Raw genomic sequence first — 224336 nt, 5'->3', positions numbered from 1 at the left:
TCTCGTCCGCCTTCGGCCGGTACGTGCCAAAGCTCCAGAGATTGCCTTCCGGATCCCGGCAGGCGAAGTCGCGGCTGCCATAATCCGTGTCGTGCAGCGCCATCTCGATCCTGGCGCCTGATGCCTTGACCCTGGCGTGCAGCCCGTCCGGATCGTCGACGGCGACGTAGAGCGCATCCGTGCGGCGACCGCCGATGTCGCCGACAAGTTTGCCGTATTCGTCATCGTGGCATTGGCCGAGCATCAGCAGCGAGGGGCCGTAGGCAAGTTCGGCATGGTGTACCGTGTCGCCGTTGCGGTAGACGACGCGCTCGGTGAAGCCGACCACTTCCTTCAGCCAGCCGATCATGGCCTCGGTATCCCGGCAGCGCATCGTCGGATAGATGCGCGGCGCTTCGGTCTCATTTTGATGGGTCACAGCAAACCTCCTTGCTGAGAGCTGCCCCGCCAATATGGGCGAGCGCGGCCGCGTCGGCTTGAAGATTTTTTACCAGATCAAACTAGGCGTCCAGCGGGCGTATCAGGCGGCTGTCGGTCAGCGCCAGCCGGCGGGCCCAGGCCGTTGGCGGCTCGCCGGCAAGAGTTGAAAATTCGCGGGCGAGATGCGCCTGGTCGGCATAACCGCTCTCGGCCGCAACCCCGGCCCAGCCGCGCGCTTCTCCTGTTTGTGCAAGCCGACAGGCGCGATGGAAACGCATGATCCGGGCAACCGGCTTCGGCGCGAGACCGAGTTCGGATCGAAAACGGTTCACCAGGTGCTTGCGGCTCCAGCCTATCTCTTTCGCGAGCGCGGTGATCCGCGCTCCACCCGCCGTGCGCGCCAATCTTCGATAGGCGAATTCGATCTCGGGCGACGGCAGGTGGTTGGCGCGATCAGCAACAAAATCCTCGACCAGATCGAAACGGTTTTGCCAACCGGAAGTCGCACCAAGCCGCTCGCGCAGTTGCCGGCCTTCGCGGCCCAGCACGTCGCCGATCTCGACCATGCGCGCGGCGAGATCGACGACGGCGTTGCCAAAGAAGCGGTAGGCACCCAGCGGCGTGAAATCCACCTGCACGCATTCGGCGCCGCCGTCGGACTCGATCAGGACCGGGCCGGCGTAAAGCCCGGCGGCGAAGCTCGGCTGGCGGTCGGCGGCATCGGGCTGGCGCCCGAGCGCGATCAGGAACGGCGTTCCGAAGCTGATGATCAGGGGTGCCACCAGCGATGCGGTTTCGCGCTGGGAAAACCGGCCATGCGCTGTTTCACGGTAACCGGTCATGCCCGAAATAAGCCCCGCCGTGCGCTGTGACGGCGCACGACGGGCCAACTCGAACGCGGACGGAGCCGTCAGGTCGGACATCCCGGACCTCTGCAAGAGGATACGGCGTTAAGCCGCGATATCGCTCGACTGGATGCGCTTGACGCCGGCTTTGGTCATGTCGGCCCAGGCCTTGGCGAGCGAACCCTGCAAGTCGATGCCGCGGCAAGCGTCCTCGATGACATAGGTTTCAAAGCCCGCTTTGCGCGCGTCGAGCGCGCTCCATGCCACGCAGTAGTCGGTGGCGAGGCCGGCGAGGAACACCCGCTTCACCTTGCGTGCCTTCAGGTAGGCGGCGAGCCCCGTCGTGGTCTTGCCGTCGGCCTCGGTGAAGGCCGAATAGCTGTCCACGTTCTTGTTGAAACCCTTGCGGATGACGAGCCCGGCATGCGGGATCGCCAGGTCCTTCGACAGCGACGCGCCTTCGGTCCCCTGCACACAGTGATCGGGCCACAGCACCTGCTTGCCGTAGGGCAGGCTGACCGTCTCGAACGGCTTCTTGCCGGAATGCGATGTCGCGAACGAGACATGGTCCGCGGTGTGCCAGTCCTGTGTTATCACGACATTGGCAAAGCCCTTGGCGATGCGGTTGATGATTGGAACGACCTGCTCGCCGTCCTTGACCGCGAGGCTGCCGCCGGGAAGGAAACAGTTTTGCACGTCGATGACGAGCAGCGCGGAAGCGTCATCGGGCTTGATCGGCGCGGCCCAGAGCGCGCCTGGGACGAGGGCAGCGACGGACGTCGCGCCGAGACCTGTCAGAACCAGCCTGCGAGTAAACATGATGCTTCTCCCCGGTTGTTGAAACCCGACGCGGAAAAGCTAGTTCCATTTGTGTACGAACGAAAGCCCGAAAATTCGGCGCGCCCTGCAAATTTCCGGATCAGCCACGCGGATGAATTCCGTCGCGCACCGCGCGGAAGCGTGGAAAGGCCTTGGTCCAGTCGTCGCGCGGCGAAGAGCCGATGATGCGCATCGAGGTCTGGGCGCCGAACCGCAGCCATTGCACGATGGTGACCGGCGTATTGTTCTTGCCGCTGGTGGCGTCGATCCGGGTCTCGTAGCCGGGCTGGCCATCGATGCGGACCGGCTCCGACATCGTGATCCTGCCGTCGCGCACGCCGGGGATGGTGGTCGCGATCTGCTGGGCGAAGCGGCCGCGATCGTCCGGCGAAGCCGCCGTCGAGCCGATCAGGCCGATGATCATGAAGGGCGCGGCTTCGAAGCCGGTCTTTTCGTCCCCGTCGGAGAGAATGAGGGCTGCGCCCGGCGCCAGCGTGCGGATGTTCTTGAAGCTGGAGAGCTCGCTGATCTTGAACGGCATCAGCCCGAGCTGCTCCTCGACTGGGACCTCGTTGCGGATCACGGCGGAAGCGAACATCTGGCGGATGGCGTCGTCGGTATAGATCCTGGAAGCGTTTTCGGGCACCTGCACGGCGACATAGCCGGAGAAGGTGGGGCCGGGCAGGATCATCGAATAGCGGCGCACATTGGTGGCGCCGTCCTTGGCGTTTTCGACGGTGTAGTAGGCGAGCCCGGCCGCGGTCTCGATGCTCTCCGGCTTGATGCCGCCGGTGCCGCCCGGGTTGGCCTTGAAGGCATTGGAGACCTCGCCATAGGCCTCGGCGGGGAGGTCAGCGATCAGGACCTTGACCCCCTGATCCTCGGTCTCGAAGCCGATGAATGTTCTGGCCTTGTTGAGGCCGACCAGGGGCGTCATGCCCACCCTGGCGCCCGGCGGGAAGACCGGGTCGGCGGCGAACGCAGAAGAAAACACGGTAGAATTGGCGGAAACAATCAGGGCAACCGCAGCGAAGTATCGAAGTAGCTTCATGGAGGATCTACCGGGTTTGCATGGGGCCGTTCAGTGGTCCGACGATGCAGCTAGGAATCTCTGGTGGAATCTTGGAGCCTTGGGGCACGACAGGGGTCGTTCCAGTCGGCCCGCTTTTAGCGGTTTTGATGTCCCTGCAACAGGGCAGGGTAGGGGTCCGTTCCACCGTTACGGTCCGATATGTCGGCCATTTTGCGGGATTCTGCCCGGTATCCGGGCTCTTTTTGAGGCGCTTCCAGCGGCCAAATACCGCGTCCCTTCCCACGGCGGCCGGGCCTTCGATGGGGAGGGAGCCGCAGTGCTGCGCAGCGCTCCGGCGGCGAGAGGGCAGCGGCCTGCGATCCGCGGCCTTGCCGATTTCTTAACGCCGCTCCAGGCACTGATGCGCCGCCGCCCCGGCCTGACACAATCTTTCAAACGTCAGCCTTTTCAGGCCCTAAGCTTGCGCTCGGTCCTTGCAGGCCCGACCCCCCCTCCTATATGAGGCTCACCGTCGCAATATCGCGAGTATTTGATCGTTGGGGGTTCGGTTAGGTGCGCCGTCCAGGGCCCAGCCAACCTGCCGCAACAAGAAGGATATGAGGACCATGGGAAAGGTCATTGGGATCGATCTCGGCACCACGAATTCGTGCGTCGCCGTAATGGATGGCAAGACTGCGAAAGTCATCGAGAACGCGGAAGGCATGCGCACGACGCCTTCGATCGTTGCCGTCACCGATGACGGCGAGCGCCTCGTCGGCCAGCCCGCCAAGCGTCAGGCGGTGACCAATCCCGAGCGTACGTTCTTTGCGGTGAAGCGCCTGATCGGCCGCCGCTACGACGACCCGATGGTCGAGAAGGACAAGAAGCTCGTCCCCTACAAGATCGTCAAGGCATCGAACGGCGACGCCTGGGTCGAAGCCGACGGCAAGACCTATTCGCCCTCGCAGGTCTCCGCCTTCATCCTGCAGAAGATGAAGGAGACCGCGGAAGCCCATCTCGGCCAGAAGGTCGAGCAGGCCGTCATCACCGTTCCCGCCTACTTCAACGACGCGCAGCGTCAGGCCACCAAGGACGCCGGCAAGATCGCCGGCCTCGAAGTGCTGCGCATCATCAACGAGCCGACGGCGGCAGCGCTCGCCTACGGTCTCGACAAATCGAAATCCGGTACCATCGCGGTGTACGACCTCGGCGGCGGCACCTTCGACGTCTCCATTCTTGAAATCGGCGACGGCGTGTTCGAGGTGAAGTCGACCAACGGCGACACCTTCCTCGGCGGTGAAGATTTCGACATGCGGCTCGTCAGCTATCTGGCCGATGAGTTCCAGAAGGAGCAGGGCATCAACCTGCGCAACGACAAGCTTGCCTTGCAGCGCCTGAAAGAGGCCGCCGAAAAGGCCAAGATCGAGTTGTCCTCGACCACGCAGACCGAAATCAACCTGCCCTTCATCACGGCCGACCAGACCGGGCCGAAGCATCTGACGATGAAGCTGACCCGCGCCAAGTTCGAGGCCCTGGTCGACGATCTCATCCAGAAGACCATTGAGCCCTGCCGCAAGGCGCTGAAGGACGCAGGCCTCACCGCCGCCGAAATCGGCGAAGTGGTGCTGGTCGGCGGCATGACCCGCATGCCGAAGGTTCAGGAAGTCGTGAAGCAGCTGTTCGGCAAGGAGCCGCATAAGGGCGTCAATCCGGACGAAGTCGTCGCCATCGGTGCGGCGATCCAGGCCGGCGTGCTGCAGGGCGACGTCAAGGACGTGCTGCTGCTCGACGTGACCCCGCTTTCGCTCGGCATCGAGACGCTGGGCGGCGTGTTCACCCGCATCATCGACCGCAACACCACGATCCCGACCAAAAAGAGCCAGGTGTTCTCGACCGCCGAGGATAACCAGAACGCCGTCACCATCCGCGTCTTCCAGGGCGAGCGCGAAATGGCTGCCGACAACAAGGTACTCGGCCAGTTCGACCTGATGGGCATTCCGCCATCGCCGCGCGGCATGCCGCAGATCGAGGTCACCTTCGACATCGACGCCAACGGCATCGTCAATGTCTCCGCCAAGGACAAGGCGACCGGCAAGGAGCAGCAGATCCGGATCCAGGCCTCCGGCGGCCTCTCGGAAGCCGACATCCAGAAGATGGTCAAGGACGCCGAAGCCAATGCGGCCGAGGACAAGAAGCGCCGCGAGGCGGTCGACGCCAAGAACCATGCCGACGCGCTGGTGCATTCCACCGAGAAGGCGCTGGCCGAGCACGGTTCGAAGGTCGAGGAAAGCGAGCGCCGCGCCATCGAGGACGCCGTCAGCGATTTGAAGGAAGCGCTGAAGGGCGACGATGCCGAGGCCATCAAGGCCAAGACCAACACGCTAGCGCAGGCCTCGATGAAGCTCGGCGAGGCCATGTACAAGCAGCAGGCCGAGGCGGACGCCAAGAAGGATGCTGCCAAGGATGACGTGGTCGACGCGGAGTTCACCGAGGTCGACGACGACAAGAACAACAAGAAGTCGGCGTAAGCGGGCTTTCGATCATGACCCTCATCCAAAAGAGCGCGCGGCTTGCGTTCGATGGGTGGGGGTCATTTTTCTTTAAGCCGAAGGCTGCATCTTTCTATTGAGCGTGCCTGCGGCATGAAGATGAATTTCGGGCGGGTTTGACTGATGTCCACCAAGCGCTGCTATTACGAAACCCTGGAAGTCGAACGGAACGCGGACGAGTCCAAGCTCAAGGCGGCGTTCCGCAAGCTCGCGATGAAATGGCATCCGGACAAGAATCCGGGCGATGCCACCAGCGAAGTCCGCTTCAAGGAAATCAACGAAGCCTACGAGGTCCTGAAAGACGGCGAGAAGCGCGCCGCCTATGACCGCTACGGCCATGCCGCGTTCGAGCAGGGCATGGGCGGCGGCGGTCCCGGCTTCGGCGCCGGCTTCGCCTCGTCATTCTCCGATATTTTCGAAGACCTGTTCGGCATGGCCGGGCAGCGGCGCAGCGGTGGACGCGAGCGTGGCGCCGACCTGCGCTACAACATGGAAATCACGCTGGAGGAAGCCTTTCAGGGCAAGACTGCGCAGATCGAGATTCCGGTCTCGGTCACCTGCGAACCCTGTTCGGGCACCGGCGCCAAGGCCGGCACCAAGCCGAAGACCTGCTCGCACTGCGGCGGCGCTGGCCGCGTGCGGCAAGCCCAGGGCTTCTTCACGCTGGAGCGGACCTGCCCCGGCTGTCAGGGCCGCGGCCAGATGATCGAGGACGCCTGCCCGAACTGCTCGGGCTCGGGACGGGTGACGCGCGACCGGACGCTGTCGGTCAACATCCCGCAGGGCGTCGAGGACGGCACCCGCATCCGCCTGGCCGGCGAAGGCGAGGCCGGCGTCCGCGGCGGGCCGCCCGGCGATCTCTATATTTTCCTGTCGCTGGCCACCCACGAATTCTTCCAGCGCGATGGCGCCGATCTGCATTGCCGGGTTCCGATTTCGATGGTCGCCGCCGCGCTCGGCGGCGAATTCGAGGTCCCGACCATCGACAAGGGCAAGACCAAGGTGAAAGTACCGGCCGGGACGCAGTCCGGCCGCCGTTTCCGCATTGCATCAAAAGGCATGCCGGTGCTCCGCTCGCGCCAGACCGGCGACATGTATGTCCAGGTTATGGTCGAAACGCCGCAAAATCTGACCAAGAAACAGCAGGAACTGCTGGCCGAGTTCGAAAAATTGTCGTCCGGCGCCACCCAGCCGGAAGCGGCGGGCTTCTTCACCAAGGTCAAGGACTTCTTCGGCAACCGCGCGGGCTCCTGACCCGCGCGAACGCGAGCTGCGCGAAGCGCAGTTCTCGCCCTCGCAGTCATGATTCATTCAGCTTGCACAGCGTCTTATCGCCAGATCGTCGGCGCTTTGGCGGACCTAGCGCGTTACCGTTTGGCTTGACCACAAACCCGTCGACCTATACGTGTTTATGACTGTTTTCTGACATCCCCCGCTTTGTTAGCGGTCCCGCCTGGTAGCGACATGCCTTTGCAATCGTCCGTGCGTGCGTTGAAGAAACCTCTCCGTCTGGACGATGAGGTTCGCTTCCTTCGTTCATGGATCGAAAAGCCGCTGCACATGGGTGCGGTGATGCCGTCGAGCAAGTTGCTCGCCCGGACCATGGCGCAATATGTCGACGTCGATTCCAAAGGACCGGTGATCGAGCTCGGACCGGGGACCGGGGCAATCACCAATGCGCTGATCGAACATGGCGTCGACCAGAAGCGGCTGGTGCTGGTCGAGTACAATCCCGGATTCTGTGCGCTGCTGCGCGACCGCTATCCGCAGGCCAAGGTGGTGCAGGGCGATGCCTATGCGCTGCGCGACTCGCTCGGCGAGGTACTGGATGCGCCGGCCTCGGCCGTGGTCTCCGGCCTGCCGCTGGTGACCAAACCGATGCTGACGCGTCTGAAACTGATCCGCGACGCCTTCCTGGCGCTCGCGCCCGGCGCCCCCTTCGTGCAGTTCACCTATTCGGTCGCGCCGCCGATCCCGAAATCGCTGCCGGGTGTGTCCACAGAAGCCTCCGAGCGGATCTGGATGAATCTTCCGCCCGCGCGGGTCTGGGTGTATCGCAAGGGCTGAGCTCCCCTGCGCTGTCGCGCGGGTTCGTCCTGAACGCGATTTCTGACATATGTCCGCAGTGAAAATCCTCGTGATCCCGGGATCGCTCCGCACCGGCTCGCTCAATGCGAAGCTGGCGGCCGTTGCCGCGCATGCACTGGCGCAGCAAGGCGCCGAAATCACCCGGATCTCGCTCGGCGATTTTCCGCTGCCGATCTATGACGGCGACCTGCAGGCGAAGTCCGGCGTGCCGAAGCACGCGGTCAATCTGAAGCGCATGATGGCGGGCCATCATGGCGTGCTGATCGTGACGCCGGAGTACAATTCCTCGGTGCCGGCGCTGGTGAAAAACACCATCGACTGGGTGAGCCGGGTGCAGGACGCGCACGAGACCCGCGGGCAGGTATTTCGCGAGCGGGTGTTTGCGATCGCCTCCGCCTCCGGCGGGCGGCTCGGCGGCGCCCGCGCGCTGGCCGCGCTGCGGCTGATCCTGTCGGCCTGCCATGCCCAGGTGATCCCGAACCAGTTCGCATTGTCGTTTGCCGACGATGCCTATGACGAGATGGACCGGCTGAAGAATGCTGCCGACAGCGAGGCGCTGAAAGCGCTGGTGCGGCAGTTGATCGACGTTTCCCAACGCATGATGTGAGGTGACATGCAGCCAGCCGTAATCGCTCCGAAGGACCGCCTGATCGTCGCGCTCGATCTGCCCGGGGTGGCCGAGGCGGAAGCGCTGATTGCGCGGCTCGGTGACAGCGTGAGCTTCTACAAGATTGGCTATCAACTGGCCTATGCCGGCGGATTGCCACTGGCGCAGCAATTGGCCAAGTCCGGCAAGAAGGTTTTTATCGATCTCAAGCTGCACGACATCGGCAACACGGTGGCGCGCGGCGTCGAGAGCGTCGCAAAGCTTGGCGCGACCTTCCTCACCGTGCACGCCTATCCGCAGACCATGAAGGCCGCGGTCGAGGCGCGCGCCGGATCGGGCCTGAAGATTCTCGCCGTCACCGTGCTGACGTCGTATGACGACGGCGATCTGCATGCCGCGGGCTACCGCCTCAACGTCTCCGACCTGGTGGAAGCGCGCGCGCAGCAGGCGCAGGTGCTCGGCGTCGACGGCCTCGTCAGCTCGCCGGAAGAGGCGGCGGCGCTGCGCAAGATCGTCGGTCACCAGATGAATCTGGTGACACCAGGCATTCGCCCGGCGGGTGCGGCGACCGGCGACCAGAAGCGCATCATGACGCCGGCGCGCGCCATCGCCGCCGGCGCGGACTATCTGGTGGTCGGACGGCCGGTTACGGAAGCCGCCGATCCCAAGGCGGCGGCGGACGCCATTCAGGCGGAAATCAAACAGGCGTTGGCAAGGTAGCGAAACAAGAAACGGAGAGTGAGATGGCCAAGGGATACTGGATCGCGCGTGTCGACGTGCACAATGACGAAGGCTACAAGGCCTATGCCGCGGCCAACCCGGCCATCTTCAAGAAATTCGGCGGGCGCTTCGTCGTGCGTGCCGGCAAATTCACGGCCATCGAAGGCCAAAGCCGCTCACGCAATGTGGTGATCGAATTTCCCGACTATGAGACAGCGCTGGCCTGCTACCACTCGCCGGAATACCAGGAAAACATCAAGGTGCGGCTGCCGCATTCGGTCGCCGATCTCATCATCATCGAAGGCTATGATGGCCCGCAGCCCTGAGGGGCCGGACGCGTGGCGGGCCCTGATTGGTTGCCGGAACAGCCTGCCCCGGCTATACCCCGTTCAGAGGTAAAGCCATGGCCGATATGCGATTGATCGTTGCGGGGGCCGGCGGCCGGATGGGCCGCGCGCTGGTGCGCGTCATTTCGGATACGCCGGGCGCGGTGCTGGCCGGCGCGCTGGAAGCGCCGGGCTCGGAACTGCTGGGCAAGGATGCCGGCGTGCTCGCGGGATTGCCGGAGAATGGCGTCAAACTTTCGGCCGACCTGTGGACGCTGTCGGCCGATGCCGACGGCATTCTGGATTTCACCGTGCCCGCCGCCACCATCGCCAACGTCGCGATCGCCGCCCAACGCGGCCTCGTGCACATTGTCGGAACCACCGGGCTGTCGGTGTCCGACATGGCCGTGATCAAGAGCGTCACGTCGCGCGCGGTGGTGGTGCAATCTGGCAATATGAGCCTCGGCATCAATCTGCTCGCCGCGCTGGTCAAGCGCGTCGCGCAGTCGCTGGACGAAAGCTTCGACATCGAAATCCTCGAAATGCATCACAGGGCCAAGATCGACGCGCCATCGGGCACCGCCTTCCTGCTCGGTGAAGCCGCCGCCGCCGGCCGCGGCGTCGATCTGCATACCCATTCGGACCGTGGCCGCGACGGGAATACCGGCGCGCGCCGGCCGGGCGATATCGGCTTTGCGAGCTTGCGCGGCGGCACCGTCACCGGTGATCACAGCGTGATCTTCGCCGGCGCCATGGAGCGCATCGAACTGACCCACCGCGCCGAGGACCGGACCATGTTCGCGCAAGGCGCCGTGAAAGCCGCGCTATGGGCGCACGGCAGGAAGCCCGGCTTCTACACCATGGCCGACGTGCTCGGCCTGACCGATTTCTAATCCCATCCGAAACGAAAAACGGAAATCCTTTCAATGAGCGACCGTCTTCTCGTGCTCGTGCGGCACGGCCAGAGCGAATGGAATCTGAAAAACCTGTTCACCGGCTGGAAGGACCCTGATCTCACCGAACAGGGCATCGCCGAAGCCAAGGAGGCCGGCCGCAAATTAAAGGCACAAGGGCTGACGTTCGACGTTGCCTTCACCTCGGTGCTGACCCGCGCCCAGCATACGCTCGACCTGATGCTCGCCGAGATCGGGCAGACCGGACTGCCGACGATGAAGAACCTCGCGCTCAACGAGCGCGACTACGGCGACCTCTCCGGTCTCAACAAGGATGACGCCCGCAAGAAATGGGGCGAGGACCAGGTGCTGGTCTGGCGCCGCTCCTACGACGTGCCGCCGCCCGGCGGCGAAAGCCTGAAGGATACGCTGGCGCGTGCGCTGCCTTATTACGTGCAGGAGATTCTGCCCTGCGTACTGCGCGGACAGCGCACGCTGGTCGCCGCCCACGGCAATTCGCTGCGTGCGCTGATCATGGTGCTGGAGAAGCTGACGCCCGAGCAGATTTTGAAACGCGAACTCGCAACCGGCGTGCCGGTGATCTACCGGCTGAATGCGGATTCGACCGTGGCGACGAAGCTTGATCTGGCGGCGTGAGCGCGATCTGGAATCGTAGGGCGGATTAGCGAAGCGTAATCCGCCGTCTTATCGAACCGTTCGGTGGGTTACGCTTCGCTAACCCACCCTACGACGTCAATGCAGCCCAACCTGTCCGGCTTCCCAGCCGAGCATCGCCTGTTTCCGTGTGATGCCCCAGTGATAGCCGGTCAGCGCGCCGCCCTTGCCGAGCGCGCGATGGCAGGGCACCACGAACGACACCGGGTTACGGCCGACCGCGGCGCCGACGGCGCGTGACGCCTTCGGGTTTTTGATCTTGCTGGCGATGTCGGAATAGCAGACCGCGCGGCCCATCGGGATTTTCAAGAGCGTCTCCCACACCCGCACCTCGAAATCGGTGCCGATCAGGACCACGCGGAGCGGCTGGTCCGGCCGCCATAGTCTCGTGTCGAAGATGCGTTGCGCGAGGCCAATGGTGCCGTCGTGGTCCTCGACATAGGTGGCGTTCGGCCAGCGCCGCTTCATGTCGGCAAACGCCGTCGGCTCCTCGCCGGGATCGGCGAAGGCAAGCCCCGCCAGCCCGCGCTCGCTCGCGATCACGATCGCGGTGCCGAAGGGGCAAGCGTGGAAACCGTAGCGCAGCGTCATGCCGGCGCCGCCGTTCTTCCATTCGCCCGGCGACATCGCTTCATGGGTGACGAACAGGTCATGCAGCCGGCCCGGGCCCGATAGGCCAGAGTCGAGTGCGGCATCGAGCACACTGGCGGAATCGCGCAACAGGCCCTTGGCGTGATCCAGCGTCAGCGCCTGCATGAAGGCCTTCGGCGTGAGCCCGGCCCAGCGGCGGAACAGATGGTGCAGTTCGTCCGGCGTCACCGCAGCGGCATCCGCCATCGCCTCGATGGTCGGCTGCGCACGCCAGCGCTCGGAGATGAAGGCGATGGCGCGCCGAACTGAATCGTAATCGCGCAGCGCGGCGTTCTGGTGGCCCGGCCTGGCCAGACGCTGGTCATGTATGGCTGATATCATCATGGGGTCTGATTTAGGGCTCATGCGCGCTTCAAACCACCCGATTTCCGACAAGCCAACGTAGCGTTTTCGAGCGAAGTGGGAACCGGGTCGCGTGAAGAAAACGCGTCAAAAAAGAAAGCCTTAAGTGATGGGATTGTAGCTGACGCCGCGCTTGGCGGTCTGTAGTGCGGCCAATAAGGCTTTGGCAAAGCTAGCTTTTTCGTCCGGTCCAAGAAAGTGGCCGATCGAGACCCGGCGGCCGCGAGAGACCAGGTAAAGCCGCTCGATGCCAAATTCAGGGTCGCCGGTCTGTTCGAGCCGCACCCAGAGCGGATTGAACGACCATTCGAGCAGATGGCCGCGATGGTTGACGCGCCGCACGCGCAATTCCGACGGCGTCACCACGATATCCTCGGTGGCGTCAGCGCTGCGAAAATTGATCCGGAACGCCCAGTAGATCACCAGCGCGTCGAAGCCGAAAAATCCCAAAACCGGCCAGGCGCCCATCAGCCAGAATGCGACGCCGGCGACAAAGCTGACCGCGCCGATGAACGTCATCAGCACCAGAAAGCCGGTTCGATTGAGCGAGCGATGCGGCGTCACCCGCGCCGAAAACAGCGTCGGCTGGTCGAGCGCCGGATCAAAGTCGTTGCCTGCGGTCATCGCGTATCAGTATATCCCGATCATGGCCAAAATCACCCGCTCTGTCAGCGCCAAAAAATCCCGCGTTCCGTTCGTGCCGAAGAAAGTGGCAAAGAAGGCCGCCAAGGCGTTGCCCAGCCTTGCGAAGAAATCAGCCAAGCCAAAATCTCTAAAGCCAAAACCCTGGACACCGGCCGAGGTCCACGAGGCGTTCAGCCGGTTTCGCAAAGCCAGTCCGGAGCCGAAGGGCGAGCTCGAGCATCTCAACCCCTATACGCTGCTGGTCGCCGTGGTGCTGTCGGCGCAGGCAACGGATGCCGGTGTCAACAAGGCGACGCGCGCGCTGTTTGCGGTGGCCGATACGCCTTCGAAGATGATCGCGCTCGGCGAGGAGAAAGTGCGCGAGTACATCAAGACGATCGGGCTCTATCGCAACAAGGCCAGGAACGTCATCGCGCTGTCGGAAAAACTGATCGCCGAATTCGGCGGCGAGGTGCCGCGCACCCGCGCCGAGATCGAGACGCTGCCCGGCGCCGGGCGCAAGACCGCCAATGTCGTGCTCAACATGGCCTTTGGCGAGCACACCATGGCGGTGGATACCCACGTATTCCGCGTCGGCAACCGCACGGGGCTGGCGCCCGGCAACACGCCGCTCGAGGTCGAACTTGGGCTGGAGAAAGTGATCCCGTCCGAGTTCATGCTGCACGCCCATCATTGGCTGATCCTGCACGGACGCTACACCTGCCTCGCCCGCAAGCCGCGTTGCGAGGTGTGCTTGATCAACGATCTCTGCCGATGGCCGGAAAAGACGGTGTGAGCGACCGATCTGCCGCGACACGATTGCGACATCAAAGGGCTGCATTCAAATTATAGTGAATGCCGAAAGCCGTTCGATGACGGCAGTCGACGAAATATTCGCATGATCGCGCGGTCTCATATGTTGGAGTACCGAAGGCGGGGACAGCGACATGAACCACACGGCCGCGCTGGTTTCGCTGGCGACCTCGATTCCGCCATATCAATTCCATCAGAAGCAAATCCTCCAGGCTGCGCACGACCTCCTCGCTGATCGTTACCCGCAGTTCGAGACGCTTTCGAGCCTGTTTGCCAATACCGGCATCCGCCATCGTTATGGGGTCAAACCGATCGAATGGTATCTCGAGCGGCGTGGCTGGCCGGAGCGGACACGGGCTTTCCTGGAAGGCGCGGAATTCCTGTTTGTCGATGTCGCGCGTAAAGCCATCGCGCGTGCCGATCTCTCGGCCAGCGACATCGATACCGTCGTCACGGTATGTTCGACCGGCATCGCGACGCCGACGCTGGAGGCGCGCGTCGCCGGCAAACTCGGCTTGCGTAGCGACGTGTCGCGCGTGCCCGTTTTCGGTTTGGGGTGTGGGGGCGGCGTGTCGGGGCTGTCGATCGCGGCGCGCCTTGCGCAGGCGCGGCCCGGTACAAACGTGCTTCTGGCCGCACTCGAACTCTGTACGCTTGCGGTGCGCCACGATGAGTTGACCAAGGCCAATATCGTCGCCGCCAGCCTGTTCGGCGACGGTGCGGCGGCCACTATTCTGCGCGCCGGTGACGGAGGCGCGACCCGGATCGAGGCCACGGGCGAAAAACTGTGGCCCGATACGCTCGATATCATGGGTTGGAGCGTCGATGCCGAGGGATTTGGCGTCATCTTTCAGCGGACGATTCCCGATTTCGTTGCCGAGCATCTCGGTCCTGCGGTCACCGAAATTCTCTCCCGGATGAAGCTTTCGGCCGGAGATGTCGATCGCTTCATCTGTCATCCAGGCGGAACGAAAGTGATTGCCGCGCTCGAGCGCGCGCTGGCGCTGGATCAAGGGACACTCGATCACGAGCGCGAGGTCATTGCCGACTATGGCAACATGTCGGCGCCGACCGTATTGTTCGTGCTCGAACGTGCCATTGTGCACGGCCTGCCGGCGCGGTCGCTGCTGACCGCGCTCGGCCCCGGCTTCACCGCAAGCTGCGTCGCGCTGCGGCACGCTGCGTGAGCCTGGCGTCAACCATTCTCCTGCTGGTCACGCTGCAGCGACTGGGTGAGCTCGTTCTCTCCCGCTACAACACAAGTCGGCTCCTGGCGCGCGGTGCGATCGAGGTTGGCGCCGGTCACTATCCGCTGGTCGTGTCGGTTCATGCGGCGTGGCTGATCGCCCTGTGGATCTGGGGCCGCGATCAGGACCTCATTCTCCCGGCACTTGCGGGCTTCATCGTGCTGCAAGGCTTGCGGCTGTGGATCCTTGTCACACTGGGGCCGCGATGGACAACGCGCATCATCGTGTTGCCAGGTGAGCCGCTGGTGGCGTCGGGGCCCTACAGATATCTTGCGCATCCCAACTATGCGGTCGTCGCCGGAGAGATCGCGCTTCTTCCGCTCGCATTGCATCTGCCCCTGCTGGCGCTGATTTTTACCGCGCTCAACGCTGCGGTGCTCGCAATCCGGATTCGTACCGAAACGCACGCGCTCTCCGCGACCAGCGGACGGCTTGCGCGCCCGATCCAATGAGCAACCGGCAGGAGCCCCCGTCTGGCGCCCCGGTCGTCACACCTTCTATCGGAACCTGGGCCGGCTTCCTCCTGATGTGCCTTGGCATGTTCATGGCGATCCTCGACATCCAGGTGGTGGCCACGTCATTGCCGGCCATCCAGCAGGCGCTTGCGATTTCCCCCGATGCGATGAGCTGGGTCCAGACCGCCTATCTGATCGCGGAGGTCGTCGCGATTCCCCTGACCGGCCTGTTCACGCGCGTCCTGACCTTGCGATGGCTGGTCGCCGCAGCGGTGGCGCTCTTTACCCTTGCATCGATTGGCTGCGCCTACAGCGGCGGCTTTGCCGTGCTGCTTGTATTCCGCGTGGTGCAGGGATTTGCCGGCGGCGTGCTGATCCCTGCGGTCTTCACCGCGGTATTCCTGCTGTTTCCGCACAGGCTTCACGCCGTCGCCACCACGATCGGTGGGGTCGTCGCGGTGCTGGCGCCGACGGTTGGTCCGGTGGTTGGCGGCTGGATCACAGAGACCTGGTCGTGGCCGTGGCTGTTCCTGATCAACGTTATCCCCGGGCTGATCGTGACCTCGGTGACCCCGTTCCTGCTACCGCGCCAGGACACGGATTTCGTTGAGCTTGCGAAACTGGACAGCGGTTCTCTCGTGCTGCTGGCCGCGGCCCTGGCGGGCCTCGAGATCGGGTTGAAGGAAGCGCCGCACTATGGCTGGTTGTCACCCACTTGCATGGTCTTGCTGGCGGGAAGCGCGGTCGGCCTCGGTTTCTTTGTCCAACGCAGCCTGGGCGCCGAGCATCCGACGGTGCGGCTTGGTACACTGCAGCGGCGTTCGTTTGCGGTCGGCTGCGCCTTGAGCTTTTGCCTTGGCGTTGGTCTGTTCGGCTCGGTCTATCTGATGCCGGTCTTTCTCGCCTTCGTGCGTCGTCATGATGCCTTCGAGATCGGCACCGTCATGCTGGTGACCGGGATCGCGCAGCTCATCGCCGCCCCCATCGCCGCGATCCTGGAAAGCCGGATCGGCGCGCGCGCGCTTACCGGCGCCGGTTTCGCCCTGTTCGCGCTGGGGCTCGGCTTGAGCGCCATTCAGCCGCGCACGGCCGATTTCGACGAGATGTTCTGGCCGCAAATCGTCCGCGGTGTCGCAATCATGTTTTGCCTGTTGCCGCCGACGCGCATCGCCCTGGGCGCGCTGCCCGAATTTGAAGTCGCCGACGCCAGCGGGTTGTTCAACCTGATGCGGAATCTCGGCGGCGCCATCGGCATCGCGCTGATCGACACGATCCTGTATGGCCGCAGCGCAATATATGCCGAGGACTTTCGCGTTCGCCTGCTGGCGGGAGATATCAGCGCGGCGAAGGCGATCGGCCTCGATCCGGCGCTGCTCGCCAACCGGCCGCCGGGTCCGCCCGACGCGGCTGCCGTGGCGTTCGTGCGGCCGATGGTCGAGAAGGCGTCGCTAGCGCTCTGCGTCAACGAAGCCTGGGCGATGCTCGCCTGCGTGGCGATTGCGGGCGTGCTGCTGGTGCCGTTTGCCCGCGATCGGCGGGATCCCAAAGCCAGTTAGACGGTGGGAACGCCGGTCCGCCGTGCCGGCTCGATCAGTTCGGGCCGCGGTCCGGACAGGCGTTTGTGCATGTGAACCATGAAGGCCATGCCGAACAACGGCGTCGCCAGGTTGACGATCGGGATCGACACGAAGGCTGCGATGAACAGGCCCGCGGTGAACACGGTGGCCGCATTGTCCTTGCGCATCGCCTTGGCTTCGGCCGGCGAGCGGAACCGCATCGCCGCGAGTTCAAAGTATTCGCGGCCGAGCAGCCAGGCGGTGGCGATGAAGAAGATCAAAAAGCCCGCGCCCGCGAACAGCACAAAGGGCAGCGCGATCAGATAGACCAGGATCGTCAGCAGCGCGGTCTTGATTCCTTCCGGAATCGCGACGCCGAGCGGCAGCGCGTCGCCGGGGCGCTCCGCCGGATAATGTTCGCGCTCGACATGCTCGGCGACGTCATCGACGAACACGCTCGCGACCAGCGAGGTGACCGCCGGCATCAGGAAAATGCCCCCGAGGACGACACCGAGCCCGGCCGCGATCGAGATGATCCAGGACAGGATGTTGAGCGTCGTGTGAAAGCCCGGCCCCAGCATCGCCTCGGCCCAGACTTCGCCGTAATCCGCAAACCAGCTCAATGCGCGCTGCAAGCCGATGGCCAGCACCGTGATCAGCACCAGCGCCAGCCCGATCGAGCGCCACAGGATGGTGCGCATCGGCGGCGACAGGATCTGCGAAATCGCCTTGACGGCGGCGTCCAACATGGCGGTTCTGCCTCTTGTGAAAAAGCCCTCGCGAGAGGTAGATACCCCCAAGGGTTTCGGCAAGGGTTTCGACAAGAGCCTGCCGGCCCCCGGGGAAACAAGATCGCCGTCAAAAACAAGAGGTTGCCATGACCCGCGTCCAGGAACTCTATCCCGACAGCAAAATCATTCTGCGCGAGGTGGGGCTGCGCGACGGCCTGCAGCTGGTGAAGACATTTCCGTCGACCGAAGCCAAGCAGCGCTGGATCCGCGACGAGTATGCCGCGGGCGTGCGGCACTTCGAGGTCGGCTCGTTCCTGCCGGCAAAGACCTTTCCGCAATTCGCCGACGTGCGCGACATCATCGGGACCGTGGCCTCGCTGCCCGGCGCCTACGGCATCGCGCTGACGCTGAACGAGCGTGGGGCCAACGAGGCGCTGGCCTCCGGCGTCGCCGAGGTGGCGACGGTGGTCTCGGCCACCGAGGAGCACAGCCAGGCCAATGCCAACCGCTCGCGCGAGTCAGCGATTGCCAATGTCAGGCGGCTCTGCGAGCTGCGCGACGCCAGCGCGCACAAGCCGGTGGTGAACTCCGCGATCTCGATGGCGCTGGGATGCTCGATCGTGGGGGCAGTCGATCCGAAGGAAGTGCTGCGGCTGACGGAAAAGCTGTTCGAGGCCGGCGTCGACATGGTCGCGATTGCCGACACCGTCGGCTATGCCGGACCGAAGCAGGTCGGGGAATTGACCGCGGCCGCGGTGAAGATCGCAGGCTCGAAGCCGATCTGCATTCACCTGCACGACACAAGGGGCATGGGGATTGCGAATGCGTCCGCGGCGCTCGACGCCGGCGCGCGCGTGCTCGACGGATCGCTCGGCGGCCTCGGCGGCTGCCCATTCGCGCCCGGTGCGACCGGCAATGTCGTGTTCGAGGATCTGGTGTTCCTGTGCGAGAGCAAGGGATTCAAGACGGGTATCGATATCGAGAAACTGATCGCGGTGCGCGCGATATTGAAATCGGAGATGCCGGGCGAGGCGCTGTATGGCGGACTGGCGCGCGCCGGACTGCCGCGCGGCACGGCAGCCAAGGCGGCTTGATCCGGAATCGTCAGCGTTTACTTTTTGCCCATACCCATGCTGCCCATGCCAGGCATGCGTCCCTGTTCCTTCTGTTCGGGGGACCTCTGATCAGGCATCATCGCCATCGCTGCCATTCCCATATGCGGGGCGAGGAGGTCGTTGGCCGTCTTCTTCTGATCGTCCGACAAGACCTCGTTTAGTTTAACGAAGGCGGATTTCATCGCTTTGGTGCCGTCGAGCCGCGCGGCCAGCCACTGCTCTTGCTGCTCCAGCCGGGCTGACAAGGCGGAAGCCGGTTGTCCATCGCCGGGCTTTGGCATCATCGTTGCACGAACTTCCGTGAGCTTCCTGGCATTCGTGCGCAACGCATCGGCAAATGCGTTCCATGCGTCAGCCTGCGCGTCGGTGATCTTCAGTTCGGCGCGCAGAAAAGCAATGCGGCCTTCGATGCGATCGATGGTCGCCATCCCGTCCGTGCCGCGACCCATCATGCCCATCATTTGCATAATCCCGATCGAGTGCATAGCGGACATGTTGCCCATCATCTCCTTCATGTCTTTCATCATGCCCATCATCGGCATGTTGCCCATACCGCCGCCCATCATGCCCATGCCGCCCTGCGGTGCGGCGCCGGCCGATGGGCTCGGTGCGGGAGCCGGGCTTGCCGGGGCCGCCGCCGATTTTTCGCTGTCCGCGGGGTGGGAATGATCGTGTCCGGCCGGGGCTTGCGCCCACGCCGGAACCGCAAGTGCCGCGACCGTGAGGGCGGCCGCCATCGTCAAACGCGTCATGGCAAAATCTCCCGTTGCTGAGGGTTCAGCATTTTATCGACAGGATGGCCCCGCCGCCGGCCACGGCCTTGATGCACGTCAAGTTGTTACAGCCGCGTCATCCGCAGCCGCAACGCGTTGCCGACGACGCTTACTGACGACAGCGCCATCGCCGCGGCCGCGATGATCGGCGACAACAACAGGCCGAACGCAGGGTAGAGAATGCCCGCGGCAATCGGGATGCCGGCGGCGTTGTAGATGAAAGCAAAGAACAGGTTCTGCCGGATGTTGCTCATGGTCGCCTGGGAAAGCCGTCGAGCGCGGACGATGCCGCCAAGGTCGCCCTTCAACAGGGTGATCCCGGCGCTCTCCATTGCGACATCGGTACCGGTTCCCATGGCGATGCCGACTTCGGCGGCGGCGAGCGCCGGCGCGTCGTTGACGCCGTCGCCGGCCATCGCGACGATCCGTCCGCTCTTCTGCAGTTTTGCCACGACAGCGCTCTTCTGATCGGGCAGCACTTCTGCCTCAACGTCGGTGATTCCGAGGCTGCGAGCGACGGCGTTCGCGGTGGTCTGGTTGTCGCCGGTCAGCATGATGACCCTGATACCCTCCGCCGCCAGCGCCTTCAGCGCATCCGGCGTCGATGCTTTCACGGGGTCGGCGATGGCGAACAATCCCGCCAGTCTGCCGTCGACAGCCACATTGATCACGGTGGCGCCATCGCCGCGCAGACGTTCGCCCTGTTCGTTCAATGACTGTGCATCGATGCCGAGCGACTGCAGGAAATTCGTATTGCCGAGAACGACGGTCCTGCCATCGACCTTGCCGGTGGCGCCCTTGCCGGTCGGCGAGTCGAATTCGTCTACCTTGCCGAGATCGAGATTGCGCTCTTTGGCCGCCCGCACGATGGCATCGGCCAGCGGGTGTTCGCTCGCCCGCTCGACGGTCGCTGCCAGCCGCAGAATATCGGTCTCGTTAAATCCGTTTGCCGGAACGATGGCGACCACCTTCGGCTTGCCCTCGGTCAGCGTTCCCGTCTTGTCGACCACCAGCGTGTCGACCTTCTCCATGCGCTCGAGCGCTTCGGCGTTCTTGATCAGAACGCCGGCCTGCGCGCCACGCCCGACGCCGACCATGATCGACATCGGCGTGGCAAGGCCGAGCGCACAGGGGCAGGCAATGATGAGCACGCTGACAGCAGCCACCAGGCCGAACGCCATGCGCGGCTCCGGCCCGAACCAGGCCCAGGCGCCGAACGCGATCAGCGCCACGACGATGACGATCGGCACGAACCAGCCGGAAACCTGATCGGCCAGCCGCTGGATCGGTGCCCGCGAGCGCTGCGCATCCGCCACCATCTTCACGATCTGGGACAGCAGCGTGTCGCGCCCGACCTTGTCGGCACGCATCACGAACCCGCCGGACTGGTTGAGCGTGCCAGCGATGACCTTGCTGCCTGGCTCCTTGGTGACGGGCATGGATTCGCCGGTCACCAGCGATTCATCGAGCGACGAGCGGCCCTCGAGAATGATGCCGTCGACCGGTACCTTCTCGCCCGGCCGAACCCGCAATTTGTCGCCGACCGCCAGCGCGTCGATTTCCACCTCATGGTCGGTGCCATCGTCGCCGATCCGGCGAGCCGTTTTCGGCGCAAGTTGCAGCAGCGCCTTGATGGCGCCTGATGTCGCCTCGCGGGCGCGCAGCTCAAGCACCTGGCCGAGCAGTACCAGCACGGTGATGACGGCCGCCGCTTCGAAATAGACCGCAACCGCGCCACCATGGCCGCGGAAGGTGGCCGGAAAGATGCCGGGCGCGACGGTTCCGATGACGCTGTAGACATGGGCCACGCCGGTGCCCATCGCGATCAGCGTGAACATGTTGAGATTGCGCGTGACGAGCGACTGCCAGCCGCGCACGAAAAACGGCCAGCCGGCCCAGAGCACGACAGGGGTGGCGAACACGAGCTGGATCCAGTTCGACAAGGTCGGATCGACCCAGCCATGGCCGCCGACCAGATGTCCGCCCATCTCCAGAACGACCGGCGGCAGGGAAAGCACGAGCCCGATCCAGAAGCGGCGCGTCATGTCGGCGAGTTCCGGATTGGGCGGCGCATCGAGGCTCGCGATCTCCGGCTCCAGCGCCATGCCGCAGATCGGGCAGCTTCCGGGGCCGACCTGGCGGATCTCGGGATGCATCGGGCAGGTGTAGATCGTTCCTTCCGGCACCGCGGCCTTCGGTCGGCTATCCTTTTCCAGATAAGCGACGGGATCGGCGGCGAATTTGGTGCGGCAGCCGGCTGAGCAGAAATGATAGGCTTCGCCGCGGTAGTCGAAGCGATGCTTGCTGGTCGTGGCATCCACCGTCATGCCGCAGACGGGGTCGCGCACGCTCGCCGCATTGTGGGCGTGATGATCGTGATGGGAATGGTCCGTGTGGCCGTGACCGCCGCAGCAGGCGCTGTTGGCCGTTTCCCTGGCCGGCGCTTTCGCATTCGCCCCTGACGAACAGCCGCATCCGGACTTTTCCGCGCCGCCTTGATCGGCGTTCTTGTTGGCCTCGTTCATGACATTCTCCGGCTCTTGTAACCCATACCCTGTAGGGGTATATAGGCGGCATGAGAAAAGACATCAAGGCATCCTGTCAAAAACGCCTGAGCCGGATCGAAGGCCAGGTCCGCGGCCTGTCCAAGATGGTCGACGAGGACCGCTACTGCATCGACATCGTCACCCAGATTTCGGCGGTGCGGGCGGCGCTGCGGCGCGTCGAAGAAGAGGTTTTGAGGGATCACGTGTCGCATTGCGTCGAACACGCGATCACCAGCGGCAACAAGGCCGATCAGCGGGAAAAGATTGCCGAACTGATGGCCGTGATCGGTCGCTCCGACAGGTAGCATCGGCGGCATCTCATGTTGACAGGTCAGCGGCGTTCAGTGGATCGGCCTGTCTGCGATCTGTGACCGGAATGATGGTGATGTCCGAAAAGATGCATCAACGGACATGCAAGCAGCAGCAGATAGGGCAGCGCCGCAAGGGCATGACCCGTATGTGTCGCCAGCAGGTAGACGCCAAGCGCGGCCACCACAAGCGTTACAGCCAACCCCGACCTGGAGCCGAGAAAACCATTGAGCGCATTCATGGGCTTTTCCAAACATCGGTTCGCGCTTCCCTGAATACCGTGCGACGCTCAAGCTGATTTGAGCCAGATCAAGCGACCGGCCATATACAGCAAGATCGGCGTGGTAATCTTCCGCAGATCGAAATGAGCAGGGGGCTTGGTTGCTCGCGCCTGTGCAGAGCCAACCTCGGTGAGCGCCATGTTGCCCTCCTCCAAACGAAAGCACAAGAATTTGCAACTTGGAAAGCTATGTCGCGCGGGAGCCGGGCATTTTGATCCAGGTCAGCCGGCAACAAAGCCGTAGAGGGCCAAAGGCGCCCTTGCGCCGTGCCCACCATTCATCCGAATTGTTGGCCTGGATTGGTGAGCACGCTTCGCTTTGCCCACCCTACGATCCCGTATCTACGCCACCATCTCCGGCGCCTTGTCGCGCGGCTTCATGCGACGTTCCGGCGGGCGGACCGGGACGTATTCGACGGCGAGGTAATGTTCCGACACGGTGACGCGTTCGATGATCGTCGCTTCGACGGTCGCTTCTTCAATAGTCACTTCTTCAGCCGGAAGCGACGCTTCCTGGTCAATCTCTTCAGGAGCAAGCGGCGGCGATTTGACCTCTGGAAACACACCGAATTCGCCCGCTACCTCCTGGAGCGGCTTCTGCTTGTCGGCCCAGTGCAGGGCTGTGTAGTCGAAGCCGTGCACGATGGTGGGTTTGACGATTTCGAAATAGGGCGAGATGTCGAAATCGCGCGGCATGTAGAGCGAGGAATCGCGGATGTGCAGGATCTCGCGCCGGGCCTTCCGCGAGGCGGCGCGGGTGATCTTGGGCAGGATCGGGTAGCGCACCGCGTCGAACGCCTGCGCGATCAGCGCCGAGCAGATGATTTTCGTGGGATCGCCGGAGCCGAACGCGATCATGCGCCGGCGCCAGCGCTGCGGTACCGGCAGCGGGATCAAATAGCGCATCAGGTCGACGATGTTCTTGGTGTCGTAGCCGAAGCCGATGCGGTTGATGGCGTAGCGGCACACCGTGGTGCGGTCCTCGTAGGACAGGCCGATCGGGCGGCAGACGCGGGTGTGATAGGGAAAATATTTCGACAGCGGCGCCGAGGTCACGCCTTCGCCGATATTGGCCTCGATCAGCACATGCGGCTCGCCGTCGGGCTCGGTCGCGCCGTCGACCGGGCCGACATAGAGCGCACCGTGCGACCAGGTGGATTGCGTCAGGTATTTGATGATGCCGGAGATGCGGTTGTTGCCTTCGACCAGCAGCACATCGCCGGGCTCGATGACACCGCGCAGGTGCTCGGGGTCGCTGGGGGTGAACGGCTCATAGCCCGGGACTTCCTTCTGCAGGTAGCCCGCAATCAACTGGCCGATGGTGTCGAGCATTACGCCCATGAAACTCCCCCACGGCGGCTTTTCTTCCGCTTTTTTTGTTTCCTTATCATGGTCGCAAGCCGTTTCAATTTAGTTCATGCGCCAAACGGATCAATCATGATTGATTTACCATGAGTGTTGCTGCGTCACGTGAGATGCGGCACAGTTCGCTAGCTGTTCTCGCTTCTTTCAGGTCCCGGAAACCATGACATGACAATGACCCGCCGCCACTTCCTGTCGGCGTCCGCCGCATTGGCGGTGATCCCGGGTTTTTCCGGGGGACGTGCGGGAGCAGCGCCCTTGCCGCGGGAAGCCGACATCGTCGTGATCGGCGCGGGCGCGGCCGGCATTGCTGCGGCGCGGCGGATCATGGCGGCGAACCGCAAGGTGATCGTGGTGGAGGCGGCGAGCCAGATCGGCGGCCGCTGCCAGACCGACAGCTCGACCTTCGAGGTGCCGTTCGATCGTGGCGCGCGCTGGATGCACAATCCCGAGACCAATCCGATGATCAAGCTGGCGCGCGCCGCCGGTCTCGAGATCACGACCGCGCCCTCGGGCCAGAAGATCCGCATCGGCCGCCGCAACGCCCGCGCCGGCGAGACCGAGGAATTTCTTGCCGCCCTCGTGCGCGCCAACCGTGCCATCGACGAAGCCGCGCGGCGGTTCGACGTCTCGTGTGCCTCCGTGCTGCCAAAGGACCTCGGCGACTGGGCCGCCACGGCGGAGTTCGTGTTGGGGGCCAGTTTCTCGGGCAAGGATCTGAAAGATGTCTCCGTCGGTGACAAGTCCCGCGCGCAGGATCGCAATACTGCGATCGGCTGCCGGCAGGGATTGGGCACGCTGATCGCAAGGCTCGGCGAGCAGGTGCCGCTGTCGCTGTCGACACCGGCCAATCGCATCGTCTGGAGCAACCGCGATGTCAGCGTCGAAACGCCGGCGGGTCGGATCGCCGCGCGCGCCGCCGTGATCACGGTGTCGAGCAATGTGCTGGCCGCAGGCAATATCAAATTCGCGCCCGACATCCCGAAGCGCATGCTCGATGCAGCTTCGAAACTGAGCCTCGGCAGCTACGACCGGATCGCACTGCAGATAGCGGGCAATCCGCTGGGTCTCGCCCGTGACGACGTCGTCATCGAGCAGAGCAATTCGACCAAGACGGCGCTGATATTCGCCAATATCGGCGGCTCGTCGCTCTGCACGATCGATGTTGGCGGCTCGTTCGGCCGCGATCTCTCCGCGCAGGGCGAGAAGGCCATGGTGGCGTTTGCGGTGGAATGGCTGGCGAAACTGTACGGCAGCGAGGCGGCGGCCGCGGTGAAGAAATCCAGCGCGACACGCTGGAACGCCGCGCCGTTCGCACTCGGCGCAATGTCGGCGGCCGGTCCCGGCGGACAATCGTCGCGAAAGGTTCTGAGCGAACCGATCGGCTGCATCTATCTCGCCGGCGAGGCGACCCATGAAACGCTGTGGGGAACGATCGACGGCGCCTGGGAAAGCGGCGAGCGGGCCGCGGAAGCGGCGTTGCGGCGGATCGGTGCGTTGAAGAATCCGGAGCCGGAGGCGCGGCCGGTGAAGCCGCGGCGGCGAGGGTCCCCGAGCAACTGATGGCACGCCCGAAAGCACTGATCTCCTGGTCGAGCGGCAAGGACTCGGCGTTCGCGCTGCATGAAGTGCTTCGCGCGGGTGAATTCGATGTGGTCGGCGCGCTGACCACGGTGACCGAGACGTTCGGCCGGGTATCGATCCACGGCGTGCGACAGGAAATATTGCAGGCGCAGTGCGAGGCCGCCGGCCTGCCGCAGCGGATCGTGCCTATACCCTATCCCTGTCCGAACGAGATTTACGAGGCGCGGATGGGCGAGGCGGTCGCGCAGGCCGCTGCCTGCGGCATCACGCACATGATCTTCGGCGATCTTTTTCTCGCGGATATCCGCGCCTATCGCGAACAGAAACTGGCAGGGACCGGCATCACGCCGGTGTTTCCACTGTGGGAGCTGCCGACGGCAGAATTGGCGCGAGCGATGATCGCAAGCGGGCTGGAAGCGCATATTGCGACTGTCGATCTGAAGAAGCTGCCGGCGGAATTCGCCGGCCGCGCTTTCGACGCGGCGCTGTTGGCCGATTTGCCCGAAGGCGTCGACGCTTGCGGCGAGAACGGTGAGTTTCACACCTGCGTGGTGGCGGGGCCGATGTTCGCGCGGCGGCTTGTGGTGAAAACCGGCGAGCGCGTCGAACGCGACGGCTACGCCTATTGCGATCTGGTGCTTGGCTAGCGCCGGAATCGTTGGCTTTGCCCAGCCTACGGATCTCGCGTGTCAGCGCAGCACGCCATCCAGCGCCGGCAGGCCGAAGATGACAGCGGCTGCGATCAGCGCGTAGCAGATCGAACGGAATACGGCTTCGCTGGCTTTGCCGAACAGCGAGGCGCCGAACCAGACGCCGATGCCGTAGACCGGGCCGACGACAACTGCGAACCGGATCGCGTCCATCGTGATCAGTCCGGCGGCGGCGTAGCTGACGGCGGAAAAGAAGTCCGACGCGCCGAAGAACAACAGGATATTGGCGCGGGCGATCACGGACGGCAACGGGCGGCCGAGCCAGTAGCCGACGATCGGCGGGCCGCCGGTCTGGGCAAGCCCGCTGCAAAAGCCGGATAGCCCGCCGACGCCGATCGAGACCGCCGCGTGGTCCTTGCCGCGGTAACGCCAGCCCGACAGCAAGAGAAGCAGCAATGCGAAGACGAAGGCGGAAATGATCCAGCGCGTCGTCACCGGTTCGAGCCGGCTCAGGAAGTAGGTGCCGATGGGGACGCCGATCAGCGCGCCTGTGACCATGACCGCGGTTGCCTTGCGGTCGGCCTTTTGCCATGCGCCCGGCAGCAGCGGCGCGGCGGCGATGAAATCGATGATCAGCAGCAACGCCGCGACCAGCCGCGGGTCAGCGATCGAGCTTGCCAGCGGCATGAAGATCAGTGCCGAACCGAACCCGGAAAAACCCCGCGCCGTCCCCGAGACGAAGGCGACCGCGCAGATCGCGATCGCCGCGTTGATGCCGACGTCAGCCGGAATGAGCGCCGCAGGGTTCATGCGGCATCACGCTCGCAGCGTGCCGCCGGTCTTCTTCGTCACCTCGGCCACGATCTTTGCCGCTACCGCGTCGATCTCCTGGTCGGTCAGGGTCTTCTCGCGCGGCTGGATCGTCACGGCAATTGCGATCGACTTCCTGGCTGGATCGATGCCCTTGCCTTCGTAGACGTCGAACACGGTCACATCCGTGATCAGCTTCTTGTCCGCGCCTTGCGCCGATCGCACGATGTCGCCGGCCTTCACGCCGCGATCGACGATGAAGGCAAAGTCGCGCGACACCGGCTGGAACGCGGAGAGGTCGAGCACGGGCTTGGCCCGGGTCGATTTCTTCTTGGCGTCGGGAATGCGGTCGAGGACGACTTCGAACGCGATCAAGGGGCCGTCGGCGCCGAGCGCTTCCAGCGCGCGCGGGTGCAACTCACCGAAATAGCCCAGCACGTTCTGCGGGCCGATCTGGATGGTGCCGGAGCGCCCGGGATGCAGCCAGCTCGCGCCGCCCGGCACGATCTGCAGCGCCTGCATCGGCGCGCCGGCGGCCGCGAGCACGGTGAACGCGTCCGCCTTGGCATCGAGCGCATCGGTCATGGCAGAGCCCGACCAGTGCCGGCCCATCCCTTTCGCGGAGGCAAAGCCGCGGCGCACGCCTGAGGCCGCGACGAACTGGCTCTCAGGTCCATCGCCCTTGAAGATCTGGCCGACTTCGAACAGCGCGACGTCCTGATAACCGCGATTGGCGTTGGCCTGCGCCGCGGCGACGAGGCCCGGCAGCAGGCTTGGCCGCATGTCCGAGAGGTCGGAGGCAATCGGGTTGGCGAGCGCGAGTTCGGCCTGTCCGCCGCCGAACAATTCGGCATGCGGCTTTGAGATGAACGACCACGTCACCGCTTCCACCATGCCGCGCGCAGCCAGCGCGCGCTTGGCGCGGCGGGTGCGGAGCTGGATCGTGGTCAGGACCGGCTTGCGGGCTTCGTCGCCGCGCTCGAACGGCGTCATCGGCACCTTGTCGACGCCGACGATGCGCACGATCTCCTCGACGAGGTCGGCCTTGCCATGCACATCGGTGCGCCAGGACGGTACCGCCACCTTCACGACAGGGCCGCTGCCGGCCACCATGAAGCCGAGATGAGTCAAGATGCGTCGCGCTTCCGCCAGCGGCACGTCGATCCCGGCGAGGCGCTTGACCTCGGCCAGCGGAAAATCGATCACGCGATCTTCGCCGAAGGCGTCGCCGACGACGAAATTCTCTGATGGCGTGCCGCCGCACATCTCCATGACGAGTTTGGTCGCGAGCTCAAGCCCCGGCACCATGAAGGCCGGATCGACGCCGCGCTCGAAGCGATAGCGTGCGTCGGAATTGATGCCGAGCTTGCGGCCGGTCTGCGCGATGTTGATCTCGTTCCACAGCGCCGATTCGACCAGCACATCAGTGGTATTCTCGTCGCAGCCGGACGTCTCGCCGCCCATAATGCCGGCAAGCGATTCGACGCCGTGCTCGTCCGCGATCACGCAGATCGAGGGATCAAGCGCGTAGGTGCGGCCGTCGAGCGCCAGCAGGCTTTCGCCGTCTTTGGCGCGGCGCACAGTGAGATTGCCGTTCACCTTCCTGGCGTCGAACACATGGAGCGGCCGGGCGCGGTCGTAGGTCATGAAGTTGGTGATGTCGACCAGCGCGTTGATCGGCCGCAGCCCGATCGAGGTCAGCCGCTTCTGCAGCCATTCCGGGGAGGGGCCGTTCCTGACGCCGCGCACCAGCCGCAGCGCGAAGCCCGGACACAGCGTGGCGTCTTCCACCGTCACCTTCACCGGGCAGGGGAATTCGCCCTTGATCGGCTTGATGGCGGGATCCCTGAACTTGCCCATGTCGGCGGCGGAGAGATCGCGCGCGATGCCGTGCACGCCGGTGCAGTCCTGGCGGTTCGGCGTCAAATTGATTTCGAGCACGGGATCGCCGAGGCCTGCCCATTCGGCATAGCCCTTGCCGATCGGCGCATCGGCCGGCAGCTCCATGATGCCGTCATGGTCTTCGGAGATCTCGAGCTCGGCCGCCGAGCACAGCATGCCGCGGCTCTCGACGCCTCTGATGGTGCCGATGCCGAGCGTGATGTTCTTGCCGGGAATGAAGGTGCCGGGGGCTGAGAACACGCTGACGAGGCCAGCGCGCGCATTCGGCGCCCCGCACACCACCTGCACCGGTGCGCCGCCGTCGCCGGTATCGACCATGCACACCCGCAGGCGGTCCGCATTCGGATGCTGCTCAGCCGAGATCACCCGCGCGATCGAAAACGGCGCCAAGGCCTTCGCCTTGTCCTCGATGTTCTCGACCTCGAGCCCGATCATGGTGAGCCTGTCGGCAAGCTTTTCCAGCGGCTCGTCGGTGTCGAGATGTTCCTTCAGCCAGGAGAGGGTAAACTTCACGAGCTCAGCCCTCCCGCCAGCGTCGGGACATCGAGCGGCTTGAAGCCGTAATGATTGAGCCAGCGCACGTCGCTGTCGAACAACTGGCGCAAATCAGCGATGCCGTATTTCAGCATCGCGATGCGGTCGATGCCCATGCCCCAGGCGAAGCCCTGATAGACATCAGGATCGATGCCGCAGGCGCGCAGCACGTTCGGATGCACCATGCCGCAGCCGAGAATCTCCAGCCAATCCTCGCCTTCGCCGAAACGAATCTCGCCCTTGTCGCGCCGGCACTGGATGTCGACCTCGAGCGAGGGCTCGGTGAACGGGAAGAACGACGGCCGGAACCGCATGTTGATGTGGTCGACCTCGAAGAACGCCTTGCAGAACTCGTGCAAAATCCATTTGAGATGGCCGAGATGCGAGCCCTTGTCGATGACGAGGCCCTCGACCTGGTGGAACTGCGGCGTATGGGTTGCGTCCGAATCGATGCGATAGGTACGGCCCGGGCAGACGACGCGGATCGGCGGTTTCTGCGACAACATCGTGCGCACCTGCACCGGCGACGTATGCGTGCGCAACAGCATGCGCGAACCATCTTCCTTCGGATTGAAGAAAAACGTGTCGTGCATCTCCCGCGCCGGATGGCCCTCGGGGAAATTCAGTTTTGTGAAGTTATAATCGTCGGTCTCGATATCGGGACCTTCGGCGATCGAGAATCCCATATCGGCGAAGATCGTGTTGACCTCCTCGAAGACCTGGCTCAGGGGATGGATGCGGCCGGCTTCCGCGGGCGCCTCGCGCAGCGGCAGCGTGACGTCGATGGTCTCGGAAGCAAGCCGGGCATCGAGCGCCGCCGATTTCAGGATGTCGCGGCGCGCGGAAAGCGCCTGGGTCACCTTGTCTTTGGCGAGATTGATCGCGGCGCCCTGCGTCTTCCGCTCGTCCGGTGACATCTTGCCGAGCGTGGCGAGCAATGCGGAGATCGAGCCCTTCTTGCCGAGGGCTGCCACGCGCACGGCTTCAAGGGCTGCTTCGTCGCCGGCAGCGGCGATATCGCCAAGGATTTGGGATTCGAGTTGAGCGAGGTCGGTCATGGCGATCCTTTTGACTAGGATGCTAAAGCCGATGCTCCTAGCCCGTCATGCCCGGGCTTGTCCCGGGCATCCACGTCTTACAGCGTTCGCGAGAATGAAGGCGTGGATGGCCGGGACATCTAGTGCGAAGACGCGCTTCGCGCTCTTGCCCGGCCATGACGCCCTCGAGAACTTCGCAGAAGGGTCGAGGGGCGACGGCTTACGCCGCCAGTGCGGCCTTGGCCTTCTCGGCGATCGCCTGGAACGCCGCCGGCTCGGTGATGGCGAGATCCGACAGCACCTTGCGGTCTACTGTGATGCCCGACTTGGCGAGGCCGTTGATAAAGACGCTGTAGGTCATGCCGAACGGACGTACCGCGGCATTGATGCGCTGGATCCAGAGCGCGCGGAACGTGCGCTTCTTGCGCTTGCGGTCGCGGAAGGCATATTGCCCGGCCTTCTCAACGGCGGCTTTCGCCGCGCGGATGGTGTTCTTGCGGCGGCCGCGGAAACCCTTGGCGGCCTTGTAGACTTTCTTGTGTCTGGCGTGAGAGGTCACACCGCGTTTGACGCGAGACATGACTGCTATCCTTGAATTTCAAATCGGTGATGGAACGCCGCGCGTGCGCGGCCGGCTGGAGCGTGAATGCGAGCGCGATCAGGCGTTCGGCAAGAAGTACTTCTTGACGTTGTCGCCGTCGGTCTTGAACAGCACGCGGGTGCCGCGGAGCTGACGAATCTGCTTCTTCGTCCGCTTGATCATGCCGTGGCGCTTGCCGCGCTGGGCGTGCATCACTTTGCCGGTGGCAGTCACCTTGAAGCGCTTTTTAGCGCCTGACTTGGTCTTCAGCTTGGGCATTTGGCTCTCCTGTCGGCCACAGAAAAACGCGCCCGAGGGGCGCTTTTGCGGCTTAAAATGCTCGTTAGAGCGTTGAAAGTGCTCAGGTTTTTCCCAAAACCGAGATAACCCGCACGGACATCGACACGGCAGCCCTTGATCAGCCGGGCGATGAAGGTCGGGCTTATGGCAGAGGAAGCGCCAATTGGCAATGATGAACCGCGCAAGGCCGTGCTGCTACCTACCCGGTGATGTCATTAACGCTTCGGTTCGGAGCAGGAACAATGGCCCATTTTCAGCGATCGATTGCCGGTTTTGGCACTTCTGCCCGCCTTCGCGCCGCGCGCTGGCTTCCCGTTTTCGCCGCTCTGGCCGTCATGGCGGCCCCGGTCACCGCCGAAGCCGCGCCGAGGGGAGCCAGGGCAATCCGAGCCTATGACGGCATCTGGAACGTGGTTTTCGCCACCACGCGGGGCAATTGCAGTTCAGGCTACAGCGTTCCCTTCACTGTCATCGGCAGCCGGGTTTCATCGGCCGGCGGCGGCAGGGTTTCGGGATCGGTCAGTCGCGCCGGTGTGGTTGCGGTCAGGGTTTCGGTCGGCGCATCCCGCGCCAGCGGCGGCGGCCGGCTTGCGGGCAGCTACGGCGCGGGCTCGTGGCGCGGCATCATCACCGGCGATTACTGTAGCGGTACCTGGCAGGCTACGCGGGGTTAAGCGCGTAGCAGGAGCCCGTAGCCCGGATGTAGCGCAGCGAAATCCGGGGCCGGCGTATCCGTGCATCGACCTATCCCGGATTACGCTTCGCTCCATTCGGGCTACGTGAAACGAAAGCGGCCCGCCGGATGTTCGACGGGCCGCTGTTAATCTCTGTATTTCAAATCAGCGCGGCGCCAGTACCATCACGACCTGGCGGCCTTCGAAACGCGCGTCCTGCTCGACCTTGGCGAATTCGGCGACATCGGCCTTGACCTTGTCGAGAAGCTTGGTGCCGATCTCCTGGTGCGCCATTTCGCGCCCACGGTAGCGCAAGGTGATCTTGACCTTGTCGCCTTCCTCGAAGAACCGCTGCATCGCGCGCATCTTCACGTCGTAGTCGTGATCGTCGATCATCGGCCGCAGCTTGATCTCCTTGATCTCGACGATCTTCTGCTTCTTGCGGGCCTCGGCGGCTTTCTTCTGTGCCGAATACTTGAACTTCCCGTAGTCCATAATCTTGCAAACGGGAGGATTGTTGTTCGGCGAAATCTCGACAAGATCCATGCCCGCCTCGAGGGCCATCTTGATGGCGACCACGGTCTCGACCGTCCCGTGGTTGAGGCCGGTCTGATCGATCAACTGGATCTGTGCGTTGCGGATTTCATCATTGGTGCGCGGCCCGTCTTTGGTTGCAGCGGGCGGGGCTCTGTTGGGACGGCGAATGGGTAACTCTCCAAAGTTGTGAAAGGAAGGGCCGTAGTTTGAAGCAATACGCTGATAACAGCAAGCGAACTCGCCGTCTGCGCCCGAAAACCGTCAAATGCGAGGCATTTCGGTCACGTCCGCCAAATATAGCGTGGCGGCCTGATCTGCAAGCGCTGGCCACCGCGCTTGACCGATGAAGCGCGCTCGCGGACAAAGCAGCGGGCGGGAGTGACCGATCCATGACCAATTCAGCAACAATCGACCAGGAACCGACCTTTATCGAGGTGGGGGAGGGCAGTGGCCGCCGCAGGATTGCCGTGCGGGCCCGTGCCGGCAGCGGGCCCGGGCTGTTCTGGCTCGGCGGCTTCAATTCCGACATGCGGGGCACCAAGGCGCTGGCGCTGGATGCCTGGGCCGCGGAACATGGCCGCGCCTGCATCAGGTTCGATTATTCCGGCCATGGCGAATCGGGCGGCGCTTTCATCGACGGCACCATCGGGCGCTGGCTGGAAGAGGCCGTCGCCGTGTTCGAGCAGTTCTGCCGGGGGCCGCAGGTCGTGATCGGCTCGTCGATGGGCGGCTGGATGGCGCTATTGCTGGCGCGCGCCATCGCCAACCGCGATGCGAAGGAGGCGACCCTCGCCGGGCTGGTGCTGATCGCGCCGGCGCCCGATTTCACCGAGCAATTGATGTGGAACGCCTTCTCCGACGAGGTTCGCGAGGAGATCAGGACCAAGGGCGTCTGGATGCGGCCGTCGGAATATGGCGACGGCGCGCCCTATCCGATCACGCGCGCGCTGATCGAGGAGGGCCGCAACCATCTCCTGCTCGGCAGCGCCATCGAGGTCGGATGCCCGGTGCGCATCCTGCAGGGCGCGCAGGATCCCGACGTGCCCTGGCAGCACGCCTTCGCGCTGGCGCACCGGCTGCCGGCCGAGGACGTGGTGCTGACCATGATCCAGGACGGCGACCACCGCCTGTCGCGCCCGCAAGACATCGCAAGGATCGTGGCCGCGGTGGCGGAGATGGGGTGAGGTCGCCCCACTTCTCTCGTTGTCATCATCCGCGAAAGCGGATGATCCAGTACGCCGCGGCCCATCGATTTATCTCACGCGCTCTGGAATACTGGATGCCCCGCCCCAGTGCGCAATTGCGCACAAGGCGGGGCATGACGACTGTGGGGAAGAACGCCATGAACACGTCAACCATGCTCCGGGCCTTCTGCGACGCCGTCGAGCAGCGCAACGGCAAGGCGTTCGCGGAACTGTTCACCGAAGACGGCGTCTATCACGACGTGTTCTACGGCGCGTTCGAAGGCCGCGCGAAAATCGCCGGCATGATCGAAGACTGGTTCTATCGCACGGCGACCGATTTCCGCTGGGACATGCACGATCCCGTTAGCGACGGCGAGACGCTCTATGCGCGCTACACCTTCAGCTACCGTTCGACGCTGCCGGAGGCGGAAGGGGCGCGCGCGATGTTCGAGGGCGTCGCCATCATGCGGCTGCGCGACGGCAAGATCGTGGAATATCACGAGGTCGCCAACACCGCGCCGGCCTTCGTCGACATCAAGTTTGCGCCGGAGCGGATCGCCAGGATTGTTGCGAAACAGGGCGCGGCGCTGAAGGCGCGGCCGGAGATGAAGCGGCATCTGGCGGAGTGACGGCCTCTCCACGTCATTGCGAGGAGCCAACGGGTCGCGCGAATGCGCGCCCGACGACAGGTTCCGCGACGAAGCAATCCAGACTTCCGCAGTGGCGGGATGGATTGCTTCGCTTCGCTCGCAATGACGGCGAGAGCTACGGCGGCGGCACGTTGGTCATCGGCTTACGCTGCGCCAGCGCCGCCACCGTGGACGTCCCGATCGGGCCCTCTTCGTCATAGAGCCAGCATTCGCCGATCGCGATGCCGTCGGTGGCGTGATGGTTGACCACGTCGAAGCCGACCCACGGCGTCACCGGAAGCCGGTGCAGATAGAGCGTGACGTCGCTGTTGATGTAGCCGAGCCCCTGATCGCCGGCATTGGCGAAGGGGCTGGCGAAATCCGCACCTGTGGCGACATGGACGAAGGGCGACATCGGCACGCCCTCGACCAGTTCGCGCACCTCGCTCATCCACAGCCGCCGCGGCCCGAGCGAGCCCATGTGGCCGATGATCGGCCGCGTGGTCCATTTGCCGTTCATCCCGAGCCGGGGATCGGTCGGCCTTGGGATGTCCGCGGGCTTCGGCGCGTCCCAATTCGGCGGCGACCAGACGTTGCCCGGCGCGTTTTCCGTCTTGCGCAATAACTGGCAGGAAGCGCGCGCCATGCTGGTGGCGCCACTGAAGAACTCGGCTTCCACTACCTTGATGCGCAGGCCGCTACGGACGAGCTTTGTCGTGACCTCGATCGGCGTCGTGATGTTGGGCAGGCGGAACATGTCGACGGTAAGGCGCGCCGGCACGAAAGCCTCGGAGCCGTGGCGCTGCTCGATCACATGGGCGAGCAGGCCGACAACGACACGGCCGTGCAGGGAATTGGCGTCCCACGGCCCGTTGGAGACGGGCGTCGGCATGAAGGTGTCGTTGACGCGGTCGTGGGTGAAGAAAGGCTGATTTTTTGTCATGGCTGATGACCATGGCGGATTTCGTCGCGTGAAATCAAGGGCGGGAGATCTGCCGATTCCTCATGGTGAGGAGGCGCAAAGCGCCGTCTCGAACCATGCAGGCCCGACTGTGGCCTCGATCCTTCGAGACGCGCTGCGCGCTCCTCAGGATGAGGGGCTGGCAGTGGTGGCACCGCCAAGGAGCCACTCTTCGCGCACGCTTTCATCCGCTTCGGCGTTCATCGCCACCGCAGCCAGTGCTTCAAATCTCTCCCGCTCGATCAATTGCGACAGCGCCCATATGGCCGCGCCGCGAACCAGCGGGCTTGCATCATCAAGCAAACATTCGGCCTCAAGCGCCAGCGACGCATCACCGGCGTTGCCGATCGCAATCAGCACGTTGCGGACAAAACGGTCGCGGCCGATGCGCTTGACCGGGGATTTCGAAAACAGCGCGCGAAACGCGTCGTCGTCGAGCCGCGCCAACTCGACAAGCGAAGGCGCCCGCAATTCCGCCCGCGCCGCCAGTTTCGCTTCGCGGCCTTCCTGCGCGAACTTGTTCCACGGGCATACCGCGAGACAGTCGTCGCAGCCATAAATGCGGTTGCCGATGCTCTTGCGGAACTCGCGCGGGATCGGGCCCTTGTTTTCGATCGTCAGGTACGAAATGCAGCGCCGCGCATCCAGCTTGTAGGGCGCCGGGAACGCCGCGGTCGGGCAGATCTCCTGGCACGCGTTGCAGGAGCCGCAATGGTCGCTGTCGGCGTCGTCGCGCGGCAGTTCGGATGCGGAAAAGATCGCGCCGAGAAACAGCCAGGAGCCGAAGTCGCGCGAGACGAGGTTGGTGTGTTTGCCCTGCCAGCCCAATCCGGCGGCCTGCGCCAGCGGCTTTTCCATTACGGCTGCGGTATCGATGAATACTTTCACCTCATCGCCAGATGCCGCCACCAGCCACCGCGCCAGCGTTTTTAGCCGCTTCTTGATGACGTCGTGATAGTCGTCGCCCTGGGCGTAGGCGGAGATTGCGCCGCGCGTACGTTGTTCAAGAAGCGCGAGCGGATTCTCATCGGGCCCATAGTTGACGCCGAGCATGATGATCGAGCGGACGCCGGGCCACAGTACGCGCGGGTTCATCCGCCGTTCGGGTTGCGCCGCGAGCCAGTCCATGTCGCCATGCGCGCCGGCATCGAGGAATTCGCGGAAATATTTGCCGGCATTGCCGATCGCGTCGGGATCGGTCACGCCGATGCAGTCGAAGCCGAGCGTCTCCGCTTCGCGCTTGAGCGCGGCCTTCAGATCGGCGGCGGAGAGTTTAACGCCCTTGTTCAGAAGTCGAGGTCCACATAGGTCCGCGAGGCCGGCACCCCCGCCAGCCATTCGCTCAGCAACGGGCGGAACGACGGGCGGGATTTCACCCGCGCGTACCACGCCTTTGCCGCGTCGTCCTCGCTCCATGGCACGTCGCCCAGATAGTCGATCGCCGAAAGATGCGCCGCGGCGGCGAGATCCGCGTAGGTCAGCCGGTCGCCGGCGAGGAAATTCCGCGTCTGCGCCAGCCAGCCAATATAGGCCAGATGATAGCGCACATTGACCTTGGCCGCGCGGATCACGTCGGTCGCCGGCGCCCCGCCGCCATTCTCCTCGCTCATGAATCGCTTGTAGATGCGCTCGGTCACCAGCGGGTTCGACGCCTCCTCGAAGAATTTTTCGTTGAACCAGGCCATCAGCCGGCGCACCTCGACGCGTTCAGCCATCGAGGCCGGCAACAGCCGCCGCTCGCCCGCCTCCAGGCCGTGCGTCTCGTCGAGATATTCGGCGATGATCCCGGCGCCCGGAATCGGCGGAAAGCCGTCAGCCATCAACACCGGCGTGGTGCCCGCCGGATTGAGCACGAGAAACCCTTCGCGCCGCTCCCAGGCCCGCTCTTCCACCAGGCGCAGGTCGAGGCCGTGTTCGCCCAGCACCAGGCGAATGAAGCGCGAATGCGGACAGAACGGGTGGTGATAGAGCGTGTACATGAAATCCCTGGGGTAAAATCGCGGCGACTAAAGGAACCCTCCAACCGCGTCAAGCGAATCGGGACACTAGCCAAGCAAACGCGCGAGACAATGGTGTTCTGACGTTTTTTTGCGATTGCGGCATGGGGAGGAATAGGCGAGAAGAACGCGCTTTTCCCAGCCAAACGGACCACATCATGATGTCGGATGCAGTGAAGGCGGTGATTCTCGGCATCATCGAGGGTATCACGGAATTTCTCCCGGTTTCCTCCACGGGCCATATGCTGCTGGCGCAACGCTTCTTCGGCCTGGGCGAGGGCGCCTTCTGGCAGAGCTTTGTGATCCTGATTCAGCTCGGCGCGATTCTTGCGATCGTCATGCTGTATTTCTTCAGGCTGTGGCGCGTCGCGCTCGGCATGTTCACCAACCCCGACGACCGGCGATTCGTCATCGGCGTGCTGGTGGCGTTCCTGCCGGCCGTCGTGGTCGGCCTGCTGGTCGGCAAATACATCAAGGAATTGCTGTTCAATCCGTGGGTGGTGTGTTTCACGCTGATCGTCGGCGGCGCGATCCTGCTGTGGGTCGATCAGCTCGATCTCAAGCCGCATGAGGACGACGCCACGCGTTATCCGCTGTTGATGTATCTGTGGATCGGCATCGCGCAATGCGTCGCGATGATTCCCGGCGTATCGCGCTCCGGCGCCAGCATCGTGGCGGCGATGCTGCTCGGCGCCGACAAGCGCTCGGCGGCGGAGTTCTCGTTCTTTCTCGCGATCCCGACCATGATCGGCGCGTTCGCCTATGATTTCTACAAGAACCGCGGCGAGATGACGATCGACCACGTCGGCATCATCGCGATCGGATTCGTGGTTTCGTTCATCACGGCGATGATCGTGGTGAAGACATTTTTGAACTACGTCACCCGCCACGGATTCACGTTCTTTGCGTGGTGGCGCGTCATCATCGGCACGCTGGGCCTGATCGCGCTGGCGCTGGGGAAGTAATCCTCAGAGCTCGTAGAGTGGGCAAAGGCGCCCACCATCTAACTCTCGGCGGCGTGAAAGGTGGGCACGCTTCGCTTTGCCCACCCTACGAAAGCTACGAACCTTTACGTGCTCTTGCGCTGAAACTGCCCGGCGGCGCGGAAGCGCCAGAGATATTGCGGGGCGATCGCTTCCATTGATTCCGGCGCAATGCCGAGGCCTTCCAGCGTGAGGCCGGCTGCCTTCGCCGCGTCGGACACCACGTTGTCTGACTGCAACATCATCACCTGATCGGGCGTCAGCTTCAGCGGTCCCGGTGCGAATTGCAGGAACATCGCCTGCAGCTTCGCCAACCCGAACGGCAGCGAAACCAGCATGCGCTTGCGCTCGGTGATCTTGAGAATGATTTCCATGATCTCGCGCATGGTCAGTACTTCCGGCCCGCCGATTTCGTAAGTCGCGCCCGGCTTCGTCTTGCCGTCGACGGCATCGGCGACCGCGGTCGCGGCGTCGCCGACATAGGCCGGCTGCAGCCGGGTTACCCCGCCGCCGATCAGCGGCAGGAACGGCGACATCCGGGCCAGCGCCGCAAAGCGATTGGTGAATTGATCGTCGGGGCCGAACAGCAGCGATGGCCGCAGGATCGTGGCCGACGGCACAGCCGCCAGCACCGTCTTTTCACCTGCCGCCTTGGTACGGCCGTAAGCCGAGGGCGAATTCTCGTCGGCGCCGATCGCAGATACGTGTACCATGCGCGCGCCGGTGGCGCCGGCCGCCCTGGCGATCGTTTCGGCGCCCTTGGCCTGCACCGCGTCGAAGGTCTGTGCGCCACCCTCGGTCAGGATGCCGACCAGGTTGATGGCGACATGGGAATCGCGCATGGCGGCCTCGACCGAGGCCGGGTAGCGCAGATTGGCCTGCACGGCGTGGATCTGGCCGACCCTGCCGAGCGGCTGCAGGTGCCCGGCCAGTTCCGGCCTCCGCACCGCCACCCGAATGCGGTAACCGCGCTTGGCCAGGGCCCGGACCACGTTTCGCCCCAGAAAGCCCGACCCGCCAAAGACTGTAACGAGCGTTTCCTGGTTAGATGTCATCGAAGTCAATTCCTGCCGGTCAAATTCGAGAGATATCGGTGGTATTTAGCGGATTCGCGATACGCCAACGCGCGGTCGCTGTACAGCGTATTTGGATGGCGATGAAGCGATTTGACAAGCGCGTGACCGATCCTTACTAACCCGCCCGGGCCCAGGTGGCGGAATTGGTAGACGCGCTGGCTTCAGGTGCCAGTGGCTTAACGGCCGTGAAGGTTCGAGTCCTTTCCTGGGCACCAAGTGCCCTTGCCCAAACCAATGAGATGCTGGTTGGCGCGAAGCGGCGAACGGCTGCCGCACGGCGCGGAAATTTCCGCCCTGTCGTCGCGCTACGCCGCCGGATCCTGATCGGAGCCGTGCGTGTGTCCGTCCGGGCCGCGGTTGAACACGCCATAATGGCTGGACTTCATCCCGCCGCCGTCGGCGGCAATGGCCGTCAGGCCCATTTTCAATAGCTCACGCACCGCCGCCGCCCGGGTCGGCATCCGGTGCTTGAAGCGGAAATCGTCGATCGCCGTCAGCTCTTCCGGCGAGAGCATGACCTGTAGTCGCTCACCGCGCATGTCGGACATCGAAACACCCAAGTTGAGATCATTGAGTAGTTTACTCAACACTTGTCCTTGACGGCGGTTCCGTCAAACGAGATTCATGCGTCAAATTAGCTAAATACTAGAACAAAAACAATAAGTTAATGGTTGATTTGCGGTCTGCTCGGGCGCATAATGTTAGCGTGGAGCACACCCATGACCGAGAACATCAAGCTGCCGCGCAAGCTGTCCGAAGAGCAGAAGCCACCGCCTCCGCGACGGCCGAGCCATGCGGACGTCATCGAGAATCTCGACCGCTGGGCCAATAGCCCGGAGCTTCAGCCGCCGACATCGTCCGAAGAGAAAACGGCCTGAACGTCTCGAAGCCGGCCGCAAACGGTGGCCATCACGGCAACGCTCCACGGCGCGCAAAGCCGCCGAACGTTGGATAAGCGAATAAAATCGCCACGAAGCCGCCATTTCCCGTCCTATAAGCCATGCCCACCCGCTCGCCTCCAGCGGCTCCGGGCGCTAGTGTTTCCGTCGAATCGACCCGAGACACGAGGCTTTCCTACATGACCATCCGCCTGCATCGCGGCGATCTGCCCGATTTGTCCCGCTACAAGGATTCGGTGGCGATCGATACCGAGACCATGGGGCTCAATCCGCATCGCGACCGGCTCTGCGTGGTGCAGATGTCGAACGGCGACGGCAGCGCCGATGTTATCCAGATCCCGAAGGGCCACACCGACGCGCCGAACCTGAAGGCGCTGCTGGCCAATCCTGCCATCACGAAGATCTTTCACTTCGCACGCTTCGATCTGGCCGCGCTCTACAACACGTTCGGCGTGATGCCGCAGCCGGTCTATTGCACCAAGATCGCCTCGCGGTTGACCCGCACCTATACCGACCGGCATGGCCTGAAGGATCTGGTGCGCGAAGTCCTCAACATCGACCTGTCGAAGCAGCAGCAGTCGAGCGACTGGGGCTCGGCAAGCCTCAGTGAAGCGCAGCTCGCCTATGCCGCGTCCGACGTGCTGCATCTGCATGGCTTGCGCGAGCGGCTCGACGCCATGCTCGCGCGCGAAGGCCGCACGGCGCTGGCGCAGGCCTGTTTCGACTTCCTGCCGACCCGGGCAAAGCTCGATCTCGGCGGCTGGGAAGCCGAGGACATCTTCGCGCATTCGTGACCGGGACCATTTGAAGCGGTCCGGCTGCCCGCTTCCGCCCCGTTTCGGTCACACTCATCGCGAGTGTCCGGGCTGCATAATCCCGCGATTGCGGGTAGAATGACGCTTTCCTGGCGTCTTGGCGCCCCTTGGAGCCGCGGTGAACTCGGTACAGAACCCAGCCTATGCCACCGGAATGGAGGCCCGCTTCGCCGCGGCCGCCCGCCACAGCCGGATGGTGCGGCTGCTGCGGGTCGCGGTCCCGGCGGCCGTGCTGCTGGCGATGGCCGGTATCATCGCAATCTCGGTCTTCAACCCGTTCCGCATCACGGGGCTGGCGAAGCTGCCCGTCGACATGAGCAATCTCGTGGTGTCAGGCACAAGGATCACCATGGAAACGCCGCACCTCGCGGGTTTCTCGACCGACCAGCGTCCATACGAATTGTGGGCCAAGGCCGCGATCCAGGATCTCGCCGACCCCGATCACGTCGAGCTCAGGACGCTGCGGGCCAAGGTCATGATGGAGGACAAGAGCACGGTGACGATGGATGCGCGCACGGGATTTTTCGACAGCAAGCAGCAGATGCTGGACCTGCGCAAGGACATCTTCCTGCAATCCTCCACCGGCTATGAGGCCAGGCTGTCGCAGGCCTATGTCGACATCAACAAGGGAACGGTCACGTCGGACGAGCATGTCGACGTCAAACTACTCAATGGAACACTGAGCGCCGACCGGCTCAGGATCATCAACAGCGGCGAGGTGGTGCGCTTCGAGGGCAACGTCGTGATGAACCTGATCATGGAAAGCCCTGCGGCGCCTGAGCCGGAGCCTGAACCAGCGCCGCCACCGAGGACGCGGTCCGTCACCGGCAAGTCATCAAACACGAAATGAAATTCATGATGCAGTTCCTCTCGCGCAGTTTTGCCGCCGCAGCGCTTGCGCTCGCGTTGATCGCCTCCGGTGACGCCTTGGCGCAAGGCGCCATGTCGGGCGTACCGAACGCGATGCAGGGCTTTTCGCAGAACCGCGATCAGCCGATTCAGATCGAGGCGGCGTCGCTCGAAATGCGCGACAAGAAGAAGGAGGCGACCTTCTCCGGAAACGTAAAGGTCGTGCAGGGCGACACCACCATGACCTCGAAGTCGCTGGTGGTGTTCTACGATTCCGGCCCGGCGCCGGCTACGCCTGCGCCCGCCGCGCCGAAGGGACCGAAATCCGGGCCGATGCAAGCCGCCTCTCCGGGGCCCGGCGGCAGCTCGTCGATCCGCCGGCTGGAAGCCAAGGGCTCCGTCGTGGTCACGCAAAAGGACCAGGTCGTGACCGGCGAGACTGCGATCTTCGACACGCGGGCCAACCTCATCACCATGGTCGGTGGGGTCGTGCTGACCCAGTGCAAGAACGTGCTCCGCGGCGACCGCCTCAAGGTCGACATGACCACCGGCGTGTCACGGGTCGAATCCGACAGCGGCAAGGTGCAGGGCATGTTCCTGCAGGGAGAGAGTTGCGGGTCCGGATCGGGCGCGTCGAAGCCGGCTCCGGCTCCGGTACAGATACCGTCGTTGATCCCCGGTAAAAAATAATTGTAGATCAATGCCTTGAAGATTATTTGGGGCTCGTACGGTTGAAGCTGGTAGCGCGACCCTGTATCTACAGGGCAGGGCGCACGGCGGGGTGTTTCGCTGGGCAGGGGACATCCATTCATTCATGGTTCGCTAGCGAAGCGATTCGCCGGCGGGCGCGTCGCGGTATCACCGTGAAAGGCGTAAGCGAAGCGGGATGGTGGACTTACTCGGCATGTTCCGTCGACGCCCCGCGAAACGCGGCGGCCCCGGGTTTGCGCGTTCGCGCGACGACATCACCGCGCTCGGCGATTCCTTCGGCGACATGCTGACGAGCCCGGTGCGCGATGCGCCGCCGAGGGCGCGCTCCGCTTCGCTGCCCGGGCTGGAATTGCCACAGCCGCAGCCCGACGCAGAGCCTCGGCGTGAACCGCGTCCCCGTGCGCAACCCCGTCCCAAGGCCAATGGCGGCGAAGCGCCGCGTCTGATCAAGCGGCCGGGCTTCCTCGCCGTGCACAGTGTGGAAAAGAGTTTCGGCACCCGCCAAGTGGTGCGCGGCGTCAGCATCTATGTCCGCCGCGGCGAGGCGGTCGGCCTGCTCGGCCCGAACGGCGCCGGCAAGACCACGGTGTTCTACATGATCACCGGCCTGATCAAGGCGGATCGCGGCGCTATCGAACTCGACGGCCACGACGTGACCCAGCTGCCGATGTATCAGCGCGCGCGGCTCGGCATCGGCTACCTGCCGCAGGAAGCCTCGATCTTTCGCGGCCTAACTGTGGAGCAGAACATTCGCGCCGTGCTCGAGGTCGTCGAGCCCAGCCGGAAGAAGCGCGAGGCCGAACTCAATTCGCTGCTCGACGAATTCAACATCACGCGCTTGCGCAAATCGCCGTCGATCGCGCTGTCCGGCGGCGAGCGCCGCCGCGTCGAAATCGCGCGCGCGCTGGCGACGCGCCCGAACTACATGCTGCTCGACGAACCCTTTGCCGGCATCGATCCGATCGCGGTCGGCGACATTCAGGATCTGGTCCGCCACCTCACCAACCGCGGCATCGGCGTTCTGATCACCGATCACAATGTGCGCGAAACGCTCGGCCTGACCGATCGCGCCTATATCGTTTATGCCGGGCAGATCTTGACCGAGGGCAGTCCGGAAGAAATCGTCAACGATCCGGATGTACGCCGCCTTTACCTTGGCGAGGAATTCCGCCTTTAGCTTTATTTTCGTGTTCGTCAAGGCGTGTACAAGGGCTTCGGACTAATATAAGCAAGAATCGGACCAACTTTCAGTGGATCGGTTCTTGGCCTCATGGCGCTAACGCAGAGACTAGAGTTCCGCCAGTCGCAGTCGCTGGTGATGACGCCGCAATTGATGCAGGCGATCAAGCTGCTGCAATTGTCGAATCTCGACTTGTCGGCCTTCGTCGAGGAGGAGCTGGAGCGCAACCCGCTGCTGGAGCGGGCCAGCGACGGTCCCGAAGCCCCGGTGGCGGGCGAGCCGGCCGCCCAGGGCGCCGAATTCCCCGATTCCGGCAGTTATGGCGAGGAAGGCGGCGGCGATGCCTCCGATATGGCGTCAGGTTCCGCCGGCGAGGCCTTCGAGTCCGGGCAGGAGGACTGGCTGAACCGCGACCTCGGCAGCCGCACCGAGATCGAGCAGACGCTGGACACCCCGCTCGACAACGTCTTTTCCGAGGAGCCCGCTGAAGCCGCCGCCCGCGTGGCGCAGGATGCGGCGCCGACTGCCTACACCGAATGGGGCGGCGGCGCCTCCAACGACGACGATTACAATCTGGAAGCCTTCGTCGCCGCCGAGGTGACGCTCGGCGGCCATCTTGCCGAGCAACTCGCGGTGGCGTTCAGCGGGCCGGCGCAGCGGATGATCGGACAATATCTGATCGATCTCGTCGACGATGCCGGCTATCTGCCGCCGGATCTTGGGCAGGCCGCCGAACGGCTGGGCGCCCCGCAGGGGGATGTCGATGCGGTGCTGTCAGTGCTGCAGAAATTCGATCCGCCCGGCGTCTGTGCCCGGAATTTGAGCGAGTGCCTCGCAATCCAGCTCCGCGAACTCAATCGCTACGACCCCGCCATGCAGGCGCTGGTGGAAAATCTCGATCTCCTGGCCAAACGCGACATCGCATCGTTGCGCAAATTGTGCGGCGTCGACGACGAAGATATCACCGACATGATCGGTGAAATCCGCCGTCTCGATCCCAAGCCCGGCCTGAAGTTCGGCTCGGCGCGCACGCAAACGATGGTGCCGGACGTCTATGTGCGGCCCGGCCCGGACGGCGGATGGCATGTCGAACTCAACAGCGACACGTTGCCGCGCGTGCTGGTCAATCAGGTCTACTACACCGAGCTGTCGAAGACGATCCGCAAGGACGGCGACAAATCCTATTTCAGCGACTGTCTGCAGAACGCCACCTGGCTGGTGCGCGCGCTCGACCAGCGCGCCCGCACCATCTTGAAAGTGGCGACCGAAATCGTGCGCCAGCAGGACGGCTTCTTCACCCATGGCGTCGCGCATTTGCGGCCGCTGAATCTCAAGGCGGTGGCGGATGCGATCCAGATGCACGAATCGACGGTGTCGCGGGTGACCGCCAATAAATATATGGCGACCAATCGCGGCAGCTTCGAGCTGAAATATTTCTTCACCGCCTCGATCGCGTCGGCCGACGGTGGCGAGGCGCATTCGGCGGAGGCGGTCCGTCACCACATCAAGCAGTTGATCGATGCGGAAGCCGCAAGCGCGATCCTCTCCGACGATACCATCGTGGAACGATTGCGCGAATCGGGCATTGATATTGCCCGCCGCACGGTCGCGAAATACCGCGAAGCGATGCGCATTCCTTCCTCGGTGCAGCGCCGCCGCGATAAACAGAGTATGCTTGGCAACGCACTTTCCGCTCCCGCCACCTCCTCCGACCGGTCCCGCGATACGGCTCCGGCCTGATTGCGTTCGCGTCAAATCGCGATAGTCTCAGGTTCCCCCACAGAGCCGATCCGGGAAAAACCAGAGTAGTCGAGGCATCAAGCGAGGCATCAAATGACCCTTCGAATCTCCGGGAAAAGCATCAGCGTCGGTGAAGCGCTTCGTTCGCGCGTCAGCGAGCGCACCGATGAGGTCCTGAGGAAGTATTTCGACGGCAACTATTCCGGTCACATTACCCTGAGCAAGGACGGCTTCGGCTTCCGCACCGACTGCGCGCTGCACCTGGATTCCGGAATCACGCTCGAGGCGGATTCCAACGCCACCGATGCCTATGCCAGCGCCGACCAGGCGCTCCTGATGATCGAGAAGCGGCTGCGCCGCTACAAGAGCCGGCTGAAGGATCGCTCGGCCCGCAAGACCTACGCCGCCAACGCAGCGCTGGCCGATATCGACGCGCCGAGCTACGTGATCGAGGCGCCGGCGGGAGGCGACGAGGAGGTCATCACCTATAGCCCGGTCATCATTGCCGAGGCGACCACGTCGCTGAAGCGCCTTTCGGTCAGCGAGGCGGTCATGGAACTGGACCTGACCGGGGCCGCCTGCATCGTCTTCCAGCACGGATCCAGCGGACGGGTTAACATTATTTACCGCCGGACGGACGGCAATGTCGGCTGGGTCGATCCCCCCTCGGTTACCCCCTGAGATATATGTCCAATAGCATTGACGCCCCCATTAGCCCTCCCTATGGTCCGCCGCCCTTAAGTATAGGGAGCAGGAACTGGTCCTTCGGGAGTTGGCACCGTGCATGCGTTGGAGTAGAAGCCCCCAAATCGGGACCCGGGTCTAAGCTCGCCTCCCGTCTCATCTTCTTGACGCCCCGGTTCTAGAACCTATCTCGCAACCTGACGGTTCACTTCACCTCGGAACGCCCCATGACGATTACCGATCTGGTCGCACCCGAGGCGATTCTCCCCGCTTTGAAGGTCATCAGCAAGAAGCAGGCGCTGCAGGAGCTGGCGGCGCGCGCCGCCGCCCTGACCGGCCAGAACGAGCGCTCGGTGTTCGAGGTGCTGCTGCAGCGCGAGAAACTGGGCACCACCGCCGTCGGCTACGGCGTCGCCATTCCGCATGGCAAGCTGCCGAAACTGGAAAAGCTGTTCGGGTTCTTTGCACGCCTCGAACGCCCGATCGATTTCGAGGCGATGGACGGCCAGCCGGTCGACCTGATCTTCCTGCTGCTGGCGCCGGAGGGCGCAGGCGCTGATCATCTGAAGGCGCTGGCGCGAATCGCGCGCCTGCTGCGTGACCAGGACGTCGCCAAGAAGCTGCGCGCCTCGCGCGATGCCCAGGCGATCTATTCGGTGCTCGCCCTGCCGCCGGCGAGCGCGGCCTAGTTCCTTAAGGGAACAGCGGTTTCTCCACTTGGTAGCACACCGGGTAAACGCAATTTTAAGCTAAATGGCGGTTATTTCGTTCGCTGGGATTTTTTCTCACCCGGAGAACATTGCCATGACGCTGCGGCTGACGATTTCGCGCGCGATATTGATTTTTGGATTGGTTACTGCATTGGGTCTCGGTGCCGTGATTGCCACCAGCGTTTATGGGCTGTCACAGCTCAAGGTCGGCGGTCCGCTCTACAACCAGATCAAGCTCGGCAACGACCTCATCGCCGACATTCTGCCGCCGCCGGAATATGTCATCGAAGCCTATCTCGAGGCCACCCTGGTGCTGCACGACCCGGCGCAGCTTGCGGCGCATCGGGACAGGATTGCGCAGCTCAAGAAGGAATATGACGAGCGGCGGGATTTCTGGGTCAAGTCCGACCTCGACCCGGCGCTCAAGACCAGGCTGGTGGAGAAATCCGATAGCGAGGTGCGCCGCTTCTGGACCGCGATCCAGGACGGTCTGTTGCCGGCGCTCGCCAAGGGCGACAGCGCTGCGGCGGCGAAATCCTACGCTGAAATCACCGCACGTTATACGGCGCACCGCGCCATCATCGACGACATCGTCAAGCAGACCAACGACCAGAACGCGGCGACGGAAGTCGCGGCGACCGAACGCGTCAGCACATTCACGCTGGTATTGTGGGGCGTTTCGGCCGCGGTGTTTCTCGTCATCGGCGCGGGCATTTTCGGCGTCGCATTCGGCGTCATTCGTCCCATCGCGGAAATGACAGCTGTCATGAAGGGTCTTGCCGGCGGCGATCTCAATGTCTCGGTTCCGGCGCTCAGCCGCGGCGATGAAGTGGGCGCCATGGCGCGCGCGGTCCAGGTCTTCAAGGACAACGCGCAGCGCGTTCAGTCGATGGAGACGGAGCAGACCAGCCTGAAGCTGAAGGCGGAAGGCGACCGCAAGGCCGCGATGCAGCAGATGGCCGACGGCTTCGATTCCGCGATCGGAAAAATCATCCAGACCGTATCGACCGCTTCGTCCGAACTCGAATCATCGGCCGGACAACTGACCAAGACCGCCGAAGTGACCCAGATGCTGTCGGCAACCGTCGCCTCCGCATCGGAGCAATCCTCGGCCAACGCGCAATCCGCGGCGGCGGCCGCGGAAGAGATGGCCTCATCGGTGTCGGAGATCAGCCGCCAGGTGCAGGATTCGCATAAGATATCGCGCGAGGCGGTCAGCCAGGTCGAGCAGACCAATGCGCGGATTGCCGATCTCGCCCAGTCCGCCGGCCGGATCGGCGAAGTGGTCAAGATGATCAGCGCGGTCGCGGAGCAGACCAACCTCCTGGCGCTGAACGCCACGATCGAGGCGGCGCGCGCCGGCGAGGCGGGACGGGGATTTGCCGTCGTCGCATCCGAGGTCAAGGCGCTTGCCGCGCAGACTGCGAAAGCGACCGAGGAAATCAGCGAGCAGATCGGCCAGATGCAGTCGGCGACCAATCAGTCGGTATCTGCAATTCAGGAAATCGGCGGCACGATCGGCCGCATCGCGGAAATCTCGCAGGCGATCGCGGCAGCCGTGGAAGAGCAGGGCGCCGCGACGCAGGAAATCTCGCGCAACGTGCAGCAGGCTGCGCAGGGAGCCACGCAGGTCGCGGGCAGCATTACCGACGTCAACCGCGGGGCGACCGATACCGGCGCGGCATCGACGCATGTGCACGAGCTGGCCCGGTCACTGCTGGGACAGAGCAATCATCTCAAGGGTGAGGTGGAGAAATTCCTCTCGACCGTGCGCGCGGCGTGAGGTCAGCGAAATTGTTATGAAGGACGATACGCGGGCGACGCCCGCGTATCCGAAAACCGCTTCTCGCACTCGTCCGGCATCAGATGAGCGACGAGGGCGAAGTTGCGTCAGTGACAGCAGCAAGCGCTGCGTCAGTGACAGCAGAAGATCTGCGTCAGTGCACGCTTACGGCCTGAAGCTCGTTGCTCCATGCGTTGGCGACTGCAGCTTCGCGGCTGTCGGTCAGCATGATCGGGGTGCCATCGGCGGCATGCAGCGCGAACAGTTTCAGTCCCGGCGCGATTTTCGGCGCCTGCGGAAACAGCCCCGGCACGTCCTCGGAACGGACTTGTTTCACGTAGGCGATGTGGCCTTCACCAAGATGGGCCAGCGCCTCGACGGAAACCTTTTCGGGCTCGAAGGTAACACTCACATCACTCATGGTCTCGACTCCTCTGCAAGACTAAGCGGTCGAGTCCGCTCCTTGTTCCATTATTCGTGCTCATTGATAGCAATTGTCTTAACGACCCTTTCAGGCTCCGGCCTGGCAAGGTCGATCGACAACAGCCCGTTTTTCAGATCCGCGCCCAGCACCTGCATCCCCTCCGCCAGCACGAAGGTGCGCTGGAAGTGGCGCGCGGCAATGCCGCGATGGATGTATTGCCGGGTCTTGTCGTCCTGTTGGCGGCCCCGGATCACGAGCTGATTTTCCTCAATGGTCACATCGAGTTGGTCGCGGGTAAAACCCGCTACCGCGAGCGTGATGCGTAACCGCTCGGGCTGGCCGTTGGCACGGTCACACCGCTCGATGTTGTAGGGAGGATAACCGTCGGCGCCTTTGACGACGCGATCGAGCGCACGCTCGATTTCGTCGAACCCAAGCAGGAACGGACTGGATAACGAAGGAACACGAGACATTACAAAGTCCTCTCGAAGCGACTTTGAGGGGCCCTTACGGCGCCCCATTCAACCGGCCGGCCGACTTGCCGTCCGGTCACCAGGGAATATGGGGGTGATTTGGGGAGGGTTCAAGCGCCTCTGAAAGCTGCGTAAATCGGCCGCGGCGGCATTTTCAGCCGTCATTCCGGGGCAGCCGCGCAGCGGCTGAACCCGGAATCCAGAGGTTGTTCTGCGCGAGATTCCGGGTTCGGCGCTTCGCGCCGCCCCGGAATGACATCCTCAACCCACCCGCTTGCGGCCATCGGCGGTAAACAGATGCAGCTTGTCGCTGGCGGCAACCGCCCTGATTCGCTCGCCGATGGCGGGGCCGATGGCGCCGGGAATCCGCACGATCACCTCGCCCGGCGGCAGTTCGCCGGGGGTGGCGGCGACGCCCTGCACTTCGTGCTGACGAGTGCCGTAGACGAAGGTTTCGGCCCCGACCCGCTCGATCGCTTCCACGGTGAGGCCGAGCGCCACGCCGCCGGAAACTGTTTCGTTCGTGATGACGAAATCCTCGGGCCGGATGCCGAGGATGCCGGCTTCGTTGACGCGAGCGTCTCCGGCCAATTGCGATCTGACTTCATCGGAGCGCAGCGGCATCAGATTCATCGGCGGCGCGCCGATGAAGGAGGCGACGAAGGTGGTCGCCGGCTTCTGGTAGATATCGAGCGGATTGCCGATCTGCTCGACCTGGCCGCCGTTCATGACCACGAGAATATCGGCCAGCGTCATCGCCTCGAGCTGGTCGTGGGTGACGTAGATCGAGGTCGTGGAAAGGCGGCGCTGCAATTTGCGGATTTCGACCCGCATCGCGATGCGCAGCTTGGCATCGAGGTTCGACAAGGGTTCGTCGAACAGAAACACCTTTGGCTGCCGCACGATGGCGCGTCCCATCGCCACGCGCTGGCGCTGGCCGCCGGACAATTGCCGCGGCTTGCGGTCGAGCATCGCGCCGAGCTCGAGAATGCGCGCGGCTTCCTCGACCCTCGTCTTGATCTCGCCCTCCGCCATACGGCGATTGCGCAAGCCATAGGCCATGTTGTTGTAGACGCTCATATGCGGATAGAGCGCGTAGTTCTGGAACACCATCGCGATATCACGATCGGCCGGCTCGATCTGGTTGACGACGCGGCCGCCGATATCGATCTCGCCGCCGGTGATGGTCTCCAGGCCTGCGACCATACGCAGCAGCGTGGACTTGCCGCAGCCGGACGGGCCGACCAGCACGCAGAACTGGCCGTCACCGACGTCGAAATCGATGCCCTTGATGGCCTCGAAGCCTCCGGCATAGGTTTTTCTGACGTTACGGAGGGTGACGTTAGCCATGGGTTGCACCGGCGAATGGCGAATGGCGAATGGCGAATGGGGAAGCGCTGCACGGGAAGGCTCGTCCGGAGCCTTCCATTCGCCATTCGCTACTCGCCATTCGCATTCTCATCCTCACTTTTCCGTCTGGACCAGGCCGCGCACGAACAGCCGCTGCATGAATATGACGACCGCGACCGGCGGCAGCATGGCAAGGACCGCGGTCGCCATCGCGAGCTGCCATTCGGCAAGCTCGTCCGTGGCCACCAGCATCTTCTTGATGCCAATCACGATGGTCTGCATCGAATCCTGCGTGGTGATCAAAAGCGGCCAGAGATACTGATTCCAGCCATAGAGGAACTGGATCACGAACAACGCGGCCATGGTCGTCACCGACAGCGGCAGCAGCGTATCCCAGAAGAAGCGGAAGGGGCCGGCGCCGTCGATGCGCGAGGCTTCCAGGAGTTCATCCGGCACGGTCATGAAGAACTGGCGGAACAAGAGCGTGCCGGTGGCGGATGCGATCAGCGGCAGGATCAGGCCGGCATAGGTGTCAAGCATCTTGAGGTCGGCGACCACCTTGTAGGTCGGATAGATGCGCACCTCAACCGGCAACATCAGCGTGATGAAGATGATCCAGAACGCGGTCTTGCGGAAGGGAAAGCGGAAATAGACGACGGCGTATGCCGAGAGAATCGAGATGAAAATCTTGCCGATGGCAATGCCGATCGCGGAGACAAAGGAGTTGATCAGCATATTGGCGACCGGCTCGCGGCTGGTGCGCGAACCGCCGACGAAGATCGCGCGGTAGTAATTCTCCAGCGTGTGCGTGCCGGGCGTCGCCGGCATGTGGCCGCCGACCACGGTCGCGGCGTCATGGGTCGAGGCGACCAGCGCCAGCCAGACCGGAAAGGCGACGATGAATACGCCCAGGGTCAGGATGGCGTAGGCGATGAAATCGCTGAGCGGGCGGTGCTCGACCATCAGTACTGCACCTTGCGTTCGACATAGCGGAACTGGATCGCGGTCAGCGCGATCACGATCACCATCAGCACCACCGATTGCGCCGCCGAGCCCCCAAGGTCGCCGCCGAGCCGGCCGTCGGCATAGACCTTGTAGACCATGGTGGTGGTGGCCCCGGCGGGGCCGCCGCCGGTCACGGCGTCGATGATGCCGAACGTGTCGAAGAAGACGTAGACGATATTGACCACCAGCAGGAAGAAGGTGGTGGGCGACAGCAGCGGGAAGACGATGGTCCAGAACCGACGCATCGGGCGGGCGCCGTCGATGGCGCCGGCCTCGATCACGCTTTTCGGGATCGACTGCAGACCGGCGAGGAAAAACAGGAAATTGTAGGAGATCTGCTTCCACACCGCGGCCATCACCACGAGGAGCAGGGCATGGTTGGCATTGAGCAGCGGATTCCAGTCGATGCCCATGCCACGCAGCGGCCGCGCCAGCATGCCGAGCGAGGGCTGGAACATGAAGAACCAGAGCACGCCGGCGACCGCGGGCGCTACCGCATAGGGCCAGATCATCAGTGTCTTGTAGGCCGGCGCGGCCTTGAGGCTCTTGTCGGCCTGCGTTGCGAACAACAGCGCGATGGAGAGCGAAAGCGCGGCAACCAGCGTCGAGAAGATCGCGGTCGTCAGCATCGACTTGTAATATTCAGGCTGGGCGAACAGCGCCTGGTAATTTTCCAGACCGACGAACTCGGAGACGAGACCGAACGCATCCTCACGCAGAAAGGATTGCCAGACCGCCTGGCTCGCGGGCCAATAGAAGAAAACGACGGTGATGACGAGCTGCGGCAGAAGCAGCAGGTACGGCAGCAGGCGGTTATTGAAGACGGTGGACTTTTCCATTCAGGTGCCGCGGTCTGCCGGGTGATGCAAGCGCTCCCTCCCGGCTTGCGGGAGGGAGCGCCGGTAGTAGCTCAGTCTATTTTGCCGTCTTCTCAAAGGTGCGCAACATGGCATTGCCACGCGCCACCGCCGCGTCGAGGGCTTCCTGGGGCGTCTTCTTGCCGTCCAGCGCCGCCTCGATCTCCTCGGCCCAGAGGTCGCGCATCTGCACCATGTTGCCGAAGCGCAAGCCGCGCGAGTTCTCGGTCGGCTCTTTGTTGGTGAGCTCCTTCAGCGGAGTCTGCAGGGTGGGGTTCTTCTCGTAGAAGCCGTCCTTGATCGACTTCTCGTAGGCCGCCTTGGTGATCGGCAGATAGCCCGATTCCTGGTGCAGCTTGGCCTGCCGGTTGGTGTCGGACAGGAAGGTAAAGAACTTTGCGACGCCCTTGTACTCTTCCGGCTTCTTGCCGCCCATCACCCACAGCGAGGCGCCGCCGATGATCGAGTTCTGCGGTGCGCCGGCTACGTCTGGATAGTACGGCATCGGCACCGAGGTGAAGTCGAACTTGGCGGTGCCCTTCGCGGTCCCGTAGTAACCCGACGAGGTCAGGAAAATCGCGCATTCGCCGGAGCCGAAGCGGGCCTCGTTCTTGCTGTCGCGTCCGCCATAGCTGTAGGTCTTGTCCTTTTGCAGGTCGACGAGGTTCTGCAGATGCTTGACGTGCAGCGGCGAGTTGAATTTCAGCACGGTATCGAATCCGTCGAGGCCGTTGGCCTTGGTGCCGATCGGCACGTTGTGCCAGGCCGAGAACTGCTCGATATGCGCCCAGGAGACCCAGGCGTTGGAGAAGCCGCAAGTGTCGTGGCCGGCCGCCTTCAGCTTCTTGGCGGCGGCGAACACGTCCGGCCAGGTCTTGGGAGTTTCGGTGATGCCGGCCTTCTTCAATTCATCCTTGTTGATCCACATCACCATGGAGGACGAGTTGAACGGGAAGGACAGCATCTCGCCCTTCGAGGTCGAATAGTAGCCGGTGATGGTCGGCAGGTAGGCCTTGGGGTCGAAGGGCTCGCCGGCATCCTTCATGAGCTGGTAGACCGGCTTGATGGCGCCGGTGGCGCTCATCATGGTGGCGGTGCCGACCTCGAACACCTGCATGATATGCGGCGCGTTGCCGGCGCGGAACGCGGCAATGCCGGCGTTCATGGTGTCGGCATAGGTGCCCTTGTAGGACGGCACGACCTTGTAGTCAGACTGGCTGGCGTTGAATTCCTCGGCAAGCCTGTTGACGACGTCGTTGTTGCCGCCGGTCATGGCGTGCCACCACTGGATCTCGGTCGCTGCGTGGGCAGGTGTTGTCAGCGCCAGCGCAACAGTCACTGCCGCTGCTGCGCCGAATTGTCGTAGTGCCATGGAATTCCTCCGGGTTGGGGTCGTCACCTTCGTTTCGCGCGATAACAGCGCCGGATGACGTGCAAATGACCGTATAAGCGAAAGGATGGTATTGGGGAAGCGGGCGTGGAGGGAAGCGGGAAAATAGGCGAAGGCTGATGGACGCAATCTGCCGCGTCGCCCCTGCGAACGCAGGGGCCCATAACCACAGCCGTCTGTGATTGCAGAAGGGCGACTACCACAGCGCCCAAAACCGAAGCCGCGGCGTATGGGCCCCTGCGTTCGCAGGGGCGACGACAGCTAGCGTTTGCGTTCCGAGCCGCAGACCGCGCCTTTGGCGACCAATCCCTCGATCTCGCTCTTCGAGTAACCGAACTCGCCCAGCACCTCGACCGTGTGCTGGCTGAATTTCGGCGGGGTCCGGCGCAGGCTCGGCTTGGTCCGCTCCAGCCGGATCGGGGAGGCGACGCCCTTGTACCAATCCTTGGTAATGATATCGCCGCGATGCAGCGTATGCGGATTGGCCAGCGCCTGGTCGATCTTCTGCACCGGGCCTGCGGGTAGTCCGGCCGCCAGCAGGCGATTGCACAGTGGTTCGGCCTCATGCTGGCTGAACACGGCGGCGAGCTCGGCGCGCAGCGCGTCGCGGTTGGCGATGCGGTCCTCGTTGCGGGCAAAGCGCGGATCGGTGCCGAGTTCGGGCTTGCCGATTTCCTTGGCGAGCTTGCGGAAGGTGCCGTCATTGCCGACGCCGATGAAGATGTTGTCGGTCCTGGTCGGAAAGATCGCATACGGCACCAAATTGGGATGCTCGTTGCCGGTCAGGCCCGGCGGCTTGCCATGCATGAAATAATTCGCGGTGTGCGGATGCATGATCGCCAGGCCGGTTTCGTACAGCGTGGTTTCGAGAAACTGACCGAGACCCGAGCGCTGCCGCTCCGACAGCGCCATCAGGATACCGATCGCGGCATAAAGCCCCGTGGTGATGTCGACCAGGGGAACGCCGATCCGCATCGGGCCGCTCTCCGGCGAACCGGTCGCCGCGATCATGCCGGTCATGGCCTGGATGATGGCGTCATAGCCGGGATTGCCGCCGCGCGGGCCGTCGGCGCCGAAGCCGGAAATCCGGCAGTGCACCAGTTTTGGGAATTTCGCGCGCAGCACGTCATTGCCGATGCCCCATTTGTCGAGCGTGCCCGGCTTGAAATTCTCGATCAGGACGTCGGCGGTCTTCAGCATCTTGAGCAGCACCGCGCGCCCGCCCTCGGAGGCGAGGTCGAGCCCGATCGAGCGCTTGTTGCGGTTGATGCCGACAAAATAGGCCGCATCCTCCTCATGGAACGGGGGGCCCCAGTCGCGCACTTCGTCGCCGGCCGGCGGTTCGACCTTGATGACGTCGGCGCCGTGGTCGGCGAGGATCTGCGTGCAATAGGGGCCGCCGAGCACGCGCGTGAGATCGATCACGCGCAGGCCGGTCATTGCGCCGGGAGCGGCTACAGAACTCATGGATAACAACCTTCGCTCAAGGAGAAAATCGAAATCCTGAGCTAGCGGTCTTCAGGCGCGGCGGCAATGGCGTCTCGCGCACAGGCACATGACGCCGCCGCCGTAGCAAGCCTGCGGAAAATTCCGCAGGGCGCGCGAACGGCCCGCCGGCATCAGCGGCGGGCCGTTCGAATCTCGTCGTCAGACGACGGTCAGGCGAACATCGATGTTGCCGCGGGTGGCGTTGGAATACGGGCACACCTGATGCGCTTTGGCGACCAGGGCTTCCGCATCCGTCTTGGGAACGCCGGGCAATGAGACGGCGAGTTCGACATCGAGGCCAAAGCCGCCGGCCGAACGCGGGCCGATGCCGACGGTGGAGGTCACGGAGGCGTCCGCGGGCACCTTCGGGCCGCCTTGGGAAGCGACGAACTTCATCGCGCCGATGAAGCAGGCGGCATAGCCGGCCGCGAACAATTGCTCGGGATTGTTGCCGGCGGCACCGCCGCCGCCGAGTTCCTTCGGGGTCGCGAGCTTGACGTCGAGTGCGCCGTCGAGGGTGGCGGCGGTGCCATCACGGCCGCCGGTGGCCTTGGCGCTGGTCTTGTAGAGCACGTTCACGGACATCTGGTTCTCCATGGGTTTGCCGTTTCGATGGCAAATGCATTGCACACAATTGAATTGTGCACAATATAAATTATTGCAAGGTCCACGATCTAATCGTATACAATTGAAATCAAGCGCTTACGGTTCCGGACCGGGCCAGGAGCGCGGTCCGTTGACGAGGTTGTGATGGCCAGGAAACACGCGGCCGACCTGCCGCTGAGACTCGATAATCAGCTCTGCTTTGCGGTGTATTCCACCGCGCACGCGTTCAACCGCGTCTACAAGCCGCTGCTCGACAAGCTCGGTCTGACCTATCCGCAATATCTGGTCATGCTGGTGCTGTGGGAGCGCGACGGCGTGCCGGTGAAGGACATCGGCGAGCGGCTGCTGCTGGACTCCGGCACGCTGACGCCGCTGCTGAAGCGGCTGGAGGCGGCCGAACTGGTCAGGCGGACGCGCAGCACCGAGGACGAGCGCCAGGTGCTGATCGCGCTGACGCCAAAGGGCGAGGCACTGCGCGAGAAAGCGAGAGCGGTGCCGCAATCGATTCTCGCGGCGTCAGCTTGCTCGGTCGGTGAACTCGTGGCGATGAAGAACGAGATCGTCGCGCTACGCGATCGGTTGAATGCGGTGTTGGGGGAGTAGCCCGGCTTCGCCCGTTGGGCTACGCCGCGGCAGCCTTCGCTAGCTTCGCTACGATGGAGCGCGGCTGGCTTGCCGAGCCGTAGCGCGCGAAGCAAGCCTAGGCTGGGGTAGTTGCCAGCTAGAGGCGTTTTTTGGCGAAGGCGCGGCCGGAGGCTGACTTCAGATACTTTTCGAAGGCGACCGCCTGCGCCGCGTTGCTGAACGCAACGTAGGTCTTAATTCGCCATGGCCCGTGCTTCGACGTGTGCGGAACTTCTCCGGCATTGTGCTTGGCCAGTCGCGCGCGCAGGTCGTCGGTAATGCCAACGTAGAAATGCAGGGAATCGAGGCTTTCGAGGATATAGACGTACTTCATGGCAGATCGTCTCCGCCGTCCAGCCCATAGCCTATAGCCCTGCCGAGCCGCAGCCTGTGAATATTGAGTACTTATGGATGGAGCTTCGCCCTTCGGGCTACGCCGCGGCAGCCTTCGCTAGCTTCGCTACGATGGAGCGCGGCTGGCTTGCCGAGCCGTAGCTTGCGAAGCAAGCGAAGGCTGGTGGAGCCAGGCGGGATCGAACCGCCGACCTCTTGCATGCCATGCAAGCGCTCTCCCAGCTGAGCTATGGCCCCTTCGCAGTCAGGGCACGGTCTCTCCGACCATGCTCCCGCAAGCCTTGGGCGACTTGCGGGGGAGACCCAGAACACAGTTCTGGGCCGATCTCAAGTCTCTTCATCGCCTCCGACGTCGCCGATGATGTCGGTGACGTCCTCATCGCCCTCTTCCTCGTCGGGAATGAAGGTGGAATCGTCGTCGTCATCGCCCTCGATGGTTTCGTCGATCTCGATGTCGTCTTCCGATTCGGGAACCACGGCCTTGACCTTGCCGGTATTCTCCTCGGCGTCGGCCTCCTCGAGCGAGACCAACTCTTCGGCCTCGGCGGCCTCCGGCAAATCGGCAGCGGCGGTGGCCGAAGCGGCAGCCGCGGCGCGTGCGGCATCACCACGGGCGGCCCGGGGCGGCGCAACCGGCGCAATCGGCACGACCTCGCCAGTGTAGGGCGAGATCACCGGGTTCTTGTTCAGATCATAGAATTTCTTACCCGTCGTCGGGCAAATGCGTTTGGTTCCGAGATCGGATTTGGCCACGTGTGGATCCTGGGAAATTCTGAAAAACGGTGCTTCACTTGGCTAGTTGAGGAGCCGCTGTCAATAGCGGTTGTCGCATTTGACGGCAGCGTGACGCGGTAGGGCCCATGTGGTACTGCCGCCGCCGCAGAGGACCACGATCTTGACCCATTCAACCACCCAAACCCCGCTGGAATCCCGCGCCAGCGGCCCTTTGAGCGGCAAAGTCCGCGTTCCCGGTGACAAGTCGATTTCGCACCGCGCCCTCATCCTGGGAGCGCTTTCGGTCGGCGAAACCAGGATTTCCGGGCTGCTGGAGGGCGAAGACGTCCTCAATACCGCCAAATCGATGCAGGCGCTGGGCGCCAGGGTCGAGCGGACGGGGCCGTTCGCCTGGAAGGTTGCGGGTGTGGGCGTGGCGGGCTTCGCCCAGCCGGCCTCCCCGCTCGATTTCGGCAATTCCGGCACCGGCTGCCGGCTGGTGATGGGGGCGGTGGCGGGGTGCCCGATATCAGCCGTGTTCGACGGCGACGCCTCGCTGCGGTCCCGCCCGATGCGCCGGATCCTCGATCCCCTGGAATTGATGGGCGCCAGAGCCGGTGAGAGCAAGGAAGGCGGCCGCCTGCCGCTGACACTGCACGGCGCCCGCGATCCCGTGCCGATCCTCTACCGGACCCCCGTGGCCTCGGCCCAGATCAAGTCGGCGGTGCTGCTGGCGGGGCTCGCTGCGCCCGGCGTCACCACGGTCATCGAGCAGGAAGCCAGCCGCGACCACACCGAGCTGATGCTGAAACATTTTGGTGCCGAGATTGTCTCGACCCCAGAAGGCAGCCACGGCCGCAAGATCGCGCTGACGGGCCAGCCCGAACTGCATGGCGCCGCCGTCGTCGTACCTGCCGATCCGTCCTCGGCGGCATTCCCGATCGTGGCGGCGCTGGTCGTCGAAGGCTCCGACGTGACTTTTTCCGACGTCATGACCAATCCGCTGCGCACCGGGCTTTTCACGACGCTGCGCGAAATGGGCGCTTCGATCGAGGAAAGCGAAGTCCGCGGCGATGCCGGCGAGCCGATGGCGACCTTGCGCGTGCGCGCATCAAAACTGCGCGGCGTCGAGGTGCCGCCTGAGCGCGCGCCCTCGATGATCGACGAATATCTGGTGCTGGCGGTCGCAGCCTCCTTCGCCGAAGGCACCACCATCATGCGCGGCCTGCAGGAACTGCGCGTCAAGGAATCCGATCGGCTGGAGGCGACCGCCGCCATGCTGCGCGTCAACGGCGTCAGGGTCGAGGTTGCGGGCGACGACTTGATCGTCGAGGGCCGTGGCCATGTGCCCGGCGGCGGCCTGGTCGCCACCCACATGGACCACCGCATCGCCATGTCGGCGCTGGTGATGGGGCTTGCCGCCGACAAGCCGGTCAAGGTCGACGACACCGCCTTCATCGCCACCAGCTTTCCGGATTTCATTCCAATGATGCGCTCATTGGGCGCGGAGTTTTCGTAGATAGCCGGTGCCCGCGGTTCAGGATGGCGCAAGCCCAAGGCTCGTCACCGCCTCGAGCCAGACCGGCGCTTCGTCCTTGTACAGTTTCTGCGTCTCCTCGAACGTCATCGCGGTATCATCGACGCCGAACGATTTCATGAGCTGCTGCACCTTTTCGGTCTTGCCGCCGGCGACCAGGAGATTTGACAGCTTCTGAATGACGGCCACCGGCGTGCCCATCGGCACCGCGCAGCACTGGAAGCCGGTCAACTGGAAGATGCGCGATGTTGCGCCTTGCTCCTTGAAAGAGGGGACATCCGGCAATGTCGACATGCGCTTGCGCGAGACGGCGACCGCATGGCCGCGGCCGCTCTGCAGGACGGACAACGCCGCGGAGTAGCTGCCGTGGGCGCCGTCGATAAATCCGCCGGCAAGATCGGTCCACATCGGCGCCTCGCCGCGATAATGGACCGCCTCCATCTTGAGACCATACTGCTTGTTCATTTCGGCGACCGCCATGTGTGCGTATGAGCCTGCGCCATAGGTGCCGATGTTGACCTTCTCGGCTTTCTTCGCGTAGGCGACGAATTCGGCGAGTGTCTTGGCGCCTGTCTTCTCGCCGGCCACGAACGGCAGGCTGCCTGCCGGCATGATCGAGACGAGGACGAAATCCTTTTCGGCGTCGTAAGGGATGTCCTTGATCAGAACGCGGTTCATGATCATGGTCGTCGAGATCGTGAACATCAGCGTGTAGCCGTCGGGCGCGGCGCGCTTGGCTTCGGCCGCTGCGACCGATCCCGAGGCGCCGGCCTTGTTTTCCACCGTCACGTTCTGGCCGGTCTCGGACCGGATATATTCGCCATAGGTACGCGCGAACAAATCGGTCTGTCCCCCGGCCGGATAGCCAGCGATGATCTTGATTGGCTTGGTTGGCCAGTCGGTCTGCGCATGGGCCGAAGACCCGATCAGCGGGATTGCCGAGGCGGCCGCGGCGCTGCCGATAAAACGACGTCGTGAAATGGCGCTCATCGTATCCCTCCAGCCGGTGCTATTTCTGCAGATCCTTGGATGGAATTCCCGGGCAGGGTTCAGAATAGAGGCGGTCGGTGGCCGGGGCGAGGAACATTTGGACGCATCTGCGTCGCCACGGCCTTGACCACATGGCCGCTCTGTCGCACATGGCTCCCATGATCATCGCCATCGACGGACCGGCGGCATCCGGCAAGGGCACGCTCGGCAAGCGGCTCGCTCACCATTACGGCTATCGCCACCTCGACACCGGCGTGATCTATCGCGCGGTGGCGAAAGCGCTGCTGGATGAGGGATTTGACCTCACCGACGAAGCGCGGGCGGTGGCGGTTGCCAGGGAGCTCGATCCGGAAAAATTCGGACATCCCGAGTTGAAGTCGCAACGCATCGGCGATGCGGCCTCGGTGGTGTCGGCAATTCCCAGCGTGCGCGAGGCGCTGGTCAATTTTCAGCGCCAGTTTGCGGCCGATCCGCCGGGCGCCGTGCTCGACGGGCGGGACATCGGAACCGTGATCTGCCCGAATGCCGATGTGAAGATCTTTGTCGTGGCCGACCCGCAGGTGCGGGCCCGCCGCCGGACGCTGGAAGCGCTGGCGCGTGGCGAAGCGGCCGACGAGGCGCTGGTGCTGGCCGATATTCTCAAGCGCGACGAACGGGACCGGAATCGCGCCGCAGCTCCCCTGAAGGCGGCCGCCGACGCCCATATTCTGGATAATTCCAATCTCGACATCGAAGGCGGCGTTCGCGCTGCTATTGCGATCGTCGAGGCGGTCCGCGCCAAGCGGTGAAGTTTTCGGTATTGGGGCCGCGGTGTGCTGCAGGAGGCGCAGGGCATCCGCGGCTTTAAGCCCTCTCAATTGGGCCTAGATTTTATCAGTTCTTCGAGCGCTCGCGGTCGAAGGGCAATTGCTGTTCGGCGATCATGACGGGCTTGGATTTGGCAGCGGCAACCGCCTTGTCGGTCGCAAAAGCGGCCGGCTTGCCGGCAACGGCCACGGTAAAGACGGCGATGGCGGTCAGAGTGATCAGGCTCTTCATGCGGGTACCCCTGTTCTTGAACGGCGCCATCGTGTCGGGCGGCGTTTAAGGCCGGGTTCCATCTCGCCGGGGGCTGCGGGCCTTTCGCGTCGGGCGGTCAACAAAGCGTTGATAGCGCGGGCCCATGGTTAGCGTCTGTCAGCCTTAAAGGCCCGTAAATCGGGCATTTCCGGCTTGCCGAAAATGGCCCTTGGGGCTATATCCACGCCCATCCGGGCCGCCATCGATGAGATCAGGGCTGTCCGAGCGGGCCGGCTGGAGGTTTGAACCCCCGCCGTCATTGGAGGAAAGTCCGCTCCAGGTTCTTGAAGTCGATACGCTCGTTTCAGGCTCCGGATAAAATCAAACGTATCGAACGTGCAGGCATACTGCCGGCCCGCTTTTGCGAACTCCCGCAAACGCGGTCGTCAGGATTTGCGGACCCTGACACTTCACGCGCGATGCGCCCTTTAACCCGAATGGCCGGCAATACCCGCATCTGGAGAACAAATGGCTTCGACTGCTGCTTCTTATAATCCTACCCGTGACGATTTCGCTGCGATGCTGGACGAGTCCTTCGCCGGCGGCAATCTGCAGGAAAGCTCCGTCATCAAGGGCAAGGTAGTTGCAATTGAAAAGGACATGGCCGTCATCGACGTCGGCCTGAAGACCGAGGGCCGCGTCGCGCTGCGCGAATTCGCCGGCCCCGGCCGCGAAAGCGATCTCAAGGTTGGCGACGAAGTCGAGGTGTTCCTCGACCGGATCGAAAATGCGCTCGGCGAAGCCGTGCTGTCGCGCGACAAGGCGCGTCGCGAGGAAAGCTGGGGCAAGCTCGAGAAGGCCTTCAACAACAATGAGAAGGTTCACGGCGTCATCTTCAACCAGGTCAAGGGCGGCTTCACCGTCGACCTCGACGGCGCTGTTGCCTTCCTGCCGCGCTCGCAGGTCGATATCCGCCCGATCCGCGACGTCGCGCCGCTGATGAACAACTCGCAGCCGTTCCAGATCCTCAAGATGGACCGCCGCCGCGGCAACATCGTGGTGTCGCGCCGCACGGTTCTCGAAGAGACCCGCGCCGAGCAGCGCCAGGAGCTGGTGCAGAACCTCGAAGAGGGTCAGGTCATCGACGGCGTGGTCAAGAACATCACCGATTACGGTGCGTTCGTTGATCTCGGCGGCATCGACGGCCTGCTCCACGTCACCGATATCGCCTGGCGCCGGGTCAATCACCCGACCGAGGTGCTCACCATCGGCCAGACCGTGAAGGTCAAGATCATCAAGATCAACCACGAGACCCACCGCATTTCGCTCGGCATGAAGCAGTTGCTGGACGATCCGTGGCAGGGCATCGAGGCGAAGTACCCGCTGAACGCGCGCTTCACCGGCCGCGTCACCAACATCACCGACTACGGCGCGTTCGTCGAACTGGAGCCGGGCATCGAAGGCCTGATCCACGTCTCGGAAATGTCGTGGACCAAGAAGAACATGCACCCCGGCAAGATCGTTTCGACCTCGCAGGAAGTCGAAGTGCAGGTCCTGGAAGTCGATTCGGTCAAGCGCCGCATCTCGCTCGGCCTCAAGCAGACCATGCGCAATCCCTGGGAAGTCTTCGTCGAGAAGTTCCCGGTCGGTTCGACCGTCGAAGGCGAGGTCAAGAACAAGACCGAGTTCGGTCTGTTCCTCGGTCTCGACGGCGACGTCGACGGCATGGTGCATCTGTCCGACCTCGACTGGAAGCTTCCGGGCGAGCAGGTCATCGACAACTTCAAGAAGGGCGACATGGTCAAGGCCGTGGTGCTCGACGTCGATGTCGAAAAGGAGCGCATCTCGCTCGGCGTCAAGCAGCTCGAAGGCGATCCCTTCGCCGAGCCGGGCGACGTCAAGAAGGGCGCGGTTGTGACCTGCGAAGTGCTCGAAGTGAAGGAAGCCGGCATCGAGGTGAAGATCTCGGGCACCGACTTCACCACCTTCATCAAGCGCTCCGAGCTCGCCCGTGACCGCAACGATCAGCGCGCCGAACGGTTCGCCGTCGGCGAGAAGGTCGATGCCCGCGTAATCCAGTTCGACAAGAAGGCCCGCAAGGTGCAGGTCTCGATCAAGGCGCTGGAAGTCGCTGAAGAGAAGGAAGCCATCGCGCAGTACGGCTCCTCGGATTCGGGAGCGACGCTCGGCGATATTCTCGGCACCGCGCTCAAGAACCGCGACAAGTAAGCTTTCAGTCTATCTGTCTGCGACATCAGGCCCCGGTTTCGACCGGGGCCTTTTTTTGACTGTAAGACTTTCTCCATCATGCCCCGCTTGTTGCGGGCATCCACGTCTCGCTTTTCGCGCCAAAGACGTGGATGCCCGGGTCAAGCCCGGCCATGACGACCGTAAGGCGTGCTCCCGGGGCCTTGCTTTCTTCATATTGCATCGCAATTGATGTAATCAGATAACGCTTCGCTAGCGCTGCGAGTGCAAAACGCGCCGATTATTTCAGGAGAATTTCGATGTCGCTCGATTCGGACGTGATCGTCGATCGCCGCAGGATCCGCCGCAAGCTGACCTTCTGGCGCGTCGCGGCTGGCCTGATTGCCATCGCGGCGATCGTCACCGTGGGCGCGATCGCGACGACGAGCGGGCCGTCTGCGCTGGTGGCATCGGGCTCGATCGCGCGCGTCAACATCGAAGGGCTGATCCGCAGCGACCAGCAACGGGTCGAGGCGCTGGAGCGGCTGGAGAAATCGAGCCACGCCGCTGTCATCATCCACATCAATTCGCCGGGCGGCACCACGGCCGGCTCCGAGCAGCTCTACGACTCCCTGGTGCGCCTGAAGGCCAAGAAGCCGCTGGTGGTGGTGGTCGAGGGGCTGGCCGCGTCGGGCGGTTACATCACGGCGATCGCCGCCGATCATATCGTCGCGCGCCAGAGCTCGCTGGTCGGTTCGATCGGCGTGCTGTTTCAATTTCCGAATTTCACCGAGCTGTTGAAGACCGTGGGCGTCAAGGTCGAGGAAGTGAAATCCTCGCCGTTGAAGGCTGCGCCCAACGGTTTCGAGCCGACCAGCCCGGAGGCGCGCGCCGCGCTCGACGCGCTGGTGAAGGATTCCTATGCCTGGTTCCGCGGCCTGGTGAAGGAGCGGCGCGGCATGGATGATGCGCTGCTGGAAAAGGTCGCGGACGGACGGGTCTTCACCGGCCGCCAGGCGGTGGAACTGAAGCTGGTCGATCAGCTCGGCGACGAAAAGGCCGCCGTCGCATGGCTGGTTGCCGAAAAGAAGATCAAAAGCGATCTGCCGGTGCGCGACTACAAGCTGACTCCGCGATTCGGCGACCTGACGTTCCTGCGAACGGCGGCTTCGATCACGTTCGATGCGCTCGGTTTGAGTTCCATTGCGCGCCAGATCGAGCAGGGCGGTGTCGCTCAGGCGGTCGATCAGCTCTCGCTCGACGGCATGCTGGCGTTGTGGCGCCCCGCGGCGCCAAACTGAGCCGCACCGGCTGCTCTTCGCCACATTCTCCCGCACTGCGGGTGTCGTCACATACCCCCTTCGGACCGCTTGTCACGCCATTTCGCGTTGCTCAAAAGTGATTTAGCGTCTTGACAGTGCAAGGCATTTTCACGGAAATGGATATCCGCACGATCCCGGATCCCAACTTCGATGATCAAATCCGAACTTGTTCAGCGCATCGCCGAGCACAACCCGCACCTCTATCAGCGGGATGTGGAGAACATTGTGAACGCAATCCTTGATGAGATCGTGGCAGCCTTGGCGCGCGGCGACCGTGTCGAGCTGCGCGGCTTCGGCGCTTTCTCGGTCAAGCATCGCCCGGCGCGCGCGGGGCGCAATCCGCGCACCGGCGCGCATGTGCCGGTCGACCAGAAGAGCGTGCCGTTCTTCAAGACCGGCAAGGAAATGCGCGAGCGGCTGAACCGCGAGAACGGCTCGCCCGAGGCCGGCGCCTAATCATAGCGTTTTCAAGCGAAGTGGACCCGGTTCGCGTAAAGAAAACGCGCAAATAAATGACTCTTCGGGTTTAACGAGATGTAGCCGTGTTGCAGGGTTTCGTGCCTGCCGTTCTCCATCACTACGAGAGATGGTCATGCGAAAGTTTTTCACGGCGCTGGTCGTCATTCCCTTAGGACTCATCTTCATCGTCTTTGCGGTCGCCAACCGCCATTTCGTGACGGTGTCGTTCGATCCCTTCAATTCGACCGATCCGGTGATCGCGGTGTCGATGCCGCTGTTTGCCGTGATCATTGCGGTGGCCATTCTGGGGGTAGCGGCAGGCGGCATGGCGACCTGGTTCCGCCAGCGCCACTGGCGCCGCGCGGCGCGCCAGCATGAGGCGGATGCCCGCCGGGCGAGGGCGGAGACGGCCGATTTGCGGGCTGCGGCGGCGGTTTCCCGGGCCGATCAGCAGCGCCTTCCGGCGCCGTCCCGGTACGGGATCTATGGGGCCACAGGGCGAGACAAGCAGGGCGCGACGTTGTAGAACCCGCCCCGTCAGCTTGTTCCAATTTGCCTGTTTCAATTAGCCCTGGCGGCGCTGGATCCGCCCCTGAGAGACCATGCCCCTGCTCGTCAAAATTTGCGGCCTGTCCACGCGCGAGACGCTCGACACAGCGCTCGAGGCGGGCGCCGACATGGTGGGCTTCGTGTTCTTCTCCCCGTCGCCGCGCCATCTCAGCCTCGAGACCGCGCGGGAACTCGGCAGGCAGGCCAAGGGCCGCGCCGCCAAGGTGGCGCTGACCGTCGATGCCGACGACGCGACGCTTGAAAACATCGTCGAGACGCTGCGGCCGGATCTCCTGCAATTGCACGGCAAGGAAACCATTGCGCGCGTACGCGACATCAAGGCGAAGTTCGCACTTCCGGTCATGAAGGTAATTGCGGTGGAGACGTCGGCCGATCTCGCCGTGCTGCCGGGCTATGCCAGCGTCGCCGACCGCATCCTGTTCGACGCCCGCGCGCCCAAGGGCGCCACCCGCCCCGGCGGGTTAGGGGCCGTGTTCGACTGGCACGTTTTGGAAAAGCTCGATCTCCAGCTGCCCTTCATGGTCTCGGGCGGGCTTTCCGCCGACAACGTCGCGGAGGCGGTCCGCGTCACCCGCGCCGGCGGCGTCGATGTGTCTTCCGGCGTGGAAAGCGCGCCCGGTGTCAAGGATCCCGAGATGATCCGCCATTTCATTCGCGCCGCGCGCGCCACTGAAGAATTGATGGTCCGATGAATCCAAACCTGCCCAATTCGTTCCGCACCGGCCCCGACGAGCGCGGGCATTTCGGTATTTTCGGCGGCCGCTTCGTCGCCGAGACGCTGATGCCGCTGATCCTCGACCTGGAAAAGGCCTATGCCGACGCCAAGGCCGATCCGGCGTTCCAGGCGGAGATGAACGGCTACCTCAAGAACTATGTCGGCCGGCCGTCGCCGCTTTATTTCGCCGAGCGACTGACCGAGCATCTCGGCGGTGCAAAAATCTATTTCAAGCGCGAGGAGCTGAATCACACCGGCTCGCACAAGGTCAACAATGTGCTCGGCCAGATCATGGTCGCGCGCCGCATGGGCAAGAAGCGCATCATCGCCGAGACCGGCGCCGGCCAGCACGGCGTTGCCACCGCGACGCTATGCGCGCGGTTCGGGCTCGAATGTGTGGTCTATATGGGCGCGGTCGACGTCGAACGTCAGCAGCCCAACGTGATCCGCATGGAAATGCTGGGCGCCAAGGTGGTTCCGGTTCAGTCCGGCGCGCGCACCCTGAAGGACGCGATGAACGACGCGCTGCGCGACTGGGTTACCAACGTGCACAGCACGTTCTACTGCATCGGCACGGTGGCGGGCCCGCATCCCTATCCGATGATGGTGCGCGACTTCCAGTCCATTATCGGCATCGAGACCCGCGAGCAGATGCAGGAGGCCGAAGGCCGGCTGCCGGATTCGCTGGTCGCCTGCATCGGCGGCGGCTCCAATGCGATGGGGCTGTTCCATCCCTTCCTCGATGATCCCTCCGTCGAGATTTTCGGTGTCGAGGCCGCCGGCCACGGGCTGACACAGCTCCACGCCGCCTCGATCGCCGGCGGCCGTCCCGGCGTGCTGCATGGCAACCGCACCTATTTGCTGATGGACGAGGATGGCCAGATCCAGGACGCGCATTCGATTTCGGCAGGGCTGGATTATCCCGGCATCGGCCCGGAGCATTCCTGGCTGCACGAAACCGGCCGGGTCAATTATCTCTCGGCGACCGACGAGGAAGCGCTCGCGGCATTTCAGTTGCTGACGCGGCTTGAAGGCATTCCTCCGGCGCTGGAGCCGGCGCACGCGATCGCCAAGGTGATGGAGCTCGCGCCGAAACGTCCGCGCGATCACCTGATGGTCGTCAATCTTTCCGGCCGCGGCGACAAGGACATTCCGCAGATCACGGAAATTCTGAAGGGCAGGAAGAAGTGACCACCCGTATCGACGCAAGATTTGCCGACCTCGCCAAGCAGGGCCGCTCGGCGTTTGTCACCTTTTTGATGGCCGGCGATCCCGATCCCAAAACGTCGCTCGACATCATCAAGGCACTGCCGAAGGCCGGCGCCGATATCATCGAGATCGGCATGCCCTTTACCGATCCGATGGCCGACGGGCCGTCGATCCAGGCGGCGGGCCTGCGCGCGCTGAAGGCCGGCATGACCCTGAAGAAGACGCTGGAGATGGTCCGCGGCTTCCGCAAGGATGACAATGCCACGCCGCTGGTGCTGATGGGCTACTACAATCCGATCTACATCTATGGCGTCGACAAGTTCCTTGCCGATGCCAAGAGCGCGGGCGTCGACGGCCTGATCATCGTCGACCTGCCGCCGGAAGAGGACACCGAGCTTTGCATCCCGGCGATGAAGGCGGGGCTCAATTTCATCCGCCTGGCGACGCCGACCACCGACGACAAGCGCCTGCCGGCGGTGCTCGCGAACACGTCGGGCTTTGTCTACTACGTCTCCATTACCGGCATCACCGGCAGCGCCAGCGCCGATTCCAATGCGGTCGGCGAAGCCGTCGCCCGCATCAAGCGGCACACCAAATTGCCGGTTTGCGTCGGCTTCGGCATCCGCACGCCGGATGCGGCGCGGGCGATCGCCGAGAATGCCAATGGCGCCGTGGTCGGCACCGCGCTGGTCGATGCGCTCCGCGCCAGCCTCGATAGCGAGGGCCGCGCGACCCCGAAAACCGTCGGCGCCGTTGCCGATCTGGTAACCGCGCTGGCGCAGGGCGTGCGGGGAGCGAAACAGGCTGCGGAATAGGCCACAATTGCGGCGGCTTGCCGGGCTAGGTCCGGATCGCCATATGAATCAGTTGATGCGTTAACCGCATTTCGGAGCGAACCATGAATTGGCTCACCAATGTCGTCCGGCCAAAAATCCGCAACATCCTGCGCCGCGAGACGCCGGAGAATTTGTGGATCAAGTGCCCGGATTCCGGGCAGCTCGTGTTCTACAAGGACGTCGAGGCCAACCAGTTCGTCATTCCCGGCTCGAACTACCACATGCGCATGGGCGCGGTGGCGCGGCTGAAGTCGATCTTCGACAACGAGACCTGGTACGACATCGCGCTGCCGGAAGTGACGGCCGATCCGCTCAAGTTTCGCGACGAGCGCAAATATGTCGACCGCATCAAGGACGCGCGCGCCAAGACCGGGCTGAACGACGCCATCAAGGTCGGCTACGGCAAGTTAGAGGGTGCCGGCGTCGTTGTCGCGGTGCAGGATTTCGATTTCATGGGCGGTTCGCTCGGCATGGCTGCGGGCGAGGCGATCGTGCGCGGGCTTGAACTTGCGGTGGAGAAGAAGTCGCCGTTTATCATGTTCGCGGCCTCGGGCGGCGCGCGCATGCAGGAAGGCATCCTGTCGCTGATGCAGATGCCGCGCACCACCGTCGGCGTGCAGATGCTGCGGGAAGCGAAGCTGCCCTACATCGTGGTGCTGACCAATCCGACCACCGGCGGCGTCACCGCGTCTTACGCCATGCTGGGCGATGTGCAGATTGCCGAGCCCGGCGCGCTGATCGGCTTCGCCGGCGCGCGCGTGATCGAGCAGACCATCCGCGAGAAACTGCCGGAAGGATTCCAGCGCGCCGAATATCTGCTCGATCACGGCATGATCGACATGGTCGTGCATCGCCACGAGATGCGCCCGACGCTGGCGCGGCTGTGCCGGCTCTTGACCAAATCCCCGGCGCTCGACGTCGCTTCAAAGCCTGCGCCGCAGGTCACGGACCCGGCCCAGATCGTCTCGGCGCCGGAAGCCGCGCCGGCTGCGCCCCACGCGTGAACCTGCCTGCCGCCAAATCCCAACCGCTCGGTGAATTGATCGCGCGGCTGTCTGCCTTGCACCCGAAGCGCATCGATCTCAGCCTCGATCGCATGCACCGCCTGATAGAGCGGCTCGATCATCCGGAAGCCCTGTTGCCGCCGGTGATCCATATCGCGGGCACCAATGGCAAGGGTTCGACCATCGCTTATCTGCGCGCGATCCTCGAAGCCGCAGGGCTGCGCGTCCACGTCTACACTTCGCCCTATCTGGTGCGGATCAACGAATGCTATCGCCTCGGCGAGAAGGGCGGCGGCCGGCTGGTTGATGATGCCGAGTTGCGCCGGGTGCTGGAGCATTGCGAGCAGGTCAATGCCGGCGAGCCGATCACGATTTTCGAGATGGAGACCGCGGCGGCGTTTTGCCTGTTCGCGGAGCATGAGGCCGATGTCGTGCTGCTGGAAACCGGTCTTGGCGGCCGGCTCGACGCCACCAACGTCGTCGACAGGCCGATCGCAACGGTCCTCACGCCGGTCAGCATGGATCACACGGAATTCCTCGGCAGCACGCTGACTGCGATCGCGGGTGAGAAGGCCGCCATCATCAAGCGCGGCGCGCCGTTGATTTGCGCCGAGCAGGCACCGGAGGCCATGTCGGTGATCGAGGCGGCGGCGAAGCGCATGCGCGCGCCGATGCATGCGGCGGGACAGCAATGGCATGCCGGTGTCGAGTGCGGGCGGCTGGTCTATCAGGACGAGCGCGGCCTGATGGATCTTGCGGCACCAAAACTGTTCGGGCGGCATCAATTCGATAACGCCGGTCTCGCCATCGCGACGTTGCGCGCGATCGAGGCGTTCAAAATCGGAATGCCGGCGTTCGAGGCCGGCATCGTTGGTGCCGAATGGCCGGCGCGGATGCAGCGGCTGGTCGCGGGCGCGCTGGTCGATCAGGGGCCGAAGGGGTGCGAGATCTGGCTCGATGGCGGACACAATGCGGAAGGCGGCCGCGTCACGGCAGCGGCGCTCGGCGATCTCGAAGAGCGGGTGTCGCGCCCGCTGGTGGTGATCGCGGGCATGATGGCGAACAAGGATGCGGGCGCGTTCCTCGCCAATTTCGCCGGGTTGACGCGCCACATCATGGCGGTGGCGATTCCCGGCCGCGACAATGCGATGCCGCCGGACCGGCTGGCGGATGCGGCGCGCGCGCTCGGCATGCGCGTGGAAAATGCTGCAAGCGTCGAAGCCGCGCTACATGCGCTGTCGCGGCTGGCTTACGAAGTGCCGCCGCGCATCCTGATCACCGGCTCGCTCTATCTCGCCGGCCATGTGCTCGATATCAACGGCACGCCGCCGGGATAGTGCGGAAGAAAATTAGTCCGAAGAAAATTAAATGGCCGCTGAAATTGCTTCCAGCGGCCGCCCGGGAAGAAATATCGATTGCTTATGAATTCTCCAGCCCCGGTCTTCGTAAAGATTAGCCAAGACGCCTGCGAACTGCGAGTCGGAACCCGGGTTCCACCCTATAACCAAAGGAGGATGTTGCGGGCCGGCTTCACCCAAATGAGGTAGATCGTCATAGCATCGATCTTGCAGGTTGTATGACGTCACCTGTCGAAAGCTGGAATTGAGAATTAACATGCGTTTTGCCGCCATTGCCGATGTGCACGGAAACTATCTCGCGCTGGAAGCCGTGCTGGCCGACATCCGCGCACAGGGAATCAACGACATCGTCAATCTCGGCGACATGGCGAGCGGCCCGCTCGACGCGCGGCGAACCATCGACGCGCTGATGGCGCTCGATGCTGTTCATGTGCTCGGCAATCATGATCGCTGGCTAATCGATCGGCCGCCGGAGAAGATGGGATCATGGGACCGGCCCGCGCATGCGCAACTCGACGCCGGGCATCTCGATTGGTTGCGCACGGTGCCATCAACGCAGATATTTCGCGACCAAGTGTTTCTCTGCCACGCCACACCTGCCGACGACAATGTCTACTGGTTGGAGACAGTGACGCCCGATGGCTCGGTCAGGATGTCTCCGTTAGAGGCGATCGAGAAAGAAGCGGAGGGAATTTCGCAGTCGCTGATTCTGTGCGCCCATACCCACATCGCGCGCGCGGTGCGACTCGGCGACGGACGCCTGGTGGTCAATCCCGGTAGCGTCGGCGTTCCCGGCTTTTCCTACAACGTTCCGTTCCCACACCTGATAGAGGCGGGCACGCCCGATGCGCGTTACGCGATTCTCGATCTGACATCGGGAAGCTGGCGTGTGACCTTCCGCCATGTGCCCTACGACAACAATGCGATGGCGGCACTGGCGCGCCGCAATGGTGATCTTGAGTTCGCATCCGCGCTCGCGACAGGGTGGATTCGCTGAATTCGTGGCCCGGATGGAGCGCAGCGCGATCGGGGACGGTGGCGCCGCGAACAGAGAGTCCCGGGTTACGCCTGGCTCCACCCGGGCTACATCTCTTACGGGCTACAACTATTACTCAGCGACGCAGATCGGCGACATCGGACACGCCGACGTGCTCCCGATAGACCATCTCCCAGCCTTTCCAGCCGGTGAAGAGCAGGATCAGCACCACGACGAACGACAGCGCCAGGCCCGTCGGAATAATGGCCGAGGTACCGCCCGTGTAGCGCGAATACCAGTTGTAAAGCTCGATCACGACCGCAATGACATTGCCGCCGGCATGCAGCCAGGCATCATTGAGATTGCGGATGCGATCGTCTCCCATCAGATCGATCACGCCCACGACTGCCGCGAGCGCGGCCATGATCAGGCCGATGCCCAACAGCCAGAGCGAGGCGCTGGCCCAGAAATCATTCGAGGTTCTCCAGAACGCGATGTCCGAAACAAAGGCCAGGACGAAACAGGCGACCGGAAATGGAATGAGCATCGGATGGATCGGGTGTCCGGCAATTTGAGCCGTTGATCTCGGGTTTGTCATCTGTGCCTCCTAAAGTGGCATGGAGATCAACCGTCTGTTGTTGAGGCGGTTCCTGCCAATCGCGGGATGCAACGGCTGTTTGCGCCGCAATAACCGCGGCAGCGCCGCTGTCGGATGCGATGCCCTCGCTTCGCCCGGGCTGCCACCGCCTCACTTCAGCAGCCGCATCGGGTCGGCGGCCTTCTGCTGAAGCTGATCGAACGTGCATTGCCGCGGCGCCTTGTCGGGCCGCCAGCGCAGGATGGAGGTACCGTGGCGGAAGCGTTCGCCGCTGAAATGGTCGTAGCAAACCTCGATCACGAGTTTCAGCTTCAGCGGGCACCACTTTGCCGAACGCTCGGTCGACCATCGGCTCGGCCCGCCCGGCGCGTTGCCGGTGAAACCGGGTGGCGCAATCAGCGGTTCGAGCCTTTCGGTCAGTGCCGGCTTGTCCGCCTGTTTGATCGCTGACGTGAAGCCGACGTGATGCAGGAGTCCCTCGTCGTCATAGAGGCCGAGCAGCAGCGAGCCCACGACCTTGCGGTTCGCTACCCTGTTGGTGGCGTAGCGGAAGCCGCCGACCACGCAATCGGCGCTGCGGAATTTCTTGATCTTCTGCATGCCGTCGCGGTTGCCGGCCTGATAGGGCAGGTCGATGCGCTTGGCGATCACGCCGTCCGAACCGCCGCCCGATTGCTTCAGCCATTTTTGCGCGGTCGCATAGCTCGTCGTGGCCGGCGACAGGCGGAACGTCGGGTGCGATTTGAACTGGGCTTTCGCAAACGTTTCCAGCGCGGGCCGGCGCTGACGCAGCGGCGACGCGGCGAGCTTCTTGTCGGTTGTGGTTGCCAGCAGGTCGAAAGCGAGAAACAGCGCCGGCGTTTCCTGCGACAGCTTCTTGATCCGGCTCGCGGCGGGATGAATCCGCTGCAGCAGATCATCGAACGAAAACGCTTTGCCCTGTGGCACGACGATTTCGCCGTCGAGCAGGAATACGTTCGCTTTCAACGCCAGCGCCGCGCGGACCAGTTCGGGAAAATAGCGGGCGAGATCCTCGCCCGACTTGGAACGGAGGTCGACGTTATCGCCGTGGCGGGACAGCAGGCAGCGAAATCCATCCCATTTGGGTTCGTATTGCCATTCCGCGCCGCGCGGGATGGCATCGACCGAGCGGGCCTCCATGGCCGCGAGCAGAGCGGGGCGCCGACGCGCCTTTCCTGATGGCGGGCTCTGGGACTCTTCAACGCGAGACATACCGTCTCAACGCAAACGGCCGGCTATTCGCCGGCCGTTGTCGAAAAATTCTCAAAGTGCCGATCAGACCGCCGCCGTGATCCACTGCTGCAGCTTCGCCTTCGGCGCGGCGCCGACCTGGCGGGAGGCCATCTCGCCGCCCTTGAAGATCATCAGGGTCGGGATCGACATCACGCCGTATTTCGAGGCCGTCTTCGGGCTCTCGTCGACATTCAGCTTCACGATCTTGACCTTGTCGCCCATGGCGCCGGAAATCTCGTCGAGCGCGGGCGCGATCATGCGGCAGGGGCCGCACCATTCGGCCCAGAAATCCACGACCACCGGCCCGGTCGCCTTGAGCACTTCGGCTTCGAAATCGGCGTCAGAAACCTTGCCAACGGCCATGGGAATACCTCGTTCAGTTAGGAATTAAGGGGCGCGGGATGAGAATCGCGCCCGGGATGATAGGATCAAACCTATGAATGCGATCCTGCCGGGTCAAGCACGGGTCACGCCGAGATGATGGATGCCAGCTCGGCCTCCAGCGCGGAGGCCGAAATCTCCATTAATTCAGCGGTTTCGGTCCAAAGCAGCGCCACGCGAACCAGCTGCTGGGGATAAAGCCTGGCCAGCACCGCCCGGTACAGCGCGAGCTGGCGGACATAGCCCCTCGGCGCCTCGTCAGGTCGGCCGGGCGGGGCATGGTTGGTCTTGAAATCGACGATCAGGACCTCGCTGTCGGTGACGACCAAACGGTCGATCTGTCCGGATACCAGCGCCGGCCGGCCGGCCGGCCGCTCCAGCCGGCCGACGATCGAGACTTCGGCGCGGCTGCCAGGGGCGAACACTGGCGCGAAACGCCCATCCGCAATCAAGGCCAGCGTGCTTTCGGCCAGCGCCTGCCGTTCCCCCCCGGTCCAGCCATCGGCGTTGCGGGCCAGATAGGCCAGCGCGGCCTCGCGGCGGCGCTCGGCCGCGAGATCGGGCAGCGATTGCAGCAGCCGGTGCACCAGCGTGCCGCGCTGCAGGGCGCGGGCGCGCTGCGTCATCGATTCGGCCGTCCGTAGCGGATGACGCTCGCTGTCGGCGGGGTCCGAGGGCCGCAACAGACTGTCGGGAGAAGCCTCCGGCTGCGCTGGGGTCAGCAGCCAGTTGGGCAGCACCATCGGCGCCGGCGGGGGCGGCGCAGCGGTGGGAGCGGCCGACGGCGCGGTCTCCTCGGGGCGCGAATAGCGTTTCACCCGGCCGGCGGCGGTCTCGATCTCCTGCAGCTGCAAGGTCGAGCCGTCGAGCCCTTTGGTGATCAGATCGTACCAGGACAGCGGCCGGACGCTCTTCATGTTGCCGGGCAGGCAGCCGCCGACGATCAGGCGGTCCGCGGCGCGCGTCATCGCGACATAGAGCAGGCGGCGGTATTCATCCTCGGTATCGTCGATCATCGCCGCGCGCGCCGCGACGACGGCTGGCGGATCCTCGGCCTTGCGGCCGGCCCAGACCACGACGCCGGGCGCATGCGGATCGGCATTGCCCTGCGGCAGGTTGATGAGTTTCAGCCGCTGCGTATCCGAGGGCGAGGTCGTGGTGTCCACCAGGAACACCACGGAAGCCTCCAGCCCCTTGGCGCCATGCACCGTCATGACACAGACCTCGTCGCGCGAAATTTCCATGTCGCGCTTCACTTCGAGATCCGCCGTGCGCAGCCACGCCATAAAGCCCTGCAGCGAGGCCGGCGCCTTGCGTTCGTAGTTCAGCGCCAGCTCCAGAAACTCATCCAGCGCGTCGTTCGCCTCGTGTCCGAGCCGTCGCAGGATGCGCGCGCGGCCGCCGTCGCCGCCGAGCAGCCAGGCATAGAACGCAAACGGCGTTTCGCTTGCGAAGCGCCGCTCGCATTGTTCGAGCCGCCACAGCGCATCCCGCAGCCGGCCATCGGCCGTTGCGCGCTCGGACAGTGCAGCGCGCAACGATCCCTTGCGCTGCCAGGCGATCTTGAACAGGTCGTCATCGGTAAGGGCGAACAGCGGGCTCTTCAGCGCCACCGCCAGCGCCAGGTCGTCCTGCGGCAGCAGCAGCGCGTCAGCCAGGTTCATCAAATCGATGATCGCGATGTGCTCGGTCAGCTTGAGGCGGTCGGCGCCGGCGACGGGAATGCCCGCGTGCTTCAGCGCCTGGATCACGGCGTCGAACGCATTGCCGCGCCGCCGCACCAGCACCAGCATATCGCCATAACGTAGCGGCCGGCGGTCATTCTTGCTGCCGGTCATCACGCCGCTGCCGACCAGCGTCTTGATCTCGGCCTGGATGCGTCGGGCAAGCTTCACTTCGGGGCTGGTCGCGGCGACGCCGTCGAACGGCGCGCGCCAGCCTTCGATGTCCTGCCGGTCGTCGGCTTCCGCGAGCTCCCAGAGATCGATCTGGCTCGGGCCGGCATCGGCCAGCGCGTGATGGATTGGATTGCCGATATCGACCGCATGAATGCTGCGAAAAATATCCTGCTCGCGAAACACCTGATCGACCGCATGCAGGATCTCCGGTCCCGACCGGAACGAATAGGTAAACGACACCGGATCGAACTTCAGTCCGGCGCCCTCGAACTTCTTCTGCAAGGCGCGGCGGCGCAGATCGAATTCGCGGGGGGCCGCGCCCTGAAACGAGAAGATCGACTGCTTCTCGTCGCCGACCGCGAACACCGTGCGTACCAGGCCGTCGCGCGCGCCCGCGCCTGACGTGAATTCGGAGATGATGTGCGCGACGATGTCCCATTGCCGCGGGCTGGTATCCTGCGCCTCGTCGATCAGCACATGGTCGACGCCGCGGTCGAGCTTGTAATGCACCCAGCCCGAGGAGACGCGGTCCAGCATCTCCAGCGTCTTGTCGATCAGGTCGTCATAGTCGAGCAGGCCGCGTTCCTGCTTCTCGCGGCGGTAATTGGCCGCCGCTGCGGTCGCGATATGAAGCAGCGCCTCGGTGCGGTCGCGCGCCACCACGGCGCGGCGGCGTTCGATCAGGGGAAGGATGCGGCGGGCTTCGGATTCAATCAGCCGGCCGATGGCCGGGTTGTTGTCACAGAATTTCTTCGTCACCACCGACTTCCGGGGCGTGCGATCGGCGTCCGTGAGGAATACGCCGAGATACTCGTCGACCTGCGCAGCGCCGGTGAATACCAGCGCGCCGCGCAGCCGCGCCGCCTGGTCCTGATCGGTCTTGCTTCCGGTTTCCAGAACCAGGGCGATGTCCTGCCATCGCGATCGCGGCAGGTTGGGTCCGTCGACGATGTCACGCTCGACATCCTCGATGCGATCGCCGGGGTTGACGCCGAGCGCGGCGGAGATCTGCGCGGCGGCGGCCTGCGCGCTGCCGGCGGCATCCGTCCACGCCATGAAATGATCGCGGCTGAGGCAGGCCTCGCGCACCACATCCTTGAAGGTGACGTCCGCCGCGCTCGCCATCGCCGTCATCAGCGCGCGCCCAGTGGCGCTTTCAGGGTTGCGCGACGCCTCGAGGAAAACCCCGAGATTGGCGCGCTCCATCATCTCGTTCTGGTCGCGGTCGTCGAGCACGGCAAAGCGCGCCGGGACGTTGGCCTCGAACGGGAATTGCTGCAGCAGCCGCGTGCACAGCGCGTGGATGGTCTGCACCTTCAGTCCGCCCGGCGTCTCCAGCGCGCAGGCGAACAGTTTGCGGGCCGATTTGCGCAAGCGAGCGCCGGGATGCGGAATGCCGGCCTCGCGGATCGCCGCGTCGAGCGCGTCGTCGTCGAGCGTCACCCAATGGCCGAGGGTGGTGAACACCCGCTCCGCCATGTTGGCGGCGGCGGCCTTTGTAAATGTGATGCAGAGGATTTTTTCCGGCGCGACATCGTCGAGTAGCAGCCGGATCACGCGCTGCACCAGCACATGGGTCTTGCCCGATCCGGCATTGGCCGAGACGAACGAGGACGCCGTCGGATCGGACGCGCGCGCCTGCGTGTCGCGCACATTGGGAGGAATGATGCGGGCGGCCTTCACCATTCCTCGATCCCCAGTCCGCCGGCCGCCGACCATTCCTTGATGCGGGCGAGATCGTCATAGGCGCCGTAGCGGTTCGACCACATCGACAGGTTCAGGGAGGTGTAGGCGGTCTCTTCGTTCTCGAATTTGCGGATCAGCGCTTCAAGCTGCTCGCGGGCGTAGTCGGCCGCCTCGTCCGGCCGCTGCGGCGTATCGTTGTTCCTGATTTTCAGCTCCAGCGAGCGCTGCTCGCCGGGCGGATTGTTGCCGCTGAGTCTGACATAGACGAGTTCGCCGACGGATGAACCGGCGTGGATGTTCTCAAAGCCGCCTTCGCGCAGGATCGCGGCCTCCAGCGTCAATTGCGGCGACAGGCCCATCCGCACCTGCTTGCCGGTTGGCGGCTGGCCGGTCTTGTAATCGAGGATCGCAAAGCTGCCGTCATGGCGCTGCTCGATCCGGTCGGCGCGCGCCGACAGCGTGAAGATGCGCTCATTGTCGAGCGGAATCTTGATCTCGCCCCGGATCTCGGCGGCAATTTTCTCAATCTCGCCGCGCCGCGCCAGCTCCCAGTCTGCAAACCATGCGGCGATGCGCTGAAATCGCGGCCACCACAGTGCCCGCGCCTCGGGACGCTCCATCAGCGGCGCAAAATATTTTTCACCGATGCCGCGCAGCACCAGCGCCGGCTGCGCGGGAAGGGCGTCTGCGAATTTTTGCGTGAATTCGCCGAGCGCGTCATGGATCGCCGAGCCGCGATCGGCCGCTGAGAGCGGCATGTCGACGGGGTCGAGCGGATCGAGCCGCAAAATATACTTCGCGTAGATCGTATAGGGATCGCGCAGCCAGTCCTCGATCGCCGTGACCGACAGTTTTGTCGGCCGCGTCGCGACCGGCGGTTTTGGTGCGGGCTGCGCCATCGGTTCGACCGCGTCGGGCTGGTCCAGTTCGGCTGCGAAGCGGACGTAATTTTCACCTGCACTTTTGGCCGCGTCCCAGCGCGCTTCGCCGGCGACGGCCTCCAAGCGGTGCAGAAAGCGCGAGGCGACGGCCGGCGCGCCGCCGACCTTGGCTGAGTGGGTCAGGATCACATCATCCGTTCCCAGCAATTGCGCAAAGTCATGCGCGGAGAGGCCGATGCGGCGCTCCGGCAGATCGAGGCCGAGTTCATGGCGCATTGGCCGGCTCAGCCAGGGATCGACCCGCGGCGCCGGCGGCCATACGCCCTCGACCAGCCCGCCAAGAATGACGCGATCGGTTTCGGTCAGCCGCGCTTCGAGTTGGCCGTAGATGTGCAGTTGCGCGCTCGCCGATTCCGGCCGCCGCACCATGCGATCGGCATAGGCGGTCTGGAACACATCAGGGTAATCGCCGAGCTGGACCATCAGGCCGCTCGGCTTCTGCTCGGCAAGCAGGTCGTCGAACGCCGCTGATAGCGCAGCGCCCTGCGCTTCCTCGAAGGCAACGGCAACGCCGTCTTGATCCGAAGACAGCGCGATCAGCGTTTCGCGATGGCGTTGCGCCAGTTCGGCGAAATCGTACGGCTTTGACGAGCCCATGATTTCCAGCGGCGCCAACGCCTTCTGCAGCGCCGCGATCAGCGCCTGCGCCTGATCGAGTTCGTCGTCCTTCAGTTTCGCGCGCGGCTCGGAGGCGTGAAGCGAGGAGGTCTCATGGCTCCTGAGCTTTCTGAGCTCGACGCGGAAACGATCGAAGTCGCGCGCCAGGCCGGCCGTTCCTGCCTGCGGCCGGGTGCCGCGCAGCAGCGCCAGTTCGAGGATCTCGATGGCGTGCCTGAACGCGCCCGGTGCGCCACCGAGCCGAAACAGTGGATGTTTCAGCAGCGCGAGCAAGGTCGGCGGCTCCAGCCCCTTGCTGGCGGCTTCCGCGGCGAGGCGGGCAAAAATGCCGCTTGGTGTATCCATCAGCGCGTCGCCGCCGGAATCGTCGAATTCGAGATTCCAGCGGGTCAGCGCCGCCATCACCCGCCGCGCCAGCGCGCGATCCGGCGTCACCAGGGCCGCTGATTTGTTCAGGTGCCGCGCCTCACGCATCGCCACCGCGATCGCCAGCGCCTCCATCTCCGAATTGGGCGCTTCGACAACGGCAAGCTTCGTCATGCCGCCGGCAATCTTTAGCGAGACGTCCGGCTGGGCCAGACGGTCGTGCCATTGTTCGGTCGCGCTCGACGGCCGCATCGTCTCGGACACCAGCACGTCGCGGCCGTGCTGTGCTGGCGCACCCAGGATTTCGACGTCGTTTCGCTTGATGCCGAAACGATCCAGCAGCCCGTGCATCGCGAATTGCGGATGGTTCGAGGAGGGCTGCGTGGTGAATTTGCCCTGCGCGTCCCTGACGCCGCCGATGCTCTGCCAGGCGTCCTCGTCGAGATCGGTGTCGAGCCCGGGCAGCACCACCGCGCCCAGCTTCAGGCCGGCCACGGCGGTGAGGAATTTTGCGGTGGCCGGCATCGAACCGGTCGAACCTGCGGCGACGACCGGTCCTTCATGATGCGCGGTCAGGCGCGCGGCTTCCGCCTCGATCAGGCGGTCGCGCCGTTCGGCGGGTTCGATGCGGCCGATTTCCTTCAGGTGTTCCGGCCATGCCTTGCGCGCGATGCGCAGGAATTCCAGCGAGTGCTGCCAGTATTTGTCGAACTGGTCGGGCACCAGCCTGTCGAGCGCTTCCCAGGCGACGCCGCGCGTCACCATGTCGTCCATCAGCCGCGCCAGATCGCCGGCCAGCGCCAGTGTCGAGGCCGGGCCGCCGACCACGAGCGGCGCCGACACCGGGCTTTTCGCCCACGCCGCGACCAGATGCGCCAGCGTCAGGCGGCGCTCCAGTTCGCCGAGCCGTGGCGGAATGTCGAGCGGTGCAATCCCGCTGAACTGTTCGGCGCCTTCCGCAAACGCCAGCTCATCCTCGTCGATGTCACCGAGCGCCACGATGCGCGGCAGGATCGCGGCGTCCGTCTTCAATTCATCGAGAAAGATTTCCCGCGCCAGCCGCCCGGCACGCCGGGTCGGCAGATAGAGCGTCGCGGTTGCGAGATTGAGCGGGTTGCTGCGCGCCTCGAATCCCTCGACCAGCCGGCCGTCGACCAGCGCCGCGATGACGGTGCGCAGGAACGGCACGGATACGGGGACGCTGAAAACGCGCATGGGCTTCCTGATTCGAGGTCAGGGGCAATATAGGGAGCGATGAGGGAGAGGTCATGTGGCTGGGGGCGGCGTCCCCGCTACCCACTGCCAAAGCAGGAGATCACGTTGGGCCGCGACAGATGGGCCAGCGTGGGCGTTAGTCGTAAGCTTCAGCTAACCTGGAGGGTTCGAAATTACGGTTGGGCGTCTGGGGCTTCAAGGAGCCGTAGTGCTCTGGAAACTTCCGCTTTCGAGGCACCGCACACATGGCTTGAACTGCTGTCGGATCGACCCGGTCGCGATTGACCCGAAGCGGCCTTCTTAGGTCGATGACGGTTTTTGAGCTGTTTACGGTTTGGTGGCATAGTGCGATCCGATAGCTTATAGAGTGGGGGTGTTTGTGACACGGTCACGCGGCTTATTAACCCCGACGCGCAGATCAGTAGTCGCAGCACTGGCAACGACAATGGTGGGGATGACGACCCGAACTTCGAACGCATCTTCATGTGGTACTCCGACGAACATTGGAGATAGCTGGCCGATTGCATCGCCACCAGATGCTGGCTTAGACGCAGATCAGCTTTGCGCGTTGGTCCGCTCGCTTGACGGCATTCAGAACGTCAATATCCATAGCGTTACTGTCGCTCGACACGGTTCGCTCGCCTTCGATTACTATCGCAAGGGAAACGACCAAGTCTGGGACCAAGTGCGTCCCAACGCTGAGCATGGGCCGACGATCAAACACGACCTGCGATCGGCAACAAAAAGTATCATCTCATTGCTTGTCGGCATAGCGCTCGATCGCAAACTCATCGCAAGCATCGATGAGCCAGTATTTCCTTATTTCCCCGAGTATGCGGGACTTAGCACCCCGGAGAAGGCCAACATTACCATTCGGCATTTGCTGACCATGTCGTCCGGCCTGGAATGGGATGAAAACCTCCCCTACACGGACCCGCACAATAGCGAAATGGCGATGCTTCGATCCGGCGACCGTTTGCGTTTCGCGCTTCAGCGGCCCCTAGTGGCGGTTCCTGGGACGGAGTGGAACTACAGCGGCGGTTGCACTGAATTGCTTGGCGCGGTGTTGAGCAAAATAAGTCGAAAGACGATCGAAGAATTTGCGAACGAAAGCCTGTTTACGCCAATCGGCATTCGCGAATGGAATTGGGCAAGGTATCCCGACAACATCGCGGCCGCCGCAAGTGGACTGCAACTGAGACCCCGCGATCTGGCCAAGATTGGTCAGCTCGTTGTTCAGAGTGGACGATGGGGCGACACGCAAATTATTTCTGAGCAGTGGATCGCTGACGCGACGGCCCCTCAAATCGGGATGAACGACCGCGTTTGGTATTACGGCTATCAGTGGTGGCTCGGCCGCTCCCTAGTCAATCGCAAAGAGGTGTCCTGGGTTGCTGCCCACGGTCTAGGCGGGCAGCGACTCTTTATCGTCCCAAAATTCAACCTGGTGTGCCTGATAATGGCTGGCCACTACACGGACGCGATGCAGCATTGGCTTCCACTGTTGCTGTTCAACAGGTTCCTTCTGCCCGCTGTCCGGTGAAATGACGGAGTCAGCTATTCCGCTTCTGGCCCATCGCGAAATTTTCCGTCATGCAAAACTCGGTCGCAATCGGGGCATGGCGGACATCGAGCAAGCCTCAGCCCGTTCATTTGGCTGAAGCTGCCTACTGGCAGCAGGTGCCCATTCTACTTTGCATGGGGTTGTTTTCGGGATTTTTTGTCTGAGCCCTGCGGGCGGCTGCTACGCCACGCTTTCCAGAAACGCTTCTTCCGCGGCCTGCACCGCATCGGGGGTTCCGACATGCATCCAGACGCCGTCGAGCCTGAGGCCGAACAGCCGTTCCTGCTCGTTGGCGCGGTCGAACATTTTTGTTAGCGAAAACTCGCCTTCGGGCGCGTCGGCAAACAGCGAGGGCGACATGATCGCCGCACCCGCATAGACGAACGGCACTACCTGATGCTCTTTCCGCTTGCGCAATGCGCCGTCCGGCAGCATCGCGTAGTCGCCGCGGCCGGCATAGCCGATGCTGCTCGTGGTCGGCGCCATCAACAGCAGGATGTCCATCCGATCAGGATCGAAGGCTTCGGCGAGCCGCGCCAGATTGGGCCGCACGCCGTCGATCCACATCGTGTCGGCGTTGAGGTGGAAGAACGGCTCCTTGCCGAGCAGGGGCAGCGCCTTCACGACCGCGCCGCCGGTGCCAAGCACCTCGTCGCGTTCGTCGGAAATGATGATGCGGGGCCGGGCCCGGCTCGCGGTGTGCTGGATGATCTGGTCGGGCAGGTAATGCACATTGACCACGGCCTCGCTGACGCCGGCACCGGCGAGCTTGTCCAGCACGTGATCGAGCAACGGCTGGCCGGCCACGCGCACCAGCGGCTTCGGCATATGGTCGGTCAACGGGCGCATGCGCAAACCGAGACCGGCGGCAAGGACCATGGCTTTGGTGGGTGTAACGGACATTCTTGGAATTGCTCTTGGAATTTCTCGAACCATCAAATCGCGCCGCGGATCATACCACGGCGAGCAGCCTGAACCAGCAACCATGAGGCCTTAGTGGCCGCACATGACGGCCGTACGACGGCCGACCAGCCTCAGACTTCAGCGCCCTCGGTCCCGCGCTTGGCCGCCTTCTTCTTCTTGTCGCCCTGCTTCAGGAAGTTGACGCCGATCTGATCGCCATTGACCCAGGCCAGCTCGCAGCGCCGATAGGCCAGCCCCGTGGACGACAGCAGCAGGAAGAATTCCTTCAAGTGCAGGCCCTCGACCGAACCTTCGACCGTCAACTTGGCGCCGGTCTCGGAGACGTCTTCCATCACGCAGTCGCGCCGCCAGGTGCCATCGATGCCCATCATGTGCGCCGCAAAGCCGCGCTCGAATACGACCCGATCTCCCTTGCGCCGTTCCGCCGTCGCCATGGCCGTTTTTCCCGTGTCAAAACTGACTGCGCCATGCCTCCGCGGTATGGCCGGTTCCAGATTAAGTGCAGGGTGGCTAACAGGAGGTAAATCAGGGAATCGGCGGCGGCACGTTGGCGGCATACCATGTGCGAAACGCCGCCAGCGCCGGGTGCGCCAGCGAGCGGTTCAGGTAGGTCCAGATCCGGGGCTGGTGGCGCAGATATTGCGGCTTGCCGTCGCGCCGGTTGAGCCGGGCGAAGGTGCCGAGCAGGCGGGTATTCCGCTGCGCCGACATGATGGCGTAAAGCTCGGCGAAGCTGGCCGGATCGAACTGACTATCCGCCGCGCGGCGCGCCTTGATGTAGCGGGTCAAGAGCGCCAGTTCGAGTTGTTCGGCAACGTCGATCCGCGCGTCCTGCAGCAGGGACACCAGATCGTAGGCGGCGGGGCCAAGCACGGCATCCTGGAAGTCGATGATCCCGACGCGCAAGATCCCCGTGCGGTCGCCGAGCCAGATGATGTTGGGCGAATGAAAATCCCGCATCACCCAGGTCCGCGGCGCAGCCGCCGGCTTTTCCAGCAGCGTTCGCCACATCGTGACGAATTCGTCGCGCTGTTGCTGGCTCACTTCAGCGGCGCGGTCCGGCAGGTACCATTCGAGCATCAGGCCGATCTCGACCAGCCATGCATCGATATCGTAGACCGGAATTTGGTATGAGCCCTGCGGCTCCAGCGGCGCGGTTTCGGGCAGGGCTTTGCGATGCAGCTCCGCCAGCATGTCGGTCGCCGCTTCATAGCGCTCGACGATCGGCCGCGGCGGATCGCCCTCGATGACGCCGGCGCTGCCGAAATCCTCGGTGATCAGGAAACCGGAATTTAGATCGGCATGACGGATGGCGGGCGCGGAGAAGCCGTGCGCGCGCAGGCCATTGTCGATGGCGACGAACGGCTTGACATCCTCGGCGAGATGCACCGCCGCGCTGTAGGATTTTCCGTCATAGATCGCCGGGCCATCCGGACGGCGCGGCGAATTCATCAGGATCGAGGTGCCGTCATCGCGGATCAGACGCGCATAGGAGCGCGTCGAGGCGTCGCCCGGCATGCGCTCGCGCGCCGCATCCAGGAAACCGGCATCGCTGAGAAATTTGCGCAAGCTGCTCAATCGCGCCACCTGCGCCGCCGCCTTGCCATAGCCGGTGATTTCGGCGGCGCGGGCGGCGGACCCGAGCGCCGGGCGATGGCTGAAAGCGATGTCGATGCGATCTTCGGGCAGCGCATCGCCTGCGCGCTCCGGCCATTCGATCAGCGCCAGCGTACCCTCGGGCAATGGCGACAATCCGATTTCCTCCAGCTCGCTCGAGTCATTGATCCGGTAGAGATCGGCGTGAAGAAGCGGAAACGGCAAATCATAGCTCTGCGCCAGCGTGAATGTCGGGCTCGGCACTTCCAGCGCGGAATCGTTGGCGAGATAGCGGATCATCGCCCGTGCTGCGGCCGTCTTCCCCGCGCCGAGATCGCCCGAGAGCGTGATGACGTCACCCGGACCGACCAGCAGCGCGAGGTCGGCCATCAGGTGCGCCGTCGCCGTCTCGTTCGCCAGCGCTACCGTAAATGTCGCGGGCGTGGTCATTCGGCGGCGTTGCGATGTGCGTTCTGGTCGATCGGAAAGTCGCAGGTGACCGTCGTGCCCTTGCCGACCACCGAATCGACACGCACCTTGCCGCCGTGCAGTTCGACAAAGGAGCGCACCAGCGACAGGCCGAGGCCGGCGCCGCGGTGCCGCGAACCGTGGGAATGGCTCTCGAACCAGTCGAACACCTTGTCCTTCACGTCAGCCGGAATGCCGGGGCCGGAATCGCTGACGGTAAAGATCACGCGATGCTCGGCCCGCCGCGCGCTGATCGTGACCGCGGCATCGTGCGGCGAGAATCCGACGGCGTTGGCGAGCAGATTATAGAGCACCTGCACCACGCGCCGCTCGTCGCCGGTGAAGTTGCCAATATTCGAATCGATATCGACCTTGAGTTCAATGCGGTCGGTCGCCAGCCGGTCCTGAATGCCTTCGGCGGCGGCCTGGATGGCTTTTTCGATATTGACCGGGCCGAGCTCGAGCTTCATGGCGCCGGCGTCGATGGTGGCGAGATCGAGGATGTTGTTGGTGAGCGCGAGCAGCGCGTTGGTCGATTTGGTGACGTAGTCGAGATATTCGGCCTGCTTTGGCGTCAGCGGGCCGGTCGAGGGGTCGCTGAGGAAATGCGCGAAGCCGATGATGGTGGTGAGGGGGGCGCGCAGTTCGTAGGACACGTGGTGGACGAAATCGACCTTCATCTGGTCGGCGGCTTCCAGCGCTTCGTTGCGCTCGCGCAGCGCCCGCTCGACATTCTCGGTGTCGGTGATGTCCTGAAAGGTCAGCATGGTCGCGCCGTCCGGAAGCGGCATGGTCATGCAGTCCAGCACGCTGCCGTCCTTGCGCTCGAGTTTCAGCGCCACCTGCGCCCGGTTCTCGATCGCGGTGATCGCCTCGCGCAGCGCCCGCCAGGTCAGCGCGTCGTCAAACAGCGGTTTGCACCAGGCTTCCACGGCCTCGATGTGCGGCTGTTCCTTCAGCGATTCCGCCGACAGCTTCCACATTTTCTCGAAGGCGGGATTGAACAGCTCGACCCGGCCATTGCTGCCGAACACCGCGACCGCTTCAGCCAGATTGTCGAGCGTCTCATGCTGGACCCGGGTCAGCCGGTCGTAGCGGCGTGCGAGATCGAGGCTCTCGGTGACATTGTCGAACAGATAGGTGACGCCGCCTTCGAGGTTCGGCGTGGTGACGACGCTGACGGCGCGGCCGTCGGGCAGGAACCAGGTGTAGTTCTCGGGCTCCATGGCGCGATAGGCTTCGTGCAGCTTGGCCTTCCAGACCCGGAAGTCGGGCTGTTCGGGCAGTTTGCGCGCCGCGCGCAGCCGGTCGAGCACGCTAGAATCGTCGGGATTGGAATCGAGGAAGGCCTGGTCGAGGCCCCACAGCCGCCGGTAGGACTCATTGTAGAAGGCAAGCCGCCGCTGGCTGTCGAACACGGCCACCCCCGACGACAATTGGTCGAGGGTGCGGCGATGCGCTTCCGCCATCCGCTCCATGGCGTCGCGCAACGCGGTCGCCTCGCTGGCGTCGATGGCGATGCCGGCGCTGCCGCCGCTGAGCTTGAGCGCGTGCACGTCATAGATGCGCCGCTCGCCGCCGACCACGATCGGCAGCCGCGCGCTGAAGGTGGCATTGTCGTTCAGCGTTCGGCCCATCTCGGTGCGCTGGTCGTTCTCCAGGAGTTCGAGGCTGCGGTGGATCGTATCCGCGACGCTTGCGCCCTCGGTGGCCCGCACATAGGCCGTATTGGCGTAACGCAGATTGCCCTCGACGCTCTTGGCCCAGATTGGCCAGGGCGCCGCGGCGGCGAAGTCGCGCAGCAGCTCGGTCTCTTCCGCAAGCGTCCTGTAACGGAGATTGGATTCGGCGAGTTCCCGGCGCAAGCCCCCGAGTTCACGAATCCGCACAATGGCTTGCCCCCCGATGGCGCGGCCCATCGCTTCGATGGCACGGCCGTTCGAGGTGGAGAGATTGAGCAGAAAACCTTCGCCGGCCTCGCGTAGCGCGTCGACCGCATGGTCCATCTGCAGCGCCGGTTCCGGTGGCAGCCAGGTTCCAAAGGCAAGGATACGCTGCGGTGAATTGGACAGCGCGTCCTGCGAGATCAGAAGCGAGGTGTCGCCGCTGATCTGGGGCCGGTTGTCGCCCGCGGCCCAGGCGATCAGGATCTGGGGCTCGGCGAACAGGAGCGCGCGCAGCCGGTCGGCCTGCACCTGCAGGTCGGCGATGTCGGAGCGCAGGTTGAGTTCCATTCGGGAGGCCCGAACGCGCGTGCGCATCAGCAGGATCGCAGCCAGCACGGTAAAGCCGAGCAGCGACAGCGCCGTCGTCAGCACCGCGAATTCCTGATGATTGAGGTCGAATAGGGCGGAAATCGTCTGCGTGATGGTCAATTCAGCGGCCAACGAGGGCTCCGGCGCGGCGGAGAGGGCGGTGGCGAGCGCAATCACGCCGTAGCGCGCCAGTGAGGTGCACGACAGCAGGGTTCGACGCATTGCCGCGACTACGCCCGACATTATTTGCCCCAAAAACGCACGACTGCAGGCCCGGCGCTACCCCCGCCGAGCACACGAATCGGGTCGAGAGTATCCCCTTCGGGAGTCGACCGGTAAGAGTCCAGACCGTGAACGTGAATCTGGCTGTGCAAAATTCAGCGGGTTGCCGCCTAGAGTCGTTTTTTACTAGACGATTCAGCGCCCGGTCGAGCCGAAACCACCACTGCCGCGATCGGTTGTTGAAAGCGACACCACCGGAACCAGTTGCGCCTGCACGACCGGCGCGATCACCATCTGCGCGATGCGTTCGCCACGGCGGATCGGAAACGGCGCGTCGCCATGGTTGATCAGCAGCACGTTGATCTCGCCGCGATAATCCGCGTCCACCGTGCCGGGTGAATTCAGCACGGTGACGCCATGCTTGGCGGCAAGGCCGGAACGCGGCCGCACCTGCGCTTCATATCCTGAGGGCAGCGCGATCGTCAGCCCGGTCGGTACCATCGCGTATTTGCCCGGAGGCAGGATCAAGGGCGTGTCCGCGGGAACTGCGGCCAGCAGGTCGAGCCCGGCGGCATCAGCGCTTTGATAGGCCGGCAGCGCGAGGCCTTCGCCATGCGGCAATTGGCGGATGTCGACCTTCACTGTCGGGCTCACGATTTCTTCTCCATGGTCTTGGCAATCTTCGCCACCAGTTCGGCTGCGACCTGTTCTTTGGTCATCACAGGCCAGGAATCGACCCTGATCTTGTTGTCATCGTCCCGCGTCAGCAGATGAACCGTGTTGCGGTCGCCGCCCATCACGCCGGTCTCCGGCGACACATCATTGGCGACGATCCAGTCGCAGCCCTTGCGCGCGATCTTGGCCTTGGCGTTGTGGATGAGCTGTTCGGTCTCGGCGGCAAACCCGATCACCAGCGGCGGACGCTTGTCCTGCAGCTTCGAGATCGTTGCGAGAATGTCGGGGTTTTCGACCAGTTGCAGCGGCGGCATGCCGGCAGAGGTCTTTTTCAGCTTCTGCTCGCCTTCATGGGCCACGCGCCAGTCGGCCACGGCGGCTGCGAAGATCGCGATATCGGCCGGCAAGGCAGCCTCCACCCGATGCAGCATGTCGCGCGCCGATTCCACGCGGATCACCGTGACGCCCGGAGGGTCACGGAGTTCGACAGGCCCGGAGACCAGCGTGACATCGGCGCCCGCGGCCTGTGCGGCGGCGGCGATGGCAAAACCCTGCTTGCCGGAGGAGCGGTTGGCGATATAGCGCACGGGGTCGATCGCCTCGTGCGTCGGACCCGCCGTGATCAGCACGCGCTTGCCCGCCAGCGGACGCGGTCGCGGCGGACGCAGGATGTCGACGGCAGCGGCTGCGATTTCGATCGCCTCGGACATCCGCCCGACGCCGGCCTCGTTGGACTCGGCCATTTCGCCGGCGCTGGGGCCGATCATATGGATGCCGTCGCGCCGAAGCTGCAGCACGTTGCGGCGGGTGGCGGCGTTGTTCCACATCAGCGGGTTCATCGCGGGCGCGAGCAGGATCGGCCGGTTCGCCGCCAGCAGGATCGCGCTGGCGAGATCGTCGGCGTGGCCCTGCGCCATCTTCGCCATCAGGTCGGCGGTTGCCGGCGCCACCACGATCAGATCGCATTCGCGGGCGAGGCGGATGTGACCGGCGTCGAATTCGCTGCCGGGGTCGAACAGATCGGTATAGACGCGCTCGTGCGACAGCGCGCTGGCGGAAAGCGGCGTGACGAATTGCTGCGCGGCCTTGGTCAGCACGCAGCGGACATCGATGTGCCGCTCCTTCAGTCGCCGGATCAGTTCCAGCGACTTGAAGGCGGCGATGCCGCCGCCGATGATCAGGGTGACGCTGGCCTGGCCGATCGCGGGTCCGGTGCGCTGCACCGCCGGCCGTTCAGCCGGAGTGGACGGCAAGGTCAAGGAAGCTGTTGGCGCCGGGCTACCCTCGCAATACTCGCGCAGGATGACCCGGACTTCCTCCTCGACCGAACGGCCGTTCTTGGCCGAGCGGAGCCGCAGGTAGGACTTGATGGCGTCGTCGAGTTTTCGGATGGTCAGGCTGGCCATCGGCGGTCTCCAGCAAGGACTGCCATCAATGATAGCAAATCCATGCTGTCATTGCAATCACAGCTGCCGGATAGCGACCAGAATTCCGATAAAGGTCGCCGCGATGATCCAGAGCGCCACCGTCCGCCAGCGGCTCTTGCGGCCCTCGGCCCGGCCCATGGCCGCAATCGTCTCGGGCGACAGCGTCAGGCCCTCCCGGGTCATCTTCTCCATGTTCTCGAGCACGGCGACCGCCCGCGAGGCGATCGCCGGCAAGCTCGACATCACGCGGCCGAGCTCCCCCGCACCCGACATCGCGCCCTGAATCCGTCCCATCGGGCCAAGATTGCGCTCGATCCATTCGCGCACCACGGGATCGGCGACCTTCCAGATATCGAGCTTGGGATCGAAGCCGCGCGCCACGCCCTCAACTACCACCATCGTCTTTTGCAGCAGGATCAGTTCGGGCCGGGTCTGCATGTCGAACAGCCCGGTGACCTCGAGCAGCAGGGTCAACAGCTTCGCCATCGAGATTTCTTCGGCGGTGCGGTTATGGATCGGCTCGCCGATGGCGCGGATGGCTTGCGCGAAATTCTCCACCGAGTGATGGCCCGGCACGTAGCCGGCCTCGAAATGCACCTCGGCGACACGGCGGTAGTCGCGCGTGATGAAGCCCAGCAGAATCTCCGCCAGGAAACGCCGCTCCTTCAGCCCGAGCCGGCCCATGATGCCGAAATCGACCGCCACCAGCCGGCCTGCATCGTCGAGAAACAGATTGCCGGGATGCATGTCGGCATGGAAGAAGCCGTCGCGCAGCGCATGGCGCAGAAAACTCTGGATCACCTTGCGGCCGAGATCGGGCAGGTCGACATGCGACTCTTCGAGGCGGGCGTGGTCGTTCAGCGCGATGCCGTCGATCCACTCCATCGTCAGCACGTTGTGGGTGGTGCGGTCCCAATCGACGGTCGGCACGCGGAAATCCGGATCGTCGCGGGTGTTCTCCGCCATCTCGGACAGCGCGGCCGCTTCCAGCCGCAGATCCATCTCCATCGCGACCGAGCGCGACATCGTGTTGATGACCTCGATCAGCCGCAGCCGCCGGGCTTCGGCCGAATGCGCTTCCGCATTGTGCGCGACGAAGAAGAAATCGGCTAGGTCGCGGCGGAAACGCGCGGCGACATTGGGCCGGAGCACCTTGACGGCAACCGGCTGGCGCACGCCGTCGCGCTCGATTTCGGCGCGATGCACCTGCGCGATGGAAGCGGCGGCGACCGGCGGCCCGAGGCTGACAAAGGCTTTTGCCAGAGGACGTTCCAGCGACAGGGCGATGACGACCTCCGCTTCGGCTTGCGAAAACGGCGGCAGCCGGTCCTGCAGGCTTTCCAGGTCGCGCGCCATCGCGACGCCGACCACGTCTGGCCGGGTCGCCAGAAACTGCCCGAGCTTGAGATAGGCCGGGCCGAGCCGCGTCAGCGCCCGCGACAGCCGCGGGCCGGATTTGGCGCCGGGCCGTTCGATCAGCCGCGCCAGCCGCAGCGCGAGCTGTCCGGGCGGCGGCACGAGACTTGGGTCGACGACGCCGAACACGCCTTCGCGCGCGAACACGTAAGCGGCGCGGACGAGCCGTGCGATGTGGGTCGCCGCAGAAATCACAAACGCCAGCCCGAATGCAACGCCACGATGCCGCCGGAGAGGCTTTCCCACTTTACCCGCGAAAAGCCGGCGTCGCGGATCATCTCGGCAAATGCATTGGGCCGGGGGAATTTCCGGATCGATTCGACAAGGTACTGATAGGAGTCAGCGTCACCCGTCACGGCGCGGCCGAGCGGCGGGATCACCTTGAACGAGAAGAAGTCGTAAAGCCGATCTAGCCCGGGGACGTCGACAGTGGAGAATTCCAGGCACAAAAACCGGCTGCCGGGCCGCAGCACGCGATAGGCCTCGCGCAGTGCGGCATCGATCCGCGGCAGGTTGCGAATACCGAACGCGATGGTGTAGGCATCGAAAGAGCGATCGCCGAACGCCAGCGCCTCGGCATTGCCCTCGACGAAGGAAACCTGCTGGTCGAGATGGCGCGTCATGGCGCGGTTGCGGCCGACGTCGAGCATATCGGTGTTGATGTCACAGACGGTGGCGCGGAAGCCCGTGCCTGCCGCCTCGGCTGCGCGGAAGGCGATGTCGCCGGTGCCGCCCGCGACGTCGAGCAGGGCAAAGGGCGCATCGTTTTTCGGCGGGTTGAGCGCCGTGATCATGATGTCCTTCCAGACCCGGTGCAGGCCTCCCGACATCAGATCGTTCATCAGGTCGTAACGGGACGCCACGCTGTGAAATACGTCATTCACCAGCGTCTGCTTGTCCCCCAGGGGCACGTCCCTGAAGCCGAAATGGGTGGTTTGGTCCGGCCGATCCATAAGCTTACTCCACTATCCCAGACCATAGCGCGCCGGGCGCAATGGCGCTATCACGTCACCTCCATAAGGTGAATGCCCGTATGCCTGAATTGCCTGAAGTTGAGACCGTCCGCCGCGGCCTGCAGCCCGCCATGGAGGGGTCGAAAATCCTCAAAGCGGAAGCCCGGCGCAAGGATTTGCGGTTTCCCTTTCAAAAAGACTTTATCACGCGGCTGGAAGGCCAGACCGTGACCGGTCTCGGCCGCCGCGCCAAGTACCTGATGGCGGATCTAGGCTCCGGCGACGTGCTGTTGATGCATCTGGGCATGTCCGGCTCGTTTCGGGTGCTCGAGGGCGGCCATAACGACACGCCTGGCCAATTCCACCACCCGCGCAGCGAAGACCGCGCGCACGATCACGTGGTGTTCCACATGTCATCGGGTGCCGCGATCGTGTTCAACGATCCGCGCCGCTTCGGTTACATGAAGATCATCGCCCGCCACGCGCTGGAAGAGGAGCCGCTTCTAAGGGGCCTCGGCCCCGAGCCGCTCGGCAATGAATTCGATGCCGCGATGCTGGCGCGCGCGTGCTTCAACAAGAAGACCAGCCTGAAGGCCGCGCTGCTCGACCAGCGCGTGGTCGCTGGCCTCGGCAATATCTATGTCTGCGAGGCGCTGTACCGGTCGCATCTGTCGCCGCGGCGGCTGACGGCGACGCTGGCCACGAAAACCGGACAACGCAAGGGCGTTGCCGGGGGCGAGCCGACTGATCACGCCGTGCGGCTGGTGAACGCGATTCATTCGGTGTTGAATCAGGCGATCAAGGCCGGCGGCTCCTCGATCAGCGATCATCGCCTGACCTCGGGCGAGCTTGGCTACTTCCAGCATTCCTTTCAGGTCTATGATCGGGAAGGCGAGAAGTGCCAGACCGCGCGTTGCGGCGGCATCGTGCGGCGCTTCGTTCAGAACGGCCGCTCGACCTTTTGGTGCCCGAAATGCCAGAAATAACCATCACGCCGACGCTGCAGACGCAACGACTGATCTTGCGGCCGCTCGCGCTATCAGATGCGCCGGCGATCCAGCGCCATTTCAACAACTGGAACATCATCCAGCATCTCGCGCAGGTCGTTCCCTGGCCATATCCGGAGAACGGCGCGGAGACCTTCATTGCGAGGGAGTTGGAGAAGGTCGCCGCGGGAGAGGAGATCTATAATTGGATGCTGGTGCTGCGCGGCGGTGATGGCGAGGCGATCGGGAATATTCGCTTTCGCCCCGGGTCGGACGATGCGAAGGGCAACCGCGGCTTCTGGCTCGCGGAGCGCTATTGGAATCAGGGGCTGATGAGCGAAGCCGTCTCGGCGGTGAACGATTTTGCCTTCCGCACGCTCGGGATCGAGAGCTTCTACGCCTGCAACGCGGCGACCAACGTGGCGTCACGCCGGGTCAAGCAAAAGACCGGCGCCGAACTTGTCGGCTACATCGAGCTTGCCCATCACAGTGGTCAGACGCTCGCGGAAAAATGGCGCATGACGCGGGAGAACTGGCTGCGCCGCAAGTCGTAGCGAAGCAATCCGGCGGGGCTGGGGGGTCTGGATTGCTTCGTCGCATGGCTCCTCGCAAATGACGTTGCGGGGCGCGGGGTATCAGCTTCGGGCAGGTGCTCTGAGGAAATGAGCGCTGTCAGTGTCGAACGACGGGAGCGCAGCCCATTTAGGAATAATCGCGGGTATTTCCACGAACTCCTCGACGACCGGTTCGTCAGTAGCGGTCACTGCGTTGCCCAGCCGCGATTCGACCCACTGCCAGAGGGCGCGCATTTCCTCCGCGGACTTGCCGCGCGGTGCATGTTCGCAGACGGCGAGGCCGGCGCTCAGGGCGTCCTGATGGTCGTTGCGCATCACGATAAAGGGTCTGGCAACGATATCGGCGATGTCGAGCGCGGCCTCGTCGCCCAGCGCATTCTCCGCGCCGGCGAGGCGTGCTGCGGCCCGGATCGGGGTCTGGTTCAAGACATAGGCGAACGGCTTGTGCCAGGCCCTGATGACGCGGAGCGTCGCGGCGGTCGCCTCGATGTCGGCGATGCTCGGTCGCGTCGGAATCAGGCAGAAGTCGGAATAGCGAATGGCCGAATTGGTCGCGGCGGTTTCGCCGCCGGCGGTATCCACGATCGTCACCGTAACGCCGTCGTGCACCAGCGATTGCAGGCGCTGTTCGACCTCCCGGGCGGCATAGATCGGCTCGATGATCGGCGCGGCATAGGGACGGCGGCGCTTCCAGTTCGAAACGGTGCCCTGTGGGTCCGTCTCGATCAGGCGGACATTATGCCCGGCCCGGATGGCGGCAAGTGCAAGGCCGATGGCAAGCGTGCTTTTCCCAGAGCCGCCCTTCTGGGTGGCCAATACGATCGTCTGCATTTCAGGTCCTCTGGATGGCTTTCAGGCATTTGGGTTACGCCACACGAGCCGCGCCGCATCCTGCGACGCCGAGTTACGCGCTCGTTCAGACGTGCCCAGCCCGATCCAAAGGTCAGGGGATCGCGGTTGTCCGAATCAGTCAGCTTGCAATGATGCCCGATTATGGAATTGTGGTCATCCGGGCAAATACTGCCGGGCGGTGCATTTGTGCCCGATGAAACCACAACAAGAAGCGAGAAAAACCATGACCGGTCATTGGCGGGATCGCGCAGCCATCGGGTTTCAATGTCAGAAGCGGCCGGCGACCGGGAGCCGCGGCATGGTGGTCAGCAATCATCCGCTGGCATCGAATGCGGGCGCGGAAATGCTGGCGGCCGGCGGCGACGCCATCGATGCCGCGATTGCGACGCTGTTTGCGCTGACGGTCGTGGAGCCGATGATGGTCGGCATCATCGGCGGCGGCATGGCCCATATCCGCACTTCCGACGGCAGCCATCGCTTCGTCGACGGCCAGAGCACCGTGCCGCTGGCGGTCAGGCCCGATACCTACACATCGAAACCCGGCTCGGCACATGACGTGTTCGATACAACAGGCGATGAAAACCTCAACGGGCCGAAGGCCGTCGCTGTGCCGGGCTCGCTGAAGGCCTGGTGCGAGACGCTGCAGCGGTTCGGCACCATGTCGCTCGCCGACGTCATGCAGCCCGCGATCAAGCATGCTTCGCGCGGTTATGCGGCAACGCCCTACCTGCACGAATGCATTTCCGACAGCGCCCGGGAGATGCTGAAGGACAAGGCGATTTCGGCGATCTATCTGCCCGGGGGGATGCCGCTGAAAACCGGCGAGCGCGTGGTGCAGTCGGAATATGCGGAGACGCTGCGCTGCATTTCGCAGCATGGCGAAGCGGCGCTATATCACGGGCCGCTCGGTGACATTCTCGTCGATTACATGAAGAACAACGGCGGCTTCATCGCCCGCGAGGATCTGGCGACCTACAAGACCGTCGAGCGCCAGCCGATCCGCGCCGATTATCGCGGCTGGGAGATTCTGGGGCCGCCACCGCCCGCGGCCTCCGGCGTCCACATCGCGCAAATGCTCAACATTCTCGAAGGCTATGATATCGCAAAACTCGGCTTCGGCTCGGCCGCGACGATCCATTACCTTGCCGAGGTGCTCAAGATCGCCTTCGCCGACCGCGCCGCCGCAAGCGGCGATCCCGAGTTCATCAATGTGCCGGTGGAGCGGCTGACCTCGAAGGCCTATGCCGACGCGCGCCGCCGCGCGATCGATTCAAACCGTGCGCAAGCATGGAGCGCCGGCGTGGCGCAGCTCGAAAGCGCGCACACCACGCATATGACGGCGGCGGATGCGTTCGGCAATGTGGTCGCGACCACCCAGACCATCAACAATCTGTTCGGCGCAAAAATTCTGATTCCAGGCCTCGGCGTCATCCCGAACAATTACATGAACCTCTACGATCCCCGTCCCGGCCACGCGCTGTCGCTGGCGCCGGGCAAGCGCGTCACCACCTCGATGTCGCCGATGATGGCGCTGCGCGACGGCAGGCTCGTCTACGCGCTCGGCCTGCCCGGGGGAAAGCGGATCTTCCCGAGTGCGATGCAGGCGCTGATCAACCTGATCGACCACGGCATGAGCCTGCAGGAGGCGGTCGAAGCGCCGCGGGTGTGGACCGAAGGCAACGCGCTCGAAGTCGAACTGGCCGTGCCTGAAAGCGTCCGCGCCAAGCTCATCTCCATGGGTCACAAGGTGCTGCCGGTGCCGACGGTCGCCGGCGGCATGAATGCGATCCAGTTTCATGAGGACGGAACGATGTCGGGCGCCGCGTGCTGGCGCGCGGATGGCACGCCGATCGGCATCGCCGGCGGGCTCGCGCGCGCCGGCGTGAGGTTCGGACTCGCGTGATGATCTCGCCTTCAGCGCGGATAAAGAACGCGCTGCCAGATCGTGCCGCCGAGATATTTGTTGCCGGCCACGAAGTAGACTACTATCAGCGCAAACAGGGCCAGCGCCGGTATTCCTTCCAGCTTGAAACCGTCAGCGGTCAGGCTGCCGGTCAACGCCGATTGCGTAGCCGCCACCGAAAAAGACCATAATGAAATCAAGGATGGCGGCCGCTATCCTGCGCCAGGTCGCGACCGGCTTGCTGATTTCCGCCATCGGTGCACCTTACTTGATCGCCATCGGAAAATCAGCCGTCGCATGCGCAAGGAGACCGGCGGCGCCGGCGTAGCTGGTCGACGGCCCCTTCACCTTGACGTCGATCGCAATCAACTTCCACTCGCCTTCCGAAATCGCGTAGTCGAGCTCGTAGTTCAGGCGCGACGGAGTCGTATCGAAATAGCCGCGCAGCATCAGGACGCCGTTGCTGCCGATCCTGGCTTCGCGGGTCGTAACCAGCGGTGTGGCCGCAATTACATCAACATGCTTCCCGGCGAACGTCGTGAACGCTTGTTTGAGGGTGTCGGGCCCGAATTTTTCCCGGAATGCCCCGGCCATCTTTGCGTGCATCACATCGTAATTGCCGGTGAGGTTGGCGTCATTGAGAGTCAACAGCGTGGTCTTGACCATAACTTCTTCCACCAGCGGCGTCGGTAGAGGTTGCGATTGTGCAATTGCCCCGCTCGCAGCTATTGCTGCGCCGACTGCCGCGATGATCCCTATCATAACGCGATTCATGCCTGCACCCGATGTATTTTGGTTTTGAGTTGGCGGCCGAATGCCTCGACCGTCGTTGACCTGCGTCAAGCCGCGAATATCAAGTAACTCCACCGGAGAGAATTTACTGCAGTGCAACTCCCGTTATTTTCTGGGGGATCACGTCGACGATCAGTGAAATGAACGAGATTGCTTCCGCGATCGCCAGCGCCGTCGAGGAACAGGGCTCGGCCACGCAGGAAATCACCCGCAACGTGCAGCCGGCGGCGCTCGGCACCGGTGAAATCTCGGCGAATGTGGTCGGCGTCCAGCAGGCCGCCGGCGATACCGGCGCCGCCGCCCATCAGGTGCTGCAGGCGTCGAGCGAACTGTCGATACAGTCCGAGACGATGCGCGGCGAGGTCGAAACCTTCCTCAGCAACATCAAGGCGGCTTGATCTACTCGTGTCCCGGACGCGCAGCACCGCGTCCGGGACACGAGCGAGCGGCTATTTTCTTACACAGATCACGCGAACGACTGACGCCTTGGCGTCGGTCGATCCACCGGCCGCGCTGACGCCATTGGCCTTGAGGAAGTCGCGCACCATGTCGGCGGTCACCAGCACCGCCTGCGCCGCGGGTGCGCCGTTGGTGGGCCCCGCGACCTGAACCGGCTTCAACAGCGCGATGCCGGCAAACCTGCCGTCGCCATCCTGCGCGGGCGCGCCGGAAAAGCCGAGCGCCGGCGCGGGCGTCAGCGCGATATCGCTGCCGCCGCCAAGCTGGGCCACCGAAGCCTTGACGCTGGTCACCGCGGCGCCGCCGCCCTGGTTCTGCGGATCGGCAATGCCGGTGAGGTCGAGCGCCGTCTTGGTGGCGGCGTTGGCGAGATCGAGCGCCTTCAGCCCGCGCGCGCCATAGATGCGCAGCAGCGCAAGATCGTGCTCCTTGTCCTCGGCGACGCGATCGGCATTGCCGAAGCCCGCGATCGCGACGGTGAGGCAGCCGTCGGTGATCTGGCGGTCAGCGATGATCGCGCCGTCGTCACTGACGACGACGCCGGTGCCGTATTCCACGGTCTTGCGCGGCGGAGGTCCCGCCATTTGCACGGCAGCCGGAAACGCATTGAACGCGCTCGACATCGCGATCACGATCGGTTCCACGGTATTCTCGGTCGCCTGGTCGTAGAGGATGGTGAGAATGCGGACCTCGTCGCCCTTGAAGGTGCCGCGGAGATAAAATTTCTTCAGGCCCTGCAGGCCGGACAGCACGAAAAAGTCCGGCTTGACCACGGTGTAGTCGATGTTGCGCCCCGGCTCTTTCTTCTCGCGCTCGGCGAGCTTTGCCGTGACGGGGCCGGCTTCCTTGCGCCGGGCCAGTTGAATCTGGATCGTGCCGGTCGGCGACGTCCACTTGGTGCCGTTGGCGTCGCTGGCTTGCTGCGGCACCAGTTTGGTGGGGATCCCCAGCCGTACGCCGGTGCCGGGATCGGTGACGATTTTCCAGCCGACGCTTTCCTGCTTTTTCCTGGCGGTGTCCGCAAGCAGGCCGCGCTCCTGCGAATTGAGCACGCCGGTCTGCTTGGCCCCGCGGGATTTCTGGAATTCCTTGATCGCATTGACCATGCGCTCGCTGACGTCGCCCGTGATGGCGCCGTTATACTGCCCGACCCAGGCAAGGTCCGACTGCAGCGCCAGCCGCTCGGCCTGCCCCATCGCGTTGGCCGTGTCCTCCGGCTTCTGCAGCGCGGGACGGATCGGCACCGTGGTCACCGGTTTCGCCCTGGCGCCGGCCGTGGAGGGCGGCGTCATCTGCGCCCGCGCGTCCGAGGCCGCCAAACCTAAGGCCGCGATCATGAATGTTGCCGAAAGCACCGATCTCATGACAAATCCAGGAGAATGCCGGAGTGGAATAGGGGAGCGCTCATTGACGTCCCCCCAATTAAGCACATCTGCTTAGTCGGCAACAACCGCGCCCCGGTTCAGGGGATTGATTCAGGTCCTCATCCTGAGGGTTTGCCAGCGAAGGAAGGACAGCACACGACCATGCTGACGGCCGACGAACTCGAACGCTACGCCCGCCATATCGTGCTGCGCGACGTCGGCGGCCCCGGGCAAACCGCGCTGAAGGAGGCGTCCGTGCTGGTGATCGGCGCCGGCGGCCTCGGCGCGCCGGTGCTGATGTATCTGGCGGCGGCCGGCGTCGGCACGCTCGGCGCGGTCGACGACGACATCGTCACGCTGTCGAACCTGCAGCGTCAGATCATCCACACCACGCCCGACATCGGGCGGCGCAAGGTCGACAGCGCCGCCGAAGTGGTTCACGCGCTCAATCCGCATGTTCATTTCGAGGCGCATGCGGTGCGTCTCGATGCAAGGAACGTGATGTCGCTGATCGGCGGCTACGATCTCGTGCTCGACGGCTCCGACAATTTCGAAACCCGCTATCTGGTTTCCGATGCCTGCTTCTTTGCCGGCAAGCCGCTGATCACGGCGGCGCTCGGCCAGTTCGACGGATCGCTGACCACGATCCGCGCCCATGAGCGCAACGAGCAGGGCGAGTTCAATCCGACCTATCGCTGCCTGTTTCCCGAGCCGCCGCCGCCGGGCACCGTGGCGGCCTGCGCCGAAGCCGGCGTCATGGGTGCGCTGGCGGGCATGCTGGGCTCGATGATGGCGCTGGAGGCGATCCGCGAGATCGTCGGCTTCGGCGAGAGCCTGGTCGGACGGCTGGTGATGGTGGACGCACGCGCGATGCGGTTCGAGACCTTGCGCTACGCGCGCGACCCACAAAACCCGCTCAACGGCGATACGCCTGTCATCACCGATTTGAGCGGGCACGCGGCGTAGTATTCATCGCCTCTCGCTGTCCATATGCGCAAGCTGCGCCTCGGGATAGCGCGCGCCTGCGGCCACGCCCGGCGGGAATGCTTCGGCAAGGGCTGCCAGATGCGCCGGCGTCAGCTTCACGTCGAGTGCACCGAGCGCTTCAGCGAGGCGATCGCGACGGCGGGCACCGACCAGCGGCACGATATCCTTGCCCTGCGCCGCGACCCAGGCGATGGCGACTTGCGCTGGCGAAGCGCCGACATCGTCGGCAACTCGCCGCAACGAGTTCACCAGCATCAGGTTGGCATCGAGATTGGCGCCCTGAAAGCGCGGGCTGATGGCGCGAAAATCCTGCGCGCCGGACCGATCCTGGGTCCAGTGACCGCTGATCAGGCCGCGCGCCAGCACGCCGTAGGCGGTGATCCCGATGCCCAGTTCCCGGCAGGTTTTCAGAATGTCGCTCTCGATGCCGCGCGCGAGCAGTGAATATTCGATCTGCAGGTCGACGATCGGATGCACGGCGTGCGCCCGACGAATGGTGTGGGAGCCGACTTCGGAAAGGCTGATATGCCTGATCCAGCCGGCCTTCACCATGTCGGCCATCGCGCCGACGGTTTCCTCGATCGGCACGTCCGGATCGAGCCGGGCCGGCCGGTAGATGTCGATGTGATCGACACCGAGCCGCTGCAGCGAATAGGCGACGAAATTCCTGATCGCGGCCGGACGGCTGTCATAGCCGAGAAAGCCCTTGTTGGGATCGCGCAGCGCGCCGAACTTGACGCTGATCTGCAGATTGTCGCGGTCGCGTCCCGTGAGCGCTTCGCGGATCAGCATCTCATTGTGGCCCATGCCGTAGAAATCGCCGGTGTCGAGCAGGGTGATGCCGGCATCGAGCGCGGCGTGGAGGGTGGCGATGCTCTCGCTGCGGTCGGCCGGGCCGTAGAAATCCGACATGCCCATGCAGCCGAGGCCGATCATCGATACGGATGGACCTGTCGTGCCGAGTTTGCGCTTTTCCATGATGGTTCTCCTCGAAATCGGCGGGGGTATTCGCGCCGTGGTGACGAGGCTGATATGCGCCCTTCCGTAGGAGGCGATAAGCTGGACAATTATAAATAGTTTGTTCAGTATATCGAACAATGAAGGATTTCGACCTCCGCGACCTCGATGCTTTCGTGGCCGTGGCGCGCACCCGGAATTTCCGCCGCGCCGCGGTCGAGCAGGGCGTCTCCGTCTCGAGCCTCAGCCAGCGGCTGCGCGACATGGAGGAGCGGCTCGGCGTCCGCCTGATGAACCGCACCACGCGCAGCGTAGCCCTCACCGAGGCCGGTGAATTGCTGCTGGCCCGTGTCGGTCCTGCCATGTCGGATGTCGGCGCGGCACTCGATCAGGTGCGCGGCCTGCGGGCCGTGCCGTCGGGGCGCCTTCGCATCAATGCGCCGCCGCCGGCGATCGACCTGGTGCTGGCGCCGATGGTCGCACCGTTTCTTGCAGCGCATCCCAGGATCGATCTGGAGATCGTCGGCGAGAGCTCGTTCGTCGATATCGTGGCCGGAGGTTTTGACGCCGGCGTGCGCTATGGCGAGCATCTGGCGCAGGACATGATCGCGGTCTCGCTCGGCGCGCCGCAGCGCTACGCGGTGGTGGCCTCGCGCGAATATGTTGCGCAGCATGGAAGTCCGACACATCCGAAAGACCTGCTGGAGCATTCGTGCATCCGCACCCGTTTTGGCAGCGGCGCGATGCTGGACTGGGAATTCGAGAAGGCGGGCCGCGTCGTAAAAGTCTCGCCGCCGGCTAAGCTGGTCGCGACCTATCTCGGCTTGGCATTGCGGGCCGTCCATGACGGGGTCGGCTTCTGGCTGACCTTTGAAGGCTATGTTCGCTATGGCATCAAGTCAGGCGCGCTGGTCAGCGTGCTTGACGACTGGTGCGCCCCATTTCCGGGGCCGTTCCTGTACTATCCGAGCCGTCGCCAGCCGCCGCCGGCGCTCGCCGCGTTCGTGGCCTTCGTCGCGGAATGGCGTAAGCGGGAGAGACGGAAGAACAGATAACGGGCTACGCGCTCACCCATTTCAAAATTCTCGGCACTTCCAGATCGTTATAGTCGATCACGATATCGGCCTGCTGCTCGGGGACACATTCGGCGAGGTATCGACGCTGGCCGCCGACATAGCGCTGATGCGGCAGTGAGTTGGGATCAATCGCGTCGAAGCTCTCGCCGCGCGCTGCACCGCGCGGCAGCGAGACATCGAAATCGACTTTCAGAAGTATCGAAAGGTCCCAGCAGGGCCGCAGTTCGGGACGGTGCAGGAAGATTCCGTCCACGATCAGTGCCGCCGCCGGCGGGGCCTGCCGCCACTCCAGGTCAAACGGCCTGCCGTTATCAAGATCAAATCGCCTCGTCGCAAACCGGCCGGAGCCACCCGGGCTCAGGGGCTCGAGCAACAGCCGCCGGAACGAATCGTAATCATAGGAATCGAGATAAAAGCCATCGGGCGAATATCTGCCGCGCGCATAGCGAAGTTTTCGCGGATGGTGAAAATCATCCACCGAGGCGCGGATCACCGTCCGGCCTTTCGCGGCAACCAGCGGCGCCAGCGCGTCCGCCAGGGCCGTCTTGCCGGCGCCATCGACGCCGTCGATGGCAACGCGAATTCTTCGATCTGGATGAAAGCCGGCAACGGCATCGGCGAGGCGGGCGAGCAGGGATGTGTGCGCTTCGCTCACACCGCTTTTCCCGCCTCACAGCATGCTGGGCAGCACGCGATCCGGCGGCTTGTGGTTGTCGAGGAAGGTGCGGATGTTGATGATTACCTTCTCGCCCATCTCGACGCGACCTTCGATGGTGGCCGAACCCATATGCGGCAGCAGCGTCGCCTTGCCGGCCTTGGCGAGCCGTACCAGTTTCGGATTGACCGCGGGCTCGTGCTCGTAGACGTCGAGGCCGGCGCCGGCGATGTCGCCGGCTTCGATCAGCTTGATCAGCGTGTCCTCGTCGATCACCCCGCCGCGCGCGGTGTTGACGATATAGGCGTCTTTGCGGATCAGCTTCAGCCGCCGCGCCGACAGCAGATGATAGGTCGCCGGCGTATGCGGACAGTTCACCGAGATGATGTCCATCCGCGCCAGCATCTGGTCGAGGCTTTCCCAATAGGTCGCGCCAAGCTCCTCGGCGATAACAGGCGCCACCGGGCGGCGGTTGTGATAGTGGATCTGCAGGCCGAAGGCGCGCGCCCGGCGGGCCACGGCCTGGCCGATCCGGCCCATGCCGATGATGCCGAGGCGCTTGCCGCCGATGCGATGGCCGAGCATCCAGGTCGGCGACCAGCCCGGCCAGCTCTTGCCCTCGGTGAGGATCGATGCGCCCTCGATCAGCCGCCGCGGCACCGCGAGAATCAGCGCCATGGTCATGTCGGCGGTGTCTTCGGTCAGCACTTTCGGCGTGTTGGTTACCGTGATGCCGCGCGCATGCGCCGCTGTGACGTCGATATTGTCGACGCCGTTGCCGAAATTGGCGATCATGCGCAGCTTGCAGTCGGGATCTTTGAGGATCGCCTCGCTGATGATGTCGGTGACGGTCGGCACCAACACGTCGGCGGTACGGACCGCGTCCGCGATCTGTTCCGGCGTCATCGGCGTGTCGTCGAGGTTCAGCCTCGCGTCGAACAACTCGCGCATCCGGGTCTCGATCGAGTCCGGCAGCTTGCGAGTGACGACGACGAGAGGTTTTTTCTTAACCGACATGTCCTGCTCTCGTGAGGCGACGGCCCGCCAGAGCTCGCCGTTCAGATCTCATTAACCCGGTTGTTCGACACTGCTGATGCCGCGCGGTCCCGGTGTCCCGCTGTTTCCACAGGTAAGTCCTTGGGTTCCCAATACTTACCTCGGATTTTCAGCGGAAAATTCGGGTGTTCTTGTTCTCGACGTTCCGTCCTCTCTATCAGAAGGCCGGGCCAAGACAAGAACCCCCGGAAGTCACAATCCGGGGGCGACCAAAGCGGGGCACAGGGGTCTGGGGTTTTTCGGGCGTTAGCGAGCGGTTTCAACTCGAAGAATTTGAGTTGAGAGTATCTCGGCGGGAGACGAGTTGATGGCGTTGGGGCGTTTCTGTTCGGTGGCGGTGCTGGCGGGATGCTGGCTTTTGGCATCGGTCAGCACAGGGTTTTCGGCCAAGGATTCGGCCACCACCACGAGCGGCCTGCCAGTGCCGCGATATGTCAGCCTCAAATCCGACCATGTGAATGTCCGGGCCGGTCCGACCAAGGATAACGATGTCGCCTGGGTCTATACCCGCTCGGGCCTGCCGGTCGAAATCACCGCCGAGTTCGAGAATTGGCGCCGCGTGCGCGATTCCGAGGGCTCCGAGGGCTGGGTCTATCATTCCCTGCTGTCCGGCCGCCGCACTGCGGTCGTCACCATGAAAACCAAGGACGAACTGGCGGCGCTCTATGATCGTCCCGATCCGACCAGCGCGATTGCGGCCCGCCTGCAGGTTGGCGTTGTCACCCAGGTCAAGAAATGCGCCAATGGCTGGTGCCGCGTGATCGGCAACGGCTTTGACGGCTGGATCGAGCAGCAGCGCCTGTGGGGCGTTTACGCGGATGAGAAGGTGGAGTGAGCTCTCCGCTCTGAGCACAACTCTTGCGTCGTCCCCGCGAACGCCGGGACCCATACGCCGCGGCCCATCCATGAGGCGAGCGGGTAGACGCCTTCTCAAACAACAAGCATTTGTGGTTATGGGTCCCTGCTTTCGCAGGGACGACTCCGAGAAAGAAGCGCCCTACCGCTTCTTGCGCAGGCGCACGACCATGTCGACGCGCGCGATTTCGTAGCCTTCCGGCACGTCGGGCATCTTTGAGAGCATCAGATGCGGGTCGGGAATGTCGACCAGCTCGTGGTTGTTCTCGAGATAGAAGTGGTGGTGCGCGGTGACGTTGGTGTCGAAATAGGTCTTGGTGCCGTCGACCGAGACCTGGCGCAGCAGGCCGGCATCGGTGAGCTGATTGAGCGTGTTGTAGACGGTCGCCAGCGACACCGGAACCTTGGCCAGCGTCGCTTCCTCGTACAGCATTTCCGCGGTCAGATGGCGGGCGCCCTTGCCGAACAGCAGCCAGCCCAGCGCCATGCGCTGGCGGGTCGGCCTGAGACCTGCGGCCTGCAGCATTTCGTTGACGTCGTGCCAGGGACAGCCGGTCAACGCCGGCTGATGTCCGGCGGCCCGGGCGGCCGGATCGATACCGTCGTCGTTCAGGATTGAGGCTTGGTCGTTCATGTCCACTTCGGGCACCACGCGCGCTAACTTGGGCAATATTCTTTCCCAATATAAAAGGAAATCAGGTAGATGCAAGTTTTTCGCAACTAGAACCCGCCCAAGGTTAAAGAGGAACCAGCGTGCAAGCGCGGCGTTTTAGGCCGTTCCAGTGCTTTGCCGGGCCTTGGTGCCTATGTTACAGAGCGCGCGGACCACATATGCGATTTCGGCAGAGGCTAATGTCGATAGCACCCTAAGTAGCGCCAATTTGCGGGAAACAAGTGTTCTCCCGTAGGGAAACGGGTCCGGTTCGCTCAGAAAGCGCTCCATCGGGACATCTAAGGCAAGGCGGGACACGATGCTGGATCGGCGCAGCGGTTATGAATACGAGGACTTGCTGGCCTGCGGCCGTGGCGAGATGTTCGGCCCGGGCAATGCGCAACTGCCGCTGCCGCCGATGCTGATGTTCGACCGCATCACCGAAATCACCGAAAATGGCGGGGAGTTCGGCAAGGGTCTGATTCGGGCCGAACTCGATGTGAAGCCGGACCTGTGGTTTTTCGGCTGCCATTTCAAGAACGATCCGGTGATGCCGGGCTGTCTCGGCCTCGACGCAATGTGGCAGATGGTCGGCTTCTACCTGGGCTGGATCGGCGGCGAGGGACGCGGCCGGGCACTGGGGCTGGGCGAACTGAAGTTCTCCGGCCAGGTGCTGCCGAACGCCCGCAAGGTTGTGTACAACATCGACATGAAACGCGTGATGCGTTCAAAGCTGGTGCTTGGTGTCGGCGATGGCTGGCTTTCCATGGATGGCGAGATTATCTATCGCGCCAAGGACCTGAAGGTCGGGCTGTTCAAGCAGGGCACCGCGCCTGCCTGAGCGGCGCGATCACGCAATCAAAATATCTTCACGCAAAATATCTTCACGGACGAACGGAAACGGCAGGGCGAGGCGATCATGAAGCGGGTTGTCATAACGGGGATGGGTATCGTCTCGTCCATCGGAAATAACACCCAGGAAGTGCTTGCGAGCCTTCATGAGGCGAAATCCGGCATCACGCGCGCGGATAAATACGCCGAGCTTGGTTTCCGCTCGCAGGTGCAGGGCGCCCCGACGCTCAATCCGGCCGACGTCATCGACCGCCGCGCGATGCGCTTCCTCGGCGAGGGCGCAGCGTGGAATCACATCGCGATGGAGCAGGCGATTCAGGATTCCGGACTGACGCCCACGGAAGTCTCCAACGTCCGCACCGGCATCATCATGGGCTCCGGCGGGCCGTCCGCGCGCACCATCGTGGAAGCGGCCGACATCACCCGCACCAAGGGCCCGAAACGTGTCGGGCCGTTCGCGGTGCCGAAGGCGATGTCGTCGACGGCATCCGCCACGCTCGCGACCTGGTTCAAGATCAAGGGCGTGAACTACTCGATCTCGTCGGCCTGCGCGACCTCGAATCATTGCATCGGCAATGCCTATGAGACGATCCAGATCGGCAAGCAGGACGTGATCTTCGCCGGCGGCTGCGAGGAGCTCGACTGGACGCTGTCGGTGCTGTTCGACGCCATGGGCGCGATGTCCTCGAAATACAACGACACGCCGGCCACGGCCTCGCGCCCCTACGACATCAGCCGCGACGGCTTCGTCATTGCCGGCGGCGCCGGCGTGGTGGTGCTGGAAGAACTCGAACACGCCAAGGCGCGCGGCGCGCGCATCTATGCCGAAGTGGTCGGCTATGGCGCGACGTCGGATGGTTACGACATGGTCGCGCCGTCAGGTGAAGGCGCCGAGCGCTGCATGCGCATGGCGATGTCGACCGTGAAGACCCCGATCAATTACATCAACCCTCACGCCACCTCGACGCCGGCCGGCGATCCGCCGGAAATCGAGGCGATCCGAAAAGTGTTCGGCACCGGCGACAAGTGTCCGCCGATCTCGGCGACCAAGGCGCTGACCGGCCACTCGCTCGGCGCCACCGGCGTGCAGGAGGCGATCTATTCGCTGCTTATGATGAACAATGGCTTCGTCTGCGAGAGCGCCAACATCACCGAGCTGGATCCGGTCTTCGCCGACATGCCGATCGTGCGCAAGCGCATCGACAACGCCAAGCTCGGCACCGTGCTGTCGAACTCCTTCGGCTTCGGCGGCACCAACGCCACGCTGGTGTTCAAGCGGATGGATGCGTGATTTCGCTTTTACCTCTCCTTGCTTGCGGCGAGAGGTAGGCAGGCGGCGCATGGCGACTTTGCAACGATCTGAAACGGGGTGGGCATGATTATCGAACCGCGCGTGCGAGGCTTCATTTGCACGACGGCACATCCTGCTGGCTGCGCCACAAATGTCCGCGAGCAGATCGCTTATGTTCTCCGCCAGGGTTCCATTCCGGAATGCCCCAAGCGCGTCGCTGTGCTGGGGTGTTCGACCGGTTACGGCCTCGCGAGCCGCATTGTCGCGACCTTCGCCGGGGGCGCGGAGACCATCGGCGTGTCGTTGGAGCGCGAGCCTTCGGCAAGCAAAACGGGCAGCGCCGGCTGGTACAACAACCGCGCATTTGAGATCGAGGCCGAGAAGATCGGACGGTCTCCCCTCACGCTCGAGGGCGACGCCTTCTCCAACGACTTGAAGAAAACCTTCATCGACCGTGTGCGCGAAAAGTTCGGACAGCTGGACATGCTGGTCTACAGCATGGCCGCTCCGGTCCGGACAGACCCGGACACCGGCAAGACCTACCGCTCGGCGATCAAGCCGCTCGGCGCTCCCGTCGACATCAAGACTCTCAACACTGAGACCGGCGAGGTCTTCGAGACGACCATTGCGCCGGCGAGTGAGGATGAAGCGACCGCCACGGTGGCGGTGATGGGCGGCGATGACTGGAAGCGTTGGATCGACCAGCTCGCGGACGCCGGTGTTCTGGCGCCGGGCTTCCGCACCCTCAACTACACCTATATCGGCAGCGAACTGACCTGGCCGATCTACTGGCAAGGCACTCTGGGTCGCGCCAAAGTCGATCTCGACCGCAAGGCGGAGGCGATTCGGGGCCGGCTCGGCCAGGACGCTGCCCGCGTGGTGGCGCTGAAGGCCGTGGTCACCCAGGCAAGCTCAGCCATTCCGGTGGTGCCGCTCTATGGCACGGTGCTGTTCAAGGTCATGAAGCAGCTCCGGCTCCACGAAGGCTGCATCGAACAGATCGATCGCCTGTTCCGGACGCGCCTTGGCAAGGGTGTCGAACTGGACGAGGCTCAGCGCATTCGAGTTGACGACTGGGAGCTTTCGCCCGAAGTTCAGGCCGAGGTACTGCGACGATGGCCGCTGCTCTCCACGGAGACGCTCGGCGAACTGGCAGACCTTCCCGAATACAAGAGCCAATTCCTTCGCCTGTTCGGGTTTGGCATCGACGGCGTCGACTACTCAAGGGATGTGGACCCCCGCGTCGTTACATGAGCCGTTCGGGAAGCGGCTCTACTTTGCATGGGGTTGTTTTCGCGATTTTGTTTCCGGGATAGAGCCGCTTTGTAGGGTGGGCAAAGCGCAGCGTGCCCACCATTCAAGAGAGGGTCTGAGGATGCATGGTGGGCACGGCGCAGTCGCGCCTTTGCCCAGCCTACGGTCCGCTCACCCCGCCGCGATCTTCTCGGCGCGCTGGAACGCCGGGCGGGCCACGCAGCGGTCGATATAGGCGTCGAACGACGGCCGCGGCGGCACCATCTTGAACATCCGCACCGCAAAATTCAGTCCGGAGCCGAGCATGATGTCGGCGGCCGAGAACCTCTCGCCGAGAATCCAGGGACCTTTCTGCAAGGCGGCATCGAGCACGTCAAAGGTCTGCGTCGCACTGCCCCACGCCGCCGTGCTCGCCGGCACTTCGAGCTTGGTGAAGAGCTGGATCAGCGCCGGCTCGATGCAGCTTGGCGAAAAGAACAGCCATTGCAGATATCTCGCCCGCAGCGGATCGGTGGCGGCCGGCGCAAGATTGGTTTCCGGATAACGGTCGGCGATGTAGGCGCAGATGGCTGCCGCCTCGCCGAGCGCGGCGTCGCCGTCCTTCAGCCCCGGCACCTTGCCCATCGGGTTGATCGCGAGATATTCCGGCGCCTTCTGCGCACCCGTCGAGATATCGGTCAGCACGCGCTCATAGGGCAGCCCGGATTCTTCGAGCAGCCAGATCGCGGAGATCGAGCGCGAGCGCGGCGACCAGTAGAGCTGGATCATGTGGCATTCCTCTTCGGATCAATTGCGAAGTGTCGCGCAGGATTGCGTCAGGGCGGAGGCTGACGGATGTTGAATTTCGAAACCGGAGCGTCAGGTGTACCGTTTGCGCGGCCGCTCCCTGCGGAGACGAGGCTTGTGCCGATGCGGAAATGATGAAGCACGAAAGGAAAACCGCGGCAGTGAATACTCTAACCATACGAACTCGACAGCAATGCAGGGCGTATCCTGGCGTTTCTGAAACCAGAGCGTGCGCGAGCCGTGTGCAAGACGAAGATGCTTCGCGCGCCTCGGGTCAGTCGCTCTTCTTCCATCGGTAATATTTCATCACGCGGCCGGTCGCCGGCTCGACCTGTTCCTTCTCGAACACAAAGCCTTCGCGCTCGTACCAGCGCCAGGCCTTTTCATTCTCACGCACGCAGCGCAGCCAGATTTCATCCGGCAAATGGTGTCGCGTGAAGGCGAGCAATTGGCGCCCGAGACCGTTGCCTTGATATTCCGGCGCGACGAACAACTGGTCGAGGTAGCAGTCGGGCAAGTGCATCGCCAGCATCGCTGCCAATCTTCCATTGTCGTCGGCGACGTAAAGGCTCCAGCCCTTCTTCACTTCCACCGGAACCCGCACGCGCAATTTTGCCAGCAGGGAATCGCTGGCGCCTTCCAGCCCGGTCGAAACCCAGCTCTCCATCCAGACGCGGGCGACCTCGTCATACTCGTCTGACCGGGCGGGGCGAATGATGGTTTGTGGCAAGGTCAGTATCTCCCGAGGACTTGCCTCGCAGGGCCGCAATTTCATTTCCGCGATGGCGATTTCGCCTTGCGCTGTTCACGCAACGCGTCGGCTGCGAGGCAAACCACTTCGGAGATTTGCTGAAGCTGTGCGGCGAGTGGACTTGTCTTGCGCCACACCATGCCGATGGTTCGCGACGGCTGCGGATTCCTGAAGCGCGTGACCGAGACCGTCGCCGAGCGTGTTTCTACCGCGACCGCCATTTCCGGGATCAGGGTGACGCCGATGCCGGCGCCGACCATTTGCACGAGCGTTGACAGCGAGCTTGCGTCCAGCACTTCCCGTGGCGGCGACTGCATGTTGCAGAACGACAGCGCCTGATCGCGGAAGCAGTGTCCCTCTTCGAGCAGCAAAAGGCGCATCTCGCGCAGCGTCTCGTGGCTCGGCACCGGCGTTCCCTCATCCTCGCCCGGCCGCACCAGCAGGAAGTTTTCCGAAAAACATACGACCTCGGTCAGCGAAGGCTCGGACACCGGCAGCGCCACGATCGCCGTATCCAGCCGGCCCTCCACGACTTCCTTGATCAGCTTCGGCGTCAGCGTCTCGCGGACGTGAATGTCGAGTTCCGGATGCATCCGCGCGAGATTCTCGATCACCTTCGGCAGCAGATAGGGCGCAATGGTCGGGATCATGCCGATGCGCAGCCGGCCCGCGAGCCGGTCGCGCGAGGCGCGCGCGAAGTCGCCGAGTTCGTCGACCGAACGCAGGATCTCGCGGACGCGCTGGACGATCTCTTCGCCGAATTTCGTCAGCGTCACCTGCCGTGCGCTTCGCTCCAGCAGCACGCCGCCGAGGGTTTCCTCCATTTCCTTGATCTGCATCGACAGCGCCGGCTGCGAGATGGAGCATGACTCGGCCGCGCGCCCGAAATGGCCGTGACGTGCCAACGCATCGAAGTAGCGGAGCTGTCTGAGCGTCATCTGGATCATCAGATCATCTTATCGGTCCGATCATTAAAATCAACTTTACCTGATGGAAGGCGGTGCTTAGATTGCCTCCAATCCGACCAGGAACCATCAGGAGACGACCATGGATGATAAAACCAAATGCCCGTTTACGGGTGCACGCGGACACGCGAACCGCGACTGGTGGCCGGACGCGCTGGACGTTTCGGTTCTCCACCGCAACTCCACTCTGTCCGATCCAATGGGCGAGGCGTTCGACTACGCCAAGGAGTTCAAGACGCTCGACCTCAACGCGGTGATCAAGGACCTGCATGCGTTGATGACGGAATCGCAGGAATGGTGGCCAGCCGATTTCGGTCACTATGGCGGCCTGATGATCCGCATGGCGTGGCACAGCGCGGGCACCTACCGCATCACGGATGGCCGCGGCGGCGCCGGTGCGGGTCAGCAGCGCTTCGCGCCGCTGAACAGCTGGCCTGACAACGCCAACCTCGACAAGGCGCGCCGGCTGTTGTGGCCGATCAAGCAGAAATACGGCCGGAAGCTTTCGTGGGCCGATTTGATGATTCTCGCGGGCAACGTCGCCCTCGAATCGATGGGCTTCAAGACCTTTGGCTTCGCCGGTGGCCGCGCTGACGTCTGGGAGCCCGAAGAACTGTTCTGGGGCCCTGAGGGCACCTGGCTCGGCGATGAACGCTACAGCGGCGAACGCCAGCTTGCGGAGCCGCTCGGCGCCGTCCAGATGGGCCTCATCTACGTCAATCCGGAAGGGCCGAACGGCAATCCGGATCCGCTCGCGGCGGCCAAGGACATCCGCGAAACGTTCTTCCGCATGGCGATGAACGACGAAGAGACCGTCGCCCTGATTGCCGGCGGCCACTCCTTCGGCAAGACACACGGTGCCGGCGATCCGTCGCTGGTGGGACCGGCCCCGGAAAGCGGTGCGCTGGAGGATCAGGGCCTCGGCTGGAAGAGCAAGTATGGCACCGGCATCGGCGCCGACACCATCACCGGCGGCCCGGAAGTCACCTGGACGCAGACGCCGACGAAGTGGAGCAACCTGTTCTTCAAGAACCTGTTCGAAAACGAATGGGAGCTGACCAAGAGCCCGGCCGGCGCGAAGCAGTGGAAGGCGAAAGGCGCGGAAGCCACGATCCCGGACGCCTACGACAAGTCGAAAAAGCATGTGCCGACCATGCTGACCACCGACCTGTCGCTGCGCTTCGACCCGGCCTACGAAAAGATCTCGCGGCGCTTCTACGAGCATCCGGACCAGTTCGCCGACGCGTTCGCGCGGGCCTGGTTCAAGCTCACGCACCGCGACATGGGCCCGATCGCGCGTTATCTCGGCCCGCTGGTGCCGAAGGAAACGCTGATCTGGCAGGACCCGATCCCGGCGGTGGATCATCCGCTGATCGGCGAGCAGGATATCGCTGCGCTGAAGGCGAAGATTCTCGGCTCTGGCCTGTCGGTGTCCCAGCTGGTCTCGACTGCATGGGCGTCGGCGTCGACGTTCCGCGGCTCCGACAAGCGCGGTGGCGCGAATGGCGCGCGTATTCGTCTGAGCCCCCAGAAGGACTGGGAGGTCAACCAGCCGGCCGAACTCAAGACGGTCCTCTCGACGCTCGAAGCGATCCAGAAGGAGTTCGGCAAGAAGGTTTCGCTTGCCGACCTGATCGTTCTCGGCGGCTGCGCGGCGGTCGAAAAAGCCGCCAAGGACGCCGGGGTCGACGTCAAGGTGCCCTTTACGCCGGGGCGCATGGATGCGTCGCAGGATCAAACCGACGTCGAGTCCTTTGCTCCGCTCGAGCCGCGAGCCGACGGCTTCCGCAACTACGTCAGCAGCAAGAAGCACCAGTTCATGACGCCCGAGGAGGCGTTGGTGGACCGCGCGCAGTTGTTGCGGCTGACGGGGCCCGAGATGACGGCTCTCGTTGGCGGCCTGCGCGTTCTCGGCGCGAATACGGCTAACTCCAAGCACGGCGTGTTCACCAGCAAGCCGGGCACGCTGACGAACGACTTCTTCGTCAACCTGCTCGACATGAGCACGCAATGGCAGCCCGCCGGCTCCGACGGCACGTATGAGGGCCGCGACCGCAAGACGAATGCGGTCAAGTGGACCGGCACCCGCGTCGACCTGGTTTTCGGTTCGCACGCACAGCTCCGCGCTTTCGCGGAGGTCTATGGGTGCACGGACTCGAAGGAGAAGTTCGCCAAGGATTTCGTGGCGGCATGGACCAAGGTGATGAACCTCGATCGCTTCGACATCGCCTGAGCCTCAAGAGAAAGCTCGCGCGGTTCGTGCGAAGTCATCCGTAAAACAAAAGGGCGGCCGAGAGGCCGCCCTTTTCACATCGAATGCGCTCACGCGCCGAGCGTGCCGGCCTTCGCCGCCGCATAGCGCTCGGCGATCTTGGCCCAGTTCACGGTGTTCCACCACGCCTTCAGATAATCGGCGCGGCGGTTCTGGTAGTTGAGATAATAGGCGTGCTCCCACACGTCGTTGCCCATCAACGCGCGCTTGCCGTCCATCATCGGGTTGTCCTGGTTCGGGCGGGTCTCGATCGCGAGCTTGCCGTCCTTGGCGACGGTCACGAACACCCAGCCCGAGCCGAACTGGCGGCCGCCGGCGGCGTTGAAGTCGTTCTGGAATTTTTCCATGCCGCCGAGATCGCGGTCGATCGCCGCCAGCACCTCGCCCTCCGGCTTGCCGCCGTTCGGGCCCATGATTTCCCAGAACATGGTGTGGTTGGCGTGGCCGCCGAGATTGTTGCGGACGGTGAATTTGATGCCGTCGTCCAGCGCATTCAGATTGCCGAGGATGTCTTCGATCTTCGCCGTTCCCAACTGCGGATTGGTCTTGGCGATGTTATTGAGGTTGGCGACATAGGCGCCGTGGTGCCGGTCGTGATGGATTTCCATCGTCTTGGCGTCGATATGTGGTTCGAACGCATTGGTCGGATAGGTGAGCGGCGGCAGTATGAAGGGGCCGGTTGGGGCCGCGGCCGGGGCAGGAGCGGCGGCTTGCGCAAAGACAAGACGTGGGGCTGCAGCAACGGCCGCGATACCGGTTGCGGCAAACATCAGATGGCGCCGGGACATGGATGACATCGACTTCTCCTTACTTTTAGATGAACTGGATGAATATGCGTGAACGAACGCCCAAAGCCGCTGCGCGCGACAAGCTACCGGCGGCGGGTGGGATCGGGTTTCGTTTTCTACCCTCGTGAGCCTGCGACGTAATCGCACAGGTGCTGCAGTCCCGGCAATGTAACTCGGGCAGACAACAAAAAAGGGTGGCCGTTCGGCCACCCTTTCGTTCACATTTTAGCGATGCCTTACTCGCCGGCGGCTTCGCGCTGCGGCGCTTCCGCCTTCTGCTTGGCCTCGAGGTCCTCGCCGGTTACCTGATCGACCACCTTCATCGACAGCCGGGTCTTGCCGCGGTCGTCGAAGCCGAGCAGCTTGACCTTGACCTTGTCGCCTTCCTTGACGACGTCGGAGGTCTTCTGCACGCGCGCCGAAGCGAGCTGGCTGATGTGGACGAGGCCGTCCTTGGCGCCGAAGAAGTTCACGAACGCGCCGAACTCCATCACCTTGACCACGGTGCCTTCGTAGATCTGGCCGATCTCCGGATCGGAGGCGATCGACTTGATCCACTTGATCGCGGCCTTCATGGCCTCGCCGTCGTTGGAGGCGACCTTGACGGTGCCGTCGTCCTCGATGTTGACCTTGGCGCCGGTCTTCTCGACGATCTCGCGGATCACCTTGCCGCCGGTGCCGATCACTTCACGGATTTTGTCGGTCGCGATCTTGAACGTTTCGATGCGCGGCGCGTATTCGCCGAGCTCGGCGCGGGCATTGGTCAGCGCCTTGGCCATTTCGCCGAGGATGTGGATACGCCCGTCCTTGGCCTGGCCGAGCGCGACCTTCATGATCTCCTCGGTGATGCCCTCGATTTTGATGTCCATCTGCAGCGAGGTGATGCCCGTCTCAGTGCCGGCCACCTTGAAGTCCATGTCGCCGAGATGATCCTCGTCGCCGAGGATGTCGGACAGAACCGCAAAGCGCGAACCTTCCAGAATCAGGCCCATCGCGATACCCGCGGTCGGCCGCTTCAAGGGAACGCCCGCATCCATCAGCGCCAGAGAGGCGCCGCACACCGAGGCCATCGACGACGAGCCGTTGGATTCGGTGATCTCGGAGACCACGCGCACCGTGTAGGGGAATTCGTGGTGCGGCGGCAGGACCGGGTGGATCGCGCGCCAGGCCAGCTTGCCGTGGCCGATCTCGCGGCGCTTGGTGCCGCCGAGGCGTCCGGTTTCACCGACCGAGTAGGGAGGGAAGTTGTAGTGCAGCAGGAACGTCTCTTTGTACGTTCCCGACAGCGCGTCGATATACTGCTCGTCCTCGCCGGTGCCGAGCGTGGTCACGACCATCGCCTGGGTTTCACCGCGGGTGAACAGCGCCGAGCCGTGGGCGCGCGGCAGCACGCCGACTTCGGCGATGATGTTGCGCACGGTCTTGGAATCGCGGCCGTCGATGCGCTTGCCGGTGTCGAGGATGTTCCAGCGAACGATCTTGGCTTCGAGTTCCTTGAACACGGCGGCGATGCGCAGCTTGTCGTATTTCGGCTCCTGCCCTTCCGGGAAGTAGTGCGCCATCACCTTTTCCTTGGCCTTGCCGACCGCCGCATAGCGATCCTGCTTGACCGGGATGGCGTAGGCTGCGCGCAGCTCCTGCTCGATCAGGCCGAGGATTTCCTTCTCGAGCGCGCTTTCGTCGACGACCTTGACTTCACGCGGCTCCTTGGCGGCCTTTTCGGCCAGTTCGATGATCGCCTTGATCACCGGCTGGAAGTGGCGATGGCCGAACATCACGGCGCCGAGCATGATGTCTTCGTTGAGCTCTTTGGCTTCCGATTCCACCATCAGCACGGCGTCGGCGGTGCCGGCGACGACCAGGTCGAGCTGGGTCTCGACCATTTCGTCGAGCGTCGGGTTGAGCACATATTCGTCGTTGATGAAGCCGACGCGGGCAGCACCAATCGGGCCCTTGAAGGGAGCGCCGGATATCGTCAGCGCCGCCGAGGAGGCAACCAGTGCCAGGATATCGGGATCGTTTTCCATATCGTGCGACAGCGTCGTCACGATCACCTGGGTTTCATTGCGCCAGCCGTCGACGAACAGTGGACGGATCGGGCGGTCGATCAGGCGGGAGACCAGCGTCTCCTTTTCGGTCGGACGGCCCTCGCGCTTGAAGTAGCCGCCGGGAATGCGGCCCGCGGCGTAGGTCTTTTCCTGGTAGTCGACGGTCAGCGGCAGGAAGTCGACGCCCTCGCGCGGCGACTTCGCGGCAACGACGGTGGCGAGCACGATGGTCTCGCCATAGGTGGCGAGCACGGCGCCGTCGGCCTGACGGGCGATCTTGCCGGTTTCCAGCTTGAGGGGACGTCCACCCCAGTCGATCTCGACGGAATGCTTATTGAACATTGTGGTTTCTTTCATGGGTTCACGAGAGAGCGGAGCCCAAAAACACAAAGACCATGCGCAAGATTGCGGGACGCTGATCGCAATACGAGATCAGCGTCCGGCGATCCTGCCATGGTCTTCATCTTTCGGATGGCGTCCATCCTCTCGGCAGTCACGGGCATCTTGCCCTGTCCAGCGGCCGGATTGCTGCTGGACGTTTGTCGGGCATGATCCATTCCGGATGATGCCCTTGCGCATGATCGTCTCCGAAAATTCGGAGTCCGTTTGTTCGGAAGATCATGCGAAAACGCGCGCAAACAGCGCGCGTACTCTCTCAAATCAACGACGAATGTTATGCTTTTCGAGCAACGCCTTGTAACGCGCCTCGTCCTTCTTCTTGATGTAGTCGAGAAGCGAGCGGCGCGTCGACACGAGCTTCAGGAGGCCGCGGCGCGAATGATTGTCCTTCACGTGGGTCTTGAAGTGGCCGGTGAGATTGTTGATGCGTTCCGACAGGATCGCAACCTGAACCTCGGGCGAACCGGTGTCGCCGGCTTTGTTGGCATTCGTCTTGATGACTTCCGCTTTGCGTTCGGCGGTAATCGACATCGTCAAACTCTCTCATTGCTGCGACCGGGACTGGCAGTCAGCCCGGTCAGGTTGAACACGCGCTTGGGGATGAGTTCGCCATTGCCAATTTCGGCGAGGGCCAGAAGCCGGCCTGCCACCGTGACATAGACTGTGCCGCTACTATTGGGCGCATCCCGTCCGCGCAACAAAACGGCCTGGCCCCTGTGGAGCCTTGCCGCATCAGCCCGTGTAACGGCCAGTGCCGGGATGTCGTCCAGCGCGGTCTCAACGGGCAAAAGCGCGTCGGCGAGGCTTCCCTCGCCAGACGCGGCTCTATTACATAAAGCCTCCAACTCTTCCAGCGGAATCATGTCCGTCTCGCGGAATGGGCCCACCAAGGTCCGCCGCAGCGCGCAGATATGGCCGAAACAGCCCAGAATCCGGCCGATATCGCGGGCCAGCGCCCGGACATAGGTGCCTTTGCCGCACTCGGCCTCGAACACGGACTGGCCGTTATCTCCATGTTCTACAAGGATTAATTCGTGAATCTCGACCGGGCGGGGCTTCAATTCGACGGTTTCGCCGTCCCGCGCCAGGTCATAGGCGCGTTCGCCCTGGACCTTGATCGCCGAATATTGCGGCGGGATCTGCTCGATCAGGCCGGTGAACTGCGGCAGCAGGGCCCGGACCGCGTCCGCCGACGGCCGCAGCGCGCTGGTTCGGGTCACCCGGCCCTCGGTATCGTCGGTGTCGCGCTCCTCGCCCCAGGCCACCGTGAAGCGGTAGCGCTTGCGGCCGTCCATCACGAAGGGAACCGTCTTGGTGGCCTCCCCGAGCGCGATCGGCAGGCCGCCGGACGCCAGCGGATCGAGCGTGCCGGCGTGGCCGGCGCGCTTGGCCTGGAACAGGCGCTTGAGCACGGCAACCGCGTGCGTCGAGGTCATGCCGATCGGCTTGTCGAGCACCACCCAGCCGTGAACGTCGCGCTTGTCGCGCCGCGGCTGGTTGTTCTGGCGTGGCTGCTTGGTGTGGCGCGGATCGTTGTTGCTGCGGCGCTCGCCGTCGTCCACGCGGCGCTCGCCGTCGCCGGCGCGACGCTGGTCGTCGCCGGCGCGACGCTGGTCGTCGCCGCGCGACTCGCCTGAAAAAATATTTTTTTCGGCGTCGTGCGAATCGGCAGTTTGCTCCGCGATCACGCCGTTGGCGGTGGGCATCGTCATCACTTGTCGTCCGAATCGGGTGCGAGGTCTCTTTGCACCGCAGGTGTTCTCAGTAATTTCTCGATCCGTTCCGCTTCATCGAATCGTTCGTCGACGCGAAAGCGAAGGTCAGGGGCAAATTTCAGGTTAACGCGGTGAGCGATCTCGCCGCGCAGGAACTTTTTGTTGCGCGCGAGCGCCGCGAGCACGACATCGGTATCGCGGCCGCCGAGCGGCATCACGTAAATCGTCGCAAGCTTCAGGTCAGGCGACATCCTCACCTCGGGAACGGTGATGATGTGGCCTTCGAGATCGGGGTCGTGCACGCTACCCTGCGACAGAATATCGGCAACGGCATGGCGCACGGTCTCTCCGACGCGCAATTGCCGTTGCGAGCCGCCGGGGGCGGAACCCTTGGTATGATGACGGGGCATTATTGTCTCTCAAAGCCGTTATGCCCGCGCTTGTCCGCGGGCATCCACGTCTTGCTTTTGTCTAATCAGGGTTAGGGCGTGGATGGCCGGAACAAGTCCGGCCACGACGCCACATTCAGTCAATAAAATCCAAGGCTCTTCGCAAGATTTGGACTTACAGAGAGCGCTGGATGGTCTCCACGCGGTAACACTCGATGACGTCGCCTGGACGCATGTCGCCGTAATTCTCGAACGCCATGCCGCATTCCTGGCCGGACTGCACTTCCTTCACTTCGTCCTTGAAGCGCTTCAGCGTCGAAAGCTTGCCTTCGTGCACGACGACATTGTCGCGGATCAGGCGCACATTGGCGCCGCGTTCCACGGTGCCGTCGGTGACGCGGCAGCCGGCGACCTTGCCGACCTTGGAAATGTTGAACACTTCCAGGATCTGCGCATTGCCCAGCATGGTTTCGCGCAGCGTCGGCGCGAGCAGGCCGGACATCGCCTTTTTGATGTCGTCGACGAGATCGTAGATGATGTTGTAGTAGCGGATTTCGATGCCGTTGCGCTTGGCGGCGGCCGCGGCTTCCTTGTTGGCTCGCACCGAGAAGCCGATGATCGCGGCGTTGAAGCCTTCCGCCAGCGTGACGTCGGATTCGGAGATGCCGCCGACGCCCGCATGCAGGATGCGCGCGGCAACTTCTTCGGTGCCGAGCTTTTCCAGCGATCCCAAAATGGCTTCGAGCGAGCCCTGCACGTCGGCTTTCACGATCAGCGGGAATTCCTTGCGGCCCGCGGTCTTGAGCTGCGACATCATCTGCTCGAGCGAGCCGCGCATGCCGGAAATCGAGGCGGCGGCGTTCTCGCGCTTCTGGTGGGCGCGATAGCTCGTGACCTGGCGGGCGCGGGCTTCGTTCTCGACCACGGCAAGGCGGTCGCCGGCTTCCGGCGGGCCGTTGAAGCCGAGCACTTCGACAGGCACCGAAGGTCCGGCCTGGTCGAGATTCTCGCCCTGGTCCGAAATCAGCGCGCGGACGCGGCCCATTTCGGCGCCGGCCACGATGATGTCGCCGACCTTGAGCGTGCCGCGCTGCACCAGCACGGTGGCCACCGGACCACGGCCGCGATCGAGCTTGGCTTCGATCACGGTGCCTTCGGCCGGACGTTCCGAATTGGTCTTGAGGTCGAGCAGTTCGGCCTGCAGCGCGATCATCTCGAGCAGCTTGTCGAGATTGGTCTTGTTCTTGGCGGAAACCTCGACGTCGACGACTTCACCTCCGAACGATTCGACCTGAACCTCGTGCTGCAGCAGTTCGGTGCGCACGCGCTCCGGCTTGGCGTCCGGCTTGTCGATCTTGTTGATCGCGACGATCATCGGAACCTTTGCCGCCTTGGCGTGGTTGATCGCCTCGATCGTCTGCGGCATGACGCCGTCATCGGCCGCCACCACCAGGATCACGATATCGGTGACCTTGGCGCCGCGCGCACGCATCGCGGTGAACGCGGCGTGGCCGGGCGTATCGATGAAGGTGATCTTCTTGCCGCTTTCCGGCGAGGTCACCTGATAGGCGCCGATATGCTGGGTGATGCCGCCGGCTTCGCCCGACACCACGTTGGCGTGACGAAGCGCGTCGAGCAGCGAGGTCTTGCCGTGGTCGACATGGCCCATCACGGTAACGACCGGCGAGCGCGGCTCGGTATCGGTGGAATCGTCGACGACGTCGAACAGGCCCTCTTCGACGTCGGACGCGGCGACGCGCTTGACGGAGTGGCCCAATTCCTCGGCGATCAGTTGCGCGGTGTCGGCATCGATCACGTCGGTGATCTTGTGCATCGCGCCCTGCTTCATCAGCATGCGGATGACGTCGACCGCGCGCTCCGACATGCGGTTGGCGAGTTCCTGGATGGTGATCGCTTCCGGGATCGTCACCTCACGGATGAGCTTTTCCTTCGGTTCGTTGGAGGCGTGTCCCTTCAGGCGCTGGGTGCGGCGGCGGAACGAGGCGATCGAACGCTCGCGCACGTCGTCGGCGTTGAGCGCGGTGACCAGCGTCAGGCGGCCGCGTTCCTTTTGCGGGGCCGGCTTGTGGGTGGTCTTGGGGGGCACCGCGGGGCGCATGGCGCCGCCGGGGCCGCGGCGAATCTGGCGCGGACCTTCGTCTTCATCGGAACCGTCGGCCGCAACGCCCGGGGCGCGCGCGGGCGGCACTGCGGCAGCCGGACGGGCGCCAGCCGGGCGGGCTGCGGCCGGTCGGGCCGTAGCGGGTGCCGGGGCCGCCGTCGTCTTGGCCTCGGCCTCGCCAAATCGCTTCTTGGCCTCGACTTCGGCCTTGCGCTTGGCTTCCTCTTCCTGCCGGTGGCGTTCTTCCTCGGCCTTGCGGCGGGCTTCGGCGGCCTCGCGTTCGGCCTGTTCGATGCCTTCACGGCTGGCGCGGCGCTTGGCTTCTTCCTCGGCCAGCCGCCGTTCCTCGATTTCGCGCACCTTGGCGTCGGCCAGCGCGCTGGCGCGGGCGGAACGCTCGTCTTCCGTCAGCGTGCGCAGCACCACGCCCGAACCGCCGCGCGGCGCGGCCGATGGCGTTGCCGGACGGGCGAGGGGGGCCTTTGCAGCGGGCGCCGCCTTGGCGGCGACCGGCTCGGGCGCATGTGTTTCGGTCGCGGGCGCGTCGCCGCCGACGCGGCGCTTGCCACGCTTTTCGACCACGACCTGCTTGGTCCGGCCATGGCTGAAGCTCTGGCGCACAGTGCCCGTCTCGACCCGCGGCTTCAGCGTCAAGGTCTTGGTCGGGACACTCAGAGTCTTGTCGCCAGGCGTTTTGGTATCAACCATTCAGCAGTCCTAATCTCGTTACGTTGTGCGCATCCGCACATTCATTGAAGCAAGGCTTCGGAACCAATCTTCGTCAGTCAGAATTTCTGGCCGCCATCCCCGGTCTTGTCGTCGTCGTCCATCCGGTATCGAACCAGGATCTGGCAGCGCGACAGGAACGTTTTGCTCGCCGGGCCCGCGAGCAGCGCAGCATGTATCACATTTGACCGCCCCAGTGCCAAATCCAATTGTGCGGAGGTTAAAGCGGTAACGATCGGTAAACCCCGCGATTCACCGATATTTCCGCTTCTTTGCCCGGCGATAGCGTCCAATTTGCGGATTCCGTCGGCTGCGCCGTCGGAAGCGTGAATCAGGGCTTCGGCCCTGCCCTGTTCGAGCAGGCCCTCGACCTTGGCAAAGCCGGAAATGACCTGACCGGCCTTGGCCGCCATGGCCAGCGCCTCGGTGCAGCTTCGTTCCAGCAGGGCCTCGGTATCGTCGGGAAGGGTCGCCGCAGCGCGAACGTTGCGCTTGAACCCTCTGCTAAATTGGTGACGCCGCACCGCTTCCGCAACGGTCCGGCGCGAGGCCTGGACCCACAGGCCGCGGCCGGGCAGCTTCCGCTTCAAATCGGGGATGACGTCGCCCGACGGGGCGACCACAAACCGGATCAGCTCGTCGATCGGGCGCACCTCGCGACTGACCGCGCACATCCGCATGGTCGCGGACTTGTCGGTCCGCGGCCCATGGTCGAGATCGGGGTCAGCCAAAGCGAGCATGCCTGTTTAGTGGCTCCTGTCATCTGCGCACGGTCTGCGCGCAGAAAAGATTTCCGGCTTTGCGGAACACCCGCATTACGCCGTCTGGTCTTCGGTGGTCTCGGCCGGCTCGGATTGCTTGGCGAGTTCGGCCTCGGTGATCCAGCCGGCAATGACGCGGGCCTGCATGATCATGCGTTCGGCCTCGTCGCGCGAGATCTCGTTGGCGTCGAGAATGCCGGGGTACTTGGTCGGCTCGCCGCCTTCCTTGCGCTCGGTCCAGCCGACCAGATCGTCGGTCGCACAGCCCGCCAGATCCTCGACGGACTTGATGTCGTTCTCGCCGAACTTGACCAGCATCTTCGAGGTCACGCCGGGCACCGTCTTCAAAGCATCATCCACACCGAGTTCCTTGCGCTTGTTTTCCAGCTCGGTCTCGAGCTGTTCCAGATATTCCTTGGCCCGGCTCTGCAGCTCGTTGGCGGTTTCATCGTCGAAGCCTTCGATACCGGCCAGTTCCTTGACGTCGACCAGTGCGAGTTCCTCGACCGAAGTAAAGCCTTCAGACGCCAGCAACTGGCCGACCACCTCGTCGACGTTCAGCGCTTCCATGAACACCCGCGTGGAGTTCTCGAAGTCGGCCTGACGGCGCTCGGATTCTTCCTGCTCGGTGAGGATATCGATATCCCAGCCGGTGAGCTGCGAGGCGAGGCGGACGTTCTGGCCGCGGCGGCCGATCGCCAGCGAGAGCTGGTTGTTGGTGTCGGGAACCACGACCTCGATCCGCTCGCGGTCCTCGTCGATCACGACCTTGGCGACTTCGGCGGGCGCCAGTGCGTTGACGACAAAGGTTGCGATGTCGGGCGACCACGGGATGATGTCGATCTTCTCGCCCTGCAGTTCGTTCACCACCGCCTGCACGCGCGAGCCGCGCATGCCGACGCAGGCGCCGACAGGATCCACCGAGGAATCCCTTGAAATCACACCGATTTTCGCGCGCGAGCCGGGATCGCGGGCCACCGCCTTGATCTCGACGATGCCGTCATAGATTTCCGGCACTTCCTGCGCGAACAGTTTTGCCATGAATTGCGGATGGGTGCGGGAGAGGAAGATCTGCGGTCCGCGGGTTTCGCGGCGGACATCGAAGATGTAGGCGCGGACGCGGTCGCCGTTGCGGAACACCTCTCGCGGCAGCATTTCGTCGCGGCGGATGATGGCTTCACCGCGGCCGAGATCGACGATCACGCTGCCATATTCGACGCGCTTGACGACGCCGTTGACGATATCGCCGATGCGGTCCTTGAATTCCTGGTATTGCCGGTCGCGCTCGGCCTCGCGCACCTTCTGCACGATCACCTGCTTGGCGGATTGCGCGGCGATGCGGCCATATTCCAGCGGCGGCAGGGTGTCGGCGATGGTGTCGCCGACCTGGGCGCCCGGGTTGGCGCGCTGCGCGTCCGCCAGCGAGATCTGGTTCGAGGAGTTCTCGACCTGCTCGACGACCAGCATGTGGCGCGACAGCCGCAGCTCACCCTTCTTGGCGTCGATCTCGGCGTGAACGTCGGTCTCGCTGCCGTAACGGGCGCGGGCCGCCTTGGCGATGGCGTCTTCCATCGCAGCGATCACGATCCCGCGGTCGATCGACTTTTCGCGGGCGACCGCGTCTGCGATCTGCAGCAGTTCGAGTTTGTTGGCACTGACGGCCATGGCTAGTCTCCTTCAGTAGGATCGGTGTCGCCCCGGCGTAGTCTTTCTGCGGCGAGGCGGTGTTTCTTTGTATTGGTCGGCTCCGGCTTTTTGGGCTCGGGCTTCTTGCCGGGCTTGGGCTTCGGCTTGTTGCTCCTGGCCGGATCGCTCTTCTTTGCGTGCGGCGGAGGCGGCGGCGCCAGCCCGAGATTCTGCTTCAGCTCGCGCTCGGCCTGCTTGCCGCGCCGCATCGATTCCGCAATCAGCTCGTCGGTCAAAACCAGTCGCGCGTCGGAGATGTCTTCCATCACCAGCAGCACGTCGGCATCTTCGCCCGCGCGTATGTCATCCCGATGTAGCCGCACGGCATCGCCTTCGACGCCGGCCAGGAGCCCGCGGAAGCGCTTGCGGCCCTGATGGGCGACCGCCATTTCGATCTTCACGAGATGACCGGCGTAGCGCTCGAAATCGGAACGGCGCACCAGCGGGCGATCGATGCCCGGCGAGGATATCTCCAGCCGGTAGGCGCGGTTGATCGGATCGGCGACGTCGAGCACCGGCGACAGCGCCCGCGAGATCGCCTCGCAATCCTCGATCTGCATCGATCCGTCGGGCCGCTCGGCCATGATCTGGACGGTGCAGCCGGCCTCGCCCGAAATCTTGATCCGGACCAGCCGGTAGCCCATTCCCTGCAGCACCGGTCCGGCCACCGCCGACACCCGCGCGGCCGCGCCCGGCTCGACGACGAGACGGGGCTCGGCCAAGAGGTCGGCATCCACGGAACCAGCAGTTGGATCGGTCATGTCCAGGGTCAAAAGCGTCTTACTTGCATGGGTTTAGGCCGGGCCTTAACCGGCGGTCCGGCCGGCTCCCCGAACCGCGCCTTTAAGGCCCTTCTGGGCCGGGCTCGTTCAGGTAATAAAAAAGAGCGGGTCCCGGGGGGCCCACTCTCAATACGCGATCGTATGAGAACCATAAGTTGCCGCGGATATAGCGGTTTTTGCGCAATCCGACAAGGCCCGCGATCCCGTTAAGTCCGATTTTGCCAAGCTTTGCGAGGGGCGACAAAATCTAACCCTTCATTCACGAACGCTGCCTAGATTTCCGGGAAAACCAGCCAATTCAGGCCGGTTTGGGCGGGTTTATGATAATTTCACCATCGCTGATCCCGGAACTCGACGACATCATCAGTCGTGGCGACCCCAAGCGCCGCGCCGATGCCGCGCGCCGCATCAGCGCGCTTTTCCTGCAGGGCGCGGCGAGCTTCCGCCCCGATCATGTCGATCTGTTCGACGGTGTCCTGACCAGTCTCGTCCCGCATGCCGAACTTGCCGAGCGCGCCGAACTGGCCGAGCGCCTGTCGATGCTGGCGAACGCGCCGCGCGGTTTGGTCGGCCAACTCGCCCATGACGATGAAATTGCCATCGCAGGCCCGCTGCTGCGCCGCTCGCCGGTCATCGACGAAAAGATGCTGGTCGAAATTGCGTCGATGAAGGGCCAGGGCCATCTGCTGGCGATGGCGGAGCGGCCCACGCTTTCGACCGATCTCACCGACGTCATCGTCGCCCGCGGCGATCGCGCGGTCGTCAGGCGCGCCGCCGGCAATGCGGGCGCAGCCTTCTCGGAGAACAGCTATTCGACGCTGATCAAGCGTGCCGGCCAGGATGGCGTGCTGACGATCAGGCTCGGCCAGCGCGACGATCTGTCGCCTGCGCAATTGAAGGATCTGCTGTCCGGCTCCATCGACGTCGTTCGTCGCCGCCTGTTCCAGGTCGTCAAGCCCGAACGGCAGGCCGACATCAAGCAGGCGATGACCGTCATCACCGGCCCGTCCGAGCGCGAGGAGCGGCGCGACTTTGCGCCGGCGCAGCGCACCGTGCTGAAGCTCCACCGCGAAGGCATGCTCGGCGAAGGCGCATTGCTCAACTTCGCCAGGGCCTTCAAATACGAGGAGTCGGTCGCCGCGCTGTCGGCGATGACCGGCGTCAAGATCGAAACCCTCGACCGCCTGATCAGCGGCGACCGCTACGATCCGATCCTGATCGCCGGGAAGGTCATCGATATCGAATGGGCGACCGTGCGCGCGCTGATCCTGCTTCGGCTCGGTCCGAACCGGACGGCATCTCCCGCCGACATCGAAAACGCGCGGGTGAACTACGTGCGCCTGATGCCCTCGACCGCCCAGCGCGTCGTCGCGTTCTGGAAGACGCGATAGTCCGGCCTGGGTCTCTCGTCCGTCATTGCGAGCGAAGCGAAGCAATCCATCTCTCCGCTTGCTGAGCGATGGATTGCTTCGTCGCTTTCGCTCCCTTGCGTAAACGCTTCGCGTTTGTCGCAGGCAATGACGGTGAGCGCCAAAATGCTTCCCCAACAGCGAACGCGCGCGCTATGCTCCGCGCCAAGACGCGATACAGCGTCATCCCGGGGAGTGTGACATGCTGACGGATGCGGACGTTCAAGCCCATGCCGACAGGATCCATGGCGACGGATTCACCGTCATCGAGGGTGCGGCGAGCGCCGAACTGGTCGAGGGCTTGATAACGGCGCTGCAGCGCATCGAGCGCGAGCACCATCTCGGTCCCGCCAGAACATCGTTCGAAGGCTTCAAGACCGTCCGCATCAACAATCTCCTCACCTATGACGACCTGTTCTGGGAAGTGCCGCTGCACGAGAACGTGCTGCCGGTGGTGGAGCGCGTGCTGGACAAGGAGTGCCTGCTGTCGTCGTTCTGCTCGCTGGTGCTGGGACCCGGGCAGGAGGCGCAGCCGATCCATGAAGACACGCAGTTGATTCCGCTGCCGCGTCCGCACATTCCGATCACCATCAACGCGATCTGGGCGCTGTCGGATTTCCGCGAGGACAATGGCGCAACGCGGATCATTCCGGGCAGCCACAAATATGATTCCTCGCCGGAATACGGCCGGGAATATGACGCGGTCACTGCGACGATGAAGGCCGGCAGCGTGATGCTGTTCGACAGCGCGCTGTGGCACGGCGGCGGCGCCAACGACAGCGACGAGCGGCGCTTCGCATTCTCCTGCGCTTATTGCTGGGGCTGGATGCGGCAGCAGGAGAATTTGCAGCTCGGCATTCCCCTTGAGACCGCAAAGCGCTTTCCGCGACGGCTGCAGGAATTATGCGGCTACAGCGTCTACAAGGGACAGTTCGGCCACATTGACAATCACGACCCGATCGAGCTCTTGGGCCGCGCACGCGGCAAGCGCATGGTGTGGGAAGCGACGGATGTGAAGAAGGCGAAGATGGCTCAGTAGCTCGTCATTCCGGGGCGCGCCTCTTGGCGCGAGCCCGGAATCCATCGGGCCACATTAGCAGCCGGACAAATGGATTCCGGGCTCGTGCTGCGCACGCCCCGGAATGACGGTGCCTAGCTAACCCGCCGAAACCGCAAATACGCTGCGACGCGTCCCTCGCGTTCGGCTTTGCGTCCATAGCGCGTCATGGTGTAGCCGTCCCACGGTTGTCGCCAGTCAGCGGCGCGTTCGGCGGTCCAGAGAAAATCGGAGCTGCGCATCAAATGCGCCAGCGTCCATGCGCAGTACTCGTCGATGTCGCTGACGAACCGGAATTCACCGCCGTCTTTCAGGATGCGCGCCATCGCCTCCACCGTTGCGTCCTGCACGAAGCGCCGTTTCCAGTGCCGCCGCTTCGGCCAGGGATCGGGATGGATCAGGTCGATCCGCGCCAGCGATCGCGGCGGGGCCCAGGCCAGCAATTCCGCGGCGTCGCCGGCATAGAGGCGGATGTTGCCGAGATTGTGGGTCTCGATCTGCGTCAGGATCTTGGCCATGCCGTTGACATAGGGCTCGCAGCCGATGAACCCGATGTTCGGAAAGGCTTGCGCCTCCGCGATCAGATGTTCGCCGCCGCCGAATCCGATTTCGAGCCTGACATCCTCGATGTCGCCATCGAACAGGTCGGCAAGCCGCACCGGCGCGGGCGTCCCGATGTCGAGCGCCAGATGCGGCAGCAGATTGTCGATCAGGTCGGCCTGATGGATACGGAGCTTGTGACCCTTGCGGCGGCCGAAGAACGAGCCATGCGCATGTGCCGACGCGCCGTCATCCGGCGGCGCGTCGCGGTCGCCGGTATCGCGCGGGGCTGATATCATCGCAGTGTCTGGTACAGCCGGTACAACAGCCGCGTCCTCGGCTCGATCGAGGAGATGTACATCTGCTCGTAATGGGTATGCGCGCCCTGTCCGTCGACGCCGAGCCCGTCCAGCGTTGCGGTATGCGGCGCGGTGAAATTGCCGTCGGAGCCGCCGCCGGTCGCCGTATCGACCAGATCGAAACCGATCTCCGCCGCGATCGTCCTGGCGTGCTCGTAGAGCGCGGCGCCGGCATTGCTCTTTTCGTAAGGCGGACGGTTCAACTCGCCGATCACCTTGACGGTGACGCCCTCGGTGCGTGATTTCAGGTTGAGGATCTTCGCCGTGAGCTCGTCGGAATCGGACAGCGTCGGCACGCGCAAATCGACCTCGGCATAGGCCTCTTCCGCAATCACGTTCGGTTTTGTGCCGCCTCTGACCACGCCGACATTGACGGTGATGCCGCGCGCCAGATCGTTCATCGCCCCCAGCGTTTGGATGACATTGCCGAGTTCGCGGATGGCGCTGCGGCCGTCCTCGGGCCTGGTGCCGGCATGCGAGGGTACGCCCTTGATGAAAACCTCAAAGCGCCCGACGCCCTTGCGCCCCGTCACGATCTTGCCGCCGTCGCGCGCCGGTTCGGTGACCAGCACGTATTTCGCTTTCCGCCCCTCGTTCTCAATCAGCGCACGCGACGTCGGGCTGCCGATCTCCTCATCGGAGACATAGAGCTGGGTGATGGCGAGCGGCGGCCGCGCGCCGACGGCGCAAACCTGCCGAAACGCATGATAGGCCAGATAGGCGCCGCCCTTCATGTCGTAGATGCCCGGGCCGAAAGCGCTGTCACCATCGATCCGGAACGGCAGACGCTGGATGAATCCAAGCGGATGCACCGTATCGAGGTGGCTCAGCACCAGGATTCCCGGTGCGTCCTGCCCCCAGGACGAGCGCGCCACCAGATGATCGCCGCAGCCGGAGTGCCCGGCGATCCGCTCCACGGTCGCGGGCAGGCCGCGATAGCCTTCGGCGACGAGGTCGGCGAGCTTGTTGACCTGCGCGGGAACTTCGGTCGGGGTCTCGATCTCGACCCAGCGGCGGATGCCCTCGAGGATCGGCGGGGCGTCGAAGGGATTGGCTGTCGTCATGTCGTATCCGATACAGCGTCATGTCCCGATGCGCAATTTCGCGCCGGGAAATGATGGCATATTCCAGAATACGAAATTCTCAAACCGGCGAGGCTGAAAATCAGCGCTGGTCGGGGCCGTCGCGCGACGCGATCTGCTCGACCAGCTCGACGATGGAGCGCCGCATTTTGGAATCGGCGATGCGCGTGAACGCGCGCGTCAGCGCGAGACCTTCGGATGTGGCGAGGAAATCGGACACATAGGCCGGGGAAGCGCCTTCGCCGAAGCCGTTGCCATTCACCGCGCCGCTCGGCCCGCCATCGAACAGAAACGACACCGGTACCTGCAATATTTCGGAGATCTGCTGCAGGCGGCTGGCGCCGACCCGGTTGGTGCCTTTTTCGTATTTCTGAACCTGCTGGAAAGTAAGGCCGAGCGCTTCGCCCAGCTTTTCCTGGCTCATACCCAGCATGATACGGCGCATCCGGACGCGGCTGCCGACATACTTGTCAACCGGATTGGGCGCTTTGGTGGACATCTGCATCACTCCTGGGATTGCGCGCCGGAATGAGGCAGTGGAAGGGCTATGCCTCAGGCGCGCCGTGACCGTCATATCCTGCTCGGAGGATCGGGTAGAATTGCGGTCGATCTGAGCAATGAAGTGACTGGTTGTTGTTCTTAGCTTGCAACCGCAGAAAGCGAATCGCAGGCTGTCTGTCAACTGGTGGAACCGCGCAGTCTGCGTTTTTTAGTAAACCAGCAACAACCAGCGATGTGCAAATCTCAGGCAGAGTGCTTCGCAGTGCGGCGTCTGACGACGAGCAGCAGGGCGGCGGCCACAATGATGGCTGCCGGGATATCTCCAAAGCGAGCATAAATCGTAGGCGGCAGCGCCGACGGCAGACCGGCATCCAGCACGCCCTCGATGCCGAGGCCGAGCCGTGCGACAATCCGTCCCGACGGATCGATCACCGCCGAGATGCCGGTGTTGGCGGCGCGCACCATCGGCAGCCCTTCTTCGATCGCACGCAGGCGCGCCTGCTGCAGGTGCTGATAGGGGCCGGTCGAATTTCCGAACCAGCCGTCATTGGTCAGGTTGACGATCCAGCCGGGGCGTTCATCACGCGCCGCAATATTCCCGGGAAAAATCGCTTCGTAACAAATCAGCGGTAGCGCGCGCGGCGCATTCGGTATCTCCATCGTGCGGCGCTGCGCGCCCGGAATGAAGCCGCCATGCACCTTGGTCAGCTGCACGAAGCCGAGCTTTTCCATCCACTCCTGAAACGGCAGGTATTCGCCGAACGGCACCAGATGCAGCTTGTCGTAGACCGACAGCACCCCACCGTCATGGTCGATCACATATATCGAGTTGTAGGCACGGCTGACGCGGGCGCCGGGCGGGCCGTCCGGGGCGCGCACCGAGCCGGTCATCAGCACCGTGCCCTTGGGCAGCAGCTCGGCGATCTGCGCCATCGCATCGGCCTCCCGCGTCAGGAAGAACGGGAAAGCCGATTCCGGCCAGATCAGGATCTGCACGTCGCGCACGCCGGTGGATTGCGGTCCCGAAGCGCGGTCGGAAAGCGTCAGGTATCTCTGCATCACCTCCGCCTTGGCGGCGTAGTTGAATTTGACGTCCTGCTGCAGGTTCGGCTGCATGATGCGCAGCCTGACCTTGGTTAATGCGGTCGGCTGCAGCGACAGCCGCACGGCGCCGTAGACACCCATCGCCACGAGCAGCGACAGTGCCGCCACCGGCGCGATCCAGGGCTTTCGGCCGCGTGAAGACCCGTCGACCAGCGCCGCCGGGCTGGCAAAGATCGCCACGCTGAGGAAGGTCATGCCCCACAGCCCGATCAGCGACGCCGTCTGCGCCAGCGCCAGCGGCTCCGACAGCGCGTAGCCGAAGGCATTCCAGGGAAAGCCCGACAGCAGATAGCCGCGCAGCCATTCGCTGACCGTGAGCCCGATCGCGAGCGCCAGCACCCGTGAAGCATCCCGCGTCCAGATCAGGCGCGCCAGCGCGAAGCCGAGCGCCGGAAATAAGGCAAGGTACGCCGGCAGGCCGAGCACCGCGAACGGCATCAACCAGGCAAAGGTCGGCGCATCGACCAGAAAGGCGTTGCCGGTCCAGTAAAGCCCGGGCACGAAATAGCCGAGCCCGAAGCAGAAGCCCGACATCGCCGCCGCCGGCACACCGCGCCATTTTCCGGCCGCCGCCCCGTCGATCAGCCAGACCACGACCGGAAAGGTCACAAACAGCACCGGCCAGGCATTGAACGGCGCCATCGCAAGCACCGACAAGACGCCCGCGACCAGCGCGATGATCGCGCGCTTCCAGCCCCAGGCCAGGATGATCGAGAGTCCCGCCATGCGGAATTTGCTGGTTGGGATCACTGCGAGCCGGCTCCATCGCCGGGGGTCGGCGGCGTATTGTCATTGGTCGGCGGCACGTTGGTATCGGGCGCGGCCTCGCGTCGGCTTCGCTCGCGCGTCGCGCGTGTCGCCGGGCGCTCTTTCCGAATCCCGATCCGCAGCCGCTTGACCCGCCGCGGATCGGCATCAAGCACCTCGATCTCGAAATTGCCCGGGCCCGCGATGACTTCGCCGCGCACCGGCAGGCGGCCGACCTGTGACACCAGATAGCCGCCGAGGGTGGCGACTTCCTCGCTGGCTTCGCCGGTGACGAATTCCTCGCCGATCATCTTGCGGGCATCTTCGAGGCTGGCGCGGGCGTCGGCGATGAATGCATTGTCTCCCTGCCGGATGATCGACGGCGGCTCGTCGCTGTCGTGCTCGTCGTCGATCTCGCCGACGATCTGCTCGACGATGTCCTCGATCGACACCAGCCCGTCGGTGCCGCCATATTCGTCGACCACCAGCGCCAGATGGATGCGCGAGGCCTGCATCTGCGCCAAGAGGTCGATCGCCCGCATCGACGGCGGCACATACAACAGCTTGCGGATGATGTTGGCCTCCGCCAGCGGCAATGCGAGGTCGACCGCGCGCAGGTCGAGGCCGGCCGGGAACGGCTTCTTGCGCTTCGGCTTGGTGGTGTCGCCGACCCGCGCCTTCGCGGTCATGAACGCCAAGAGGTCGCGGATATGAACGATGCCTTCGGGATCGTCGAGCGTTTCGTTGTAGACCACGAGCCGCGAATGCGCCGCGCTTTCGAACAGGCTCATTAGTTCGCCGAGCGGAATATCCCGCTTGACCGCGACGATGTCGGCGCGATGCACCATCACGTCGGCGATCCGCCGCTCGTTGAGGCCGAGGATGTTGCGCAGCATGGTGCGCTCGATGGCGGAAAAGCCGACCTCGTCCGGCGCGGAGGTGTCGAGCACGACCTGAAGATCGGCGCGGACCGAGCCAGCCTTCCAGCCGAACAGCGTGCGGATCGCCCGCAGCAGCCAGTTGTCGGCGGCCGGGCGCAGCACATCGCCTTCCTTCACCACCGCCGGCAGGTTGGGCGTGTCGCGCGGATTGTCCTGTATTGGGTCGGAGTCCGGCATTTCAGTCCATCCGCTCCCGGTCCGAATACGGGTCGGGAATGCCGAGCTGCGCGAGAATCTCCCGTTCGAGACCTTCCATGGCGTCGGCGTCGTCGTCTTTCTCGTGATCGTATCCGATCAAATGCAGAAACCCGTGGACCGCCAGATGGCTGAGGTGATGATCGAACGGCTTTTCTTCGTCATCGGCCTCTTTCCGCGTGGTCTCGTAGGCAATGGCGATATCGCCGAGCATCCGCGGCGCCTCCGCCGGCGCGCCCGCGGTCGGCTGCAGCGCCGGAAACGACAGCACGTTGGTCGGCTTGTCGATGCCGCGCCAGTTATTGTTGAGCGTGCGGATGCCGGCATCGTCGGTCAGCATGACGGCGAGCTCGGCCTCGCCGACATCGGCATCGGCGATTTCGGCCGCAGCATTGATGGCGCGATGGATCACCGCCTCGGCCTCCGGCTCCGTCTGCCAGCAATCGGCAACGACGAGAACTTCGGTGAGGGGAAGGACGGACGACACGAGCGTTCCAGCGCCTTGCATTGCAATGTTCGGGTTACGGCCCGGGCCTGCCTGCGGCAGGTCCAGCGCCGACGATTTCTGGGTCAAGATTTGCTGGTTGCCGGTTTTTGCGGCAATCCCTCATAGGCGGCGACGATCCGCGCCACCAGTTCATGGCGGATGACGTCTTCCGCAGTGAATTTCACCTGCGAAATGCCCTCGACGCCGTCGAGCAGCTTGACCGCTTCGGCAAGCCCGGAGGCCTGTCCGTTCGGCAGGTCGACCTGCGATGGATCGCCGGTTATGATCATGCGGCTGTTCTCGCCGAGCCGGGTCAAGAACATCTTCATCTGCATCGAAGTGGTGTTCTGCGCTTCGTCCAGGATGATGGCGGCGTTGGTCAGCGTCCGGCCGCGCATGAACGCCAGCGGCGCGATTTCGATCTCGCCGGCCTGCAGCGCGCGCTCGACAATGCGCGAATCCATCAAATCGTACAAAGCGTCGTAGATCGGCCTTAAGTAAGGATCGACTTTTTCCCGCAAGTCGCCGGGCAGGAAGCCGAGCCGCTCGCCGGCCTCGACCGCGGGCCGCGACAGGATGATGCGATCGACTTCCTTGCGTTCGAACAATTGCGCGGCATGCGCCACTGCAAGCCAAGTCTTGCCGGTGCCGGCAGGGCCGACGCCAAACACCAGCTCGTGGCGCTTTAACGCGCGGATGTAGGAATCCTGCGCCGCCGTGCGTGCCCGCACCGGACGCTTGCGCAGGTTGATGGTCTCGAACGAGGTCTTGGCGGTCTTGGGATCGAATTCGAACAGCGAGCCCTGCGCGAGCACCGCGCGGATCGCGCCTTCGACCTCGCCCTGCGAGAGGTCATGCCCCTGCACGGCCTGTGCATAGAGCGTCTCCAGCACGCGCCGCGCGGCGTCGCAGCCGTCTCGGGAGCCGGCGATGGTGATGTGGTTGCCGCGGGAATCGACGACGACGCCGAGCCGCCGTTCGACCAGCGCCAGGTTTTGCCCGTAGGGGCCGACGAGCGCGGAAGCGGCGCGGTTGTCGTCGAAGTCGATGACGACCTGGGTTTCGGGCGGAATTTGCATGTCGCGGTCAAATTTGCGGCTGGGAGCGAGCGAAGGCGAATCCGATGCGCTTTTTGGCAAGGGTTCAGGCTCCCTGAGTTTCTTGAGAAGAACTGGTTTCTTGAGAAGAATGGGTCATGGTTGAAAATGTTGAAGAGACTGGCAGCGTGGCAGCGCCGGCGAGTTCGCCGAGCAGGCTGTAACGCTCAAGGCTTTCGATACGGACCGGCAGCACCTGTCCAATGATGTCAGGAGAGGCAAAGACATGCGCGGGCTGCAGGTACGCGGTGCGGCCGACGATCTGGCCAGGATTGCGGGCCGTGCGTTCGAACAGCACATCGACGGTGTTGCCAATCGTGGCCTTGTTGAAGGCCGATTGCTGGCTGTCGATCAATTCCTGAAGCCGCACCAATCGCTCGTCCATTTCAGCCGCTGACACGGTCTCCTGCATGTCCGCCGCCGGCGTGCCGGGCCGAGGCGAATATTTGAACGAATAAGCCGCAGCGTATCCGATTTGCATGACAAGCGCGAGGGTCGCGGCAAATTCTCCCGCGGTTTCGCCGGGGAAGCCGACGATAAAATCCGATGAAAAAGCAATATCTTGGCGGGCGCCGCGAAAACGGTCGATGACACGGCGATAATCATCGGCGGTATGCTTGCGGTTCATGGCCGCCAGGATCCGGTCGGAGCCGGATTGCACCGGAAGATGCACGAACGGCATCAGCGCGGCGAGATCGCGGTGCGCCGCCAGAAGCGAATCGTCGACGTCGCGGGGATGGCTGGTGGAGTAGCGCAGCCGCGCGATACCTTCGATTTCGGCAAGCCGATGCAACAGCCTGCCGAGCAGCCAGCTCCGTCCGTCGGGGCCTTCGCCGTGATAGGCGTTGACGTTCTGGCCGATCAGGGTGATCTCGCGCACGCCGTTATCGGCGAGCCGCTTCACGTCGTCGACGATCTTCGCCACCGGGCGCGAGACTTCCGCGCCGCGCGTATAGGGCACGACGCAGAAGGTGCAGAACTTGTCGCAGCCTTCCTGCACGGTGACGAAAGCCGAAATTCCGCGCGCGCGGATCGCATCCGGTTTGGGGGCGGGGAGAAAACCGAACTTGTCCTCGACCGGGAATTCGGTCTCGAGCGCACGGCCCTCGCTCTTTGCGCGCGCCAATAGCTGCGGCAGATGATGATAGCTCTGCGGCCCGACCACGACGTCGACAACAGGCGCGCGACGGATGATCTCCTCGCCCTCGGCCTGCGCGACGCAGCCCGCGACCGCGATGCGCATATCGCGCCCCTGACGCGCCGCCTCATCCTTGGCGACCCGCAGCCGGCCGAGCTCGGAGTAGACCTTCTCGGAGGCCTTCTCGCGGATGTGGCAGGTGTTGAGGATCACCAGATCCGCATCTTCGGCGCTGGCTGTTTCGACAAAGCCCTCCGGGGCCAGCGTGTCCACCATGCGTTGCGCATCGTAGACGTTCATCTGGCAGCCATAGGATTTGATATGCAGCTTGCGCGGCGGCTTCATGGAACCTTGGGTGCTGGGCTTGAATCGGCGCCAATCCGGCGTCAGGGGTCAAATATAGGCTAAGGAGCTGGAAATCCAGCGCCATAGCCCTCGTCGCGCGGCGAAGCGGTTGGGGCATCGAACCGGAATCCGAGGATTTGTCGATGCACATGGTCACGCTTAGGTTGATCCGCGCACCAAAGACTACTTTCCAGGGCGAAAGGTGAAAGCAGTCCCGAAGGTTATCCTGCCGGAAACCTTGCGTTTGCTGGTGCGATGGCCTGTTATCCGTATCGTTTAGAACAAGAATAGTCGCGCAAATTAGCAACCCGGGGGAATTGCATCATGTCTCGTTTCGTCACGGCTCTATTGGCGTGCATTACCGCCGCGGCACTTGCTGGTGGTGCCGCATTGATGCCCACGACCGCCAAGGCTGCGCCTGCGTCCAAGGCTGACAAGGCTGCGCTAAAGACGGCCATTGTTACATGCAAGGCGCAGGCGAAGGACCAGAAGGTGAAATGGCTCGCGCGCCGGAAATACGTCAACAATTGCGTGACACAGGCGCTTAAGGACCGTCCCCACATCGACGTTATGGACGTGCTCAGGAACCATCCGGATATGAAAGATCTTCCGATAGAAAAATACGACGCCAGTTAGGCAATAAGCGATTCCCGCGCAGGCGCTGTCGCCATATTGCATAATGGAGGCTGCAGCGGTTGCCGCGATTCGCGGCGTGAAGCGCTCAAGATCTATCTGAGTTGCTGGCGAGCGGCCTCTCCCGGCAGGTCGCGGCTTGCATTGTCCCAGAGATCGAACAATTCGGGCGGCGGAACCTCTACCCATTCATTGCCGAGGTTGATGCGGTAGGGGGCGCCGGCCGATGCGGACAGGCGCCACAACTTTGGATCGACGGGGCGGCCGTTGGCGCGCACCCATCGTGCGATCGGATCAAGTGCAGCCGCCTGCTTGGCCGGCGCCAGGGTAAATCCGCCGAGCATTACGAAACGGAGTTGTCTGTCCGAGGCCAGCCGCTCGACGTCCGAAGGGGTCAGGATCGGGTCGTCGCCGAGATAGCCGCCGATCGCCATGACGGGCAGGCCGGTCTGAATAATGAGCGGCGCGGCGACGTTGGCGTTGGGGACCGCGACGAGAAACTTTGCGGCCTCGCGATGGGCCACCAGGTAGCTGGTGAGTTTCTGGCGGGCGGCTTCCAGCCGTGACGTCCTCAAGACCACACGCTCGGTATCCGACGGCGTGAGCAAAGCGGTCATGTTGGCGACCGGCGCCGCGATATTCGGGCGCCTCAGAACGACGCTCGCCGTGGTCAGGATCGGCGCAGCGAGCAGCGCGCCGATGGAAGCGACCGCGAACAATCTTGCCAATCTGCCGCCCTGCTGCGGCCATGCATAAAGGACGGCCGCGCCAATCGCGGCGATGCCGATCGACGTCAGCCATGTCAGGCTGAGCCAATCGGATCCGACCGTCTCGGATTGCGCCATGCAGAGATAGATTTGCCAGGCGGCCGTGGCCACGATGATCAGCGGCAGATATGTCCGCCCGGGCTTGCCGGCTTTCCATCTCGACCACAGCCCGGCGACGGCGATGCCGGAAAACACCGCGAGCGGCGGTCCAAGCACGGCGACGTAGTAGGTGTGGATCAACCCGCCGGCAAAGCTGAGCACGATCCAGTACATCACGAGCCAGCCGGTCCACACACCGGCGCCGATGCGGCGTGACACCGGCGCGCCCGGGCCGCATGCATCCGACCAGGCGAGAACAAGGCCCGCGAGCGCGAGCGGCAGCAGCCAGGCGAACTGTGCCGCGGCCCTCGGCCGAAACAGGCGGAGCGGGCCGGTCGGCGAATCGTCGGTCATCACGGGCTGCCGGACTGCCGTGGTTGCCGGCGCCGTCTCGCCGGAGGCGGCGGGCGAGGAGATGGCCGGATTGGCTGCGGGCGCGGACATCGCAACGAAGCGGGCCGCGCCATTATGCACCAATGCAAGCTCCAGCATGGAATTGTGTTTGGTGCTGCCCGCATAGGGCCGATTCTGCGCCGGCGTGAGATCGAAGAAGATCGCCCATGACAGCGAGACGGCAACGAGGACGATGCCTGCGATGGCTTGTCGCTGGACATGCCAAGTGATGGGAGCACCCGGCCGGGCAAGGCTGAACGTCAAGGCCAGTACCGGAGCCAGCACCAGCGCGGTTCCCATCTTGACGTTGAAGCCTACGCCGATCGCGGCCATCGCTGCGCAGAATGTCGTGAGCCGGCCGGTTTCGGCTGCGCGCATCCCGAGCCATACGCCGGCCAGCAGCGCCAGGATGAGACAGCTCTCGGTATTGTTGGAACGGTCGACCGCGACATTGATCGGGCTGAGCGCGAGCGACAGCGCGGCGGTAGTCCCGGCCGTCCCGCCCCAATATTTCCGCACCAGAACGTAGATGATGAGGACCGCGGCCAATCCCGCCATCACCTGGGCGAGCAGGATCGAAAGCGCGGAAAAACCGAACAGCTTGGCGCTGGCGGCCTGCAGCCAGATCGCCACGGGCGGCTTGTCGATGGAAACAAAGCCTGCGGGATCGAACGAGTTGAAGAGGAAATTGTGCCAGCTCCCCAGCATGCTGCGCACGCCTGCGGCGTAGTATTGCCTTCCAAAATCGTTCTGCGAAAGCTGCCAGGTTCGCGCAAACACAGCCACCGCCGCAACGAGCGTAAGCGGCAAGGCCGCTGTGAACAGCAAGGCTGCCTTTGACATTTGGCTGTCAGGTAATTTCACGACGCGCGCGCTCCCCTCACGCAGGTTCATCGGAAATTATCACCTGCGGGTCTCGCGCCCAGTTAACTCGCGGCAAGGTTGCTTGATCGGATGTCGGCGGCGACGCCGGACTTCAACCATGCGGTGCGAATCTAGTCGGCCATTCGACCGAAGCGCGCAATCAGATCGGGCAGTTGCCGCATATCGTCAAAGATCATGGCGGCGCCGGCGTCATGCAGCTTCTTGCCATATCCTTCCCGGCAATGGCTGCCGCCGTGGAAACCGAGCACGGGCATCCCTGCTGCGATGGCGCCCGCGATGCCGGCAGTGCTGTCCTCGATCACGAGGCAGCGTTCGGGCGCGGTCTGCATCCGTTCGGCGGCGAACAGAAACAGGTCCGGCGCCGGCTTGCCATGGCGCACCTGCACGGCGGAAAAAACATGCGGCGCGAACCGGTCGTACAGACCGGTGCGATTGAGACTGGCGCTGATTTTCTCCGGCGGCCCGCTCGATGCGACGCAGACGGGCTGCGCAATCTGCGCCAGGGCTTCGCCAATGTGAGGCGTGGCTTCCAGCGAAGTCGCAAACAACCGGAAAATCTCGGCATAGGTTTGGGCGGCGAAGTCATCCGGCAGGCTGCGGCCGAGTTCGGCTTCAACCTCGATCGTCGCCTGACGCATCGAGCGGCCGAGAAACCGTTCGAGCACCTGTTCCGCCGTGATCGGATAGCCGTGACGCGTCAGCGTCTCGGCATGGGCGCGGCATGAAATGACTTCGCTGTCGACCAGCACGCCGTCGCAATCGAAAATGACGAGATCGACGTTCGAGTTCAAGCCTTGCACGTCAAGCCTTGCACGCGGTCAGGATTTCTCTTCGTCGAGCGGGACGCAATACAGTTCGAGCCGGTGATCGACCAGCTTGTAGCCGAGCTTGCGGGCGATCTCGGCCTGCAATTTCTCGATCTCCTCGGAGGTGAACTCGATCACCTTGCCGTCGCGCAGATTGATCAGGTGGTCGTGGTGGCTGTCGGGCATCTGCTCGTAGCGCGCCCGGCCTTCGCGGAAATCGTGCCGCTCGATGATCCCGGCATCCTCGAACAGCTTGACGGTGCGATATACCGTCGAGATCGAGATCTTGTCGTCGACCGCGACACAGCGCCGGTAGAGTTCCTCGACGTCGGGATGGTCGACCGAATCGGCCAGCACGCGCGCGATCACCCGGCGCTGTTCGGTCATGCGCATGCCGGTGGCGGCGCAGCGGGCCTCGATACCGGTATTTTTATGCGCAGGCGGGGATTTCAGTGCGGGCATGATCTCAGGGCCTTCGGACGCAGGTCGGGGGTCTTTTGCCACCGTCCGCATATTACGACAAGTCACGCCGCATCAGAAGTGCATTCAATTGCTCGCCGCCGGGTTGCTGATAATAGCGCTCCCGGCGGCCAACGACCTCAAATCCGGCCCATTCATACAGGCGCCGCGCCGGCTGATTATTTTCTTCGACCTCGAGGAACACCTTGCGTACGCCGCGGCCCGCGAGATGACCGAGATGTGTCAGCAACAGGTTGCGCGACAGGCCACGGCCGCGTTGGGCCGCATCGATGGCGATCGACAATAACTCCGCTTCGTCAGCCGCCATGCGCGACACGGCAAAGCCGATGATCTTGCGCCCAAGTCTGAGCCGGTGAACGAGCGTATTGCGCTCGGTCAGCATGACCTCGAATTCGCCTTCGCCCCAGCCGCGGTGAAACGATGCGCCATGCAGTTGCGCCAGGCGCGCCGCGTCGCGCGGGCTGGCCGGTTCGATCACGGCCGTGCCGCCGCTCCACCAGTCGGAGAGCCATGTCATCGCGATGCCGGCGGCTGTGCTGCGGCGGACAGCGGATCCTTCGGCGGCTTGGCATCGGGCGCGCGCAGATAGTAGGGCCGTGCCGGTGAGCTTTCGGGATTGACGGCGGCACCCAGCCACGCCACCCAGGCGATATCGGGCGCGGCCTGCTGATCGACCTTGAACGGCGGCGGCGCATCGGCGGGCCAGCGGTCGGCCAGAATCTTCGCCGCGTTGCCGACCAGGTATGGCGCACCGAAGCGCGCCGCGTCGAGCGCTTCCGCGATCGGCGCGACCTTCGGCTTGATCAATGAACTGCCGTCGCCGGCCAGCGCCTGGAAATAGACGTGATCGTGCCGCGCATCGATCGCGGCGATGACAGGATGAGGTTCGTCATTCTCGCTGACGACGGGGGCGGCAAAAGCGGTCAACGTCGTCACGCCGACGACCGGCTTGCCGGCGGCGAGCGCAATGCCGCGGGCGGCGGAAAGGCCGACACGCAATCCGGTAAAGCTGCCGGGACCGGTCGTCGCGGCGATGCGGTCGAGCGCGGCAAAGGCGACGCCTGACGCCTTCATCACGCGCGCGATCAGCGGCATCAGGGCTTCGGCATGACCGCGCTTCATCGCCTGCGATTCCAACGCGATCACGCCGCCGGCGCTGGTGTCGAGCACGGCCGCGGCGCAGGCATCAAGCGCGGTATCGATGGCGAGGATCAACATGAGGGCAGGTATAGCAGACGCGCAATCATTACGTCATGTCTTGCGGCGTTGCCGGGCTAGCACAGGGTGGGCGAGACGCGCCCACCTCACAGGAGTTAGACCTCATCCTGAGGAGGCGCGTAAGCGCCGTCTCGAAGGATGAATGGCACCGGCCGGGCCACATGGTTCGAGACGCCGCTACGCGGCTCCTCACCATGAGGATCATCAGCTGATCACATCGGCCGGACTTCGACCACGTCGGACACGAAATGCTTCAGCAGATTCTGGATGCCGTGCTGCAGCGTCGCCGTCGAGGACGGGCAGCCGGCGCAGGCGCCCTTCATGTTGAGGTAGACGACGCCGTCCTTGAAGCCGCGGAAGGTGATGTCGCCGCCGTCATTGGCCACTGCCGGCCGCACCCGCGTCTCGATCAAATCCTTGATCGTCGCGACCGTATCGGCGTCGGCCTCGTTGAAGAACTCGCCCTCCTCGTCCATCGCCTCGTCGTTGCCGGCCGTCCCGTCCGCCAGAAGCGGCGCGCCGGACATGTAGTGCTCCATGATGGCGCCGAGGATCGCGGGCTTGAGGTGCTGCCAGTCGCCGTCCGCCTTGGTCACGGTGACGAAATCGTAGCCGTAGAACACGCCGGATACGCCTGATACGCCGAACAGCCTTTCGGCAAGCGGCGAGCGGGCGGCGGCTTCGCGGCTCGAAAATTCCATCGTGCCGGTGTCGAGCACGGTGCGGCCCGGAATGAATTTCAGGGTGGCGGGATTGGGCGTGGCTTCAGTCTGAATGAACATGGTTTTTCTCCGGCGTCGCCGGTTCAAGGCCGGCGCGTGGGTCTCCTGTAGCAGATGGCGACGGCGCGCGCACGGTCAAGGGGCGCAATCAGCAATTCTCCAAGCAAATCAAGCCTTAGGACAGTGCGTCGATGTCGGGATCGCTGAGATCGCCGGGAACGATGACGACCGGAATCGGGAACGAGCCGGCGACCTGCGCCATCATGCTGATCAACGGGCCGGGGCCCTCGGGGCCCGGATTGGCCGCCAGCACCAGCATCGAAATATCGACGTCCTTGTCGATCACGTCGAGGATCTGGGCGGTCGGCTCGCCCTCGCGAATCACCCGTTCCGGCGTGATCGCGGCAATCCCGTTGGCGCGGCCAGCAGCGCGATCGAGCGCCTCGTTCGCAGCGTCCTCGGCCTCGGCGCGCATGATGTCGGCGACTCCCAGCCATTGCTGGTTCTGGTCCTCGATTTCGATGATGCGCAGCATCACCACCCCGCCGCCGACGCGGATCGCCCAGCGGCTGGCGTAATAGACCGCGCGGTCCCATTCCGCGGTGTCGTCAACGATGACAAGGCATTTTGGCTTGTGACCCGTCTCGTAGCTTCGTCGCTGGGTGGTCATGCATGTCCCGGTGCTGCGCCAAACCGCCGCATGCTGCCACGGCGCAGCCGCCTTCGACAAGCGGCGTCGCGGCTATCAGAAGATGACGAAGCTAGCTCTTTCGGATGAAACCGACGATATCCCTGGTTGCTCGCATGGTTTCGTCGGCAATGACGCGCGCCCGTTCGGCGCCGTCGATCAATATTTTGTCGACATGGCCGGGGTCGGCGACCAGCCGTTTCATCTCGGAGGCGATCGGCGCGAGTTTGGCGACGCAAAGTTCCACCAGCGCGTTCTTGAAGCTGGAGAACTGCCCGCCACCGAATTCCTTCAAAACGTCGGCCTTGCTGCGCTCGGAAAGTGCGGCATAGATGCCGACGAGGTTGTCGGCCTCGGGCCGGTTCTCCAGCCCCTTTTCCTCCGACGGCAGCGGTTCCGGATCGGTCTTGGCTTTCCGGATCTTTTGCGCGATCAGGTCCGCATCGTCGGTCAGGTTGATGCGCGAATTGTCCGAGGCGTCCGACTTCGACATCTTCTTGGTGCCGTCGCGCAAGCTCATCACCCGCGTTGCGGGGCCGACGATAAAGGGCTCCGGCAGCGGAAAGAACAGGCCGTCATTGGCGCCGTGGCCGCGGATCGAATCGGCAAAGTCGTTGTTGAATTTTTGCGCGATGTCCCGCGACAGCTCCAGATGCTGCTTCTGGTCCTCGCCGACCGGCACATGGGTGGCGCGGTACAGCAAAATGTCGGCCGCCATCAGCACCGGATAGTCATAGAGACCCACCGACGCGTTCTCGCGGTCCTTGCCGGCCTTCTCCTTGAACTGGGTCATGCGGCTGAGCCAGCCGACGCGCGCGACGCAGTTGAATATCCAGGCCAGCTCGGCGTGGCCCGAGACCTGGCTCTGGTTGAACACGATGTGCTTGTTCGGGTCGATGCCGGCGGCGATGAAGGCCGCCGTCACCTCGCGGGTGTTGCGCGCGAGCTCCGCCGGGCCGCCCCAGACGTCGACGCCTTGCGTGATCGCGTGCATGTCGACGACGCAATAGATGCAGTCATGGGTTTCCTGCATCTTGACGAAGTTGACGATCGCGCCGAGGTAATTGCCAAGATGCAGATTGCCCGTCGGCTGGACGCCGGAAAAAACCTTTTCAACAAAAGCCATAGTCAGCTTCCTCAAGGATCCAATTTCGGATGCCTGTTTCGCGCTGTCGTTTGCCACGCAGGGGCTATCAGCGCAAGCCGCTAGAGTGGCGCGGTTCGCCTCAATGTAGCCCCTCGTGGTGAGGAGCGCGAAGCGCGTCTCGAACCATGAGGCCGCACTGAGGCCTTCATCCTTCGAGACGCGGCCGAACGGCCGCTCCTCAGGATGAGGGGTTGGAGTGGCCACGACGCCTTAGGGCGTTAACCGCCTCGCGCCAGCCGGTGACGCCGAAAAGCCTTAAGAACAGGCCGTAAACCACAATTCCCGCCGCTATCGCGGCCAGCAGGAGCACGGCCTGCACGAGGCCGTGCGCACTGGAGGCGAGGGCGGGCAGCGACCGCGTCGCCAGCCACAGCAGCGCGCCCATGGCGAGCGCGGATAGCGCGATGCGCGGCAGCCGCCGTTTTGCGTCTGCATCGATCGAGAATCCAAATGTCTCCGCGCCGCGGCGGATCAGGCTGAACGCCATGCTCCACGCGCCAAGCGCAATCGCCGCCGCAATGCCGTCGGCGCCGTGCCAGTGGCTGAGCAGGAAGGCTGCCGCGATCGCCAGCACCACGCCCTTCAATGCCGCGACCAGCGGCGTCATCGTATCCTCGCGCGCGAAGAACGCCGGCGACAAAGCTTTCACCAGCACATGCGCCGGTAGCGCCAGCGTCAGCCACATCAGCGCCCGCGCCGTCGCTTTGGTGTCATCGGTGGTGAAGGCGCCGTGCTCGAACAACAGCCGCACGATCGGCGCAGCTAACACGATCAGCCCGAGGGTTGCCGGCAGCGCCAGCCCGACCGCGAGTTCGAGGCCGCGCGATTCCGCGTAGCTGACGGCTGCGCGATCCTCACCGCGTACCGCGCGCGATAATTCCGGGATCAGCACCGTGCCCATGGCGACGCCGACAATGCCGAGCGGCAGTTCGACCAGGCGGCCCGCGAAATACAGCCACGATACCGCCGACGGCGACGACGAGGCGATGATCGCGCCGGCCACCATCAGGAGCTGCGGCGCGCTCGACGCCATCATGCCGGGCGCGGCCTTGGCGAGAAAGCCGCGGATTTCCGGATCGAATGAAATCCGCAACGGCGCTGCGATGCTCTTGCCACGGCGCAACACCAGAATGGAAAGCTGCAACAAGCCGGCAACGCCTGTGGTCGCGGCGACGATTTGCGCGGCTTGTACCGCATCCGGCCGTATGGCGAGCAGCACGGCCATGACAGCGATTAGCGCGATGTTGAACAATAGCGGCGAGAACGCCGTCAGCGCAAAGCGCCCTTGCGCGTTCAACAGCGCCATCATCACCGTCACGGGCCCGGCAAAGGCGAGATACGGCAGCATCAGCCGCGCATTGTCGACCGCAAGCTGCAGCGTCTCGCGGCCGGAAAATCCCGGCGCCAGCGCTGCAATGACAAGCGGCATCGCCAGCGCGAGCACCGCCGTGGCTGCGATCAGCGCTGATGTCACCGTGCCGAGCACGCGCCCCGCGAACGCCGCCGCGACTACAGCCCCACCGGTTTCACGCACCCGCAGCCATGCCGGCACCAGCGCCGCGTTCAACCCGCCCTCGGTCAACAGCCTTCTCACGACATTGACCAGCTGAAACGCCGCCAGGAACGCATCCGCCACCGCGCCCGCGCCGAGCAGCGCGGCAAGCGCCGAATCGCGCACGAACCCAAGCAGCCGCGAGGCCAGCGTTCCCGAGGATACCGTGAGAAACGAGCGGATCATGAGAGTTGCTGTATAGCAGCAGCCCGGCCTGCTGCCAGACCTCATCCCCGCGCAACGGCTTCGCCGTTGTCGCTGGAGGAGCCGCCACCGGGTCCGCGCGTAGCGCGGCCCGATGACAGGCTCCGCGGCGTCTCGAAGGATGTTGCCACAGACGGGCCTGCATCCTTCGAGACGCGGCGTAAGCGCCGCTCCTCCAGCGACAACGGCGAAGCCGTTGCGCGGGGATGAGGACCAGGCAGCCTTGCTGGCGCGGGGCCGATCTGGTAGGCCGCAGCCTTCTTGGCCGCGCTCGGCTTCTTCGCGCAAACAGCCGTAAACAGGACGGATGGATGACTGACGCAAAATACGACGTTCTCGGGATCGGCAATGCGATTTTCGACGTGCTGGTGCAGACCGATGAGGGGTTTCTGGCGCGCCACGGCATGACCAAGGGCGGCATGGCGCTGATCGACGAGGCCCGCGCCACCGCGATCTACCGGGATATGGGCCCGGCGACCGAAATGAGCGGCGGCTCCGGCGCCAACACCATCGTCGGTGTCGCCGGTTTCGGCGCGCGGGCCGCCTTCATCGGCAAGGTCAAGGCCGACCAGATCGGCACCCTCTACACCCACGATATCCGCTCAGCCGGCGTCGCCTTCGAGACCAGGGCGGCGGCTGATGGACCCGCCACCGGCTGCTCCTACATCCTGGTGACGCCGGACGGCGAGCGCACCATGAACACCTATCTCGGCGCCGCGCAGGACCTGTCGCCCGCGGACATCGATGAAGCGCAGATCGCAGCCTCCCGCATCCTCTATCTCGAAGGCTATCTCTGGGACCCGAAGAACGCCAAGGAAGCGTTCGTCAAGGCGGCTACCATCGCGCACGCCGCCGGCCGCCAGGTGGCGCTGACGCTGTCGGATTCCTTCTGCGTCGATCGCTATCGTGACGAGTTTCTCGACCTGATGCGCAAGGGCACGGTCGATCTCGTGTTCGCCAACGAGGCCGAACTGCACTCGCTGTACCAGACCTCGGATTTCGAGGGCGCGCTGAAGCAGCTGCGCACTGATGCCAAGCTCGGAATTGTCACCCGCAGCGAAAAGGGCTGTGTGGTGGCTGCGAAGGATGGCGTGACAGCCGTGCCGGCGTTCCCGATCGAAAAGCTCGTGGACACCACCGGCGCCGGCGACCTGTTCGCGGCGGGCTTCCTGTTCGGCCTCGTCCGCAACGCCGGCTATGAGGCGGCCGGCCGGCTCGGGGCGCTCGCCGCGGCCGAGGTGATCCAGCACATCGGGGCGCGGCCGCAGGTGTCGCTGAAGGAGCTGGCGGGGCAGAACGGGTTGCCGGTGTAGGGGGGAAAGGGCGCGACCTCTCTACCGTCATGCGATGCCGAAGATCGATCCTGCATCTACGCTCCGATCATGCGGAAAGGTTGTCGATAGCCTACGTTAGGCGTTCGACATGCAGGAACTGAGGACTGTTTCTCGTTGTCCCAACGTCGATGATACGAATCGTCCGAGATGCAGGTCCGTTAATCCGACTATTGGGTTAGGGTAAGTGCTTGATCGCGCCCCCTGGTTGCGAATAAATCAAAGCGGCTGGGGGCAAATCAATGCGTACACACGGAACCATCGCGTTCGTCGTCACGCTTAGCTTATTATTGATAGGCTGCGGTACGAAATATCAGGAGATGGGCTTTACGGGCGGTGTCTCAGCAGAGCAGATTACCAAAGACACCTTTCGTATCGTCGCGCGCGGAAATGGAAATACTCGCTCCACGACGATTCAGGATTACGCTCTCCTGAAGGCTGCCGAAACCACGAAGGCCGCGGGCGCAACGCATTTCGGATAATCAGCGCCGCTGATGCGACCACTGCTGCCACGGTCGTCGTGCCCGGAACAAGCACCACCACATTCAGCGGCAACACGGCTTATACGACGAGGTCGCCGGGATACGTCGACAACATCATCAAACCGGGCCAAGATGTCCACATACGAGTCTTAAAGCTCGCACCGGGCCAACAGATGCTAGGCGCCTATTCTGCCGACGAGATAATCCAATTCATTGGTCCAAGGGTGCAGCGGGACTAAAATGTCCCTCAGCACTGATTTGCCCGACGACGCAAATCAAAAAAGCGCCCTCCCGCAAAAATAATCCGCTTCTCGCCGAACCCAAATCACCCGTAAAACTTCCGCCATCCCGTCCCCCACAGAGGGGCGTTTCGCGATCGTCACTAAACGCGGGGCGGGGTGCGGTGGACGCGGCAGCGTCGGGCGCGCAAACGTCGTCGCAGGGCGGGCTCTTTGAGTTCGTGAGCGAAGGGACGGCACGCCGACGACCGATGCTAAAGCGCCTCGCGTCAGACTTTGGCGGGTGGGTACCAAGCCTGTCGAGGCCTCTGGCGTAGGGTGTGCCGCGTACGGCCAAGTCGTGTGGTCCTGGCACCCGTGGCTGGTGTCACGTCTGCGGAGGATGGGCCGGCCCGACCGGGCAGGCCCCATCCGTCAATCCGCTGACAACGGTGGCTAAAGGAATTCGCACACCGGGGAGAGCACGAAGTACGCCGTAAAACCATTGCGCAGGGAAGGCCGGATGCTCTCCGCTGGACCTGTATGCTCGTGTGCGCGTTTTTTTGGCGCAATTGCACACGGGACCGCGGGTGCAGCGCGCACCCGGTCTTCCCTGCGCCCTCTGTTCTTCAAGGGCGTGAAAAGTAAGGGCAAAGCTCGGGCGGAAGGCGTCGCGAGATCGCGAAGGTGTGTTTTTTCTCCCTCGCCCCGCGCTTGCGGGGAGAGGGTTGGGGTGAGGGGCTCTCTCAACGCACTCGACTCGCGGAGAGAGCCCCTCACCCGGCGCTATGCGCCGACCTCTCCCCGCGAAGAGCGGGGCGAGGTTACTGCGGGGCGCTGGCGCGGGCTGTTTGAAATCTCCAGGCCAAGAAGCGCCACCTTCCTTTTTCTTTTTCACGCCGTCTTCGCCGCCTTCAGCCCCAGCTTCGCTTCCACCGCGTCCCGCATCAGGAATTTCTGGATCTTGCCCGTCACCGTCATCGGAAACTCATCGACGAATTCGACATAGCGCGGGATCTTGTTGTGGGCGATCTGGCCGTGGCAGAAGGCGCGGACCTCGTCGGCGGTGAGCGTCTCGCCGGGCCGGGTGCGGATCCAGGCGCAGAGTTCCTCGCCATAGCGGTCGTCGGCGACGCCAAAGATCTGCACGTCCTGGATTTTGGGATGGCGATAGAGGAACTCCTCGATCTCTCTGGGATAGAGGTTTTCGCCGCCGCGGATCACCATGTCCTTGATGCGGCCGACGATGTTGCAATAGCCCTCGGCGTCGATGATGGCGATGTCGCCGGTGTGCATCCACCCCTGCGCATCGAGCACGTCGGCGGTCTTCTCCGCCTCGTCCCAATAGCCCAGCATCACACTGTAGCCGCGGGTGCAGAGTTCGCCGCGTTCGCCGCGCCGCACCACGCGCCCCTCGAGGTCGACGACCTTGACCTCGACATGCGGATGGATGCGGCCCACGGTCGACACCCGCCGTTCCAGCGGATCGTCGGTCGAGCTCTGGAAACTCACCGGCGAGGTTTCGGTCATGCCATAGGCGATGGTCACTTCGCCCATGTTCATCTCGTTGTTGACGCGCTTCATCACCTCGATCGGGCAGGGCGCGCCGGCCATGATGCCGGTGCGCAGCGATTTCAGGTTGAAGCGCGCAAACTCGGGATGATCGAGTTCGGCGATGAACATGGTCGGCACGCCGTAGAGCGCGGTGCATTTTTCCTTTTCGATCGTCTGCAGCGTCGCCAGCGGATCAAAACCTTCGCCGGGGTAGACCATGGTCGCGCCGAGCGTGACGGAGGCGAGATTGCCCATCACCATGCCAAAACAGTGATAGAGCGGCACCGGAATGCAGATGCGGTCCTGTTCCGTCAGCCGCATCGCGCGGCCGACGAAATAGCCGTTGTTGAGGATGTTGTGATGCGTCAGCGTCACGCCCTTCGGCGAGCCCGTGGTGCCGCTGGTGAATTGAATATTGACCGCATCGTCGAACTGCAGCGTCCTGGCGAGGTCGGCAAGCTGCTCGCGGTGCCGCGCGCCGCCCATTTGGGTCACGTCCTCGAAGGCGAGGGTGCCCGGACATTTGGGGCCGCCGATCTGGATTACCGCGCGCAGCTGCGGCAACCGCTGCGCCTGCAATTCGCCCGGCGGCGATGCCGCAAGCTCCGGCAGCAGTGTGTTCAGCATCTCCATGTAGTTGGAGGTCTTGAAGGCGGTCGCGGTGACGATCGCGGCGCAGCCGACTTTGGCCAGCGCGAATTCGAGTTCGCTCAGGCGGTAGGCGGGGTTGATGGTGACGAGAATGAGCCCCGCTTTCGCAGCGGCGAATTGCGTCAGCGTCCATTCCGGACGATTGAGCGACCACACCCCGATCCGCGCGCCGCGCTCGAGGCCAAGCGCGAGAAAGCCCGCAGCCAGCGCATCGACGCGTTGGGCAAATTCTTTCCAGGTCCAGCGCACGTCATGGCTTGGCGAAACCAGCGCCTCGCGATCACCCCAGCGCGCGGCGGCCTGATCGAGGCAGCGTCCGATGGTCTCGCCGAGCAGCGGCGCGTCGGCGGTGCCGGAGACGTAGCTGTTGAGGGGGTGGGTCAAGTGTGTTCCTCCATGCGTCAGGCATGCGTGCTGTGGGATCGAGGCGCTATGTCCGCGTCGTCATTGCGAGCGAAGCGAAGCAATCCATCGCGCCACAAAAAGGAAGAATGGATTGCTTCGTCGCTTGCGCTCCCTTGCGCAAGCGCTTCGCGTTTGTCGCAGGCAATGACGGTCTCTAACAGGCGCTCCTTACGCCGCGCGCTGGCCGCTGCCGGCATCGAGCCCGGCATAGACGCCGCGCTCAAACCCCGCAAAAGTTTCCAGCGCCTTGGCGTCGGCGAACGGCAACAGCTGCATCAGGATCACGCCAGCGACGTTGCGCGCCGGGTCAATCCAGAAATAGGTGTTGCCGAGGCCGGCCCAGGCGAGGCTGCCGGCGCTGCGGCCTTCCGGCGTCTTGGCGGTGTTGATCAGGAACGAGAGGCCCCACTTCTTGATGATGTCAGGATAGAGATCGACATCGTTGGTGTACATCGGCGCCGCCGTGGGCATCTTGCCCATGTTGAGCTCGCCGATGTTGTTCTGGCTCATCAGCGCGACCGTCTCAGGCTTGAGCAACTGGTTGCCGTTGGCGCGGCCCTTGTTGAGGATCATCTGGGTGAACCTGATGTAGTCGGCCGCCGTGCCGTAGAGGCCGCCGCCGCCCATGCAGAATTCCGGATTCTGCTCCAACTCGAATGGGATCGGCGCCAGCGATCCATCCTCGCCGCGCGCATGCATGCCGACCAGCCGCTGGCGCATGGCGTCGTTGATCTTGAAGCCGGTGTCGTTCATGCCGAGCGGCGTCAACAGGTTGTCGCGCAGATACGCATCGAGCCGCTTGCCGCTCACCGCTTCGATCGCCTTGCCGACGAAATCGATATTGATGCCGTATTCCCAGCGCGTACCGGGTTCGGTTGCGAGCGGGGTTGTCAGCGCGGCGTTCAGGCAGGAGATGACGCCGGGCGTGCTGGTCTTCTCCATGTATTTCCCGATGTCGCCGTTGAACAATTCGTAGGCGAAGCCGGCGGTGTGGGTCATGAGATGGCGCAGCGTGATCGGCTTCCTGGCGGGGCGCAGCTTCGGCTCGCCGCTGGCGTCAAAGCCTTCCAGCACCTTCGGGTTGGCCAGATCGGGGAGGATCTTGCCGATCGGCTCGTCGAGCGAGAGCTTGCCTTGCTCGACAAGCTGCATGCCGGCCGCGCTCGTGATCGCCTTGGTCATGGAGGCGATCCAGAACACGCTGTCAGCGGTCATTGGATCGTCCTTGGACAGGTCGCGCTTGCCGAACGCGCCCTGGTAGATCACCTCGCTGCCAGTCGCCGCCATCGCGACCACGCCGGGAATCTCCTTGGCCTCGCATTTCTGACGCAGAATCTGATCGATCTGGGCTTTGCTTTGCATGGTCACCTCCCGCTTTGATTTTTATGGAAGTGGAACGATCTTCCTCCCGGCCGCCTTATCCCGCAAGCGGCCGCGCGATCTCGTGATCGGCAAAGGGGGCTTGGCGTGGCGTGGGCAAGGGGCGCGGGTCCATCCGGCACAAAACTGCAACACCTTGCCGCAATCCGCGGTGGACGAATTGCAATGGCGCGGTGACCGGCTTAACCATCCACGATATCGTGATTTCGCCATGATTCCCGTCGCCGATTTTTTGCAGTAAAGCGTTCAGATTCCAGCACAAACGTTGCGCGTTGGCTGGCTCAATTGACGAAAATTGTCTCATTTCCGAACGTTTTGAAGGTGCGCAATGATTTCGACCTGGAGTGAATGGAAGCGGTATCCCCGTCCCGGACGGGGCGAGAACATCGAGGCGCCGATCACCCCCGGAATCTATGAAGTCCGCTATGCCGGCACCGGCGCGCTGCACTCCTTCGAGGCGGTCGATAACGTCGCCCAGGCACTGGCGCAGCTTTCGGTCGGGTCGAAATCCTGGTTCGGCCGCCGGGACAGCGCCAAGCTGCCGGACCTCGAATACCGGACGTGCGCGACCTCCTCGAAGGCGGACGCCAAGGCCGCGGCGCAACGCATGATCGGCCGCCGCGAAACCTATATGAGCGGCGCGGCCTGACCTCAAAATTGATTGACGCAGGGTTGCCTCAGCGGGCGGTGCATTGCTGACGATACGGGCCTATACTCGGACCAATCTCTCAAGAAAATCCGAGGAGTACGCCATGAACCCGCCCGTCGCCGCTCGCTCCCAAACCCCCACCCCCTCGTTGCACGATCGCCTGAAAGATCCCTCGCTGCTGCGCGACCGCTGCTACATCGACGGCGCCTGGGTCGGCACGCCGTCGCGCTCCGTCACCAACCCGGTCAACGGCGTGGAACTGGCGAAGGTGCCGGCCATGAGCACCGCGGAAGCAACCCAGGCGGTCGAGGCCGCCGAGCGTGCATTCCCGGCCTGGGCCAAGCTCACCGCCAAACAGCGCTCCAACACCTTACGCAAGTGGTTCGAACTGATCATCGCCAACCGCGAGGACCTCGCCCTCATCCTCACCTCCGAGCAGGGCAAGCCGCTGGCCGAAGCGCTCGGCGAGGTCGATATCGGCGGCGCCTATGTCGAATTTTTCGCCGAGGAAGCCCGCCGCGTCTATGGCGAAACCATCCCGACCCAGCGGCCGGATGCGCGCCTGCTCGCGATCAAGCAGCCGATCGGCGTCTGCGGTGCGATTACGCCGTGGAATTTTCCGTGCTCGATGATCACCCGGAAAGTGTCGCCGGCGCTCGCCGCGGGCTGCACCGTCGTGCTCAAGCCCGCCAATGAGACGCCGCTGACCGCGCTGGCGCTGGTCGCGCTCGCCGAAAAGGCCGGCGTGCCCAAGGGCGTGTTCAATATCCTCACCGGCAATTCGTCGGCGATCGGCAAGGTGCTGTGCGAGCACCCAGCCGTGCGCTTCATAGGCTTCACCGGTTCGACCGAAGTTGGAAAAATTCTCTATCAGCAGGCCGCCGTCGGCGTGAAGAAGCTCGGGCTCGAGCTCGGCGGCAACGCGCCGTTCGTGGTGTTCGATGACGCCGATATCGACGCCGCGGTCGAGGGCGCCATCGTCTCGAAATACCGCAACATGGGCCAGACCTGCGTCTGCGCCAACCGGCTCTACGCCCAGGACAAGATCTACGACCAGTTCGTCGAAAAGCTTTCCAAGAAAGTCGCGGCGATGAAGATCGGCGACGGCACCGAAGCGGGCGTGGTGCAGGGCCCGCTGATCAACATGGAAGCCGTCGACAAGGTCGAGAAGCACATCGCCGACGCGGTCAAGGGCGGCGCCAAGATCGTCACCGGCGGCAAGCGCCATGCGCTCGGCGGCAGTTTTTTTGAGCCGACGGTGCTTTCGAATGTGAAGCCGGACGCCCTCGTCGCGCACGAGGAAACGTTCGGTCCGCTGGCGCCTGTGTTCCGCTTCAAGGACGAGGCCGAGGTGATCGCGATGTGCAACAACTCGCCGTTCGGCCTCGCCTCCTACTTCTATTCCCGCGATCTCGGCCGCGTCTGGCGCGTCGCCGAAGCGCTGGAATCAGGCATGGTCGGCGTCAACACGGGCCTGATCACGACCGAAGTGGCTCCCTTCGGCGGCGTGAAGGAGTCGGGTCTCGGCCGCGAAGGCTCGCATCACGGCATGGAAGAATATGTCGAGATCAAATATGTGATGATGGCAGGGGTGTAGCCTCTACCCATCGTCGCCTCGGCGAAAGCGGGGACCCGTAGCCACAGGCTTCAGTTTTGAAGAAGGCTGGAGCCACAGCGACTGCAACAGCAGGCATCAGTGGTTATGGGTTCCTGCCTTCGCAGGGACGACCGGGCCGAAAAGGCCACCCTATCGCCGCAGCACCGCGATGGTACGGTTCGCGAAGGAAAGCCGCTCAGCCATCACGGACACAAAGTAAGTCAGGAGCTTTTGGCTCAGCTCAGGATCATCGGTCTTGATCGCCTCGAATTGATGCGTGTTCAGAACGTAGAGCACGCTTGCCAACTCGGCCTGGATCGTCGCGCTGCGCGGCGCGTGCGAGACGAGGCCCATCTCGCCGATCGTAGTATAGCGACCGAGGCTGCGCACCCGCGTGGTGCGGCCATCGTCGGCCGGCACCATGATGCCGACGCGCCCGTCGAGAATGAAATGCATGGAATCGGCGGCGTCGCCGGCGCGCACGATGATCTCGGCGGCGTCGACTTCGATGCGCTGGCAGCGGCGGATCAGTTCGTCGGCGTCGTCCTCGCTGTCGAGGATCTCGCTGAACCAGTCGCGCAGATTGGCCGCCTCCTGCGCAAGTCCCTGATGCTGGGTGATGATCTCGTTCTCGCACCATTCCAGCGCATGATCGAGTTCGTCGATCGTGGTGACGCCGTCGGTGATGAAGTCGCTCGAGCGCAGCACCTTCTCGGCGCCAGCGGGCAGATGCACCAGCACCAGATGGACGCCCAGATCATGCGCGCTGCGCTTGATCTGGGCAAAACTGTACGCTGCCGATGAATCGATGCCGGTGACGAGTTTGAAGTCGAACAGCAAATAGCGGCAGTCCGGCTGCTCCTGCAACAGCGCCTTGACGTGCTGATAGAGCCGGTTGGCGGAGCCGAAGAACAGGTAGCTCTGCAGGTTCAGGCCCTGGATCTTGCCGCCATGGGCCAGCAGCACCTCCTGGTGGTCGCGCGAGCGATCCAGCGAGCTGCGATATTCGGAACCGTCAAAGCCGAACTTGATCGCCTCGATCCGCGCTGCGCTGAACGCAAAGGTCGCGCAGCCGATGATGACGCCGATCAGAATGCCGGGGACGAATCCCCAGGTGACGATGATGACGATGATCGCGAGCAGCGAGAGATATTCGATCTTGGAGAGCCGCTTGCGCGATTCGATGATCCATTTGTGCAACTGGCCCGCGCCGAGATAGAGCAGAAGCCCGCCGAGCACGAATTTCGGCATGTAGCCGAGCAGGGCGGGTGCCACCGCCAGCATCAGCAGCGAGATGGCAGCAACCGTCAGGCCGGAAAGCCTGCCCCTGCCGCCGCTGCTGAAATTCAGGATGGTACGGCTGACCGATATGCAGCCGGCGTAGCCCGCGAGCGCGCCGGTCAGGATGTTGGCCAAGCCCGTGATGTTGAGTTCGCGTTCCAGATTGGCTTCGCGATGCACTGCGACTTCGATGCCGGTGGTGTTGAACAGGGTGCTGGCCGCCGTGACAAAGATAACGGCGACCAAATTGCCGAGCAGGTCCGGCACCCCCGACCAGGGATAACGGGAGAGCTCGTCGGCGCGCCACGGCAGCATGAACGCCGCCGGCGGCGGAGGCTGGAAAGTCCAGCCGATGGCGCGGGCCTGTTCGGAGGAGATGCCGATGATCCAGAACGCCAGATGCGCCGCGATCACGCCGCCAATCAGGACGATCGGCAGGGCGAACGGGCCGCGCGAACGGTACGAGGTCAGGTACAGCACCAGCGCCATCACACAAGCCGAGCTCAATTCCGAGATCGTGATGACGTTGGTGAAACGAGGCAGCGTGCTCAATTGCACGGGATGATCGGTGATCACGCGGACGGCGCCCAGCACGATCAGAAGCCCGGTCGCGCCCAGGAACCCGCCGACCACGGGATAGGGTACGTAGCGGATGGCGCGGCCCATCCGCGTCAGGCCGAGGCCGCACAGCACGATGCCGGTCACAACGGTCGACAGGGCGAGCGTGATCAGCACGGGCGAAAGCAGTTGCGCCGACGGATCGGCCGCGACGATGCGCTCGACCAGCGATGCGGCCATGATCCCGGTCACCGCCGCGGTGGCGCTGTCGGGGCCGGCGACCGCAAATGGCAGGGAGCTGCCAAGCGCGATGATGGTCGCAATCACGGCAGAGCTGATGAAGGTTGCCGCGATGCCATAGGACAAATACGGCGACAGCGGCCCCGCGAAGACCAGCAACGCATAGGACAGGCCGAATGTAATGCCGAGGACGCTCGATGCGCTCCCACCAAGAATATCATTGATGGCTCGCTTTGCCCGCGAGCCGAAATAGACTGATCGACTAATCACGCAAAAAAATAGCCCCAAAATTCCGCACGTTAGTCGTAGACGAGGCCGGCGTGGGACGACAACAACAATTTTATGACAACGGGGCTCTCAACAGGCAGCAGGGCCGCCCGCCGTCAGTCCGTCCCCATGTCGCTGCCGAACTTGCCGTGGCGGCCGACGCCGGAAGCAAAGCGCGTCGCTCCCGACAGCGTTTCGCCCGAGGCGATCACTTCCAGCCCGCCGCGCATTTCGTTGGCGATGGCCTCTTCCTCCGAGAGGTCCCATTGCCGCAGCGCCGACAGCCGGTCGGCGCGCAGGCACTTTTGCGGGAAGCGCGCGATCTCCCGCGCCAGCGCGATCGCATGCGCGCACGCCTCGCCGCGGCCGACGACGCGATTGGCGAGCCCCATGCGCAGCGCCTCCTGTGCGCCGACCGGGCGGCCGGTGAGGATCAGATCGATCGCCTGGGAATGGCCGATCAGCCGCGGCAGGCGGATGGTGCCGAGATCGATCAAGGGCACGCCAAAACGGCGGCAGAAAATGCCGAAGGTGGCGTCGTCTGCGACCACGCGCATATCCGCCCACAGCGCGAGCTCCATCCCGCCGGCCACCGCAAAACCTTCCACTGCAGCAATCACGGGCTTTGACAGCCGCAGCCGGCTCGGCCCCATCGGTGCGATCGTGTCGTGTCCGCCGAGCTCACGCTTTTTGTTCGGGTCGCCCGCCGCCACCGCCTTGAGATCGGCGCCCGCGCAGAAATAACCGCCGGTGCCGGTGAACACGGCGACCGACGCTGCTTCATCGGCGTCGAAGGCGAGAAACGCATCATAAAGTTTCCGCGCGGTCGCGCCATCAACGGCATTGCGGCAATGCGGGCGGTTGATGGAAACGATGGTGATGGGACCATCGCGTTCGACCAGCACGCTGTCGGTCTCGGTCATGTCTGCGCTCCCGCGTTAGGTTGAAGTAGATCCCAGAGGTTGCCATAGAGATCCCTAAAGACGGCAACCGTGCCGTAGCTTTCTACCTTTGGCTCCCGGACAAAGATGACGCCCTTGGATTTGTAGGCGTGAAAGTCACGCCAGAAATCGTCGGTTTGGAGGAACAGAAATACGCGGCCTCCGGTCTGATTTCCAATACGAGACGCCTGCACGTCATCTACGGCCCGCGCAAACAGCAGACATGACCCGGTCGAACCTCGCGGGGCCACGACGACCCAGCGTTTGCCTTGCGCTGGAATCGCCGTGTCTTCGATCAGGGCAAATCCGAGTATATCGACATAGAAATGAATTGCCTCGTCGTAATCGCGCACCACGAGAGCTACTTGGCCAATTGTCTGCCGCATTACGACGGGCTGATCGTCTGCTCCGGTCATATTCATCCTCAATCACGGGATGATGATTTCATTCGCTCGGATCGATTGGTGTTTAGGGAATTTTGAGTTCCGTCCCCGTCACCCGCCGATACGCTTCGAGATAACGCTTGCTCGTCGCGTCCACCACGCTGTCCGGCAGCGGCGGGGGCGGGGCGTCGCCGTTCCAGCGGCCGGCGCGGCGCTCGGCGTCGAGATAGTCGCGCAGCGGCTGCTTGTCGAAGGAGGGCTGCGGCCGGCCCGGCTTGTAGACGTCGGCGGCCCAGAACCGCGAACTGTCCGGCGTCATCACCTCGTCGATCAGGATGATGCGGCCGTCCGCCGCGCGGCCGAACTCGAACTTGGTGTCGGCGATGATGATGCCCTGGTGACGGGCAATCCGTTCGCCAAAATTATAGACCGTGCGCGCCATGCTCTCGAGTTTTTCGGCGACGTCGTTGCCCAAAATCTCGCGCATCCGCGCGATCGTGATGTTTTCGTCGTGGCCGGTCTCGGCCTTGGTGGCCGGGCTGAAGATCGGCGCGTCGAGCTTTTCGCTTTCCGCCAGGCCAGGCTTGAGCTGCTCGCCTGCGAGCGTGCCGGATGCCGCATACTCTTTCCAGGCTGAGCCCGAGATATAGCCGCGGATCACGCATTCCACCGGGAAGACGGTGGTACGCCGGCACAGCATCGCGCGCCCGAGAATATCGGCGCGGTGCTCCTTCAGCGCGGGCACTTCACGGATGATCTCGTCCGCATCGGCGCTGATCATGTGATGCGGCACCACGCCTTCGAGCTGGCGGAACCACCACGCGCTGATCTGCGTCAGCACCGCGCCCTTCATCGGAATGGTCTCGGCCATCACGACATCGAACGCGCTGATGCGATCGGTGGTGAGCAGCAGCACGCGGTCGTCGCCGACGGCATAGATATCGCGCACCTTGCCGCGGCCGATCCGGGGCAGGGGCAAATCGCTGGCGAGCATCGCGTTCATTCGGTTGGGCTTTCGAGCAGGCGTGCTGGCGCGGGCGTCAGCGCGGAAATGAGAAAACGGAGCAATAGCCTACTCCGGCAGTGGAATGAACTCGTGTTCCTGGGGAACGGCGGCAAAACGGCCGGTTTTCCAGTCCTGTTTGGCCTGCTCGATCCGCTCCTTGCTGGAGGAGACGAAATTCCACCAGATATGGCGCGGCCCCTCCAGTGCATCGCCGCCCAGAAACATCATCCGGGTCGGCTTCACGGCCTTCACGGTAATGCGGTCGCCGGGCCGGAAGATCAGGAGGCGCGGCCCCTCATAGCGCTCGCCAGCAATCTCGACCTCGCCATCGACCAGATAGATCGCGCGCTCCTCATGGTCAGGATCGAGCGGCACGCTGGTCCCGCCCTGTGCCGTCACTTCGCTATAGAACCACGGCGACACCATGCTGACCGGCGATTTCACTCCAAAGCCGTGGCCTGCGATGATGCGCGCGGTAAAGCCATTGTCCTTGACGGTCGGCAGCTGTTCAGCCGCGTAGTGCTGGAACGACGGCGCGATCTCTTCCGATCCGGCCGGCAGCGCGATCCAGCTTTGCAACCCCAGCATCTTCTGCCCGTCGCGGCGCTGCACGTCGGGCGTGCGTTCGGAATGTGCGATGCCGCGCCCGGCCGTCATCAGGTTCATGGCGCCGGGCTGGATCTCCTGGATGTTGCCCTCGCTGTCGCGGTGCATGATCGAGCCGTCGAACAGATAGGTGACGGTGGCAAGCCCGATATGCGGATGCGGGCGCACGTCGATGCCCTTGCCGGCGATGAATTGCACGGGGCCGAAATGATCGAAGAAGATGAAGGGGCCGACCATCTGTCGCTTGCCATGCGGCAGCGCGCGCCGCACCACGAAGCCATCGCCGAGATCGCGGGTGCGCGGCACGATGATGAGGTCGAGCGCATCGCAGGTCTTGGGATCGCCGAGCACGGGATCGTTGGAGGGTTGCCAGCTCATGGGGGACTCCTTGATGTTTTGTGCGACTATAACAGCAACTGCGGGATAGACCTATGGGCGACGGCCTCTCCGTGTCATTGCTTCGTCGCTTGCGCTCCCTTGCACAGACGCTTGCGTTTGTCGCAGGCAATGACGACGGTAAGCACGTGGATAGAGAATAATAAGGCAAAGGCAGGAAACCGATGATCCCTCCGCTTAAGCCCGGCGCGAAGCTTCTGAAGGTCGATGGTCCCGTCATCGAGACCGCGCGCCTGATCCTGCGGCCATGGCGCAGCGGCGACATTGCCGCGAATACGGCGATGCTGTCCGATCCCGATACCGCGCGCTACATCACGCCTGACGGTATCGCGATCACCACCGAGAACGGCGGATGGCGTAACGCGGCCATCATTTCAGGCCATTGGGCGCTGCATGGTTTTGGCATGTTCGCCGTCGAGGAAAAATCCAGCCGCCGCTATGTCGGCCGCGTCGGGCCGTGGTGCCCGCCACAGTGGCCGGGCTTTGAGGTCGGCTGGGGCATCGATCGCGCATACCGCGGCAAGGGCTACGCGGTGGAAGCGGCGCGTTCGTCGATTAACTGGGTGTTCGCGACCTTCGAGATCGACGAAATCATCCATTGCATCGAACCCGCCAACGCGCCGTCGCAAGGCGTCGCGCGGCGGTTGGGGGCGAGGAGAGATGGCGAAGTTGATTTGTTCGGCAAGACCAGCGACCGCTGGGTGACTTCGCGCGATCGCTGGAAAGGTTAATCGGCGTAATTTGAACCAGGCGACAATTCGCATTAGATTATTGACGCGCGGATGATCGCGCGAACGGGCCCGATCGGATGATGCTTTCCACCATCGACATCGCCTTGCGCGGCGCCACCGTGGCGCTGCTGCTGGTGCTGGCGGCGTCGCTGTTTCGCGGTTTCGGAACGGTGCTTTCCGGACGGCTCGCAGCCGCCTTCGCCTTGGGGTCGGCGGCGCATGCCCTGAGCTATTCGATCGGTGCGCCGCCGCCGGTGTCGCCGGCGCATGCGCCTCTGATCGCGCTATCGACGGGCAATGTCGTGGTGTTCTGGCTGTTCACGCGGGCGCTGTTCGATGAAACGTTCAAGCTGCGCTGGTGGCACGCGCTGGTGTGGGCGGCAGTCGCAGCCTTCAGTTTCGTCAATTGCATGTGGCTTGCGCCGGCATCCGGTGCGCGGCTGTCCATCATCGCGATCAATCTGATTGCGCTCGGTTTCATCGCGTTGGCCGTTACGCAGACCGTCGCCTCCTGGTCGTCCGATCTGGTCGAACGCCGTCGCAGCGTCCGCGTCTTTATCGTTAGCGCTGCGGCACTCTATGGCGGGCTGAATGCGGTTCTGCAGATCGCGATGTCCGGCAGCGGCAGCGCTGAAATCGCCAACACGGTGAATTTGGCCGTTCTGGCCGGTGTGGTGGCCGCGATCTGCTATGCGATGATGCGCGTCGATGGCGCCGATCTGTTCCCGGCCGCGCCTGAAATTCAGGCCGATGCCAGCGATGTCGCGATTGTCGAATCCAGCGCCGACCAGAAACTCATCGATGCGCTGATGCGGCTGATGGCCGACGAACGCATCTACCGTCACGACAACGTCACCATCGGAACGCTGGCGACCAAGCTCGCCATCCCCGAATACCGGCTGCGGCGGCTGATCAACCAGCGGCTCGGCTACCGCAATTTCAACGTCTTCCTCAACGAGCACCGGATCGCGGAAGCCAAGGCGGCCCTTGCCGATCCCAGCCAGGCCGAAGTCCCCGTCATTACGATTGCGATGGACGCCGGCTTCCAGTCGCTTGGGCCCTTCAACCGTGCCTTCAAGGCCACCACCGGCGTCACGCCGACCGAATATCGCCGGCTCAAGGTGACCGCGGCCTGATCTTTATACCATTGCAATTACTGTATTATTTTGGAATCGGCGAGGTGCTTCCAGGTTCGGCCAAGGCGATTTCCAAATCCGGCGAGCCGCGATGAATGCTCACGCCATCATGTCCGGCACGCGCTTTTGCGTCATGCCGGAGGCCCCATGAAACGACGAAATCTCATCCTCATCCTCGCCAGCACCACCGCTCTCAGCGCGCTCGCGCTCCCAGCCGCCCGCGCCCGTGACGTGCCGAAGGTCGCGACCGGCTTCGTCGCCAACGTGGTCTGCACCGAGACCTTCGTCTCCGGCCTCGACCCCGCGCGCGTCTTCGCCGAGACCATGTCAGCCATGCCCGGCACCGGGCTGATTTCCTGGGCGCTCGACTACCGCGTCGATCGCGTGCGCAAGGACGTCACGGTGACGCTGTTCGGCCTGGGCCGAAGCCACGCCGTTTACCGCGGCGAAGGCCTTGGCTGCTATCTCGATCACGGCGGGACGGTCGCCGACATCTCGGTGCCGGCGGCCGATGCGAAGGCGGCGCTGCTGCCTGACATCGCCGGTCCATCGATGGTCGCGCCGCAAACGCCGCAACTGGCTGCGGCGCTCGACCGCGCGTTTGCCGAGCCGGACAAATCGACGCTGCGCAACACGCGGGCGATCGTGGTCCTGAAGGAGGGGCGCGTCGTTGCCGAGCGCTATGCCGACGGCATCGACATCGACACGCCGCTGCTCGGATTCTCCGCCACCAAATCGGTGATCTCTGCGCTTGCCGGCATCCTCGTGCGCAAGGGCGCGCTGAAGCTGCACGAGCCGGTGCCGATTGCAGCGTGGCAAGGTCCGGACGATGCAAGGCGCGCCATCACGCTCGATCATCTGCTGCGCCACACCGCAGGCCTCGCGCTCGGCAGTTCGCTGCAGGCGTCGCTGGCGTCCGCGCTCGAGCCGGTCAACCGCATGAAATTCATGGAATCGGATATGGCGGCCTATGCGGAAAGCATACCGCTGCAGTCAGCGCCGGGCACCTCGTGGAATTATCACGACGGCAACACCGTCATCCTCAGTCACGTGATCCGTCAGGCTTCAGGCGGCAGCGCGTCCAAAATGATGCGCTTCGCGCGGCAGGAATTATTCGATCCGCTCGGCATGCGCGACGTGACGATCGAGTTCGACGCGTCGGGCAATGCGGAGGGATCGAGCCAGATGCTGGCAAGCGCGCGCGACTGGGCGCGCTTCGGCCAGCTCTATCTCAATGACGGCATGGTCGGCGGCAAACGCATCCTGCCGGAGGGGTGGGTGAAGTATTCGGCTTCGCCGACGCCGAACGCCTGGGTCGGCCAAAGCGCGGGCTTCTGGACCAATCTCGGCGACAGCTTTGGTGCCAGCTACCGCACCGAACGCGGCTGGCCGCGCGATTCGTTTTTCGCCAAAGGCACGATCGGGCAATATGTGATCATCGTGCCGTCCGAGCGGCTGGTCATCGTGCGGCTCGGCCGCTCGCCGAACTGGCCGCCGGAAGCCGATGGCGTGTTCGATCTCGTGCGCGACGTCGTGGCAGTGACCGGCAACAAGGGGAAGCTGGCAGGAGCGAATTGATTGTTCTGCGCAAATCTTCCTTCACCCCTTGTGGGAGAAGGTGGCGCGAAGCGCCGGATGAGGGGTTCTAGCCGCGAATACCAATGCGAGAGCTTCACTCGCGGAGAGAACCCCTCACCCGTCTCAATCGTGCTTTGCACGATTGATTCACCGTCTCCCACAAGGGGAGAGGGGAATACGGCCGATGCGGCGCTAGCTCAGTCTACTGCCTTCCCAACTGCGTGGCCTTCTCGACGCGATCGAATCTCTCAAGGGAAAGGATCGCGTCGGCGAGCTGGTCGGCGCGGCCGTTCAGCACGGGGCGGGCGAGCGTGAGGAATTTCTGCTGCATCGCCTGTGCGTCCGGGAACGAATTCGGCTCGCCGGAGGGATCGGCATAGAGCCGCTCATGCACGGCGTCATCGGTGGTGATCGAGACACGCGCGCCAAAGGGGTGGGTGCGACCGATCTCGAGGCGATCATCCTGGACTACGTCGAACTTGTCGGCGAGCGCATTCACCGCGGCGTCGCCGAGCCGGTCGTAATCGTCCCAGCCGAAGCTGCCCTGGTCGAGCGCCAGCGCGCCGGTGAAGAACATCGAAAACTGTCCGCCGACGATCGAGGTCGGATGCCGCTTGGTGGCGGCGTCGCCCGTCAACGTGATGCCGTTGCGGTGCAGGCCGATCTCGACGCGCTTGATCTGGTCGGGTGTCAGATTGTGCTCGCGGCGCATCGCGATCAGCGCATCCAGCGCCGCATGGGTATAGCGGCAGCTCGGATACGGCTTCACGCCGATCTTGAGCGTTTCATAGGTCTTGCCGAGGCCGGCGGTCGCCTTGTCGGGGTGGGCGTCGTCGCTGTAGCCGACCAGGAGGCCATGCTTGCCCTCGACCGATTCGCTCGATCCGACAAAATCGCTGCGCGCCAGCGTTGCCGCGATGACGCCGTTCATCGCGGCCGCCCCGACCTGGTAGCGCTTGTTCCAGGCTCCGTTGACGAGAAACTGAAGCGAGCCCGCGGCCTGGCTGCCGGACACGCCGAAAGCGGATATCATCTGGTCCTTCGACAGGCCAAACAGTTTTCCCGCCGCCGCCGCCGCGCCATAGGTCCCCGCCGTCGCGGTCGGGTGGAAGCCGCGCGCATAATGCGAGGTCGGATCGAGCGCGTTGCCGAGCCGGCAGCACACTTCGTAGCCGGCAACAATCGCAGTCAGCACGTCGCGACCGGAGGCGCCAACCATTTCGCCGACCGCGAACGCCGCCGGCACCACGGGCGCGCTTGGGTGCAGCGAGGAGTCCGCATGCGTGTCGTCGAAATCAAGGGAATGGCCGAGCGCGCCGTTAAGGAGTGCGGCGACCGCGGGCGTCCAGGTTTTGCTGTCGCCGAACACGGTGGACTCGCCCTTGCCGTCGAGCGCCAGGGCTTCCAGCATCTTGAGTAGCGAGGGGGTGGATTCCGCATCGCGCCGCGCGCGGATCGTGCTGCCGAGGAAATCGAGCGTCAGCACCTTGGCGCGCTCCAGCACCTCCGGCGGGATGTCCGCAAATTTCAGGTCGGCGACGTAGGCTGCGAGCGTTGCGGTTTCGTTGGCCATCGTGTTTCCTCGTATTTGCCGCGCAGGGTAGGCGGGCGGACTTGACCTTTCAAGCCGCCTCCCCGTCGCGGGCATCAGCCATGCCTGGCGTCGTCTAGCACAGGCACGGCATGCAGATTCCGGAATGCGGCGCATGATGACCTTCGCAAAACGCATGCTTGGATCGCTCAGGGGCCGGAAGACGCAACTGGCGCTGGCGGTCAGGCTCGCCGTCGCCGCGGTCGCAGCCTATGCGATCGCCAGAGCGCTGCACCTGATGCTGCCGCTATGGGCGGTGCTGACCTCGCTGATCGTCACCCAGATGAGCGTCGGCCGGTCACTGAAGGCGACCCGCGATTACATGCTCGGCACGGTCGGGGGCGCGGTCTATGGTGGCGCCATCGCGATGTTGATCCCGCATTCCGGGGAAGGCGGATTGCTGGCGCTATTGGTGCTGGCGGTCGCGTCGATGGCGTTCATCGGCGCCATCAATCCCAGCCTGAGCGCCGCCACGGTGACGGCCGTGATCGTGTTGCTGGTTCCGGCAATGAACCACGCCAATCCACTGGATTCCACGATCGATCGGCTGTTCGAGGTCACCGTCGGCGCGCTCACCGGGCTTGTGGTCTCATTCCTGGTGCTGCCATCGCGGGCGGTCAGCCAGATCCGCATCAACGCGGCGCAGCTTTTGGAACTGCTGGCTGCCGCATTCGCCGAACTGCTTGCGGGCCTGACGCGCGGGCTCGACCCCTGCATCGAATCCAGGATGGTATCGGCACGGCGATGGCCAGCCTCCATGCGACCGGTCTGGAAGCCGAGCCGCGGCGCTGTGGACATTCAGCCTGTCGATGCGGCGCTGCAGGCCTATGCCGCCGAAGTCGCCTCGCTGCGAGCGAGGGCTTGATCCGCGGCGTGCCCGTCGATGTCGCGGAGCGGTTCTTCGCGCTGGGATTTTCGCTGGAGCAGATGCGGCAGAATCTGAACGATCTCGACCGTTGCCGTGCCGACTGGTGCGGGACGCCGACCAAGAAGCTGCCAGCGTCTCAGCCCGTCACCTGACGCAACAGGGCCGGCACGATCCGCCGATGAAACGGCATGATGATTGCCAGATAAGTCCGGCCGAGCCAGTTGTGCGTCTTGACCAGCGTTGTCGCGGTGACCTGCCTGACGCCGCCGGGCGCCGTCACGTCCACCACGACGCGAAAATCCAGATGGCGATCGTTGAAGCCGGCGATGAGGCGATCGGGCGTTTGGCTCACGACCGGAAAGATCCCGATCATGTCTCTGGGTGGGACCAAGCCTGCACCCGACGTTCTCAGTCCCAGCGGCGCCACCAGCAGATTGCGCAACGACAACAGCGCCTCGGCCCATCGCGGCTGACGCGCCATCATGCGTTCAGCGGCACGCCTTGCGTCGAGATCGCGATCCCTGATTTCAATGCGGAAGGCGTCGGCGAACTGTGCGCCGGCCAGCAGCGTATCGGTATCAGCAGGAGGGGTGATCTCGTGGACTTTCATCGGAACGTGAGCTTGTTTGCGAGCGAGCGGAAGCGCAACAGCAGAAGCACGGCATAGACAGCGGTTCCGACCGACAGCCCGATCCATATGCCCACGGCGCCTGATGGTGTCCCGAAAGCGAGCCAGCAGGCGCACGCGAAACCGATCAGCCAATAGCTGAGGATCGCGAACAACAGCGGCACGCGCGTGTCGTTCATGCCGCGCAGCGAGCCCGCGGCGACGGTCTGGATGGCGTCGGCGATGAAGAAAGTCGATCCGACCAGCAGCAGCGTCGCGGAGAGTTCGGCTGTCGCGTCGGTGCTTTCGCCCAGAAAAACCTCCGCGATACCGAAGCGGCTGACGATCACGGCGAGCGTCAGGATGGCGGCGAGCACGATGCCGAGCCAGGTTGCGACGTAGCCCGCGCGCCGGACCGCGCCGGCGTCGCCGCGGCCGATGGCATGTCCGACCCGCACGGTGGCGGCCATGCCGATGCCGAACGGCACCATGAACAGGATGGCGGCGACCTGCAGCGCGATCTGGTGCGCCGCCAGCGCGGTCGTGCTGATCAGGCCCATCAGCAGTCCTGCGGCGCCGAACAGGCCGTATTCAAGCAGGAAGGAGATCGAGATCGGCGTGCCGATGACAATGAGCTGCCGCATCAGTCGCCAGTCGACCCGCCAGAAATGGCCGAACACGTGATATTTCCGGAATGGCCGGCGGTACGCGGCAAACCACACGGCCGCCAGGAACGTGCCGAGGTTGACGATGGAAGTCGCCAATCCCGCGCCGAACAGCCCGAGCTGCGGCAGGCCGAAAGCGCCGTACAGCAGGAGATAGACCAGCAGCGCATTGGCCGGGATCGCGGCCAGCGTGATCCACAGGATCGGCTCCGGCCGCTTGATCGCGCTCATGAAGCCGCGGATCGCCAGGAACCACAGGGCAGGCAGGATGGTCCAGACCAGGCCAGCCAGATATTGCTGCGCCAGATGCGCGGTCATCGGCGCCTGGCCCAGCATCAGCAGGACCTGCTCGGCCCAGAACCGCAGGGCCATCAGCGGCAGCGAGATCAACAGCGCGGCCCACAGGCCGACGCGGAGCGAACGGCGGATCAAATGCGGGTTGCGGGCGCCGAAGGCCTGCGCCGCCAGCGGTGCGACGGCCGAGACAAGACCCATGCCGAAGGTGAAACTGACGAAAAGCACGGTGTGCGCCAGCGATGCCGCTGCCACGGCCTCGGCGCCGAGGCGGCCGATCATGGCAATGTCGGTCGTCATCATCGCGATCTGCCCGAGCTGGGTCAGCGCGATCGGCACCGCGAGCTTCAGCGTCTCGGCGAGTTCGATCGCAAGATGACGGCTGGGCACGACCGCAGAGGTGGGCGGCGCTACGGTTGCGCGTTCGATTTTGTCGAGCGAGGTCATTGCACCAGACTACCACCGCCGAGGGTCGAAAAAGTGACGCCGGGAGCTTGCGGCCTATCGGGCGTCCCGCTCCGGCACGCGTGTAATCCGGGCGCCGAGCGCATTGAGCCGCTCCTCGATGCGCTCATAGCCGCGCTCGATCTGGTCGGCGTTGTTGATGGTCGAGGTGCCTTCGGCGGCGACCGCCGCCAGCAGCATGGCCATGCCGGCGCGGATGTCGGGGGAGGTCATCGGCGCGCCGCGCAGCCGGCTCGGGCCGGCCACGATCGCGCGATGCGGATCGCACAGCACGATGCGGGCGCCCATCGAGATCAGCTTGTCGACGAAGAACATCCGCGACTCGAACATTTTTTCGAACATCAGGATGACGCCGTCGCACTGCGTCGCCGTGACGATCGCGATCGACATCAGGTCGGCCGGGAAGGCGGGCCACGGCTGGTCCTCAAGTTTCGGCACATGACCGCCGAAATCGTCGTGGATCTTCATGGTCTGGCCTGAGGGCACCACGAGGTCGTCGCCCTCGACGCCGCAGACGATGCCGAGCCGTTCAAAGCCCATCCGGATCGAGCGCAGATGCTCGACGCCGGCTTTCGCGATGCGCAGCGGCGAGCGCGTCACCGCGGCAAGCCCGATCAGGGAGCCGACCTCGATATGGTCGGGCTGGATCGAATAGCTCGTGCTGCCAAGGGTCGCCGGGCCGTGCACGATGATGGTGTTGGTGCCGATACCTTCGATCTTCGCGCCGAGCGCGACCAGGAAATGCGCGAGGTCCTGCACATGGGGCTCGGAGGCGGCGTTGCGCAGGTAAGTGGTGCCATGGGCGGCGACCGCAGCGACCAGCGCATTCTCGGTGGCGGTGACGCTGGGCTCGTCGAGAAACACGTCGGCGCCCCTCAACTTGGTCGCGCGGAATTCCAGCCGGTGCGTGGCGGTGACGGTGGCGCCCAGCTGCTCGAAGGCGAGGAAATGCGTGTCGAGGCGACGGCGGCCGATGACATCGCCGCCGGGCGGCGGCAGCGCCACCTCGCCGCAACGGGCGAGTAGCGGCCCGGCCAGCAGGATCGAGGCGCGGATCCGTGCACAAAGTTCGGGATCGAGATCGGCGGCGCGGACGTCCTTGGCGTGGATATCAAGCGTATTGCGCGCTTTCCATTCGGCCGAGGCGCCGACCGAGCGGATCAGTTCGACCAGCGTCTCGGTGTCGCGGATGCGCGGCACGTTTTCCAGCGTGACCGGATGCTCGGTGAGCAGGGCGGCAGCGATGATCGGCAGCGCGGAATTCTTGTTGCCGGACGGCTCGATCGTTCCCGCGAGCCGGTGGCCGCCTTCAACGATGTATTGAATGGGCGGCACGGGCGCGTCCTGCCTCACACGTCGACATTGGCGCTGAGCGAATTATCCTGGATGAATTCGCGGCGCGGCTCGACCACGTCACCCATCAGCTTGGTGAAGATGTCGTCGGCCTCGTCGACCTCCTTGATCTTCACCTGCAGCAGCGAACGCTCGTTGGCGTCGAGCGTGGTTTCCCAGAGCTGGCTGGGGTTCATTTCGCCGAGGCCTTTGTAGCGCTGCAACGCCACGCCCTTGCGGCCGGCGTCGGTCACCGCCTCAAACAGGTCGACGGGGCCGTAAATTATCGTCTCCGAATCTTTGCGGCGGAGCTTGCCGGGGCGCGCATAGACGTCCTGCAACCTCTCCCGATATTCGTGGAGCTTGCGCGCGTCGGCCGAGCCAAGGAAAGCGTCGTCGATGATGGCAACGTCCTTCACCCCGCGCACCGTGCGCTCGAATACGAAACCCTGGCCTTCCACGAAATGTCCGCTCCAGCCGCGTTCGACTTCCTCGGCTTGAATATCAAGCCTTCGGGTCATGTATTCGGCGGCGGCGGCGGCGGTTGCCGGATCGGTATAAATATCCCTCCCGAACAGGCCTGCGACAGCGGCCTGTTCGACGACCTTTCGATTGTAGCGGCTGTGCAGGTTGCGTAGCACGCTGCGGATGACACGAGCGTCTTCCACCAAAGAGAGCAGATCGCGGCCGGCGCGCTCGTCGCCGGCGCCCGGCGTAAACACGCATTCGTCGAGGCCGGTCGCGATCAAATAATCTTCCAGCGCGCGCTCGTCCTTCAGGTACCGCTCGGACTTGCCGCGCGTCACCTTGTAGAGCGGCGGCTGCGCGATATAGAGGTGGCCGCGGTCGATCAGTTCGCGCATTTGCCGGTAGAAGAAGGTCAACAGCAGCGTGCGGATATGGGCGCCATCGACGTCGGCGTCCGTCATCACGATGATCTTGTGGTAGCGCAGCTTGTCGGCGGAGAAGTCGTCGCTGATGCCGGTGCCGAGCGCGGTGATCAGCGTGCCGATCTGCTCGCTTGACAGCATCTTGTCGGTGCGGACGCGCTCGACATTGAGGATCTTGCCGCGCAGCGGCAGCACCGCCTGGAATTCGCGGTTGCGGCCCTGTTTGGCGCTGCCGCCGGCCGAGTCGCCCTCGACGATGAACAGTTCGGACTTGGCGGGGTCCTTCTCCTGGCAGTCGGCGAGCTTGCCGGGCAGTGAGGAAATGCTGAGCGGACTCTTGCGGGTCAGTTCGCGCGCCTTGCGGGCGGCTTCGCGCGCGGCAGCCGCCTGGATCACCTTGCCGACGATGACTTTCGCCTCGGTCGGATGCTCCTCGAACCACGCGGCAAGCGCCTCGTTGAGGACGTTCTCGACCACCGGGCGCACTTCCGAGGAAACCAGCTTGTCCTTGGTCTGCGACGAGAATTTCGGATCGGGCACCTTCACCGACAGCACGGCGGTGAGGCCTTCGCGGCAATCGTCGCCGGTCAGCGCGATCTTCTCCCTTTTTGCATTGGCCTCGGCATAGCCGTTGACCTGGCGCGTCAGCGCGCCGCGGAAGCCCGCCAGATGGGTGCCGCCGTCGCGCTGCGGGATGTTGTTGGTGAAGCACAGCACGTTCTCATGGTAGCTGTCGTTCCACCACAAGGCGGCCTCGACGCCGATGTCGTTGAGCTCCGCCCGAACCATAATCGGGGCGGGCACCATCGCCTTCTTGTTGCGGTCGAGATATTTGACGAATTCCTCGACGCCGCCATCGTAATGCATCGCCTCGCGTTTCTCGACCGCGTGGCGCATGTCTGACAGCACGATATTGACGCCGGAATTCAGGAATGCGAGCTCGCGCAGGCGATGCTCCAGCGTCGCGAAATCATATTCGACGTTGGTAAAAGTCTCGGTGGAAGCAAGGAAGGTCACCTCGGTGCCGCGCTTGCCGTTGGCGTCGCCAACGACCTTGAGCGGGGCGACCGCATCGCCATGGGCGAATTCGATGTAGTGCTCCTTGCCGTCGCGCCAGACCCGAAGCTGCAGCTTGCTGGACAGCGCATTGACGACGGAGACGCCGACGCCGTGCAGGCCGCCGGAAACCTTGTAGGAGTTCTGGTCGAACTTTCCGCCGGCGTGGAGCTGGGTCATGATGACCTCGGCCGCGGAAATGCCTTCGCCCTTGTGAATGTCGACCGGAATGCCGCGGCCGTCGTCGCGCACCGTCACCGAGCCGTCGGCGTTGAGGATGACTTCCACCGCGGTGGCGTGACCCGCGAGCGCCTCGTCGATGGCGTTGTCGACGACCTCGTAGACCATGTGGTGCAGGCCGGAACCGTCATCGGTGTCGCCGATATACATGCCCGGCCGCTTGCGCACGGCGTCGAGCCCCTTCAGCACCCGGATCGATTCCGCCCCATATTCGATCGGAATGGGATGCTCAGTATCGGCAGGTGTCTGCCGGGCAGGTTCTGTCATGTGAGGCCTTCGAGGGTGTCCCGAATCAGCTGCGCAATATGAGGCGCTGATTGGTCTATTTGTGCCATGAAAGAGACATTGCGCCTAGCGCAATCTCTCTGTCCGCAAGTCGTTGAATAAATGGCGATTTTTTACCCTTTTTCAAGGTCTCGAAAGGCCGATTCTGGAGGCTTCGAAAAGCGCGATTCGGGGGCTGATTCTGTGCTCCCAACCGCCAGATTTTTGGCTGCCGTCGCGGCGGGAAATGGCAGGCCGCCGCGGACCTGCTAGAGAAAGGCGGCGCGGCGACTAGTCGTCGTTGTCCGCCGTCCAAAGCGATCCCGGGTCATCTCTCCATTGTCCTCGCCTTCACCAAAATATCGACCTGATGTCGACGGCCTGCGGGCCATCGCCGTGATGCTGGTGCTGAATTTCCATGCGTTCCCGGATGCCCTGCCGGGCGGCTTCATCGGCGTCGACGTGTTCTTCGTGATTTCGGGCTTCCTGATCACGGGCATCATCACGCGCGAACTGGAGCTTGGCCGTTTCAGCCTGGTCGAGTTCTACAACCGGCGGATCCGGCGCATCTTCCCGGCGCTGATCGTGGTGCTCTGCGCGACATTGACGCTGGGCTGGTTCTGGATGCTGCCACAGGCCTTTGCACGGCTCGGCAGCGACAGTTTCGCCAGCGCGGCGTTTCTGGCCAATATCGCGCTGTTGCTGCAGTCCGGTTATTTCGACGTCGAATCCGCCAAAAAGCCGTTGCTGCATCTATGGTCGCTCGGCATCGAGGAACAGTTCTATCTGTTCTGGCCGCTGCTCCTGATGCTCGCAGCCCGGCTGCGAATGAGCATTATCGCAATGGCAGCAATGCTCGGCATCGCCTCTTTCCTGCTCAACGTGGCGCTGATCGGCTCAAATCCGATCGCGACCTTCTACCTGCCGTTCACGCGCGCGTTTGAATTGCTGACCGGCGCGGTGCTGGCCTGCGGCTGGATCAACGTCAATCAGTCCAGCGTGGCGAGCAGCCGGCGCGCCTGGATCGGCGTGGCGCTGATCGCTGTGGCGGCCGTCATTCTCGACAGCCACCGCGCCTTTCCGGGCTGGTGGGCGGTGCTGCCGGTCGCGGGCAGCGCGCTTCTGCTATCCGCGCCGGCTGCGTGGGTGAACCGGGTCGTGCTGGCAAGCCCGCCGCTGGTATGGATCGGGCTGATCAGTTACCCGCTCTATCTCTGGCACTGGCCACTATTGGTGTTCGGCGGGATTATCAAATTCGGTCCGCTGACGCTGCTGGAGCGCCAGTTGATATTGGTTGCGAGCGCGCTCTTGGCCTGGGCGACCTACCGGTTTGTCGAGATACCGTTCCGTTTCGGCCTTCCGAGCCGGCGCAAGATGTACAGCCTCGGGGCCGGCATGGCGATGGTTGCGGTCGCAGGTGCTGCTGTCGTTTGGGGGCGCGGCTTCGACTTCCGGCTGCCACCGGAAATCCGCGCGATGGCCAGCGTGCCGACCGAGAGCTTCAAGTGGCGGTTTCATGAATGCCTGCTCGATCTCAGCCGCGAAACGACGTTTGCCGACACTTGCGTCGAGCGCGACCGGCGGCCGCTGGTTCTGATTTGGGGCGATTCGACCGCCGGCGCCCTGCTACCCGGCCTGCGCAAGGCTCAGGAGACGCGAAACTTCGGCATTGCGCAGCTGACCTCAAGTTCCTGCATTCCGGCATTGAACGCCGACATTGCGAGCACGCCCAATTGCCGCGCGATGAACGACAAGGTTTTTTTGCTCGTCCGGCAGATCAACCCGGATATCGTTCTGCTGCACGGAACCTGGGAACAACATCTCGGCAACGTGGCTGAAACGGTGGTCGCGCTGAAGAAGGAGACCAATGCCCGTGTCGTTGTTCTCGGCGGCGTACCGACGTGGCGGCGCGGGCTTCCGTCCGAGGTGCTGAGGTATTTCATCCTTCATCGCGCGCTGATCCCGGAGCGCTCGCCCAATGCCGCGCCACCTACCGCCTACGATGCGGTGATGCGCGCCCGGCTCGAGCCGCTCGGCGCCGAATTCATCTCGGCGTCGGACGTCTTTTGCAATGCGCAGGGCTGCCTGACCCGCATTGGCGATGCGGCGGCCGATATCACCGTTAGCGATCAGGTGCACGTCACTGAAAAGGGATCGGTCTTTCTGATCGCATCCATCATCGACCGCCTGCTCGCCGGCGCGGCATCTGCGGGCAAGGCGAGATAGCGCACGCGCTCAATACATCTGCAACGGCAGCACATCGCCGCCGGGCCCGATTATCACGCCCCAGGTGTCGCCGGCGCCGACTCGATCTGGTTGTTGCGCGCGGGGCCGCCCGCGATCTTCAGCGCGTACTGGTATTTGCCCGGCGGCAAATCGATCATTGGAGGCCTTGGCGATTGCGGTCCGCCGGCGCCGGCCGCGATCTTGATCGTCTGCTTGTTGATCGAAACCGTGGCGTCGCTCTTGCCGATATTGCCGAACATCAGTTTGGACTGGCCGGGCTTCGGTACGACGTCCGCCTTGGCGGCCGCGGCCGGATATTTCTGGGCGAGATTGATCGTGGTCTCGCCCTTGCCGCGGCCAAGTTTCAGCGTCGCCGGTCCGTCGGGCGAGGTAAACGCCAAGTGCACCTGGTCAGGTTTCAGGACAGCGCCTTCCGCCGTCTCCTGCCAGCCGCGCTTGCCGAGTTCGCTGCGGTAGAAGACCAGCACCGAATTGAGCGTGGCGGGAACGCTGGCCTCGAGCTCCCTGCGGAACGGTGCGTCGCTGCCGGGCATCTTTCCGGTCCCGATCGAGCGCATGGTGCGCTTGCTCGGCACCGGCAACGGCGAATCGGCCTCGGCTTCGAGAACCTCATCGGCGACCTTGGCGCTCGGTTCATTGGAGGCCTGAGCGCCCGCTCCGTCAGCCTTGGCGGCCACTTTTTGGTTCGCCATCACCAGGCCGGTACCATCGGCGCTGACCTTGACCTTGGGCCCCATCTGCATGGCGGTGAGGGAGAATGCCTTGCCGCCTTTGGAAAAGTCCATCACGACCATGTTGGCCTGATTGATGACCGAAGGCCGCTCTTTCCAGCCCTGCGACTTCAGCAAGCCACGATAGAATGCGGCGATCGCCTTCACGCTGGAGGCGGAATCGAATCCGAGCCTGCCGTCGGCGCCGTCGAATTTTACGTTTTCCGCGTTCTCCGGCACCGGCAACGGGGTTGCGCTGTCGGCCAACGTGCGCAGCGGCGCATCCGACAGATTGGCGGCCTGCGCGACCCGCCGCGCCTCGTCGGCGGCGATCACCTGCTTGGCCATATCAGCGGCGTCGTTCATGAACTTCGCGTCGGCCTCTTTCTTCGCCTTGGCGCGGGCGGCCAGCGCCGCTTCCGTCATCTGTGTGGTGAGACCGACGACAGTCAGGTCGTATTTGCGTCCGAGCGTCAGCGTTGCGGTCTGCTCGGCGGAGGAGAAATTCAGCGTGACGTTATCAGGCGTGACGACTGCGCCTTTCGTCTCTTCGGTCCAGTTACGGCTTGCAAGTTCGCGGCGATAGAAGGCAAGCGTTGCGGGAAGCTCGGCGATGACCGCGACCTCCATCTGTCGGCGGACAGAATCGGAGCCGCCGGAGCTTTTCGCAGTCTTGGTCGGCTTCGGCCGCGGCAGGCCAGCCATTTCGGAATCGGCCTCCAATGTCTGCGGCAGTGCGAACGGCGCGACCCGGATTTCCACGCTGGTCCTGCCGTCGTCGCGACGCAGCAGCGTCAGCATGATCGGTCGCTGCCGGTAGAAGCCATCGCCATCGTCATGGCTGTAATAGGTGCGGACGCCGTTCTGGACCGTCTCACTGAGCTCCGCGCCGGGCCACCGCGCGGTCGCATCAACGGCGGAAAGCGGTTTCCAGCCGATCGCGGCCATCTCCCTGCGGAAGAAATCGAGCGTTGCGTCAAAGGCGAGAGGCGCAATGCAGCCGAGATAGGGCCGGTGCTGGTCGAACACGATATCGGTCGCGTCCGGGGGGAATGGCACGTTGGAGGTGATCCGCTCGGCGGTGTAGTACACCACCGATTGATCGGGCCGGCCGAGGCCTTGCGTGAAATGAACGTTGAGCCCCTGCTGGGCCTTCTTGAAAGTGAGCAGGCTGCTCTTCTCATCGAGCGGCCGCAAGAATTGCACCCAACCGTCGGCGGCGAGCAGCTTTTTGGTGGCGGCTGACGTTACCGCGACGACGGTCGGAACACCGTAGCTCATGCTGTAGGATTGTGTGCGCGAGGAATCTTCGACGGCGCCTTCCAGGCGCGGCAGCGCGCGGACGTCCACGATGCCATTGTCGGCCTTCGCCACCAGCGGTGTGCCGACAGCCAGCAGGAAGATCAGCGGCAGCAGGCGTTTTCCGGCCGGGATGACCCCGCGCTCGATCTCAGGCATTTTCGTCTCCGGTATTTGTTGCGTACGAACGATGGCCGCGTGGCCGCAAGGGCCGCGGCGTCTCTGACGCCAGTCCCAAAAACTAGTCGCGCCGGCACGGGATTAGGTTCAAACTGGCCCTTTATGGGCTCAGCCGCGGCGGCTCACCTGACCCGATTCCACATCAAAAATCTCGCCCGTCGTGCCGATATCGACGAATGCGGCCGGATCGGCCCCGGTCATCCAGACCTGCGCGCCTAGCCTGGCGAGTTCATCGAACAGCGCCTTGCGCCTGTTGGGATCAAGATGCGCGACCACCTCGTCGAGCAGCAGCAGCGGCACGATGCCGGTCATTTCGGCAACCAGCGTGGCATGGGCCAGCACCAGCCCGATCAGCAGTGCCTTTTGCTCGCCGGTGGAGGCGTCGCGCGCCGGCATGTTTTTGGGCGCGTAGACCACCTGCAGATCGGTGAGGTGGGGGCCGTCCAGCGTGCGGCCGGCCGCGGCGTCGCGGGCGCGGCTGGCGCGCAGGATCTCGCGGTAACGATCCTCCACCGATGTCGCGGACTCATTGAGCAGCGCATTTTCCATCCAGCCGTCGAGCATGATCTGTGCCGACGGAAAGGCTGAGGCTTGCCCGCGTTCGCGCAGCATCGCGGCCAGCCGCGTCACCGTCTGGCCGCGGGTGGCGGCGACCGCAACCGCAAGCTCGGCGGTTTCGCGCTCGATCGCGTCGCACCAATGGTCGTCATAATTGCGCACTTCGAGCAGGCGGTTGCGCGAGCGCAACGAGCGCTCCAGCGCCGAGACTCGGCTGGAATGTTCGCTGTCGATCGCCAGCACCAGCCGGTCGAAGAAGCGCCGCCGTTCGGAAGCGGCGCCGAGAAACAGCCCGTCCATGGCGGGCGTCAGCCACACCATGCGCAAATGATCGCCAAAGGCGGTTGCCGAACTCACCGGCTCGCGGTCGATCCGGCAGCGCCGACTGGTGGAGGCGGCTTCCGCTGCGGGCGCGTCGATGCCGGTCCCGAGCGTGGCGAGCCCGAGCGCGCCCTCGACCTCGGCCGAGACCGCCCAGGAGCCATCGCCCTGGTTGTCGGCGACATCTTCCAGCGTCGCGCGCCGCAGGCCCCGCCCCGGCGACAGAAACGAGATCGCCTCCAGGCAGTTGGTCTTGCCGGCGCCGTTCGGCCCCACCAGCACCACGACATCCCCCCGCGCCTGCACGCTCGCCGCGCGGTAGTTGCGGAAATGCGTGAGGGAGAGGCGTTGGATGCGGGAGGGGGTCATGGCCGGTCGTCATTGCCGGGCTTGACCCGGCAATCCATCGTCCGCGTCAGCGGACAATTTCTTCGTAAAGATCTCGCCAATCGGGATTGCCCGCGACGATCAGATCTATTTTCCACTCGCGCGACCAATGCTTGATGTTCTTCTCGCGTTGAAGCGCTACGGCAATCGTTTCGTGCGCTTCGAAATAGACCAGTGCCTTGATGCCGTATCGCTTGGTAAAGCCGTCCGCCAAGCCTTCCCGATGCTCGTAGACGCGCCGAACCACGTTACACCCATACAGCGTTCCACCGGGCTTGCTAGCGAGGATGTACACCCAATAGGTCATTTGGTTTGATGGATTGCCGGGTCAAGCCCGGCAATGACAGTTGTGCTCACACCCGCATCGGCATCAGCACGTAGAGCGCGCCCTTGTCGTCCTTGTCCTGCACCAGCGTCGGCGAGCCGGGGTCGGCGAGCTTCAGGACGGCGACTTCGCCTTCGATCTGGGCGGCGATGTCGAGCAGATAGCGCGAGTTGAAGCCGATATCGAGTGCGTCGGAGGCGTACTCGACTTCCAGTTCTTCGGTGGCGCTGCCGGAATCCGGATTGGTCACCGACAGCACCAGCTTGCCGGCGGACAGTGCGAGCTTCACGGCACGGCCGCGCTCGCTGGAGATGGTCGAGACGCGGTCGACCGCGGCCTCGAAATCCTTCTTGTCGACGATCAGCTCCTTGTCGTTATTCTGCGGAATGACGCGGCCGTAGTCCGGGAAGGTTCCGTCGATCAGTTTCGAGGTCAGGACGACGTTGCCGAGGGTGAAGCGGATCTTGCCCTGCGAGAGTTCGATTTTGACTTCGGCTTCGTTGTCCTCGATCAGCCGCTGCACTTCGCCGACCGTCTTGCGCGGCACGATCACGCCCGGCATGCCGGTGGCGCCAGAGGGCAGCGCCAGATCGATCTGCGCCAGCCGATGGCCGTCGGTCGCCACGCCGCGAAGCGTGGCGGCCTTGGCGCTGCCGGCCGTGTGCAGATAGATACCGTTAAGGTAGTATCGGGTCTCTTCGGTCGAGATCGCAAACTGCGTGCGGTCGATCAGGCGTTTGACGTCGGCAGCCGCCAGCGAGAACGAATGCGTCATGTCGCCGGCGGCGAGATCCGGGAAGTCGCTTTCGGGCAGGGTCTGCAGCGTGAAGCGCGAGCGGCCGGCGCGGATCGCCAGCACCGCACGGTCGCCGTCGGCCTCCAGCACGATCTGTGCGCCATCGGGCAGTTTGCGGACGATGTCGTAGAACATATGCGCCGGCACGGTGGTGGCGCCGCCGGTCGCGGTTTCCGCCGGCAGCGTTTCGGTCACCTCCAGGTCGAGATCGGTCGCCTTCAGCGACAGCCGGGCGTTTTCGGCGCGGACCAGCACGTTGCCGAGGATCGGGATGGTGTTGCGGCGCTCGACCACACGATGGACGTGGCCGAGCGATTTCAGCAGTTGCGCGCGTTCGACGGTGACCTTCATTGCAATACCCGCCAGAGATGGAAAAGCCGGGCGGCCCGTAAAGGCAGCGCCGCGGCATTGGAAACCCGAAAAGCCGGATCAGGATCGGATTTGATCAAACCCCCGGGGGGACCGCAAGGTGGCGCGGATGGGGCGCCGGTGCAAGGGAGAGAGAACCCCGTTCCCCACTTTTGCGGCAGAAAATGGCGGCAGAAAAAAATTCTCCCGCCCACCCAACCGGGTTTACCCGGGTTGGGCGTTATAATTATCGAAGTCGGATAAATCCGACTTCGATTGGATCAGGGCGGGAGAGGCTGGGGAGGAGCCAGTCCTGTTCCTTATGCCGTTATTCCTGTAATTGCCGCTTCAGCGACTCGACCTCTTCGGACAGCGCGGTATCCCGGGCCACCAGTGCCTCGATCTTGCGCACGGCGTGTAGCACCGTGGTGTGGTCGCGTCCGCCGAACCGGCGGCCGATCTCGGGCAGCGAACGCAGCGTCAGCGTCTTGGCCAGATACATCGCGACCTGACGCGGCCGAACCACGTTCGCGGTCCGCCGGGACGAGAGCAGGTCCGAACGGCTGACATTGTATTGCCGGGCGACCACCCGCTGGATGTCCTCGATCTTGATCCGCTTCGGTTCCTGCGGACGGATCAGGTCGCGCACCTCGCGCTCGGCCATTTCCAGCGTCACCGGCTGGGCGTTGAGCTTGGAGTGGGCGAGCAGGCGGTTGATGGCGCCTTCGAGGTCGCGGCCGTTATGGGTGATGGTGCGCGCCAGATAATCCAGCACCGCTTCCGGTACGTCGAAGCTCGCGTGATGCGCACGCGCTGCCGCCACGCGCGACTTCAGGATTCCGAGGCGCAGTTCTTCGCCGAGCGAACCCATCTCCACGACGAGGCCACCGGCCAGCCGCGAGCGTACGCGATCGTCGAGGCTCTCGAGATCGGACGGCGGTCGGTCGGCGGCGATTACCACCTGACGTCCGGCATCGATCAGCGCGTTCAGCGTGTGGCAGAACTCGGCCTGGGTCGATTTGCCCTGCAGGAACTGCAGATCGTCGATCACGAGCACGTCGATGCCGCGCAGCGCCTCCTTGAACGCCAGCGCCGTCTGCGTCTTCAGCGCGGCGACGAAGCCGTACATGAACTTCTCGGCGGTGAGATAGAGCACCTTGCGCTCGCTCCCCGAATTGCCGGCCCATGTCACCGCCTGCAGCAGATGGGTTTTGCCCAGGCCGACACCGGCGTGAATGTAGAGCGGGTTGAACATCACGGCATCGCCGCGGCGTCCTTCGGCAACCTGGCGCGCGGCCGCATGGGCCAGCGTGTTGGAGCGGCCGATCACGAAGCTTGCAAAGGTCAGGCGCGGATCGAGCGGCGAGCCGCCGAGCGCGTCATGATTGGCGGACACCGGCGCGGTCGCGGTCGCGCGCAATTCGGGCGCGGGCCGTCCATTGGCCTGCTCGATGCGGCGTTGATCGGCTGGAACTGCGGCTTCCTTGGCGGGCGCGGCGCAGCGCATCGCGGTGCGCACGGTGAGGTCGATGCGGTGCACTTCCGGCATCTCGGCCTGCCAGCAGGTCAGGACGCGGTCGGCATAATGCGCCTGGATCCAGCTCTTGAGGAATCGGGTCGGAACCGACAGATGCACGCTTTCGTCCTGCACGCCCTCCAGGTCCATGCGCGCAAACCAGCTCGTATAGACGTCCTCGCCCACACTCGTCCGCAACCGCCCCTTCACGCGCGACCAACGATCCTGTTCCATATTTGTCATTGCCTGAGAACTTTTCTGAATGAGTAATGGTATTTGGGAAATCGCCTGGCGGGTTGCCTTGCAGGTTTCCTGCCAGACGTGACCTCGACGCGGAGCTTCAGCCACCACCAGACAAGGATCGAACGTTCGGCGGAATCGCCGTTGCACAGATCAAAGGCTGGATGGAGTGAGAGGCTACCGCGAGGTCAGCGCGTACTCGACGGTCTAGCCGGAGTTCGCGTGGGTGGACGACTCAAGACGTCGTTCAGGGATTCAGAAGCGGTCTCGATGGAAAAAATGAGCGTGCCGAATGTCGCGTTGATTCCGTAAAGCATAGTACCTCCCCCTCTCGCCGCGAGAACGCGCGGCGAGCAATCACATCACCAGTGTTTTCAAAGCCTGTCTGCTGCTACCGAACATCCGCTTGTCCGACCGCTGCGCCGCCGCATATCTCAGTCTGTCGTCTTCAACACGTTCACGATCTCTGCGTTCCCAATCGTTGCATCGCCGGCCAGCATCTTGTTCCCTTGTCTTATTCCCCTTGTCCGGAGCGCGCTGAACGCGAGCGCCACGCCGGGAAATTTAGACACAAAACAACCGCTCCCATATTGCTATGAGTTACCAACTCAGCTTCGCTTGGAAAGCGTCGCTAACGCGCACACCGCCGCCGATTTGCACGTCCGCTCTTGGGTCTCATACCGCGCTGGTCAGGAGAGCCTTGAACGTCGCGAACGAGTAACAAATACACCAAGCGCGATTTCTGACAATCCGTGATTCGACGACGTGGCCCGACTCTTCGGCTGTGTTGCAACACTGCAATTGCGAAACTCCACACCAAGTTTTTGAATCAGCGCGTAGAATCGCGCGGCGCCGACAACCGTGACAGTTTTCGCTGCACTCGCAAAATTTTTTAAGAAACCGTTACAATCGTGGTTACCGGGACCAATTTTCAAAACGCTTGTGCTCGCTATGTGGATAAGTGATTAGCGAGACGTCGTTTTTCGGAATTGTTTTTCAGGGTAACCCTGCGCGGCAGCGATGCGGGCAGAAGAAGCTGGCGTCGGATTGGTCAGCCGTTGCGCTCATGCTTCTCGCAAATGCTCACGACTACGCTAGTGCAATAAATTGCACCTCGTAAAACTACGGGCGCTAGAAATGTGACACGTAACCCGGTGCTCAGCAACGGGACAATTGAATTGTCACAGCGCACCTTTCAGCGTGAGCCCGAAATGCAACAGAATGCACGTGCCTGGCGAGATGGATTTTCGCGGTCATGCTCGCACGCCGGCATGACTGGGAAAAAACAAAAGCCCGGCGAAGCCGGGCTTTTGACGAATATCTATTTCTGTCAGTTCACTTCGCGAGCTTGGCGATCGCGTGCGTCAGGCGCGACACCTTCCGGCTCGCATTGTTCTTGTGAATGATGTTGCGCTGCGCCGCCTGCATCAGTTCCGGTTCTGCGTGCTTCATCGCCTTGAGTGCCGCCTCGCGATCGCCGCTCTTGATCGCCTCCTCGACGGTACGAACCGCGCCACGCATCTGGGTGCGGCGCGACTTGTTGATGATGGTGCGGCGGGCAATCTTGCGGGTCGCCTTTTTGGCGGAAGAGGTATTGGCCATGTTCTCAACTATCCTTCGGCTGTCATCGCTCGGGTGGTCGGGCTTGAGCGCGCCGGCCGTTCAAATTGCGTGATCGACGCTGGTGGTGTTTTCCAGGGTGTTCTGACGTAAGCCGTTCTTGAGGATGCCATGGACGGAAGCCAAAATGCTCCCGAAGCCGGCGCTGCTCAAAGAACAGCGGCGGCGGGATTGCGCCCGCCGCCATTGGGGGTCTTATAGAGGGCGAGTCCTGCACCGTCAACGCTTTCCGCCCTCCCCGAAAGGCCGGGAAGGGGCGCGGAAATGGCGCGTAAGGTGCTGATGAGGTTGAATTTCCGGGGTGCCCCCGGTATTGGCTGACGGTCTGTTGGGGGCGATAGATATAAGGTGACGCATGATCCGCGGTTTTTTCCGGCTAATCGGCCTGCTGCTCCTGGCCGGCGGATTCATCTTTATGGTCTATGACGGCGCCCGTTTCGTCGCCGACCAGACCCTGCGGTTCACCCGGTTTGGCCAGTTCTGGAACGACGTCCATCAGTCCAGCCAGCTTGCGTTCCGGACCTGGGTCGAGGGTACCGCACCCTGGCTCTGGAACAGCGTCATCAAGGTCCTGTTGGATCAGCCGGTTTTTGCCGTGATGGGCGTGGTCGGCATTCTGCTCATGATCCTGTTCCGGCCCCGCAAGCCATTGATCGGCTATTCGCGGGACTGACCCGGCCGCCGCCCGCCCTCGGGCACGGCGTAACAGGGCTGCGATATCCGGCGTAAAGACATATATAGAAATCCAACCGCCCGACGCCGTTGTCGCGTCCCCCGATGTCCCGCCTGGAGGTACTCCATGTTGTTCATGCGCAAGACCACCGCGTTACCAAGCGCAGCCGAAGCGCTGCCGGGCCGTGCCACCCCGATACCGACCGCCACCACGCATTTCGTCAACGGCCGCAAGCTGCAGCCGCCCCATCCTGCGGGCCTTGAGCAGGCGGTGTTCGGCCTGGGCTGTTTCTGGGGCGCAGAGCGCAAGTTCTGGGAACTCGGCGACGGCATCTATGCGACCGCCGTCGGCTATGCCGGCGGACATACGCCCAATCCGACCTATGAAGAGGTTTGTTCGGGCCGCACCGGTCATACCGAAGTGGTGCTGGTCGTGTTCGATCCGAAGAAGATCTCCTACGATCAACTCCTGAAGACGTTCTGGGAAAATCACAACCCGACGCAGGGCATGCGCCAGGGCAATGATGTCGGCACCCAGTATCGCTCGGCGATCTACACCTTCGGCGATACGCAGCGCCAAGCCGCCGACGCGTCGAAGGCATCGTATCAGAAGGCGCTGGCGGCGAAGGGCCTCAACGCCATCACCACCGAGATCGCGCCATCGGGCAAATTCTATTTCGCCGAGGACTATCATCAGCAATATCTCGCCAAGAACCCGGCGGGCTATTGCGGATTGGGCGGCACCGGCGTGTCGTGCCCGATCGGCGCCGGCGTGACCGCCTGATCGGCTGCCTTCTTCAACCTCACCCCGCAAGCGCGGGGCGAGGGAGTCTCGATCTCCCGCGCCGCGTGCAAACAACCCTTTATTAACCATACCCGGTGCAAGACTGGAGCCGTCTCGTTTTGAGGGATGGCTCCGGTGCGGGTTGTGCGCGCGTTTCGAATACCGATCACTGCGATCATCACCGCGCTCGCTCTGTCGGGCTGCATGCGCACGACCGGGCCGGTCGCGGTCGCGCCGCAAGGCGATCTCGATTCAATGGCCTACGGCCAGCCGAACGCCCCGCCGCCGCAGGCGGTCGCGGCCGAGTCCGGCGGCGGCGCCATCGGCGCGCTTCGCGCCGCCTTCGCCGCGACACCACGCGCAGCACCAGCACCCGTCGTCGTCGCTGCACCCGTGGCCTATGTCGAACCCGCGCCGGTGCGATATGACGCTGCCTATCATCTCGATGCCGGCGACAAATTGCGCGTTGTCGTCTATGGCCAGGAAGGCCTGACCAACACCTACGCGATCGACGCCGGCGGCTCGATCACGATGCCGCTGATCGGTTCGGTGCCGGCGCGGGGCCGCACCACGGCGGGACTGGCGGCGGAGATATCAGCGAAACTGCGCGCCGGCTTCATCAGGGATCCATCGGTCGCGGTGGAGATCGAAGCGTATCGGCCGTTCTTCATTCTCGGCGAGGTCGCAGCACCCGGGCAATATCCGTACGTACCCAACATGACGGTCGAGAGCGCGGTGGCGATTGCCGGCGGCTTTTCGCCGCGCGCCCGCCGCGATAGCGTTACAGTCACCCACACCGATGCGTCGGGAGCAGCACGCTTCGTCGTTCCGCCCGGCAGCCCGATCAGTCCCGGTGATACCGTGCTCGTCAGCGAGCGCTGGTTCTAGCGCGCAACGCATTTTCATCGAATCGTCATCTCGATCTGGCCCTTTTCTTGAGCATGATCGCCAGGCAAATGCCGCGCGTTTGAGCTGCGGAAAATTCAGCATCCATTTCGCGCCGGTGCGGATCCGGCGTTTTGCGTCATGTTGCAGAATCAATCTTCAGGTCGGTCTAACCTGCAGTGGCAGAAGTGTGTCCGCGCACGTTTCCGAAAGTCTGTTGACGCCGTGCGTCGGTGTCGGTTGCGGTAAATTAGCGCTATGCGCTGATCGCATTAGAAACCATGTTCCAAGTTGCGCTGCAGCGATGTAGAGAAATGCATCATTGAATCGAGGCGCGCCGGCTTGTCGGTAATGTGCCTGCAATCCGGAGTATGACCATGAACTATCATTTGCCGGTCGGCGTGGTGCGGGCGGCGACCGCGGCAGCGTTGCTTGCTTCCATCGCCGTGACGGCTTTGTGTGCTTCTTCGCATCAGGCATCGGCGGATTCCTATCCGAGCCGACGCATCACCTTCGTCGTGCCGTACCCGGCCGGCGGCGCCACCGACGTCCTCGCCCGTTTGCTTGCCAACAAATTGCAGGAGTCGTGGAAGCAGACCGTCCTTGTCGAGAACAAGTCGGGCGGCGGCGGCGTAGTCGGCAATGATTACGTAGCCAAGGCGCAGCCCGATGGCCATACCGTGCTGATCGGCATTACGCAGATCATTCAGGCGCCGAGCCTCGTTGCGAAGCTGCCTTACGATGTATTCAAGGATCTCGCGCCGGTCACCCAGATCGCCTTGTCGACCATCGTTCTGGTGGTCCCCGAGCAGCAGCCGATCAAGTCCGTCAAGGAGCTGGTCGATTATGCCAAGGCGAACCCCGGCAAGCCTTACGGCACCTTCGGCAACGCCACGACGTCCCACCTCTACGGCGAATTGCTCAAGAAGGTCGCCGATATCGACATGACCCATATCCCCTATCGCGGCTCGGCTCCTCTCACGAACGACTTGCTCGCTAACACGGTTACCTCGGCGTTCCAGGACCTGACCACGGCGAGCGCGCAAATCAAGGCGGGCAAGCTCAGGGCGCTGGCGGTTGGCGGCGAGAAGCGCAGGACCGCGTTGCCCGACGTGCCGACGATGGCCGAACTCGGTTACCCCGGTTTTGAAATCGAAGGCTGGCTCGGCGTGTTCGTACCCGCCGCAACACCCAAGGAGATCGTGAAGAAGCTTTCGGACGAACTCGCCCGCATCATCGCCTCGCCCGAGGGCGTCGCCGGAATCGAGACGCTCAGCCTCGTGCCGGTGGGTGGATCGGCGGAAACGTTCGAGAAAGTCCTGCGCCGCGACTACGAGAAATGGGCCGATGTCGTGAAGGCAACCGGCGTCAAGGGCGAGTGAACTGTTACTTGCTTGCGGTCCGTCATTCCGGGTTCGTGCTGCGCACGTCCCGGAATGACGGCGGAGAAGTTCGCCTCACCTCTTTAGATGCTTCGCAAAAAACGCCAGGCTGCGCGGCCAGGCGATATCGGCGCTGGCCTTGTCGTAGCTTGCGCGTTCATCGCAGTGAAAGCCGTGCTGGGCGCCGGGGTAGATGTGGACTTCGACATCCGGCCGCTTGGCCTTGATGGCCTCGACATCGGTCAGCGGAATGCCCGCATCCTTTTCGCCGAAATGCAGTTGCGTCGGCACTAGCGGTTTGTCGTCGGCAAAGCGGACGACGGCGCCGCCGTAGTAACCGACGGCGGCCGATAGCCCCGACAGCTTGGTCGCCGCCGCATAGGCGATGCTGCCGCCGAGGCAGAAGCCGATGATGCCGACCGGGCCGACATCCTTCACGGCATCGATCGCGGCCTGGGCATCGCGCAGCATCGCGGCCCAATCGGGATTGGCGATGAACTTTCGCGCGGTCGCGATCTCGTCAGGCGAATAGCCGCACTGGAAGTCCGGCTGGGTGCGATCGAAGATCGACGGCGCGATCGCGACATAGCCTTCGCCCGCCAGCCGATCGCACACCGAGCGGATGTGGTGATTGACGCCAAAGATCTCCTGGATCACCACGATGGCCGCCTTCGGCGCATCAGCGGGATCGGCGCGATAGCCGCCCAGTTTAAAACCGTCCGAAGCCGTCAGCTTGATATCCTGTCCCACGGATCATCCCTTCTTGTTTTGGGTTGCACGACGTCGGTTGCGTGATGTGCGGAGCCGCGGCTATTGCCACATCCAGTTGTGCCCCCAGTCGCCTTTCCAGCCGGCCAGCCTGCCTTTGCGAAATTGCAGAAAGAGCCGGTCCTTCTTGTTGAACAATCCGCTGCCGCCGATGTTGCGGAATGTGAGGTAGACTTCTTCGCCCGGACGGCCACGGACATAATTGAGCGGGGTGCCGAGCGCAGCTGCGGCTTCGTCGGCGTCCATGCCGAACGCCAATGGCGTGTTGTTCGACAGCGCTTCGGTGAAAGGCGGCGGGTAGGGGCCGCCGATCGGCGGCAGTTGTTGTGCGGCAGCTTGCGTGAAGCTGCCTGCGATCAGCGCGAAGGCCACAGCGGCTATCTTCATGACGCGGCTTTCCGTGGTGCCTTGGCATCGAGGCCGTCGAGGAACGGCAGCACGGCGTCGATGAAGGCCTGAGGCTGGTCGATGTTGACGGCGTGGCCGGCGGCCGGGATCACCACTTTCTGCGCGCCCGGAATCTTGGCGGCCATGTAGTCGGAGGCGGCGAGGAACGGCGTGTCGTCGGCACCGACCACGATCAGCGACGGTACCTTGATATCGGGCAGGGATTCGATCACGCGGGCATCGCGCTGGGTCAGCATGCCGCGCGCGGCGCGCGCCAGTCCCGACGCGTCGCGATGGGTGACGCTGGAGCGTTCCCGGCTGGCCGATTTCAGAACCTCCAGACCCTCGCGCTCGAAGCGGTCGCCGGTGTCATGCGCGCGCTGGTTCCAGGCCTCGCGGGCCTCGTCCTTCTTGAAGCCGGGGCCGGTGTCGATGATTAGGAGTGCACGGACGCGGTCCGGATGGGCGCGGTAGAACGCCAGCGACATGTAGCCGCCGAGCGAGAGCCCGCCGACGATCGCCTTCTCGGCGCCGACGGCGTCGAGCAGCGCCGCCATGTCGGCGACCGTCAGCGCTTCGCTATAGGCTGCGGTATCCTCGGGGTAACCGGACTGGCCGTGACCCCGCATGTCCCACAACACGAGCTTGTTATGTTTCGACAAGGCTGCGATCTGGCCCTGCCACATCCCACTGGTCGACGAATAGCCGTGTGTCAGTAGCAACGGTGGGCCGGAGCCGTGAACCTCGTAATAGATGTGGACTCCGTCACGATTGATTGTCGGCATTCCTGTTTTTCCCGAAGCAACGACGCCTGATTCCGCCCTCCTCCTATCCTAGCGCGATCCGTTCGCGGTTGGGAAATGCGGAAACGGAAGATGCGTCTGCGGCGACGAGGTTGATCGACGTGTTGACGACAACGCCTTGCCGCAGCGCACAACGGTATTCTCTTCGAACGATTCCAAATTGCATTGCCTCTAGAAAAGATCGGTACCATTCTTCGCGCCAACTGGCATCGACCCGGTGGGTGCCGGCCAATACCCAAAAGTGAGATGCCGCCGTAAGCGGCTTCATACACCGGAAGGGGAGCGAACATGCCTAGTCTCAATATCAACGGACGGAATATGTCCGTCGAGGCGTCCAACGATACGCCGCTGCTCTGGGTCATCCGCGAGCAATTGCAGATGACCGGTACGAAATTCGGTTGCGGCGCAGGTCTCTGCGGCGCCTGCACAGTTCACGTCAATGGCGAAGCCGTTCGCTCCTGCCAGACCATGGTCAGCGACGCCGTCGGCAAGAAGATCACCACCATCGAAGGTCTGTCCGCCAAGGGCGATCATCCCTTGCAGAAGGCCTGGATCCTCGAGCAGGTCCCGCAATGCGGCTACTGCCAGTCCGGCCAGATCATGCAGGCGGCATCGCTTCTTTCCAAGAATCCCAATCCGACCAAGGATGAAGTGGTCGCGCATATGGACGGCAATCTGTGCCGTTGCATGACCTATTCGCGCATTCAAAAGGCGATCATGCGCGCCGCATCCGAAATGCGTACCGCCTCCAACGCCGGCACCGAGCGGAGGGCCACATGAATACGCACGTGAAAATCACCGGCAGCGCGCCAACCGATCTCAGCCGCCGCTCGTTCCTGGTCGGCTCGGCCGCCACGGGCCTCGTGCTCGGCTATGCCGCCGTTCCGGGTATCGATCAGGCTTTGGCCGCGCCCTCCAGTTTCGAGGCCAGTGTCTGGTACTCGATCGCGCCCGATGGCCTCGTTACGGTGACTTGCGGCAAGGCCGACATGGGCCAGCACATCGCCTCGACGATGGCGCAGATCGTGGCCGAGGAACTCGGTGCGTCCTGGAAGGACATGCGGGTTCAGCTCGCCTCGAACGATCCGAAGTTCAACGACCCCGTGCTCGGCGCGCAGATTACCGGCGGCAGCTGGAGCACGATGATGAACTTCGACGCGATGAGCCGCGCTGGCGCCGCCGGCCGCATGGCCCTGATCGATGCCGCGGCTGCCGCCATGGGCGTTCCGCCCTTCAACAAGGGTGAACTGGTGGTGCGTAACTCCACCGTCTCGCATCCGAAGTCGAAGAAGTCGATGACGTTTGCGGAAATCGTCAAGAGCGGCAAGATCACCAAGACCTTCACGCCCGATGAACTCAAGGCGATCAAGCTGAAGACGCCCGACCAGTACACCATGATCGGCGTCTCGGTTCCGCAGCTCGATATTCCCCCGAAGACCAACGGTACGGCCAAATACGGCATCGACGTCATGTTGCCGGGCATGGCCTATGGCAAGGTGGTCACGCCGCCCGTGCGTTTCGGCGCGACGGTGAAATCGCTCGACGATAGCGAAGCGAAGAAGGTGCCGGGCTTCATCAAGGCCGTCATTCTCGACGACAAGACGGGCAGCACGAGCGGCTGGGTGGTGGCGGTGGCCAATACCTATGCGAACGCCCGCAAGGCGGCCGATGCGCTGAAAATCACCTACGACAACGGTCCGAACGCCAAGCTGTCGAGCCAATCGTTGCTCGACGAGGCGAAGCGGCTGCAGGCGCTCGACGATTCCGGGCAGTTCTTCGTCAAGGACGGCGACACGGCGGCGGCCTTCGGGACCGCGGCGAAGGTGCTGGAGGCCGAGTACACCACCAGCATCAACATCCATGCGCCGCTCGAGCCGATGAACGCGACCGCCGAGTTCAAGGGCGACATCCTGCACATCTATTCCGGCAACCAGTTCGCGACGCGCTCCGGCGCCATCGCGGCGGGTGCGGCCGGGATCGATCCCAAGTTCGTCGTCATGCACCAGATGTGGCTGGGCGGCGGCTTCGGCCGGCGTCTCGACGCCGACATGATGGTGCCTGCGGTGCAGGCGGCGAAGGCCGTCGGCAAGCCGGTCAAGGTCATCTACAGCCGCGAAAACGACATGACCATGGACTATTCGCGCCCGCTGACGTTCCAGAAGGTCAAGGCCGGTCTGGACGCCGACGGCAAGCTGATCGCGCTCAATCACGACGTGGTCAGCGCATGGCCGACCGCGCGTTGGGGTATCCCGGACATGCTGTCGCCCTCGGTCGACAAGAAAGGACCACTGGACTCGTTCACCGTGAACGGCGCGGACTTCTTCTATTCCGTGCCCAATCACAATGTCCGCGCGATCAAGAACGAAATGGCGCACAACGCCACCCCGTCAGGTCAGTTGCGCTCGGTGGCGCCGGGCTGGACCTTCTGGGCGGTCGAAAGCATGATCGACGAACTCGCCCACGCCGCCGGCAAGGATCCCGCCGAGTACCGCATCGCGTTGCTGGACGGCAAAGGCAAGAACGACGGCGGTGCGCAGCGCCTGCGCAACACGCTGCTGGCGGCGATGGGCATGGCCGGCTACGGCACCAGCAAATTGCCGAAAGGCGAGGGCATGGGCGTCGCCTGCGTCTCGTCGCAGGAGCGGGCAACCGCAAGCTGGACCGCGTGCGTGGCCCATGTCGCCGTGTCAGCCTCCGGCGAGGTCAAGGTCAAGAAATTGACCGTGGCTACCGATGTCGGCATGCAGGTGCATCCCGACAACATCCGCGCCCAGGTCGAGGGCGCTGCGCTGTGGGGCCTTTCGCTCGCCATGTATGAGAAGGCGACGCTCAAGGATGGCGGTATCGAACAGACCAATTTCGATACCTACAAGCCGTTGCGGATGAGCCAGACGCCGGAAGTCGCCGTCAACGTCATCGCCAACGGCGACAAGCCGACCGGCGTCGGCGAGCCGGCGGTGACGGTGATCGCGCCTGCGCTCGGCAACGCCATCTTCAACGCCTGCGGCGCACGTATCCGCTCGTTGCCGATCACGGCAGAAGCGGTGAAGGCGAGCATGAAGGCGTAAGACGCGCGCGCCATCAATCGATGCACGATCCGCCGGGGGCAATGCTTCCGGCGGATTTTTTTGTCGCTCTCTCGTGATGTCCCGCGCATGCCGAGCATCCGGCACGCCGCGGCAATGCGGCCTAAGCGCCATGGTGTGCTGAATCAATCGCTTGCGCGGAGGATGACGGTTCCGGGTACGGCGCATCACGAACAAGATCGCTAAAATTTTAGCGTCTACGGTAGTTCGTTTTCAGCATCCCTCTTAAGCCCCGGGGAACTGATTATCCGCTAGCTTCGGTTGCAGGTCATCACCGCTAGGGGTCTGGGGTTTCATGACATCGGCAACCAACAAGACTTCGACCAGGCGTCGGCTGTTGCTGGCTTCGGATCGGAGCGATCAAAGCAGCGAACTCGCCAGCATTCTGCGATCCGTCGGTCAGGTCGACACCATCGCGACTTCAGATATTCCCGACGCCCCGGAGCGCGACCTTGCGGGAATCGTGGTCGACATCAACCTGCGCTCCGCGGAGAGCGTGCAGCTGGTGCGCAACAAGCTGCGCGCCGAGGCCTATCGCGAAATGCCGCGGCTGTTCGTGCTGGCTGACGCGCTGCATCACGGATCGATGCAGGCCTGGGCGCTCGGTGCCACCGACACCATCGCGCGGCCGTTCGACGCGCAAGGTATCCTGCAGCGGATTCGCGCCGCGTTTCCGGACAGCGACGGATATGACGAGACCGATCGCGGCAAGGTCCTGAACAGGGGCGTCGAAGCGGCGCACGCCGTGATGGTCAAGATCTTCGAAAAGCTTCCGGCCGGCGTTCCCCTGAAATTCAGCGACATCATCGAGGCCGAGAACAAGATTCTCAAGGCGATCAAGCATTCGTCCTTGCGGGAATGGCTGACGACGGTCGGCTGCCATCACGCCGGCAGCTACCGTCATTGTCTCTTCGTCACCGGCTTTGCGGTCGCCTACGCGCAGCATCTCGGCATGCGCGAGGACGACCAGCGCCGTCTCGCCCGTGCCGCCCTGCTGCACGACGTCGGCAAGGCGTTCGTTCCGGTGACGATCCTGGACAAGCCGGGCCCGCTGACGCTGGAAGAGATGGAAGAGATGCGCCAGCATCCGCGCCGCGGCTATGACGCGCTGGCCGCGGAAGGCGGCTTCCCGCCCGAAATGCTCGACGTGGTGCTGCACCACCACGAGTTCCTCGACGGCACCGGCTATCCCAATGGCCTGAGCGGCAAGCAGATCAGCGACATCGTCAGGCTGACCACGATCGTGGATATCTATGCCGCGCTGGTCGAGAAGCGCGCCTACCGGCTGCAGTTCACCCATGCCAAGGCGTTCGGCATGATGGAAGAAATGGGCGACAAGATCGACCAGCATCTGCTGCACGCCTTCCGCCCGGTGGCGTTCGGGTATTATTGAGCGCCGTAATCTCCGCCGTCATTGCCTGCGACAAACGCGAAGCGTTTGCGCAAGGGAGCGTTAGCGACGAAGCAATCCATCCATCCGTTATGCCGTGGATTGCTTCGCTTCGCCCGCAATGACGGGGAGAGAGTAGCCGCTCAACACAAGCTTCGGGCCTTGCAACTGCCTAACTTTCATTGATCATCAGCGCGCCTTGTGCAGGTGACATAGGCAGGCGGGGAGGCCCATGGGCACGACGGCGACCTTGAGCGGCAATATTGACATTCCCGCCGGCATCGCGGCCACGCTCGTCAATCCGGCCGCCTATGCCGACCACCGCATCCATGACAGCTACCGCTGGCTGCGCGCCAACAATCCGCTCGGGATCGCGCGGCCCGAGAAATTCGATCCGTTCTGGGTCGTGACAAAGCACGCGCATATCCAGGCCGTCAGCCGCCAGAACGAGCTGTTCCACAATGCCGACCGCCCGACCACGCTGACGAACCAGGCAGTGGAAGAACGCGTGCGAAAGATCACGGGCGGGCCAAATCTGGTTCGTTCCCTGGTGCAGATGGATGCGCCCGATCATCCGAAATACCGGGCGTTGACGCAGGGCTGGTTCATGCCGGCCAATCTCGGAAAGTTCGAGGCGCGCGTGAGTGAGATCGCGCGCGCCACCGTGCAGCGCATGCTCGACAAAAGCGGCGCTTGCGATTTCGTCGAAGACGTCGCCCTCGGCTATCCCCTGCACGTCATCATGGAAATTCTCGGCGTACCCGAGAAGGACGAGCCGCGAATGCTCAAGCTGACGCAGGAACTGTTCGGCCCGCAGGACCCCGATACGGCGCGGATCAGGGAACAGCTCACGGCGGAGCAGTTCTCCGTGATGATGCAGTCGGTGGTGGCTGATTTCGGCGCCTATTTCCGGGGCATCACCGAGGATCGGCGCCGCAACCCGCGCGACGATCTCGCCACTGTCATTGCCAACGCCAAGATCGGCGGCGACTACATGCCGGATCACGACGCGACCAGCTATTACATGATCGTCGCCACCGCCGGCCACGACACCACATCATCCTCGACCGCCGGCGCGGTCTGGGCGCTGGCGGAAGACCCCGCGCAATTCGAAAAGGTGAAGGCCAATCCCGAGCTGATTCCGGGTCTCGTCGACGAGGCCATCCGCTGGATGACCCCGGTCAAGCATTTCATGCGCTCGGCGACAGCAGACACTGAACTTGGCGGCCGCAAAATTGCAAAGGGCGACTGGCTGATGCTGTGCTACGCGTCCGGCAATCGCGACGAGGACGTGTTCGACGAGCCGTATAAATTCCGCTGCGACCGCAAGCCGAACCGCCACGTCGCATTCGGCTATGGCGCGCATCTCTGCCTCGGGCAATATCTGGCGAAGCTGGAAATGCGCATCCTGTTCGAGGAACTGCTGCCGCGGCTGAAATCGATCGCCCTCGACGGCGAAGTGAGGATGACGCAGGCCTATTTCGTCAACGGCCCGAAAAAGCTGCCGATCCGGTTCGAGGTGAATTGAAGGGAACTGCGTAGGGGTGGGCAAGGGAGCGTTAGCGACGTGCCCACCACGTTCTTGCGCTGTCGTCGATGAAGGGTGGGCACGCTACGCTTTGCCCCCTACGCGACAACTGCCTTCATTACCCCAGCATCTTCCGCAATTCCGCCTTTGCCACCTTCTCCAGCGTCGAGCGCGGCATGTCGTCGACGAAGTGAATTTCGCGCGGCACCTTGAAGTTGGCCAGCGACGTGCGGCAGGCGGCCATGACCGTGTCGTGCAGGTCGGCCGGTGCGTCCTTGACGCCGGCCTGCGGAATGATGAACACGACGGGCACTTCATCCAGCATCGGATGCCTCTTCGCCACCACCGCGGCCTCGCGCACGCCTGGGACCACCGCAATCACCTGCTCGATCTCGGAGGCCGCGACATTCTCGCCGCCGACCTTGAGCATGTCCTTGGTGCGGTCGCCGAACCGGATGAAGCCGTTCTCCAGCAGGGTGACGCGGTCGCCGGTGATGAAATAGCCGTGCTCGTCGAAACTCTCGCGCGTGGCCTTTTCGTTGTGCAGATATTCTGAAAACAGCGACAGGCCGGGGATGCCCTTGATCAGGAGATCGCCGGTGCCACCGACACCCGTCGGCGTGCCGTCGTCCTCGACGATGCGGATCTGATATTCGGGCGCGGCGCGGCCGATCGACATCGGCGTATTGGGCTGATCGACCTCGCCGACGATGCCGTGGGTAATGGTTTCGGTCATGCCCCACCAGCCGATCATCTTGATGCCGAAGGCGGCGAACGGCGGCGGCTCGGATACCGCGGTGCCCCAGAGCCGAAACTTGTGGTTTTTGGGAATCTCGTGTTCCAGCAGCGCCTTCATGCAGAAGGGGATCGTCGAGGTCCAGGTGCAGTGGTGGTCCAGCGCCGCGCCCCAGAACCGGCTCGCCGAAAACCGCGGCTGGATCACGCAACTTGCGCCGACCCACAGTGTCGCCAGCATCGAATAGGCCAGCGCATTGGTGTGGAATAGTGGCAGATAGGTCTGGTGCACGTCGCCGGCGTGCAGATCCTGATGCGCGGCGTTGATCTTGGCGCCCCACAGTGCGTTGGCATGCGTCCACAGCACCGCCTTCGGCCGCGACGTGGTGCCCGAGGTGTATTGAACGCTGCACGGCGCGAACGGGTCGGCGGCGCGGCGCGGCCGGTCGGCGCTGTCGGCGAACAGTTGCGCAAAACTGTCGCCGCGCGCCGCGCCTTGCGCCGGCGTATTGCCGGCATCATGCGAGGTCACGGCGATCCAGCGCAGGCCACGGCAATTGGCCGAGATCAGTTCGGCATAGGCGGGTTGGGTGATGGCGGCGACCGCGCCGCAATGACCGGCGAAATATTCCATTTCCGCCGCCGCCGAGCGGGTGTTGGTGGTGACCGCGATCGCGCCGAGTTCGACACAGGCGAACCAGGCCAGCATGGCCTCGATGCAATTGTCGAGATGAATCAGGACATATTCGCCCGGCTTGACGCCGCGTTTGACGAGGCCGGCGGAAAGCGCGCCGACGCGCTCGTGGAATTCGCCGTAAGACCAGCTCCGCGCCGGCGCCTCGAACGGCGCCCAGATCAGGAACGGATGGTCGCGGCGGCTCTCAGCGCGCATCCGCAGCAGCCACGGTACGTCGAGGCCCGCGAATGGCCCGACAATGCCGGGCGTGGCTTGCGAAAGTGGCATGAATTCCTCCCGTGCGCCTTAGAGCGGCTGCCTTGGTTTTTGCTTGGGAGTAGTTCTGCCATTGGACGGCGCAATGGGCAAATGGTCGTTGAAGGCTAGGCTTTCTCCACGTCATTGCGAGCGAAGCAATCCACCGCTCGGGGATAGATGGATTGCTTCGTCGCTACGCTCCCTTGCGCAAACGCTTCGCGTTTGTCGCAGGCAATGACGGGGAGGGAGCGGGGCTAACGCACGCCGACCTCATACGACGAAATCTCGATCAGACTGCCGTCGGGATCCCGGCAATAAACCGAACGCAGCGCGCCGCGGGCACCCTGTTTGGCGACCGGGCCTTCCTCGATCGCGACGCCATTTGCCTTCAGGTGCGCCACCACTTCGTCCGGCGTGCTTGACGTCAGGAAGCACAGATCGTCGCTGCCGGCGGTTTCGTGGTCGGCCGTGAACCACTCGACCTTGTCGGCATCGCGCGGCCGCACGTTGATCTTCTGGTTGCCGAACACCAGCGAGGTCCGCGGCGTTTTGCCCGCACCCGGATCGAATACCTTGACCTCCATGCCGAGAATCTTCCGGTACCACTCGGTGGAACGCGCCACGTCGGACACATTGATGACGAGATGATCGAGCGCGTTAACCCTGACAGACATGCCTTATCCTTTCGTCGCGGTCGGCGGCGCTTGCGTCGCACTGGCCGCGCTGGAGTTTGTTTGTTACAACGCCGGCCGCGTTCGGTTCAATAGAACCGCGCTCAATAGAAACGGACCGGGCCCTGAATCCCGGCCTCCAAGGAGAAGTTTTATGATTTCACGTCGCACCGCGATTTGTCTGGCCGTGATCGGCCTTTCCACGGCCGCTTCGATCGACGGCGTTTCGGCGGCGGATTATCCGACCCGGCCGGTGAAATGGGTCGTCGGGTACCCGCCGGGCGGCGCGACCGACATTATTGCGCGGCTGCTCGGCCAGCGGCTGTCGGAACGGCTCGGCCAGCAATTCGTGATCGAGAACAAGCCCGGCGCCGGCAACAATATCGCCACCGAATCCGTGATCAATGCCGAACCCGACGGCTACACCCTGCTATTCGTCAACCCGGCGAACTACATCAACGCGTCACTCTACGCCAATCTGAAGTTCAACGTGGTTCGCGATATTGCTCCGGTCGCGGCGTTCAATCGCGTGCCCAACGTGATGACGGTCAACAAGGACGTGCCGGCGAAGACGGCCGCGGAGTTCATTGCCTATGTGAAGGCCAATCCGGGCAAGGTGAACCTGGCATCGTCGGGCAACGGCACGTCCGTTCATCTGTCCGGCGAAATGTTCATGGCGATGTCGGGCGCCAAGATGCAGCACGTGCCCTATCGCGGCGCCGCACCCGCGATCACCGATCTGCTCGGCGGTCAGGTGCAGGTGATCTTCGACAACATGCCCTCGATTCTCCAGCATGTCCGCGCCGGTTCTGTGCGGGCGCTGGCCGTCACCGGCACGGCGCGGTCGTCGCTGTTGCCTGACGTGCCTGTTCTCGCCGATACCATCCCGGGCTACGAGGCGAGTGCGCTGTTCGGCATGGGCGCCCCGAAGAATACCCCGAAGGAAATCATCGCGAAGCTGAACAAGGAGATCAACGAGGTGCTCGCCGAACCCGCGATCAAGGCCAGGCTGGTCGATCTCGGCGGCGATCCGCTGATCGGCACGCCGGAAGCGTTCGGTGCGATGATCGTGGCCGAAACCGAAAAGTGGAATAAGGTGATCGAGGAAGCCAAGGTAGAGAAGGTGCAGTGATCTACCTCACGGAACATTGGCGCAGTCGCGGTGTTTTATGGCAGAGGCGACGCGGCTCTTGCGTCATGTGAAGGAGATCGATGATGCGTAATGCAATGGTAGCGATATTGGCGCTGTCGGCGGCGACCGTTGCCACGGTGGCGGGCAGCGTGCCGGCGGCGGCTTACGATTACCCCTATTGCGCCCAGGGCCGGAGCGTCGGCATCCCCGGCGAGTGCTCGTACAGCACCTACGCGCAGTGCATGGCATCGGCCTCTGGGCGCGGCCTCTACTGCAATATCAATCCGCGCGCCGCGCTCGGGCAACAGCGGCGGATGCGGGTCTATCGGGATTATTGATCGGGCTCGCTAATTTTCTCGGGATGGCCGGACTGATGCGCAAAGGGTATTTGCGCTGCATGATCCGGCCATCCGAACCTCCGTGTCACAACTCTCGACTTCGTGATGCAAACGCCGGCTTGACGGCGTTTTATTTGCGTCTATACTAAACCGTATGGTTAAGTATCAGGAAGACGTGCTGGACCGTACCTTTGCCGCGCTGTCGGATCCGACCCGGCGTGCGCTGCTGGCGCGGCTCGGCGACCGCGAAAGCCTTTCGGTCAGCGAGCTGGCGCAGCCGTTCTCGATGTCGCTGCCCGCGATCATGAAGCACCTCGATGTGCTGTCGGACGCCGGCCTGATCGCGCGCGAAAAGACCGGCCGCACGGTCGCGTGCCGGCTGACCGCCCAGCCGATGGAGCAGGCGATGGAGTGGCTCAATCGCTACCAGCGCTTCTGGTCCGATGCTCTCGACCGCCTTGCCGCTTTTGTGGAGGAAGACCCATGGCCGCCCAGTCAAGCCCTATCAAGTCAAACCCCCTTGATGCCGGGCCCGCCGAGCGCCCCAGCCTCACGCTCAAGCGCCGGCTCAACGCGGCGCCCGAAAAAGTCTTCGCCGCGTGGGCCGACCCGCAAAGACTAGTGCAATGGTTCGGGCCCGGATCGGTCGAGGAAGGTTCGGTCAAGGCCGATATCGATCTGCGCGTCGGCGGCCGCTACCGCATCAGCTTCAACGCCAAGGGCACGTATAATGAGGTCGGCGGCGTCTATCGCGAGGTCGTTCCGAACCAGCGGCTGGTGTTCAGCTGGGCGTGGCACTCCACGCCGGAGCGCGAATCGCTGGTGACGATTTCGATGAAGCCGGAAGGCAGCGGCACACTGCTCACTTTTCTCCACGAACAGTTCGCCGACGCGACAGCGCGCGACAATCACGAGCGCGGATGGCTGGAACTCTTGGCCAAACTCGAAAGCTATCTGGCCTGAACACAGGAGCCGCTCATGCAGCCGCACACCATCGTCTCCCGCGAGGAATGGATCGCCGCCCGCAAGGCGCACCTTGCGCATGAAAAGGAATACACCAAAGCGCGCGAGCGCCTGGCCGAAGAGCGCCGCGCGCTGCCATGGGTCAAGGTCGACAAGGATTACGTGTTCGACGGGCCCGATGGAAAAGTGACCTTGGCCGACCTGTTCAAGGGGCGCAGCCAACTCGTGGTGCAGCACGTCATGTTCGCGCCCGACTGGAACGAGGCCTGCAAGAGCTGCTCGTTCTGGGCCGACGGCTTCGAGCGCATGATCCCGCATCTGGCCGCCCGCGACACCACGATGGTCGCGATTTCGCGCGCGCCGCTGCCAAAGCTCACTGCTTTCAAGCAGCGGATGGGCTGGACGTTTGACTGGCTGTCGTCCGGCGGAAACGCGTTCAATTACGACTACGGCGTTTCGTTTACGCCGGAGCAAATCGAGAGAGGCGGCAACTACAATTTCGGAACCACTCCCTTCGGAAGTGAAGAAGCTCCCGGCATCAGCGTGTTCTATCGCGACGAGGCCGGGAACATCTTCCACACCTATTCCTGTTACTCGCGCGGCCTCGACATGATGAACGCCGCCTATCATTACCTCGACCTGACGCCGCTCGGGCGTCATGAGGAAGGCCTGCCCTATCCGATGGACTGGGTGCGGCTACGTGACCAATACCAGCCGGCACCGGTTCAGGCATCTTGTTGTCATAGCTAGCCGTACCAGCGATACATTTCAGCCGTCATTCCGGGATGGTCTGAAGGACCAGACCCGGAATCTCGAGATTCCGGGTTCGATGCTGCGCATCGCCCCGGAATGACGCCGGAGAACAAGAGGAAAGCTCCCCATGCCCTACGTCGATGGCTTCATCGTCGCCGTGCCGAAGAAAAAGCTCGCAGCTTATACCGCCATGTCGAAAAAGGCCGGCAAAGTCTGGCGCGGGCACGGCGCGCTGGACTACCGCGAATGGGTCGCCGACGATGTCAAGGTCGGTAAGCTCACCTCATTCCCGCGCAGCGTCAAGTTGAAGCCGGGCGAAACCGTCGTATTCGCCTGGATCACCTACAAGTCGCGCGCCCAGCGCGACAAGATCAACGCCAAGGTGATGGCGGACCCGCGGCTCAAGTCGATGATGGATGGGCCGCCGCCGTTCGACGGCAAGCGGCTGATCTATGGCGGCTTCGAAAGCCTGGTGAAGGTGTAGCTCGCAAGGGGATCCTGGCCGGCAGTATGCCGCACGGTGGAATTGCCGGCCTCGTCTTGCAGTCCCGCACCAGCCAGGATGAGACGCGCATGCTTCAAGCCTGCGGATAACTGGCCGGGGCCAGTGGACGTCTGCCCCCACAACGAAATATTCAGAGCGCACCGACTGCCAGAACAACAAGAAACGGGTGGCGGTCCGAGGCGCAGGGTTTGAGCATACAGGTTGCTATTCTAAAAGTTTTGGCCAGTCACAGCAGCGGCAGAGCGACAACAGCTTCACTCAAGAGAGACATTGCCATTCTCGCCACGAGCGGCCCCGAGTGGAGCGCGCGGATGAGACGTCTCGCCGGACGGGTTGGGACAATCGATATTCTCGCCAGCGGCCATGTGCTTTGGGATGGCGACGGTTGGCAAATCACCGCCGACGGGCGGGATTTCCTGCGTGCGCTCGAGGCGGTGACGCAGGACAACCGGCTGGCAGAAGCCGGGCCGTGTGAACTGGAAGGCGGCGAGAGCGTCGAGCGCCCGCGTGCGGCGCTGATTGTCGTCGGTCATCGCTTCAAGACCCGGCTGCGCTGACGCGCCATCCGTATCGCCCGTCAACCCGGCCGTGCCTGCGCCTCCAGATGCCGGCTGTAGCGCGACATCGCGAAGCAGAAGACGAAATAGATCAGCCCCACGAACAGGTAGACTTCGACGCTGAACGGCTGCCAGGCGGGATCGATGATCGACGTCTTCGCCGTCGTCAGCAGGTCGAAAATGCCGATGATCAGCACCAGGCTGGTATCCTTGAAGAAGGCGATGAACGTGTTCACCAGCGGCGGGATCACGTGGCGGATCGCCTGCGGCAGGATGATCAGGCCGTTCTTCTTCCAGTAGGAAAGCCCGAGCGCGTCGGCGGCGTCGTGCTGCCCTCTCGGAACGGCCTGCAGCCCGCCGCGGACGACTTCGGCGAGATAGGCGCCGGCGTACAGCACGAATGCGATCTGCGCCCGCAGCAATTTATCGATATTGACGCCGTCGGGCATGAACAGCGGAAACATGACGCTGGCCATGAACAAGAGGCTGATCAGGGGAACGCCGCGGATCAGTTCGACATAGAGCACGCAGAGCGAGCGTATCGCGGGAAGTTTGGAGCGGCGGCCCAACGCCACGACGATGCCGAGCGGAAAGCCGAAGGCGAGCCCGAAGGTTGCCAGGATCAGCGTCACCGGCAGCCCGCCCCAGCGGTCCTGCGACACGTAGGTCAATCCGGCGATGCCGCCCCACATCAGCACGCCGATCAGCACCAATGCGGCCGCCCACACCGCCACCAGTTCCTTGCGCCACCAGCTCCGCCGGCTCGACACATAGAACAGCGTAATGAATGTCAGGCACACCAGCGCCGGACGCCATTGCTCGCTGAACGGATAGGTGCCGAACAGGATGAAGCGGTATTTTTCGGGGATCACGGCCCAGCAGGCGCCGAGCCCGCGGATCGACCGGCAGGCGCCGGTCTGGTCGCCGGGCACCGACCAGATCGCATTCCAGTAGCCCCATTGCACGAGGCTCACCAGCGCCTTGCCGAGCAGGGCGATCAGGAGCACGGAAATGACGCTTGAGGTGACCGAGGCGAACAGGTTGGCGCGCAGCCAGCGGATGACGTGCCCGCCCGGGACCTTGCGCGATCGCGCGCTGTTGAACGGCAGCGGATTTTGCGGAGCATCTGATATCGACGTCATAGGCTCAGCGCTCCACCAGCGCGATGCGCGCATTGTACCAGTTCATGAACAGGCTGATGCCGAGGCTGATCGTCAGGAACACCATCATGATGAGCGCAATGGCTTCGATGGCTTGACCGGTCTGGTTCAGCGTCGTGTTGGCGATCGACACTACATCCTGGTAGCCGACCGCAACCGCAAGCGAGGAATTCTTGGTGAGGTTGAGGTACTGGCTGGTCATCGGCGGAATGATGACGCGCAGCGCCTGCGGCAGCACGATGCGCTGAAGCACAAAAATCCGACGCAGGCCGAGCGCGTTGGCCGCATCCCATTGGCCTCGTGGAACGGCCTGAATGCCGCTACGGACGATCTCGGCGATGAAGGCCGATGTGTAGGTGACGAGCGCGATCAGCAGCGCGAAATATTCCGGCGCCAGCGTCAGCCCGCCGACGAAATTGAAGCCGCGCAACTCCGGCATCGTGACGGTCCAGGACGCGCCCAAGCCAAGGGACACCAGCGCGGGCAATCCCACGAGCAAGCCCAAAGCGTAAGGCCAGAGATGGCGCACCTTGCCGTCGGCCATTTGCCGCGCCATCAGTTGCCGCCGCAGCATATAGAGCGCGATCAGCCCGGCGACGGCGGCCGCGATCACCCAGAGATTTGCTTCCGCGATCGGGACGGATGGAAGCACCAGACCCCGGTTGGAAAGAAACACTCCCTCGATCGGCTTCCACGCGGCGCGCGCCGCCGGGAGGCCCTGCATCAGCACGTACCAAAACAACAATTGCAGCAGCAGGGGAATGTCGCGCAGCAGTTCGACATAGATGGCGGCCAGCCGCGACAGCAGCCAGTTCGACGACAACCGCGCGATGCCGACCAGCGTGCCGATCACGGTCGCCAGCACGATGCCGATCACCGCGACTCGGAGCGTATTGACGATGCCGACGATGAAGGCGCGGACGTAAGGGTCCTTCGGGTTGTAGGCGAGCCAGCTGTCCGCGATCGGCATCCCGGCTTCGCGGCCGAGAAACGCGAAGCCGGTCGAAATCCGGCGTACCGACAGATTGTGCAGGGCATTCGACCACAGCCAGCCAACGATCGCGACGGCGATCCCGACCACCAGGATTTGCCAGGCAAGGCCGATAAGCTGCTGGCGATTCAGCGAGAAGCGCAGCCGCCTGCGGCGTGAGAGGTCGGGCGTGGATGTCGTCACAGCACAAGGATCCTTCTGGCGACAGCGATCTTCGGCCATGCGTCCCGGAGGGGCGCATTTCAAATGTTGCACCAAAAATAGTTTTATGCAACATTTGTTTCATGGCGCAGCCGCAACCGAAATCCTCGCCGCTCAACGAATTATGCAGCGCCTTGCCGTCGCTTCCGGCGCGGCTGCAGCAGGTCGGGCGCTTCGTCGCGGCCAATGACTACGACGCCACCACGCGTTCGATGCGCGATCTGGCTGCCGATGCTGGCGCCGATCCCGCCGCCTTCACGCGTCTGGCGAAAGCGTTAGGTTATTCCGGATGGGACGAGTTGCGCGCCGCGCTGACCGAAGCGCGCCGGCCGGCGCAAGCCCAGCCCTTCTCGGCCCGCACCCGCTCCGGCCGCAAGGGGCCCCACGCCGAAATCTCGCTGGTCGCCGACAAGCTGGAAGCCGAGGCGGCAGGCCTTGCGCGTATCTCACCCGGCTCGGTGGCCGAAGCGGCCAAGGCCTTGAACGCGGCACGACGGATCTGGATCGCCGGTTTTCGTAGCTGCCGCAGTGTTGCGGAGCTGCTCAACTATCAGCTTCGGCTATTCCGCCCTGACGAGGCGCATCTGGTCGGCGGCTCCGGCCCCGAAGATCTCGATCTCAGCGCTTTCCACCGCGGCGATGCCGTGGTGGTCATTGGGTTTGCGCCCTATTCGAGGGCAAGCGTGCTTTCGGCGCGCGCCGCACATGATTCCGGTGCCGCGATGATTGCGATTGCCGACACGGTAACGGCGCCGATGGCCGAAGGGGCCGATCACCTGTTGCTCTTCGAGGCGGCTTCGTCGCCGGGATTCTTCCCGAGCCTGACCGGCGCCATTGCGATTGCGCAGTCGCTTGCGGCGGTCACCTTCTCGCTGGGTGGTGCTGCCGCCAAGCGTCGCCTTGAGGAGACCGAAGGCCGGCTGGCCGCGATGTCGCAATATGTTGCCGAGAAGGGTTGACCGTTATGGGCGTCAGCAAGAGCCGGGTGCTGCATCGAAACCTGCGTGAAACCCCTCCCAAGGCGATCGGCGGCGAGGGCGTCTGGCTGATTGGCGAGGACGGCCGGCGGATTCTGGATGCGTCCGGCGGCGCTGCCGTCTCCTGTCTCGGCCATCAGCATCCGCGCGTGCTCGAGGCGATGTCGCGGCAGGCGTCGAAGCTCGCCTATGCTCATACCAGCTTCTTCTCGTCGGAGCCGGCCGAAGCGCTGGCCGAGAAGCTCGTCGGCCACGAGCCCGGCGGGCTCGCTTACGCCTATCTCGTCAGCGGCGGTTCGGAAGCGATCGAAGCCGGCATCAAGCTGGCGCGGCAGTATTTTATCGAAGCCGGCCAGCCGCAACGCCGGCGCTTCATCGCGCGCCGCCAGAGCTATCACGGCAACACGCTGGGTGCGCTCGCCGCCGGCGGCAACGCCTGGCGCCGCGAGCCCTACGCCCCGCTACTGTCAACGGCCTTCAGCCATGTGACCCCGGCCTTCGCCTATCACGAAAAACGCGACAGCGAATCCGAGGCGGATTTCGTCGTTCGCCTGGCGGCCGAGCTCGATGCGGAATTCCAGCGCCTTGGTCCGGAGAACGTGGCGGCGTTCATCGCCGAGCCTGTTGTGGGCGCGACCGCCGGCTGCGTGACGGCGCCGGAGGAATATTTCCGCGCCGTCCGCGAGATCTGCGACCGGCACGGCGCGCTCGTCATCCTCGACGAGGTGATGTGCGGCATGGGCCGCACCGGCACGCGCCACGCCTGGGAGCAGGAAGGCATCGGGCCCGACATCCAGGCAATCGCCAAGGGCCTCGGCGGCGGCTATCAGCCGATCGGCGCCATGCTCGCGAGCGCGCGCATCGTCGATGTCATCCGCGACGGTTCGGGCGCGTTCCAGCACGGCCATACCTATCTGGCGCACCCGCTGGCCTGCGCCGCGGCGCTTGAGGTGCAGCGGGTGATCGATGACGAGCAACTGCTCGACAGGGTCAAGACTCTCGGCGCTCAACTCGAGCGGCGGCTGACCGAGCATTTTGGTAATCACCGGCATGTCGGCGACATCAGGGGTCGTGGCCTGTTCCAGGCCATCGAACTCGTTGCCGACCGCGCCACCCGCGCGCCGTTCGATCCGGCGCTGAAATTGAACCAGCGTATCAAGGCGATCGCCTTCGAAGGCGGCCTCGGCTGCTATCCCGCGGGCGGATGCATGGACGGCCGCAGCGGCGATCATGTCCTGCTCGCGCCGCCCTATATCGCGACGCCGGACGATATCGACATGATCGTCGACCGCCTGGGCCAGGCAGTCGACTTAGCCTTGAAGAGTGTGGGCCATTAGCAGGAGGAGCAGTATGAAGAGGATCGTCATCGCTACAGGCTTGCTCGCCGCGTCATGCTTGGCGGCGCAGGCCGCCACGCTGGACACCGTCAAGCAGCGCGGCATGCTGGTGTGCGGCGTCAGCGCCGGTTTTGCCGGCTTCTCGACGCCGGACTCGCAAGGCAACTACAAGGGGCTCGACGTCGACTATTGCCGCGCGTTGGCGGCCGGCGTGCTCGGCGACGCCACAAAAGTGCGATACGTCGCGCTCACGGCGCAGAACCGCTTCACCGCCCTGCAATCGGGCGAAATCGACGTGCTCTATCGCAACTCGACCCAGACCTATCTGCGCGGCGCGACGCTCGGGCTGCGGCAGGGGCCGGTCAATTTCTACGACGGCCAGGGGTTCGTCGTGCGCGCCGACGCCGGCGTGAAGGATCTCAAGGGGCTGAACGGCGCCACCGTCTGCGTCGCGCAGGGCACCACCCACGAAGTCACGCTCGGCGATTACGGCCGCGCCAACGGGATCGAATGGAAGCCGCTGGTGTTCGACCGTACCGACACCATGTACCAGACCTTTTTCGGCGGGCGCTGCGATGCCATGACCCAGGACGCATCAGCGCTGGCCGGCGCGGTTACCACGGCGGCCTCGAACCCCGCCGACTATCTCGTCCTGCCGCAGACCATCAGCAAGGAGCCGCTCGGGCCTTTCACCCGCAACGGCGACGAGGTGTGGACCGATATCATCGCCTGGCTGCATTACGGCCTGATCGAGGCGGAAGAACTCGGCGTCACGGCTGCCAAAGCTGACGAGATGGCGAAGTCCAGCAGCGTCCCGGCCATCCAGCGGCTGCTCGGCACATCGGGCGACCTCGGATCGCGGCTCGGCCTCGACAACAAGTGGATGCTGCAGGCGATCAAGGCGGGCGGCAATTATGGCGAGATCTTCGAGCGCAATGTCGGCAAGTCGAGCCCGCTGAAGCTCGATCGCGGCCTGAACGCGACCTGGGCCAAGGGCGGCCTGATGTACGCCCTGCCATTCAAGTGAAGCGACGCTGCGGCGCTGTGGGTTGACACCCATTGCGCCGTAGCCAGACTGCCGCCATGCGCATCAGCCTGATCCACGCCCTGAAACACTCGATTGTGCCGATCGAGGCCTCCTTCGCCAGGCTTTGGCCGGACGCCCGCCTGATGAATCTGCTCGATGACAGCCTGTCGGCCGATCTGGCGCGCGACGGCGCGCTCACCGACGCCATGACCGAGCGCTTCCTCCGGCTCGGACGCTACGCGGCCGGCACCGGAGCGGACGCGATCCTGTTCACCTGCTCCGCCTTCGGCCCCTGCATCGAAGCGGTCGCGCGCGCACACGGCCCGATGCCGGTGCTCAAGCCCAATGAGGCGATGATCGAGCAGGCCGCCGCGCGCGGCCGCAGAATCGGGCTATTGTCGACGTTTCCGCCGACGCTGGCCTCGATGCCGCCGGAGTTTCCGCCGTCGATCGAACTGGTGCCGAAATTGGCGGAAGGCGCCATGGCCGCGCTCGATCGCGGCGACCGCGCGACGCATGATCGTTTGGTCGTCGAATCTTCAATAGATTTGCGCGATTGCGATCTGATCGCGCTGGCGCAATACAGCATGGCGCCTGCGGCAGAACGGGTCGCCGAGGTAACCGGGCGGCCAGTGCTGACGACGCCCGACAGCGCGGTACTGAAATTGAAGGGAATGCTTACCGCCGGCCGCACTTAGGTTCCAAGGCGTTGAGGGGGGCGCGATGACAGTGCGGTTCAGTCGACGCGATACGTTGTTGCGAACGGCAGCCGTCGCGGCGGCAGGCCTGATCCCCGGCACGGCCAACACCGGCCTTGCAGCTCCACTCCGCACGCCGTCCCGTAGCGGAGAAATCGACGCCATTTTGCAGGCTCGGGTCGATGCGACAGACGTGCCAGGCGTTGTTGCCATGGCCGCAACCGAGCATTCGGTGATCTATCAGGGCGCATTCGGCGCGAGAAGCATGGGCACGGTTGCCAGGATGTCGGCCGATACGGTGTTCAGTATCGCGTCAATGACCAAATTGCTGACATCCGTCGCAGCGCTGCAGCTCGTCGAAAGGGACAAACTCAAACTGGACGAACCGGCGGCAAGAATTGATCCGACGCTCGGGTCGCCTCAAGTTCTCGATGGTTTCGATGTGCAAGGGGCCCCACAACTGCGCGCCGCGCAAAAGCCTGTCACGCTACGCAATCTGTTGACGCACACATCCGGGCTTAGCTATCAGCTTTGGGACACGAATGTCGTTCGCTACGGCAAGACGTCTCGCAACGATCCGGCGCTGCCGCGTACGCCGCTGATGTTCGATCCGGGTACCAGGTGGGCCTATGGCGCCAGTCTCGACCGGGTCGGTCGGCTCGTTGAAATCGTCAGTGGGCAAAGTCTGGATCGCTATTTCCGCGACCACATCCTCGGTCCGCTCGGGATGAACGAAACCGCTTTTTCGCTCACGGAGAAGCAGCGCGCGCGCCAGGCAAGTCTGCATTTGCGCAAGCCGGATGGTACGCTTGTGCCGCAGCCTTTGGTGAGACGAACGGAACCGAAAGTGATTTCTGGAGGCGGCGGCATCTATTCCACAGCGCCGGATTATCTGACTTTGCTCCAGGCGCTGTTGAATGGCGGAGCACTTGCCGGGAAGAGCATCCTGCGGCCGCAGACGGTTGCGCTGATGTCTACCAATCAAATCGGCAACCTTGACGCGGGAATTCTCAAGACAACAAATCCGGTATTGTCCGACAATGTCGATTTCTTCCCGGGAGTCCGGCTGCGGTGGGGGCTTGGCGATATGATCAATATCGATCCGGTGCCTGATGGCCGCCGGGCAGGCAGCCTGACATGGGCCGGGCTTTACAATACCTACTATTGGATCGACCCGGCGTCGCGAATCGCGGGGGTGATCATGATGCAGATATTGCCGTTCGCCGACCGGCGTGCGCTTAACGTCTATCGTCTATTCGAGCGCGGTATTTACCGGGTCCATAGGGCAGCCTGAACTCGGGCGCCGCTTCAATCGTCCTTCTTCTTGGCAGGCTTTTTCGCTGCCTTCGCAGCCTCAGCCGCTTCCTCGGCTGCGTTCCTGATCGCCCGGGCGTAACTATCGGCGGTGTTTTCCGCCGAATTTTGCAGCCGCTTGGCCGCGGCCGTGCCGAGCAGCATCGTGCTCTTGGCGACCAGCCGGAACTGATCCCGGGTCTCCTTGTCCTTCGCCTTGGCCGCGCGGGCCAGGATCTGGTCGCGCCGTTTCTTGACGGCGGCCATTAGGCTCTTGTTCTGCGCTTTTGCGATTTGCCGGATGACGACGTCGAGATCGGCTTCAGCCATTATGGGTCACTCTTATCGCGGCCAGCCGTCCGCACGGTGCGGCGATCATTGGCGGGTGATGTTGGAAGGATAGGCGCACCATTGTGTCGCCGCAGCGCTGTCATTTCAAGCGCCGATTCTCGCGATCGGACGTCGCGGGCCATCTGCGCAACCCGCCGCTAACATTCGATTAACGTTGTATTGGTACGAATCTTCAACCAACAGGAAGGCCAGCGGCATGCGTAACCTCACCGTCTATCAGCGTTTTGCGACGATCATTGCGGCGCTGACGATCGTGCTGTTTGCCGTCTCCGCCCTGCAGATCCTGGTGTTGCGCGATGCGACCCTCGACGAGCGGCGCACCACGGTCCGCGATCTCGTCGAGGCGGCGACGAAGGTTCTCGCCCACTATGAGGGTGAGGCCAAGGCCGGCAGGATGGAGCCGGATAAGGCGCGCCAGATGGCCTTTGCCTCGATCAGCGCCATGCGCTGGGGCGAATACTCGGACTATATCGGCGTCTACGGCACCGGAAGCGCCGACGCCGGCGTCACCTACGTGCATGCCAATCCCAAATACATCAACGTCAACCGCTGGGACTTCAAGGACAAGAGCGGCAAGCTGCTGATCCAGGACATCGTGCGGACGGCGCGCGCCGGCGGCGGCTTTGTCGAGTATCTGGCGCCCCGGTCGGCCGGTGGCGCCGAACTTCGCAAGGTTTCCTATGTCGGGGCCTTTGGCGCGGGCGACAAGCTTCTGGCGCTTCAGGCAGGCGCCTATGTCGACGATATCGACGCCGTGGTCTTTCGCCGCATGATCTGGGCCGGGATTGCCGGGCTGGCCGGCCTGGCCATCGCGGCATCCGCGGCGTTCTGGCTTGGCCGCGGCCTGGTCGGCCCCCTCAACAGAACCTGCGCGGCGATGGACGAACTGGCCAAGGGCAATCTTGCGGTCGACATTCCGTTCGTCGACCGGACCAACGAGGTCGGCCGGATTGCGCGGAGTCTGCAGGTCTTCAGGGATCATCTGGTCGAAACGACGCGGCTCCGCACCGAGCAGGAAGAGATGAAGGTCCGTTCCGTCGAGGAGCGGCGGACGGATCTGTCCCGTATCGCCGACGACTTCGAGCGCAGCATCGGCGGGGTGATCCGGGGCACCGCCACCGCCGCCGACGAGCTGCAGAATTCCGCTTCGTCGATGTCCACGATTGCGGTGGGGACGACGGATCAGAGCGCCAAGGTCGCGGCCGCGGCGGAGCAGACCGCATCGAACGTTCAGACCGTTGCGGCTTCAGCGGAGGAGCTGTCGTCCTCGATCCAGGAGATCTCGCGGCAGGTCACCCAGTCTTCGTCAATTGCCCAGAACGCGGTCGGACAGGCCAACCGAACCGAGGCCATGGTCGGGCGCCTGGTCGAGGCTTCCCAAAAGATCGGCGAGGTCATGGCGCTGATCCAGACCATCGCGGGTCAGACGAACCTTTTGGCCCTGAACGCAACCATCGAGGCCGCCCGGGCGGGCGAAGCCGGCAGGGGTTTTGCCGTCGTGGCCAACGAGGTCAAGGCGCTGTCGTCGCAAACCGCCAAGGCCACCGACGAAATCACCAGCCAGATCCAGGAAATTCGCGATGCGACCGGCTCGACGGTCAACGCCATCCGCGAAATCGGCACGACGATCGGTCAGATGAATGAAATCACCGGCTCCATTGCTGCGGCCGTCGAGGAGCAGGGCGCTGCGACCAACGAGATTGCCCGCAGCGTGCAGCAGGCGGCGCAAGGCGCCCAGGAGGTGATGCAAAACATCACGGGCGTGCGCGAAGCGTCAGGCAAGGTTAACGCTGCCGCGACCCTCGTCCTGAACGCGGCCGCGCAACTGACGTCGCAATCCGAGCAGCTCGAGACCGAAACCGGCAAATTCCTCGGCAACATCCGCGCGGCGTGAGCGGCCGCGCCAACCATGTACAAGCGCCGCGAAAGCTAGATCCGTTCGAAAGTATCAGCGCTTGTGGTCATCGAACGCCACCAGCTCAGCTTCTCTATTTTTCCTGGCTGCCCCGCCGCGGCCTTGATTGCTGCGTCGGCGACCAGGAACCACAGAGTTTCCATCTTGCCGTTTCGCAGAAGGCCCGTGTACGAAACGACTGCGTCCCCCGCCGCCGTCCTGCCCCCGCCTGCGACACTGATGCAGTCGCCCTGATGGACGCCAAACATTGGAATCGTTTGGCCGTGAAAGCCGCTGTCATCCAGGGCAGTACGGAATGAGCCGATGATTTGCCCGTCCGAATCGTCCGTGATTTCGAGCACGGAGCCATACTGGTTTCGCCATTTTCCTGTCCACGTCAATGCGTCCTCCATTTTGCTGCGCGCTCCCGCGGCTAAGAATGTGAAACGCAATGATGCAATCGCGGTTTCCGGCTTCGGACCCGGCGGACCTCGAATTGTCGTGAACCATATCAGGACGTGACAGCCGAACGGCCGCCGACCCGCACGTTCAATTGAGCCGCGCGCCGATCCCGGTGAGGATGCGAAAATCCGGCTTGGACTGAATGCCGTTGTGCTGGTTGATGATCGGCACGCCGACGGAGACGAAGCCCGAGAAGCGATCGAAGCCCACGCGCACGCCGGGTGAAAGATAGACCGTAGTGCCGCCGGAATTGGGATCCGGAATGCCGGCGATCCGCTGCTTGTCGTGCCACTCGCCATTGAGCTCGAGAACGAGGTCGAGCGTGTAGGGCGTCCTCATCATGTCGCTGTGGTCGTGATTGGCGTGATAGAGACAATGCTCCTGCAGTTGGTTGCGGGGCTGCATGCAGTATTCGTGCAGCTCCACCTCCTTCGACGAGCCGGTGGCGCCGACCAGGCGATACGACACCGCGGTGCCAAACAGGAAGCGGTCGCCGAGATTGGTGTTCTGGGTGCCGGTGCTGATCAGATAATAGAGGCCGCTCACGTCGAACGACCAGCGGCCCGTGCGCTTGGTGAAGGCGGCGCCGAACAGGCCGTCCCACGAGCCCGAGCCCGGCTGAAATTCGGCCTGGAAAAGCTGGCCGGCGGCGTCGCGCCGGTCGGTGCTGCCGGTCGGCGCCTTGAAGCCGAACAGCACGGCGGCCGACGTGCCGGTCAGCGCGTTGTTGTGAAAGCGGTATTGCCCGAGCATGGTCACGTCGCCGAAGCCTGCCGAGTTACCGCGCCGATTGATGCCGTCGGGGCTCATCAGGCTGCTCATGTCGTTCGAATTCATCATGCCCATATGGCCGCCGCTCAGCATGTCTTCTCCGGGTTCGCGAATGTCCGAGCGGCGGACGCCGGCGGTGCGAACGGCAACGGTCAGGTCGTTGGTGATGCCGTAGGCGACCGAAAGCGAGACGGCGTCGATCGAGCGGATCGAATGCGCGTGCGTGCCTTTGCTCGCCGCGGCGAGCAGGTCGGCGTCGCTGAGCTGGCCCAGCCGGATGAATTCGTAGCGGACCGATGCGGCGATCAGTCCTTCGGAAAGCGTGTCGGCCGAGATGGTGTTGATGGGGCCGCCGCTACCGGTGTTGCCGCCGCCGCCGGGATGATGCGCTTCTGCAGGAGCTGCGAGAAAAAACATGATGGATGAAAAGAGGCCGGCAGCCGGCCTTGCAAGATACGCACACACATACGCCCCCATTACTGATGCGCGACGATTAGCCATCGCAATCGGGCGCGAGATTGACTGGATCATGCGAGAAGCGCGGCCTGCTCGCGACGGAAGGGGAGCGGAAAAGCGAAGGTGTTATCTCGGGTGCGGCATCCGTGCGACTGGCGCGTGTTGAGCGAATGGCGAAAGGGACGTAGCTCGGTTGCCGGTTGTGCTTCCGATTTTTTCGCGCCGCGGTGCGGTGGCCGCAATCACGTCCGGCGGCAGCCGCAATCACGGCGAGCACCGGCCGTAATCGCGTCTGATTGTTTCTCTACTCGTTTTGGCTGTCCAGCGCGGTTCGGAGTAGGACAATTATGACAACCATCGTCAGAGATATCTTTGTGTTTATTACAGCGGCCATTTTCGTCGCAGCTGCTGTGCTTATTACGACCGGGGCTGGCGCGCACGAGTTCAAGGTCGGCGCCCTCGACATCGGTCACCCCTGGTCGCGCCCGACCCCGAAAGACGCCAACGTTGCGGGCGGCTATCTCATCATCACCAACAAGGGAAAGACCGCGGATCGCCTGATCGGAGGCGCCTCGCCCGCGGCGAGCCAGATCGAGGTGCACGAGGTGGTCGACGTCGACGGCATGACGAAGACACGCCCGCTCGCCAACGGCATCGAGATCAAGCCCGGCAAGACCATAGAGCTCAAGCCCGGCGCGCTTCGTATCGTGCTGCTCGGCCTCAAGGAGCCATTCCAGCTCGGCCAGAGGATCAAGGGCACGCTGGTGTTCGAGAAGGCCGGGCCCGTCGAGATCGTCTACAACGTCGAGGAAAATCCCGGAGCCGCCGTCAGTGGCGTCATGCAACAGCACAAGCACCATTAAGGTGCGGCTTCGTTGGTTAGAGCGCGAGCGCTAAGGGTCTCTGGCTCCGCTCGTTCACATCTCGAAACAGCCTCGGAATAGATCGCGCGTATCCGCGAGCGGCGGGTTCGTCGTGGGGGCCGAGACCTCTGGGGCAAAATTCGAACAACGCCGCGTCGTCGCGATCGGCGAAGGCGGGTTACCGAACGTGGCACTCTTCACCCAGGGTCCTTACCAGTGTCCAGCTCAAACCAAATGTCAGCCATCGCGGCCGCCAGCCTGCAGCCGTCGCCGCAAAGCAGGCGAGTGGCTTGGCCGTTCGCTGCCACGATGTTGTGCGCGTCGCTTCTCGGCATCGGGCTCGCATACTGTGCCCGCACACTGCTGCCCGCGTGGGGGCTTGATGGGGGAATCGCGTCTTTCTTGCCGGGCGGCGTCGTCTGTTCGGGCGGGAATTCGTCGGAGCCGCCGGTGACCGCGAGCGCAGACGAGTGAAGCGGTCGAGCTTTCGGACTCCAAGGGGCCACGCCGGGTCCATCCGTTGAGCGTCCGTCGTCAACCGTTCGGAAACCACGCGAATTCTCTTCCACTCCCGCTAACTAATCGAAAATCGTTCTGCCGCAAGTTCGTGCCCGGGAAAGAAAGGGGAGATCCGAACATGAACGGCATGGCCATCCTGGAAAACGTTCGTCGATACCGCACCATCGCGTCATTGTACCGCCAAACTGCGGCCTTCCGCCCGCTTCATAGCGGCTCGCTCCTGGCGCAAGCCAGGGAATGGGAGCATCGCGCCGTAGCCGAGCTGGAAGCCTACTATGAGGCTTTCTGTTACGCCGCTTCCGGCAATACCCCGATCCATTCCGCAAGCTGCGCCCCGTAGGCCGACGGCAGGCGCTCCGGAAAGGTACGCCCCGCGGGTTCATTAAGAATTGCGGCGGCGCGTGGCGCTTGTTGGCTGGAATGAGCCACTGTCGCCTGTCGAAATTCTTCGCGATTGCCCTAGTCGGACGCCTGATATGGACAGCGGCCTATCTGGGACTTGGCTACGGCATCGGGGGCCTGACTGGCAGACTGCGACCAGCTTCCTGACGACCTCAGTGTTCTCATTTTGTTGCTGGTAGTGCTTCTGGCGGCCGGCGTGATCACCAATATGGTCAGGCCGGTAGGCTGACACGGGCACGCAAGCCGCCTTCCGACCGGTTTGAGAGTGTCAACTTGCCCCCATGCGCCTGGATAATCGACAGCGCGATCGCCAGCCCGAGACCGATTCCGCCGGTTTCGCGGCTCCTTGAGCCTTCCACGCGGTAGTACGGCTGAAACACGCGGACAAGTTCGTCTTCGGGAATTCCGGGCCCTTCATCATCGATCGTGATCTCGACCGCCTGCGGTGTCGAGCGGATCGTTGCGTGCGCCCGCTTGCCGTATTTCACGGCGTTGTCGATTAGGTTGGCTATCGCGCGCTTCAAGGCAACCGGCTGGCATTCGCACACAATAGACTGCGCAGGCGCCATGGCGACCGGTAGCCCGGTGTCGGCCATGTCGTCGACCACGCTGGCGAGGAGTGCCGTAAGGTCGGTTCGGCGATGCGGCTCCGCCATTGCTTCATCGCGGGCGAATTGCAGCGTTGCAGCGATCATGGAATCCATTTCGGCAATGCTGGCCAGCATCTTGTCCCGCTCCGACGCATCCTCGACATGTTCGGCGCGAAGCCGCAGCAGCGTCAGAGGCGTGCGCAGATCGTGCGAGATCGCGGCGAGCATTCGCGTCCGATTTTCCATGAGGCTGCGCAGACGCGCCTGCATAGTGTTGAAGGCCCGCGATGCTTGTCGCATCTCGATCGTGCCGGTCTCGGGCATCGGAGGCGCATTCAAATCGCTGCCGAGCTTTTCGGCCGCAGACGAGAGCGAGGCAAGCGGTCCCGTCACACGTCGAACGACCCATATGGAGATGACAAGAATAATGATCGCCATCAGCCCCATCGAAAGGAGGAATTGCCTCGAAAAGGCCGGTCCTCCCTGCGGCAACGCGGTGGCGAAGGAAAGCCACTGACCATCAGATAGCGGAATCGCAACCTGCAGCTCGCGGAATCCTCCGAAAGGACCGAAGGCACCAAAGCCATGCATCATCGGACCCCGCCCCATCATAGGGTGCCAGTTCCCGAAAACGGATCCGGAGCGAGCGGGCCAAGGGGCTGACACGCGAGGTTGCTGCGCTGACCCGAGGGAAAGCTGATCGACGAGAAAGTCGCGGATCGCGTCGGCGACCTGCCCGTCATCGTCACCTGACGCCATCGCGGGAGGCTTGGCTGAGAGCGCGACGCGGAATGTCTGGTCGTTCAAGGCAGCGACGATCCGCTCCCGCGACGCGCGTGGCGTATCCTGTACAAGTCGAGTCAGATTGGTGATCCGCTGTGCAGCGGCAAATCCGCCGACGGCGCGGACGGCCTGTTCACGATCCAGGGTATAGATCCAGGATCCCGCCGCATGCGAGATGACCAAGCCGACGAGCAGAGCAAGCAGCGTTTGGCCGAAGAGGCTCCTTGGAAGAAATCCGCTCATCCGCGCTTCACCGCAGGCGCAAACATGTACCCGCCGCCCCACACCGTCTTGATGATCTTGGGATCAGTGGGGTCGAGTTCGAGCTTCTTGCGAAGCCGGCTGACCTGAGTATCGATGCTACGATCAATGGCGTTGGCAGCCCGCCCACGCGCCAGATCGAGCAGTTGATCGCGGCTCAGCACATGCTGCGGACGCTCGACCATGGCAATCAGCAGATCATATTCGCCGGTGCTTAGCGGCACCGTGACCCCGTCATCGCGAAGAAGTTCGCGTGTGCCGGTGTGCAGTTGCCAGCGATCGAAATGGTAGCGCTTGGGACGGTGATCGACATTTGGCTGCACCGTCTTGTCCCGACTGCGCCTCAGCACCGCCTTGATGCGCGCGATGAGTTCGCGGCTGCCAAACGGCTTTGGCAGGTAGTCGTCGGCGCCCATCTCCAGGCCGATGACGCGGTCAATCTCGTCGCCTTTGGCCGTCAGCATGATGATCGGGATGTTGGACTCGCTGCGAAGCGCGCGGCAAAGCGAGAGACCATCCTCACCCGGCAGCATCAGGTCGAGGAGGATGAGGTCGATTCGGCTGTTGGCCAGCGCCTTGGTCATGGTGCGGCCGTCCGCCGCCGAGCTGACCCGGAAGCCCTCTTTGGTCAGCGCGCGCGAGACCAGATCGCGAATCTCGCGATGATCGTCGACAACCAGAATGTGCGCACCGCTTTGCATGGGCGGAATATAGACGAAGGGCTCCCAGACGTTTCACGGAAAGTGTAACGAATTGCCTCAATCGTGGCGGTTGACACACTTTGTCACACAAAATGCGCCTTCTGAAAAACTTGGGTGAAATCCACGGTCGCTAATGCGCACCAGCAACGGACCTCTCTGTTGCCCAGGCATTGGAGACAACCATGAAGAAGAAAGTCTTGTTGATCGGCGGCGTCACGGCCGCGACTTTGCTCGCCGGAGGATGGGCCTTGGCACAGGCAACGGGCCCCGGCGGATTTGGACCCCCGTTCATGCGGGGCATCGGTCACGGCAGCATGGGCCCGGGCATGATGCCGCGCATGCACGCCATGGGCTCTGGAATGGGCCCAGGGATGGGTGCCGGAATAGGCCCGGGGATGATGGGTGGAGCGCCCGGAGCATTTGCCGACCCGGCGCAACTCGAGACACTCAAGAAGGAACTCAGCATCACGGCTGCCCAGGAGCCAGCCTGGACCAAGTACACCAAGGCGGTCCAGGATGCAGCCACCACGATGAAGACGGCACGTGAGGGCGTCAATCCTGACACCCTCGGCAAGTTGAGCCCGCAGGACCGCTTTGCGTTCGTGAGCAAGATGCGCGAGCAAGGACTGAAGCAATTCGAAACCGTGAAGACAGCCGCGAACGAGCTTCTCACCACGCTCGACGATACGCAGAAGGCCAAGGCCCAGACGAGCCTCCCCGGGCTCGCATTTGGCCCTGGTGCCATGCACGCTGCCGGCGGCCCGCCGTTCCGGCATTAAGGCCGGCAGCGCCTTCGAGCGGTATTCGGTAATCGAGAACCGCGCGCCTCTAAGTCCTCTGGACGCATCCAACGTCCAGAGGGCGGTTGCTGCGATCTGGCGGAGAAATGCAGCTCGGGCTACCCAAACAGCAATGGTCCGGCACTATCTTTTTGCGACCCACGTTAAGTGCCCCGACTGACAAACTTTGTCACAAAAAATCCCGTTCCTGAAAAACTTGGGTGAAATCCGCCCCTTCCAATGCGCGCAAGCAACGAACCCTCTGTTGCGCAGGTATTGGAGATTCAGATGAAGAAGACCTTGATCATCGGCGGCATCGCAGCCGCCATCGTGCTCGTCGGCGGCTGGGCTTTGGCGCAGTCGGCCGGTCATGGTCCGGGCGGAATGCACGGTATGGGACACCGCATGCAAGGCCACATGGGACCGGGAATGAACGGCCAAATGGGGCCGGGCATGCGCAGACAAATGGGTTCCGGCATGATGGAGATGGGCCTCGGAATGATGGGAGGCTCCGCGACCATGGATGAGCGGCGCGACCTTCATGATCTGTTCTTCAACCATCAGCGCATCAAGCGCACAGTGACGAACCTCCCCGACGGCATTCGCACGGTCACGGAATCGGACGACTCGCGGGTTGCGGAGACAATCAGGAAACACGTCGTCGAAATGGGACAGCGGGTCGAAGAAGGACGTGACCCGGGCCTGCCAATCGAAACCCCGGCCCTACATGCGATCTTCGGTCACAAGGACAAGATCAAGACCGCGTACGAAGTGACCGAGAAGGGTATTATCGTCGTCCAGACCTCGACCGCCGCGACCGCCGTCAAAGCCCTGCAGGATCATGCCGCAGAGGTGAGCGATCTTGCCCGACGCGGGATGGTTGCGGCGCATGAGGCCATGATGAAGAACGGCGGCATGGTGGCGCGCGGCATGCGTATGCGCGGTGCCACGACCGATCCGCAGCACGAGGACTGAGCTATGGGCACTGGGATCGATACGTTGCATTAAAGTTGGGGTACTGCCAACCGGTTGGTCTCTTCATAGGTTCAGGATCTGGTTGCTCATTTCACCGGCGGCGTTTGGCGATTTCCCGATAGAGCGCCTCGGGACTTACCCCGATTTCGTTGGCGACAAGCTTCCATTCGCCCTTCTCTGGGGAGCCGCCGCCGTTCCACGCGATCCAGGCATCGAGCCTCCTGGCAACCGTTTTCAACGACAGAATCTCCGAGCGGAGTCTTGCGCTTTGTAGCTCCTGCGCGAGACAACCAGCCCAAACGTCGGTGAACTCGGGGCTCTTTACGAGCAGCTTCTTGAAGCTTGCTTTCGCATATGCCCGGGTTTCGGCGGCGCCGAATGCAATGGCATCACAATGATAGGTTTCGGAGTATAGGGACGCTTCGGCCAAAATCGATCCGGGACCCGCTCTTTGCAGGATCAAGACGGATCCATCGCTCTGGTGTCGGACCAAATGGACCGAGCCAGTCAGAACGAAATGCATTTCCTTCACGGGATCCCCGCGAAGGAATAGCGACCGCCCGCCGTCAAAGTGCCGCTGACGGGCACGCAAACTCTTCAAAAATGGCTCGATGGATCGCAACATGATAATTATCATGTCTCGAATGCTTGTTATGTGGCAAGAGTTACCTGTCGGCTTGCGCTCGGTCCAACCGTCGCCTTCTGCCGGTGCGAAGGCTGGTCAAGGCACGGGCGCTGCTACATTTCCGGACTTTCAGGAGGATATATGCGTGTTTTGGTGGCCATAGTTGCGGCTGTTCTGGCTGGCGGCAGCGCAACAATCGCTGTCGCTCAGCATCAGCACCACCATGATACGTCTGCCCCAGTCGCTCCAGATTCCCGGCAATTTGTAAAGTTTCCTGCGCCGTTGGTCGAGCACACGCTGGCTAACATGCACGATCATCTCCAGACCCTTCAGGAGATACAATTCCATCTCGCCATGGGGCATACGGACGTTGCTGCTAAAATCGCGGAAACACAGCTGGGAATGTCATCGCTGGGGCTGCACGGCGCTGCGGAAGTTTCCAAATACATGCCGCAGGGGATGCAGGATGCCGGGACGGCGATGCACCGCGCGGCAAGTCGGTTTGCAATTACTGCTCAGGAAGCAGGTGTTACCGGCGATCTAAAGCCGGTGTTTGCGGGGCTTGCGGAAATAACGGCTCAATGCGTGGGTTGTCACGCCGGCTACCGGTTAAAATGACCCCCAGTGAGGAGCTAATCTCAAAATCGAATCCGTCTTCGGTTGGCGGTTCTAATGTCCGCTTGTAACGGTGCAACGCCGTGATGTCCGCGTCGCTCCGAAGAATCAGACATCGTCAGCGCGGTCAGAGTGGGATTTTGTAATCAGCGGCCATGGATCGCATGTAGACAGATCGGCGCGCATCAAGCTCAACGAAGCTGTCGCTGGCGCCGCAGCGCCTGAAGGCTTGCCACCGCGCCCGGTTGTCCTCCACGCAACAATTTTGCTGCTCGCTAGTAGGAGCGTGGGGCCCCTAACTTGGGTGGGGTAGGTTCGAATAAAATCGGGGCCCCTCTCAGTCCGTTGCGTGCTTACCAGGCTGGATCTGGACAATTGGGTGAATTACAGAAATGCCCATAAAATATGGCGCACCCGACACGATTCGAACGTGTGACCTTTGCCTTCGGAGCAATTTAGGCTGCCCTACGCAAAATTGCGATAGGGCAAGTAATGCTTCGCTATGCTACTCAAATTGTTATGGAAACTGGAATTGGCGACCGCAGCGCCTATCCTGCCGCGCGCCCCAATTTCCTTCCAACTGCTTACGTGGTGCTTACGCGGGAGACGGGCTTAAAGTCGGAGAAATTCGATGGCCAAGCTCACTAAGCGCACCGTTGACGCCGCGGAAGCGGAGGACAAAGACTACGTTATCTGGGATGATGAGCTGCCTGGATTCGGTCTGCGCGTATTCACGTCAGGCAAGCGCAGTTATCTCATTCAATATCGATCTGGCGGTCGTTCGCGCCGCTACACGATCGGGCAGCATGGCGTCTGGACGCCAGAGCTTGCGAGGAAAGAGGCGAAGGTTCAGCTGGGCCGGGTTGCGCAAGGCGACAATCCCGCCGAGGAGCGCCAGCTCAACCACAAGGCGATCACCGTCAAGGAGCTGTGCGAACTCTATCTCAACGACTTGAAGGCGGGCCTCATACTCGGAAAGGGCGGGCGCCCGAAGAAGGCGACGACAATCGTCACCGATACTGGCCGCATACACCGTCATATCCTGCCGCTCATCGGTACGCGGCGCGTAAAGGATCTCGTCAAGGCCGACGTCAACAAGGTCTTGAAGGACATCATGGCCGGCAAGACGCGCGTCAGCGTCAAGACCAAGAAGCTGCGCGGCAAAGCCATTGTGCGGGGAGGCGTCGGCACCGCCACGCGGACCGTCGGTCTACTCGGAGGCATCCTCACCCATGCCGTGGAGGCCGGCATTATCGAGACAAACCCCGCGCATGGGATTCGCAAACCGAAGGACAGGGTTCGCAACCGCCGCTTGACCGAAGCTGAGTATCGCACACTCGGAGGAATCCTGCGTAAAGCGGCTGAGGACGAGAGATACCAAATGACGACCGATATCATCCGCCAAATTGCTTTCACCGGATGCCGCCGTTCGGAAATGATCAAGCTACGGTGGATTGAGACCGATATGGAGGCGAGCTGTCTGCGTCTGGTCGATAGTAAGGAAGGGACCTCGACTCGGGCTATCGGCTTGCCTGTAATTGAATATCTAGAGAGCCGATGGTCGGTTAAAGCCGGCACTTATGTATTCCCAGGCCAGGGCGACGATAATGCGTTCGGCAGTTTCCCCAATCATTGGGAGAAAATCTTCCGCAATACGTCACTTGCCGATATCACGCCGCATGTCTTGAGGCACAGCTTCGCAAGCATCGCGAACGACCTCGGGTTCACCGAGGTCACGATCGCAGCCCTGGTAGGTCACGCGAAGGGCTCGGTCACGAGCAAGTACATTCATACGCTTGATACCGCGCTGATCATGGCTGCGGATACGATCTCGGGCTACATCCAGGGCCTGCTCGACGGGGTCGAATTCAGACAAACCGCCTACGCCCTTGACCGCGACTCTCGGAAGGCGGCGCTTGCTCGTTTCCTGCGCAAGGCCGTGGGCGAGCCCTTCGCAGATGCCGAGCAAGAGCAGCGCCTCGCAGCTTGAATCCGCGATGCGGTCCGAGGCTCACCGGGCTTCATCGAACTCGCGTTTCGGACGCCACGAGACGGGATCTGCGATCCAGCGGTTGATGTCCGATTCATGCCAGCCGGTCCCGTTGACGCTAATCTTGATCTGTGTCGGGAACGTGCCCTCGGCAATCTTGCGGTAGATGGTGGATCGGGACAGCCCGGTCCTAGCGAGGACGGTCTTCAAACGGATGATACGGTCTGGTTCGCGCATGGCCCCGCGGCCTCCTGCTGGCTGTTTCTGACGACTGCTGAGACCAGACAGGGCAGGCATTCAAGGATACGCAAGAGGATTTCCCACGTCACCGCACTGTGGCGAAGAGTCGGCAGTAAATCGGATTGGTCAAATTCCGAGGCCCCGGCCTCTGCCGATGTCGATGCCGTGGGTGAAAGCCAATTCGTGGCCGAGCCGGCGGCCTGATTCGAACGCGATGCCGAGCTCCCGTTTGCGATTGGCGAGGATGGACTCCAGTTGCGGATCGCGTTCAAGGCTTTTGGCCATGTCGCCCATCGCCGAGCGCGTGGCCTTGTAGCCGGAGATGTCGCCCGCCTGATACTGGCGCCGGCTGGTATGGTCTAGCTTCTGCCAGCGCTCCACGAAACGGTCGGCGCGGCGGCTCGGATCGATGCGAAGTGCGGTTTCGAGCTGGAGCGCGCGGATAGCACGGTTGACTCGGCCGCTCGCCGCCTCGCGGGCCAGTTCCGGGTTCTTCTTGTAGGCTGCTTCGGCGTCGTGGGAGCCATAAGGCCGCACCTCCTCGAAGGCCTGGCGGGCCTTTTGTAGTTCTTTCACCTGCTCGGGACTTGCCTCCCCGTCCATCTCCTGCGCCTCGAAGATCGCATCTACAGCGCGGGCATGGCGCACGAGCGCTCGGGTACGCACGCGACGCAATTCCTTTTCCGCCTCTTCCACTCTCCGTTCCGGTGCTTCGGTTGCGGGCCGCGCGGCTCCCGTACTGGCCCTTTCCCTTTCCGGCGTTTCGCGCTCCGGCCTCCGTCCGTCATCCGGGCCGGGCGCATCTCCAGGAGAGCGAAGGCCGTCGAACATGTCGCGCAGCTTTTCCGGCACCTTGCGCACGATCTCGGCCACGCGCTCGCGGAAGGTGATCCCACGCCGCTCCGCATAGCTCTGCGCCGGATCGGCGCGTTCGTAGTCCAATGCCATGTCCTTGGCGCGATCGCGCGACAGGGTTCGGACAAGCCGGTCCTCATTGGCAAAATCGTCGCGGCCATAGTGCAGCTCCACGCCGTCACGGTGCCGCGACAGGGCGACATAGCTTCCATGGGCCTCCATCCCAGGCGTCGCCAGCACATGGGCGCGGTCGACAGTCATGCCCTGCGCCTTGTGGATGGTGGCAGCATAGCCATGGTCGATCCGGTTATAATTCTTGATGTCGAATCGCACGGATCGGCCGTCGTCGGTCTGTACGGTCATGGATTGCGCGCTGACCTGCTCGATGGTCCCGAGCGTGCCGTTCTTCACGCCAAGGCCGCGCTCATTCTGCAGGAACATGACTCGGTCCCCGCTGGCAAAATTTCTCGCGCCACGTTCGACGGTCAGGTGGACGTCATCGCCCAGATCGCCGGCGGCCCGCATCCGCTCGCGCGCTGCCTCGTTCAGTGCGCGGACCTCGTCGTTGGTATGAGTGAGGATGATCCGCCTCTTGTCAGGCGACGCCTGCCGGTCGCGGTCCCAGCGCTCGATCAGATCGCCGCGCGCCTGCTCGCGGGTCTGGGATTCGTGCACCATGCCGTGGGAGCCGTAGGCGTCAAGCGCAATACCGGTTCTGCCAGTGGCCAGATCACGCGTGGCGTCCTGCTGCCAATCGTCAAGCTGACGGCGCACCTCTCCGATTTCCGCCCCGCCGTGTCGCTCGTGGATCGAGCGGAAGGCCGCACCCGCCTCGATCGCCTGCAGTTGTTGCGGATCGCCAACCAGCACCACCTTGGCTCCGGCCTCGGCAGCATGGGACAGCACGCGCTCTAGCTGGCGCGTGCCGACCATGCCCGCCTCATCGATGACAAGGACATCGCCGGTTGTGAGCAGATCGCGGCCCTGTCCCCAGCCATGTTCCATGCTGGCAATGGTGCGGGACGATATGCCCGATCCGCTTTCGAGATTTTCCGCGGTGATGCCGGACAGCGCCACGCCGCGGACCTCGTAGCCGGCGGTTTCCCAGGCTTCCCGCGCCAGGCCCAGCATGGCGCTTTTGCCCGTTCCGGCATGGCCAACCACGATCCCAAGATCGCGCCCATCGGTGATATGCGCCAGCGCGCTTTCCTGCTCGCGGGAAAGCACAAGCCCGCGCGTTTCCGCTCTCGCCAGCGCCGCGCGCCTGTCAGCGTCATTTACCTCATGCCGTTCCCGTTCCGCCATCAGTTCGGCGGCATGGTGCAGGCGCTGTTCGGCCTCGATCATCTCGCGGGTGGTGAAGCGGTCCTCGCCGCGAGTGTCCTTGCCGAGTTCGACCAGATCGGGCGCGCCGCGCATCGCGCCCATGACCTCGTTGAACTGGTCGAGACCATCGCTGTGCCGATGCGCGAACTTCGCCAGGTCGCGGTTCGTGAAGGTCGATTGCTGCTGGGTGATCGCGTCCAGTGCGGTGGAAGGACTCGCAATGATCCGTTCACCATTGCCGCGCGCGATCTCGCGGTGCATCTCGGCGCGATCGGCCTGAGTGCCTTCGCCGTCTATGCGCCGATCCTCAATACGCTTGGCGGGCGCACCGATCTGGCTTTGCGGCTCCAGCGCGAGGCCCTGCGCTTCCAGACTGCGATGGTCAATGCGCGCGTCGATGTCGAGTTCGGCCAGGCGATCGTTGGAAACCTCGGCCCAGCGTTCGCGCCAGCGCTCGACCATCTCCGTGCGGTTCCAATCCCGCACCTTTCGGCCAAAGCCGTTCTCGTCCACCGCGCGCATGGTGAGCATGACATGGGCATGCGGTTTAGGCATGCCGTCCTCGGCCGTGTCCCAGTGCACATTGAGATCGGCGATCATGCCCCGGTTAACGAACTCGCTTCGAACGAAGTCGCGGGCAAGCTCAATCCCCTGAGGCTGCGTCATCTCGCGTGGAATGGCGAATTCCACCTCGCGGGCAAGCTGCGCGTCCTTGCGGATTTCGAACGCCTCGGCGTCGTTCCACAGCCGCTCGCGGTCGTTCCAGGCCTCTGGGGCGTTCTCCGGCAGCAGCACCTCGGAATGGACCACGCCGCGCTTGCCGGAAAAATCGTGGCTGCGGTCCAGCCGCTCGTCGCGCAGCCGCGAGCCCGAGCGGTAGGCGGCTGAC

General features: G+C 63.6%; 211 protein-coding genes, 2 tRNA genes and 2 pseudogenes (2 of these 215 cut by a window edge). 95 read left to right on the top strand and 120 right to left on the bottom strand.

Going from position 1 to position 224336, the window contains the following annotated elements; translation table 11 throughout:
- The 4 genes from JQ624_RS02395 to JQ624_RS02380 all read right to left on the bottom strand — a co-directional run.
- Window positions 1-418: the 5' portion of a VOC family protein gene (locus tag JQ624_RS02395; protein WP_312014369.1), read on the bottom strand. The gene continues 8 nt to the left of window position 1, outside the view; the window shows 418 of its 426 coding nt (coding positions 1-418); its start codon is at window positions 416-418; the stop codon falls past the left edge of the window.
- Window positions 419-500: 82 nt separating this feature from the next.
- Window positions 501-1343: an AraC family transcriptional regulator gene (locus JQ624_RS02390; RefSeq protein WP_212417212.1), complete on the bottom strand. Its 843-nt coding sequence runs from the start codon at window positions 1341-1343 to the stop codon at window positions 501-503.
- 27 nt (window positions 1344-1370) lie between these two features.
- On the bottom strand, window positions 1371-2084 hold the full coding sequence (gene pncA / locus JQ624_RS02385) for a bifunctional nicotinamidase/pyrazinamidase (protein ID WP_212417211.1): 714 nt from the start codon (window positions 2082-2084) through the stop codon (window positions 1371-1373).
- Window positions 2085-2184: 100 nt separating this feature from the next.
- Window positions 2185-3135 carry a hypothetical protein gene (locus JQ624_RS02380; protein ID WP_212417210.1) on the bottom strand — a complete coding sequence of 317 codons (951 nt, stop codon included), beginning with the start codon at window positions 3133-3135 and terminating at the stop codon, window positions 2185-2187.
- 587 nt (window positions 3136-3722) lie between these two features.
- On the opposite strand from JQ624_RS02380, the gene dnaK reads away from it, so the two are divergent.
- From dnaK to JQ624_RS02340, 8 genes are all read left to right on the top strand, one after another.
- Window positions 3723-5624 (top strand): molecular chaperone DnaK, encoded by a 1902-nt coding sequence (gene dnaK / locus JQ624_RS02375; RefSeq protein WP_212417209.1) that lies wholly within the window; start codon window positions 3723-3725, stop codon window positions 5622-5624.
- Window positions 5625-5768: 144 nt separating this feature from the next.
- On the top strand, window positions 5769-6899 hold the full coding sequence (gene dnaJ / locus JQ624_RS02370) for a molecular chaperone DnaJ (protein WP_212417208.1): 1131 nt from the start codon (window positions 5769-5771) through the stop codon (window positions 6897-6899).
- Between the two features lie 210 nt (window positions 6900-7109).
- Entirely contained in the window at window positions 7110-7712 is a 603-nt protein-coding gene (locus JQ624_RS02365) for a class I SAM-dependent methyltransferase (RefSeq protein WP_212417207.1), read from the top strand.
- Between the two features lie 49 nt (window positions 7713-7761).
- Complete coding sequence (locus JQ624_RS02360) at window positions 7762-8340, top strand: NADPH-dependent FMN reductase (protein ID WP_212417206.1); 579 nt, start codon at window positions 7762-7764, stop codon at window positions 8338-8340.
- A gap of 6 nt (window positions 8341-8346) precedes the next feature.
- Entirely contained in the window at window positions 8347-9060 is a 714-nt protein-coding gene (pyrF, locus tag JQ624_RS02355) for an orotidine-5'-phosphate decarboxylase (RefSeq protein ID WP_212417205.1), read from the top strand.
- 23 nt (window positions 9061-9083) lie between these two features.
- On the top strand, window positions 9084-9386 hold the full coding sequence (locus tag JQ624_RS02350; RefSeq protein WP_212417204.1) for a DUF1330 domain-containing protein: 303 nt from the start codon (window positions 9084-9086) through the stop codon (window positions 9384-9386).
- Window positions 9387-9463: 77 nt separating this feature from the next.
- Entirely contained in the window at window positions 9464-10279 is an 816-nt protein-coding gene (dapB, locus tag JQ624_RS02345) for a 4-hydroxy-tetrahydrodipicolinate reductase (RefSeq protein WP_212417203.1), read from the top strand.
- A 33-nt stretch (window positions 10280-10312) separates the two neighbouring features.
- A complete protein-coding gene (locus tag JQ624_RS02340) occupies window positions 10313-10936 on the top strand; it encodes a 2,3-bisphosphoglycerate-dependent phosphoglycerate mutase (RefSeq protein ID WP_212417202.1) in 624 nt (207 codons plus the stop codon).
- A 96-nt stretch (window positions 10937-11032) separates the two neighbouring features.
- Here JQ624_RS02340 and JQ624_RS02335 read toward each other — a convergent pair whose 3' ends face one another.
- Both JQ624_RS02335 and JQ624_RS02330 read right to left on the bottom strand, forming a co-directional pair.
- Window positions 11033-11929, bottom strand: a complete 897-nt coding sequence (locus JQ624_RS02335; protein ID WP_212417453.1) for a bifunctional helix-turn-helix domain-containing protein/methylated-DNA--[protein]-cysteine S-methyltransferase — start codon at window positions 11927-11929, stop codon at window positions 11033-11035.
- Between the two features lie 120 nt (window positions 11930-12049).
- A complete protein-coding gene (locus JQ624_RS02330) occupies window positions 12050-12571 on the bottom strand; it encodes a DUF2244 domain-containing protein (RefSeq protein WP_212417201.1) in 522 nt (173 codons plus the stop codon).
- Window positions 12572-12593: 22 nt separating this feature from the next.
- On the opposite strand from JQ624_RS02330, the gene nth reads away from it, so the two are divergent.
- The 4 genes from nth to JQ624_RS02310 all read left to right on the top strand — a co-directional run bounded on the left by nth (window position 12594) and on the right by JQ624_RS02310 (window position 16642).
- Window positions 12594-13367, top strand: coding sequence for an endonuclease III (nth, locus tag JQ624_RS02325; RefSeq protein WP_212417452.1), 774 nt, complete (start codon window positions 12594-12596; stop codon window positions 13365-13367).
- Window positions 13368-13518: 151 nt separating this feature from the next.
- Entirely contained in the window at window positions 13519-14571 is a 1053-nt protein-coding gene (locus JQ624_RS02320; protein ID WP_212417200.1) for a type III polyketide synthase, read from the top strand.
- Window positions 14568-15083 (top strand): isoprenylcysteine carboxyl methyltransferase family protein, encoded by a 516-nt coding sequence (locus tag JQ624_RS02315; protein ID WP_212417199.1) that lies wholly within the window; start codon window positions 14568-14570, stop codon window positions 15081-15083. Before JQ624_RS02320 ends, JQ624_RS02315 begins: the two co-directional genes overlap by 4 nt.
- Window positions 15080-16642, top strand: a complete 1563-nt coding sequence (locus JQ624_RS02310) for a DHA2 family efflux MFS transporter permease subunit (protein WP_212417198.1) — start codon at window positions 15080-15082, stop codon at window positions 16640-16642. The genes JQ624_RS02315 and JQ624_RS02310 overlap by 4 nt, the downstream gene beginning before the upstream one ends.
- Here JQ624_RS02310 and JQ624_RS02305 read toward each other — a convergent pair.
- Window positions 16639-17391: a sulfate transporter family protein gene (locus JQ624_RS02305; protein WP_212417197.1), complete on the bottom strand. Its 753-nt coding sequence runs from the start codon at window positions 17389-17391 to the stop codon at window positions 16639-16641. The two genes, JQ624_RS02310 and JQ624_RS02305, sit on opposite strands and share 4 nt — an antisense overlap.
- Before the next feature lie 128 nt (window positions 17392-17519).
- Between JQ624_RS02305 and JQ624_RS02300 the strand changes: the two genes are divergently transcribed.
- Window positions 17520-18467: a hydroxymethylglutaryl-CoA lyase gene (locus JQ624_RS02300; protein WP_212417196.1), complete on the top strand. Its 948-nt coding sequence runs from the start codon at window positions 17520-17522 to the stop codon at window positions 18465-18467.
- A 17-nt stretch (window positions 18468-18484) separates the two neighbouring features.
- Here the strand turns inward: JQ624_RS02300 and JQ624_RS02295 are convergent, their stop codons facing one another.
- On the bottom strand, window positions 18485-19240 hold the full coding sequence (locus JQ624_RS02295) for a Spy/CpxP family protein refolding chaperone (RefSeq protein ID WP_212417195.1): 756 nt from the start codon (window positions 19238-19240) through the stop codon (window positions 18485-18487).
- Between the two features lie 86 nt (window positions 19241-19326).
- Window positions 19327-21786: a heavy metal translocating P-type ATPase gene (locus JQ624_RS02290; RefSeq protein WP_212417194.1), complete on the bottom strand. Its 2460-nt coding sequence runs from the start codon at window positions 21784-21786 to the stop codon at window positions 19327-19329.
- A 50-nt stretch (window positions 21787-21836) separates the two neighbouring features.
- Between JQ624_RS02290 and JQ624_RS02285 the strand changes: the two genes are divergently transcribed.
- Complete coding sequence (locus tag JQ624_RS02285; protein ID WP_027540012.1) at window positions 21837-22112, top strand: metal-sensitive transcriptional regulator; 276 nt, start codon at window positions 21837-21839, stop codon at window positions 22110-22112.
- Between the two features lie 26 nt (window positions 22113-22138).
- Here the strand turns inward: JQ624_RS02285 and JQ624_RS02280 are convergent, their stop codons facing one another.
- The 3 genes from JQ624_RS02280 to JQ624_RS02275 form a co-directional block, all read right to left on the bottom strand.
- Window positions 22139-22357, bottom strand: a complete 219-nt coding sequence (locus tag JQ624_RS02280) for a DUF2933 domain-containing protein (RefSeq protein WP_212417193.1) — start codon at window positions 22355-22357, stop codon at window positions 22139-22141.
- A 48-nt stretch (window positions 22358-22405) separates the two neighbouring features.
- Window positions 22406-22537: a hypothetical protein gene (locus JQ624_RS39245; RefSeq protein WP_283816890.1), complete on the bottom strand. Its 132-nt coding sequence runs from the start codon at window positions 22535-22537 to the stop codon at window positions 22406-22408.
- Between the two features lie 201 nt (window positions 22538-22738).
- On the bottom strand, window positions 22739-23737 hold the full coding sequence (locus JQ624_RS02275) for a YiiX/YebB-like N1pC/P60 family cysteine hydrolase (protein WP_212417192.1): 999 nt from the start codon (window positions 23735-23737) through the stop codon (window positions 22739-22741).
- A gap of 189 nt (window positions 23738-23926) precedes the next feature.
- Between JQ624_RS02275 and JQ624_RS02270 the strand changes: the two genes are divergently transcribed.
- A complete protein-coding gene (locus tag JQ624_RS02270; protein WP_212417191.1) occupies window positions 23927-25321 on the top strand; it encodes an NAD(P)/FAD-dependent oxidoreductase in 1395 nt (464 codons plus the stop codon).
- Window positions 25321-25989 (top strand): adenine nucleotide alpha hydrolase, encoded by a 669-nt coding sequence (locus JQ624_RS02265; protein ID WP_212417190.1) that lies wholly within the window; start codon window positions 25321-25323, stop codon window positions 25987-25989. Before JQ624_RS02270 ends, JQ624_RS02265 begins: the two co-directional genes overlap by 1 nt.
- Before the next feature lie 42 nt (window positions 25990-26031).
- Here the strand turns inward: JQ624_RS02265 and JQ624_RS02260 are convergent, their stop codons facing one another.
- The 5 genes from JQ624_RS02260 to rpmI form a co-directional block, all read right to left on the bottom strand.
- Entirely contained in the window at window positions 26032-26802 is a 771-nt protein-coding gene (locus JQ624_RS02260; protein WP_212417189.1) for a sulfite exporter TauE/SafE family protein, read from the bottom strand.
- Window positions 26803-26808: 6 nt separating this feature from the next.
- Window positions 26809-29217 carry a phenylalanine--tRNA ligase subunit beta gene (gene pheT / locus JQ624_RS02255; protein WP_212417188.1) on the bottom strand — a complete coding sequence of 803 codons (2409 nt, stop codon included), beginning with the start codon at window positions 29215-29217 and terminating at the stop codon, window positions 26809-26811.
- The gene (pheS, locus tag JQ624_RS02250) at window positions 29214-30296 is read right to left on the bottom strand and encodes a phenylalanine--tRNA ligase subunit alpha (protein ID WP_212417187.1); all 1083 of its coding nucleotides are present in this window, start codon (window positions 30294-30296) and stop codon (window positions 29214-29216) included. The genes pheT and pheS overlap by 4 nt, the downstream gene beginning before the upstream one ends.
- A gap of 199 nt (window positions 30297-30495) precedes the next feature.
- Complete coding sequence (rplT, locus tag JQ624_RS02245) at window positions 30496-30855, bottom strand: 50S ribosomal protein L20 (protein WP_057849057.1); 360 nt, start codon at window positions 30853-30855, stop codon at window positions 30496-30498.
- A 78-nt stretch (window positions 30856-30933) separates the two neighbouring features.
- A complete protein-coding gene (gene rpmI, locus JQ624_RS02240) occupies window positions 30934-31134 on the bottom strand; it encodes a 50S ribosomal protein L35 (RefSeq protein ID WP_008539890.1) in 201 nt (66 codons plus the stop codon).
- A 263-nt stretch (window positions 31135-31397) separates the two neighbouring features.
- On the opposite strand from rpmI, the gene JQ624_RS02235 reads away from it, so the two are divergent.
- On the top strand, window positions 31398-31829 hold the full coding sequence (locus tag JQ624_RS02235) for a hypothetical protein (RefSeq protein ID WP_212417186.1): 432 nt from the start codon (window positions 31398-31400) through the stop codon (window positions 31827-31829).
- Window positions 31830-31994: 165 nt separating this feature from the next.
- Here the strand turns inward: JQ624_RS02235 and infC are convergent, their stop codons facing one another.
- Window positions 31995-32534, bottom strand: coding sequence for a translation initiation factor IF-3 (gene infC, locus JQ624_RS02230; RefSeq protein WP_212417451.1), 540 nt, complete (start codon window positions 32532-32534; stop codon window positions 31995-31997).
- 221 nt (window positions 32535-32755) lie between these two features.
- On the opposite strand from infC, the gene JQ624_RS02225 reads away from it, so the two are divergent.
- Together JQ624_RS02225 and JQ624_RS02220 are read left to right on the top strand one after the other, a co-directional pair.
- On the top strand, window positions 32756-33550 hold the full coding sequence (locus JQ624_RS02225; protein WP_212417185.1) for a carboxylesterase: 795 nt from the start codon (window positions 32756-32758) through the stop codon (window positions 33548-33550).
- Between the two features lie 158 nt (window positions 33551-33708).
- Window positions 33709-34179 carry a nuclear transport factor 2 family protein gene (locus JQ624_RS02220; protein WP_212417184.1) on the top strand — a complete coding sequence of 157 codons (471 nt, stop codon included), beginning with the start codon at window positions 33709-33711 and terminating at the stop codon, window positions 34177-34179.
- 136 nt (window positions 34180-34315) lie between these two features.
- On the opposite strand, the gene JQ624_RS02215 is transcribed toward JQ624_RS02220, so the two are convergent.
- From JQ624_RS02215 to JQ624_RS02205, 3 genes are all read right to left on the bottom strand, one after another.
- On the bottom strand, window positions 34316-35122 hold the full coding sequence (locus JQ624_RS02215) for an acyl-CoA thioesterase domain-containing protein (RefSeq protein WP_212417183.1): 807 nt from the start codon (window positions 35120-35122) through the stop codon (window positions 34316-34318).
- 144 nt (window positions 35123-35266) lie between these two features.
- Window positions 35267-36478, bottom strand: coding sequence for a tRNA epoxyqueuosine(34) reductase QueG (gene queG, locus JQ624_RS02210; RefSeq protein WP_212417182.1), 1212 nt, complete (start codon window positions 36476-36478; stop codon window positions 35267-35269).
- The gene (locus tag JQ624_RS02205) at window positions 36427-37119 is read right to left on the bottom strand and encodes a glutathione S-transferase family protein (RefSeq protein WP_212417181.1); all 693 of its coding nucleotides are present in this window, start codon (window positions 37117-37119) and stop codon (window positions 36427-36429) included. Before JQ624_RS02205 ends, queG begins: the two co-directional genes overlap by 52 nt.
- A gap of 176 nt (window positions 37120-37295) precedes the next feature.
- Here JQ624_RS02205 and JQ624_RS02200 point away from each other — a divergent pair, with 176 nt between their 5' ends.
- Window positions 37296-38102: an undecaprenyl-diphosphate phosphatase gene (locus tag JQ624_RS02200; RefSeq protein ID WP_212417180.1), complete on the top strand. Its 807-nt coding sequence runs from the start codon at window positions 37296-37298 to the stop codon at window positions 38100-38102.
- Between the two features lie 104 nt (window positions 38103-38206).
- On the opposite strand, the gene JQ624_RS02195 is transcribed toward JQ624_RS02200, so the two are convergent.
- Window positions 38207-39175: a complex I NDUFA9 subunit family protein gene (locus JQ624_RS02195; protein WP_212417179.1), complete on the bottom strand. Its 969-nt coding sequence runs from the start codon at window positions 39173-39175 to the stop codon at window positions 38207-38209.
- A gap of 149 nt (window positions 39176-39324) precedes the next feature.
- Here JQ624_RS02195 and JQ624_RS02190 point away from each other — a divergent pair.
- A tRNA-Leu gene (locus JQ624_RS02190) sits at window positions 39325-39411 on the top strand.
- A gap of 90 nt (window positions 39412-39501) precedes the next feature.
- Here the strand turns inward: JQ624_RS02190 and JQ624_RS02185 are convergent.
- On the bottom strand, window positions 39502-39744 hold the full coding sequence (locus JQ624_RS02185; protein WP_212417178.1) for a hypothetical protein: 243 nt from the start codon (window positions 39742-39744) through the stop codon (window positions 39502-39504).
- Between the two features lie 171 nt (window positions 39745-39915).
- On the opposite strand from JQ624_RS02185, the gene JQ624_RS02180 reads away from it, so the two are divergent.
- From JQ624_RS02180 to JQ624_RS02140, 9 genes are all read left to right on the top strand, one after another.
- Window positions 39916-40074: a hypothetical protein gene (locus JQ624_RS02180; RefSeq protein ID WP_212417177.1), complete on the top strand. Its 159-nt coding sequence runs from the start codon at window positions 39916-39918 to the stop codon at window positions 40072-40074.
- 200 nt (window positions 40075-40274) lie between these two features.
- On the top strand, window positions 40275-40889 hold the full coding sequence (locus tag JQ624_RS02175) for a ribonuclease D (protein ID WP_212417176.1): 615 nt from the start codon (window positions 40275-40277) through the stop codon (window positions 40887-40889).
- Window positions 40890-41028: 139 nt separating this feature from the next.
- Window positions 41029-41760, top strand: coding sequence for an LPS export ABC transporter periplasmic protein LptC (gene lptC, locus JQ624_RS02170; protein WP_409334294.1), 732 nt, complete (start codon window positions 41029-41031; stop codon window positions 41758-41760).
- A complete protein-coding gene (locus tag JQ624_RS02165; RefSeq protein WP_212417175.1) occupies window positions 41757-42449 on the top strand; it encodes an LptA/OstA family protein in 693 nt (230 codons plus the stop codon). Before lptC ends, JQ624_RS02165 begins: the two co-directional genes overlap by 4 nt.
- A 196-nt stretch (window positions 42450-42645) precedes the next feature.
- Window positions 42646-43647 carry an LPS export ABC transporter ATP-binding protein gene (gene lptB / locus JQ624_RS02160; RefSeq protein WP_212417174.1) on the top strand — a complete coding sequence of 334 codons (1002 nt, stop codon included), beginning with the start codon at window positions 42646-42648 and terminating at the stop codon, window positions 43645-43647.
- Window positions 43648-43740: 93 nt separating this feature from the next.
- Window positions 43741-45390 carry an RNA polymerase factor sigma-54 gene (gene rpoN, locus JQ624_RS02155; protein WP_212417173.1) on the top strand — a complete coding sequence of 550 codons (1650 nt, stop codon included), beginning with the start codon at window positions 43741-43743 and terminating at the stop codon, window positions 45388-45390.
- Between the two features lie 93 nt (window positions 45391-45483).
- Window positions 45484-46071, top strand: coding sequence for a ribosome hibernation-promoting factor, HPF/YfiA family (gene hpf / locus JQ624_RS02150; protein WP_212417172.1), 588 nt, complete (start codon window positions 45484-45486; stop codon window positions 46069-46071).
- A 230-nt stretch (window positions 46072-46301) separates the two neighbouring features.
- Window positions 46302-46763 carry a PTS IIA-like nitrogen regulatory protein PtsN gene (gene ptsN / locus JQ624_RS02145; protein WP_212417171.1) on the top strand — a complete coding sequence of 154 codons (462 nt, stop codon included), beginning with the start codon at window positions 46302-46304 and terminating at the stop codon, window positions 46761-46763.
- Window positions 46764-46878: 115 nt separating this feature from the next.
- Window positions 46879-48567 (top strand): methyl-accepting chemotaxis protein, encoded by a 1689-nt coding sequence (locus JQ624_RS02140; RefSeq protein ID WP_212417170.1) that lies wholly within the window; start codon window positions 46879-46881, stop codon window positions 48565-48567.
- 154 nt (window positions 48568-48721) lie between these two features.
- Here the strand turns inward: JQ624_RS02140 and JQ624_RS02135 are convergent, their stop codons facing one another.
- The 8 genes from JQ624_RS02135 to JQ624_RS02100 form a co-directional block, all read right to left on the bottom strand.
- Window positions 48722-48988: a DUF1150 domain-containing protein gene (locus JQ624_RS02135; protein ID WP_100415689.1), complete on the bottom strand. Its 267-nt coding sequence runs from the start codon at window positions 48986-48988 to the stop codon at window positions 48722-48724.
- Between the two features lie 50 nt (window positions 48989-49038).
- Window positions 49039-49464, bottom strand: a complete 426-nt coding sequence (locus tag JQ624_RS02130; RefSeq protein ID WP_212417169.1) for an Hsp20 family protein — start codon at window positions 49462-49464, stop codon at window positions 49039-49041.
- A gap of 261 nt (window positions 49465-49725) precedes the next feature.
- Window positions 49726-50814, bottom strand: a complete 1089-nt coding sequence (locus JQ624_RS02125) for a sn-glycerol-3-phosphate import ATP-binding protein UgpC (protein ID WP_212417168.1) — start codon at window positions 50812-50814, stop codon at window positions 49726-49728.
- A gap of 114 nt (window positions 50815-50928) precedes the next feature.
- Window positions 50929-51777 (bottom strand): sn-glycerol-3-phosphate ABC transporter permease UgpE, encoded by an 849-nt coding sequence (gene ugpE, locus JQ624_RS02120; RefSeq protein ID WP_212417167.1) that lies wholly within the window; start codon window positions 51775-51777, stop codon window positions 50929-50931.
- Entirely contained in the window at window positions 51777-52658 is an 882-nt protein-coding gene (gene ugpA, locus JQ624_RS02115) for a sn-glycerol-3-phosphate ABC transporter permease UgpA (RefSeq protein WP_212417166.1), read from the bottom strand. Before ugpA ends, ugpE begins: the two co-directional genes overlap by 1 nt.
- A gap of 76 nt (window positions 52659-52734) precedes the next feature.
- Complete coding sequence (ugpB, locus tag JQ624_RS02110) at window positions 52735-54048, bottom strand: sn-glycerol-3-phosphate ABC transporter substrate-binding protein UgpB (RefSeq protein WP_212417165.1); 1314 nt, start codon at window positions 54046-54048, stop codon at window positions 52735-52737.
- Window positions 54049-54327: 279 nt separating this feature from the next.
- Window positions 54328-55533 (bottom strand): CaiB/BaiF CoA-transferase family protein, encoded by a 1206-nt coding sequence (locus tag JQ624_RS02105; protein WP_212417164.1) that lies wholly within the window; start codon window positions 55531-55533, stop codon window positions 54328-54330.
- Between the two features lie 180 nt (window positions 55534-55713).
- The gene (locus tag JQ624_RS02100) at window positions 55714-56139 is read right to left on the bottom strand and encodes an organic hydroperoxide resistance protein (RefSeq protein WP_212417163.1); all 426 of its coding nucleotides are present in this window, start codon (window positions 56137-56139) and stop codon (window positions 55714-55716) included.
- A gap of 165 nt (window positions 56140-56304) precedes the next feature.
- Between JQ624_RS02100 and JQ624_RS02095 the strand changes: the two genes are divergently transcribed.
- A complete protein-coding gene (locus JQ624_RS02095) occupies window positions 56305-56763 on the top strand; it encodes a MarR family winged helix-turn-helix transcriptional regulator (protein ID WP_212417162.1) in 459 nt (152 codons plus the stop codon).
- 118 nt (window positions 56764-56881) lie between these two features.
- Here the strand turns inward: JQ624_RS02095 and JQ624_RS02090 are convergent, their stop codons facing one another.
- From JQ624_RS02090 to JQ624_RS02080, 3 genes are all read right to left on the bottom strand, one after another.
- Window positions 56882-57118 carry a GIY-YIG nuclease family protein gene (locus JQ624_RS02090; protein WP_212417161.1) on the bottom strand — a complete coding sequence of 79 codons (237 nt, stop codon included), beginning with the start codon at window positions 57116-57118 and terminating at the stop codon, window positions 56882-56884.
- A 181-nt stretch (window positions 57119-57299) separates the two neighbouring features.
- A tRNA-Ala gene (locus JQ624_RS02085) sits at window positions 57300-57375 on the bottom strand.
- 90 nt (window positions 57376-57465) lie between these two features.
- On the bottom strand, window positions 57466-57891 hold the full coding sequence (locus JQ624_RS02080) for a TIGR02300 family protein (RefSeq protein WP_212417160.1): 426 nt from the start codon (window positions 57889-57891) through the stop codon (window positions 57466-57468).
- Between the two features lie 142 nt (window positions 57892-58033).
- Between JQ624_RS02080 and aroA the strand changes: the two genes are divergently transcribed.
- Window positions 58034-59371 (top strand): 3-phosphoshikimate 1-carboxyvinyltransferase, encoded by a 1338-nt coding sequence (aroA, locus tag JQ624_RS02075; RefSeq protein WP_212417159.1) that lies wholly within the window; start codon window positions 58034-58036, stop codon window positions 59369-59371.
- A gap of 18 nt (window positions 59372-59389) precedes the next feature.
- On the opposite strand, the gene JQ624_RS02070 is transcribed toward aroA, so the two are convergent.
- The gene (locus JQ624_RS02070) at window positions 59390-60379 is read right to left on the bottom strand and encodes a tripartite tricarboxylate transporter substrate binding protein (protein ID WP_212417158.1); all 990 of its coding nucleotides are present in this window, start codon (window positions 60377-60379) and stop codon (window positions 59390-59392) included.
- 158 nt (window positions 60380-60537) lie between these two features.
- On the opposite strand from JQ624_RS02070, the gene cmk reads away from it, so the two are divergent.
- Window positions 60538-61167 carry a (d)CMP kinase gene (gene cmk / locus JQ624_RS02065; RefSeq protein ID WP_212417449.1) on the top strand — a complete coding sequence of 210 codons (630 nt, stop codon included), beginning with the start codon at window positions 60538-60540 and terminating at the stop codon, window positions 61165-61167.
- Between the two features lie 85 nt (window positions 61168-61252).
- Here cmk and JQ624_RS02060 read toward each other — a convergent pair whose 3' ends face one another.
- Window positions 61253-61417: a hypothetical protein gene (locus JQ624_RS02060; RefSeq protein WP_212417157.1), complete on the bottom strand. Its 165-nt coding sequence runs from the start codon at window positions 61415-61417 to the stop codon at window positions 61253-61255.
- Between the two features lie 489 nt (window positions 61418-61906).
- Between JQ624_RS02060 and rpsA the strand changes: the two genes are divergently transcribed.
- The 10 genes from rpsA to JQ624_RS02010 all read left to right on the top strand — a co-directional run bounded on the left by rpsA (window position 61907) and on the right by JQ624_RS02010 (window position 72035).
- Window positions 61907-63607 carry a 30S ribosomal protein S1 gene (rpsA, locus tag JQ624_RS02055; RefSeq protein WP_212417156.1) on the top strand — a complete coding sequence of 567 codons (1701 nt, stop codon included), beginning with the start codon at window positions 61907-61909 and terminating at the stop codon, window positions 63605-63607.
- A gap of 278 nt (window positions 63608-63885) precedes the next feature.
- Window positions 63886-64866: a signal peptide peptidase SppA gene (gene sppA, locus JQ624_RS02050; protein WP_212417155.1), complete on the top strand. Its 981-nt coding sequence runs from the start codon at window positions 63886-63888 to the stop codon at window positions 64864-64866.
- 171 nt (window positions 64867-65037) lie between these two features.
- Window positions 65038-65343, top strand: coding sequence for an integration host factor subunit beta (locus JQ624_RS02045; protein ID WP_212417154.1), 306 nt, complete (start codon window positions 65038-65040; stop codon window positions 65341-65343).
- Between the two features lie 136 nt (window positions 65344-65479).
- Window positions 65480-65872 carry a lipopolysaccharide assembly protein LapA domain-containing protein gene (locus JQ624_RS02040; protein ID WP_212417153.1) on the top strand — a complete coding sequence of 131 codons (393 nt, stop codon included), beginning with the start codon at window positions 65480-65482 and terminating at the stop codon, window positions 65870-65872.
- Between the two features lie 76 nt (window positions 65873-65948).
- Complete coding sequence (locus JQ624_RS02035; protein ID WP_212417152.1) at window positions 65949-66608, top strand: phosphoribosylanthranilate isomerase; 660 nt, start codon at window positions 65949-65951, stop codon at window positions 66606-66608.
- A complete protein-coding gene (gene trpB / locus JQ624_RS02030) occupies window positions 66605-67822 on the top strand; it encodes a tryptophan synthase subunit beta (protein WP_212417151.1) in 1218 nt (405 codons plus the stop codon). The genes JQ624_RS02035 and trpB overlap by 4 nt, the downstream gene beginning before the upstream one ends.
- Entirely contained in the window at window positions 67819-68655 is an 837-nt protein-coding gene (gene trpA, locus JQ624_RS02025) for a tryptophan synthase subunit alpha (protein ID WP_212417150.1), read from the top strand. The genes trpB and trpA overlap by 4 nt, the downstream gene beginning before the upstream one ends.
- Before the next feature lie 83 nt (window positions 68656-68738).
- Window positions 68739-69680: an acetyl-CoA carboxylase, carboxyltransferase subunit beta gene (gene accD / locus JQ624_RS02020; RefSeq protein WP_212417149.1), complete on the top strand. Its 942-nt coding sequence runs from the start codon at window positions 68739-68741 to the stop codon at window positions 69678-69680.
- Complete coding sequence (locus JQ624_RS02015; protein WP_212417148.1) at window positions 69677-71017, top strand: folylpolyglutamate synthase/dihydrofolate synthase family protein; 1341 nt, start codon at window positions 69677-69679, stop codon at window positions 71015-71017. Before accD ends, JQ624_RS02015 begins: the two co-directional genes overlap by 4 nt.
- Window positions 71018-71294: 277 nt before the next feature.
- Window positions 71295-72035, top strand: coding sequence for a metallophosphoesterase (locus JQ624_RS02010; protein ID WP_212417147.1), 741 nt, complete (start codon window positions 71295-71297; stop codon window positions 72033-72035).
- A gap of 115 nt (window positions 72036-72150) precedes the next feature.
- On the opposite strand, the gene JQ624_RS02005 is transcribed toward JQ624_RS02010, so the two are convergent.
- From JQ624_RS02005 to addB, 5 genes and pseudogenes are all read right to left on the bottom strand, one after another.
- The gene (locus tag JQ624_RS02005) at window positions 72151-72612 is read right to left on the bottom strand and encodes a DUF2231 domain-containing protein (RefSeq protein ID WP_212417146.1); all 462 of its coding nucleotides are present in this window, start codon (window positions 72610-72612) and stop codon (window positions 72151-72153) included.
- A 150-nt stretch (window positions 72613-72762) separates the two neighbouring features.
- Window positions 72763-73773, bottom strand: coding sequence for an ATP-dependent DNA ligase (locus JQ624_RS02000; RefSeq protein ID WP_212417448.1), 1011 nt, complete (start codon window positions 73771-73773; stop codon window positions 72763-72765).
- A gap of 135 nt (window positions 73774-73908) precedes the next feature.
- Entirely contained in the window at window positions 73909-74229 is a 321-nt protein-coding gene (gene trxA, locus JQ624_RS01995) for a thioredoxin (RefSeq protein ID WP_016847387.1), read from the bottom strand.
- Window positions 74230-74300: 71 nt separating this feature from the next.
- Window positions 74301-77831, bottom strand: a pseudogene (gene addA / locus JQ624_RS01990) (double-strand break repair helicase AddA).
- Entirely contained in the window at window positions 77825-80971 is a 3147-nt protein-coding gene (gene addB / locus JQ624_RS01985) for a double-strand break repair protein AddB (protein ID WP_212417144.1), read from the bottom strand. The pseudogene addA and the gene addB overlap by 7 nt, the downstream one beginning before the upstream one ends.
- Before the next feature lie 454 nt (window positions 80972-81425).
- Here addB and JQ624_RS01980 point away from each other — a divergent pair, with 454 nt between their 5' ends.
- Window positions 81426-82514: a serine hydrolase gene (locus JQ624_RS01980; protein ID WP_212417143.1), complete on the top strand. Its 1089-nt coding sequence runs from the start codon at window positions 81426-81428 to the stop codon at window positions 82512-82514.
- Between the two features lie 201 nt (window positions 82515-82715).
- On the opposite strand, the gene JQ624_RS01975 is transcribed toward JQ624_RS01980, so the two are convergent.
- The 8 genes from JQ624_RS01975 to ubiE all read right to left on the bottom strand — a co-directional run bounded on the left by JQ624_RS01975 (window position 82716) and on the right by ubiE (window position 92471).
- On the bottom strand, window positions 82716-83438 hold the full coding sequence (locus tag JQ624_RS01975; RefSeq protein ID WP_212417142.1) for a nucleotidyltransferase family protein: 723 nt from the start codon (window positions 83436-83438) through the stop codon (window positions 82716-82718).
- A gap of 131 nt (window positions 83439-83569) precedes the next feature.
- On the bottom strand, window positions 83570-83893 hold the full coding sequence (locus JQ624_RS01970) for a PilZ domain-containing protein (RefSeq protein ID WP_212417141.1): 324 nt from the start codon (window positions 83891-83893) through the stop codon (window positions 83570-83572).
- Window positions 83894-83984: 91 nt separating this feature from the next.
- Window positions 83985-85505, bottom strand: coding sequence for a tRNA (adenosine(37)-N6)-threonylcarbamoyltransferase complex ATPase subunit type 1 TsaE (tsaE, locus tag JQ624_RS01965; RefSeq protein WP_212417140.1), 1521 nt, complete (start codon window positions 85503-85505; stop codon window positions 83985-83987).
- Window positions 85502-88021 carry a PAS domain-containing sensor histidine kinase gene (locus JQ624_RS01960; protein WP_212417139.1) on the bottom strand — a complete coding sequence of 840 codons (2520 nt, stop codon included), beginning with the start codon at window positions 88019-88021 and terminating at the stop codon, window positions 85502-85504. The genes tsaE and JQ624_RS01960 overlap by 4 nt, the downstream gene beginning before the upstream one ends.
- A 174-nt stretch (window positions 88022-88195) precedes the next feature.
- The gene (gene dut, locus JQ624_RS01955; protein WP_212417138.1) at window positions 88196-88654 is read right to left on the bottom strand and encodes a dUTP diphosphatase; all 459 of its coding nucleotides are present in this window, start codon (window positions 88652-88654) and stop codon (window positions 88196-88198) included.
- Window positions 88651-90081, bottom strand: coding sequence for a bifunctional phosphopantothenoylcysteine decarboxylase/phosphopantothenate--cysteine ligase CoaBC (gene coaBC, locus JQ624_RS01950; protein ID WP_212417137.1), 1431 nt, complete (start codon window positions 90079-90081; stop codon window positions 88651-88653). Before coaBC ends, dut begins: the two co-directional genes overlap by 4 nt.
- A gap of 57 nt (window positions 90082-90138) precedes the next feature.
- Window positions 90139-91713 carry a 2-polyprenylphenol 6-hydroxylase gene (gene ubiB / locus JQ624_RS01945; protein ID WP_212417136.1) on the bottom strand — a complete coding sequence of 525 codons (1575 nt, stop codon included), beginning with the start codon at window positions 91711-91713 and terminating at the stop codon, window positions 90139-90141.
- Window positions 91710-92471 (bottom strand): bifunctional demethylmenaquinone methyltransferase/2-methoxy-6-polyprenyl-1,4-benzoquinol methylase UbiE, encoded by a 762-nt coding sequence (gene ubiE, locus JQ624_RS01940; protein ID WP_212417135.1) that lies wholly within the window; start codon window positions 92469-92471, stop codon window positions 91710-91712. Before ubiE ends, ubiB begins: the two co-directional genes overlap by 4 nt.
- 80 nt (window positions 92472-92551) lie before the next feature.
- Here ubiE and mutM point away from each other — a divergent pair, with 80 nt between their 5' ends.
- Window positions 92552-93457 (top strand): bifunctional DNA-formamidopyrimidine glycosylase/DNA-(apurinic or apyrimidinic site) lyase, encoded by a 906-nt coding sequence (mutM, locus tag JQ624_RS01935; RefSeq protein ID WP_212417134.1) that lies wholly within the window; start codon window positions 92552-92554, stop codon window positions 93455-93457.
- Complete coding sequence (locus JQ624_RS01930; RefSeq protein WP_212417133.1) at window positions 93445-94011, top strand: GNAT family N-acetyltransferase; 567 nt, start codon at window positions 93445-93447, stop codon at window positions 94009-94011. Before mutM ends, JQ624_RS01930 begins: the two co-directional genes overlap by 13 nt.
- A gap of 81 nt (window positions 94012-94092) precedes the next feature.
- Here JQ624_RS01930 and JQ624_RS01925 read toward each other — a convergent pair whose 3' ends face one another.
- Window positions 94093-94863: a ParA family protein gene (locus JQ624_RS01925; protein ID WP_212417132.1), complete on the bottom strand. Its 771-nt coding sequence runs from the start codon at window positions 94861-94863 to the stop codon at window positions 94093-94095.
- Window positions 94864-95107: 244 nt separating this feature from the next.
- Between JQ624_RS01925 and ggt the strand changes: the two genes are divergently transcribed.
- Complete coding sequence (gene ggt, locus JQ624_RS01920; RefSeq protein WP_212417131.1) at window positions 95108-96787, top strand: gamma-glutamyltransferase; 1680 nt, start codon at window positions 95108-95110, stop codon at window positions 96785-96787.
- An 11-nt stretch (window positions 96788-96798) separates the two neighbouring features.
- Here the strand turns inward: ggt and JQ624_RS01915 are convergent, their stop codons facing one another.
- From JQ624_RS01915 to JQ624_RS01910, 3 genes are read right to left on the bottom strand one after another with little or no spacing between them, the layout of a single operon-like run.
- On the bottom strand, window positions 96799-96942 hold the full coding sequence (locus tag JQ624_RS01915; RefSeq protein ID WP_212417130.1) for a hypothetical protein: 144 nt from the start codon (window positions 96940-96942) through the stop codon (window positions 96799-96801).
- Window positions 96920-97042, bottom strand: coding sequence for a hypothetical protein (locus JQ624_RS39240; RefSeq protein WP_283816889.1), 123 nt, complete (start codon window positions 97040-97042; stop codon window positions 96920-96922). Before JQ624_RS39240 ends, JQ624_RS01915 begins: the two co-directional genes overlap by 23 nt.
- A gap of 9 nt (window positions 97043-97051) precedes the next feature.
- Window positions 97052-97630 (bottom strand): hypothetical protein, encoded by a 579-nt coding sequence (locus tag JQ624_RS01910; protein ID WP_212417129.1) that lies wholly within the window; start codon window positions 97628-97630, stop codon window positions 97052-97054.
- A gap of 89 nt (window positions 97631-97719) precedes the next feature.
- Between JQ624_RS01910 and JQ624_RS01905 the strand changes: the two genes are divergently transcribed.
- On the top strand, window positions 97720-97977 hold the full coding sequence (locus tag JQ624_RS01905; RefSeq protein WP_212417128.1) for a hypothetical protein: 258 nt from the start codon (window positions 97720-97722) through the stop codon (window positions 97975-97977).
- A gap of 51 nt (window positions 97978-98028) precedes the next feature.
- Here JQ624_RS01905 and JQ624_RS01900 read toward each other — a convergent pair whose 3' ends face one another.
- Window positions 98029-99402, bottom strand: coding sequence for a serine protease (locus JQ624_RS01900; protein WP_212417127.1), 1374 nt, complete (start codon window positions 99400-99402; stop codon window positions 98029-98031).
- A gap of 162 nt (window positions 99403-99564) precedes the next feature.
- Here JQ624_RS01900 and JQ624_RS01895 point away from each other — a divergent pair, with 162 nt between their 5' ends.
- Window positions 99565-100368 carry a molybdopterin-synthase adenylyltransferase MoeB gene (locus JQ624_RS01895; protein ID WP_212417126.1) on the top strand — a complete coding sequence of 268 codons (804 nt, stop codon included), beginning with the start codon at window positions 99565-99567 and terminating at the stop codon, window positions 100366-100368.
- A gap of 3 nt (window positions 100369-100371) precedes the next feature.
- On the opposite strand, the gene JQ624_RS01890 is transcribed toward JQ624_RS01895, so the two are convergent.
- The gene (locus tag JQ624_RS01890; RefSeq protein ID WP_212417125.1) at window positions 100372-101367 is read right to left on the bottom strand and encodes an aldo/keto reductase; all 996 of its coding nucleotides are present in this window, start codon (window positions 101365-101367) and stop codon (window positions 100372-100374) included.
- A gap of 119 nt (window positions 101368-101486) precedes the next feature.
- On the opposite strand from JQ624_RS01890, the gene JQ624_RS01885 reads away from it, so the two are divergent.
- The gene (locus tag JQ624_RS01885) at window positions 101487-102401 is read left to right on the top strand and encodes a LysR family transcriptional regulator (RefSeq protein WP_212417124.1); all 915 of its coding nucleotides are present in this window, start codon (window positions 101487-101489) and stop codon (window positions 102399-102401) included.
- 4 nt (window positions 102402-102405) lie between these two features.
- Here JQ624_RS01885 and JQ624_RS01880 read toward each other — a convergent pair whose 3' ends face one another.
- Together JQ624_RS01880 and JQ624_RS01875 are read right to left on the bottom strand one after the other, a co-directional pair.
- Entirely contained in the window at window positions 102406-103077 is a 672-nt protein-coding gene (locus JQ624_RS01880) for a uridine kinase (protein WP_312014368.1), read from the bottom strand.
- A gap of 15 nt (window positions 103078-103092) precedes the next feature.
- Window positions 103093-104094 carry a D-glycerate dehydrogenase gene (locus JQ624_RS01875; RefSeq protein WP_212417123.1) on the bottom strand — a complete coding sequence of 334 codons (1002 nt, stop codon included), beginning with the start codon at window positions 104092-104094 and terminating at the stop codon, window positions 103093-103095.
- Window positions 104095-104440: 346 nt separating this feature from the next.
- Here JQ624_RS01875 and JQ624_RS01870 point away from each other — a divergent pair, with 346 nt between their 5' ends.
- Window positions 104441-104968: an SH3 domain-containing protein gene (locus JQ624_RS01870; RefSeq protein ID WP_212417122.1), complete on the top strand. Its 528-nt coding sequence runs from the start codon at window positions 104441-104443 to the stop codon at window positions 104966-104968.
- A 162-nt stretch (window positions 104969-105130) separates the two neighbouring features.
- Here JQ624_RS01870 and irrA read toward each other — a convergent pair whose 3' ends face one another.
- Entirely contained in the window at window positions 105131-105622 is a 492-nt protein-coding gene (gene irrA, locus JQ624_RS01865) for an iron response transcriptional regulator IrrA (RefSeq protein WP_283816892.1), read from the bottom strand.
- Between the two features lie 337 nt (window positions 105623-105959).
- On the opposite strand from irrA, the gene fabA reads away from it, so the two are divergent.
- The 3 genes from fabA (at window position 105960) to fabV (ending at window position 109037) form a co-directional block, all read left to right on the top strand.
- On the top strand, window positions 105960-106481 hold the full coding sequence (gene fabA / locus JQ624_RS01860; RefSeq protein ID WP_212417121.1) for a 3-hydroxyacyl-[acyl-carrier-protein] dehydratase FabA: 522 nt from the start codon (window positions 105960-105962) through the stop codon (window positions 106479-106481).
- 78 nt (window positions 106482-106559) lie between these two features.
- Window positions 106560-107783: a beta-ketoacyl-ACP synthase I gene (gene fabB, locus JQ624_RS01855; RefSeq protein WP_212417120.1), complete on the top strand. Its 1224-nt coding sequence runs from the start codon at window positions 106560-106562 to the stop codon at window positions 107781-107783.
- An 84-nt stretch (window positions 107784-107867) separates the two neighbouring features.
- Complete coding sequence (gene fabV, locus JQ624_RS01850; protein WP_212417119.1) at window positions 107868-109037, top strand: enoyl-ACP reductase FabV; 1170 nt, start codon at window positions 107868-107870, stop codon at window positions 109035-109037.
- A 171-nt stretch (window positions 109038-109208) separates the two neighbouring features.
- Here the strand turns inward: fabV and JQ624_RS01845 are convergent, their stop codons facing one another.
- From JQ624_RS01845 to JQ624_RS01835, 3 genes are all read right to left on the bottom strand, one after another.
- Entirely contained in the window at window positions 109209-109805 is a 597-nt protein-coding gene (locus JQ624_RS01845; RefSeq protein ID WP_212417118.1) for a glutathione S-transferase family protein, read from the bottom strand.
- Between the two features lie 292 nt (window positions 109806-110097).
- Complete coding sequence (locus JQ624_RS01840; RefSeq protein ID WP_212417117.1) at window positions 110098-110553, bottom strand: GNAT family N-acetyltransferase; 456 nt, start codon at window positions 110551-110553, stop codon at window positions 110098-110100.
- A gap of 41 nt (window positions 110554-110594) precedes the next feature.
- Window positions 110595-111521: a LysR substrate-binding domain-containing protein gene (locus JQ624_RS01835; protein WP_212417116.1), complete on the bottom strand. Its 927-nt coding sequence runs from the start codon at window positions 111519-111521 to the stop codon at window positions 110595-110597.
- 100 nt (window positions 111522-111621) lie between these two features.
- Here JQ624_RS01835 and katG point away from each other — a divergent pair, with 100 nt between their 5' ends.
- On the top strand, window positions 111622-113772 hold the full coding sequence (katG, locus tag JQ624_RS01830; protein ID WP_212417115.1) for a catalase/peroxidase HPI: 2151 nt from the start codon (window positions 111622-111624) through the stop codon (window positions 113770-113772).
- A gap of 89 nt (window positions 113773-113861) precedes the next feature.
- On the opposite strand, the gene JQ624_RS01825 is transcribed toward katG, so the two are convergent.
- The 9 genes from JQ624_RS01825 to rimP form a co-directional block, all read right to left on the bottom strand.
- Complete coding sequence (locus JQ624_RS01825; protein WP_212417114.1) at window positions 113862-114608, bottom strand: superoxide dismutase; 747 nt, start codon at window positions 114606-114608, stop codon at window positions 113862-113864.
- Between the two features lie 227 nt (window positions 114609-114835).
- Entirely contained in the window at window positions 114836-116989 is a 2154-nt protein-coding gene (pnp, locus tag JQ624_RS01820; protein WP_212417113.1) for a polyribonucleotide nucleotidyltransferase, read from the bottom strand.
- A 318-nt stretch (window positions 116990-117307) separates the two neighbouring features.
- On the bottom strand, window positions 117308-117577 hold the full coding sequence (rpsO, locus tag JQ624_RS01815) for a 30S ribosomal protein S15 (RefSeq protein WP_079540211.1): 270 nt from the start codon (window positions 117575-117577) through the stop codon (window positions 117308-117310).
- Window positions 117578-117579: 2 nt separating this feature from the next.
- A complete protein-coding gene (gene truB, locus JQ624_RS01810; RefSeq protein WP_212417112.1) occupies window positions 117580-118758 on the bottom strand; it encodes a tRNA pseudouridine(55) synthase TruB in 1179 nt (392 codons plus the stop codon).
- A complete protein-coding gene (rbfA, locus tag JQ624_RS01805) occupies window positions 118758-119171 on the bottom strand; it encodes a 30S ribosome-binding factor RbfA (protein WP_212417111.1) in 414 nt (137 codons plus the stop codon). The genes truB and rbfA overlap by 1 nt, the downstream gene beginning before the upstream one ends.
- 154 nt (window positions 119172-119325) lie before the next feature.
- Window positions 119326-121980, bottom strand: coding sequence for a translation initiation factor IF-2 (gene infB, locus JQ624_RS01800; protein ID WP_212417110.1), 2655 nt, complete (start codon window positions 121978-121980; stop codon window positions 119326-119328).
- A 77-nt stretch (window positions 121981-122057) separates the two neighbouring features.
- Entirely contained in the window at window positions 122058-122738 is a 681-nt protein-coding gene (locus tag JQ624_RS01795; protein ID WP_212417109.1) for an RNA-binding protein, read from the bottom strand.
- A 75-nt stretch (window positions 122739-122813) separates the two neighbouring features.
- The gene (nusA, locus tag JQ624_RS01790; protein WP_212417108.1) at window positions 122814-124424 is read right to left on the bottom strand and encodes a transcription termination factor NusA; all 1611 of its coding nucleotides are present in this window, start codon (window positions 124422-124424) and stop codon (window positions 122814-122816) included.
- A gap of 2 nt (window positions 124425-124426) precedes the next feature.
- A complete protein-coding gene (gene rimP, locus JQ624_RS01785) occupies window positions 124427-125206 on the bottom strand; it encodes a ribosome maturation factor RimP (RefSeq protein ID WP_212417107.1) in 780 nt (259 codons plus the stop codon).
- A gap of 341 nt (window positions 125207-125547) precedes the next feature.
- Between rimP and JQ624_RS01780 the strand changes: the two genes are divergently transcribed.
- Both JQ624_RS01780 and JQ624_RS01775 read left to right on the top strand, forming a co-directional pair.
- Complete coding sequence (locus JQ624_RS01780; protein WP_212417106.1) at window positions 125548-126618, top strand: DUF2336 domain-containing protein; 1071 nt, start codon at window positions 125548-125550, stop codon at window positions 126616-126618.
- Window positions 126619-126838: 220 nt separating this feature from the next.
- A complete protein-coding gene (locus JQ624_RS01775; protein ID WP_212417105.1) occupies window positions 126839-127675 on the top strand; it encodes a phytanoyl-CoA dioxygenase family protein in 837 nt (278 codons plus the stop codon).
- A gap of 113 nt (window positions 127676-127788) precedes the next feature.
- Here the strand turns inward: JQ624_RS01775 and trmB are convergent, their stop codons facing one another.
- The 8 genes from trmB to miaB form a co-directional block, all read right to left on the bottom strand.
- Window positions 127789-128532: a tRNA (guanosine(46)-N7)-methyltransferase TrmB gene (trmB, locus tag JQ624_RS01770; protein ID WP_212417104.1), complete on the bottom strand. Its 744-nt coding sequence runs from the start codon at window positions 128530-128532 to the stop codon at window positions 127789-127791.
- A complete protein-coding gene (locus JQ624_RS01765; RefSeq protein ID WP_212417103.1) occupies window positions 128529-129656 on the bottom strand; it encodes a M20 family metallopeptidase in 1128 nt (375 codons plus the stop codon). The genes trmB and JQ624_RS01765 overlap by 4 nt, the downstream gene beginning before the upstream one ends.
- A gap of 100 nt (window positions 129657-129756) precedes the next feature.
- Entirely contained in the window at window positions 129757-130173 is a 417-nt protein-coding gene (locus JQ624_RS01760) for a helix-turn-helix domain-containing protein (RefSeq protein WP_212417102.1), read from the bottom strand.
- Window positions 130174-130418: 245 nt separating this feature from the next.
- The gene (gene lnt, locus JQ624_RS01755; RefSeq protein ID WP_212417101.1) at window positions 130419-132005 is read right to left on the bottom strand and encodes an apolipoprotein N-acyltransferase; all 1587 of its coding nucleotides are present in this window, start codon (window positions 132003-132005) and stop codon (window positions 130419-130421) included.
- Window positions 132006-132025: 20 nt separating this feature from the next.
- Window positions 132026-133144, bottom strand: a complete 1119-nt coding sequence (locus JQ624_RS01750) for a hemolysin family protein (RefSeq protein ID WP_212417100.1) — start codon at window positions 133142-133144, stop codon at window positions 132026-132028.
- Between the two features lies 1 nt (window position 133145).
- On the bottom strand, window positions 133146-133670 hold the full coding sequence (gene ybeY / locus JQ624_RS01745; RefSeq protein ID WP_212417445.1) for an rRNA maturation RNase YbeY: 525 nt from the start codon (window positions 133668-133670) through the stop codon (window positions 133146-133148).
- A 62-nt stretch (window positions 133671-133732) separates the two neighbouring features.
- Complete coding sequence (locus tag JQ624_RS01740; RefSeq protein ID WP_212417099.1) at window positions 133733-134788, bottom strand: PhoH family protein; 1056 nt, start codon at window positions 134786-134788, stop codon at window positions 133733-133735.
- A 4-nt stretch (window positions 134789-134792) separates the two neighbouring features.
- Window positions 134793-136229, bottom strand: coding sequence for a tRNA (N6-isopentenyl adenosine(37)-C2)-methylthiotransferase MiaB (miaB, locus tag JQ624_RS01735; protein ID WP_212417098.1), 1437 nt, complete (start codon window positions 136227-136229; stop codon window positions 134793-134795).
- A gap of 324 nt (window positions 136230-136553) precedes the next feature.
- Here miaB and JQ624_RS01730 point away from each other — a divergent pair, with 324 nt between their 5' ends.
- A complete protein-coding gene (locus tag JQ624_RS01730; protein WP_249129248.1) occupies window positions 136554-136865 on the top strand; it encodes a hypothetical protein in 312 nt (103 codons plus the stop codon).
- A gap of 92 nt (window positions 136866-136957) precedes the next feature.
- Here JQ624_RS01730 and JQ624_RS01725 read toward each other — a convergent pair whose 3' ends face one another.
- The 9 genes from JQ624_RS01725 to murJ all read right to left on the bottom strand — a co-directional run bounded on the left by JQ624_RS01725 (window position 136958) and on the right by murJ (window position 145805).
- Window positions 136958-138964: a glycosyltransferase family 39 protein gene (locus JQ624_RS01725; RefSeq protein ID WP_212417097.1), complete on the bottom strand. Its 2007-nt coding sequence runs from the start codon at window positions 138962-138964 to the stop codon at window positions 136958-136960.
- A gap of 152 nt (window positions 138965-139116) precedes the next feature.
- Window positions 139117-139806: an HAD family hydrolase gene (locus JQ624_RS01720; RefSeq protein WP_312014367.1), complete on the bottom strand. Its 690-nt coding sequence runs from the start codon at window positions 139804-139806 to the stop codon at window positions 139117-139119.
- An 18-nt stretch (window positions 139807-139824) separates the two neighbouring features.
- The gene (locus tag JQ624_RS01715; RefSeq protein WP_212417096.1) at window positions 139825-140274 is read right to left on the bottom strand and encodes a Fur family transcriptional regulator; all 450 of its coding nucleotides are present in this window, start codon (window positions 140272-140274) and stop codon (window positions 139825-139827) included.
- A 52-nt stretch (window positions 140275-140326) separates the two neighbouring features.
- Complete coding sequence (gene rimI / locus JQ624_RS01710) at window positions 140327-140809, bottom strand: ribosomal protein S18-alanine N-acetyltransferase (RefSeq protein WP_212417095.1); 483 nt, start codon at window positions 140807-140809, stop codon at window positions 140327-140329.
- Window positions 140806-141510 carry a tRNA (adenosine(37)-N6)-threonylcarbamoyltransferase complex dimerization subunit type 1 TsaB gene (gene tsaB, locus JQ624_RS01705; protein WP_212417094.1) on the bottom strand — a complete coding sequence of 235 codons (705 nt, stop codon included), beginning with the start codon at window positions 141508-141510 and terminating at the stop codon, window positions 140806-140808. Before tsaB ends, rimI begins: the two co-directional genes overlap by 4 nt.
- 212 nt (window positions 141511-141722) lie before the next feature.
- Window positions 141723-142292 carry a NifU family protein gene (locus tag JQ624_RS01700; RefSeq protein ID WP_212417093.1) on the bottom strand — a complete coding sequence of 190 codons (570 nt, stop codon included), beginning with the start codon at window positions 142290-142292 and terminating at the stop codon, window positions 141723-141725.
- A gap of 115 nt (window positions 142293-142407) precedes the next feature.
- Window positions 142408-142902 carry a universal stress protein gene (locus JQ624_RS01695; protein WP_212417092.1) on the bottom strand — a complete coding sequence of 165 codons (495 nt, stop codon included), beginning with the start codon at window positions 142900-142902 and terminating at the stop codon, window positions 142408-142410.
- A gap of 91 nt (window positions 142903-142993) precedes the next feature.
- Window positions 142994-144046, bottom strand: coding sequence for a tryptophan--tRNA ligase (gene trpS, locus JQ624_RS01690; RefSeq protein WP_212417091.1), 1053 nt, complete (start codon window positions 144044-144046; stop codon window positions 142994-142996).
- A gap of 199 nt (window positions 144047-144245) precedes the next feature.
- Window positions 144246-145805 (bottom strand): murein biosynthesis integral membrane protein MurJ, encoded by a 1560-nt coding sequence (gene murJ / locus JQ624_RS01685; RefSeq protein ID WP_212417090.1) that lies wholly within the window; start codon window positions 145803-145805, stop codon window positions 144246-144248.
- A gap of 329 nt (window positions 145806-146134) precedes the next feature.
- Between murJ and JQ624_RS01680 the strand changes: the two genes are divergently transcribed.
- Together JQ624_RS01680 and JQ624_RS01675 are read left to right on the top strand one after the other, a co-directional pair.
- A complete protein-coding gene (locus JQ624_RS01680; protein ID WP_212417089.1) occupies window positions 146135-147136 on the top strand; it encodes an adenosine kinase in 1002 nt (333 codons plus the stop codon).
- Between the two features lie 260 nt (window positions 147137-147396).
- Entirely contained in the window at window positions 147397-147636 is a 240-nt protein-coding gene (locus tag JQ624_RS01675; protein WP_212417088.1) for a CC0125/CC1285 family lipoprotein, read from the top strand.
- Window positions 147637-148748: 1112 nt separating this feature from the next.
- Here the strand turns inward: JQ624_RS01675 and JQ624_RS01670 are convergent.
- Both JQ624_RS01670 and JQ624_RS01665 read right to left on the bottom strand, forming a co-directional pair.
- Window positions 148749-150443 (bottom strand): AMP-binding protein, encoded by a 1695-nt coding sequence (locus JQ624_RS01670; RefSeq protein ID WP_212417087.1) that lies wholly within the window; start codon window positions 150441-150443, stop codon window positions 148749-148751.
- A gap of 189 nt (window positions 150444-150632) precedes the next feature.
- Window positions 150633-151826, bottom strand: coding sequence for a serine hydrolase (locus JQ624_RS01665; protein ID WP_212417086.1), 1194 nt, complete (start codon window positions 151824-151826; stop codon window positions 150633-150635).
- Between JQ624_RS01665 and JQ624_RS01660 the strand changes: the two genes are divergently transcribed.
- The 3 genes from JQ624_RS01660 to JQ624_RS01650 all read left to right on the top strand — a co-directional run bounded on the left by JQ624_RS01660 (window position 151825) and on the right by JQ624_RS01650 (window position 154090).
- The gene (locus tag JQ624_RS01660; protein WP_212417085.1) at window positions 151825-152085 is read left to right on the top strand and encodes a hypothetical protein; all 261 of its coding nucleotides are present in this window, start codon (window positions 151825-151827) and stop codon (window positions 152083-152085) included. The genes JQ624_RS01665 and JQ624_RS01660 overlap by 2 nt on opposite strands.
- A gap of 87 nt (window positions 152086-152172) precedes the next feature.
- Window positions 152173-152493 carry a hypothetical protein gene (locus JQ624_RS01655; RefSeq protein ID WP_212417084.1) on the top strand — a complete coding sequence of 107 codons (321 nt, stop codon included), beginning with the start codon at window positions 152173-152175 and terminating at the stop codon, window positions 152491-152493.
- A 103-nt stretch (window positions 152494-152596) separates the two neighbouring features.
- Window positions 152597-154090 carry an NAD-dependent succinate-semialdehyde dehydrogenase gene (locus tag JQ624_RS01650; protein ID WP_212417083.1) on the top strand — a complete coding sequence of 498 codons (1494 nt, stop codon included), beginning with the start codon at window positions 152597-152599 and terminating at the stop codon, window positions 154088-154090.
- Between the two features lie 150 nt (window positions 154091-154240).
- Here the strand turns inward: JQ624_RS01650 and JQ624_RS01645 are convergent, their stop codons facing one another.
- The 5 genes from JQ624_RS01645 to JQ624_RS01625 all read right to left on the bottom strand — a co-directional run bounded on the left by JQ624_RS01645 (window position 154241) and on the right by JQ624_RS01625 (window position 159750).
- Window positions 154241-156439 (bottom strand): SulP family inorganic anion transporter, encoded by a 2199-nt coding sequence (locus JQ624_RS01645; protein ID WP_312014366.1) that lies wholly within the window; start codon window positions 156437-156439, stop codon window positions 154241-154243.
- A 113-nt stretch (window positions 156440-156552) separates the two neighbouring features.
- Window positions 156553-157359: a crotonase/enoyl-CoA hydratase family protein gene (locus JQ624_RS01640; protein ID WP_212417081.1), complete on the bottom strand. Its 807-nt coding sequence runs from the start codon at window positions 157357-157359 to the stop codon at window positions 156553-156555.
- Entirely contained in the window at window positions 157356-157763 is a 408-nt protein-coding gene (locus JQ624_RS01635; protein WP_212417442.1) for a VOC family protein, read from the bottom strand. Before JQ624_RS01635 ends, JQ624_RS01640 begins: the two co-directional genes overlap by 4 nt.
- An 82-nt stretch (window positions 157764-157845) precedes the next feature.
- Window positions 157846-158763 carry a phosphoribosylaminoimidazolesuccinocarboxamide synthase gene (locus JQ624_RS01630; protein WP_212417080.1) on the bottom strand — a complete coding sequence of 306 codons (918 nt, stop codon included), beginning with the start codon at window positions 158761-158763 and terminating at the stop codon, window positions 157846-157848.
- A gap of 69 nt (window positions 158764-158832) precedes the next feature.
- On the bottom strand, window positions 158833-159750 hold the full coding sequence (locus JQ624_RS01625; RefSeq protein ID WP_212417079.1) for a pirin family protein: 918 nt from the start codon (window positions 159748-159750) through the stop codon (window positions 158833-158835).
- 182 nt (window positions 159751-159932) lie between these two features.
- Between JQ624_RS01625 and JQ624_RS01620 the strand changes: the two genes are divergently transcribed.
- The 3 genes from JQ624_RS01620 (at window position 159933) to JQ624_RS01610 (ending at window position 163213) form a co-directional block, all read left to right on the top strand.
- Complete coding sequence (locus tag JQ624_RS01620) at window positions 159933-160499, top strand: GNAT family N-acetyltransferase (protein WP_212417078.1); 567 nt, start codon at window positions 159933-159935, stop codon at window positions 160497-160499.
- A gap of 77 nt (window positions 160500-160576) precedes the next feature.
- On the top strand, window positions 160577-161635 hold the full coding sequence (locus tag JQ624_RS01615; RefSeq protein WP_212417077.1) for a helix-turn-helix domain-containing protein: 1059 nt from the start codon (window positions 160577-160579) through the stop codon (window positions 161633-161635).
- 147 nt (window positions 161636-161782) lie between these two features.
- Window positions 161783-163213: a serine hydrolase gene (locus JQ624_RS01610; protein ID WP_212417076.1), complete on the top strand. Its 1431-nt coding sequence runs from the start codon at window positions 161783-161785 to the stop codon at window positions 163211-163213.
- 202 nt (window positions 163214-163415) lie between these two features.
- On the opposite strand, the gene JQ624_RS01605 is transcribed toward JQ624_RS01610, so the two are convergent.
- Window positions 163416-164786, bottom strand: a complete 1371-nt coding sequence (locus tag JQ624_RS01605; protein WP_212417075.1) for an MmgE/PrpD family protein — start codon at window positions 164784-164786, stop codon at window positions 163416-163418.
- A 136-nt stretch (window positions 164787-164922) separates the two neighbouring features.
- Between JQ624_RS01605 and JQ624_RS01600 the strand changes: the two are divergent.
- A pseudogene (locus JQ624_RS01600) lies at window positions 164923-165824 on the top strand (FUSC family protein).
- Here JQ624_RS01600 and JQ624_RS01595 read toward each other — a convergent pair.
- The 4 genes from JQ624_RS01595 to gyrB are packed head-to-tail and all read right to left on the bottom strand — an operon-like array spanning window position 165809 to window position 171488.
- Entirely contained in the window at window positions 165809-166282 is a 474-nt protein-coding gene (locus tag JQ624_RS01595; protein ID WP_212417074.1) for a DUF2867 domain-containing protein, read from the bottom strand. The pseudogene JQ624_RS01600 and the gene JQ624_RS01595 sit on opposite strands and share 16 nt — an antisense overlap.
- Window positions 166279-167685: an MATE family efflux transporter gene (locus tag JQ624_RS01590; RefSeq protein WP_212417073.1), complete on the bottom strand. Its 1407-nt coding sequence runs from the start codon at window positions 167683-167685 to the stop codon at window positions 166279-166281. The genes JQ624_RS01595 and JQ624_RS01590 overlap by 4 nt, the downstream gene beginning before the upstream one ends.
- Window positions 167686-167739: 54 nt before the next feature.
- Window positions 167740-169038, bottom strand: coding sequence for a UDP-N-acetylglucosamine 1-carboxyvinyltransferase (murA, locus tag JQ624_RS01585; protein ID WP_212417072.1), 1299 nt, complete (start codon window positions 169036-169038; stop codon window positions 167740-167742).
- A 14-nt stretch (window positions 169039-169052) separates the two neighbouring features.
- Window positions 169053-171488, bottom strand: coding sequence for a DNA topoisomerase (ATP-hydrolyzing) subunit B (gene gyrB / locus JQ624_RS01580; RefSeq protein WP_212417071.1), 2436 nt, complete (start codon window positions 171486-171488; stop codon window positions 169053-169055).
- Between the two features lie 336 nt (window positions 171489-171824).
- Here gyrB and JQ624_RS01575 point away from each other — a divergent pair, with 336 nt between their 5' ends.
- Window positions 171825-173711 carry an acyltransferase family protein gene (locus JQ624_RS01575; protein ID WP_212417070.1) on the top strand — a complete coding sequence of 629 codons (1887 nt, stop codon included), beginning with the start codon at window positions 171825-171827 and terminating at the stop codon, window positions 173709-173711.
- Window positions 173712-173764: 53 nt separating this feature from the next.
- On the opposite strand, the gene JQ624_RS01570 is transcribed toward JQ624_RS01575, so the two are convergent.
- The 6 genes from JQ624_RS01570 to rpsT all read right to left on the bottom strand — a co-directional run bounded on the left by JQ624_RS01570 (window position 173765) and on the right by rpsT (window position 182014).
- A complete protein-coding gene (locus tag JQ624_RS01570) occupies window positions 173765-175900 on the bottom strand; it encodes a hypothetical protein (RefSeq protein WP_312014365.1) in 2136 nt (711 codons plus the stop codon).
- A 129-nt stretch (window positions 175901-176029) separates the two neighbouring features.
- Entirely contained in the window at window positions 176030-177169 is a 1140-nt protein-coding gene (recF, locus tag JQ624_RS01565) for a DNA replication/repair protein RecF (RefSeq protein ID WP_212417069.1), read from the bottom strand.
- 46 nt (window positions 177170-177215) lie between these two features.
- Window positions 177216-177494 carry a GIY-YIG nuclease family protein gene (locus tag JQ624_RS01560; protein ID WP_212417068.1) on the bottom strand — a complete coding sequence of 93 codons (279 nt, stop codon included), beginning with the start codon at window positions 177492-177494 and terminating at the stop codon, window positions 177216-177218.
- Between the two features lie 46 nt (window positions 177495-177540).
- A complete protein-coding gene (gene dnaN, locus JQ624_RS01555) occupies window positions 177541-178659 on the bottom strand; it encodes a DNA polymerase III subunit beta (protein ID WP_212417067.1) in 1119 nt (372 codons plus the stop codon).
- Between the two features lie 325 nt (window positions 178660-178984).
- Window positions 178985-180415, bottom strand: coding sequence for a chromosomal replication initiator protein DnaA (gene dnaA / locus JQ624_RS01550; RefSeq protein WP_212417066.1), 1431 nt, complete (start codon window positions 180413-180415; stop codon window positions 178985-178987).
- Between the two features lie 1332 nt (window positions 180416-181747).
- Window positions 181748-182014, bottom strand: coding sequence for a 30S ribosomal protein S20 (rpsT, locus tag JQ624_RS01545; protein ID WP_212417065.1), 267 nt, complete (start codon window positions 182012-182014; stop codon window positions 181748-181750).
- Window positions 182015-182387: 373 nt separating this feature from the next.
- Between rpsT and JQ624_RS01540 the strand changes: the two genes are divergently transcribed.
- From JQ624_RS01540 to JQ624_RS01525, 4 genes are all read left to right on the top strand, one after another.
- A complete protein-coding gene (locus JQ624_RS01540; RefSeq protein WP_212417064.1) occupies window positions 182388-182705 on the top strand; it encodes a hypothetical protein in 318 nt (105 codons plus the stop codon).
- 126 nt (window positions 182706-182831) lie between these two features.
- The gene (gene msrA / locus JQ624_RS01535) at window positions 182832-183488 is read left to right on the top strand and encodes a peptide-methionine (S)-S-oxide reductase MsrA (protein WP_212417063.1); all 657 of its coding nucleotides are present in this window, start codon (window positions 182832-182834) and stop codon (window positions 183486-183488) included.
- Between the two features lie 135 nt (window positions 183489-183623).
- Window positions 183624-184376, top strand: a complete 753-nt coding sequence (locus JQ624_RS01530; protein ID WP_409334293.1) for a polysaccharide biosynthesis/export family protein — start codon at window positions 183624-183626, stop codon at window positions 184374-184376.
- Between the two features lie 374 nt (window positions 184377-184750).
- A complete protein-coding gene (locus JQ624_RS01525; protein ID WP_212417061.1) occupies window positions 184751-185755 on the top strand; it encodes a tripartite tricarboxylate transporter substrate binding protein in 1005 nt (334 codons plus the stop codon).
- Between the two features lie 75 nt (window positions 185756-185830).
- On the opposite strand, the gene JQ624_RS01520 is transcribed toward JQ624_RS01525, so the two are convergent.
- The 3 genes from JQ624_RS01520 to JQ624_RS01510 are packed head-to-tail and all read right to left on the bottom strand — an operon-like array spanning window position 185831 to window position 187695.
- On the bottom strand, window positions 185831-186505 hold the full coding sequence (locus JQ624_RS01520; RefSeq protein WP_212417060.1) for a dienelactone hydrolase family protein: 675 nt from the start codon (window positions 186503-186505) through the stop codon (window positions 185831-185833).
- 60 nt (window positions 186506-186565) lie between these two features.
- Window positions 186566-186910: a hypothetical protein gene (locus JQ624_RS01515; protein ID WP_212417059.1), complete on the bottom strand. Its 345-nt coding sequence runs from the start codon at window positions 186908-186910 to the stop codon at window positions 186566-186568.
- A complete protein-coding gene (locus tag JQ624_RS01510; protein WP_212417058.1) occupies window positions 186907-187695 on the bottom strand; it encodes an alpha/beta fold hydrolase in 789 nt (262 codons plus the stop codon). Before JQ624_RS01510 ends, JQ624_RS01515 begins: the two co-directional genes overlap by 4 nt.
- Window positions 187696-188001: 306 nt before the next feature.
- On the opposite strand from JQ624_RS01510, the gene JQ624_RS01505 reads away from it, so the two are divergent.
- The 4 genes from JQ624_RS01505 to JQ624_RS01490 all read left to right on the top strand — a co-directional run bounded on the left by JQ624_RS01505 (window position 188002) and on the right by JQ624_RS01490 (window position 193717).
- Complete coding sequence (locus tag JQ624_RS01505; RefSeq protein ID WP_212417057.1) at window positions 188002-188493, top strand: (2Fe-2S)-binding protein; 492 nt, start codon at window positions 188002-188004, stop codon at window positions 188491-188493.
- The gene (locus tag JQ624_RS01500; protein ID WP_212417056.1) at window positions 188490-190781 is read left to right on the top strand and encodes a molybdopterin cofactor-binding domain-containing protein; all 2292 of its coding nucleotides are present in this window, start codon (window positions 188490-188492) and stop codon (window positions 190779-190781) included. Before JQ624_RS01505 ends, JQ624_RS01500 begins: the two co-directional genes overlap by 4 nt.
- Before the next feature lie 313 nt (window positions 190782-191094).
- Window positions 191095-192192: an HD-GYP domain-containing protein gene (locus JQ624_RS01495; RefSeq protein ID WP_212417055.1), complete on the top strand. Its 1098-nt coding sequence runs from the start codon at window positions 191095-191097 to the stop codon at window positions 192190-192192.
- A gap of 229 nt (window positions 192193-192421) precedes the next feature.
- Window positions 192422-193717: a cytochrome P450 gene (locus JQ624_RS01490; protein WP_212417054.1), complete on the top strand. Its 1296-nt coding sequence runs from the start codon at window positions 192422-192424 to the stop codon at window positions 193715-193717.
- Between the two features lie 118 nt (window positions 193718-193835).
- On the opposite strand, the gene JQ624_RS01485 is transcribed toward JQ624_RS01490, so the two are convergent.
- Both JQ624_RS01485 and JQ624_RS01480 read right to left on the bottom strand, forming a co-directional pair.
- Window positions 193836-195416, bottom strand: coding sequence for an AMP-binding protein (locus JQ624_RS01485; protein WP_212417053.1), 1581 nt, complete (start codon window positions 195414-195416; stop codon window positions 193836-193838).
- A gap of 224 nt (window positions 195417-195640) precedes the next feature.
- Window positions 195641-196060, bottom strand: coding sequence for a VOC family protein (locus JQ624_RS01480; protein WP_212417052.1), 420 nt, complete (start codon window positions 196058-196060; stop codon window positions 195641-195643).
- A 151-nt stretch (window positions 196061-196211) separates the two neighbouring features.
- Here JQ624_RS01480 and JQ624_RS01475 point away from each other — a divergent pair, with 151 nt between their 5' ends.
- The 7 genes from JQ624_RS01475 (at window position 196212) to JQ624_RS38340 (ending at window position 200305) form a co-directional block, all read left to right on the top strand.
- Complete coding sequence (locus JQ624_RS01475) at window positions 196212-197189, top strand: tripartite tricarboxylate transporter substrate binding protein (RefSeq protein ID WP_212417051.1); 978 nt, start codon at window positions 196212-196214, stop codon at window positions 197187-197189.
- Between the two features lie 83 nt (window positions 197190-197272).
- On the top strand, window positions 197273-197527 hold the full coding sequence (locus tag JQ624_RS01470; protein ID WP_212417050.1) for a DUF3551 domain-containing protein: 255 nt from the start codon (window positions 197273-197275) through the stop codon (window positions 197525-197527).
- A 175-nt stretch (window positions 197528-197702) separates the two neighbouring features.
- On the top strand, window positions 197703-198149 hold the full coding sequence (locus JQ624_RS01465) for an ArsR/SmtB family transcription factor (protein WP_409334292.1): 447 nt from the start codon (window positions 197703-197705) through the stop codon (window positions 198147-198149).
- A complete protein-coding gene (locus JQ624_RS01460) occupies window positions 198149-198490 on the top strand; it encodes an SRPBCC domain-containing protein (RefSeq protein ID WP_312014364.1) in 342 nt (113 codons plus the stop codon). Before JQ624_RS01465 ends, JQ624_RS01460 begins: the two co-directional genes overlap by 1 nt.
- A 15-nt stretch (window positions 198491-198505) precedes the next feature.
- Window positions 198506-199240, top strand: coding sequence for a thioredoxin family protein (locus JQ624_RS01455; protein ID WP_212417048.1), 735 nt, complete (start codon window positions 198506-198508; stop codon window positions 199238-199240).
- Window positions 199241-199370: 130 nt separating this feature from the next.
- Window positions 199371-199727, top strand: coding sequence for a DUF1428 domain-containing protein (locus JQ624_RS01450; RefSeq protein WP_212417047.1), 357 nt, complete (start codon window positions 199371-199373; stop codon window positions 199725-199727).
- A gap of 332 nt (window positions 199728-200059) precedes the next feature.
- Window positions 200060-200305, top strand: coding sequence for a hypothetical protein (locus JQ624_RS38340; RefSeq protein ID WP_249129246.1), 246 nt, complete (start codon window positions 200060-200062; stop codon window positions 200303-200305).
- 20 nt (window positions 200306-200325) lie between these two features.
- Here the strand turns inward: JQ624_RS38340 and JQ624_RS01440 are convergent, their stop codons facing one another.
- Window positions 200326-201447 (bottom strand): amino acid ABC transporter permease, encoded by a 1122-nt coding sequence (locus JQ624_RS01440; RefSeq protein WP_212417046.1) that lies wholly within the window; start codon window positions 201445-201447, stop codon window positions 200326-200328.
- 4 nt (window positions 201448-201451) lie between these two features.
- Window positions 201452-202678, bottom strand: coding sequence for an ABC transporter permease subunit (locus tag JQ624_RS01435; protein ID WP_249129244.1), 1227 nt, complete (start codon window positions 202676-202678; stop codon window positions 201452-201454).
- A 62-nt stretch (window positions 202679-202740) separates the two neighbouring features.
- Here JQ624_RS01435 and JQ624_RS01430 point away from each other — a divergent pair, with 62 nt between their 5' ends.
- From JQ624_RS01430 to JQ624_RS01410, 5 genes are read left to right on the top strand one after another with little or no spacing between them, the layout of a single operon-like run.
- Complete coding sequence (locus tag JQ624_RS01430) at window positions 202741-203616, top strand: MurR/RpiR family transcriptional regulator (RefSeq protein WP_212417044.1); 876 nt, start codon at window positions 202741-202743, stop codon at window positions 203614-203616.
- A 5-nt stretch (window positions 203617-203621) separates the two neighbouring features.
- Complete coding sequence (locus tag JQ624_RS01425; protein ID WP_212417440.1) at window positions 203622-204971, top strand: aspartate aminotransferase family protein; 1350 nt, start codon at window positions 203622-203624, stop codon at window positions 204969-204971.
- A gap of 13 nt (window positions 204972-204984) precedes the next feature.
- Window positions 204985-205998, top strand: coding sequence for an amino acid ABC transporter substrate-binding protein (locus JQ624_RS01420; RefSeq protein ID WP_212417043.1), 1014 nt, complete (start codon window positions 204985-204987; stop codon window positions 205996-205998).
- A 56-nt stretch (window positions 205999-206054) separates the two neighbouring features.
- A complete protein-coding gene (locus JQ624_RS01415; protein WP_212417042.1) occupies window positions 206055-206696 on the top strand; it encodes an aspartate/glutamate racemase family protein in 642 nt (213 codons plus the stop codon).
- A 25-nt stretch (window positions 206697-206721) separates the two neighbouring features.
- On the top strand, window positions 206722-207990 hold the full coding sequence (locus JQ624_RS01410; RefSeq protein WP_212417041.1) for a serine hydrolase: 1269 nt from the start codon (window positions 206722-206724) through the stop codon (window positions 207988-207990).
- A gap of 14 nt (window positions 207991-208004) precedes the next feature.
- On the opposite strand, the gene JQ624_RS01405 is transcribed toward JQ624_RS01410, so the two are convergent.
- Window positions 208005-208319, bottom strand: a complete 315-nt coding sequence (locus tag JQ624_RS01405) for a hypothetical protein (protein ID WP_212417040.1) — start codon at window positions 208317-208319, stop codon at window positions 208005-208007.
- A gap of 217 nt (window positions 208320-208536) precedes the next feature.
- Here JQ624_RS01405 and JQ624_RS01400 point away from each other — a divergent pair, with 217 nt between their 5' ends.
- Entirely contained in the window at window positions 208537-210234 is a 1698-nt protein-coding gene (locus tag JQ624_RS01400) for a methyl-accepting chemotaxis protein (protein ID WP_212417039.1), read from the top strand.
- A gap of 35 nt (window positions 210235-210269) precedes the next feature.
- Here the strand turns inward: JQ624_RS01400 and JQ624_RS01395 are convergent, their stop codons facing one another.
- Together JQ624_RS01395 and JQ624_RS01390 are read right to left on the bottom strand one after the other, a co-directional pair.
- Entirely contained in the window at window positions 210270-210647 is a 378-nt protein-coding gene (locus JQ624_RS01395) for an avidin/streptavidin family protein (protein ID WP_249129241.1), read from the bottom strand.
- Between the two features lie 136 nt (window positions 210648-210783).
- Window positions 210784-211884, bottom strand: coding sequence for a transporter (locus JQ624_RS01390; RefSeq protein ID WP_212417038.1), 1101 nt, complete (start codon window positions 211882-211884; stop codon window positions 210784-210786).
- Window positions 211885-212270: 386 nt separating this feature from the next.
- On the opposite strand from JQ624_RS01390, the gene JQ624_RS01385 reads away from it, so the two are divergent.
- Both JQ624_RS01385 and JQ624_RS01380 read left to right on the top strand, forming a co-directional pair.
- The gene (locus JQ624_RS01385; protein WP_212417037.1) at window positions 212271-212786 is read left to right on the top strand and encodes a copper chaperone PCu(A)C; all 516 of its coding nucleotides are present in this window, start codon (window positions 212271-212273) and stop codon (window positions 212784-212786) included.
- Between the two features lie 637 nt (window positions 212787-213423).
- A complete protein-coding gene (locus JQ624_RS01380) occupies window positions 213424-213645 on the top strand; it encodes a hypothetical protein (protein WP_212417036.1) in 222 nt (73 codons plus the stop codon).
- A 274-nt stretch (window positions 213646-213919) separates the two neighbouring features.
- Here the strand turns inward: JQ624_RS01380 and JQ624_RS01375 are convergent, their stop codons facing one another.
- On the bottom strand, window positions 213920-215323 hold the full coding sequence (locus JQ624_RS01375; protein ID WP_212417035.1) for an ATP-binding protein: 1404 nt from the start codon (window positions 215321-215323) through the stop codon (window positions 213920-213922).
- A complete protein-coding gene (locus tag JQ624_RS01370; protein WP_212417034.1) occupies window positions 215320-216042 on the bottom strand; it encodes a response regulator in 723 nt (240 codons plus the stop codon). Before JQ624_RS01370 ends, JQ624_RS01375 begins: the two co-directional genes overlap by 4 nt.
- 182 nt (window positions 216043-216224) lie before the next feature.
- Between JQ624_RS01370 and JQ624_RS01365 the strand changes: the two genes are divergently transcribed.
- The gene (locus tag JQ624_RS01365; protein WP_212417033.1) at window positions 216225-216821 is read left to right on the top strand and encodes a Spy/CpxP family protein refolding chaperone; all 597 of its coding nucleotides are present in this window, start codon (window positions 216225-216227) and stop codon (window positions 216819-216821) included.
- A 240-nt stretch (window positions 216822-217061) separates the two neighbouring features.
- On the top strand, window positions 217062-217796 hold the full coding sequence (locus JQ624_RS01360; RefSeq protein WP_212417032.1) for a hypothetical protein: 735 nt from the start codon (window positions 217062-217064) through the stop codon (window positions 217794-217796).
- 91 nt (window positions 217797-217887) lie between these two features.
- Here the strand turns inward: JQ624_RS01360 and JQ624_RS01355 are convergent, their stop codons facing one another.
- Entirely contained in the window at window positions 217888-218421 is a 534-nt protein-coding gene (locus JQ624_RS01355) for a Crp/Fnr family transcriptional regulator (RefSeq protein ID WP_212417031.1), read from the bottom strand.
- A gap of 141 nt (window positions 218422-218562) precedes the next feature.
- Here JQ624_RS01355 and JQ624_RS01350 point away from each other — a divergent pair, with 141 nt between their 5' ends.
- Window positions 218563-219039, top strand: coding sequence for a hypothetical protein (locus JQ624_RS01350; protein WP_212417030.1), 477 nt, complete (start codon window positions 218563-218565; stop codon window positions 219037-219039).
- Window positions 219040-219667: 628 nt separating this feature from the next.
- Complete coding sequence (locus tag JQ624_RS01345) at window positions 219668-221026, top strand: site-specific integrase (protein ID WP_212417029.1); 1359 nt, start codon at window positions 219668-219670, stop codon at window positions 221024-221026.
- Window positions 221027-221047: 21 nt separating this feature from the next.
- Here the strand turns inward: JQ624_RS01345 and JQ624_RS01340 are convergent, their stop codons facing one another.
- The gene (locus JQ624_RS01340) at window positions 221048-221263 is read right to left on the bottom strand and encodes an AlpA family transcriptional regulator (RefSeq protein ID WP_212417028.1); all 216 of its coding nucleotides are present in this window, start codon (window positions 221261-221263) and stop codon (window positions 221048-221050) included.
- Window positions 221264-221392: 129 nt separating this feature from the next.
- A protein-coding gene (gene traA / locus JQ624_RS01335; protein ID WP_212417027.1) for a Ti-type conjugative transfer relaxase TraA crosses the window boundary here: on the bottom strand, window positions 221393-224336 show its 3' portion. 62 nt of this gene lie beyond the right edge of the window; the window shows 2944 of its 3006 coding nt (coding positions 63-3006); its start codon lies off the right edge, out of view; it ends in the stop codon at window positions 221393-221395.

The organism is Bradyrhizobium sp. AUGA SZCCT0283 (genome assembly GCF_018130385.1).
GTDB lineage: Bacteria > Pseudomonadota > Alphaproteobacteria > Rhizobiales > Xanthobacteraceae > Bradyrhizobium.
Note: the sequence above shows the minus strand (reverse complement) of the source record. Positions and strands in the feature narration are given on the sequence as shown.

Excerpts from the sequence above, each read along its gene's own strand:
- JQ624_RS02390 (WP_212417212.1), bottom strand. The coding sequence starts at position 1,343 with ATGTCCGACCTGACGGCTCCGTCCGCGTTCGAGTTGGCCCGTCGTGCG.
- pncA (WP_212417211.1), bottom strand. The coding sequence starts at position 2,084 with ATGTTTACTCGCAGGCTGGTTCTGACAGGTCTCGGCGCGACGTCCGTC.
- JQ624_RS02380 (WP_212417210.1), bottom strand. The coding sequence starts at position 3,135 with ATGAAGCTACTTCGATACTTCGCTGCGGTTGCCCTGATTGTTTCCGCC.
- dnaK (WP_212417209.1), top strand. The coding sequence starts at position 3,723 with ATGGGAAAGGTCATTGGGATCGATCTCGGCACCACGAATTCGTGCGTC.
- dnaJ (WP_212417208.1), top strand. The coding sequence starts at position 5,769 with ATGTCCACCAAGCGCTGCTATTACGAAACCCTGGAAGTCGAACGGAAC.
- JQ624_RS02365 (WP_212417207.1), top strand. The coding sequence starts at position 7,110 with ATGCCTTTGCAATCGTCCGTGCGTGCGTTGAAGAAACCTCTCCGTCTG.
- JQ624_RS02360 (WP_212417206.1), top strand. The coding sequence starts at position 7,762 with ATGTCCGCAGTGAAAATCCTCGTGATCCCGGGATCGCTCCGCACCGGC.
- pyrF (WP_212417205.1), top strand. The coding sequence starts at position 8,347 with ATGCAGCCAGCCGTAATCGCTCCGAAGGACCGCCTGATCGTCGCGCTC.
- JQ624_RS02350 (WP_212417204.1), top strand. The coding sequence starts at position 9,084 with ATGGCCAAGGGATACTGGATCGCGCGTGTCGACGTGCACAATGACGAA.
- dapB (WP_212417203.1), top strand. The coding sequence starts at position 9,464 with ATGGCCGATATGCGATTGATCGTTGCGGGGGCCGGCGGCCGGATGGGC.
- JQ624_RS02340 (WP_212417202.1), top strand. The coding sequence starts at position 10,313 with ATGAGCGACCGTCTTCTCGTGCTCGTGCGGCACGGCCAGAGCGAATGG.
- JQ624_RS02335 (WP_212417453.1), bottom strand. The coding sequence starts at position 11,929 with ATGATGATATCAGCCATACATGACCAGCGTCTGGCCAGGCCGGGCCAC.
- JQ624_RS02330 (WP_212417201.1), bottom strand. The coding sequence starts at position 12,571 with ATGACCGCAGGCAACGACTTTGATCCGGCGCTCGACCAGCCGACGCTG.
- nth (WP_212417452.1), top strand. The coding sequence starts at position 12,594 with ATGGCCAAAATCACCCGCTCTGTCAGCGCCAAAAAATCCCGCGTTCCG.
- JQ624_RS02320 (WP_212417200.1), top strand. The coding sequence starts at position 13,519 with ATGAACCACACGGCCGCGCTGGTTTCGCTGGCGACCTCGATTCCGCCA.
- JQ624_RS02310 (WP_212417198.1), top strand. The coding sequence starts at position 15,080 with ATGAGCAACCGGCAGGAGCCCCCGTCTGGCGCCCCGGTCGTCACACCT.
- JQ624_RS02305 (WP_212417197.1), bottom strand. The coding sequence starts at position 17,391 with ATGTTGGACGCCGCCGTCAAGGCGATTTCGCAGATCCTGTCGCCGCCG.
- JQ624_RS02300 (WP_212417196.1), top strand. The coding sequence starts at position 17,520 with ATGACCCGCGTCCAGGAACTCTATCCCGACAGCAAAATCATTCTGCGC.
- JQ624_RS02295 (WP_212417195.1), bottom strand. The coding sequence starts at position 19,240 with ATGACGCGTTTGACGATGGCGGCCGCCCTCACGGTCGCGGCACTTGCG.
- JQ624_RS02290 (WP_212417194.1), bottom strand. The coding sequence starts at position 21,786 with ATGAACGAGGCCAACAAGAACGCCGATCAAGGCGGCGCGGAAAAGTCC.
- JQ624_RS02285 (WP_027540012.1), top strand. The coding sequence starts at position 21,837 with ATGAGAAAAGACATCAAGGCATCCTGTCAAAAACGCCTGAGCCGGATC.
- JQ624_RS02280 (WP_212417193.1), bottom strand. The coding sequence starts at position 22,357 with ATGAATGCGCTCAATGGTTTTCTCGGCTCCAGGTCGGGGTTGGCTGTA.
- JQ624_RS39245 (WP_283816890.1), bottom strand. The coding sequence starts at position 22,537 with ATGGCGCTCACCGAGGTTGGCTCTGCACAGGCGCGAGCAACCAAGCCC.
- JQ624_RS02275 (WP_212417192.1), bottom strand. The coding sequence starts at position 23,737 with ATGGGCGTAATGCTCGACACCATCGGCCAGTTGATTGCGGGCTACCTG.
- JQ624_RS02270 (WP_212417191.1), top strand. The coding sequence starts at position 23,927 with ATGACAATGACCCGCCGCCACTTCCTGTCGGCGTCCGCCGCATTGGCG.
- JQ624_RS02265 (WP_212417190.1), top strand. The coding sequence starts at position 25,321 with ATGGCACGCCCGAAAGCACTGATCTCCTGGTCGAGCGGCAAGGACTCG.
- JQ624_RS02260 (WP_212417189.1), bottom strand. The coding sequence starts at position 26,802 with ATGAACCCTGCGGCGCTCATTCCGGCTGACGTCGGCATCAACGCGGCG.
- pheS (WP_212417187.1), bottom strand. The coding sequence starts at position 30,296 with ATGACCGACCTCGCTCAACTCGAATCCCAAATCCTTGGCGATATCGCC.
- rplT (WP_057849057.1), bottom strand. The coding sequence starts at position 30,855 with ATGTCTCGCGTCAAACGCGGTGTGACCTCTCACGCCAGACACAAGAAA.
- rpmI (WP_008539890.1), bottom strand. The coding sequence starts at position 31,134 with ATGCCCAAGCTGAAGACCAAGTCAGGCGCTAAAAAGCGCTTCAAGGTG.
- JQ624_RS02235 (WP_212417186.1), top strand. The coding sequence starts at position 31,398 with ATGGCCCATTTTCAGCGATCGATTGCCGGTTTTGGCACTTCTGCCCGC.
- JQ624_RS02225 (WP_212417185.1), top strand. The coding sequence starts at position 32,756 with ATGACCAATTCAGCAACAATCGACCAGGAACCGACCTTTATCGAGGTG.
- JQ624_RS02220 (WP_212417184.1), top strand. The coding sequence starts at position 33,709 with ATGAACACGTCAACCATGCTCCGGGCCTTCTGCGACGCCGTCGAGCAG.
- JQ624_RS02215 (WP_212417183.1), bottom strand. The coding sequence starts at position 35,122 with ATGACAAAAAATCAGCCTTTCTTCACCCACGACCGCGTCAACGACACC.
- queG (WP_212417182.1), bottom strand. The coding sequence starts at position 36,478 with ATGGCTGGCGGGGGTGCCGGCCTCGCGGACCTATGTGGACCTCGACTT.
- JQ624_RS02205 (WP_212417181.1), bottom strand. The coding sequence starts at position 37,119 with ATGTACACGCTCTATCACCACCCGTTCTGTCCGCATTCGCGCTTCATT.
- JQ624_RS02200 (WP_212417180.1), top strand. The coding sequence starts at position 37,296 with ATGATGTCGGATGCAGTGAAGGCGGTGATTCTCGGCATCATCGAGGGT.
- JQ624_RS02195 (WP_212417179.1), bottom strand. The coding sequence starts at position 39,175 with ATGACATCTAACCAGGAAACGCTCGTTACAGTCTTTGGCGGGTCGGGC.
- JQ624_RS02185 (WP_212417178.1), bottom strand. The coding sequence starts at position 39,744 with ATGTCCGACATGCGCGGTGAGCGACTACAGGTCATGCTCTCGCCGGAA.
- JQ624_RS02180 (WP_212417177.1), top strand. The coding sequence starts at position 39,916 with ATGACCGAGAACATCAAGCTGCCGCGCAAGCTGTCCGAAGAGCAGAAG.
- JQ624_RS02175 (WP_212417176.1), top strand. The coding sequence starts at position 40,275 with ATGACCATCCGCCTGCATCGCGGCGATCTGCCCGATTTGTCCCGCTAC.
- JQ624_RS02165 (WP_212417175.1), top strand. The coding sequence starts at position 41,757 with ATGAAATTCATGATGCAGTTCCTCTCGCGCAGTTTTGCCGCCGCAGCG.
- lptB (WP_212417174.1), top strand. The coding sequence starts at position 42,646 with ATGGTGGACTTACTCGGCATGTTCCGTCGACGCCCCGCGAAACGCGGC.
- rpoN (WP_212417173.1), top strand. The coding sequence starts at position 43,741 with ATGGCGCTAACGCAGAGACTAGAGTTCCGCCAGTCGCAGTCGCTGGTG.
- hpf (WP_212417172.1), top strand. The coding sequence starts at position 45,484 with ATGACCCTTCGAATCTCCGGGAAAAGCATCAGCGTCGGTGAAGCGCTT.
- ptsN (WP_212417171.1), top strand. The coding sequence starts at position 46,302 with ATGACGATTACCGATCTGGTCGCACCCGAGGCGATTCTCCCCGCTTTG.
- JQ624_RS02140 (WP_212417170.1), top strand. The coding sequence starts at position 46,879 with ATGACGCTGCGGCTGACGATTTCGCGCGCGATATTGATTTTTGGATTG.
- JQ624_RS02135 (WP_100415689.1), bottom strand. The coding sequence starts at position 48,988 with ATGAGTGATGTGAGTGTTACCTTCGAGCCCGAAAAGGTTTCCGTCGAG.
- JQ624_RS02130 (WP_212417169.1), bottom strand. The coding sequence starts at position 49,464 with ATGTCTCGTGTTCCTTCGTTATCCAGTCCGTTCCTGCTTGGGTTCGAC.
- JQ624_RS02125 (WP_212417168.1), bottom strand. The coding sequence starts at position 50,814 with ATGGCTAACGTCACCCTCCGTAACGTCAGAAAAACCTATGCCGGAGGC.
- ugpE (WP_212417167.1), bottom strand. The coding sequence starts at position 51,777 with ATGGTCGAGCACCGCCCGCTCAGCGATTTCATCGCCTACGCCATCCTG.
- ugpA (WP_212417166.1), bottom strand. The coding sequence starts at position 52,658 with ATGGAAAAGTCCACCGTCTTCAATAACCGCCTGCTGCCGTACCTGCTG.
- ugpB (WP_212417165.1), bottom strand. The coding sequence starts at position 54,048 with ATGGCACTACGACAATTCGGCGCAGCAGCGGCAGTGACTGTTGCGCTG.
- JQ624_RS02105 (WP_212417164.1), bottom strand. The coding sequence starts at position 55,533 with ATGAGTTCTGTAGCCGCTCCCGGCGCAATGACCGGCCTGCGCGTGATC.
- JQ624_RS02100 (WP_212417163.1), bottom strand. The coding sequence starts at position 56,139 with ATGTCCGTGAACGTGCTCTACAAGACCAGCGCCAAGGCCACCGGCGGC.
- JQ624_RS02095 (WP_212417162.1), top strand. The coding sequence starts at position 56,305 with ATGGCCAGGAAACACGCGGCCGACCTGCCGCTGAGACTCGATAATCAG.
- JQ624_RS02090 (WP_212417161.1), bottom strand. The coding sequence starts at position 57,118 with ATGAAGTACGTCTATATCCTCGAAAGCCTCGATTCCCTGCATTTCTAC.
- JQ624_RS02070 (WP_212417158.1), bottom strand. The coding sequence starts at position 60,379 with ATGAGCGCCATTTCACGACGTCGTTTTATCGGCAGCGCCGCGGCCGCC.
- cmk (WP_212417449.1), top strand. The coding sequence starts at position 60,538 with ATGATCATCGCCATCGACGGACCGGCGGCATCCGGCAAGGGCACGCTC.
- JQ624_RS02060 (WP_212417157.1), bottom strand. The coding sequence starts at position 61,417 with ATGAAGAGCCTGATCACTCTGACCGCCATCGCCGTCTTTACCGTGGCC.
- rpsA (WP_212417156.1), top strand. The coding sequence starts at position 61,907 with ATGGCTTCGACTGCTGCTTCTTATAATCCTACCCGTGACGATTTCGCT.
- sppA (WP_212417155.1), top strand. The coding sequence starts at position 63,886 with ATGTCGCTCGATTCGGACGTGATCGTCGATCGCCGCAGGATCCGCCGC.
- JQ624_RS02045 (WP_212417154.1), top strand. The coding sequence starts at position 65,038 with ATGATCAAATCCGAACTTGTTCAGCGCATCGCCGAGCACAACCCGCAC.
- JQ624_RS02040 (WP_212417153.1), top strand. The coding sequence starts at position 65,480 with ATGCGAAAGTTTTTCACGGCGCTGGTCGTCATTCCCTTAGGACTCATC.
- JQ624_RS02035 (WP_212417152.1), top strand. The coding sequence starts at position 65,949 with ATGCCCCTGCTCGTCAAAATTTGCGGCCTGTCCACGCGCGAGACGCTC.
- trpB (WP_212417151.1), top strand. The coding sequence starts at position 66,605 with ATGAATCCAAACCTGCCCAATTCGTTCCGCACCGGCCCCGACGAGCGC.
- accD (WP_212417149.1), top strand. The coding sequence starts at position 68,739 with ATGAATTGGCTCACCAATGTCGTCCGGCCAAAAATCCGCAACATCCTG.
- JQ624_RS02010 (WP_212417147.1), top strand. The coding sequence starts at position 71,295 with ATGCGTTTTGCCGCCATTGCCGATGTGCACGGAAACTATCTCGCGCTG.
- JQ624_RS02005 (WP_212417146.1), bottom strand. The coding sequence starts at position 72,612 with ATGACAAACCCGAGATCAACGGCTCAAATTGCCGGACACCCGATCCAT.
- JQ624_RS02000 (WP_212417448.1), bottom strand. The coding sequence starts at position 73,773 with ATGGAGGCCCGCTCGGTCGATGCCATCCCGCGCGGCGCGGAATGGCAA.
- trxA (WP_016847387.1), bottom strand. The coding sequence starts at position 74,229 with ATGGCCGTTGGCAAGGTTTCTGACGCCGATTTCGAAGCCGAAGTGCTC.
- addB (WP_212417144.1), bottom strand. The coding sequence starts at position 80,971 with ATGCGCGTTTTCAGCGTCCCCGTATCCGTGCCGTTCCTGCGCACCGTC.
- JQ624_RS01980 (WP_212417143.1), top strand. The coding sequence starts at position 81,426 with ATGACGACCCGAACTTCGAACGCATCTTCATGTGGTACTCCGACGAAC.
- JQ624_RS01975 (WP_212417142.1), bottom strand. The coding sequence starts at position 83,438 with ATGTCCGTTACACCCACCAAAGCCATGGTCCTTGCCGCCGGTCTCGGT.
- JQ624_RS01970 (WP_212417141.1), bottom strand. The coding sequence starts at position 83,893 with ATGGCGACGGCGGAACGGCGCAAGGGAGATCGGGTCGTATTCGAGCGC.
- tsaE (WP_212417140.1), bottom strand. The coding sequence starts at position 85,505 with ATGACCACGCCCGCGACATTTACGGTAGCGCTGGCGAACGAGACGGCG.
- JQ624_RS01960 (WP_212417139.1), bottom strand. The coding sequence starts at position 88,021 with ATGTCGGGCGTAGTCGCGGCAATGCGTCGAACCCTGCTGTCGTGCACC.
- coaBC (WP_212417137.1), bottom strand. The coding sequence starts at position 90,081 with ATGGCCAGCCTGACCATCCGAAAACTCGACGACGCCATCAAGTCCTAC.
- ubiE (WP_212417135.1), bottom strand. The coding sequence starts at position 92,471 with ATGGATCGGCCGGACCAAACCACCCATTTCGGCTTCAGGGACGTGCCC.
- mutM (WP_212417134.1), top strand. The coding sequence starts at position 92,552 with ATGCCTGAATTGCCTGAAGTTGAGACCGTCCGCCGCGGCCTGCAGCCC.
- JQ624_RS01930 (WP_212417133.1), top strand. The coding sequence starts at position 93,445 with ATGCCAGAAATAACCATCACGCCGACGCTGCAGACGCAACGACTGATC.
- JQ624_RS01925 (WP_212417132.1), bottom strand. The coding sequence starts at position 94,863 with ATGCAGACGATCGTATTGGCCACCCAGAAGGGCGGCTCTGGGAAAAGC.
- ggt (WP_212417131.1), top strand. The coding sequence starts at position 95,108 with ATGACCGGTCATTGGCGGGATCGCGCAGCCATCGGGTTTCAATGTCAG.
- JQ624_RS39240 (WP_283816889.1), bottom strand. The coding sequence starts at position 97,042 with ATGGCGGAAATCAGCAAGCCGGTCGCGACCTGGCGCAGGATAGCGGCC.
- JQ624_RS01905 (WP_212417128.1), top strand. The coding sequence starts at position 97,720 with ATGAACGAGATTGCTTCCGCGATCGCCAGCGCCGTCGAGGAACAGGGC.
- JQ624_RS01900 (WP_212417127.1), bottom strand. The coding sequence starts at position 99,402 with ATGAGATCGGTGCTTTCGGCAACATTCATGATCGCGGCCTTAGGTTTG.
- JQ624_RS01895 (WP_212417126.1), top strand. The coding sequence starts at position 99,565 with ATGCTGACGGCCGACGAACTCGAACGCTACGCCCGCCATATCGTGCTG.
- JQ624_RS01890 (WP_212417125.1), bottom strand. The coding sequence starts at position 101,367 with ATGGAAAAGCGCAAACTCGGCACGACAGGTCCATCCGTATCGATGATC.
- JQ624_RS01885 (WP_212417124.1), top strand. The coding sequence starts at position 101,487 with ATGAAGGATTTCGACCTCCGCGACCTCGATGCTTTCGTGGCCGTGGCG.
- JQ624_RS01875 (WP_212417123.1), bottom strand. The coding sequence starts at position 104,094 with ATGTCGGTTAAGAAAAAACCTCTCGTCGTCGTCACTCGCAAGCTGCCG.
- JQ624_RS01870 (WP_212417122.1), top strand. The coding sequence starts at position 104,441 with ATGGCGTTGGGGCGTTTCTGTTCGGTGGCGGTGCTGGCGGGATGCTGG.
- irrA (WP_283816892.1), bottom strand. The coding sequence starts at position 105,622 with ATGAACGACCAAGCCTCAATCCTGAACGACGACGGTATCGATCCGGCC.
- fabA (WP_212417121.1), top strand. The coding sequence starts at position 105,960 with ATGCTGGATCGGCGCAGCGGTTATGAATACGAGGACTTGCTGGCCTGC.
- fabB (WP_212417120.1), top strand. The coding sequence starts at position 106,560 with ATGAAGCGGGTTGTCATAACGGGGATGGGTATCGTCTCGTCCATCGGA.
- fabV (WP_212417119.1), top strand. The coding sequence starts at position 107,868 with ATGATTATCGAACCGCGCGTGCGAGGCTTCATTTGCACGACGGCACAT.
- JQ624_RS01845 (WP_212417118.1), bottom strand. The coding sequence starts at position 109,805 with ATGATCCAGCTCTACTGGTCGCCGCGCTCGCGCTCGATCTCCGCGATC.
- JQ624_RS01835 (WP_212417116.1), bottom strand. The coding sequence starts at position 111,521 with ATGATCCAGATGACGCTCAGACAGCTCCGCTACTTCGATGCGTTGGCA.
- katG (WP_212417115.1), top strand. The coding sequence starts at position 111,622 with ATGGATGATAAAACCAAATGCCCGTTTACGGGTGCACGCGGACACGCG.
- JQ624_RS01825 (WP_212417114.1), bottom strand. The coding sequence starts at position 114,608 with ATGTCATCCATGTCCCGGCGCCATCTGATGTTTGCCGCAACCGGTATC.
- pnp (WP_212417113.1), bottom strand. The coding sequence starts at position 116,989 with ATGTTCAATAAGCATTCCGTCGAGATCGACTGGGGTGGACGTCCCCTC.
- rpsO (WP_079540211.1), bottom strand. The coding sequence starts at position 117,577 with ATGTCGATTACCGCCGAACGCAAAGCGGAAGTCATCAAGACGAATGCC.
- truB (WP_212417112.1), bottom strand. The coding sequence starts at position 118,758 with ATGACGATGCCCACCGCCAACGGCGTGATCGCGGAGCAAACTGCCGAT.
- rbfA (WP_212417111.1), bottom strand. The coding sequence starts at position 119,171 with ATGCCCCGTCATCATACCAAGGGTTCCGCCCCCGGCGGCTCGCAACGG.
- infB (WP_212417110.1), bottom strand. The coding sequence starts at position 121,980 with ATGGTTGATACCAAAACGCCTGGCGACAAGACTCTGAGTGTCCCGACC.
- JQ624_RS01795 (WP_212417109.1), bottom strand. The coding sequence starts at position 122,738 with ATGCTCGCTTTGGCTGACCCCGATCTCGACCATGGGCCGCGGACCGAC.
- nusA (WP_212417108.1), bottom strand. The coding sequence starts at position 124,424 with ATGGCCGTCAGTGCCAACAAACTCGAACTGCTGCAGATCGCAGACGCG.
- rimP (WP_212417107.1), bottom strand. The coding sequence starts at position 125,206 with ATGACCGATCCAACTGCTGGTTCCGTGGATGCCGACCTCTTGGCCGAG.
- JQ624_RS01780 (WP_212417106.1), top strand. The coding sequence starts at position 125,548 with ATGATAATTTCACCATCGCTGATCCCGGAACTCGACGACATCATCAGT.
- JQ624_RS01775 (WP_212417105.1), top strand. The coding sequence starts at position 126,839 with ATGCTGACGGATGCGGACGTTCAAGCCCATGCCGACAGGATCCATGGC.
- trmB (WP_212417104.1), bottom strand. The coding sequence starts at position 128,532 with ATGATATCAGCCCCGCGCGATACCGGCGACCGCGACGCGCCGCCGGAT.
- JQ624_RS01765 (WP_212417103.1), bottom strand. The coding sequence starts at position 129,656 with ATGACGACAGCCAATCCCTTCGACGCCCCGCCGATCCTCGAGGGCATC.
- JQ624_RS01760 (WP_212417102.1), bottom strand. The coding sequence starts at position 130,173 with ATGTCCACCAAAGCGCCCAATCCGGTTGACAAGTATGTCGGCAGCCGC.
- lnt (WP_212417101.1), bottom strand. The coding sequence starts at position 132,005 with ATGGCGGGACTCTCGATCATCCTGGCCTGGGGCTGGAAGCGCGCGATC.
- JQ624_RS01750 (WP_212417100.1), bottom strand. The coding sequence starts at position 133,144 with ATGCCGGACTCCGACCCAATACAGGACAATCCGCGCGACACGCCCAAC.
- ybeY (WP_212417445.1), bottom strand. The coding sequence starts at position 133,670 with ATGCAAGGCGCTGGAACGCTCGTGTCGTCCGTCCTTCCCCTCACCGAA.
- miaB (WP_212417098.1), bottom strand. The coding sequence starts at position 136,229 with ATGAAGCCGCCGCGCAAGCTGCATATCAAATCCTATGGCTGCCAGATG.
- JQ624_RS01730 (WP_249129248.1), top strand. The coding sequence starts at position 136,554 with ATGTCTCGTTTCGTCACGGCTCTATTGGCGTGCATTACCGCCGCGGCA.
- JQ624_RS01725 (WP_212417097.1), bottom strand. The coding sequence starts at position 138,964 with ATGTCAAAGGCAGCCTTGCTGTTCACAGCGGCCTTGCCGCTTACGCTC.
- JQ624_RS01715 (WP_212417096.1), bottom strand. The coding sequence starts at position 140,274 with ATGCCCGCACTGAAATCCCCGCCTGCGCATAAAAATACCGGTATCGAG.
- rimI (WP_212417095.1), bottom strand. The coding sequence starts at position 140,809 with ATGACATGGCTCTCCGACTGGTGGAGCGGCGGCACGGCCGTGATCGAA.
- tsaB (WP_212417094.1), bottom strand. The coding sequence starts at position 141,510 with ATGTTGATCCTCGCCATCGATACCGCGCTTGATGCCTGCGCCGCGGCC.
- JQ624_RS01700 (WP_212417093.1), bottom strand. The coding sequence starts at position 142,292 with ATGTTCATTCAGACTGAAGCCACGCCCAATCCCGCCACCCTGAAATTC.
- JQ624_RS01695 (WP_212417092.1), bottom strand. The coding sequence starts at position 142,902 with ATGACCACCCAGCGACGAAGCTACGAGACGGGTCACAAGCCAAAATGC.
- trpS (WP_212417091.1), bottom strand. The coding sequence starts at position 144,046 with ATGGCTTTTGTTGAAAAGGTTTTTTCCGGCGTCCAGCCGACGGGCAAT.
- murJ (WP_212417090.1), bottom strand. The coding sequence starts at position 145,805 with ATGATCCGCTCGTTTCTCACGGTATCCTCGGGAACGCTGGCCTCGCGG.
- JQ624_RS01680 (WP_212417089.1), top strand. The coding sequence starts at position 146,135 with ATGACTGACGCAAAATACGACGTTCTCGGGATCGGCAATGCGATTTTC.
- JQ624_RS01675 (WP_212417088.1), top strand. The coding sequence starts at position 147,397 with ATGCGTACACACGGAACCATCGCGTTCGTCGTCACGCTTAGCTTATTA.
- JQ624_RS01660 (WP_212417085.1), top strand. The coding sequence starts at position 151,825 with ATGGTCACCTCCCGCTTTGATTTTTATGGAAGTGGAACGATCTTCCTC.
- JQ624_RS01665 (WP_212417086.1), bottom strand. The coding sequence starts at position 151,826 with ATGCAAAGCAAAGCCCAGATCGATCAGATTCTGCGTCAGAAATGCGAG.
- JQ624_RS01655 (WP_212417084.1), top strand. The coding sequence starts at position 152,173 with ATGATTTCGACCTGGAGTGAATGGAAGCGGTATCCCCGTCCCGGACGG.
- JQ624_RS01650 (WP_212417083.1), top strand. The coding sequence starts at position 152,597 with ATGAACCCGCCCGTCGCCGCTCGCTCCCAAACCCCCACCCCCTCGTTG.
- JQ624_RS01640 (WP_212417081.1), bottom strand. The coding sequence starts at position 157,359 with ATGACCGAGACCGACAGCGTGCTGGTCGAACGCGATGGTCCCATCACC.
- JQ624_RS01635 (WP_212417442.1), bottom strand. The coding sequence starts at position 157,763 with ATGCGGCAGACAATTGGCCAAGTAGCTCTCGTGGTGCGCGATTACGAC.
- JQ624_RS01630 (WP_212417080.1), bottom strand. The coding sequence starts at position 158,763 with ATGAACGCGATGCTCGCCAGCGATTTGCCCCTGCCCCGGATCGGCCGC.
- JQ624_RS01625 (WP_212417079.1), bottom strand. The coding sequence starts at position 159,750 with ATGAGCTGGCAACCCTCCAACGATCCCGTGCTCGGCGATCCCAAGACC.
- JQ624_RS01620 (WP_212417078.1), top strand. The coding sequence starts at position 159,933 with ATGATCCCTCCGCTTAAGCCCGGCGCGAAGCTTCTGAAGGTCGATGGT.
- JQ624_RS01615 (WP_212417077.1), top strand. The coding sequence starts at position 160,577 with ATGATGCTTTCCACCATCGACATCGCCTTGCGCGGCGCCACCGTGGCG.
- JQ624_RS01610 (WP_212417076.1), top strand. The coding sequence starts at position 161,783 with ATGAAACGACGAAATCTCATCCTCATCCTCGCCAGCACCACCGCTCTC.
- JQ624_RS01605 (WP_212417075.1), bottom strand. The coding sequence starts at position 164,786 with ATGGCCAACGAAACCGCAACGCTCGCAGCCTACGTCGCCGACCTGAAA.
- JQ624_RS01595 (WP_212417074.1), bottom strand. The coding sequence starts at position 166,282 with ATGAAAGTCCACGAGATCACCCCTCCTGCTGATACCGATACGCTGCTG.
- JQ624_RS01590 (WP_212417073.1), bottom strand. The coding sequence starts at position 167,685 with ATGACCTCGCTCGACAAAATCGAACGCGCAACCGTAGCGCCGCCCACC.
- gyrB (WP_212417071.1), bottom strand. The coding sequence starts at position 171,488 with ATGACAGAACCTGCCCGGCAGACACCTGCCGATACTGAGCATCCCATT.
- JQ624_RS01570 (WP_312014365.1), bottom strand. The coding sequence starts at position 175,900 with ATGCCTGAGATCGAGCGCGGGGTCATCCCGGCCGGAAAACGCCTGCTG.
- recF (WP_212417069.1), bottom strand. The coding sequence starts at position 177,169 with ATGACCCCCTCCCGCATCCAACGCCTCTCCCTCACGCATTTCCGCAAC.
- JQ624_RS01560 (WP_212417068.1), bottom strand. The coding sequence starts at position 177,494 with ATGACCTATTGGGTGTACATCCTCGCTAGCAAGCCCGGTGGAACGCTG.
- dnaN (WP_212417067.1), bottom strand. The coding sequence starts at position 178,659 with ATGAAGGTCACCGTCGAACGCGCGCAACTGCTGAAATCGCTCGGCCAC.
- dnaA (WP_212417066.1), bottom strand. The coding sequence starts at position 180,415 with ATGACAAATATGGAACAGGATCGTTGGTCGCGCGTGAAGGGGCGGTTG.
- rpsT (WP_212417065.1), bottom strand. The coding sequence starts at position 182,014 with ATGGCCAATACCTCTTCCGCCAAAAAGGCGACCCGCAAGATTGCCCGC.
- JQ624_RS01540 (WP_212417064.1), top strand. The coding sequence starts at position 182,388 with ATGATCCGCGGTTTTTTCCGGCTAATCGGCCTGCTGCTCCTGGCCGGC.
- msrA (WP_212417063.1), top strand. The coding sequence starts at position 182,832 with ATGTTGTTCATGCGCAAGACCACCGCGTTACCAAGCGCAGCCGAAGCG.
- JQ624_RS01525 (WP_212417061.1), top strand. The coding sequence starts at position 184,751 with ATGAACTATCATTTGCCGGTCGGCGTGGTGCGGGCGGCGACCGCGGCA.
- JQ624_RS01515 (WP_212417059.1), bottom strand. The coding sequence starts at position 186,910 with ATGAAGATAGCCGCTGTGGCCTTCGCGCTGATCGCAGGCAGCTTCACG.
- JQ624_RS01510 (WP_212417058.1), bottom strand. The coding sequence starts at position 187,695 with ATGCCGACAATCAATCGTGACGGAGTCCACATCTATTACGAGGTTCAC.
- JQ624_RS01505 (WP_212417057.1), top strand. The coding sequence starts at position 188,002 with ATGCCTAGTCTCAATATCAACGGACGGAATATGTCCGTCGAGGCGTCC.
- JQ624_RS01500 (WP_212417056.1), top strand. The coding sequence starts at position 188,490 with ATGAATACGCACGTGAAAATCACCGGCAGCGCGCCAACCGATCTCAGC.
- JQ624_RS01495 (WP_212417055.1), top strand. The coding sequence starts at position 191,095 with ATGACATCGGCAACCAACAAGACTTCGACCAGGCGTCGGCTGTTGCTG.
- JQ624_RS01490 (WP_212417054.1), top strand. The coding sequence starts at position 192,422 with ATGGGCACGACGGCGACCTTGAGCGGCAATATTGACATTCCCGCCGGC.
- JQ624_RS01485 (WP_212417053.1), bottom strand. The coding sequence starts at position 195,416 with ATGCCACTTTCGCAAGCCACGCCCGGCATTGTCGGGCCATTCGCGGGC.
- JQ624_RS01480 (WP_212417052.1), bottom strand. The coding sequence starts at position 196,060 with ATGTCTGTCAGGGTTAACGCGCTCGATCATCTCGTCATCAATGTGTCC.
- JQ624_RS01475 (WP_212417051.1), top strand. The coding sequence starts at position 196,212 with ATGATTTCACGTCGCACCGCGATTTGTCTGGCCGTGATCGGCCTTTCC.
- JQ624_RS01470 (WP_212417050.1), top strand. The coding sequence starts at position 197,273 with ATGCGTAATGCAATGGTAGCGATATTGGCGCTGTCGGCGGCGACCGTT.
- JQ624_RS01455 (WP_212417048.1), top strand. The coding sequence starts at position 198,506 with ATGCAGCCGCACACCATCGTCTCCCGCGAGGAATGGATCGCCGCCCGC.
- JQ624_RS01450 (WP_212417047.1), top strand. The coding sequence starts at position 199,371 with ATGCCCTACGTCGATGGCTTCATCGTCGCCGTGCCGAAGAAAAAGCTC.
- JQ624_RS38340 (WP_249129246.1), top strand. The coding sequence starts at position 200,060 with ATGAGACGTCTCGCCGGACGGGTTGGGACAATCGATATTCTCGCCAGC.
- JQ624_RS01440 (WP_212417046.1), bottom strand. The coding sequence starts at position 201,447 with ATGACGTCGATATCAGATGCTCCGCAAAATCCGCTGCCGTTCAACAGC.
- JQ624_RS01435 (WP_249129244.1), bottom strand. The coding sequence starts at position 202,678 with ATGGCCGAAGATCGCTGTCGCCAGAAGGATCCTTGTGCTGTGACGACA.
- JQ624_RS01430 (WP_212417044.1), top strand. The coding sequence starts at position 202,741 with ATGGCGCAGCCGCAACCGAAATCCTCGCCGCTCAACGAATTATGCAGC.
- JQ624_RS01425 (WP_212417440.1), top strand. The coding sequence starts at position 203,622 with ATGGGCGTCAGCAAGAGCCGGGTGCTGCATCGAAACCTGCGTGAAACC.
- JQ624_RS01420 (WP_212417043.1), top strand. The coding sequence starts at position 204,985 with ATGAAGAGGATCGTCATCGCTACAGGCTTGCTCGCCGCGTCATGCTTG.
- JQ624_RS01415 (WP_212417042.1), top strand. The coding sequence starts at position 206,055 with ATGCGCATCAGCCTGATCCACGCCCTGAAACACTCGATTGTGCCGATC.
- JQ624_RS01410 (WP_212417041.1), top strand. The coding sequence starts at position 206,722 with ATGACAGTGCGGTTCAGTCGACGCGATACGTTGTTGCGAACGGCAGCC.
- JQ624_RS01405 (WP_212417040.1), bottom strand. The coding sequence starts at position 208,319 with ATGGCTGAAGCCGATCTCGACGTCGTCATCCGGCAAATCGCAAAAGCG.
- JQ624_RS01400 (WP_212417039.1), top strand. The coding sequence starts at position 208,537 with ATGCGTAACCTCACCGTCTATCAGCGTTTTGCGACGATCATTGCGGCG.
- JQ624_RS01395 (WP_249129241.1), bottom strand. The coding sequence starts at position 210,647 with ATGGAGGACGCATTGACGTGGACAGGAAAATGGCGAAACCAGTATGGC.
- JQ624_RS01390 (WP_212417038.1), bottom strand. The coding sequence starts at position 211,884 with ATGTTTTTTCTCGCAGCTCCTGCAGAAGCGCATCATCCCGGCGGCGGC.
- JQ624_RS01385 (WP_212417037.1), top strand. The coding sequence starts at position 212,271 with ATGACAACCATCGTCAGAGATATCTTTGTGTTTATTACAGCGGCCATT.
- JQ624_RS01380 (WP_212417036.1), top strand. The coding sequence starts at position 213,424 with ATGAACGGCATGGCCATCCTGGAAAACGTTCGTCGATACCGCACCATC.
- JQ624_RS01375 (WP_212417035.1), bottom strand. The coding sequence starts at position 215,323 with ATGAGCGGATTTCTTCCAAGGAGCCTCTTCGGCCAAACGCTGCTTGCT.
- JQ624_RS01370 (WP_212417034.1), bottom strand. The coding sequence starts at position 216,042 with ATGCAAAGCGGTGCGCACATTCTGGTTGTCGACGATCATCGCGAGATT.
- JQ624_RS01365 (WP_212417033.1), top strand. The coding sequence starts at position 216,225 with ATGAAGAAGAAAGTCTTGTTGATCGGCGGCGTCACGGCCGCGACTTTG.
- JQ624_RS01360 (WP_212417032.1), top strand. The coding sequence starts at position 217,062 with ATGCGCGCAAGCAACGAACCCTCTGTTGCGCAGGTATTGGAGATTCAG.
- JQ624_RS01355 (WP_212417031.1), bottom strand. The coding sequence starts at position 218,421 with ATGTTGCGATCCATCGAGCCATTTTTGAAGAGTTTGCGTGCCCGTCAG.
- JQ624_RS01350 (WP_212417030.1), top strand. The coding sequence starts at position 218,563 with ATGCGTGTTTTGGTGGCCATAGTTGCGGCTGTTCTGGCTGGCGGCAGC.
- JQ624_RS01345 (WP_212417029.1), top strand. The coding sequence starts at position 219,668 with ATGGCCAAGCTCACTAAGCGCACCGTTGACGCCGCGGAAGCGGAGGAC.
- JQ624_RS01340 (WP_212417028.1), bottom strand. The coding sequence starts at position 221,263 with ATGCGCGAACCAGACCGTATCATCCGTTTGAAGACCGTCCTCGCTAGG.